Annotated in this window: 189 protein-coding genes, 2 tRNA genes, 1 rRNA gene, 1 pseudogene and 2 riboswitches (1 of these 195 cut by a window edge); of the genes and pseudogenes, 62 read left to right on the plus strand and 131 right to left on the minus strand. The window is 72.8% G+C overall.

Annotated features, from left to right (window positions below; genetic code table 11):
- The 7 genes from PU704_RS08130 to PU704_RS08160 form a co-directional block, all read right to left on the minus strand.
- Positions 1-302: ribosomal RNA gene (locus PU704_RS08130) — 16S ribosomal RNA — on the minus strand; the annotation flags it as partial.
- Positions 303-803: 501 nt separating this feature from the next.
- On the minus strand, positions 804-2,114 hold the full coding sequence (gene tyrS, locus PU704_RS08135; protein WP_277550957.1) for a tyrosine--tRNA ligase: 1,311 nt from the start codon (positions 2,112-2,114) through the stop codon (positions 804-806).
- A gap of 61 nt (positions 2,115-2,175) precedes the next feature.
- A complete protein-coding gene (locus PU704_RS08140) occupies positions 2,176-4,434 on the minus strand; it encodes a HelD family protein (RefSeq protein ID WP_277550958.1) in 2,259 nt (752 codons plus the stop codon).
- Positions 4,435-4,553: 119 nt separating this feature from the next.
- Complete coding sequence (locus PU704_RS08145; RefSeq protein WP_187347234.1) at positions 4,554-5,060, minus strand: adenine phosphoribosyltransferase; 507 nt, start codon at positions 5,058-5,060, stop codon at positions 4,554-4,556.
- A gap of 70 nt (positions 5,061-5,130) precedes the next feature.
- A complete protein-coding gene (locus PU704_RS08150; RefSeq protein WP_380112571.1) occupies positions 5,131-5,811 on the minus strand; it encodes a DNA-3-methyladenine glycosylase in 681 nt (226 codons plus the stop codon).
- Positions 5,808-7,256, minus strand: coding sequence for an argininosuccinate lyase (gene argH / locus PU704_RS08155; protein WP_075871056.1), 1,449 nt, complete (start codon positions 7,254-7,256; stop codon positions 5,808-5,810). Before argH ends, PU704_RS08150 begins: the two co-directional genes overlap by 4 nt.
- A gap of 160 nt (positions 7,257-7,416) precedes the next feature.
- On the minus strand, positions 7,417-8,628 hold the full coding sequence (locus tag PU704_RS08160) for an argininosuccinate synthase (protein ID WP_047802156.1): 1,212 nt from the start codon (positions 8,626-8,628) through the stop codon (positions 7,417-7,419).
- A 275-nt stretch (positions 8,629-8,903) separates the two neighbouring features.
- Here PU704_RS08160 and PU704_RS08165 point away from each other — a divergent pair, with 275 nt between their 5' ends.
- Positions 8,904-10,577 carry a catalase gene (locus PU704_RS08165; protein WP_277550961.1) on the plus strand — a complete coding sequence of 558 codons (1,674 nt, stop codon included), beginning with the start codon at positions 8,904-8,906 and terminating at the stop codon, positions 10,575-10,577.
- 118 nt (positions 10,578-10,695) lie between these two features.
- On the opposite strand, the gene PU704_RS08170 is transcribed toward PU704_RS08165, so the two are convergent.
- Positions 10,696-12,216 carry a long-chain-fatty-acid--CoA ligase gene (locus PU704_RS08170; RefSeq protein ID WP_277550962.1) on the minus strand — a complete coding sequence of 507 codons (1,521 nt, stop codon included), beginning with the start codon at positions 12,214-12,216 and terminating at the stop codon, positions 10,696-10,698.
- 183 nt (positions 12,217-12,399) lie between these two features.
- Here PU704_RS08170 and PU704_RS08175 point away from each other — a divergent pair, with 183 nt between their 5' ends.
- The gene (locus tag PU704_RS08175) at positions 12,400-12,834 is read left to right on the plus strand and encodes an ankyrin repeat domain-containing protein (RefSeq protein WP_277550963.1); all 435 of its coding nucleotides are present in this window, start codon (positions 12,400-12,402) and stop codon (positions 12,832-12,834) included.
- Here PU704_RS08175 and PU704_RS19995 read toward each other — a convergent pair.
- From PU704_RS19995 to argC, 8 genes are all read right to left on the minus strand, one after another.
- Positions 12,831-13,604 carry an AMP-binding protein gene (locus tag PU704_RS19995; RefSeq protein ID WP_338130225.1) on the minus strand — a complete coding sequence of 258 codons (774 nt, stop codon included), beginning with the start codon at positions 13,602-13,604 and terminating at the stop codon, positions 12,831-12,833. The two genes, PU704_RS08175 and PU704_RS19995, sit on opposite strands and share 4 nt — an antisense overlap.
- A 147-nt stretch (positions 13,605-13,751) precedes the next feature.
- A complete protein-coding gene (locus PU704_RS20000; RefSeq protein ID WP_338130223.1) occupies positions 13,752-14,027 on the minus strand; it encodes an AMP-binding protein in 276 nt (91 codons plus the stop codon).
- Positions 14,028-14,164: 137 nt separating this feature from the next.
- Positions 14,165-14,659, minus strand: a complete 495-nt coding sequence (locus tag PU704_RS08185) for an arginine repressor (protein ID WP_047803986.1) — start codon at positions 14,657-14,659, stop codon at positions 14,165-14,167.
- Positions 14,656-15,624: an ornithine carbamoyltransferase gene (gene argF / locus PU704_RS08190; RefSeq protein ID WP_369821340.1), complete on the minus strand. Its 969-nt coding sequence runs from the start codon at positions 15,622-15,624 to the stop codon at positions 14,656-14,658. The genes PU704_RS08185 and argF overlap by 4 nt, the downstream gene beginning before the upstream one ends.
- An 8-nt stretch (positions 15,625-15,632) precedes the next feature.
- Positions 15,633-16,973 carry an acetylornithine transaminase gene (locus tag PU704_RS08195; RefSeq protein ID WP_277550964.1) on the minus strand — a complete coding sequence of 447 codons (1,341 nt, stop codon included), beginning with the start codon at positions 16,971-16,973 and terminating at the stop codon, positions 15,633-15,635.
- Positions 16,970-17,899 (minus strand): acetylglutamate kinase, encoded by a 930-nt coding sequence (gene argB, locus PU704_RS08200; RefSeq protein ID WP_047803989.1) that lies wholly within the window; start codon positions 17,897-17,899, stop codon positions 16,970-16,972. The genes PU704_RS08195 and argB overlap by 4 nt, the downstream gene beginning before the upstream one ends.
- Positions 17,900-17,944: 45 nt before the next feature.
- A complete protein-coding gene (argJ, locus tag PU704_RS08205; protein ID WP_277550965.1) occupies positions 17,945-19,159 on the minus strand; it encodes a bifunctional glutamate N-acetyltransferase/amino-acid acetyltransferase ArgJ in 1,215 nt (404 codons plus the stop codon).
- Positions 19,156-20,205 (minus strand): N-acetyl-gamma-glutamyl-phosphate reductase, encoded by a 1,050-nt coding sequence (argC, locus tag PU704_RS08210; protein WP_277550966.1) that lies wholly within the window; start codon positions 20,203-20,205, stop codon positions 19,156-19,158. The genes argJ and argC overlap by 4 nt, the downstream gene beginning before the upstream one ends.
- A gap of 334 nt (positions 20,206-20,539) precedes the next feature.
- On the opposite strand from argC, the gene PU704_RS08215 reads away from it, so the two are divergent.
- Positions 20,540-21,508, plus strand: a complete 969-nt coding sequence (locus tag PU704_RS08215; protein ID WP_277550967.1) for a quinone oxidoreductase family protein — start codon at positions 20,540-20,542, stop codon at positions 21,506-21,508.
- Entirely contained in the window at positions 21,505-22,887 is a 1,383-nt protein-coding gene (locus PU704_RS08220; RefSeq protein WP_277550968.1) for a M1 family metallopeptidase, read from the plus strand. Before PU704_RS08215 ends, PU704_RS08220 begins: the two co-directional genes overlap by 4 nt.
- A gap of 85 nt (positions 22,888-22,972) precedes the next feature.
- On the opposite strand, the gene PU704_RS08225 is transcribed toward PU704_RS08220, so the two are convergent.
- From PU704_RS08225 to pheS, 3 genes are all read right to left on the minus strand, one after another.
- On the minus strand, positions 22,973-23,587 hold the full coding sequence (locus PU704_RS08225) for a hypothetical protein (RefSeq protein ID WP_047803993.1): 615 nt from the start codon (positions 23,585-23,587) through the stop codon (positions 22,973-22,975).
- A 191-nt stretch (positions 23,588-23,778) separates the two neighbouring features.
- Complete coding sequence (gene pheT / locus PU704_RS08230) at positions 23,779-26,331, minus strand: phenylalanine--tRNA ligase subunit beta (protein WP_277550969.1); 2,553 nt, start codon at positions 26,329-26,331, stop codon at positions 23,779-23,781.
- 3 nt (positions 26,332-26,334) lie between these two features.
- Positions 26,335-27,405, minus strand: a complete 1,071-nt coding sequence (gene pheS / locus PU704_RS08235; protein ID WP_047804016.1) for a phenylalanine--tRNA ligase subunit alpha — start codon at positions 27,403-27,405, stop codon at positions 26,335-26,337.
- 193 nt (positions 27,406-27,598) lie between these two features.
- Between pheS and PU704_RS08240 the strand changes: the two genes are divergently transcribed.
- The gene (locus PU704_RS08240) at positions 27,599-28,045 is read left to right on the plus strand and encodes an eCIS core domain-containing protein (protein WP_277550970.1); all 447 of its coding nucleotides are present in this window, start codon (positions 27,599-27,601) and stop codon (positions 28,043-28,045) included.
- 193 nt (positions 28,046-28,238) lie between these two features.
- Here the strand turns inward: PU704_RS08240 and PU704_RS08245 are convergent, their stop codons facing one another.
- The 6 genes from PU704_RS08245 to PU704_RS08270 all read right to left on the minus strand — a co-directional run bounded on the left by PU704_RS08245 (position 28,239) and on the right by PU704_RS08270 (position 31,973).
- Positions 28,239-28,691 carry a (deoxy)nucleoside triphosphate pyrophosphohydrolase gene (locus PU704_RS08245; protein WP_277550971.1) on the minus strand — a complete coding sequence of 151 codons (453 nt, stop codon included), beginning with the start codon at positions 28,689-28,691 and terminating at the stop codon, positions 28,239-28,241.
- Positions 28,688-29,599, minus strand: coding sequence for a TrmH family RNA methyltransferase (locus PU704_RS08250; RefSeq protein ID WP_277550972.1), 912 nt, complete (start codon positions 29,597-29,599; stop codon positions 28,688-28,690). Before PU704_RS08250 ends, PU704_RS08245 begins: the two co-directional genes overlap by 4 nt.
- 13 nt (positions 29,600-29,612) lie before the next feature.
- Positions 29,613-30,002, minus strand: a complete 390-nt coding sequence (rplT, locus tag PU704_RS08255) for a 50S ribosomal protein L20 (RefSeq protein WP_047803997.1) — start codon at positions 30,000-30,002, stop codon at positions 29,613-29,615.
- A gap of 94 nt (positions 30,003-30,096) precedes the next feature.
- Positions 30,097-30,291 (minus strand): 50S ribosomal protein L35, encoded by a 195-nt coding sequence (rpmI, locus tag PU704_RS08260; protein ID WP_047803998.1) that lies wholly within the window; start codon positions 30,289-30,291, stop codon positions 30,097-30,099.
- Positions 30,292-30,450: 159 nt separating this feature from the next.
- Positions 30,451-31,362: a translation initiation factor IF-3 gene (gene infC, locus PU704_RS08265; protein ID WP_277551086.1), complete on the minus strand. Its 912-nt coding sequence runs from the start codon at positions 31,360-31,362 to the stop codon at positions 30,451-30,453.
- Between the two features lie 314 nt (positions 31,363-31,676).
- Complete coding sequence (locus tag PU704_RS08270) at positions 31,677-31,973, minus strand: DUF503 domain-containing protein (RefSeq protein ID WP_047804000.1); 297 nt, start codon at positions 31,971-31,973, stop codon at positions 31,677-31,679.
- A gap of 84 nt (positions 31,974-32,057) precedes the next feature.
- On the opposite strand from PU704_RS08270, the gene PU704_RS08275 reads away from it, so the two are divergent.
- Complete coding sequence (locus tag PU704_RS08275) at positions 32,058-32,468, plus strand: DUF1844 domain-containing protein (protein ID WP_047804001.1); 411 nt, start codon at positions 32,058-32,060, stop codon at positions 32,466-32,468.
- Positions 32,469-32,516: 48 nt separating this feature from the next.
- Here PU704_RS08275 and PU704_RS08280 read toward each other — a convergent pair whose 3' ends face one another.
- From PU704_RS08280 to PU704_RS08320, 9 genes are all read right to left on the minus strand, one after another.
- Positions 32,517-33,371, minus strand: a complete 855-nt coding sequence (locus PU704_RS08280; RefSeq protein WP_277550974.1) for an SseB family protein — start codon at positions 33,369-33,371, stop codon at positions 32,517-32,519.
- Positions 33,368-34,120: a bifunctional 1-(5-phosphoribosyl)-5-((5-phosphoribosylamino)methylideneamino)imidazole-4-carboxamide isomerase/phosphoribosylanthranilate isomerase PriA gene (gene priA / locus PU704_RS08285; RefSeq protein WP_277550975.1), complete on the minus strand. Its 753-nt coding sequence runs from the start codon at positions 34,118-34,120 to the stop codon at positions 33,368-33,370. Before priA ends, PU704_RS08280 begins: the two co-directional genes overlap by 4 nt.
- A gap of 112 nt (positions 34,121-34,232) precedes the next feature.
- Positions 34,233-34,394, minus strand: coding sequence for a hypothetical protein (locus PU704_RS08290; protein ID WP_187347231.1), 162 nt, complete (start codon positions 34,392-34,394; stop codon positions 34,233-34,235).
- A complete protein-coding gene (hisH, locus tag PU704_RS08295; protein ID WP_277550976.1) occupies positions 34,391-35,155 on the minus strand; it encodes an imidazole glycerol phosphate synthase subunit HisH in 765 nt (254 codons plus the stop codon). The genes PU704_RS08290 and hisH overlap by 4 nt, the downstream gene beginning before the upstream one ends.
- Before the next feature lie 17 nt (positions 35,156-35,172).
- A complete protein-coding gene (gene hisB, locus PU704_RS08300; protein WP_047804005.1) occupies positions 35,173-35,802 on the minus strand; it encodes an imidazoleglycerol-phosphate dehydratase HisB in 630 nt (209 codons plus the stop codon).
- Between the two features lie 142 nt (positions 35,803-35,944).
- Positions 35,945-37,048, minus strand: a complete 1,104-nt coding sequence (locus PU704_RS08305) for a histidinol-phosphate transaminase (protein WP_277550977.1) — start codon at positions 37,046-37,048, stop codon at positions 35,945-35,947.
- A 61-nt stretch (positions 37,049-37,109) separates the two neighbouring features.
- Positions 37,110-37,430: a DMT family transporter gene (locus PU704_RS08310; RefSeq protein WP_277550978.1), complete on the minus strand. Its 321-nt coding sequence runs from the start codon at positions 37,428-37,430 to the stop codon at positions 37,110-37,112.
- A complete protein-coding gene (locus tag PU704_RS08315) occupies positions 37,430-37,867 on the minus strand; it encodes a DMT family transporter (RefSeq protein ID WP_338130224.1) in 438 nt (145 codons plus the stop codon). The genes PU704_RS08310 and PU704_RS08315 overlap by 1 nt, the downstream gene beginning before the upstream one ends.
- 88 nt (positions 37,868-37,955) lie before the next feature.
- Positions 37,956-38,375 (minus strand): LysM peptidoglycan-binding domain-containing protein, encoded by a 420-nt coding sequence (locus PU704_RS08320; RefSeq protein ID WP_047804009.1) that lies wholly within the window; start codon positions 38,373-38,375, stop codon positions 37,956-37,958.
- Positions 38,376-38,719: 344 nt separating this feature from the next.
- On the opposite strand from PU704_RS08320, the gene lexA reads away from it, so the two are divergent.
- Positions 38,720-39,493: a transcriptional repressor LexA gene (lexA, locus tag PU704_RS08325; RefSeq protein WP_277550979.1), complete on the plus strand. Its 774-nt coding sequence runs from the start codon at positions 38,720-38,722 to the stop codon at positions 39,491-39,493.
- Between the two features lie 132 nt (positions 39,494-39,625).
- Here lexA and PU704_RS08330 read toward each other — a convergent pair whose 3' ends face one another.
- Entirely contained in the window at positions 39,626-41,707 is a 2,082-nt protein-coding gene (locus PU704_RS08330; RefSeq protein WP_047804011.1) for an ATP-dependent DNA helicase, read from the minus strand.
- A 4-nt stretch (positions 41,708-41,711) separates the two neighbouring features.
- Positions 41,712-43,358, minus strand: a complete 1,647-nt coding sequence (hflX, locus tag PU704_RS08335) for a GTPase HflX (RefSeq protein ID WP_047804012.1) — start codon at positions 43,356-43,358, stop codon at positions 41,712-41,714.
- A 120-nt stretch (positions 43,359-43,478) separates the two neighbouring features.
- Here hflX and PU704_RS08340 point away from each other — a divergent pair, with 120 nt between their 5' ends.
- On the plus strand, positions 43,479-44,141 hold the full coding sequence (locus PU704_RS08340) for a class I SAM-dependent methyltransferase (protein WP_277550980.1): 663 nt from the start codon (positions 43,479-43,481) through the stop codon (positions 44,139-44,141).
- A 40-nt stretch (positions 44,142-44,181) separates the two neighbouring features.
- On the opposite strand, the gene dapF is transcribed toward PU704_RS08340, so the two are convergent.
- Complete coding sequence (gene dapF, locus PU704_RS08345) at positions 44,182-45,147, minus strand: diaminopimelate epimerase (RefSeq protein ID WP_047804013.1); 966 nt, start codon at positions 45,145-45,147, stop codon at positions 44,182-44,184.
- Between the two features lie 130 nt (positions 45,148-45,277).
- On the opposite strand from dapF, the gene PU704_RS08350 reads away from it, so the two are divergent.
- Entirely contained in the window at positions 45,278-46,849 is a 1,572-nt protein-coding gene (locus PU704_RS08350; RefSeq protein ID WP_277550981.1) for an LssY C-terminal domain-containing protein, read from the plus strand.
- Here PU704_RS08350 and miaA read toward each other — a convergent pair.
- The 16 genes from miaA to rpsO all read right to left on the minus strand — a co-directional run bounded on the left by miaA (position 46,846) and on the right by rpsO (position 65,093).
- The gene (gene miaA, locus PU704_RS08355) at positions 46,846-47,775 is read right to left on the minus strand and encodes a tRNA (adenosine(37)-N6)-dimethylallyltransferase MiaA (protein ID WP_277550982.1); all 930 of its coding nucleotides are present in this window, start codon (positions 47,773-47,775) and stop codon (positions 46,846-46,848) included. The two genes, PU704_RS08350 and miaA, sit on opposite strands and share 4 nt — an antisense overlap.
- The gene (miaB, locus tag PU704_RS08360; RefSeq protein WP_047804020.1) at positions 47,772-49,304 is read right to left on the minus strand and encodes a tRNA (N6-isopentenyl adenosine(37)-C2)-methylthiotransferase MiaB; all 1,533 of its coding nucleotides are present in this window, start codon (positions 49,302-49,304) and stop codon (positions 47,772-47,774) included. Before miaB ends, miaA begins: the two co-directional genes overlap by 4 nt.
- Positions 49,305-49,417: 113 nt before the next feature.
- Positions 49,418-50,047 carry a regulatory protein RecX gene (locus PU704_RS08365; protein WP_277550983.1) on the minus strand — a complete coding sequence of 210 codons (630 nt, stop codon included), beginning with the start codon at positions 50,045-50,047 and terminating at the stop codon, positions 49,418-49,420.
- 8 nt (positions 50,048-50,055) lie between these two features.
- Complete coding sequence (recA, locus tag PU704_RS08370) at positions 50,056-51,165, minus strand: recombinase RecA (RefSeq protein ID WP_047802785.1); 1,110 nt, start codon at positions 51,163-51,165, stop codon at positions 50,056-50,058.
- A 231-nt stretch (positions 51,166-51,396) separates the two neighbouring features.
- Entirely contained in the window at positions 51,397-51,618 is a 222-nt protein-coding gene (locus tag PU704_RS08375) for a DUF3046 domain-containing protein (RefSeq protein ID WP_047802786.1), read from the minus strand.
- Positions 51,619-51,826: 208 nt separating this feature from the next.
- Complete coding sequence (locus PU704_RS08380) at positions 51,827-52,258, minus strand: helix-turn-helix domain-containing protein (RefSeq protein WP_047802787.1); 432 nt, start codon at positions 52,256-52,258, stop codon at positions 51,827-51,829.
- A gap of 164 nt (positions 52,259-52,422) precedes the next feature.
- The gene (locus PU704_RS08385) at positions 52,423-52,917 is read right to left on the minus strand and encodes a CinA family protein (protein ID WP_075871035.1); all 495 of its coding nucleotides are present in this window, start codon (positions 52,915-52,917) and stop codon (positions 52,423-52,425) included.
- Positions 52,914-53,519, minus strand: a complete 606-nt coding sequence (gene pgsA, locus PU704_RS08390) for a CDP-diacylglycerol--glycerol-3-phosphate 3-phosphatidyltransferase (RefSeq protein WP_047802789.1) — start codon at positions 53,517-53,519, stop codon at positions 52,914-52,916. The genes PU704_RS08385 and pgsA overlap by 4 nt, the downstream gene beginning before the upstream one ends.
- A 36-nt stretch (positions 53,520-53,555) precedes the next feature.
- Positions 53,556-56,537, minus strand: coding sequence for an FtsK/SpoIIIE family DNA translocase (locus tag PU704_RS08395; RefSeq protein WP_277550984.1), 2,982 nt, complete (start codon positions 56,535-56,537; stop codon positions 53,556-53,558).
- A gap of 65 nt (positions 56,538-56,602) precedes the next feature.
- Positions 56,603-58,294, minus strand: a complete 1,692-nt coding sequence (locus PU704_RS08400) for a ribonuclease J (protein ID WP_047802791.1) — start codon at positions 58,292-58,294, stop codon at positions 56,603-56,605.
- A 12-nt stretch (positions 58,295-58,306) separates the two neighbouring features.
- The gene (gene dapA / locus PU704_RS08405) at positions 58,307-59,251 is read right to left on the minus strand and encodes a 4-hydroxy-tetrahydrodipicolinate synthase (protein ID WP_277550985.1); all 945 of its coding nucleotides are present in this window, start codon (positions 59,249-59,251) and stop codon (positions 58,307-58,309) included.
- 89 nt (positions 59,252-59,340) lie between these two features.
- Positions 59,341-59,973, minus strand: a complete 633-nt coding sequence (locus tag PU704_RS08410) for a tetratricopeptide repeat protein (RefSeq protein ID WP_277550986.1) — start codon at positions 59,971-59,973, stop codon at positions 59,341-59,343.
- 4 nt (positions 59,974-59,977) lie between these two features.
- Positions 59,978-60,781, minus strand: coding sequence for a 4-hydroxy-tetrahydrodipicolinate reductase (dapB, locus tag PU704_RS08415; RefSeq protein ID WP_277550987.1), 804 nt, complete (start codon positions 60,779-60,781; stop codon positions 59,978-59,980).
- 41 nt (positions 60,782-60,822) lie between these two features.
- On the minus strand, positions 60,823-62,247 hold the full coding sequence (locus PU704_RS08420; RefSeq protein WP_053004812.1) for a M16 family metallopeptidase: 1,425 nt from the start codon (positions 62,245-62,247) through the stop codon (positions 60,823-60,825).
- Between the two features lie 54 nt (positions 62,248-62,301).
- A complete protein-coding gene (locus PU704_RS08425; RefSeq protein ID WP_047802794.1) occupies positions 62,302-64,566 on the minus strand; it encodes a polyribonucleotide nucleotidyltransferase in 2,265 nt (754 codons plus the stop codon).
- Between the two features lie 257 nt (positions 64,567-64,823).
- Positions 64,824-65,093, minus strand: a complete 270-nt coding sequence (gene rpsO, locus PU704_RS08430; RefSeq protein ID WP_047802795.1) for a 30S ribosomal protein S15 — start codon at positions 65,091-65,093, stop codon at positions 64,824-64,826.
- Between the two features lie 253 nt (positions 65,094-65,346).
- Between rpsO and PU704_RS08435 the strand changes: the two genes are divergently transcribed.
- A complete protein-coding gene (locus tag PU704_RS08435) occupies positions 65,347-66,216 on the plus strand; it encodes an aldo/keto reductase (RefSeq protein WP_277550988.1) in 870 nt (289 codons plus the stop codon).
- Between the two features lie 18 nt (positions 66,217-66,234).
- On the opposite strand, the gene PU704_RS08440 is transcribed toward PU704_RS08435, so the two are convergent.
- From PU704_RS08440 to PU704_RS08485, 10 genes are all read right to left on the minus strand, one after another.
- A complete protein-coding gene (locus PU704_RS08440) occupies positions 66,235-67,224 on the minus strand; it encodes a bifunctional riboflavin kinase/FAD synthetase (protein ID WP_075871030.1) in 990 nt (329 codons plus the stop codon).
- Positions 67,225-67,279: 55 nt separating this feature from the next.
- Positions 67,280-67,894, minus strand: coding sequence for a GNAT family N-acetyltransferase (locus tag PU704_RS08445; RefSeq protein WP_277550989.1), 615 nt, complete (start codon positions 67,892-67,894; stop codon positions 67,280-67,282).
- 112 nt (positions 67,895-68,006) lie between these two features.
- On the minus strand, positions 68,007-68,486 hold the full coding sequence (locus PU704_RS08450; protein WP_047802798.1) for a hypothetical protein: 480 nt from the start codon (positions 68,484-68,486) through the stop codon (positions 68,007-68,009).
- 43 nt (positions 68,487-68,529) lie between these two features.
- Positions 68,530-68,901: a hypothetical protein gene (locus PU704_RS08455; RefSeq protein WP_075871027.1), complete on the minus strand. Its 372-nt coding sequence runs from the start codon at positions 68,899-68,901 to the stop codon at positions 68,530-68,532.
- Entirely contained in the window at positions 68,901-69,950 is a 1,050-nt protein-coding gene (gene truB / locus PU704_RS08460; protein ID WP_277550990.1) for a tRNA pseudouridine(55) synthase TruB, read from the minus strand. The genes PU704_RS08455 and truB overlap by 1 nt, the downstream gene beginning before the upstream one ends.
- 20 nt (positions 69,951-69,970) lie before the next feature.
- Positions 69,971-70,420 (minus strand): 30S ribosome-binding factor RbfA, encoded by a 450-nt coding sequence (gene rbfA, locus PU704_RS08465; protein ID WP_277550991.1) that lies wholly within the window; start codon positions 70,418-70,420, stop codon positions 69,971-69,973.
- Between the two features lie 204 nt (positions 70,421-70,624).
- Positions 70,625-73,495 (minus strand): translation initiation factor IF-2, encoded by a 2,871-nt coding sequence (gene infB, locus PU704_RS08470; protein WP_277550992.1) that lies wholly within the window; start codon positions 73,493-73,495, stop codon positions 70,625-70,627.
- 142 nt (positions 73,496-73,637) lie between these two features.
- Positions 73,638-74,048 (minus strand): YlxR family protein, encoded by a 411-nt coding sequence (locus PU704_RS08475; RefSeq protein WP_277550993.1) that lies wholly within the window; start codon positions 74,046-74,048, stop codon positions 73,638-73,640.
- 192 nt (positions 74,049-74,240) lie between these two features.
- A complete protein-coding gene (nusA, locus tag PU704_RS08480) occupies positions 74,241-75,221 on the minus strand; it encodes a transcription termination factor NusA (protein ID WP_047804925.1) in 981 nt (326 codons plus the stop codon).
- 192 nt (positions 75,222-75,413) lie between these two features.
- Entirely contained in the window at positions 75,414-75,932 is a 519-nt protein-coding gene (locus tag PU704_RS08485; protein ID WP_277550994.1) for a ribosome maturation factor RimP, read from the minus strand.
- A 101-nt stretch (positions 75,933-76,033) separates the two neighbouring features.
- Here PU704_RS08485 and PU704_RS08490 point away from each other — a divergent pair, with 101 nt between their 5' ends.
- Entirely contained in the window at positions 76,034-77,005 is a 972-nt protein-coding gene (locus tag PU704_RS08490; RefSeq protein WP_277550995.1) for a hypothetical protein, read from the plus strand.
- 119 nt (positions 77,006-77,124) lie between these two features.
- Here the strand turns inward: PU704_RS08490 and PU704_RS08495 are convergent, their stop codons facing one another.
- The 18 genes from PU704_RS08495 to rpsB form a co-directional block, all read right to left on the minus strand.
- Entirely contained in the window at positions 77,125-77,937 is an 813-nt protein-coding gene (locus PU704_RS08495; RefSeq protein ID WP_083665260.1) for a TSUP family transporter, read from the minus strand.
- A 4-nt stretch (positions 77,938-77,941) separates the two neighbouring features.
- Entirely contained in the window at positions 77,942-79,741 is a 1,800-nt protein-coding gene (locus tag PU704_RS08500; protein WP_277550996.1) for a proline--tRNA ligase, read from the minus strand.
- A gap of 142 nt (positions 79,742-79,883) precedes the next feature.
- Positions 79,884-80,738, minus strand: a complete 855-nt coding sequence (locus tag PU704_RS08505) for a GNAT family N-acetyltransferase (protein ID WP_277550997.1) — start codon at positions 80,736-80,738, stop codon at positions 79,884-79,886.
- An 18-nt stretch (positions 80,739-80,756) separates the two neighbouring features.
- Positions 80,757-81,923, minus strand: a complete 1,167-nt coding sequence (gene ispG / locus PU704_RS08510) for a flavodoxin-dependent (E)-4-hydroxy-3-methylbut-2-enyl-diphosphate synthase (RefSeq protein WP_062736725.1) — start codon at positions 81,921-81,923, stop codon at positions 80,757-80,759.
- A gap of 143 nt (positions 81,924-82,066) precedes the next feature.
- On the minus strand, positions 82,067-83,401 hold the full coding sequence (locus PU704_RS08515; protein ID WP_277550998.1) for a M50 family metallopeptidase: 1,335 nt from the start codon (positions 83,399-83,401) through the stop codon (positions 82,067-82,069).
- A 189-nt stretch (positions 83,402-83,590) separates the two neighbouring features.
- Positions 83,591-84,190 carry a methionine ABC transporter permease gene (locus tag PU704_RS08520; RefSeq protein WP_277551088.1) on the minus strand — a complete coding sequence of 200 codons (600 nt, stop codon included), beginning with the start codon at positions 84,188-84,190 and terminating at the stop codon, positions 83,591-83,593.
- A gap of 56 nt (positions 84,191-84,246) precedes the next feature.
- Entirely contained in the window at positions 84,247-85,323 is a 1,077-nt protein-coding gene (locus PU704_RS08525; protein ID WP_277550999.1) for a methionine ABC transporter ATP-binding protein, read from the minus strand.
- Complete coding sequence (locus PU704_RS08530) at positions 85,320-86,195, minus strand: MetQ/NlpA family ABC transporter substrate-binding protein (RefSeq protein WP_277551000.1); 876 nt, start codon at positions 86,193-86,195, stop codon at positions 85,320-85,322. Before PU704_RS08530 ends, PU704_RS08525 begins: the two co-directional genes overlap by 4 nt.
- Positions 86,196-86,295: 100 nt before the next feature.
- Positions 86,296-86,412, minus strand: a riboswitch (SAM riboswitch).
- 38 nt (positions 86,413-86,450) lie between these two features.
- Complete coding sequence (gene dxr, locus PU704_RS08535) at positions 86,451-87,761, minus strand: 1-deoxy-D-xylulose-5-phosphate reductoisomerase (protein ID WP_277551001.1); 1,311 nt, start codon at positions 87,759-87,761, stop codon at positions 86,451-86,453.
- 113 nt (positions 87,762-87,874) lie between these two features.
- Entirely contained in the window at positions 87,875-88,144 is a 270-nt protein-coding gene (locus PU704_RS08540; protein WP_047801865.1) for a GlsB/YeaQ/YmgE family stress response membrane protein, read from the minus strand.
- A 222-nt stretch (positions 88,145-88,366) separates the two neighbouring features.
- Positions 88,367-89,998, minus strand: coding sequence for a solute symporter family protein (locus PU704_RS08545; protein WP_047801866.1), 1,632 nt, complete (start codon positions 89,996-89,998; stop codon positions 88,367-88,369).
- 3 nt (positions 89,999-90,001) lie between these two features.
- On the minus strand, positions 90,002-90,382 hold the full coding sequence (locus tag PU704_RS08550; RefSeq protein ID WP_277551002.1) for a DUF485 domain-containing protein: 381 nt from the start codon (positions 90,380-90,382) through the stop codon (positions 90,002-90,004).
- Positions 90,383-90,545: 163 nt separating this feature from the next.
- Positions 90,546-91,148 carry a hypothetical protein gene (locus PU704_RS08555; RefSeq protein WP_277551003.1) on the minus strand — a complete coding sequence of 201 codons (603 nt, stop codon included), beginning with the start codon at positions 91,146-91,148 and terminating at the stop codon, positions 90,546-90,548.
- A 25-nt stretch (positions 91,149-91,173) separates the two neighbouring features.
- Positions 91,174-92,121: a phosphatidate cytidylyltransferase gene (locus tag PU704_RS08560; RefSeq protein WP_075873070.1), complete on the minus strand. Its 948-nt coding sequence runs from the start codon at positions 92,119-92,121 to the stop codon at positions 91,174-91,176.
- The gene (gene frr / locus PU704_RS08565) at positions 92,121-92,678 is read right to left on the minus strand and encodes a ribosome recycling factor (protein WP_047801870.1); all 558 of its coding nucleotides are present in this window, start codon (positions 92,676-92,678) and stop codon (positions 92,121-92,123) included. The genes PU704_RS08560 and frr overlap by 1 nt, the downstream gene beginning before the upstream one ends.
- 126 nt (positions 92,679-92,804) lie before the next feature.
- Entirely contained in the window at positions 92,805-93,578 is a 774-nt protein-coding gene (gene pyrH, locus PU704_RS08570; protein ID WP_238985955.1) for a UMP kinase, read from the minus strand.
- Between the two features lie 229 nt (positions 93,579-93,807).
- The gene (gene tsf / locus PU704_RS08575; protein WP_277551004.1) at positions 93,808-94,638 is read right to left on the minus strand and encodes a translation elongation factor Ts; all 831 of its coding nucleotides are present in this window, start codon (positions 94,636-94,638) and stop codon (positions 93,808-93,810) included.
- A 106-nt stretch (positions 94,639-94,744) separates the two neighbouring features.
- A complete protein-coding gene (gene rpsB, locus PU704_RS08580) occupies positions 94,745-95,614 on the minus strand; it encodes a 30S ribosomal protein S2 (protein ID WP_075873069.1) in 870 nt (289 codons plus the stop codon).
- Positions 95,615-96,055: 441 nt separating this feature from the next.
- Here rpsB and PU704_RS08585 point away from each other — a divergent pair.
- Positions 96,056-96,469: pseudogene (locus PU704_RS08585) on the plus strand (murein hydrolase activator EnvC family protein); the annotation flags it as partial.
- Positions 96,470-96,597: 128 nt separating this feature from the next.
- On the opposite strand, the gene PU704_RS08590 reads toward PU704_RS08585, so the two are convergent.
- The 5 genes from PU704_RS08590 to PU704_RS08610 form a co-directional block, all read right to left on the minus strand.
- Positions 96,598-96,849 (minus strand): hypothetical protein, encoded by a 252-nt coding sequence (locus PU704_RS08590; protein WP_075873068.1) that lies wholly within the window; start codon positions 96,847-96,849, stop codon positions 96,598-96,600.
- Positions 96,850-96,980: 131 nt separating this feature from the next.
- A tRNA-Ile gene (locus PU704_RS08595) sits at positions 96,981-97,054 on the minus strand.
- Between the two features lie 30 nt (positions 97,055-97,084).
- Positions 97,085-98,338: a glycosyltransferase gene (locus tag PU704_RS08600; protein WP_277551005.1), complete on the minus strand. Its 1,254-nt coding sequence runs from the start codon at positions 98,336-98,338 to the stop codon at positions 97,085-97,087.
- 47 nt (positions 98,339-98,385) lie between these two features.
- Positions 98,386-99,306: a DMT family transporter gene (locus tag PU704_RS08605; protein ID WP_277551006.1), complete on the minus strand. Its 921-nt coding sequence runs from the start codon at positions 99,304-99,306 to the stop codon at positions 98,386-98,388.
- 166 nt (positions 99,307-99,472) lie between these two features.
- Positions 99,473-100,318: a phage holin family protein gene (locus PU704_RS08610; protein WP_277551007.1), complete on the minus strand. Its 846-nt coding sequence runs from the start codon at positions 100,316-100,318 to the stop codon at positions 99,473-99,475.
- Positions 100,319-100,624: 306 nt separating this feature from the next.
- Here PU704_RS08610 and PU704_RS08615 point away from each other — a divergent pair, with 306 nt between their 5' ends.
- Entirely contained in the window at positions 100,625-100,891 is a 267-nt protein-coding gene (locus PU704_RS08615; protein ID WP_277551008.1) for a hypothetical protein, read from the plus strand.
- A gap of 92 nt (positions 100,892-100,983) precedes the next feature.
- The gene (locus PU704_RS08620; RefSeq protein ID WP_075873065.1) at positions 100,984-101,709 is read left to right on the plus strand and encodes a hypothetical protein; all 726 of its coding nucleotides are present in this window, start codon (positions 100,984-100,986) and stop codon (positions 101,707-101,709) included.
- Positions 101,710-101,860: 151 nt separating this feature from the next.
- On the opposite strand, the gene PU704_RS08625 is transcribed toward PU704_RS08620, so the two are convergent.
- Positions 101,861-105,949, minus strand: coding sequence for a Pls/PosA family non-ribosomal peptide synthetase (locus PU704_RS08625; protein ID WP_277551089.1), 4,089 nt, complete (start codon positions 105,947-105,949; stop codon positions 101,861-101,863).
- 683 nt (positions 105,950-106,632) lie between these two features.
- On the opposite strand from PU704_RS08625, the gene ectB reads away from it, so the two are divergent.
- Complete coding sequence (gene ectB / locus PU704_RS08630) at positions 106,633-107,958, plus strand: diaminobutyrate--2-oxoglutarate transaminase (RefSeq protein WP_277551009.1); 1,326 nt, start codon at positions 106,633-106,635, stop codon at positions 107,956-107,958.
- Positions 107,959-108,130: 172 nt separating this feature from the next.
- Here ectB and PU704_RS08635 read toward each other — a convergent pair.
- The 7 genes from PU704_RS08635 to PU704_RS08665 form a co-directional block, all read right to left on the minus strand.
- Positions 108,131-108,203 (minus strand) — tRNA-Asn (locus tag PU704_RS08635).
- A gap of 79 nt (positions 108,204-108,282) precedes the next feature.
- A complete protein-coding gene (gene dnaG, locus PU704_RS08640; protein WP_277551010.1) occupies positions 108,283-110,160 on the minus strand; it encodes a DNA primase in 1,878 nt (625 codons plus the stop codon).
- A gap of 98 nt (positions 110,161-110,258) precedes the next feature.
- Entirely contained in the window at positions 110,259-111,590 is a 1,332-nt protein-coding gene (locus tag PU704_RS08645) for an MFS transporter (RefSeq protein WP_277551011.1), read from the minus strand.
- A gap of 112 nt (positions 111,591-111,702) precedes the next feature.
- Entirely contained in the window at positions 111,703-113,034 is a 1,332-nt protein-coding gene (locus PU704_RS08650; RefSeq protein WP_047801887.1) for a deoxyguanosinetriphosphate triphosphohydrolase, read from the minus strand.
- A 30-nt stretch (positions 113,035-113,064) separates the two neighbouring features.
- Positions 113,065-114,252 carry a tRNA dihydrouridine synthase DusB gene (gene dusB, locus PU704_RS08655; RefSeq protein ID WP_047801888.1) on the minus strand — a complete coding sequence of 396 codons (1,188 nt, stop codon included), beginning with the start codon at positions 114,250-114,252 and terminating at the stop codon, positions 113,065-113,067.
- 81 nt (positions 114,253-114,333) lie between these two features.
- Entirely contained in the window at positions 114,334-115,320 is a 987-nt protein-coding gene (locus tag PU704_RS08660; protein WP_277551012.1) for a GNAT family N-acetyltransferase, read from the minus strand.
- Positions 115,320-116,702 (minus strand): glycine--tRNA ligase, encoded by a 1,383-nt coding sequence (locus tag PU704_RS08665; protein WP_047801890.1) that lies wholly within the window; start codon positions 116,700-116,702, stop codon positions 115,320-115,322. Before PU704_RS08665 ends, PU704_RS08660 begins: the two co-directional genes overlap by 1 nt.
- Positions 116,703-116,934: 232 nt before the next feature.
- Here PU704_RS08665 and PU704_RS08670 point away from each other — a divergent pair, with 232 nt between their 5' ends.
- Positions 116,935-117,177, plus strand: a complete 243-nt coding sequence (locus PU704_RS08670; protein ID WP_075873062.1) for an RNA-binding S4 domain-containing protein — start codon at positions 116,935-116,937, stop codon at positions 117,175-117,177.
- Positions 117,178-117,187: 10 nt separating this feature from the next.
- Here PU704_RS08670 and PU704_RS08675 read toward each other — a convergent pair whose 3' ends face one another.
- Genes PU704_RS08675 through PU704_RS08685 form a run of 3 tightly spaced genes read right to left on the minus strand, consistent with a single transcriptional unit; the run spans position 117,188 to position 120,465 of the window.
- On the minus strand, positions 117,188-117,859 hold the full coding sequence (locus tag PU704_RS08675) for an alpha/beta hydrolase (protein ID WP_277551013.1): 672 nt from the start codon (positions 117,857-117,859) through the stop codon (positions 117,188-117,190).
- A 39-nt stretch (positions 117,860-117,898) separates the two neighbouring features.
- Positions 117,899-119,077 (minus strand): homoserine O-acetyltransferase MetX, encoded by a 1,179-nt coding sequence (gene metX, locus PU704_RS08680; protein WP_277551014.1) that lies wholly within the window; start codon positions 119,075-119,077, stop codon positions 117,899-117,901.
- Positions 119,074-120,465, minus strand: a complete 1,392-nt coding sequence (locus PU704_RS08685; RefSeq protein WP_238985956.1) for a bifunctional o-acetylhomoserine/o-acetylserine sulfhydrylase — start codon at positions 120,463-120,465, stop codon at positions 119,074-119,076. The genes metX and PU704_RS08685 overlap by 4 nt, the downstream gene beginning before the upstream one ends.
- 78 nt (positions 120,466-120,543) lie before the next feature.
- Positions 120,544-120,659, minus strand: a riboswitch (SAM riboswitch).
- Between the two features lie 141 nt (positions 120,660-120,800).
- Here PU704_RS08685 and PU704_RS08690 point away from each other — a divergent pair.
- Positions 120,801-121,439: a VOC family protein gene (locus PU704_RS08690; RefSeq protein ID WP_075873059.1), complete on the plus strand. Its 639-nt coding sequence runs from the start codon at positions 120,801-120,803 to the stop codon at positions 121,437-121,439.
- 37 nt (positions 121,440-121,476) lie between these two features.
- Here the strand turns inward: PU704_RS08690 and PU704_RS08695 are convergent, their stop codons facing one another.
- The gene (locus tag PU704_RS08695) at positions 121,477-122,256 is read right to left on the minus strand and encodes a CPBP family intramembrane glutamic endopeptidase (protein WP_277551015.1); all 780 of its coding nucleotides are present in this window, start codon (positions 122,254-122,256) and stop codon (positions 121,477-121,479) included.
- A 110-nt stretch (positions 122,257-122,366) separates the two neighbouring features.
- Between PU704_RS08695 and PU704_RS08700 the strand changes: the two genes are divergently transcribed.
- Positions 122,367-124,538, plus strand: coding sequence for a S9 family peptidase (locus PU704_RS08700; RefSeq protein ID WP_277551016.1), 2,172 nt, complete (start codon positions 122,367-122,369; stop codon positions 124,536-124,538).
- A gap of 99 nt (positions 124,539-124,637) precedes the next feature.
- On the opposite strand, the gene PU704_RS08705 is transcribed toward PU704_RS08700, so the two are convergent.
- The 4 genes from PU704_RS08705 to gatC form a co-directional block, all read right to left on the minus strand.
- Positions 124,638-125,765 (minus strand): NAD(P)/FAD-dependent oxidoreductase, encoded by a 1,128-nt coding sequence (locus PU704_RS08705; RefSeq protein ID WP_277551017.1) that lies wholly within the window; start codon positions 125,763-125,765, stop codon positions 124,638-124,640.
- A 217-nt stretch (positions 125,766-125,982) separates the two neighbouring features.
- The gene (gene gatB / locus PU704_RS08710) at positions 125,983-127,497 is read right to left on the minus strand and encodes an Asp-tRNA(Asn)/Glu-tRNA(Gln) amidotransferase subunit GatB (RefSeq protein ID WP_047803349.1); all 1,515 of its coding nucleotides are present in this window, start codon (positions 127,495-127,497) and stop codon (positions 125,983-125,985) included.
- Positions 127,497-129,134: an Asp-tRNA(Asn)/Glu-tRNA(Gln) amidotransferase subunit GatA gene (gene gatA / locus PU704_RS08715; protein ID WP_277551018.1), complete on the minus strand. Its 1,638-nt coding sequence runs from the start codon at positions 129,132-129,134 to the stop codon at positions 127,497-127,499. Before gatA ends, gatB begins: the two co-directional genes overlap by 1 nt.
- A 4-nt stretch (positions 129,135-129,138) precedes the next feature.
- Positions 129,139-129,435 (minus strand): Asp-tRNA(Asn)/Glu-tRNA(Gln) amidotransferase subunit GatC, encoded by a 297-nt coding sequence (gatC, locus tag PU704_RS08720; protein ID WP_047803351.1) that lies wholly within the window; start codon positions 129,433-129,435, stop codon positions 129,139-129,141.
- A gap of 136 nt (positions 129,436-129,571) precedes the next feature.
- Here gatC and PU704_RS08725 point away from each other — a divergent pair, with 136 nt between their 5' ends.
- On the plus strand, positions 129,572-130,123 hold the full coding sequence (locus PU704_RS08725) for a hypothetical protein (protein ID WP_277551019.1): 552 nt from the start codon (positions 129,572-129,574) through the stop codon (positions 130,121-130,123).
- A gap of 127 nt (positions 130,124-130,250) precedes the next feature.
- Here the strand turns inward: PU704_RS08725 and PU704_RS08730 are convergent, their stop codons facing one another.
- The 7 genes from PU704_RS08730 to PU704_RS08760 all read right to left on the minus strand — a co-directional run bounded on the left by PU704_RS08730 (position 130,251) and on the right by PU704_RS08760 (position 139,240).
- The gene (locus PU704_RS08730) at positions 130,251-130,982 is read right to left on the minus strand and encodes a LysM peptidoglycan-binding domain-containing protein (RefSeq protein ID WP_277551020.1); all 732 of its coding nucleotides are present in this window, start codon (positions 130,980-130,982) and stop codon (positions 130,251-130,253) included.
- Positions 130,983-131,440: 458 nt separating this feature from the next.
- Positions 131,441-132,280, minus strand: coding sequence for an inositol monophosphatase family protein (locus PU704_RS08735; protein ID WP_075873054.1), 840 nt, complete (start codon positions 132,278-132,280; stop codon positions 131,441-131,443).
- Between the two features lie 2 nt (positions 132,281-132,282).
- Positions 132,283-134,649, minus strand: a complete 2,367-nt coding sequence (ligA, locus tag PU704_RS08740) for an NAD-dependent DNA ligase LigA (protein WP_277551021.1) — start codon at positions 134,647-134,649, stop codon at positions 132,283-132,285.
- A gap of 67 nt (positions 134,650-134,716) precedes the next feature.
- On the minus strand, positions 134,717-135,490 hold the full coding sequence (locus PU704_RS08745; RefSeq protein ID WP_083665253.1) for a YqjF family protein: 774 nt from the start codon (positions 135,488-135,490) through the stop codon (positions 134,717-134,719).
- Positions 135,487-136,440, minus strand: coding sequence for a MaoC/PaaZ C-terminal domain-containing protein (locus PU704_RS08750; RefSeq protein WP_277551090.1), 954 nt, complete (start codon positions 136,438-136,440; stop codon positions 135,487-135,489). Before PU704_RS08750 ends, PU704_RS08745 begins: the two co-directional genes overlap by 4 nt.
- A 2-nt stretch (positions 136,441-136,442) precedes the next feature.
- The gene (locus PU704_RS08755) at positions 136,443-137,825 is read right to left on the minus strand and encodes a 3-oxoacyl-ACP reductase (RefSeq protein WP_075873052.1); all 1,383 of its coding nucleotides are present in this window, start codon (positions 137,823-137,825) and stop codon (positions 136,443-136,445) included.
- A 41-nt stretch (positions 137,826-137,866) separates the two neighbouring features.
- Positions 137,867-139,240 carry an acetyl-CoA C-acetyltransferase gene (locus PU704_RS08760; RefSeq protein WP_075873051.1) on the minus strand — a complete coding sequence of 458 codons (1,374 nt, stop codon included), beginning with the start codon at positions 139,238-139,240 and terminating at the stop codon, positions 137,867-137,869.
- Positions 139,241-139,309: 69 nt separating this feature from the next.
- Here PU704_RS08760 and PU704_RS08765 point away from each other — a divergent pair, with 69 nt between their 5' ends.
- The gene (locus PU704_RS08765; RefSeq protein ID WP_277551022.1) at positions 139,310-140,110 is read left to right on the plus strand and encodes a TetR/AcrR family transcriptional regulator; all 801 of its coding nucleotides are present in this window, start codon (positions 139,310-139,312) and stop codon (positions 140,108-140,110) included.
- A gap of 88 nt (positions 140,111-140,198) precedes the next feature.
- Positions 140,199-142,547: an acyl-CoA dehydrogenase family protein gene (locus tag PU704_RS08770; RefSeq protein WP_277551024.1), complete on the plus strand. Its 2,349-nt coding sequence runs from the start codon at positions 140,199-140,201 to the stop codon at positions 142,545-142,547.
- Positions 142,548-142,673: 126 nt separating this feature from the next.
- Here PU704_RS08770 and PU704_RS08775 read toward each other — a convergent pair whose 3' ends face one another.
- The 7 genes from PU704_RS08775 to PU704_RS08805 all read right to left on the minus strand — a co-directional run bounded on the left by PU704_RS08775 (position 142,674) and on the right by PU704_RS08805 (position 148,374).
- Positions 142,674-143,192, minus strand: a complete 519-nt coding sequence (locus PU704_RS08775; protein ID WP_277551025.1) for an SRPBCC family protein — start codon at positions 143,190-143,192, stop codon at positions 142,674-142,676.
- Between the two features lie 14 nt (positions 143,193-143,206).
- Positions 143,207-143,569: an ArsR/SmtB family transcription factor gene (locus tag PU704_RS08780; RefSeq protein WP_277551026.1), complete on the minus strand. Its 363-nt coding sequence runs from the start codon at positions 143,567-143,569 to the stop codon at positions 143,207-143,209.
- Positions 143,570-143,664: 95 nt separating this feature from the next.
- On the minus strand, positions 143,665-144,633 hold the full coding sequence (locus PU704_RS08785; RefSeq protein ID WP_277551027.1) for a hypothetical protein: 969 nt from the start codon (positions 144,631-144,633) through the stop codon (positions 143,665-143,667).
- A 161-nt stretch (positions 144,634-144,794) separates the two neighbouring features.
- Complete coding sequence (locus tag PU704_RS08790; protein ID WP_277551028.1) at positions 144,795-145,685, minus strand: PP2C family protein-serine/threonine phosphatase; 891 nt, start codon at positions 145,683-145,685, stop codon at positions 144,795-144,797.
- Positions 145,682-146,839: an adenylate/guanylate cyclase domain-containing protein gene (locus PU704_RS08795; RefSeq protein ID WP_047801688.1), complete on the minus strand. Its 1,158-nt coding sequence runs from the start codon at positions 146,837-146,839 to the stop codon at positions 145,682-145,684. Before PU704_RS08795 ends, PU704_RS08790 begins: the two co-directional genes overlap by 4 nt.
- A 3-nt stretch (positions 146,840-146,842) precedes the next feature.
- On the minus strand, positions 146,843-147,493 hold the full coding sequence (locus PU704_RS08800) for a hypothetical protein (protein ID WP_053004682.1): 651 nt from the start codon (positions 147,491-147,493) through the stop codon (positions 146,843-146,845).
- Positions 147,494-147,495: 2 nt separating this feature from the next.
- Positions 147,496-148,374 (minus strand): biotin--[acetyl-CoA-carboxylase] ligase, encoded by an 879-nt coding sequence (locus PU704_RS08805; protein WP_277551029.1) that lies wholly within the window; start codon positions 148,372-148,374, stop codon positions 147,496-147,498.
- A gap of 174 nt (positions 148,375-148,548) precedes the next feature.
- Here PU704_RS08805 and PU704_RS08810 point away from each other — a divergent pair, with 174 nt between their 5' ends.
- From PU704_RS08810 to PU704_RS08895, 18 genes are all read left to right on the plus strand, one after another.
- Positions 148,549-148,851 carry a YciI family protein gene (locus tag PU704_RS08810; RefSeq protein ID WP_047801690.1) on the plus strand — a complete coding sequence of 101 codons (303 nt, stop codon included), beginning with the start codon at positions 148,549-148,551 and terminating at the stop codon, positions 148,849-148,851.
- A 145-nt stretch (positions 148,852-148,996) separates the two neighbouring features.
- On the plus strand, positions 148,997-150,580 hold the full coding sequence (locus PU704_RS08815) for an acyl-CoA carboxylase subunit beta (RefSeq protein WP_277551030.1): 1,584 nt from the start codon (positions 148,997-148,999) through the stop codon (positions 150,578-150,580).
- Positions 150,577-150,807, plus strand: coding sequence for an acyl-CoA carboxylase subunit epsilon (locus PU704_RS08820; RefSeq protein ID WP_047801692.1), 231 nt, complete (start codon positions 150,577-150,579; stop codon positions 150,805-150,807). The genes PU704_RS08815 and PU704_RS08820 overlap by 4 nt, the downstream gene beginning before the upstream one ends.
- Positions 150,808-150,946: 139 nt before the next feature.
- On the plus strand, positions 150,947-152,683 hold the full coding sequence (locus PU704_RS08825) for a DUF885 domain-containing protein (RefSeq protein WP_277551031.1): 1,737 nt from the start codon (positions 150,947-150,949) through the stop codon (positions 152,681-152,683).
- Positions 152,684-152,756: 73 nt separating this feature from the next.
- The gene (locus PU704_RS08830) at positions 152,757-154,163 is read left to right on the plus strand and encodes a dicarboxylate/amino acid:cation symporter (RefSeq protein ID WP_047801693.1); all 1,407 of its coding nucleotides are present in this window, start codon (positions 152,757-152,759) and stop codon (positions 154,161-154,163) included.
- Positions 154,164-154,311: 148 nt separating this feature from the next.
- Positions 154,312-155,547, plus strand: a complete 1,236-nt coding sequence (locus tag PU704_RS08835; RefSeq protein WP_277551032.1) for a sigma-54-dependent transcriptional regulator family protein — start codon at positions 154,312-154,314, stop codon at positions 155,545-155,547.
- A gap of 175 nt (positions 155,548-155,722) precedes the next feature.
- Positions 155,723-157,270, plus strand: a complete 1,548-nt coding sequence (exaC, locus tag PU704_RS08840) for an acetaldehyde dehydrogenase ExaC (RefSeq protein ID WP_047804367.1) — start codon at positions 155,723-155,725, stop codon at positions 157,268-157,270.
- Positions 157,271-157,359: 89 nt separating this feature from the next.
- On the plus strand, positions 157,360-158,433 hold the full coding sequence (gene adhP, locus PU704_RS08845) for an alcohol dehydrogenase AdhP (protein ID WP_277551033.1): 1,074 nt from the start codon (positions 157,360-157,362) through the stop codon (positions 158,431-158,433).
- A gap of 279 nt (positions 158,434-158,712) precedes the next feature.
- Positions 158,713-159,348, plus strand: a complete 636-nt coding sequence (locus PU704_RS08850) for a Maf family protein (RefSeq protein ID WP_075872375.1) — start codon at positions 158,713-158,715, stop codon at positions 159,346-159,348.
- A gap of 127 nt (positions 159,349-159,475) precedes the next feature.
- Entirely contained in the window at positions 159,476-161,266 is a 1,791-nt protein-coding gene (locus PU704_RS08855) for an acetyl/propionyl/methylcrotonyl-CoA carboxylase subunit alpha (RefSeq protein WP_277551034.1), read from the plus strand.
- A gap of 39 nt (positions 161,267-161,305) precedes the next feature.
- Positions 161,306-162,175 (plus strand): thioesterase II family protein, encoded by an 870-nt coding sequence (locus tag PU704_RS08860; RefSeq protein WP_277551035.1) that lies wholly within the window; start codon positions 161,306-161,308, stop codon positions 162,173-162,175.
- A 136-nt stretch (positions 162,176-162,311) separates the two neighbouring features.
- The gene (locus PU704_RS08865) at positions 162,312-163,031 is read left to right on the plus strand and encodes a 4'-phosphopantetheinyl transferase family protein (RefSeq protein ID WP_277551036.1); all 720 of its coding nucleotides are present in this window, start codon (positions 162,312-162,314) and stop codon (positions 163,029-163,031) included.
- Positions 163,032-163,622: 591 nt separating this feature from the next.
- Entirely contained in the window at positions 163,623-164,696 is a 1,074-nt protein-coding gene (sbnA, locus tag PU704_RS08870; RefSeq protein ID WP_277551037.1) for a 2,3-diaminopropionate biosynthesis protein SbnA, read from the plus strand.
- Positions 164,693-167,617, plus strand: coding sequence for a Pls/PosA family non-ribosomal peptide synthetase (locus PU704_RS08875; protein ID WP_277551038.1), 2,925 nt, complete (start codon positions 164,693-164,695; stop codon positions 167,615-167,617). The genes sbnA and PU704_RS08875 overlap by 4 nt, the downstream gene beginning before the upstream one ends.
- Entirely contained in the window at positions 167,614-170,124 is a 2,511-nt protein-coding gene (locus PU704_RS08880; protein ID WP_277551039.1) for a non-ribosomal peptide synthetase, read from the plus strand. Before PU704_RS08875 ends, PU704_RS08880 begins: the two co-directional genes overlap by 4 nt.
- Before the next feature lie 20 nt (positions 170,125-170,144).
- Entirely contained in the window at positions 170,145-171,164 is a 1,020-nt protein-coding gene (locus PU704_RS08885) for a TauD/TfdA family dioxygenase (RefSeq protein ID WP_277551040.1), read from the plus strand.
- A complete protein-coding gene (sbnB, locus tag PU704_RS08890; protein WP_277551041.1) occupies positions 171,155-172,234 on the plus strand; it encodes a 2,3-diaminopropionate biosynthesis protein SbnB in 1,080 nt (359 codons plus the stop codon). The genes PU704_RS08885 and sbnB overlap by 10 nt, the downstream gene beginning before the upstream one ends.
- 167 nt (positions 172,235-172,401) lie before the next feature.
- The gene (locus tag PU704_RS08895; RefSeq protein ID WP_277551042.1) at positions 172,402-173,814 is read left to right on the plus strand and encodes an MFS transporter; all 1,413 of its coding nucleotides are present in this window, start codon (positions 172,402-172,404) and stop codon (positions 173,812-173,814) included.
- 81 nt (positions 173,815-173,895) lie between these two features.
- Here PU704_RS08895 and PU704_RS08900 read toward each other — a convergent pair whose 3' ends face one another.
- Entirely contained in the window at positions 173,896-175,317 is a 1,422-nt protein-coding gene (locus PU704_RS08900) for an NAD(P)H-quinone dehydrogenase (RefSeq protein ID WP_047804358.1), read from the minus strand.
- Positions 175,318-175,396: 79 nt separating this feature from the next.
- On the opposite strand from PU704_RS08900, the gene PU704_RS08905 reads away from it, so the two are divergent.
- Together PU704_RS08905 and PU704_RS08910 are read left to right on the plus strand one after the other, a co-directional pair.
- The gene (locus tag PU704_RS08905; protein WP_277551043.1) at positions 175,397-176,218 is read left to right on the plus strand and encodes a purine-nucleoside phosphorylase; all 822 of its coding nucleotides are present in this window, start codon (positions 175,397-175,399) and stop codon (positions 176,216-176,218) included.
- An 89-nt stretch (positions 176,219-176,307) separates the two neighbouring features.
- Entirely contained in the window at positions 176,308-178,161 is a 1,854-nt protein-coding gene (locus PU704_RS08910) for a phospho-sugar mutase (RefSeq protein ID WP_277551044.1), read from the plus strand.
- Positions 178,162-178,274: 113 nt separating this feature from the next.
- Here PU704_RS08910 and PU704_RS08915 read toward each other — a convergent pair whose 3' ends face one another.
- The 3 genes from PU704_RS08915 to nirD form a co-directional block, all read right to left on the minus strand.
- Entirely contained in the window at positions 178,275-179,540 is a 1,266-nt protein-coding gene (locus tag PU704_RS08915; protein ID WP_277551045.1) for a heparan-alpha-glucosaminide N-acetyltransferase domain-containing protein, read from the minus strand.
- A gap of 225 nt (positions 179,541-179,765) precedes the next feature.
- Complete coding sequence (locus tag PU704_RS08920) at positions 179,766-180,671, minus strand: alpha/beta hydrolase family protein (protein ID WP_277551046.1); 906 nt, start codon at positions 180,669-180,671, stop codon at positions 179,766-179,768.
- A gap of 120 nt (positions 180,672-180,791) precedes the next feature.
- Positions 180,792-181,205 (minus strand): nitrite reductase small subunit NirD, encoded by a 414-nt coding sequence (gene nirD / locus PU704_RS08925; RefSeq protein ID WP_075872386.1) that lies wholly within the window; start codon positions 181,203-181,205, stop codon positions 180,792-180,794.
- Between the two features lie 284 nt (positions 181,206-181,489).
- On the opposite strand from nirD, the gene nirB reads away from it, so the two are divergent.
- Complete coding sequence (gene nirB / locus PU704_RS08930) at positions 181,490-184,117, plus strand: nitrite reductase large subunit NirB (protein ID WP_277551047.1); 2,628 nt, start codon at positions 181,490-181,492, stop codon at positions 184,115-184,117.
- Between the two features lie 89 nt (positions 184,118-184,206).
- Complete coding sequence (locus PU704_RS08935; RefSeq protein WP_047804352.1) at positions 184,207-185,322, plus strand: uroporphyrinogen-III synthase; 1,116 nt, start codon at positions 184,207-184,209, stop codon at positions 185,320-185,322.
- 317 nt (positions 185,323-185,639) lie between these two features.
- On the opposite strand, the gene PU704_RS08940 is transcribed toward PU704_RS08935, so the two are convergent.
- From PU704_RS08940 to PU704_RS08965, 6 genes are all read right to left on the minus strand, one after another.
- Positions 185,640-187,241 carry an FAD-dependent oxidoreductase gene (locus PU704_RS08940; RefSeq protein WP_255396055.1) on the minus strand — a complete coding sequence of 534 codons (1,602 nt, stop codon included), beginning with the start codon at positions 187,239-187,241 and terminating at the stop codon, positions 185,640-185,642.
- On the minus strand, positions 187,238-189,391 hold the full coding sequence (locus PU704_RS08945; protein WP_277551048.1) for a molybdopterin oxidoreductase family protein: 2,154 nt from the start codon (positions 189,389-189,391) through the stop codon (positions 187,238-187,240). Before PU704_RS08945 ends, PU704_RS08940 begins: the two co-directional genes overlap by 4 nt.
- A 33-nt stretch (positions 189,392-189,424) precedes the next feature.
- On the minus strand, positions 189,425-190,825 hold the full coding sequence (locus tag PU704_RS08950; RefSeq protein WP_369821334.1) for an MFS transporter: 1,401 nt from the start codon (positions 190,823-190,825) through the stop codon (positions 189,425-189,427).
- Positions 190,826-191,232: 407 nt separating this feature from the next.
- Positions 191,233-192,474: a heparan-alpha-glucosaminide N-acetyltransferase domain-containing protein gene (locus PU704_RS08955; RefSeq protein WP_277551049.1), complete on the minus strand. Its 1,242-nt coding sequence runs from the start codon at positions 192,472-192,474 to the stop codon at positions 191,233-191,235.
- On the minus strand, positions 192,471-196,538 hold the full coding sequence (locus PU704_RS08960) for a Pls/PosA family non-ribosomal peptide synthetase (protein WP_277551050.1): 4,068 nt from the start codon (positions 196,536-196,538) through the stop codon (positions 192,471-192,473). The genes PU704_RS08955 and PU704_RS08960 overlap by 4 nt, the downstream gene beginning before the upstream one ends.
- Positions 196,539-196,900: 362 nt before the next feature.
- A complete protein-coding gene (locus PU704_RS08965) occupies positions 196,901-197,863 on the minus strand; it encodes an alpha/beta hydrolase family protein (protein ID WP_277551051.1) in 963 nt (320 codons plus the stop codon).
- A 158-nt stretch (positions 197,864-198,021) separates the two neighbouring features.
- Between PU704_RS08965 and PU704_RS08970 the strand changes: the two genes are divergently transcribed.
- Complete coding sequence (locus PU704_RS08970) at positions 198,022-199,521, plus strand: amino acid permease (RefSeq protein ID WP_380112505.1); 1,500 nt, start codon at positions 198,022-198,024, stop codon at positions 199,519-199,521.
- A 216-nt stretch (positions 199,522-199,737) separates the two neighbouring features.
- Here the strand turns inward: PU704_RS08970 and PU704_RS08975 are convergent, their stop codons facing one another.
- The gene (locus PU704_RS08975; RefSeq protein ID WP_277551052.1) at positions 199,738-200,460 is read right to left on the minus strand and encodes a sirohydrochlorin chelatase; all 723 of its coding nucleotides are present in this window, start codon (positions 200,458-200,460) and stop codon (positions 199,738-199,740) included.
- Between the two features lie 152 nt (positions 200,461-200,612).
- On the opposite strand from PU704_RS08975, the gene cobA reads away from it, so the two are divergent.
- The 8 genes from cobA to PU704_RS09015 all read left to right on the plus strand — a co-directional run bounded on the left by cobA (position 200,613) and on the right by PU704_RS09015 (position 212,132).
- Positions 200,613-201,635, plus strand: coding sequence for a uroporphyrinogen-III C-methyltransferase (gene cobA, locus PU704_RS08980; RefSeq protein ID WP_277551053.1), 1,023 nt, complete (start codon positions 200,613-200,615; stop codon positions 201,633-201,635).
- On the plus strand, positions 201,625-202,461 hold the full coding sequence (locus PU704_RS08985; RefSeq protein WP_277551054.1) for a uroporphyrinogen-III synthase: 837 nt from the start codon (positions 201,625-201,627) through the stop codon (positions 202,459-202,461). The genes cobA and PU704_RS08985 overlap by 11 nt, the downstream gene beginning before the upstream one ends.
- Before the next feature lie 976 nt (positions 202,462-203,437).
- A complete protein-coding gene (locus PU704_RS08990; RefSeq protein WP_277551055.1) occupies positions 203,438-204,229 on the plus strand; it encodes a glycosyltransferase in 792 nt (263 codons plus the stop codon).
- 2 nt (positions 204,230-204,231) lie between these two features.
- A complete protein-coding gene (locus PU704_RS08995) occupies positions 204,232-205,683 on the plus strand; it encodes a glycosyltransferase family 4 protein (protein ID WP_277551056.1) in 1,452 nt (483 codons plus the stop codon).
- On the plus strand, positions 205,680-208,691 hold the full coding sequence (locus PU704_RS09000; protein WP_277551057.1) for a glycosyltransferase family 39 protein: 3,012 nt from the start codon (positions 205,680-205,682) through the stop codon (positions 208,689-208,691). Before PU704_RS08995 ends, PU704_RS09000 begins: the two co-directional genes overlap by 4 nt.
- Positions 208,692-208,884: 193 nt before the next feature.
- Positions 208,885-210,054 (plus strand): hypothetical protein, encoded by a 1,170-nt coding sequence (locus PU704_RS09005; RefSeq protein ID WP_277551058.1) that lies wholly within the window; start codon positions 208,885-208,887, stop codon positions 210,052-210,054.
- Positions 210,055-210,232: 178 nt separating this feature from the next.
- Positions 210,233-211,309 carry a glycosyltransferase family 4 protein gene (locus PU704_RS09010; RefSeq protein WP_277551059.1) on the plus strand — a complete coding sequence of 359 codons (1,077 nt, stop codon included), beginning with the start codon at positions 210,233-210,235 and terminating at the stop codon, positions 211,307-211,309.
- Between the two features lie 34 nt (positions 211,310-211,343).
- On the plus strand, positions 211,344-212,132 hold the full coding sequence (locus PU704_RS09015) for a PIG-L family deacetylase (protein ID WP_277551060.1): 789 nt from the start codon (positions 211,344-211,346) through the stop codon (positions 212,130-212,132).
- A gap of 10 nt (positions 212,133-212,142) precedes the next feature.
- Here the strand turns inward: PU704_RS09015 and PU704_RS09020 are convergent, their stop codons facing one another.
- Positions 212,143-212,865, minus strand: coding sequence for a right-handed parallel beta-helix repeat-containing protein (locus PU704_RS09020; RefSeq protein ID WP_380112501.1), 723 nt, complete (start codon positions 212,863-212,865; stop codon positions 212,143-212,145).
- Between the two features lie 669 nt (positions 212,866-213,534).
- Here PU704_RS09020 and PU704_RS09025 point away from each other — a divergent pair.
- Positions 213,535-214,479: an endonuclease/exonuclease/phosphatase family protein gene (locus PU704_RS09025; RefSeq protein ID WP_277551062.1), complete on the plus strand. Its 945-nt coding sequence runs from the start codon at positions 213,535-213,537 to the stop codon at positions 214,477-214,479.
- Positions 214,480-215,544: 1,065 nt separating this feature from the next.
- Positions 215,545-216,198, plus strand: coding sequence for a deoxyribose-phosphate aldolase (gene deoC, locus PU704_RS09030; protein WP_277551063.1), 654 nt, complete (start codon positions 215,545-215,547; stop codon positions 216,196-216,198).
- A 130-nt stretch (positions 216,199-216,328) separates the two neighbouring features.
- Here the strand turns inward: deoC and PU704_RS09035 are convergent, their stop codons facing one another.
- Positions 216,329-217,657 (minus strand): PP2C family protein-serine/threonine phosphatase, encoded by a 1,329-nt coding sequence (locus PU704_RS09035; protein WP_277551064.1) that lies wholly within the window; start codon positions 217,655-217,657, stop codon positions 216,329-216,331.
- A 145-nt stretch (positions 217,658-217,802) separates the two neighbouring features.
- Between PU704_RS09035 and PU704_RS09040 the strand changes: the two genes are divergently transcribed.
- The 4 genes from PU704_RS09040 to PU704_RS09055 all read left to right on the plus strand — a co-directional run bounded on the left by PU704_RS09040 (position 217,803) and on the right by PU704_RS09055 (position 221,671).
- Positions 217,803-218,702: an SDR family oxidoreductase gene (locus PU704_RS09040; RefSeq protein ID WP_277551065.1), complete on the plus strand. Its 900-nt coding sequence runs from the start codon at positions 217,803-217,805 to the stop codon at positions 218,700-218,702.
- Positions 218,703-218,846: 144 nt separating this feature from the next.
- Positions 218,847-220,403 (plus strand): alpha/beta hydrolase fold domain-containing protein, encoded by a 1,557-nt coding sequence (locus PU704_RS09045; protein ID WP_277551066.1) that lies wholly within the window; start codon positions 218,847-218,849, stop codon positions 220,401-220,403.
- 257 nt (positions 220,404-220,660) lie between these two features.
- Complete coding sequence (locus PU704_RS09050) at positions 220,661-221,029, plus strand: hypothetical protein (RefSeq protein ID WP_277551067.1); 369 nt, start codon at positions 220,661-220,663, stop codon at positions 221,027-221,029.
- A 213-nt stretch (positions 221,030-221,242) separates the two neighbouring features.
- Positions 221,243-221,671: a hypothetical protein gene (locus PU704_RS09055; protein WP_277551068.1), complete on the plus strand. Its 429-nt coding sequence runs from the start codon at positions 221,243-221,245 to the stop codon at positions 221,669-221,671.
- 88 nt (positions 221,672-221,759) lie between these two features.
- Here PU704_RS09055 and mfd read toward each other — a convergent pair whose 3' ends face one another.
- Together mfd and PU704_RS09065 are read right to left on the minus strand one after the other, a co-directional pair.
- Positions 221,760-225,482 carry a transcription-repair coupling factor gene (gene mfd / locus PU704_RS09060; protein ID WP_277551069.1) on the minus strand — a complete coding sequence of 1,241 codons (3,723 nt, stop codon included), beginning with the start codon at positions 225,480-225,482 and terminating at the stop codon, positions 221,760-221,762.
- 158 nt (positions 225,483-225,640) lie between these two features.
- Positions 225,641-227,395, minus strand: coding sequence for a glycoside hydrolase family 5 protein (locus PU704_RS09065; protein ID WP_277551070.1), 1,755 nt, complete (start codon positions 227,393-227,395; stop codon positions 225,641-225,643).
- Positions 227,396-227,562: 167 nt separating this feature from the next.
- Between PU704_RS09065 and PU704_RS09070 the strand changes: the two genes are divergently transcribed.
- The 4 genes from PU704_RS09070 to PU704_RS09085 form a co-directional block, all read left to right on the plus strand.
- A complete protein-coding gene (locus PU704_RS09070; RefSeq protein ID WP_075872347.1) occupies positions 227,563-228,060 on the plus strand; it encodes a DUF2505 domain-containing protein in 498 nt (165 codons plus the stop codon).
- A gap of 113 nt (positions 228,061-228,173) precedes the next feature.
- Positions 228,174-229,466, plus strand: coding sequence for a Na+/H+ antiporter NhaA (gene nhaA, locus PU704_RS09075; RefSeq protein WP_075872346.1), 1,293 nt, complete (start codon positions 228,174-228,176; stop codon positions 229,464-229,466).
- 319 nt (positions 229,467-229,785) lie between these two features.
- Positions 229,786-230,517, plus strand: coding sequence for a YveK family protein (locus tag PU704_RS09080; RefSeq protein ID WP_277551071.1), 732 nt, complete (start codon positions 229,786-229,788; stop codon positions 230,515-230,517).
- Positions 230,514-230,686 carry the 5' end (the start) of a glycosyltransferase gene (locus PU704_RS09085; protein WP_277551072.1) on the plus strand. 883 nt of this gene lie beyond the right edge of the window, so the window shows 173 of its 1,056 coding nt (coding positions 1-173); its start codon is at positions 230,514-230,516; its stop codon lies off the right edge, out of view. Before PU704_RS09080 ends, PU704_RS09085 begins: the two co-directional genes overlap by 4 nt.

Raw genomic sequence — 230,686 nt, forward strand, 5'->3', positions numbered from 1 at the left:
ACCCTCTCAGGCCGGCTACCCGTCGTCGCCTTGGTGAGCCATTACCCCACCAACAAGCTGATAGGCCGTGAGCCCATCCAAAACCAGTAAAACCCTTTCCACCCCCCACCATGCGGCAGGAAGTAGTATCCAGTATTAGACCCGGTTTCCCAGGCTTATCCCAGAGTCAAGGGCAGGTTACTCACGTATTACTCACCCGTTCGCCACTAATCACCCCCGCAAGCGGGAGATCATCGTTCGACTTGCATGTGTTAAGCACGCCGCCAGCGTTCGTCCTGAGCCAGGATCAAACTCTCCGTCAAAAAAACAGAAAAACAAACCCACCCACCCCGACAACACAGGGCCGGCGAGCGATCCAGGCCGAAAAAGACCACCCACACCCCACGGAGGCGGGACACAGGCAATCCATCAACCAAACAAAACATTTGGTATCAACAAACATGGCACACTATTGAGTTCTCAAACAACAGACCAAGAACCAGGACCCCCAAGGCCCCGAAACTCGTGAGTGGAATCTTATCCGTGCCTCCCGGTCCCGGAACCAGTGTTCCCAGCCTGAGGAAGCTCATCCATCCTACGCGGCTCGTCTTCGGAGTGTCAACTTCACGCTGGCCCCCGACCGGTCCCGTTCGGACGATCGTTCCCGCATGAACTTGACTCGGCACTCGGCCGGGCTGCTCTTTGCGGGACTGTCGCCGGCAGGCCTCTCGGCCCCGCCTGACGACTCGATGAACATTACACCCCCGTCCGGGGCGCCGCAAACGCGGTTCGCAGACGGGGCGCCGGCTGCGGACGGCCGTGGGTCAGGGGCGCACGGTCACCGCGGCGAGGTGCTTCTTGCCCCGGCGGAGGAGGGCCCAGCGTCCGTGCAGGAGCTGGTCCGGGGCCAGCTCGGCGTCCTCACCGACGACCTTCTCGTTGTTGACGTAGGCCCCGCCCTCCTTGAGGGTGCGGCGTGCGGCGGACCTCGACTCGGACAGGCCGGTGGCCACCAGCAGGTCGGCCACCTGCAGCCGGCCGGCCTCCACGCTGGCCCCGGGCAGCTCGCGCGCCACCGACTCCAGGGTGCCGGCGTCCAGCTGGCCCAGCTCACCGCGGCCGAAGACCGCAGCCGAGGCCGCGATCGCCTTCTCGGTCGCCTCGACCCCGTGCACCAGCGAGTTGACCTCCCAGGCCAGCACCTTCTGGGCCTCGCGCCGGTAGGGCTCCTCCTCGGTCCGGCGGGCCAGCTCCTCGATCTCCGCGCGGGACTTGAAGGTGAAGACCTTCAGCCGGTCCACCACGTCGGCGTCGGCGGTGTTGAGCCAGAACTGGTAGAAGGCGTACGGCGAGGTGAGCTCCGGGTCCAGCCACACCGCGTTGCCCTCGGACTTCCCGAACTTGGTGCCGTCCGAGTTGGTGATCAGCGGCGTCCCGATCGCGTGGACCGCCGCGCCCTCGACTTTGCGGATCAGCTCGGTGCCGGCGGTGAGGTTGCCCCACTGGTCGGAGCCGCCGGTCTGCAGGGTGCAGCCGTGCTCGCGGTGGAGGTTGAGGTAGTCCAGGCCCTGCAGGATCTGGTAGCTGAACTCGGTGTAGGAGATGCCCTCGTCCGAGTTCAGCCGCTTGGCGACGATCTCCTTCTTGATCATCGTGCCCACCCGGAAGTGCTTGCCGATGTCGCGCAGGAAGTCGATGGCCGACAGCTGGGAGGTCCAGTCGAGGTTGTTGACCATCACCGCCCGGTTCTCCCCCTCGAAGGAGAGGAATCGCTCGACCTGCCCGCGCAGCAGGTCCACCCACTGCGCCACGGTCTCCTTGGAGTTCAGGACCCGCTCGGACGTTTGCCGGGGATCGCCGATCAGCCCGGTGGACCCGCCCACCAGCCCGATCGGGTGGTGCCCGGCCAGCTGGAGCCGGCGCATGAGGAGCAGCTGGACCAGGTGGCCCAGGTGCAGGGACGCGGCGGTGGGGTCGAACCCGCAGTAATAGGTGACCTTCTCCTCCGACAGCGACTTCTCGAGCGCGGACTCGTCGGTGGACACGTGCACCAGGCCGCGCCACTGCAGCTCCTGCCAGATGTTGGCGAAGGCCGGGTCGTTGTGCTGGGAGTTCAGATCAATTGCGTTCGACACGGATTCCAAGGTACCAGGGCGCGGACGGGCATCCCGTCCGCGCCCTGTCCCCGGTCCGGGCTCAGAAGCGGTCGAGACCGGCGGGCAGCCCGGCGGCCGTGACGATGCGCAGGCGCTGGGTGGGGCGGGTCATGGCCACGTACAGGTTGCCGACCCCGCCGCCGACCTCGTCCAGCAGGGCCTGCGGCTCCAGCAGCACGACCGAGTCGAACTCCAGGCCCTTCGCGTCCCAGGCGGAGAGCACCACGACCTGCCGGTCCAGGCGGCGCACCCCGGCGCCGACCAGTCCGGGCATCTCCTCGGCCAGGGCGGCGCCGATCTCGGGCACGCGGTCCTCGGGCACGATCACGGCCACGAGTCCCCCGTTGACGAGCTCGAGCTCGGACCGGACGTGGTCGAGCACGGTCCCGACCACCTCGGCGGGGCCGACCCGGCTGACGAGCGGCGGCTCGCCCTCGCGCACGGCCCGCGGCGCGGAGATGTCCAGGCCGGCGGCGCGGGCGACGTCGACGGCGGCCTCCGCGATCGCGGCCGGCGTGCGGTAGTTCACCGTGAGCTCGTCGAGGACGAAGCGCTCCCCCACGAACGGCTCGAGGGCGTCCCCCCAGCTGTGCGCCGCGGTGGCCGAGCCGGCCTGGGCGATGTCCCCGACCACGGTGAAGGACTTCATGGGGCACCGGCGCATCAGCACCCGCCACTGCATCGGGGACAGCTCCTGCGCCTCGTCGACGACGACGTGCCCGTAGGCCCACGTGCGGTCGGCGGTGGCCGCCTCGGCCGCGGTCATGCGGTGCTGGCTCGCGGCGTTGAAGTCCGTCAGCTGGGAGGCGGTGACGATGCCGTCGGCGCCGACGTCCTCGAGGCTCTGGTGCATGTTCTGCAGCGCACGCTCGGCGTTGTCCGTGGCTTTGCGCTGCTCGCGCTCCGACTCGGCCCGCCGGCGCACCCCGGCCTGCTCGAGGTCGCCCAGCAGCTCGGCGGCCTCGTCCAGCAGCGGCACGTCGGCCACCGTGAACGGGCTGCCGGCCGGGCGCAGCAGCGCCTCGACCTGGGCGGGGTCCAGGTGCGGGGCCGCCGACTCGAGGTAGTGCCGCTTGCTGAACAGCTGGTCGACCAGCGTCTGCGGGGACAGCGGCATCCACGCGAGGTTCAGGGCGATCCGCACGTCCCGGGCCTGCCGGATGTCCTCCGCGAGGTAGGAGCGGTCCATCACGTTGCCGCTGGTGGTGTTGAGGTGCTCGCCGAGCTGCTCGGTGAGCTCGCGCAGCACGATCTTCACGAAGGTGTTGCGCGCCTCGTTGTGCGGCTTGCCCGTGGCGCGGGCCCGGTCCCGGGCACGCTTGACGGTGCGCGGGGTCAGCGTCACCCGGTGCGTGTCGACGCGCAGCACCTGCGCCTGGGCGGGGACCTTCTGCCGGTCGCGCACGGCACGGGCGATGACGTCGGCCATGTCCAGGCCCGACTTCAGCCGGGCGGTCCGGGGGTCCCGCTCCGGGACGGCGGCGACGCCCGGGAACAGCTCGGCCAGCGAGGACATGACCACGCCGGTCTCCCCCAGCGCGGGCAGCACGCGCTCGATGTACCAGAGGAACGACGACGACGGGCCCACGATGAGCACCCCGGCCTTGCGCAGCCGCTCCCGGTGCTCGTAGAGCAGGTACGCGGCCCGGTGCAGCGCCACGGCGGTCTTGCCCGTGCCGGGCCCGCCCTGGACGACCCGCACGCCCGGCAGCGGGGCGCGGATGATCTTGTCCTGCTCGGCCTGGATCGTGGCGACGATGTCGGACATCCGCCCGGTGCGCTTCTGGTTCAGGGCCGCGAGCAGGGCGCCCTCCCCGTGGAGCACGCCCTCGTCGTCGAGCATCTCCGGGTCCAGCACGTCGTCCTCCAGGGCGGCGACGTCGCGGCCCTCCAGGATCAGGTGCCGGCGCCGGCGGATGCCCATGTGGTTCTGCGCGGTCGCCTGGTAGAAGGCGGCGGCCTCCCGGGCACGCCAGTCGACCATGAGCCGCTGGTGGTCCTGGGTGGCCAGGCCGATGCGCCCGACGTAGCGGCGGTCGCCCTCGTGCGTGTCCAGCCGGCCGAAGACGAGCCGGTGGTCGACGGCCTCCAGCTGGGCGAGGCGGTCCTCGTAGTGGGAGGCGAAGGCGTCGCGCTCCGCACGGTTCTGGTGGTTGCCGGCCGACTCGCTGCGGCGCACGGCCGCGAGCTCCGCCGTCTTCTCGGCCCGCAGCTCGTCGAGCCGGTCGTAGAGCATCGCGACGTACGCGCGCTCGACAGCAAGTTGCTCGGCCGCCATCGTGGCGACAGTCTCTGCCATGGGTGGACACCTCGTTCCGGATCGAACAGACCATCGATTCTACCGGTACGCCCTGCGATCCCACGCTCGCGCCGCCGCAGGTTGCGTAACGGGAGCAACGCCGGGGACGACACTACCGGTCAGACGCGGTACAGGGCCCGGACACGGTGGCCGCCGAGGCGGCTCCGGCCCCGCAGGTCCGTGAGCTCCATGACCAGTCCGAACCCGGCGACGTGCAGGCCGGCCCGGTGCAGCAGCTGGGCGGTGGCGCCGAGGGTGCCGCCGGTGGCCAGGATGTCGTCCAGCACGAGCACCCGGGCGCCGCGGGGCACGTCGTCCGTGTGGATCTCCAGCACCGCCGAGCCGTACTCGAGGACGTACTCCTCGCGGAAGGTCTCGCGGGGCAGCTTCCCGGCCTTGCGCACCGGGATCAGACCCACGCCGGCGGCGTAGGCCACGGCCCCGGCCATGAGGAAGCCGCGCGCCTCGATCCCGGCCACGTAGTCGAACTGGCCGCGGAACGCGTCGACCAGGGCGTCGATGGTCCGCCGGAAGCCGGCGGCGTCCGCGAACAGGGGCGTGAGGTCCCGGAAGAGGACCCCCGGTTCCGGGTAGTCGGGGATCTTCACGCACAGGCGCTCGATCATCTGCTCAACGGATTCGCTCACGCACGTCATGCTAGCGGTCCCGCGCGTCCGCCGAGCCCGGCCGCCGGACTCAGCGGCGCCGGCGCGGGACGGCGGCACGGTACGGGGAGACGGAGGGCTCCCCCGGGATCCACCAGCGCCAGGGGAACTCGGGAGTTCCCCCCGGCCCGGACACGCCGGTGCGCGGGCCCGAGGCCACCGGCGGCTGCTGCCCACCCTCGGGCGGGACCAGGAAGAAGCCGGCCGCGGCGGGGTCCCCGGCCGCGAGCGCGGCGCCGTCGTGGCCGAGGTCGATCCCCAGCGCCTTGGCCAGGTTGCCGGGACCGCGGGCCAGTCCGGCGTCGGGCACGGGGCTCGACCGGCCCCGGGCGCGGCGGGCGCGGGCCAGCTCGGCGCCCTCCACGACCTCACCGGCCCGCACCAGGCATCCGCCCGCCGCGCCCTCGGGCCGGCAGACGAGGTTGACCGCGTGGTGCATGCCGTAGGTGAAGTACACGTAGACGTGGCCCGGCGGGCCGAACATCGAGGCGTTGCGCGCGGTGCGGCCGCCCCAGGTGTGCGCGCCGGGGTCCGGCAGGTCGGACCCGGCCGGCCCGCCGTAGGCCTCGATCTCCGTGATCCGCACGACCACGGCGCCGTCCTCGCCGCGGTGGCCGAAGAGCCCGCCGAGCAGCCGCGGCGCGACCTCGGGGGCCGGCCGCGAGAGCAGCGCGAGCAGCGCTGTCCCGTCCACGCGCGCCCCGGGCCTCATCCGGCGACGATCGGGGCCCGCCGCGAGAACACGGCGACCTCGGCCACCTGCCGCTCGAGCTCCCCGATCTGGGCGGCGACGGCGGAGGGGGCGGTGCCGCCCTGGGCGCTGCGCGAGGCCAGGGAGCCCCCGACCGTGAGGACCTCCCGCACTCCGGGGTGCAGGTGCGCGGAGATCTGCGCGAAGTCGGCGTCGGAGAGGTCCCAGAGCTCGATCCCGCGCTGCTCACAGACCCGGACCGCGTCCCCGGCGATCTCGTGGGCGTCGCGGAAGGGCACGCCCTGGCGCACGAGCCACTCGGCCACGTCGGTGGCCAGGGCGAAGCCCTGGGGCGCGAGCTCGGCCATGCGCCGGGTGTTGAAGTCCAGCGTGCCGATCATGCCCGCGACGGCCGGGAGCAGGACCTCGAGCTGGTCGATCGCGTCGAAGACCGGCTCCTTGTCCTCCTGGAGGTCCCGGTTGTAGGCCAGCGGCAGGCCCTTGAGCGTGGCCAGCAGTCCGGTGAGGTCGCCGATGAGCCGGCCGGCCTTGCCGCGGGCGAGCTCGGCGATGTCCGGGTTCTTCTTCTGCGGCATGATCGAGGAACCCGTGGAGAAGGCGTCGTCGAGGGTGACGAAGGAGAACTCCTTGGTGGCCCACGTGGTGATCTCCTCCGAGATCCGCGACATGTCCACCGCGATCATCGCGGTGATCCAGGAGAACTCGGCGTAGACGTCGCGCGAGGCCGTGCCGTCGATGGAGTTGTGCACGGCGGAGTCGAAGCCCAGCTCCGCCGCCACGGCCGCGGGGTCCAGGCCCAGGGAGGACCCGGCGAGGGCCCCGGAGCCGTAGGGGGACACCGCGGCGCGGGCGTCCCAGTCGACCAGCCGCTGGACGTCACGCAGCATCGCCCAGGCGTGGGCGAGCAGGTGGTGGGACAGCAGGACCGGCTGGGCGTGCTGGAGGTGGGTGCGCCCCGGCATGGGCGCCTCGGGGTGGGCCCTGGCCTGGTCGAGGAGGGCCTGCACCACGTCGAGCACGTTGCGGGCGATGATCGCGGCGTGGTCGCGCAGGTACATCCGCCCGAGCGTCGCGATCTGGTCGTTGCGGGAGCGCCCGGCGCGCAGCTTGCCGCCGAGCTCGGGGCCGGCCCGTTCGATCAGCCCCTTCTCGAGGGAGCCGTGCACGTCCTCGTCCGAGGGGGCGGGGGTGTAGGCGCCGGAGCGCACGTCGGCCTCGAGCCGGTCGAGGGCCGCGAGCATGCCCTCGAGCTCCTCGCCGTTCAGCAGCCCCGCCGTGTGCAGCACCCGGGCGTGCGCGCGCGAGCCCGCGATGTCGTAGGGGGCCAGCCGCCAGTCGAAGTGCGTCGACCTGCTCAGGGCCGCCAGGGCGTCGGCCGGGCCCCCGGCGAAGCGCCCGCCCCAGAGCGCGCCCTCGTTGGTGCCGTGCTTGTCCTGCTGCGCCATGTCTCTCCTTCTGCCGTCCTGGCGGTTTCTGCCGTCCTGGCGGTCCCGTCGGTGCGGACCGGGTGCGGTCCCCCGGCGTGCGCGGAGGGCCCCACCGCCGGGATGGGGCCCTCCGTCGTCGTGCCCGTTCCTGCTCGGCACGAGCCTACGTGCTCCCGCGCTACTTGCCCTCGGCCGCGAGGCGCTGGTCGCGGGACGCCGCGACCTTCGAGGACATCCCGAACAGCTCGATGAACCCGCGGGCCTGGGACTGGTCGAAGGCGTCCCCCTCGTCGTAGGTGGCGAGGTTGAAGTCGTACAGGGACGTGTTCGACCGGCGCCCGGTGACGGTGGCCTGGCCGGCGTGCAGGGTCATCCGGATGTCGCCGTCGACGTGCTTCTGGGTGTCCTGGATGAAGGCGTCCAGGGACTGCTTCAGCGGGGAGAACCACTGGCCGTCGTAGACGAGTTCCGTCCAGCGCTGGTTGACGGTGCGCTTGAAGCGGGCCTGCTCGCGCTCGACCGTGACGTTCTCGAGCTCGCGGTGGGCGGCGATCAGGGCCATGGCGCCGGGGGCCTCGTAGACCTCGCGGGACTTGATGCCCACCAGCCGGTCCTCGACGATGTCGATCCGGCCGATGCCCTGGGCGCCGGCGCGGCGGTTCATCTCCTGGATGGCCTGCAGCGGGGTGACGGGCTGGCCGTCCAGGGCCACCGGGATGCCGCCCTTGAAGCTGATGACGACCTCGTCGGCCGGGGGCGGGAAGGTGGGGTCGTCCGTGTAGTCGTAGACGTCCTTGGTCGGGGCGTTCCAGATGTCCTCGAGGAACCCGGTCTCCACGGCACGGCCCCAGACGTTCTGGTCGATCGAGAAGGGGTTCTTCTTGGTCGTGACGATCGGCAGGTCGTGCTTCTCGGCGTAGTTGATGGCCTTGTCGCGGGTCAGGGCGAGGTCGCGCACCGGGGCGATGCACTTGAGCTCCGGGCCCAGGGTCTGGATGCCGACCTCGAAGCGGACCTGGTCGTTGCCCTTGCCCGTGCAGCCGTGGGCGACGGTCGAGGCGCCGAAGCGCTTGGCCGCGGCCACGAGGTGCTTGACGATCACCGGCCGGGAGAGCGCCGAGACCACCGGGTAGGCGTCCATGTACAGGGCGTTGGCCTGCAGGGCGGGCATGCAGTACTCGGCCGCGAACTCGTCGCGGGCGTCGGCCACGTAGGCCTCGACGGCGCCGCAGTCCAGGGCGCGCTGGCGGATGGTCTCGAGGTCCTCCCCGCCCTGGCCCACGTCGACGGCCACGGCGATGACCTCGGCCCCGGTCGCCTCGCCGATCCAGCCGATGGCCACGGAGGTGTCGAGGCCTCCGGAGTAGGCCAGCACTACGCGCTCGGTCACGGTGTTCTCCTTCGTCGGTGGTCCGGGCGCCACGGCGTGGGCCCCGTCTCTGTGCATGACTATACACGCTCGGTTGTATTTATGCATTTGGAGGTCCGGCACGCCGGGCCGGACGACCGGCGACCCACCGCAATTATGAATCGCTAGCAATAGCCCGGCGCTTCCGACATACTGGGAGCACGGTCCCGTCCGTGCCGGACGAGCCCACCCGCAACGCCGGGGCCCTCGTGTCCCGGCCGTGCCGCACACCCGGTCCCTACCCCGAGAGGAACCCCATGACGAACGTTCCCGAGCAGACCCTCACCACGCGTCAGGGCCACCCGGTCCACGACAACCAGAACACCCGCACCGTCGGCTCGCGCGGGCCCGCGACCCTCGAGAACTACGCGTTCCTCGAGAAGATGAGCCACTTCGACCGCGAGCGCATCCCCGAGCGCGTGGTCCACGCCCGCGGCACCACCGCGTTCGGCTACTTCGAGGCCTACGGCCAGTACGGCGACGAGCCCATCGCCAAGTACACCCGTGCCAAGCTCTTCCAGGAGGCCGGCAAGCGCACCGACGTCGCCCTGCGCTTCTCCACCGTGGCCGGCGGCCGCGACTCCTCCGAGGTCGCCCGGGACCCGCGCGGCTTCGCCGTGAAGTTCTACACCGAGGACGGCAACTGGGACCTCGTGGGCAACAACCTCGGGGTGTTCTTCATCCGCGACGCCATCAAGTTCCCCGACTTCATCCACTCCCAGAAGCCGGACCCCGTGAACTTCGAGGCCTCCGTGGCCAACCGCGCCTTCGACTTCTGGAGCCAGTCGCCCGAGGCGATGCACATGATCACGATCCTGTTCTCCCCGCGCGGGATCCCGGCGGACTACCGCCACCAGCAGGGCTTCGGCGTGAACACCTACAAGTGGGTCAACGCGGCCGGTGAGTCCGTGCTCGTCAAGTACCACTGGATCCCGAAGCAGGGCGTGAAGTCGCTGACCTCCGCGGACGCGGCGAACATCCAGGCCCAGACCCTGGGCTCGCACACCAAGGACCTCTACGACGCGATCGAGGCCGGCGACTACCCCGAGTGGGAGCTGCAGGTCCAGGTCATGGAGGACCACGACCACCCCGAGCTGGACTTCGACCCGCTGGACGACACCAAGGTGTGGCCGGAGGAGCTGTTCCCGCCGAAGCCGGTCGGGCGCATGGTGCTGAACCGCAACCCGGAGAACTTCTTCGCGGAGAACGAGCAGATCGCCTTCGGCACGGGCGTGCTGGTGGACGGGCTGGACTTCTCCGACGACAAGATGCTCGTGGGCCGCACCTTCTCCTACTCGGACACCCAGCGCTACCGCGTGGGCCCGAACTACCTGCAGCTGCCGGTCAACGCGCCGAAGACGCCGGTGGCCACCAACCAGCGCGACGGCCAGATGGCCTACGCCGTGGACCACGCTCCGGGGCAGAACCCGCACGTGAACTACGAGCCGTCCATCATCGGCGGCGTCCAGGAGACCCCGAAGCCCGAGGGGTACCGGCCCGAGGTCGGCCCGCAGATCAACGCGCGCCTGACCCGCGCCCAGATCGAGCGGACCAACGACTACAAGCAGGCCGGCGAGCGCTTCCAGCTCCAGGAGGACTGGGAGAAGGAGGAGCTCATCGCCAACCTGGTCGACGCGCTGTCCCAGTGCGACCGCCCGATCCAGGAGCGCATGGTCTGGCACTTCTACATGGTCGAGAACGAGATGGGCCGCCGCGTGGGCGACGGCGTCGGCGTGTCCCTCGAGGACGTCAAGGACCTGGGCCCGCTGCCCACCCAGCGCCTCACCGAGGAGGAGCAGCAGCGCGTGGCCAACCTCGGCAACAACGGCCCGCGCAGCGTGGAGGGTCTGACCATGACCCACTGCGTGCCCAACGAGCACGTGTCCGTGGAGCGCGAGCCCCAGGCGAACCCGGCCATGATGGCCAACTGATCCACGGGCCGGGGCCCCGCGCGGGCCCCGGCCGGATCGGTGCCGCCGGCGCAGCGCCGGGGGCAGCAGCAGGAGGGCCCGACCGCAATGCGCGGTCGGGCCCTCCGGCGTACCGGGATCAGCCGCGGCGCCCGGCGCCCTCCAGGTCGAGGGAGCGCTTGAGGATCTTGCCGGTCGGGCCCTTGGGCAGCTCGTCGACCACCTTGTAGTAGCGCGGGTGCTTGTACTTGGCCACGCGCTCGCGCACGAAGGCGTCCAGCTCGTCGATCCTGGCCTCCGTCCCGGCCTCCGGGACGTCGAGGAAGGCCACGACGGCCGCGACCTCCTCGCCCAGCGTCTCGTCCGGCACTCCGACCACGGCAGCCTCCGCGATCCCGGGGAACTGGTAGATGACCTCCTCGATCTCCCGGGGGTACACGTTGTAGCCGCCGCGCAGCACCATGTCCTTCTTGCGGTCCACGATGTAGTAGAAGCCGTCCTCGTCCACGCGGGCGAGGTCGCCCGTGTGGAACCAGCCGTCGCGGATCGCCGCCTCGGTGGCCTCGGGGTTGCGCCAGTAGCCGGCCATCACGTACTCGCCGGCCACCACGAGCTCCCCGATCTCGCCGACGGGGACGTCCTCGTCCCGGTCGTCGACCACCCGCAGCTGCGCCCCGCGCACCACGGTCCCGATGGACCCCGGCCTGCGGCCGTGCGCCTCCTGGTTGAAGCACACCACCGGGGAGGTCTCCGACAGGCCGTAGCCCTCGTAGATGGGGGCCCCGAAGACCCGCTCGAAGCGCTCGAGGATCTCCACCGGCAGCGGGGAGCCGCCCGACACCCCCGCCCGCAGCTGCGGCACCTCGACGGGTCCCTCGCCGGCGGCGTGCAGGAGCGCGATGTGCATGCTGGGCACTCCGGCGAAGATCGTCACCTCGTCGCGGACGAGGATCTCCAGGGCCTTGGCGGGATCGAAGCGGGGCAGCAGCGTGACCGTGGCCCCGGAGGCGATGACGCCGTTGAGCGCCACCGTCTGGCCGAAGACGTGGAAGAACGGCAGCCCGCCGAACATGACGTCCCCGGGCCCCGTGCTGAACAGGCTCGCGGAGAGCTCCGCGTTGGTCCGCAGGTTGTGGTGGGTGAGCACCGCGCCCTTGGGCCGGCCCGTGGTCCCGGAGGTGTAGAGCAGGACGGCGGGCTCGTCGTCGGCCCGCTCGGCGAGCTCCGGCATCGGCGGCACCTCGCCGAGGCTCTGGAGCGTCCCGGCGGCGGTCACCTCGACCACGGGCACCTCCCGCTCCAGCTGCGCGGCAGCGGTGCGGGTGGCCTCGGCCATGGCCTCCCAGACCAGCACGAGGGAGACCTCGGCGTCCTGGAAGTGGTAGGCCAGCTCCCGGGGGCTGAGCAGGGGGTTGAGCGGCACGACCACGCCGCCCATGCGGAGGATGCCGTAGTAGGCGATCGGCATGTGCGGGACGTTGGGCAGGATCATCGCCACGCGGTCACCCGGCCGGATGCCGCGGGCGCAGAGCATCGAGGCCACCCGCGCGGAGAGGTCGTCGAGGGACCGGTAGCTCAGCACCCGGTCGTCGAGCACGATCGCCCGGGCGTCGGGGGCCGCGGCGGCCGAGTCGGTGAGGAGGGTGGCGAGATTGGTCATGGGGACTCCGGATCCCCGGTGCGCGGGCACCGGCGCGAGGAACGGGCGGGGTGAGCTGTGTCACACGAGCGTGCCAGGCAGTTACTGCAACGTCAAGACCCGGATACCGCGATGTGCCCGAGTGCCGCCGGCCCCGATAAACTGCCCGAGCAGCACCTGCCCGCCGACCCGTAAGGACCCGCCGTGACCGAGACCCCCCAGCCGCCCCAGGATCCGGCCGCCCCCCAGCTCACCGAGGAGGAGATGGCCTACGTGCTCACCCTCTTCGACATGGCTCGGGAGGGCCGCACCGAGGAGCTGCTGCCCGCCGTGCGCGCCGGTGTCCCGGTGAACCTCACCAACGGCAAGGGCGACACCCTGCTCATCCTCGCCGCCTACCACCAGCAGGAGGACACCGTCGCGGCGCTGCTCGAGGCGGGGGCGGATCCCGACCGGGTCAACGACAACGGCCAGACCGCGCTGCTGAGCGCTGTCTTCCGGGGCAACGAGGCCGTCGTCCGGGCACTGCTGGAGGCCGGCGCCTCCCAGACGGCCGGCGCCCACTCCGCCGCCGACTTCGCCCGGGTCTTCGAGCGCGCCGACCTGCTCCCGGTGCTCGAGGAGTACGCCGGCCGCTAGCCCAGCCGCTCCACCTCGCGCTTGAGGATCTTCCCGGTGGGCCCCTTCGGCAGGGATCCGACGATCCGGTGGAGCCGTGGGCGCTTGTAGGCCGCCAGGCGCTCGCGCACCCAGGAGCGCAGCTCGGGCACCAGGCGCTCGCCGTCCGCGGCGGGCTCGGTCGTGAGCACCACGAACGCCGCGACCTCCTGCCCCTGCGCCGCGTCCGGGACGCCGACCACGGCGACCTCCGAGACGGCGGGGTGCTCGTACAGCACCTCCTCGACCTCGCGGGGATAGACGTTGTAGCCGCCGCGCAGGACCATGTCCTTCTTGCGGTCCACGATGGAGCAGAAGCCGTCCTCGTCCACGCGGGCGAGGTCGCCCGTGCGGAACCACCCGTCCCGCAGCACGGCGGCCGTGGCCGCGGGGTCGCGCCAGTACCCGGCCATCACGTAGCGGCCGGCCACGGCCAGCTCCCCCACCTCCCCGCGCGGCAGCTCACGCCCCCGGTCGTCCAGCACCCGCAGGTCCGCGCCGGGCACCGCCGTGCCGATGGAGCCCGGCCGGCGCGGGCCCTCGAACCGGTTGAAGCACACCACCGGGGAGGTCTCCGACAGCCCGTAGCCCTCGAGCAGGCGGGTGCCGAACGCCTCCTCGAAGCGCCGGAGCACCTCGACCGGCAGCGCGGCCCCGCCGGAGATCGCGGCCCGCAGCGAAGGGAAGGACGCGGTCCGCTCGCAGCACGGCCATGTCGTCCGCCGCGCGCTCCACCACCCCGGGCAGCGGATCCGCCGCCGGGAGCTCCTGCCCGGGGCCGGCGCCGAGCTCGAGCACGGGGACCTCGAGCCCGAGGTCGGCCAGCGCGGCCCGGGCGGCCTGCGCCATCGCCTCCCACACCACCACGGCGGCGACCTCGGCGTCGCGGAAGTGGTGGGTCAGCTCCCGGGGGGGGTGAGCAGCGGGTTCAGCGGGACGACCGCGGCTCCGGCGCGCAGGATCCCGTAGTACGCGATCGGCATCTGCGGGACGTTCGGTGCGATGAGCGCCACCCGGTCCCCGGCGCGCACCCCGGTGGCGTGCAGCAGCCCCGCGGCCCGGGCGGCGAACGCGTCGAGCTCGGCGTAGCCGAGGACGCGGTCGTCCAGCACCACGGCCGGGCGGTCCGGGTGGCGGGCGGCGGTGTCGGCGAGCAGGGACGCCAGGTCCGGCATGACGGGGTTCCTTCCGGAGCGGGCGACGTGGTGGCCATTGCACCCCACCGGACGGGGCCCGGCCCGTGTCCGCGTCCGGCCTCCCCTGTCCGTCCACCCCGTCCACCGGCACAGGGGCGGGGACCTGCGGGCGGGGCTCAGTCGGCGAGGTCCAGGAACCGGCGGGCCACGGCCTCGCCCCCGTCGGCCTCCCGGCAGACCACCATGATCGTGTCGTCGCCGGCGATGGTCCCGAGCACCGCCGGGAGCACGGAGGTGTCGATGGCGGAGGCGAAGTACTGGGCGGCCCCCGGCGGGGTGCGCAGCACCACGAGGTTGGCGCTGGCCTCGGCCGTGACGAGCAGCTCCCGGCACAGGGACGCCAGCCGCGCGTCGAGCACCTCCTGGGTGATCCCGGCGGCGGGTGAGCGGTCGGCCCCGGCCTGGGGCACCGCGTAGACGAGGGCGCCGGACCCGTCCCGGACCCGGACGGCGCCGAGCTCGACGAGGTCGCGGGAGAGCGTGGCCTGCGTGACCTGCACGCCGTCCTGGGACAGCAGGGCCGCCAGCTCGGCCTGGGAGTGGACGGCGCCGCCGGTCACCAGGGCCACGATCCGCGCCTGGCGGGCGGTCTTGGTCGCCGGGATGCTCATGCCGGCAGGCCCGGGGAGCGGGCGGCGCCGAGGTCGTAGCGCCCGGACCGGGCCATGAGCCACACGAGCAGCGCCTTCTGCGCGTGCAGCCGGTTCTCGGCCTCGTCCCAGACGACCGACTGCGGGCCGTCGATGACCTCCGCGGCGACCTCCGATCCCCGGAAGGCGGGCAGGCAGTGCAGGAACAGCGCTCCGGGATCGGCCCGGGCCATGGCGGCGGCGTCCACGCAGTAGGGCCTGAAGATCCGGGCCCGGGCCTCGGTCTCGGCCTCCTGGCCCATGGACACCCAGGTGTCGGTGCACACCACGTCCGCGCCGGCGAGCGCCTCGGCCGGGTCGGTGGTCACCCGCACCGACCCGCCGGTCCGGGCGGCCCGCTCCTCGGCGGCCCGGACGACGTCGGGGTCCGGCAGGTAGCCCTGCGGCCCGGCCACCCGCACGTGCATGCCGGCCGTGGCCCCGCCCAGCAGGTAGGAGTGGGCCATGTTGTTGGCGGCGTCCCCGAGGTAGGCGAAGGTCAGCCCGGCGGGGTCGCCCCGGTGCTCGCGGACCGTGAGCAGGTCGGCGAGGATCTGGCAGGGGTGGTAGGCGTCGGAGAGCCCGTTGACCACGGGCACGTCCGAGGCGGCGGCCATCTCCTCGAGCCCGGACTGCGCGTAGGTGCGCCAGACGATCGTGGAGACCATGCGGGAGAACACGCGCGCCGTGTCGGCCACGCTCTCCTTGCCCAGCTGGGACTCCCCCGGGTTGATCATCAGGGGGTTGCCGCCGAGGTCGGCGATCCCGGCGGAGAAGGAGGCCCGGGTGCGGGTGGAGGTCTTGTCGAAGACGACGGCCACGGTCTGCGGTCCGGCGTAGGGGCGGTGGGCCCAGCGGTCGGCCTTGAGGGCGAGCGCAAGTTCGAGCACCTCGGACTGCTCCTGCTGGGTGAGGTCCGTGTCGACGAGGAAGTGGCGGGGGGTCATGGACGGTTTCATGCTTCTTTCGCTGGGACGGCGGCCGGAGGGGTGCCGGCCGGGGACGCGGCGGGGGCCGCGACGGCGGTGGTGGCGGTGGTGGCGGTGGACAGGATCCCGGGCAGGGCCTCGAGGAAGGTGCGCGCCTGCTCCTCCGTGAGGATCAGGGGCGGGGCCAGGCGCAGGGTCGCGGGGCCGGTGGCGTTGACGATGAACCCGGCCTCCCGGGCGGCCTCGACCACGGCGGGCCCGTACGGGGCGGCGGCGCCCTCGGGGACGAGGAGGTCGGCGCCGATGAGCAGACCGCGCTGGCGGACCTCGTCGACGCCGGGGACCGCGCGCAGCCCGTCGCCGAGCAGGGCGCCGACCGTGCGGGCGTGCTCGAGCAGCCCGTCCTCCTCGATGACCGTGACGGTGGCCAGTCCCGCGGCGGTGGCCGGCGGGTTGCCGCCGAAGGTGGTGCCGTGCTGGCCGGCGCCCAGCAGCGCCGAGACCTCGGGGCCCACGGTGAGCATCGCCCCGATCGGGAAGCCCCCGCCCAGCCCCTTGGCCAGGGTGAGCGCGTCCGGCAGGTCGTCCCCGGTGAGCTCGGTCGAGGAGGCGAACCACCGGCCGGTGCGGCCCACGCCGGTCTGCACCTCGTCCACGACGAGCAGCGCACCGTGCCGGCGGGTCAGCTCCCGGGCGCGCCGGAGGAAGCCCTCGGGCAGCTCGCGCACACCGGCCTCGCCCTGCACCGGCTCCACGACGAGCGCGGCGACCGTCCCGTCGAGGTGCTGCTCGAGGGCCTCGACCGTGGCGGGGATGTGCCGCACCCCGCCGGGCAGCGGCTCGAAGGGCGCCCGGTAGGCCTCCTTGGCGGTCAGGGCGAGAGCGCCCATCGTGCGCCCGTGGAAGGCCGACTCGAGGGCCAGGACCGTGCTGCGGGGCCGGCCGTCCGGGCCGGGGTGCTCCTGGCCGTGCCGCCGGGCGAGCTTGAACGCGGCCTCGTTCGCCTCGGTCCCGGAGTTCGCGAAGAACACGTGGGACCCGGTGGGGGCCCCGGCCAGGGACAGCAGCTTCCCGGCGAGGGCGATCTGCTGCGGCGAGGTGAAGAAGTTGGAGACGTGGCCCAGCGTGGCCAGTTGGCGGGAGACGATCTCCACCCAGCGGGGGTGGGCGTGGCCGAGGGCGTTCACGGCGATGCCCGCCAGCAGGTCCAGGTAGTCCCGGCCGTCGGCGTCGGTGACCACCGCGCCGTGGCCGTGGGTGAGCACGAGGGAGGGGCTGCCGAAGACGCCGAGCAGCGAGTCGGAGTACTCCCCGAGCAGGGCGGTCTGCGCGGAGTAGCGGGAGGTGGCGTGCTGGGTGGCGGTCATGACGAGGCTCCGTGGTCGGGGACGAGCTGGGTTCCGATGCCGGTGTCGGTGAAGATCTCGAGCAGGCACGTGTGCGGGCTGCGCCCGTCCACGATGGACGCCCGGCGCGCCCCGCCCTCCACGGCCCGCAGGGCCGCCTCCATCTTGGGGATCATCCCCGCCTGGAGGCCCGGGAGCATGGCACGCAGCTCCGAGACGGACAGCGAGGCGATGAGGGAGTCCCGGTCGGGCCAGTTCGCGTAGAGGCCCTCGACGTCGGTGAGCGCCACGAACTTCTCCGCGCGCAGGGCCACGGCGACCGCGGCCGCCGCGGTGTCGGCGTTGACGTTGAGGATCTCCCCGGTCGGCCGGCCGGCGTCGTCGACCTCGGGGGCCACGGAGGAGATCACCGGGATCCGCCCGGCGTCGAGGAGCTGGGTGATGGGCTCGGCGTTGACGCCGACCACCTCGCCCACGTGGCCCAGGTCCACCTCGGCGCCGTCCACCACGGTGCCCCGGCGTACCGCGCGGAAGAGCTCGGCGTCCTCCCCGGACAGCCCGACGGCGTAGGGGCCGGTGGCGTTGAGCAGGGAGACGAGCTCGCGCTGGACCTGGCCCGTGAGCACCATCCGGATCGCGTCCACGGCCTCGCGGGACGTCACCCGCAGTCCGCCGCGGAACTCGGAGGCGATGCCCAGCCGCTCCAGCATCCGGTTGATCTGCGGGCCGCCGCCGTGCACGACCACCGGCCGGACGCCGACGTGGCGCAGGAAGACCATGTCCTGGGCGAAGGCCTCGCGCAGCGGCTCGGAGACCATGGCGTTGCCCCCGTACTTGAAGACCATCACGGCGCCGGCGTAGCGCTGGATCCAGGGCAGGGCCTCCATCAGGGTGCTCGCCTTCAGCTGGGCGGTCTCGTAGCGGGTCGGGTCACTCGGGTGGGGCATGGTTCTCCTGCGCCGTGGGCGGTGGGACGGTGGGCGGTGGGGCGGTCAACTGGAGTAGGCGCTGTTCTCCTCGACGTAGTCGTGAGTGAGGTCGTTGGTCCACACGGTCGCGTCCGCGTCCCCGGCCTTGAGGTCGATCAGCACGCTGACCCGCCGGTCGGCGGCGAGGTCCACGCCCTCCCGGGGGTCCCCGATCGCCCCGTTGCGGCACACGGTCACCCCGTTGATGGTGACGTCGAGCTTGTCGGGGTCGAACGCGGCGTCGGTGGTGCCCACCGCGGACAGCACGCGCCCCCAGTTGGGGTCGTTGCCGAAGACCGCCGCCTTGAACAGGTTGGAGCGGGCCACCGAGCGGCTCACGTCCTCGGCCTGCTTCTCGGTCGCCGCGTTGACCGTGGTGATCGCGATGTCGTGGGAGGCGCCCTCGGCGTCCGTGATGAGCTGCTGCGCCAGCGAGTGGCACACGGCCGTCACCGCCTGGCTGAACTCGAACTCGTCCGGGGTGACCCCGGAGGCGCCCGAGCCGAGGAGCACCACGGTGTCGTTGGTGGACATGCAGCCGTCGGAGTCCGTGCGGTTGAAGGTGACCTTCACGGCGTCCTCGAGGGCCCACTGCAGGGCGTCCGAGGAGAGCTCGGCGTCGGTGGTGAGGACCACGAGCATCGTGGCCAGCCCGGGGGCGAGCATGCCCGCGCCCTTGGCCATTCCGCCGACCGTCCACCCGTCGCGGACGTAGGCCGCCTGCTTGGACACGGAGTCGGTGGTCATGATGGCCCGGGCGGCGGCGGACCCGGACCCGTCGTCGCCGCCCAGGGCCTCGACGACCGTGGGCAGGCCGCGCTCCATCACGTCCATGGGCAGCTGGACGCCGATGAGCCCGGTCGAGCACACCACCACGTCGCCGGCCCCGACGCCGAGCGCCTCGCCCACGAGCTCGGCGGTGCGGTGGGCGGCCTGGAAGCCCTGCGGCCCGGTGCAGGCGTTGGCCCCGCCGGAGTTGAGGACCACCGCGGCGGCCCGTCCGTCGGCGGTCGCGGCCTTGGACCACTGCACGGGGGCGGCCGTGATCCGGTTGGTCGTGTAGACCGCCCCGACGTGGTGCTGCGGTCCGTCGTTGACGACGAGGGCGAGGTCGGGGCCGCCGGAGTCCTTGAACCCGGCGACGGTGCCGGCGGCGCGGAAGCCCTGGGCCGCGGTCACTCCGCGGCCGGTGTCCACCTGGAGGGTGCCGGCGGGCTGCTGGGAGGGATACGTTCTCACGGTGCGACTCCTTGGAGGTTCAGGCCGGTGTCCTCCGGCAGACCGAGGGCGAGGTTCATGGACTGGACGGCACCGCCGGCGGTGCCCTTGACGAGGTTGTCGATGACGCAGGTGACGACCACCCGGCCCGCGCGGGGGTCCAGGGCCAGCTGGAGCTGGGCGTGGTTGGAGCCGGCCACCGACTTCGTGGCCGGCCACGAGCCCTCGGGCAGGACGGTCACGAACTGCTCCGCCACGTAGGCGCCCTCCCAGGCCTCCCGCAGCTGGGCCGCCGTGACCCCCTCGGCGACGCGGGCGGTCGCGGTCGTGAGGATGCCCCGCGGCATGGGCGCCAGGGTCGGGGTGAAGGAGATCCGCACCCGCTCGCCCGCGGCCCGGGACAGGCCCTGTTCGATCTCGGGGGTGTGCCGGTGCGCCCCGCCCACCCCGTAGGGGGTCATGGAGCCCATCACCTCGGAGCCCAGCAGGTGCGGCTTGACGGCCCTGCCCGCGCCGGAGGTGCCCGAGGCAGCGACGATCACGACGTCCTCGGGCTCCAGGAGCCCGGCCGCGAAGCCCGGCCCCAGGGCCAGCAGGGCACTGGTCGGGTAGCAGCCCGGCACCGCGATGCGCGTGGCTCCGCGCAGCTGCTCGCGCTGGCGGGTGCCCTCCCCGTCGACGATCAGCTCGGGCAGCCCGTAGGGCCAGGTCCCCGCGTGGGCCGAGCCGTAGAACTGGTCCCAGTCCTCGGCGGACTCCAGCCGGTGATCGGCCCCGGCGTCGATCACCACGGTCTCCGGCGGCAGCTGCGCGGCGATCGCGGCCGAGGCACCGTGCGGCAGGGCGAGGAAGACGACGTCGTGGTCGGCGAGGTTCTCGACCGTGGTGTCGACGAGCACGCGGTCGGTCAGGGAGTGCAGGTGCGGCTGCAGCTCCCCCAGCCGCTGACCGGCGTTGGAATGGGCCCCCACGGCCCCGATCTCGATCCCCGGGTGGCCGGCGAGGATCCTGAGGACCTCTCCCCCGGCGTACCCGGATGCTCCCGACACTGCTGCGCTGAACGTCATACGGCCCACTCTAGCTCAATTTTATGCATGCTCTTCAATAATTATGCACCGTGACGGGGAGAGCACCGACAGTCTCCGGCGCGGCGCCCGGGCCGCAGGGTCGCGGCGCGGGTCACCAGGTGTCGCTCCGGCCGAGGCCGTCCGTCGCTCCCCCCGGAACGGCTCTGCCCCCGAATCTACGCTTCCCGGACGCAAACATCGATCATGACGGGCGTCCTGCCGTGCCCCCACTTGTGCTCACGCTACCCCTGCGGGACCGGCGCGGGCAGTGCCGCCGGGGACTGCGTGCCTACGATGAGGGCGTTCCGTCCGCGAAGTCCAGGAGGTACCCATCATGGTCCGTTCCGTCATGGTCGAGCAGTCCGGAGGTCCCGAGGTCCTGTCCCTCGGCGAGCGCCCGGACCTCGAACCGGGCCCGCAGCAGCTGCTCGTCGAGACCCGCGCCGCGGGGGTGAACTTCATCGAGGTCTACCAGCGGGAGGGCGTCTACCCCGTGGAGCACCCCTTCACGCCGGGCTCCGAGGGCATGGGCGTGGTCACGGGCGTCGGCTCCGCGGTGGAGCACTTCGCCCTGGGCGACCGGGTCACCACGTCGCAGGCCACCCGGACGTACGCGGACGCCTTCCTGGTCGACGCGGACAAGGCCCTGCGGGTGCCCGCCGGGGTCTCCGACGAGGTCGCGGCGGCCCTGCCCCTGCAGGGGCTCACGGCCCACTACCTGGTCCGCTCCACCTACCCCGTGCAGGAGGGCGACGTCGCCGTGATCACCGCCGGCGCGGGCGGGGTCGGCGGTCTGGCGGTGCAGCTGCTGAGATCGCTGGGCGCCACGGTCGTCGCCCTGGTCGGCTCGCAGGACAAGGCCGAGACGGCGCGCTCGCTGGGCGCCGACCACGCGCTCGTCGGCTACGAGGGCTTCGCCGAGCGGGTCCGGGAGCTCACCGGCGGCCGCGGCGCGGACGTGGTCTACGACTCCGTGGGCAAGGACACCTTCGACGAGTCGCTCCGGGCGCTGCGAAAGCGCGGGGTGCTGGTGCTCTTCGGCGGCTCCTCCGGCCAGGTGCCCCCGTTCGACCTGCAGGGCCTGGCCCGGCACGGCTCCCTGTACGTCACCCGGCCCACGCTCAACGACTACCTGCTCGACGAGAAGGAGCGCAACTGGCGCGCCGGCGAGCTCTTCGACGCGGTGCTCGACGGCTCCCTGACCGTGCGGGTCGCGCAGACCTTCCCGCTGGCGCAGGCCCGGCAGGCCCACGAGGTGCTCCAGTCCCGGGCCGCCCAGGGCAAGCTGCTGCTGGTCCCGTGAGCGCGGCACCGATGCACCGCTACCTCGGGGCGGACGGCGCCCGGGACCCCTACACCCCGTTCGTCGGGTGCTGCGCGGCCACCGTGGAGCACTACGACCTGGACCTCGACTACGACGTCGAGGACAACGGGCTCGAGGCCCGGGCGGTCCTGACCTGCCGCGCCCTCCGGGACACGGACCGGATCGAGCTGGACCTCACCGAGCTCGCCGTGACCGACGCCCGCGTCAGCGGCGGCGGGCTCGGCGGACTGCTGGGTCCCCGCAAGGTCGGCGTGCAGCACCGGGGCAGCCGGCTCGTGCTCACCCTGCCGCGGCCGGTCGCCGCCGGGGAGTCCTTCGTGCTCACCGTGGCCTACGAGGGCTATCCGGAGTCCCTCGACGGACCGTGGGGCGAGATCGGCTGGGCCGAGCTCGACGACGGCGTGCTCGTCGCCGGGCAGCCCACCGGCTCCTCCACCTGGTTCCCGTGCGTGGACCACCCCTCGCACCGGGCGACCTACCGGGTGAGCGTGCACGCCGACGCCGACTACGAGGTCGTGGTGCACGGCGAGCTGGAGTCGGTGGCCGAGCGCGACGGCGAGCGGCACTGGGTCTACACGTCCCGGGTGCCGCTGCCGCCGTACCTGGCCACCGTGCAGATCGGGCCGTACCGGCGCAGCGAGCTCGCCGGCTCCCGGGTCCCGCAGTATCTCGTGTGCTCGAAGAAGCGGCAGAAGAAGGCCGAGAAGACCTTCGCCGATCAGGGCAGGATGCTCGAGGCCTTCACGGAGTGGTTCGGCCCCTTCCCCTTCCCCAGCTACACCGTGGTGGTCGTGGACGAGTCCCTCGAGGACCCGTTCGAGTGCTTCGCCTGCTCCGTGTTCGGCAAGAACCAGCTCGGCACGGACTGGGAGGAGCAGCGGCTGGTGGCCCACGAGCTGGCCCACCAGTGGTTCGGCAACAGCCTCGTGCTCGCCTCCTGGCAGGACATCTGGCTCAACGAGGGCTTCGCGTCCTACGCGGAGTGGGTCTGGTCCGAGGCCTCCGGGGGCAAGCCGGCCCGCTGGCACGCGGAGAAGGCCCACCGGACCCTGTCCAAGATGCGCCAGGACCTGGTGATCGGCGATCCCGGGCAGGTGCGCCTGTTCGACGACGTGGTCTACGTGCGCGGTGCGCTGACCGTCCACGCCCTGCGCGAGGCGCTGGGCGAGGAGGCCTTCCGGGGCATGCTCCGCGGCTGGGTGGCGGCCCACCGCGACGGGTGGGTCAGCACGGCCGGCTTCCGCGAGCACCTGCGCTCCTGGGCGCCCCCGCAGCGCTGGGCCGAGCTCGACGGCCTGCTGGACGCGTGGCTGCTCCGCCCGGAGCTGCCCGCACTGTCCGCCCCCGCCCGGCGCTGACCCGTCCCGCGGCGGCCCGACACGGGACGGGGCCCCTGCCGGACGCACCGCGTCCGGCAGGGGCCCCGTCCCGTGAGCCTGGCGGTCAGTGCCCGGCGGAGTAGAGCCGGCGGGCGTACCACACCCCGGCCACGGCCACACCGAGACCGGCGAGGAGCAGCAGCGCGGCCCGGATCCGCTGGCCCGTGATCGTCCCGGCGGTGATGCCGTCCCCGAACTCGCCGGCCTCGGCGGTCTCGACGACCTGCAGGGTGCCGTCCTCGACGGCGAGCAGGGCGTCGGCCTCCTGGTGGAAGTGGCCCTCCCGCTCGCCGGTCTGCGTGCCGCGGAAGACGATCTCCTCCCCCGCCTCCGGGACACGCGGATCGGCGAGCCCGGAGTCGAACGGCTGCGCGGTGACCGCCTCGTCCGCGGGCAGTGCCCCCCGGTAGATGGGGTTGTACGTCTTGGTCTGCAGGTCGTTGGTCATGTCCTGGTACGTCCCGGTGATCACCCACGACCGGTCCGCGTAGCCGGCCAGTTTCCGGGAGTCGTCCCAGGCGAGGGCCCCGCTCACGGCCAGGACCAGCCCCAGGAGCAGTCCGAGCAGCCCCACCGCGGTGGGTTTCCAGGCGATCGGCCGGCGGGAGCGCCCGGGCTCCCGCTCGTCGTCGTCGAAGGCGAAGAACGCTTCCTGCCGGTCGGTGGTCTCCTCGGTCATGCTGGGCTCCTGGAACGGGGTCGGGAAAGGGGGGACGACCGCGGCGCCGGGCCGAGGTCGGGGACCCGGTGCCACAGTACCGAAGTTCCCCTCCGCCCCCGGGAACCGCGCACGTGTGACCGGCGGGGCGTGCAACGGCGCACGGCCCGCTCCTGGGGGGCGGGGAGCGGGCCGTGCGTCGGCGGGGCGGGTCAGCCGCGCAGCACGGCGCCGTGGCGCTCGGCGGCCACCGCGACGGCGGCCTCGCGTGCGGCGGAGGCCTCGTCCGCGGTCAGCGTGCGGTCCGGGGCCCGGAAGCGCAGCGCGAGGGCCACCGACTTCCGGCCCGGCTCGATCCCGGCGCCCCGGTAGACGTCGAAGACGCGGACGTCCTCGAGCAGCTCTCCCGCCCCCTCCTCCAGGGCGGCGCGCAGCGCGGCGGCGGGGACTGACTCCTCGACCACGAGCGCCACGTCCTGCGTGGCGGCCGGATAGCCGGAGATGGGGCGGGCCTGGACGACGTCGACCTCCGCGTCGATGAGCGAGCTGAGGTTCAGCTCCATCGCCACGGTGCGCGCGGGCAGGTCCTGGGCGGCCACCAGCTGCGGGTGCAGCTCGCCCGCGTAGCCCAGCGGGGTCCCGTCCGGGGCGCTGAGCACGGCCGTGCGGCCCGGGTGGAAGGCCTGGTGCGTGCCCTGCCGCACGGTCAGCTCCACGCCCAGGACCTCACCGGCGAGCCGGGCGGCGTCCAGGGCGTCCTGCCAGTCGACCGGGCGCGGGGTGACCCACGGGCTCTCGGCCGCGTCCCGGCCGGCGAAGACCGCGGCGAGGTGGCGCGGCTGGACCGGGATCCCGGTCTCCAGCTCGTCCAGCACCTCCTGGCCCGGGTGGGCCCCCAGCGGCGGCAGGGTCCGGGTGACCAGCTGCTGCACGGGCCGGAAGACGCGGCCGACCTCGTACAGGGCCAGGTCGCGGAAGCCGCGGGAGGTGTTGCGCCGCAGCACCTCGAGCAGCCCCGGCAGCAGGGAGACCCGCAGCATCCCCTGGGCCTCGCTGATCGGGTTGGCGAGCTTGACGGAGAGCACCGGGGCACCGGGCTCGGGGGCGCCCCACAGCTCGTTGTCGGCCTGGGAGACGAACGGGTAGGCGAGCACCTCGGTCAGTCCCGCGGCGGCGAGCGCGTCCGCCACGCGCTTGCGGGCCTGCTGCTCGGGGGTCAGCCCGCGGCCGGGCGGGGCCACGGGCAGGCGCGAGGGGATCGCGTCGTAGCCCACGAGCCGGGCGATCTCCTCGACGAGGTCCTCCTTGGCGAGCAGGTCCGTGCGCCACGTCGGCGGCACGACGCGCCAGCCCTCGTCGGTGGCCTGGACCTGGCCGCCGAGCTCGGTGAGGACGGAGACGACCTGCTCGGCGGTGTAGTCCACGCCCACCCGCCGTCCCGCGTAGTCCCAGGGCAGCTCGATGGGCTCGGGGGCCGTGGTCGCGTCCACGTCCGTCACCTCGGGCCCGGCGGTGCCGCCGGCCAGTTCCACGAGCAGCTCCACGGCCCGCTGGGCGGCAACCGGGGCGATCTGCGGGTCCACGCCGCGCTCGAAGCGCTTGGACGCCTCCGAGGGCAGCCGGTGCCGGCGGGTGGTGCGAGCGACGGAGACCTCGTCGAAGCGGGCCGCCTCCACGAGGACGTCGGCGGTTCCGTCGGAGACCTCGGTGGTGGCCCCGCCCATGACCCCGGCCAGGCCGATCGGCCCGGAGCCGTCCGTGATGAGCAGGTCCTCGGGGTCGAGGGTGCGCTGCTTGCCGTCGAGGGTGCCGAGGGTCTCCCCCGCGGCGGCCCGGCGCACGGTGATGCCCCCGGCCAGGGCCTGCAGGTCGTAGAAGTGCAGCGGCTGACCGAACTCGAGCATCACGTAGTTGGAGATGTCCACCGGCAGGGAGATCGAGCGGATGCCCGCCAGGCGCAGCCGCGCCGACATCCACGGGGGCGTGGGGGCGGTCGCGTCGATGCCGGTCACCATGCGGGCGACGAAGCGGGTGCACCCGGGGTTGCCGTGGATGGGGGCGGCGTCGTCGACCGTCACGGGAAAGCCGCCCGCGGTGGGGGCGGGCACCCGCGCGGCCACGGCCTCGGCCGGGTCGGTGAAGGGCTGGTGCACGGCGTGGCAGTACTCGCGGGCCACCCCGCGCACGGAGAAGGCGTAGCCGCGGTCCGGGGTCACGTTGATCTCGGCGGCCTCGTCGTGGAGCCCGAGCAGCTCCAGCGCGTCCGTGCCGATCTCCGGGTCCAGGCCCAGCGTCGAGAGCACCAGGATGCCGTCGTGGTCCTCCCCGATCCCGAGCTCGCGCACCGAGGCGATCATGCCCGCGGACGTGTGCCCGTAGGTCTTGCGCGCCGAGATCCGGAAGTTCCCGGGCAGCACGGCGCCGGGCAGGGTCACCACGACCTTGTCCCCGACCTCGAAGTTGTGGGCCCCGCAGATCACGCCCTGCACCCCGGAGGGGTCGATGCCCTTGCCGGTCAGCGTCTGCTCCTGGCCCTCGGGCACCACGCGCACCGTGCACCAGTTGACGGTCTTGCCGTTGGAGTGGGTCTCCGGCTCCTTGGACAGCACCTGGCCCACGACGACCGGTCCGTGCAGCTCGTCCGCGGGGCGGTGGACGTCCTCCTCCTCGAGGCCGACCTGCACCAGGGTGGCCAGGACGTCCTCGGCGGTGGCGTCCGCGGGGACGGGGGCGTGCTCGCGCAGCCATGACAAAGGAACTCGCATGTCTTAGATCTCCATCCCGAAGTGCTCGCTGAAGCGGATGTCGCCCTCGACCATGTCGTGCATGTCCGGGACGTTGTTGCGGAACATCAGGGTCCGCTCGATGCCCATGCCGAACGCGAAGCCCGAGTGCACCTCGGGGTCGATGCCGGCGGCGCGCAGCACGTTGGGGTGGACCATGCCGCAGCCGCCCCACTCGATCCACCGCGGCCCGCCCTTGGCGTTCGGGTGCCACACGTCCAGCTCGGCCGAGGGCTCGGTGAACGGGAAATAGTTGGGGCGCAGCCGGATCCGCGCCTCCGGGCCGAACATCTGCCGGGCGAAGTGCTCCAGCGTGCCCTTGAGGTCCGCCATCGACAGGCCCTTGTCCACGGCCAGGCCCTCGACCTGGTGGAAGACGGGGGTGTGCGTGGCGTCGAGCTCGTCGGTGCGGTAGGTGCGCCCGGGGACGACGACGTAGACCGGCAGGTCGCGGGTCAGCAGCGTGCGCATCTGCACCGGGGAGGTGTGCGTGCGCAGCACCAGGTGGGCCTCGGGCGGGTCCACGAAGAACGTGTCCTGCAGCTCCCGGGCGGGGTGGTCCGGCTTGAAGTTCAGGGAGTCGAAGTTGTACCACTCGGACTCGACCTCGGGCCCGTCGGCGACCTCCCAGCCCATGGCCACGAAGGTCTCGCCGATGCGCTCCATGAGGTTCGTCAGCGGGTGCCGTCCGCCCAGCTGCCGGCGGCGGCCGGCGGCGGTGACGTCCACCGCCTCCTCCACCAGGATCCGGGCGTCGCGCTCCTCCTCGAGCACCGCGGTGCGGGCGGCGATCGCCTGGTTCACGCGGCCGCGGGCCTGGCCCACGAGCTTGCCCGCGGCGGCCTTCTGCGTCTTGTCGAGCGAGCCGATCTGCCGGTTGGCCAGCGCCAGCGGGGACCGCTCCCCCGCGTGGGCGAGCCGGACCTCCTTGAGCTGGTCGAGGTCCTGGGCGTTTCCGACGGCGGTGAGAGCCGCCTCCACGGCCGCGGCGACCGCGGCCTCGTCGGTCGGGTCGACCGCGCCGCTCGGCGCGGTCTCGGGTGGCAGTTCAGACATCAGCACTGGCTTCTTCGGCTCGGGGACAGTGGCGTCCGGGCACGCCGGCTCACGTTCCGTGAGTCCAGTGGCACGGGAAAGCCCGGATCGGCGCGGATCGCGGGCGGACCCCAGTCTATGGCACACGGTCCGGGGGCACCGGCGGCCGCCAACGGGAGTCGCGGCCCGGTGGACTGCGGCCTAGTCTGGGCCCATGAGCGCTCCGGCCGGCCGCCGGGCCCGTCTGCGCGCGGCCTGGAACATGACGAACCTGTCCACCCCGCTGGGGCTGCTGGTGGCCGCGCTCACCGGCACGCGCGTGGTGCGCGGCCCCGAGGGGCTGCTGCTGGGCTTCGGCTACCGGCCGAGGCCGCCCAGGGCGGGGGCGTTCACCGTGGGCAACGTGGTCCTCTTCCGCGGCGGGCCCGACGACGTCGCCGCCCGCCCCCGGCTGCTGGCCCACGAGTCCCGCCACGCCAGCCAGTACGCCCTGTGCCTGGGCCTGCCGTTCCTGCCCCTCTACGGCGCCGCCGCCGGGTGGTCGGTGCTGCGCTGCGGGCACCCGGCCCCGCACAACCTCTTCGAGGTGCGGGCGGGCCTGGCCGACGGCGGCTACCGCGCCCGGCCCCGCCGCCGGCACGGCCCATCCGCCCGGAACTGACCACGCCGTCCCCGGGTGACCACGGGCTCGTGCGGTGTTCTGTCCCGGGAGAACCGTGGTCACGCTCGGGCATGCCGTGGTCACCCGGGCGTGGGGTGGTCACCCGGGCGTGCGGGGGCCGCTCCGGGGACCGTGGCCGGTCGGGGAACCCTGGCAGGTCGGGGCGCTCGAGCGCGGCCCGAGCGGCGGCCCGTCAGTCGGTGAGCTGGTCCAGCAGCGCCCGCACGATCGGCAGATCGGCCGGGATCCAGGGCAGCGCCAGCGCGGCGGCGGCGTCCCCGAGCGGCACCCAGCGCACGGCCAGGTGGTCCTGCCCGGCCGCGGGGACGGGCGATCCCGCCGCGAGCACACCGGTCCAGACGCGCATCGCCGCCGTCTCCTTGAGCGGCCAGCCCTGCGGGTGCGGGCCGGGCACCTCCGCCACCAGCTCCACCTGTGCCCCCAGCTCCTCGGCGCACTCGCGGCGCAGGGCGGCCTCGCAGGTCTCGCCGGGCTCCTGCTTGCCGCCCGGGAACTCCCACAGCCCGCGCAGCCCTGCCGGATAGGCGCGCTGGGCGGCGAGGAACGCCGTGGGACGGTGCGGGTCGTCCAGCAGGGCGGCGCCCACCACCTGGGTGCGGAACGCGGCGGGCAGCGGCGCGGTCATCGGCGCGCCCGCCCGGCCCGCCGCTGCGCGCGCGCCGAGGCGTAGAGGCACACGGTGGCCGCGGTGCCCACGTTGAGCGACTCCGCCCGGCCGTACACCGGCACGGCCACGCGGTGGTCGGCCAGGGCCTTCTCCTCCGCCGAGAGCCCCTGGGCCTCGTTGCCGAACAGCCACACGGTGGGGCGGGCCAGGTCGTAGCCGGAGTCGTCGGCCGGGGCCCCGGCGGCGCGGGCGGCGGAGAGGTCCTGGAGCCGGTCGAGGTCCACGTCGCCGCGGCCGTCGGCGGCGAGGACGCCGCAGCCGGCCGCACGGGCGGCGCCGACCAGCTCGGGCAGGTCCGCGCCCACGGCCACGGGCAGGTGGAAGAGGGACCCGGCGGTGGACCGGACCGCCTTGGGGTTGTACACGTCCACGCTGCCGGTGCTCAGCACCAGGGCGTCGGCTCCCGCGGCGTCCGCGGCGCGCAGCAGCGTGCCGGCGTTGCCCGGGTCCTGCACCCGGGCCAGGACGGCCACCAGCTGCGGGGCGGCCCGGAAGATCCCGTCCGCCGGCACGTCCAGGGACCGGCAGACGACCACGACGCCCTGCGGGCTCACCGCGTCGCTCATCGCCGCGAGCACCTCCCGGGTCACCAGGCGGAGGAACACGGCGCGGTCGGCGGCCACGCGCTCGAGCAGCCCGGTGATGTCCGGGTGCTGGGCCAGGGCGTCCTGGGTGACGTAGACGGCGTCCACGCACGGGGACTCGAGGTGCCGGGCCAGGGCCTCCCGGGCGTTCTGCGGTCCCTCGGCGAGGAACAGCCCGCGCTTGGAACGCGCGGAGCGCCCGGCCAGTCCCGCGACGTCCCGCACCCGATCGGCTCGGGGGTTGGACATCGGCCGGTCGGCCAGGCGCTCCGTGAGGTTCACAGCTCCGACGGGGTCAGGCTGCGGCTTCGCGCGGCGCGGAGGTGTCCTCCGGCAGGGCGTTCTTGGCGATCTCGACCAGCCCGGCGAAGGCCTGCGCGTCGTTGACGGCCAGCTCGGCGAGCATGCGCCGGTCGACCTCCACCTCGGCGGCCTTCAGGCCCTGGATGAAGCGGTTGTAGGTCAGGCCGTTGGCGCGGGCAGCGGCATTGATGCGCTGGATCCACAGCCGGCGGAAGTCGCCCTTGCGCTTGCGGCGGTCGTTGTAGCTGTAGACGAACGAGTGGGTGACCTGCTCCTTCGCCTTGCGGTACAGGCGCGAGCGCTGGCCGCGGTAGCCGGAGGCCTGCTCGAGGATTTCCCGGCGCTTCTTGTGGGCGTTGACCGCCCGCTTCACACGTGCCACGTGTGTACTCCTTCACTTCGGTCCCGGCCGGTCGGCCGGGAGGTCAAATCTGTGCGGGGCGGGGAGGCGGGCTCCCCTGCGGATGCGGTGGGGGTTACTTGCCCAGCATCTTCTTGATGACCTTGGCCTCGCCCGGGGTGACGATCTGGTCGGACGCCAGGCGGCGGGTCAGGCGGGAGGACTTGTGCTCCAGGTAGTGGCGGCGGTTGGCCTGCTGGCGCTTGACCTTGCCGGTACCGGTGAGCTTGAAGCGCTTCTTCGCCCCGCTGTGGGTCTTCATCTTCGGCATGTGGGCCGTTCTCCTTGCGTCTCTTCCGGTGGTGGCCACCGGAGGGCACGACGACGTCCGTCGCACCTCAACGGTGCCCCCCGGGCACAGCCGGGACCGGCTGCGCCCACGGGGCGTTGTCAGTTCTGCTCCGCTCGTGCGGAAGGTCCTGCTGTCCGCTCAGACCCGGGGACCGGGCTTGGCGCCCGGTTTCGGGCCGGGCCGCGGAGCCTTGGGCGCCGGGCGCGGTGCCTGGGGGGCCGCGGCCTTCGGAGCCGGGGCCTTCGGAGCCGCCGGTGCCGCAGGCCGCGGCGCCGCCTCGGCGGGGGCGGCGGGCGCCGCCTCCTGCTCCGTGGCCGCGGCGGGGGCCGCCTCCTGCACCTCGGGCTCCGGCGCGGTCTGCTGCGCCGGCTCCTCGGTCCGGGCGGCCTGCTCGCGCAGCTCGGCCGGGAACGCGTCCCCGATCGACTGGGTCACGGGCTCGGCGGAGGAGGTGTCGACCTTCTCCTTGGCCTTGCGGTCGTTCTCGGCCCGGGCCTCCTCGCGCTGCTTCTGGCGGCGCGCCTCGGCCTTGGCCTCGGCCTTGTTCTTCAGCGGGCCCACGACCATGACCATGTTGCGCCCGTCGACCCGGGGGCTCGACTCGACCGCGCCGACCTCGGCGACGTCGTTCGCGAAGCGCTCGAGCAGGCGCACGCCCATCTCGGGGCGCTGCTGCTCACGGCCGCGGAACTGGATCATGGCCTTGACCTTGTCGCCGGCGCCGAGGAAGCGCTTGGCGTGGCCGACCTTGGTCTCGTAGTCGTGCGTGTCGATCTTGAGCCGGAACCGGACCTCCTTGAGGACCGTGTTCGTCTGGTTCTTGCGCGACTCCCGGGCCTTGACCGCGGCCTCGTACTTATACTTGCCGAAGTCCATGAGCTTGGCCACCGGCGGCTTGGCGTTGGGCGCCACCTCGACCAGATCGAGATCCGATTCGCGGGCCAGCCTCAGTGCGTCCTCGACGCGGACGATGCCGACCTGCTCGCCTGCGGGTCCGACGAGACGGACTTCGGGGACTCGGATTCTGTCATTGATGCGTGGATCGCTGATGCCGTGCTCCTGATGTTCTGCGTGATCGCCCGGAGGCTTCCGGGGACCTCATGGTTCGGTCCGGTCCACAACGGCAAAAGCCCCCGCTGCGGTCGGCAAGCGGAGGCTCATCGGCGCACCACCCGGGGGTGGTGCACTGCGTGACGGCACCGGCACGGGGAACCCGGCGGGCCGTCGTGCGGACGATGTCGTCGCGAACCCGGCGACCGTGGTCGGCGCGGGTGGGAGCTTCCTCCACTTGCACACTGCCCGCCAGTCTAGCGCATCGGCCGGGGGTTGGGGAACCGGGGCGCTGCCGGTCCCCATCCGACCCCTCACTCGTCCTCGGTCGTGTGCAGGCCGCGGTGCGCCGAGAGCAGCTCCGTCTCGGGGCGGGCGGCCACGAAGCGCTCGAGCTGGTCGAGGACGTCGACCAGGTGGGCGGAGTCCCCGGTGACGACACCGGCCCCCACCAGGGCCCGGCGGTGCAGGTCGAGGTGACCGACCTCCGCGACGCTCACCGGGAAGCGGCGGCGCAGCTCGGCCACGAGGGGCCGCACCACCGACCGCTTGGCCTTGAGGGAGTGCACGTCCCCCAGCAGCAGGTCGAACTCGATCCACCCGATCCACACCTCGGTCCCGCCCCTCCCCGGCCGGCACCGGCCTCCCCTGCAGGATAGGCCCGGCGGGCGGGAGCGTTGTGGCAGAGTTGGACCATGACTTCCGAGAACACCTTCCGCTTCGACGACGACGCCGCCCGCTCCGGCCAGGACATCCCGCAGGAGACGGTGCAGGCCGTCGACGAGCAGATGCGCGACATCGCGGAGGTCCCCGCCATCGAGGTCATCACGACCGCCGCCGTCCACCTCATGAGCGCGGCCGCCGTGAAGTGCGGCCTGGCCGCCGGCGAGGACGCGGACGAGCTCAAGGACCTGGACGAGGCGCGCAAGCTGATCACCGCCCTGGCCGGGTTCGTCACGGCCGCCGCCCCGGAGATCGGCTCCCAGCACGCCGCCCCGCTGCGCGACGGCCTGCGCACGCTCCAGCTGGCGTTCCGCGAGGCCTCCCTCTACCCGGACGCCCCGGGGCAGGGGCCGGGCGAGAAGTTCACCGGTCCGGTGAGCTGACCGGGCTCCCGAGCACCACGTCGACGCGGGCTGATCCGGGACACCGGGTCAGCCCGCGGTCGTGAGGCGCAGCTGCATCGAGTCCACGTCCTCGGCCAGGGCCGGCTCGACGCTGAGCCGGGCCTGGAAGCGGGCGAGCACGTCGTCCACCTGCGTCCGGTCCAGCCCGGCGCGCAGGGAGAGCACGACCGCCAGCTCCGGGCCGGCTCCCCCGCCGTCGACCACCGCCCCGTCCGCGGCCCGGGCCGCGACACCGCTGCCGGGCGCGGTCCCCGCCGAGGTCACTCCGGGCAGTCCCTCGGCGCAGCGGCGCACCGCCTCGGCGACGGCCGGGCTCCGGTAGGACGGCGTCCAGGCCCGGCCCTGGGCCAGCGCCCAGAGCGCCGGCCGGCGCACCACGAAGGGCAGGTCCGCCCCGGGGTCGAGCACGAGCAGCTGGGTGCCGTCCTTGACCGCCGCGACCGCCGCCCGGCGGACGTCGGTGGCCACGGGCCGGGCCTGGGGGTGCCAGGCGGTCAGGGCCGCGGTGGACGTGAACACGGGCAGCACCGGGCGCCCGTCGGCCGCCCGCAGGGACACGAGCGCCATGTCCGCCTCCTTGTCGGCCACGTGCCCGGAGGCGGTCACGGTCGAGGAGGCCACCTCGGCCACGACCGGCACGAACACCCGGGTGCCGGCCAGGGCGGCGACCACCTGCGACTCGTCCCCGGTGCCGGCCCGCAGGCCGGCGAGCGCCTCGAGGACCGCCGCGGCGGCGGCGCCGTCGTCGTCGGGGAACCGGTGGATGTGGCTGGTGCCCTCCCCCAGGTTGCGCCCGGCCCAGGCCTGCCCGCCGGTGTCCTCCGTGCCGCCGGCGCTCGCGAGCTGGGCCTCGATGTGGGCGGGGAGCCGGCGCTCGGTCACCGCGCCGCCGGACGGCCCGCCACGTCGAGGGCCTCCCCGAGCGTGAACCGGCCCGCGTAGAGGGCCTTGCCCACGATGGCGCCCTCCACGCCGGAGGGCACGAGCGTGCGCAGGGCCGCGAGGTCGTCGAGGGAGGAGATGCCGCCGGAGGCGACCACCGGCTTGTCCGTGCGGGTGGCGACCTCCTTCAGCAGCTCGAGGTTGGGCCCCTTCAGGGTGCCGTCCTTGGTGACGTCGGTGACCACGTACCGGGCGCAGCCGTCCTCCTCGAGGCGGTCCAGGACCTCCCAGAGGTCACCGCCCTCCTCGGTCCAGCCGCGCGCGGCGAGCGTGGTGCCGCGCACGTCGAGGCCCACCGCGATGACCTCGCCGTGCTGGGCGATCACCTTCCGGGTCCACTGGGGGTTCTCGAGGGCGGCGGTGCCGAGGTTGATCCGGGCCGGGTCCAGGGACAGGGCCCGCTCCAGCGAGGCGTCGTCCCGGATGCCGCCGGACATCTCGACCTTCAGCTCGAGCTCGGCCGCGACGCGGCGCAGCACCTCGATGTTGTCCCCGCGGCCGAAGGCGGCGTCGAGGTCCACGAGGTGGATCCACTCCGCGCCGGCCTCCTGCCAGGCGAGCGCGGCCTCCAGGGGATCGCCGTAGCCGGTCTCGGAGCCGGCCTCGCCCTGGACCAGGCGCACGGCCTGGCCGTCGGCGACGTCGACGGCGGGCAGCAGCTGCAGGCGGGGGGTCTCGCTCAGGGGCATGGGATCTCTTCCTTCTCGGGCTCCCGGACGGCGCGGGGCCGGCCGGGGCTGCTCGGGTGGTGGAGCTGCTCGGTGAGCCGCTCCGGGTCGGGGACGTGCGGGACGGGCGGGCTCAGCGGGCCTGGAACCAGGAGTACCAGCCGTAGCCGATGAGCCCGGCGGCGACCAGGGCCAGGACCACCACCGTCCAGGCCGGCATCTTCTGCCGGTGGAACGAGATGGCGCCGCCGGCGATGAAGGCGCCGAGGACCATCACGACGACGGCGGCGCTCACGCGGCGTCGTCCTCCTGCTGGAGGGTCGGGCGCCCGGCCAGGGTGTCCCCGCCCAGGGGGTCACCGGCCTTGAGGTGGTCCAGCCGCCCGGTCCGCGGGAGGGTGCCCAGCCAGTTGCGCAGCAGCTGGATGCCGGCCTCGGAGGACTTCTCCGGGTGGAACTGCGTGGCGCACAGCGCCCCGTTCTCCACGGCGGCGATGAACCGTCCCCCGTGCTCGGACCAGGTGACCTGCGGCGGCTTCATCTTCAGGATGTTCTGCGGGAAGTCCCACTCCTGCACCCCGTAGGAGTGCACGAAGTAGAAGCGCTCGTCCTCGATGCCCCGGAACAGCACCGAGTCCTCGGGCGGGTCGACGGTGTTCCAGCCCATGTGCGGGACCACGTCGGCCTTCAGCCGCTCGACGACGCCGGGCCACTCGCCCATGCCCTCGGTCTCCTGACCGTGCTCGACGCCTGACTCGAAGAGGACCTGCAGGCCCACGCAGATGCCCAGCACGGGGCGCCCGCCGGCGAGGCGGCGGCCGATCAGGCGCAGGCCGTCGACGGAGCGCAGACCGTCCATGACCGCGGCGAACGCGCCGACGCCGGGCACCACGAGCCCGTCCGCGTCCAGGACGGCCTCGGGGTCGGCGCTGAGCACCACGTCGGCCCCGGCGGCCTCGAGGGCGCGCACGGCCGAGCGGACGTTGCCCGCGCCGTAGTCGAGGACCGTGACGGTGGGCCGGGCGGGGCGCTCCGGCCGGGTGGACTCCTCCGGCATGCGATCTCCTTCCGCGCTCACAGGGCGCCCTTGGTCGACGGGACGCCGCTGACCCGGGGGTCGGGCTCCACGGCCTGGCGCAGGGCGCGCGCGAGGGCCTTGAACTGGGCCTCGGCGATGTGGTGCGGGTCCCGGCCGGCCAGCAGCGTGATGTGCAGGCAGATCCCGGCGTGGTGGGCGAGGGACTCGAAGACGTGCTGGACCATCGAGCCGGTGAAGTGCCCGCCGATGAGGTGGTACTGCTGGCCCTCGGGCTCCCCGGTGTGCACCGCGTAGGGGCGGCCGGAGATGTCCACCACGGCGTTGGCCAGGGCCTCGTCCAGCGGGACGGTGGCCTCGCCGAAGCGGCGGATGCCGGCCTTGTCTCCCAGGGCCTGCCGCAGGGCGTCCCCGAGGACGATGGCCGTGTCCTCGACCGTGTGGTGGACGTCGATGTGGGTGTCGCCGGTGGCCCGGATCCGCATGTCGATGAGGGAGTGCTTCGACAGGGCGGTGAGCATGTGGTCGTAGAACGGCACCGAGGTGTCGATGTCGTTCGCGCCCGTGCCGTCGAGGTCGATCTCGACGGACACGGAGGACTCGCTCGTGCGCCGCTCCAGGGAGGCGCGGCGGGGGGCACGGGTGCCGGTGGGGCTCTGGTCGGTCATGCGGGTGGAACTCCTCGCGGGCGCGGCGCGGCCGTCGACGGGCCGCGGGGTGGCCCGGGCCGCCCCGGGCGGGCGGCGCGTCGGGCCCGGTGGTTGTCTGACTCCATGCTATCCGGGACGGAGGGCCCCGGTTCGCGGGGCCTCAGCCGGCGGAGACGATCCGCTCCATGCTGGTCAGGAAGGCGGTGGTCTCCTCCTCCGTGCCGGCGGTGACCCGCAGGTGGCCGGGGATCCCGACGTCGCGCACCAGCACCCCGTCCTCGAGCAGCGCCTGCCACATGGCCCGGGAGTCCGGCATCCCGCCGAAGAACACGAAGTTGGAGTCCGACGCCGCCGGTGCGAGCCCGAGCCGACGCAGCTCCTCGACGATGCGGTCCCGCTGGCGCTTGATGTCCTCGACGTTGGCCAGCAGCGCCGCCGAGTGGCGCAGGGCGGCCAGGGCGGTCGCCTGGGTGACGGCCGAGAGGTGGTAGGGCAGGCGCACGAGCCGGATCGCGTCGGCGACCTCGGGAGCCGCGGCGAAGTAGCCCAGCCGGGCACCGGCGAGCGCGAAGGCCTTGCTCATGGTGCGGCTGACGATCAGGCGGGGCCGGCCCGCCAGCAGGGACAGCGCGGTGCCCGTGCCCCGGTGGGAGAACTCCGCGTAGGCCTCGTCCACGACCACGACGGCCCGGTTGGGCTCACCGGCCTCGTACACGGCCGTGACGACGTCCTCGTCCAGGGCCGTGCCCGTCGGGTTGTTGGGCGAGCAGAGGAAGACGACGTCGGGGCGGTGCCGGCGGACCTGCTCGGCCGCCGACTCCGCGGTGAGCCCGAAGTCCGCGGACCGTTCCCCCGCCACGAAACCGGTGTGCGTGCCCGCGGCCAGCAGGGGGTACATGGAGTAGGTCGGGACGAAGGTGAGCAGGGAGCGCCCGGGGCCGCCGAAGGCCTGCAGGACCTGCTGCAGGATCTCGTTGGAGCCGTTGGCCGCCCAGAGGTTCTCGGCCTCCAGCCCGTGGCCCAGGTATCCGGCGAGCTCCTCGCGCAGGGCCGTGAACTCCCGGTCCGGGTACCGGTTGAGGGTCCGGGCCGCCGCGGTGACCTCCTCCACGATCGCGGTGTGCACGTCCGCCGGGACCGGGTGGGTGTTCTCGTTGGTGTTGAGCGCCACGGCGACGTCCAGCTGCGGGGCGCCGTAGGGGGCCTTGCCGCGCAGGTCGTCGCGCAGCGGGAGGGCGTTGAGTCGGTCCAGGTTCTGCGTCACCCGAACAGTTTAGACCTGCCCGCGGCGCCGCCCGCGGAGGGCTCGGACGGGGTGGAGGGGGTCAGTGGGCGGCGCCGAGCTCGATCAGCAGCACGCCGCCCATGATGAGCGCGATGCCCAGCACCATGAGCCGGCTCAGCGGCTCGCCGAAGAGCAGCCGGCCCGCGACCGCGGTGAGCGCCACGCCCGCCGCGGCCCAGATGCCGTAGGCCACGCCCAGCCCCAGACCCTGGCGCAGGGCGAGGGCGAGCAGCGTGAACGCGAGCAGGTAGCCGGTCAGCACGGCGGCGTACCAGCGCCGGCGGCCCTGCGCCGCGACCCGCAGGGACAGGGTGGCGGCGACCTCGGTGAGGATCGCCCCGGTCAGGTACAGCCAGGCCATCAGGCGCCGCCGTCCCCGGCTGCCCGGTGGGCGCCGACCTCCACGCAGAGCACCCCGGCGACCACCAGGGCGATGCCGGCGAGCACCAGCGGGCTCAGGGCCTCCCCGAAGACCAGGGCCGCCAGGAGGGCGGTGAGCGTCACGCCCGTGGCCGCCCAGATCCCGTAGGCCACGCCGACGGGCAGCCCGCGGCGCAGCACCGCCGCGAGGAACACGAACGCGGCGCTGTAGCCGGAGATGACGAGCAGGTACCAGCCCGGGTGTTCCAGGGCGGCCTTCAGGGCCAGCGAGGCGGCCACCTCGCTGCAGATCGCGGCGCCCAGCAGCGGCCAGACGGTGTCCCGCCGGCTCCGGGGCGGCCGCGGGGCACCACGGGCGGACACGATGGACGGCGGGCTGCCGTGGTCGGGACGCGGACGGCGGGCTCCAGGGCTCATGCCCCGACCCTACCGACGCGGAGCACGGCGCCGGGACGGAGTGCCCGGCGGCAGGTCCGGCGTTCGGCCGGCCGGGACGGACGGCCCGTCAGGCGGCGGGGACCTCTAGGAGCTGGCCCGCGTGGAGGAGAGAGCTGTCGAGGTCGTTGAGCTCCACGATCTCGTCCATGACGTCCCGCGGGTCCCGCTCCGGGTCGGCCTGCACGGCCAGGTCCCACAGGCTCTGCCCGGGGTGCACCGTGGCCTGCTCCGTCCCGGCCCCCGTGACGGGCTCGCTGGTGGCCGTGGCCGTGGACGGGACGAGGAAGATCACGGCGAGCACGACCAGTGCCGCGGAGCCGGCCAGCACGGGCAGGCCCAGCAGCACCAGGCGACCCCGCCGGGTCAGGACCAGCGGAGCGCGGGAGGTCCCTGCCGACGGGCGGGCCCGGCGGGCCGCGCGGGCCGGGCCGCCGAGGGGCCGGGGGCGGCGCGCGACGACGGCGCTGAGGGTGGCACTGGCACTCATGACATGAACTCCTTGACGTTCCCGCACGGGGCGGGCGATCTCGAACACCGGTCCGACCGGCGGCCCGTCCGGGCCTGCATGCGATCGAACATACTTTCGAATACCGATGACCCATGTCTAGCACGCGTCTGCGAAGGCTGTCGACACCGGGTCGTACATATGTTTGAAGACACACGGCGTGTCGCCTAGGCTGGGAGCACGTTCGGGCCTCGGGCCGGCACGCGTTCCGACTTCCCCCGGCTCCCTGCTGGCTGAGACCCATCGAAGCACCCGGGTCCGACATCGGAACGGGGCCGGCGCGCACCGGAGGCACCACCAGCCGGACGCGAAAGGACGACGCTCCCATGGCTCAGCCCCCCACCCCCGAGGAGTCCCGCGCCCGGGCCGGGCGCACCGGCGGCCGCGCCCGCGGCCGGGGTCTCAGCGTGCGCCAGCGCACCATCCTCGAGGCCATCCAGCGCTCCATCGCCGAGCACGGATATCCGCCCTCGATGCGCGAGATCGGCGACCTCGTGGGCCTGGCCTCCCTCTCCAGCGTCACCCACCAGCTCTCCCAGCTCGAGAAGCTGGGCTACCTGCGCCGGGACCCGAAGCGCCCCCGGGCGATGGAGGTCCTCACGCCCCTGCAGCTGCGCGACGCGGCCGCCCCGGCGACCCCGGAGGCCCCGCACGAGCCGGCGGACGCGCCCCGCGGCCCCCGTGCCGGTGCACCGGGCGGCGTGGCGGAGCTGTCCACCTCCGCGGACGTGACGATGGTGCCCCTGGTGGGCCACATCGCCGCCGGCGGGCCCATCACCGCCGAGCAGGACGTGGAGGACGTGCTGGCGCTGCCCCGCCAGCTGGTGGGCCACGGCGAGCTGTTCATGCTGCGGGTCAAGGGCGACTCCATGATCGACGCCGCCATCTGCGACGGCGACTGGGTCGTGGTCCGCCGGCAGAGCGCCGCCGACAACGGGGACATCGTGGCCGCCCTGCTCGACGACGAGGCCACGGTGAAGACCTTCCGCCAGCGCGACGGGCACACCTGGCTGCTGCCGCAGAACACCCGCTACGAGCCCATCCTCGGGGACCACGCCACGGTGATGGGCAAGGTCGTCTCGGTGCTGCGCAGCCTCTGAGAGCCGCTGTCCGGCACGCGCTGTCCGACAATCCGCTGTCCGGCACGCGCTGTCCGACAACCCGCTGTCCGGCGCCCGCAGCGGCACGGGGCCCGGCCGCTCGGCCGGGCCCCGTGCCGCGACCTGACCGGGTCAGGCCGTCGCCAGGCGCGCCAGGGCCCCGAGCACCACCGAGCGGTCCGTGGTGGTCCACAGCGGCGGCAGCGACCCGCGCAGGAACCCCCCGTAGCGGGCCGTGGCGATGCGGGAGTCCAGGATCGCCACGACACCTCGGTCCCCACCGGCCCGGATGAGCCGGCCGGCGCCCTGGGCCAGCCGCACGGCCGCGTGCGTCGCGGAGACGGACATGAACCCGTTGCTCCCCGCCCGCTCGGCGGCCCGGCTGCGGGCCGTGGACAGCGGGTCGTCCGGGCGCGGGAAGGGGATCCGGTCGATCATCACCAGCCGGCACGAGGCCCCCGGCACGTCGACGCCCTGCCACAGGCTCATCGTCCCGAACAGGCTCGTGGCGGGGTCGTCCGTGAACTCCTGGACGAGCCCGGCCAGCGAGGACTCCCCCTGGCAGAGGATCGGCAGGTCGGTGCGCCCGCGCAGGGCCTCCGCGGCCTCCTCCGCCGCCCGGCGGGAGGAGAACAGGCCCAGTGCCCCGCCGCGCGAGGCCTCGAGCAGGGCGAGCATCTCCTCCAGCTGGGCCTCGGTCAGGCGCCGGCCCGGCTTCTCCAGGTGCTTGGCGAGGTAGAGGATCCCCTGCCGCGGGTAGTCGAAGGGGCTGCCCACGTCCACGCCCTCCCAGCGCGGGGCGCCCTCGCCGCGGAGCCCGAGGGCCCCGGCGGCGGCGTCGAAGGAGGAGCCGACGGAGAGGGTGGCCGAGGTCAGCACCACGGTGCGGCCGTCGAAGAGGCCCTCCCGCAGGGTCCCGGCCACCGACAGCGGCGCCACGTGCAGGGTGGCCGGGTCGGTGTCCTCGGCAGGGACGTAGCCGCGGCCGGGCTCCCAGCCGCCCTGCCGCGAGATCCAGAGCACCTCGCGGGAGTCGGCGGCGGCGAGGATGCGCTCGGCCAGCTCCAGCACGTCACTGACCCGTGAGCGGGCCATCTGCCGTCCGGCGTCCCCGTCCTTCTCGCCCCCGGAGCCGCCCTTCGACTCGCTCATGACCGTGCGTGCGGCGTCCCGGATCTGGGCCACGGCCGCCGCCTGGGCGTCGTCGAGGCCCCGGTGCAGCAGTTCGGCGGGCGCGCCCAGCAGCGCGGCCTCCAGGTTGGCGGCCCCGGCGGTGAGGGAGTCGGGGTTCGCGGCGGTGTGCTTGCGCGCGGAGGCCGCCGCCGCGCGCACCATGGCCGCGGAGAGCTGGCCGGTGACCGCCCCCGTGACCCGGTCCTGCAGCTCGTGGGCCTCGTCGATCACCACGACGTCGTGCTCGGGCAGGACCGTGATGCCCTCGAACGCGTTGATCGCGAGCAGGGCGTGGTTGGTGATCACGATGTCCGCCTCCCCGGCCCGCTGCTTGGCGAGCTCGGCGAAGCACTGCTCGACCAGGGGGCAGCTGCGGCCCAGGCACTCCTTGGCGGTCACGGAGACCTGGCGCCACGCCTTGTCGCTCACGCCCGGGAGCAGCTCGTCGCGGTCACCGGTGTCGGTGGCGCGCGCCCATTCCCGCAGGCGCTGGACCTCCTGGCCCAGCCGGCCGGGCTGCTCGGTGGTCTCCGGCTGCGCGGCGCCGGGGTGCGGGGCGGCGTCGGGCAGGGCGAAGAGCGCGCCGGGGTCGTCCTCGGACGGGTAGCCGCCCTCGAGCTTGTGCAGGCACGCGTAGTTGCTGCGGCCCTTGAGCAGGGCGACGTCGACCTCGTGCTCGAGCTCTCCCTCCAGGGCGGCCAGCAGGCGGGGGACGTCCCGGCCCACGATCTGCGACTGCAGGGCGAGGGTCGCGGTGGCCACGACCACCGGCTTGTCCGCGTGCTGGGCGTGGGCCACGAGCGGGGCCAGGTAGGCGAGGGACTTGCCGGTGCCGGTGCCGGCCTGGACCAGCAGGTGCCGGCCGCGGTCGAGGGCCTCCGCGACCTTGCCGGTCATCAGCCGCTGTCCGTCCCGGACCTGCCCGCCCATCGCCGTGACGGCGGTGTCGAGCAGGCCCAGGGCGTCCTGCGCCCCGGGCAGGGTCTCCGGCCGTGTGCCGGAGACGTCCTGCCCGGACTCGTCGACGAATGCTGCGGGCACCGGCTCAGGCGCTCTCGGCGCCGAAGCCGGGCGCGTCCTCCGGAGCGAACTCCGCGAGCTCGGCCGCCAGGTCCTCGCGGACCTTCACCAGCAGGTGCGTGCCCTCGGGCAGGTGCTCGGTGCGCAGGATCTCCGCGTCCCAGTCGTGCAGCCGGCTGACGACGTCGCCGCGCTGGTACGGGACCAGCAGGTCCAGCACCGTCTCGGGGCGCGGGATGGACTCGCTGATCCGCTCCCGCAGCGCGTCGAGGCCCTCCCCGGTGCGGGCGGAGACGACCACGACGTTGCGCTCGCGCTGCCGGATCCGCTCGACCACGAAGGGGTCCGCGGCGTCAACCTTGTTGAGCACGATGATCTCGGGGATGTTCTGCGCGTCGATGTCCGTGAACACCTGGCGCACGGCCCGGATCTGGCCCTCCGGGTCCGGGTGGGAGGCGTCCACCACGTGCAGGATGAGGTCTGCGTCGGCGACCTCCTCCAGCGTGGAGCGGAAGGCCTCCACGAGCTGGGTCGGCAGGGACCGCACGAAGCCGACCGTGTCCGAGAGCGTGTAGCCGATCCCGTCGGGGGTCTGCGCCCGGCGGACCGTGGGGTCCAGGGTCGCGAACAGCGCGTTCTCCACGAGCACCCCGGCGTCGGTGAGCCGGTTGAGCAGCGAGGACTTGCCCGCATTGGTGTAGCCGGCGATCGCCACGGAGGGCACGGAGTTGCGGCGGCGGTTGAGCCGCTTGGTCTCCCGGGCCGGCTTCATGGCGGCGATCTCGCGGCGCAGCTTGGCCATCCGCGTGCGGATCCGGCGGCGGTCCAGCTCGATCTTGGTCTCACCGGGCCCGCGCGAGCCGATGCCCTCACCGGCGGCGGCGCGGCCACCGGCCTGGCGGGACAGGGACTCGCCCCAGCCGCGCAGGCGCGGGAGCAGGTACTCGAGCTGCGCGAGCTCGACCTGCGCCTTGCCCTCCTTGGACTTGGCGTGCTGGGCGAAGATGTCGAGGATCAGACCGGTGCGGTCGATGACCTTGACCTTGACGACGTCCTCCAGCCCGCGCCGCTGGGACGGGGCCAGCTCGGAGTCCACGATGACGGTGTCGGCGCCGGTGGCGGCCACGACGTCGCGCAGCTCCTTGGCCTTCCCGGAGCCCAGGAACGTGGCGGGGTCGGGCTTGAGCCGGCGCTGGACGATGCCGTCCAGCACCTCGGACCCGGCGGTCTCGGCGAGAGCGGCGAGCTCCCGCAGGGAGTTCTCCGCCTCCTCGAGGGTGCCCTCGGTCCAGAGACCGGCCAGGACCACGCGCTCGAGGCGCAGCTGGCGGTACTCGAGCTCCGTGACGTCCTCGAGCTCGGTGGACAGGCCCCCGACGCGGCGCAGCGCGCGGCGCTCGTCGAGGTCCTGCTGCTCGCCGTCGTGCTGCGAGTGCTCCTGGCCGCTGTCGGCCAGTTCGCGGGCGCGGCCGGTCAGGGGACCGCTCGCGGCGGACCCGGAGTCCTCGGGCCGGCGGTCGGCGCGCTCTCCGGCGTCGGCCTCCCGGGCCCGGGCCCGGGACAGGACGCGCTCGACGACGTCCTCGAGGTCCTGCCGGCTCAGGCCGTTGTCGGCCTCCACCGCGGGAGCCGCGGTGCTGTGGTCGGCAGGGGTGTTGTTCGACGGGGTCATGGTTCCTTTCGGAAAGGATGTGGTTGCTGTAATTCTAGTCGCGGGCTCCGACGGACGGGGCCTCGGCGGTGGAGCTGCGCGGAGCGGACCGGGTCCGCGCGATCGGTAGCATGAACGTCTATGACACGGCGTTCCGACTCCCCCGATCCCACCGCCGGCCCGGCGGCCCCGAATCCGGGGACCGAGCACTACTTCTCGGAGGATCCCTCGGTGCCGGAGGTGCGCCGCCCGGTGACCGTGGCCCTGCGCGGGCGGGAGGTCGTCCTGCAGACCTCCAACGGCGTCTTCAGTCCGCGAGGTCTCGACAAGGGAACGTCCGTGCTGCTCCGAAATGTTCCCGATCCGGCCGGCGCGGAGCTGCTGGACGTCGGGTGCGGATGGGGCCCGATCGCCCTGAGCCTGGCGGAGGCCGCGCCCGGGGCCCGGGTCACGGCGGTGGACGTCAACGAGCGCTCGCTCGGGCTGACCCGTGACAACGCGGCTGCCCTGGGCCTGGGCAACGTCGAGGTGCTGCTGCCCGAGCAGGTGCCGGCGGACCGCCGCTTCGACACCATCTGGTCCAACCCGCCCATCCGGATCGGCAAGCAGCAGCTGCACGAGCTGCTCCTCCGCTGGCTGCCGCGGCTGAACCCCGGCGGGAGCGCGTGGCTGGTGGTGCAGAAGAACCTGGGTGCCGACTCGCTGCAGAAGTGGCTGGCGGCCGAGCTGGGCGAGTCCTTCCGGGTCTCCCGGCACGCCACCGACAAGGGGTTCCGCGTCCTGCGGGTCGACCGGGCGGCCTGAGCCGGCCGGAGCCGGTCCGAGCCGGGCGCGGCGGCGGGGCTCAGACGAAGGTGCCGTCGGCCACGAGCACGGCGGGGCCGGCGAGGACCACGTGCTCCGCGCCGTCCGGGGCGGGCACGAAGGTCACGGAGACGACCCCGCCGGGCACCTGCACGAGCCACTGGTCCGGAGCGGTGGGCCCGCCCCAGAACCGGGTCGCCGCCGCCGCCGCGCACGCGCCGGTGCCGCAGGACTGCGTCTCGCCCACGCCGCGCTCGTGCACCCGCAGGCGGACCCGGCCCACGCCGTCGTCGTCGCCGTCGGCGGGGACGACGAACTCGACGTTCGTGCCGTCCTCGGGCTCCGGGCGCACCACCGGGGCGGTGAACAGCTCGAGCTGGTCGAGCTTCTCCCCCTCGGCGAGCGCCACGACCGTGTGCGGGTTGCCCATCCCGATGGACAGCGCCGGGCGGGGCACCTTGAGCCCCTTCGCGGTCACGACGGCGTCCGAGCCGCGGGACCGGGCGGTCTCGCCGTCCAGGAAGCTCCAGGGGCCCATGTCCACGGCGTAGCCGGAGTCGGTGCGCGCGACGGTCTTCACCCCGGCGCGGGTGCCGATCCGCAGGACCTCGCCCTCGGGAACCTCGGCGAGACCGCGCTGGACGAGGTAGTGGACGAACACGCGCACGCCGTTGCCGCACATCTCGGCGATCGAGCCGTCGTTGTTGCGGTAGTCCATGAACCACTCGGCGTCCGGGGCGGTCTCCAGCACGGCCCGGCCCTCGGGCAGGGCCTCGCTGCGCACCGCCCGGATCAGGCCGTCGCCGCCGATGCCGCGGTGCCGGTCACAGACCAGGGACACGAGGTGGGCGTCGAGCGCGAGCTGCGCGTCCGGGTCGGTCAGCAGGACGAAGTCGTTGCCCGTGCCGTGGCCCTTCGCGAAGCTGCGCCCGCGCAGCTCCCCCCAGGGCACGGCGGCGTCCGGGGACGGGGCGGTCGGGAGGGTATCGGGCTGCGCTGAGGTCACCCGGACATGATACGCGGCCCGGCCCGTGCGCCGCGGCGGGGTCACGGCCTTCCCCGGTGCCGCCGCCGTGGCTAGCCTGGGGGCACACCGGCCGGGGTCCGGTGCAGCACGTGGGGGCGAGGACGGCCAGGTGGACGCACGAGGCAGCGACCGGGCACCGGACGCACGGAGCACGGTCCCGGGTGCGCGCCGGGGGCCCGGCCCGACCGCGGTCCTGTGGCTGCACCGCTCCGGGCGGCTGGTGACCACGCTGCTGGCGGGCTGGGGGGTCTACCACCTCGTGCTCGAGGACGTCGACGACGGGGGACGGCTGGTGTGGGCCTTCGTGCCCGTCTGGGCGCTGTCGGCGTACGTGCTGCTCCCGTCCCTGAACCGGGTGCTCACCGGCCTGTACGTGCCCCACTACTTCATCGGGCGCGCCCGCACCGCCGACGGGCTGCTGGGCGATCCGGTCAACCTGGCGGTCACGGGCAGCCCGGAGCGGCTGGCCGCGGCCATGCGCGCGGCGGGCTGGACGGCCGCCGATCCCCTGACCCCCGCCACGGCCTGGCACATCAGCCGCGCCGCGGTGCTGCACCGCAGCTACCCGGCCGCCCCGGTCAGCCCGCTGTACGTCTTCGGCCGCCGCCAGGCGCTGGCCTTCGAGCGCGAGGTCGCGGACAGTCCCGCCCAGCGGCACCACGTGCGCTTCTGGGTCTGCCCGCCGGGTTGGCGGCTGCCGGGCGGCGCCCTCGTGGACCTGGTGGGCGCGGCGACCTTCGACCGACGGGTCGGGCTCTCCCTCTTCACGCTGCAGGTGACCCACAAGGTCGCCGCGCGCACCGACGCCGAGCGGGACCTGGTCGTCGCGGCGCTGCGCTCGGCCGGCGCCCGCGTGCACGTGCTGCGCAACTTCTCCTCCGGCTACCACGCCCGCAACGGGGGCGGGGACAGCATCGAGACCGACGGGCACCTGCCCGTCCTCGACGTGCGGGCGGCCCAGCCGGCCGAGCGCCCGGGGGTGGGCCCGATGGCCGATGAGTCGCCGGCCCGCCCGCCGCGCCGTGCCGGGCCCGCCCAGACGTACGGCCGGCTGTTCGGCGCCGGTGAGTCCACCGACCGGACCGTGTACTTCAGCGACGCCGTCTTCGCGATCGCGATGACCCTGCTGGTCCTGGAGCTCATCCTCCCCGGGGACCTCCCGCCGGAGCGGCTGGAGCCGGCGCTGCGGGCTCATCTGCCGCAGTTCCTCGCCTACGTCCTGAGCTTCGCCGTCATCGGCACGGCGTGGATGAGCCACCACCGCCGGTTCACCGTCATCCGCCGCATCGACGGGCGCCTGCAGTGGCTGAACCTGCTGTCCCTGTTCTTCATCGCCCTGCTGCCGATGCCCACGAGCCTGCTCAGCGACTACGGCGGGAGCGGCTCGCCCTGGCCGGCGGCGCTGTACGCCGCGGTGTCGGCGGCCGTCTACGCCTCGCTGAACCTGGTGTGGGCCCATGCGTGGCACGCCGGGCTGATGGCGCCCGAGGTCGACGCCGGCCTGTACCGCTACGTGCTGCGCGGGCTCCTGCCGGCGCCGGTGGTCTTCGCCCTCAGCATTCCGGTGGCGTTCTGGGACCCCGGACTCGCCGCGTGGAGCTGGCTGCTCATCGTCCCTGTCTCCGCCGCGGACGGGTGGTGGCTGCGCCGCTCCACCGCGGTCGACAGCGCCTCCGGCTAGGGGCCGGTGGGCTCGGTCCGGAACCGCTGCACGAGCCGCATCGCCCGTTCCACCGTCTCGGGTCCGGAACCGCCCAGCCAGTGCACCCGCGGGTCCGCCCGGAACCAGGTCAGCTGGCGGCGGGCGAACTGCCGGGTGGCCACCACCGTCGCCTCGGCGGCGTCCTCGGCCGAGGTGCGGCCGTCGACGACGTCGAGGAACTGCCCGTAGCCCAGGGCGCGGGAGGCGGTGCGCCCGGCGCGCAGGCCTCGCCCGGCCAGCTCGCGCACCTCGGCCTCCAGACCGGCCTCCACCATGGCCTCCACCCGCCGGGCGAGCCGGGCGTGCAGCTCCGCCCGGTCGACGTCCAGGGCCAGCTGCACCGTGGGGGCCACGTACTCCCGGCGGGGCATGAACGAGGCGAACGGGCGCCCGGTCAGCTCCCACACCTCCAGGGCGCGCACCAGCCGGCGGTCGTCGCGCACCCGGGCCGCGGACTCGGGGTCCACCCGCAGCAGGCGCTCGCGCAGCGCGCCGGCGCCCTGCGCGGCGAGCTCCCGCTCGAGCCGGGCGCGGATCCGCGGGTCCGTGCCCGGCAGCTCCAGCACGTCCAGGGCGGCCCGGACGTAGAGCCCGGAGCCGCCGACCAGGACGGGCACCCGGCCGCGGGCGCAGATCTGCGCGAAGCAGGACCGGGCCTGCTGCTGGAAGTCGGCCACCGAGGCCTCCTCGGTGACGTCCAGGACGTCGAGGAGGTGGTGGGGCACCCCGCGCCGCTCCTCGGCGGTGGCCTTCGCGGTGCCGATGTCCATGCCGCGGTAGAACTGCATCGAGTCGGCGTTGACCACCTCACCGCCCAGCCGCAGCGCCAGCTCCACGCCCAGGGCGGTCTTGCCGGTGCCCGTGGCGCCGACGACGGCGACGACCGGCGGGGCCTCGGCGCTCACCGGACGGGCAGGCTCGGCATGCCCAGGCTCACGGGCCGCGGGCCGGCGCCGTCGGCGGCGGTGGCGGGCACGCCGCAGGAGTCGGCCTGGCGGCGGTCCCAGGCGTCACCGGCCCGGGAGCGCCGCAACGCGTACTCCCCCGGTCCGCGGGGGTCGGCGATCAGGTGATAGGCGGCTGCGTCGGTCACGGTGACGGTCACGAAGTCGCCGGGCCGGGGTGCCTCCGCGCCCTCCGGCACGGAGAAGTGCACGAGCCGCTGGTCCTGGGCGCGGCCGGAGAGCCGGTGGGTCAGCCCGGACTTCTTGCCCGCCTCCGCCGTGACGAGCAGCTCGACCCGGCGCCCGACCACCCGGCGGTTCTCCTCCGCGGCGATCCGGTCCTGCAGGGCCACGAGGCGCTCGAAGCGCTCCTGCACCACGGCCTTGGGCACCTGGTCGGCCATCTCCCCCGCGGGGGTGCCGGGCCGGATCGAGTACTGGAACGTGTAGGCCGAGGAGAAGCGGGAGGCGGCCACGACGTCGAGGGTGTCCTGGAAGTCCTGCTCGGTCTCCCCCGGGAACCCCACGATGATGTCGGTGGTGATCGCGGCCTGCGGGATCCGCTCGCGCACCGTGTCGAGGATGTCGAGGAAGCGCCGGGAGCGGTACGAGCGGCGCATCCGCCGGAGCACGCGGTCCGAGCCGGACTGCAGCGGCATGTGCAGCTGGGGCATCACGTTGGGGGTCTCGGCCATGGCGTCGATGACGTCGTCGGTGAAGGCCGCCGGGTGCGGGCTGGTGAAGCGCACCCGTTCCAGGCCCTCGATCCGCCCGCAGGCGCGCAGCAGCTTGGCGAAGGCGCCGCGGTCCCCGAACTCCACGCCGTAGGAGTTCACGTTCTGCCCGAGCAGGGTGACCTCCACGGCGCCGTCGTCCACCAGCGCCTGCACCTCGGCGAGGACGTCGCCCGGCCGCCGGTCGCGCTCCTTGCCGCGCAGCGAGGGCACGATGCAGAACGTGCAGGTGTTGTTGCAGCCCACGGAGATCGACACCCAGCCCGAGTAGGCGCTGTCCCGCTTGGTCGGCAGCGTCGAGGGGAAGACCTCGAGGGCGTCGAGGATCTCGAGCTGGGCCTCGGCGTTGTGCCGGGAGCGCTCCAGCAGGGCCGGCAGCGAGCCGATGTTGTGCGTGCCGAAGACGACGTCCACCCACGGGGCCTTCTCCAGGATCGTGTCCTGGTCCTTCTGGGCCAGGCAGCCGCCCACCGCGATCTGCAGGTCCTTGTTGCGCTTCTTGGCCGGGACGAGCTGGCCGAGGTTGCCGTAGAGCTTGTTGTCGGCGTTCTCGCGCACCGCGCAGGTGTTGAAGACCACGAGGTCCGGCTCGCCGCCCGCGGCCGGGACGTAGCCGGCGGCCTCGAGCAGACCGGTGATCCGCTCGGAGTCGTGGACGTTCATCTGGCATCCGAAGGTGCGCACCTCGTAGGAGCGCGGGGCGGGGGCGGCGGAGGACGCGGTCGGGTCCGAGGGCGGGGCGGCAGGGGTCGGGATCACCGGGCAATTGTACGGGCCGAAGGCCGTGCCCGTCCCGTCCGGACCGGGGACACCGCGGCGCGCAGCAGGCGGCCGTCCCGCCGCCCCGGGCACGCTGCCCGTCTCCCGGGTCAGGGGGTGTCCGGGTAGGCCTCGGTCACGTCGTCGTCCGCCGCGGCGCCGGTGCGGGCCTCGAGCTCCTCCTGGACGACGGCGAAGGCCAGTCCCGGGGCGTAGCCCTTGCGCCCGAGCATCCCCACCAGCCGGCGCACCGCCCGGTCCCGCTCTGTGCGGTCCGACAGGTCGAGTCCCGCGGGCAGCTTCCGGCGCACCAGCTCCGCGGCGTCGGCCCGCTCGTCCTCGTCGGTGCGCTGCTCCAGCGCCGCCTCGGCGAGCTCGCCCGAGACGCCGCGGGTGGCCAGCTCCCGGCGGATCGCGGAGCGGGCCAGTTTGCGGGAGCCCGCGCGGGAGCGGACGTAGAGCTCCGCGTACTGGGCGTCGTCGACGAGGCCGACCTCCTCGAAGCGGTCCAGCACCTCACGGGCCGTGTCCTCCGGGACGTTGCGGTCGGCGAGCTTGTCCTCGAGCTGCCGGCGGCTCTTGGCCGAGGCCGTGAGCTGGCGCAGCACGATCGCGCGGGCGACCTCGCGCGGATCGGGCTCCGGGTCCTGGGCGGCGGACGCCGGCGCCGCCGAGCCCTCCGGCCCGCGGTGGCGGGCGGAGGACCGGCGGCGCCGGCGTGCGTACGGGCTCTCGGTCACGGACCCGCTCAGAAGGCCGGGCCGCCGATCTCGGAGGGCAGCCCGGCGACCGGCGACTCCTCCTCGACCTCCGCGGCGCTCTCGGGCTCGGCGACGATCCCGAGCTTGACCAGGATCCGGCGCTCGATCTCCTCCGCCAGCTCCGGGTTGTCCTTCAGGAACCGGCGGGCGTTCTCCTTGCCCTGTCCGAGCTGGTCGCCCTCGTAGGTGAACCAGGCCCCGGACTTCTTGACGATGCCGTGCTCCACGCCCATGTCGATGAGCCCGCCCTCGGTGGAGATGCCCTCCCCGTAGAGGATGTCGAACTCGGCCTGCTTGAAGGGCGGGGCCATCTTGTTCTTGACGATCTTGGCCCGGGTGCGGTTGCCCACCGGGTTCGCCCCGTCCTTGAGCGTCTCGATGCGGCGCACGTCCACGCGCACCGAGGCGTAGAACTTCAGCGCCTTGCCACCGGTGGTGGTCTCGGGGCTGCCGAAGAACACGCCGATCTTCTCGCGCAGCTGGTTGATGAAGATCGCGGTGGTGTTCGAGTGCGAGAGCCGCCCGGTGATCTTGCGCAGCGCCTGGCTCATCAGCCGTGCCTGCAGACCCACGTGGCTGTCGCCCATCTCGCCCTCGATCTCGGCCTTGGGCACCAGGGCCGCCACCGAGTCGATCACGATGATGTCGATGGACCCGGAGCCCACCAGCATGTCCATGATCTCGAGGGCCTGCTCACCGGTGTCCGGCTGCGAGACGAGCAGGCTGTCGGTGTCCACGCCCAGCTTCTCGGCGTAGGCGGGGTCCAGGGCGTGCTCGGCGTCGATGAAGGCGGCGATCCCGCCGGCCTTCTGCACGTTGGCCACCGCGTGCAGCGCCACGGTGGTCTTGCCGGAGGACTCCGGGCCGTAGATCTCCACGACGCGCCCGCGGGGGAACCCGCCGATGCCCAGCGCGACGTCCATGGCGATGGAGCCGGTGGGGATGGTCTCGATCTTGGTGGCCGGGCGGTCGCCCAGGCGCATCACCGAGCCCTTGCCGTAGTTCTTGTCGATCTGCGCGAGGACGGTCTCGAGAGCCTTCTCGCGGTCGCTGCCGAACTGCTGGTCGGCGCTCTGTTTGTTGCCCTTGGCTGCCATGGTTCACCTCGTGATCGGGGGGTTCCGCCGGTGCGGCCGGAACCGTTCGTGCTGGTCGTTTCGTGTTCCACGGTATCGCCGCGGTCGGACACCCTAAGGCCTCCGCACCGGGCCTGGGGACGCCCACCGGCCGGCGGCCCGGGCGGGAGCGGGTTGTGCAGTCCACGCTGCGGTGTCGAATATACCTTCGAACCTTCCCGGGGTCCACGGGCGCGCCGGGACCGGGGCCGGTCAGCTCCGCGGGGGCCGGTCCGCGCCCCACCAGCGCGACTCCGGCACATCCTGCGCCCGGCACAGGGCGAACCACACGGTGCGGGGGTCCACCCCGTCCTCGATGGCCTCCGCGGCCGTGCGGTGACCGAGCTCCCCGAGCACCAGGTCCCGGGCCAGGACCTTGCTGTAGCCCGCTCCGAACTCGTCGGCCATCAGCTCCCAGAAGCTGCTGAGCCTCATGCGCGTCCTCCTCGGTGGTGCTGCGGCCTGCTGGTCCGCGGTGCGTGGTTCGTGTCGTGCCCCGTCGTCGTGCGATGTCCCCGACGCCCGGGGTCCGTCGCGGTGCTGCCGGCAGGGCGGCCGGGCGGGCACGTGCCGGAGGGCCCGGCGGTCCTGGGACCGACGAGCCCTCCGGGACGTCGTGGTGGGCGGGATGCCGCCCGGGTGCTCAGCGGGCGCCGGCCGCGGCGGCCTCGCCGCCGTTGACGCGCCCGAACTCCCGCGAGTACTGCTCGGTCAGGTCGCTGGGCACCGTGTCCGGGACCAGGAGGCCCTCGGCGTAGGCCAGCCGGTCCGCGACCTCGCGCAGCATCTGAGACATCGGGATGTCGAGGGCGGTGCAGATCGAGGCGAGCAGCTCCGAGGAGGCCTCCTTCTGCCCGCGCTCCACCTCGCTCAGGTAGCCGAGAGAGACGCGGGCGCTGTGCGAGACCTCCCGGAGGGTGCGCCCCTGACGCTGACGGACGTTGCGGAGAACCTCACCGATCTCCTGGCGGAGTACACCCATCTTCATGTCCTTCGTCTCGGTACCGCTGTGCTCGTCCAGGCCCACGTCCTTCCAACGGACGACACCATTGACGGACACGGGTTGCTTCGTCATGTGAATCGCTTGTCTCCTCATGTGTGCGGCAGTGTCACCGCCTGCTGCGGACGGTGTCCCCGGCGCCGGCCGGTCGACATCTTGACTTCGAACGGCTCAACTCGAGCCTGCGATCATTGCTAACCACGCTGACGGTTCCATTCTTCCCCGCCGACCGCACTTTTTCACTGGGAGTTGTCTGGGAGCAGGATGGCGGCGGTGAGCCGCTCCAGGGCCGCGGCGACGGTGGCCGCCCGGATGGCCGCGCGGTCGCCCGCGGCCTGCAGCTCCAGTGCGGTCGCGCCCCGGGGGCCGGCCAGGCCGAGGTAGACCGTGCCGACCGGCCGGCCGTCGTGCGGCTCCGGGCCGGCGACGCCGGTGGTGGCCACGGCCCAGTCCGTGCCCAGCACCCGGCGGGCGCCCTCGGCCATGGCCGCCGCGACGTCGGGGTCCACGGAGCCGCGCTCGGCCAGCAGCGCCGCCGGGACGCCGAGGACCTCGGTCTTGACCCTGTTGGAGTAGGACACGACCGCGCCCTCGAAGCAGCCCGAGGCCCCGGGGACGTCGACCACCGCGGCGGCCAGCGCGCCCCCGGTCAGCGACTCGGCGGTGCCGATGGTCAGGCCCCGCCGGACGGCCGCCTCGACGAGCGCGCCGGCGGCCGGCGCCGCGCCGCTCACGCCGGGTTCCGCCCGGCCGGCGAGCGGCGGCGCAGCTGCACGGCCTTGACCACGTAGTCCACGCCGGTCACCACGGTGACCACCAGCGCGGCGCCCATGACGGTCCAGCCCAGCCACGGCCACCAGGCACCCACCAGCGGCGCCAGGGGCAGGAGCAGCAGCAGCAGCGCGACGGTCTGCAGGACCGTCTTGAGCTTCCCGCCCTTGGAGGCGGCCATCACCCCGTAGCGGATCACGACGAAGCGCAGGACCGTGATGCCCCACTCGCGCACGAGGATCACCACGGTGACCCACCACCACAGCTCCCCCAGCATCGAGAGCACCACGAAGGCGGCCCCGGTCAGCAGCTTGTCCGCGATCGGATCGGCGATCTTGCCGAAGCTCGTGATCAACCCGCGGGCCCGGGCGATGTCACCGTCGAGCTTGTCGGTGTACATGGCCACAGCGAACACCGCGAGGGCGGCCCACCGCATGGCCGCGGAGTCCTCCCCCTGGGTGCCGCCCGCCCACAGGAACCAGACGAAGAAGGGCACCAGCACGATGCGCAGGGCGGTGAGCGCATTGGGCAGGTTGAGGTTGGAGGCCGGGTCCGCGGGGCTCATCGGGTGCTCGCTTCCTGGTGGTGGTGGTCGGTCGGCTCAGCGGCCGGTGAGCTGCCAGGCGTCCTCGGAGCCCTCGGGGTCCTCGGCGCCGTCGTGGTGGTCGACCGCGGTGGCCGCCAGCGAGGCCTCGACCGGGTCCTCCCCGTAGTCGACGGATCCGCCGGTCCCGCCGGCCGGCGCCGGCGGCTCCTCGCCGCGGAGCACGGCCAGGGTCGCGGCGAGGTCGTCCGGCTTGACGAGCACGTCCCGGGCCTTGGAGCCCTCGGAGGGTCCGACGACGCCCCGGGACTCCAGCAGGTCCATGAGCCGGCCGGCCTTGGCGAAGCCCACCCGCAGCTTGCGCTGCAGCATGGAGGTGGAGCCGAACTGCGTGGTCACCACGAGCTCGGTGGCCTGCAGGAGCACGTCGAGGTCGTCCCCGATGTCCTCGTCGATGGCCTTCTTGGGGGCCTCCTGGACGACGTCCTCCCGGTAGTGGGCCTTCATCTGGCCCTTGACGTGGTCCACGACCTCGTGGATCTCCGACTCCGAGACCCACGCACCCTGCACGCGCATGGGCTTGGAGGCGCCCATGGGCAGGAAGAGGGCGTCGCCCTGGCCGATGAGCTTCTCGGCGCCGGGCTGGTCCAGCACCACCCGGGAGTCGGTGACCGAGGAGGTGGCGAACGCCATCCGGGAGGGCACGTTGGCCTTGATCAGTCCGGTGACCACGTCCACGGAGGGCCGCTGGGTCGCGAGGACCAGGTGGATCCCGGCCGCGCGGGCGAGCTGGGTGATCCGCACGATCGCGTCCTCGACGTCGCGCGGGGCGACCATCATGAGGTCGGCGAGCTCGTCCACGATCACGAGCAGGTACGGATAAGTCCGGATCACCCGCTTGGAGCCGGGCTCGGGCTGGACCTTGCCGTTGCGCACGGCCTTGTTGAAGTCGTCGACGTGCTTGTAGCCGTAGTGGGAGAGGTCGTCGTAGCGGGCGTCCATCTCGCGCACGACCCACTGCAGCGCCTCGGCGGCCTTCTTGGGGTTGGTGATGATGGGGGTGATCAGGTGCGGGACGCCCTCGTAGGCGGTCAGCTCGACGCGCTTGGGGTCGACCATGACCATCCGCACCTCGTCGGGGGTGGCGCGCATCAGCAGGGAGACGATCATCGAGTTCACGAAGCTCGACTTGCCCGCGCCGGTGGCGCCGGCCACGAGCAGGTGCGGCATCTTCGCGAGGTTGGCCACCACGTAGCCGCCCTCCACGTCCTTGCCCACGCCCATGACCATGGGGTGCTCGGTCTTGCGGGCGTTGTGCGAGCGCAGGACGTCGCCGAGGGACACCGTCTCGCGGTCGGTGTTGGGGATCTCGATCCCGATCGCGGAGCGGCCCGGGATCGGGGAGAGGATGCGCACGTCGGCGGAGGCCACCGCGTAGGCAATGTTCTTCGACAGCGCCGTGACCCGCTCCACCTTCGTGCCGGAGCCGAGCTCGATCTCGTACCGGGTGACGGTGGGCCCGCGGGAGAAGCCCGTGACCACGGCGTCGACGTTGAACTGCTCCAGGACGCTGGTCAGGGCGGCGACCACGGCGTCGTTGGCCTCGGAGCGCTCCTTGGGCGGCGGGCCCTGCACGAGCGCCCCGGGCGTGGGCAGGGAGTAGGCGATGTCCCCCTCGAGCTTGAGCTGCTCCGCCCGGGCCGGGATGGGGGCCTCGGGGGTGTGCGTGCGGGCGGTGACGGAGGTCGAGCCCGCCGGGGCGGGCTCGACGTCCTCGAGCGCCGGGGAACCGGAGCCGGCGGCCGTGTCCGCGGCCGGCTCGAGGCCCTGCTCCCGGCGCAACTTCGTGGCGGCGAGCTGCTCCTGGGTGGGACGCTTCTGCCCCGGGCGCGGGCCGGCCGCCGACTGCGGCGCCTGCTCGGCGGGGGCCGGTGCCCCGGCCGGTTCCGCGGCGTCGGCGGCCCCTGCGGCGGCGGCCTTCCGCCGGGCGGAGTCGACGTCGAAGACGCGGGTGGGGGCGTCTCCCCCGGACCGCTCCTGGTCGACGACGGCCCGTTCGAAGGCCTCGTCCCCGCGGTAGCCGTCGAGGGCGCGCCGCTCGGCCTCGGCCTCCTTGCGCTCGCGGCGCTTCTGCCGCCGGGTCTTGCCCGCCTCGGCGCGCGCGTGGTGCTCGTCCAGGTAGGAGCGGTCGTGGTCCGCGGAGGACAGGTCGGTCGCGGAGACGGGCCCGTCCTGGCCCATCAGCCGCCAGTAGCCCTGCTTGAGCCGGGGTCCGATGAGGTTCACGGGGGTGGCGGTGATCACGAGCACGGACAGGAACAGGACGGCGACGAACACCGCCCCGGCCCCCACCGGGGTGACGAGGGCGCTGAGCGGGTCGGCGGCGAGGAACCCGACGGTGCCCCCGGCGGCGCCCAGGGCCCCGGGGCCGTCGCTCATCGAGGGGCGGCCCAGGAACAGGTGGGCCAGGCCCGAGCCGGCCACCACCGCGGCGCCCAGGCCGATGGCGATCCGGTTGTTGGCGGAGGTCTCCTCGGGATGCCGGAAGCGGCGCAGGGCGAAGCCGGCGAGGGGCAGGGGCAGGACCAGGGCCATCCAGCCGAAGGTGCCGGCGAGCACCTGGTGGACCACGGCGGCGGGCACGGCGATCCAGGCGGCCGGGGCGGCGGGCAGGTTCCACCACTCGACGGCGGCGCTGAGCAGCCCGAGCAGCAGCAGGAACAGCGCCCCGCCGTCCCGCAGCCGCTCGGCGGGCACGTCGGTGCGCAGGGTGCCCATCCGGCGCACCGCGCCGCCGACCACGTGGGCGACGGCCGTCCAGGCGCCCCCGATCACGCGGGCGCACCACAGCAGGGCGGTGCCGAGGGCGTGCAGCGCCCCCGGCGAGCTGTCGGCCGGGCGCGCGGAGGAGCCCCGCGTCGCGGTGGCGGGGCGGGAGGAGCTTTTCCGGCTGGTTCCCGACGACCGCGCGGAAGACGTGCTGTTCTTGCCACGCGACGTCGAGGCGCCCTTGCGGGCAGGGGAAGTACGAGTCGCCATGCTCCCAGGGTAGACCACGGCCTCCCCCCGCCCGCGGTGCCGCACGGGCGGAGGAGGTGGGGTGGTCAGGCCTCGATGACCACCGGGACGATCATGGGCTTGCGGCGCAGCTTGCGGCTGACCCAGGAGCCGATCGTGCGGCGCACCACCTGCTGGAGCTGCTGGGTGGTGTGGTTCTTGCCCGAGTGGTTGATCGCGTCCTCGAGGGCGGCGGTGATCTTCGGCTTGATGTCCTCGAAGACCTGGTCGTCCTCGGCCACGCCCCGGGCGTGCACGTCGGGGCCGGAGACCACCTTGCCGGTGTCCCGGTTGACCACGGTGATCACCGAGATGAAGCCCTCCTCGGCCAGCACCAGGCGGTCCTTGAGGTCGGCGTCGGTGATGGTGCCCACGGAGGAGCCGTCCACGTAGACGTCCCCGCACTCCACCTGCCCGGTGATCCGGACCTGGCCGGCGGTCATGTCCACCACGGTGCCGTTCTCGGCCAGCAGCACGTGGTCGGTCGGGACGCCCGTCTCCTCGGCGAGCTTGCCGTTGGCGATGAGGTGGCGGACCTCGCCGTGCACCGGCATGACGTACTCGGGCTCGATGATGTTGTAGCAGTACAGCAGCTCCCCGGCGGCGGCGTGCCCGGAGACGTGGACCTTGGCGTTGCTCTTGTGCACGACGTTCGCGCCCAGGCGCATGAGCCCGTTGATGATCCGGAACACGGAGTTCTCGTTGCCCGGGATCAGGGAGGACGCGAGGATCACGGTGTCCCCCTCGGTGAGCTGGACCTTGTGGTCCCCGTTGGCCATCCGCGACAGCGCGGCCATCGGCTCGCCCTGCGAGCCGGTGCACATGATGACCAGCTGGGAGTCGGCGTGGTCCTCGATCTTCTTCTGGTCGACCAGGGTGTTCGGCGGGACCTCGAGGTAGCCGAGCTTCTCGGCGATGGTCATGTTGCGGACCATGGAGCGGCCCATGAAGACGACCTTGCGCCCGTGCTCCGCGGCGGCGTCGAGCACCTGCTGCACCCGGTGGACGTGGGAGGAGAAGGACGCCACGACCACGCGCTTGGGGGCCCGGCCGATCACGTCGGCCAGCACCGGGCCGATGTGCTTCTCCGTGGGCGTGAAGCCGGGGACCTCGGCGTTGGTGGAGTCGGTGAGGAACAGGTCCACGCCCTCCTCGCCCAGCCGGGCGAAGTGGCGCAGGTCGGTGATCCGGCCGTCCAGGGGCAGCTGGTCCATCTTGAAGTCGCCGGTGTGCAGCACCGTGCCGGCCCGGGTGCGCAGGAACACGGCCAGCGCATCGGGGATGGAGTGGTTGACGGCGACGAACTCGACCTCGAACTCGCCGAGCCGTTCGACCTGCCCCTCCCGCACCGCCATGGTGTAGGGCTTGATGCGGTGCTCCTGCAGCTTCGCCTCGATGAGCGCGAGCGTGAGCTGGGAGCCGATGACGGGGATGTCCGGCCGGCGCTTGAGCAGGTAGGGCACGGCGCCGATGTGGTCCTCGTGCCCGTGCGTGAGCACCACGGCCACGACGTCGTCGAGCCGGTCGATGATGTAGTTGATGTCCGGGAGGATCAGGTCCACGCCGGGCTGGGTCTCCTCGGGGAAGAGGACCCCGCAGTCGACCACGAGCAGCTGCCCGTTGATCTCGAACACCGTCATGTTTCTGCCGACCTCGCCCAGCCCGCCCAGGGGGACGACGCGCAGCGCGTCCTTGCCGAGGGCGGGGGGAGCGGACAGGTCAGTGTGCCATTGGGTCATGGAACTCTTTCGTCATTCGATGGTGCCGGAGACGATCGAGCCCTCCAGATCCGCGCGGATCAGGGCGGCCTCGGCCTCCGTGGGTGGGACGTGCGGGAGCCGCACGGTGTTGTGCGGCAGCTTGCCCTGCCACATGAGGATCGTCTTGGCCGCCACGGCGCCGGGCGCGCGGGTCATGGTGGCGCGGACCACGGGCTCGAGGTCCAGGTTGAGGCGCTGGGCCGTGCCCAGGTCGCCGGCGCGCACGGCGTCGATGAGCCGGCGGTACTCCGCGGTGGCCACGTGCGTGGTGACGCCCACCAGGCCGGCCGCGCCGAGGGACATCCACGGCAGGGTCAGCCCGTCGTCGCCGGAGTAGTAGAGCAGGTCCGTCTCGGCCAGCACCCGGGTGGCGGCGAGCAGGTCCGCCTTGGCGTCCTTGACGGCCACGATGTTGGGGTGGTTCGCGAGGGAGATCAGGGTCTCGGTGGCGATGGGGATGCCGGAGCGGCCGGGGATGTCGTAGAGCATGATCGGCAGGTCCACGGAGTCGGCGAGGCTGCGGAAGTGCGCCTCGACCCCGGCCTGGGTGGGCTTGTTGTAGTACGGGGTGACGATGAGCAGCCCGTCCATGCCGATCTTCTCGGCCGCCCGGGAGAGGTAGCGGGAGTGCTCGGTGTCGTTGGAGCCGGTGCCGGCCAGCAGCGGCACGCGGGAGCCCACGGCGTCCTTGACCGCGCGGAACACGGAGAGGTTCTCCTCGTCCGTCATGGTCGAGTACTCGCCCGTGGTGCCGCAGACCACCAGGCCGTCGCAGCCGTCGTCGACGAGCCGCGACGCCACGGCCGCGGTGCCCTCCAGGTCCACGGAGCCGTCCTCGGCGAAGACGGTGATCATCGCGGTGAGCAGCGTCCCGAACAGGGGCTTGTCCGGGGTGGTGGGGCGGTCGGCGGAGGAGGACGTGGCGAAGTCAGTCATGGGCCCCAGGCTACCGTCTCCGCGCCGGGGTCCGCGCCGGGGCGGGCGGTCCCGGGGCCGCCGAGGGGGCAGGTCGCGACGGCCACGGCTCAGTCCAGGCCCTCGCCGGCCGGTCCGGCGGCCTCCACGTTGCGGGCCGGGCGCCCCTGGGACAGGGCCACGGCGTCGCGCATCGCGGAGCGGGCGCGGCGGCGGTCCCCGGCGTCGGCGTAGGCCAGGGAGAGCCGGTACCAGTTGCGCCAGTCCCCGGGATCCTCCTCGGTCTGGGCCCGGCGGACGTGGAACCGCTCGTCGGCGGCCGCGCGCACGATCCGCCCGCCCGGAGTGCGCGGCAGGTCGTCCGCGGGCAGCCCGCCCTCCGCCTCCAGGGTGCGGCCGAGCTGCTCGGTGCGGACGCCGAAGAGGACCTCGCGCACCAGCGCCCACACGCCCACGGCCGGCAGCACCAGCAGGGCGAGGCCGAAGGCCTTGGGGATCCAGCCCTCGGTGCCCAGCAGCAGGACCGAGCGGTGCAGGCTCAGGACGAGGTAGACGACGAGCAGGGCGGTCATGGCCGCGGCCAGCGCCTTCGCCCGGCTCGTGGACTCCAGCAGCGTGAAGACCCCGGCGAAGACGAGCACCGCGAGGATCCACAGCTTCGAGCCGTCCGGGATCGGCAGCAGCCACAGGGTCACGGCGCCCGCCGCGAGCAGCACCCAGCCCCAGACGCGCATCGAGCTCATCGGGTCACAGCTCCAGGTCGAGGTAGCCCTCGAGGCCGTGCGTGAGCCCCGGGTGGGAGCCGACCTCGCGCACGCCGAGGACCACGCCGGTCATGAAGGAGATCCGGTCGAAGGAGTCGTGCCGGATGGTGAGCTGCTCCCCGACGCCGCCGAGCAGCGTCTCCTGGTGGGCCACCAGTCCGCGCAGGCGCACGGAGTGCACCCGGACGTCGTCGACGAGCGCCCCGCGCGCGCCGGCCGGGTCGTGCTCGGTGGCGTCGGGCGACGGCGCCGTCCCGGCGGCCCGCCGGGCCTCGCCGACGAGGGCCGCGGTGCGCGCGGCGGTGCCGGAGGGGGCGTCGACCTTGTCCGGGTGGTGCAGCTCCACGATCTCCACCGACTCGAAGAACCGGGCGGCCTGGGCGGAGAAGCGCATCGCCAGCACCGCTCCGACCGAGAAGTTGGGTGCGATCAGCACGCCCACCTCGGGGTGCTCGGCCAGGAGCACCCCGAGCCGGTCCAGCCGCTCGGCGTCCCAGCCGGTCGTGCCGACCACGCAGTGCATGCCGTGCTCCACGGCGAAGCGGACGTTGGTCTCCGTGGCGGAGGGGACGGTGAGGTCGACCACGACCTCGGCGCCGGCGGCGACCAGGGCCTGCAGGGAGTCCTCCCGGCCGAGCTCGGCGACGAGCTGCAGGCCGTCGGCGCGGCGCACCGCCTGGACGGCCTCGCTGCCCATCCGGCCGCGGGCGCCGAGGACGGCGACCCGGAGCTCGGCGGGGACGGACGCCGCGGCGTCGGTGGTCTCGGGGGCGGTGCTCTCGGTCATGGCTCCAACTCTAGGCGACGAGGGGTGGGCGGGGACGGCGGTCAGCGGCGGGAGGGCGCCACGATGGTGGTGACGACGGGGCCCTCGGCCAGCCAGCCGGCGAGCTCCCGGACCTGCTCGGGGGTCACCGAGCGCACCCGGTCCAGCGACTCGTCGATGTCGAGGAACTCCCCCGACTTCAGTTCCGCCGAGCCCAGCCGCGACATCCGCGAGCCGGTGTCCTCCAGGGCGAGCACGGTGCCGCCGCCGAGCTGGCCGACGACCTTGCGCAGCTCGTCGGCGCCGATCCCGTCCGCGGCGAGGGTCTCGAGCCCGCCGGTCATCAGCGCCACGACCTCGTCGGTGCGCGCCGGCAGGCACCCGGCGTACATCCCGAAGTAGCCCGCGTCCGAGTACGCCCCGGAGAAGGAGAACGTGCTGTAGGCCAGCCCGCGCTTCTCCCGGATCTCCTGGAACAGGCGGGAGGACATCCCGCCGCCCAGCGCGGCGTTGAGCACGGTCATCGCGAAGCGGCGCTCGTCGCCGGCGACGATCCCGGGCCGGCCCACGAGCACGTTGGTCTGCTCCACGGGCCGCTCCAGGAAGTGCTCGCCCCACTCGGGGGCCAGCGGGGCGGGGGTGCGCACGCGCCGGGCGACCGGGGCGGCGGGTGCGGACGGGTCCCAGCCCGCGCGGCCGAGGGCCTCCGCGACGAGGGCCACCACCACGTCGTGCTCCAGCCCGCCCGCGGCCGTGACCACGAGGCCCTCGGGCCGGTAGTGCCGCCGGTAGTGCTCGAGCACCGCGTCGCGGGGCACGGCCAGGATCTCCTCCGGCGTGCCGCCGATGGGACGGCCCAGCGGATGGTCGCCCAGCACCCGCTGGGTGAACTCCTCGAAGGCGACGTCCTCGGGGTCGTCCTTGTCCATGGCCAGCTCCTCGAGGATCACCCCCCGCTCCCGTTCGAGCTCCTCCGGGTCGAGGACGGCCGAGGTGACCATGTCGGTGATCACGTCGATGGACATCGGCAGGTCCTCGGCGAGCACCCGGGCGTAGTAGCAGGTGTGCTCCTTGGCCGTGGCCGCGTTGGACTCGCCGCCCACCTCGTCGAAGGCCTCGGCGATCTGCAGCGCGGAGCGCCGGGTGGTGCCCTTGAACAGCAGGTGCTCCAGGAAGTGGGTGGAGCCCAGCCGCCCGGGCTGCTCGTCGCGGGAGCCGACGCCCACCCAGAAGCCGACGGTCACGGCGCGCTGGGCCGGCATCCGCTCGGTGAGCACGCGGGTGCCGCACGGCAGCACGGTGCGCCGCACCACGTTTCCGCCCTCGCCCTCGTGCAGGGTGTGCGTGAACCCCCCGGCCGCGGCGGTCAGCGCCCCGGCGGTGGTGGTCGGTGAACTGCTCAGGACCGCCGAGAGGCGGGCGCCCGGTCCCGGGGTGGTCCCCGGGCCGCGGTCGCCCGCCTCCAGCGGCAGATCGACTGCCGTCATCCAGATGTGCTGCTTTCTGTGCTCGTGCTCTGCTGCGCGCGGGAGTGTCCCGGCTCAGACCTCGGAGGCCGCGTCGTCCTCGGCGAAGACGTTGGGCTCCTCGGCGACCACCGGGGCCAGCGACAGCTTGCCGCGGTCGTCGACCTTGGTGATCTCCACCTGGACCTTCTGGCCCACGCCGAGGACGTCCTCGACGTCGGTGACGCGCTTGCCCTCGTTGAGCTTGCGCAGCTCCGAGATGTGCAGCAGGCCGTCCTTGCCGGGGGTCAGGGAGACGAAGGCGCCGAAGGTCGTGGTCTTCACCACGGTGCCCAGGTAGCGCTCGCCGACCTCGGGGACCTGCGGGTTGGCGATCGCGTTGATCGCCGCGCGGGCCGCCTCGGCCGAGGGGCCGTCGGTGGCGCCGATGTAGACGGTGCCGTCGTCCTCGATCGAGATGTCGGTGCCGGTGTCCTCCTGAATCTGGTTGATCATCTTGCCCTTGGGGCCGATGACCTCGCCGATCTTGGAGACGGGCACCGTCACGGAGATCACGCGCGGAGCGAACTCGCTCATCTCGTCCGGCTGGTCGATGGCGGCGTTGAGCACCCCGAGGATGTGCAGGCGGGCCTCGCGGGCCTGGGTGAGGGCCGCGTCCAGGACGGAGGAGGGGATGCCGTCCAGCTTCGTGTCGAGCTGGATCGCGGTGACGAACTCGGCGGTGCCGGCGACCTTGAAGTCCATGTCGCCCAGCGCGTCCTCGGCGCCCAGGATGTCGGTCAGCGCGGCGTAGCGGGTCTCCCCGTCCACCTCGTCCGAGACCAGACCCATGGCGATGCCGGCCACCGGGGCGCGCAGCGGCACGCCGGCGTTGAGCAGCGACAGGGTCGAGGCGCACACGGAGCCCATCGACGTGGAGCCGTTGGAGCCCAGCGCCTCCGAGACCTGGCGGATGGCGTAGGGGAACTCCTCGCGGGAGGGCAGCACCGGGGTGATGGCCCGCTCGGCCAGCGCGCCGTGACCGATCTCGCGGCGCTTCGGGGAGCCCACGCGGCCGGTCTCGCCGGTGGAGTACGGCGGGAAGTTGTAGTGGTGCACGTAGCGCTTGTGCTTGACCGGGGACAGCGAGTCGATCTGCTGCTCCATCTTGAGCATGTTCAGCGTGGTGACGCCCATGATCTGGGTCTCCCCGCGCTCGAAGATCGCCGAGCCGTGGACCCGGGGCAGGACCTCGACCTCGGCGGTGAGCTGGCGGATGTCCGTCAGGCCGCGGCCGTCGATGCGCACCTGCTCGGTGAGGATCCGCTGGCGCACGGTCTGCTTGGTCAGGGCCTGGTAGGCGCCGTTGACCTCGTCCTTGCGGTCCGCGAAGGGCTTGCCCTCCCCGGTCAGCTCCGCGAGGGTCGACTGGTGCAGCTCGTCGGTCGCGGCCTCGCGCTCCTGCTTGCCGGCGATCGAGTAGACCTCGGCGAGCCGGGTGCCGGCGGTGGCCGCCACGGCCTCCTTGACGTCGTCGCCGAAGCCGCCGAAGCGCGGCAGCTCCATGGCGGGCTTGCCGGCGCGGGCCTTGAGGTCGGCCTGGGCGTCGCACAGGGCCTTGATGGCGGGCTTGGCGGCCTCGAGGCCCTGGGCCACGAGCTCCTCGGTGGGGGCCGCGGCGCCGTTGCTCTTGATCAGGTTCCAGGAGTTGTCGGTGGCCTCGGCCTCGACCATCATGATCGCGACGTCCTCGGTGCCGTCCTTGCCGGTGACGACCCGGCCGGCCACGGCCATGTCGAACACGGCGTTCTCGAGCTGGGAGTGCTTCGGGAAGGCCACCCACTGGTGCTGGCCGTTCTCCCCGGCCATGAGAGCCATGCGCACGCCGCCGACCGGACCCTGGAAGGGCATGCCGGACAGGGTCGTGGACATCGACGCGGCGTTGATCGCCACGGTGTTGTAGATCTCGTCCGGGTTGATGGACAGGATCGTCACGACGACCTGGACCTCGTTGCGAATGCCCTTGCCGAAGGCCGGGCGCAGCGGGCGGTCGATGAGCCGGCAGGTGAGGATCGCGTCCGTGGAGGGGCGGCCCTCGCGGCGGAAGAACGAGCCGGGGATGCGCCCGGCGGCGTACATGCGCTCCTCGACGTCGACCGTCAGGGGGAAGAAGTCGAAGCCCTCGCGGGGGGACTTGCCCACCGTGGTGGCGGAGAGCATGGTGGTGTCCTCGTCGATGGAGACGAGGGTGGAGCCGGCGGCCTGCTTGGCGAGGCGGCCGGTCTCGAAGCGCACGACGCGCTTTCCGTAGGAGCCGTTGTCGATGACGGCTTCGGCGTACTGGATCTCGGGACCCTCCAAGGGTCACCTCCGTTTCGTGTCGGCGGGGCGGCCCGCGCGCCACCCGGTCTTCGATCGAGATCCACGGACCGCCGGGGCCCGCGGGGGCCGTCCGGTTTCCGGAGATCACTACCGAGGACCGCGAATGATCGGCGCGGTGGCCCCGTCTGGGGTTCGGTGGTGCTGCAGTGTGCGGTGGTGCTCACCCGTCCGGGACGGACGGGGGTGGTGCTCGGCGGCGCCCTCCCGGGGGCCGGGGGGACGCCGCCGGGGGCCGACTAGCGGCGCAGGCCGAGGCGCTCGATGAGCGTGCGGTAGCGCGTGATGTCGGTGTCGCGCAGGTAGGTCAGCATGCGACGACGACGACCGACCAGGGCCATCAGGCCGCGGCGGGTGTGGTGGTCGTGCTTGTGCTGCTTCAGGTGCTCCGTCAGATCGGCGATCCGGCGGGTCAGGACCGCGATCTGCACCTCGGGCGAACCGGTGTCGCCCTCGTGGGTGGCGAAGTCCTGGATGATCTGCTGCTTGACGGCGGCGTCGAGTGCCACGTGTAACTCCGTTCGAGTCAGTACCGTGCGGCCCGGTCGGCGGGTTCGCCGCCGGGTCCCGGGAGCTCCCGGGGGTCCGACAACCACGGACTGCAGTCGGACCGCCGTCAAGTCTACCGGACGCGCGCAGATCACCCCAGCGGGGCGGCCCGCGGCGCGCTGGGCTGGGTGCTCCCGGGGCCGTGGGCCAAGATGGGAGGGACACCACGACCAGGGCCCGAGCGCGCTCGGGCACGGAGCACAGGAGCAGCCCGTGAGCAAGGACACCCAGGAGGGCCGGGGCCTCGAGCCCGCCGGCCGCACGCACACCATGCGGGACGGCCGGCGCATCCCCGCGATCGGTCTGGGGACCTACCCCATGGACGACGCCGAGGCGGAGGCGAACGTCGCCGAGGCGCTGATGCGCGGCTACCGGATGGTCGACACGGCCGTGAACTACGGCAACGAGACCGGGGTGGGCCGCGGGGTCGCCGCCTCCGGCGTGCCCCGCGGCGAGCTGTTCCTGACCACGAAGCTGCCGGGCCGGGACCACGGCACCGACGCCGTGCGCCGCTCCCTCGACGGGTCGCTGCGGCGGCTGGGCACCGACCACGTGGACCTCTACCTCATCCACTGGCCGAACCCGTCGGTGGACCGCTACGTGGAGACGTGGCGGACCATGCTGGAGCTGCAGGAGGAGGGCCTGGTCCGCTCGGTGGGGGTGTCCAACTTCACCCCGGCGCACATCCGCCGGCTGGTGGCGGAGACCGGGACGACCCCGGCCGTGAACCAGGTCGAGCTGCATCCGCAGTACCAGCAGGAGCGGCTGCGGGAGTTCCACGAGGAGCACCGCATCGTCACGCAGGCCTGGTCCCCGCTGGGCCGCAAGACGGACGTCCTCCAGCACGAGTGGATCGCGCGGATCGCCCGGCGGATCGGGCGCACCCCGGCGCAGGTCGTGCTGCGCTGGCACCTGCAGTCCCGGACCGTGCCGATCCCGAAGACCTCCGACACCCGGCGGATGGCCGAGAACCTGGACGTCTTCGACTGGGAGCTGGACGAGGAGCAGATGCAGCGGCTGCAGATGCTGCACACCGGGATCAGCGGCTCGGGCTTCGACCCGAACACGCACGAGGAGATGTAGCGCCGGGCCGCCGGGGGCTCAGCCCTCGGCGGCCAGGATCCGCCGGGTGCGGGCCACGTCGTCGTCCATCTGTGCCACGAGCTTGTCGACGCCCTCGTAGGCGACCATCCCGCGCAGCCGCTCCACGAACTCGACGACCACGTCCTGGCCGTAGAGGTCGAAGTCCTCGACCCGCTCCGCGGGGCGGTCGATGACGTGGGCCTCCACCTGGCGCGGGACGTTCTCGAACGTGGGGTTGGAGCCCACGGAGATCGCGGTGGGCCAGCGGGTGCCGTGGGCGTCGACCAGCCACCCGGCGTAGACGCCGTCCGCGGGGACGAACCCGGCGGTCTCCGGGGACAGGTTGGCCGTGGGGTAGCCCAGCTCCCGTCCCCGGGCCGCCCCGTGCACGACCTCCCCGCGCACCCGGTGGTTGCGCCCGAGCAGCCGGGCGGCGGCGCGCACGTCCCCGGCCTGCAGGCAGGAGCGGATCCACGTCGACGAGCAGCGGCGCTCCCCCGACGGGGCGTGCCGGGTGTCCTCGCCGTCCAGCGGGTCGAGCAGGTCGTCGACCACCCGGACCTCGAAGCCGTGGCGCTCCCCCAGCTCCCGCAGCGTGTCGATGTTGCCGGAGTTGCCGCGGCCCAGGCGGGTGTCGGAGCCCACCACCAGGCAGCGGGCGCCGAGCGGCCCGACCAGGGTGCCCAGCACGAACTCCTCGGTGGTCTGCTCGGCGAACTCCAGGGTGTACCGCAGCACGAGCACCGCGTCCGCCCCGGTCTGCTCGAGGGCGTCGAGCTTGTCCTCGGTGCCCATGATCAGCCCGGGCGAGCTGTCGGGCCGGTGCACCTGGGCCGGGTGCGGGTCGAACGTCACCACCACCGAGGCCCAGCCGCGCTCGCGGGCGGAGCTGACGAGCTGGGACATCACCTGCTGGTGGCCCCGGTGGACGCCGTCGAAGTTGCCGAGGGTGACCACCGACGGGCCGAAGCCCGGGGGGACGTCAGAGAGATCTCGCCAGCGGAACACGGTTCTCCTCGCAGGATCGGGACAGGCAGGAACGGGACGGGACGGGGCCGGGGGGTCAGCGCGGGGCGCCGGGCGGGGGCGGGCCGTCCCAGGCGGTGCGGGGGGTGCGGGGGTCGTCGGCCCCGAGGGTGAGGATCCAGGCGTCGACGGAGGCGCCGCGCTGCTCCATGAACCCGTCGATGCGCACCGGCGACCGGAAGCCCAGCTTCCACGCGAGCTTGCGGCTGGCCCAGTTGGGGACCTTCGCCATCCAGTAAGCATAGGTCAGTCCCAGGTGCTCGAAGCCGTGGTCGAGCAGCAGCCGGCAGGCGGCCTCGGCGGCCCCGGTGCCCCGGGCGTGCGGGCCGAAGTTGAGCCCGACGTCGGCGGTGGTGCCGCGCAGCGCGTTGAACCCCACGGTCCCGTAGAGGCGGTCGGTCGCGGCGTCGGCGGCGGCCCAGTTGTACTCGCGGCCCGCACGCCAGGCCTCGGGGACGAAGTGCTCGACGTACCAGCGGGCGTCGGACTCCGTGTAGCCCAGCGGCACGGTGGTGAACTCGGCGGCCGCCGGATCGGCGCAGTTGCGGGTCAGCTGCGGGACGTCGCGCTCGTCGAGCCGGCGCAGGACCACGGTCCCGTCGGTGAGGACGGGGACGTCGTAGTCTCCGGCGCCGTCGGGGCGTGCGGGCATGGGTGTGGTCCTTTCGGGAGGGTGCGGCGCGGGGCGCTCCGGCCCGCGCACGAGCCTACCCGCTGCGGGCGCCCGCCCGGCGCGGGGAGGCCGGGCTCCCCCGGCGGCGGGTTCAGGCGCCGGGAACGGCGGCCCGGGGCCGGGAGCGCCACAGCCACGCGAGACCGACCAGGGGCAGGACCAGCGGTACGTAGCCGTAGCCCTGGCCGAAGTGCGACCACACGCTGGCCTTCGGGAACAGCTCGGGGGCGAGCACCGAGAGCAGCCCCACGCCGAGCACCCCGCACAGCTCGACCAGCACGGCCGCCACGGCCACGCGGTGCCAGCGGGCACCGGGCCGGGCGAGGGCCACGGTGGCGAGCACGTACACCGCCGCGGCGAAGGCGGAGAGCAGGTACGGCAGCGGGGCGGCGCCGAAGTCGGTGAGGATCTGGTACAGGGACCGCACCCCGGCCGAGAGCGAGAACACCGCGTAGACCACCACGACCAGACGGCCGAAGCCCGAGGACTTCCGGTCGGCGCGCCCGCCGCCGCGCCGGGGACCGAAACGCTGCTGCAGGCGGGTGCGCCCGGGGTCGGGGTGGTGGGTCATCGGGCGGTCTCCTGGTCGGGCGGGGCGGACGGCGGGCGGGGGCTCACTGGTAGTACCAGATGAAGTTCATGCGGTAGACCATGATCGCCACCACGGGCCCCGCGGCGGCGAGCACGTAGTTGGACCAGGCCGAGCGCTCCACCAGCGACCACACGAAGGTCCCGGCGGGGATGAGCAGCGCGGTCAGCAGGTAGCCCCAGTACTCCAGCGCCGAGCCGGTGGGTGCGGGGCCCACCAGGTGCATGACGACCGAGCCCACCGCGTAGGCCAGGAGGAAGGCCTCCAGCAGCAGCACGGAGCCCTGGGTCCAGTCGTCGGGCCGCCGGCCCCGCAGGGCCTGCACCGCGCACACCAGGAAGGACGCCCCGCCGAGCAGGACCGCGGCCCAGAACCAGCCGTCGTAGCCCCACAGCATCAGCGGTCTTGCCCCCGCTCCGCGGGCGGCCCGGGGGTCTCGGGAAACCGTTCCCCGGGCAGGAACACGAGCACGGGCTTGGCCGTGCGGGCACCGCGCTCGCCCCGGTCGCGGAGCAGGGCGACGAGCCGTCCGTCCGGGGCCAGCCCGGCGGTCACCGCCTCGTTGTCGAGGGGGCCCTCCGCCGGGTCCCCCGCGGACGGCCCGATCCGGCGCCCGTCGGCGAGGTCGCCCGCCTCGGCGGCCGTGAGCCGGCGGACGGGGAAGAGCCCGGCGGCGGCCCGCTCCAGGGTGGTCACGGGCAGGGGGCGGCCCGCGGCGACGTCGGCGGCCAGCTCGTCCAGGGTGGAGGCGTGCTCGAGGGTCAGCGCGCCCACGCGGGTGCGGCGCAGGGCGGTGAGGTGCCCGCCGACCCCCAGGGCCTCGCCGAGGTCCCGCGCCAGGGCGCGCACGTAGGTGCCGGTGCTGCAGGAGACGGTGGCCTCGACGTCGAGGACCGGCCGGCCGGCGTCGTCGTGGGTCCGCGTGATCCGGTGCACGTCGAAGGCGGAGACCGTCACGGGGCGGGCGGCGAGCTCCACGTCCTGCCCGGCGCGCACCTGGGCGTAGGCCCGCCGTCCGTCGACCTTGATGGCGCTGACCTTGGCCGGGACCTGCTGGAGGGCACCGGTGAGCCGGGCGACCGCCGCGGTGACGGCCTCGTCGGTGAGCGCCTCGACGTCGGCGGGCTCGGCCACGGCGACCAGCTCGCCCTCGGCGTCGTCGGTCACCGTCGCCTGCCCCAGCCGCAGGGTGGTCTCGTAGGTCTTGTCCTGGCCGACCACCCAGGTCAGCAGGCGGGTGGCCTTCTCGACGCCCACCACCAGCACCCCGGTGGCCATGGGGTCCAGGGTGCCGGCGTGGCCGACCTTCCGGGTGCCGGCGAGCCGGCGCATCCGGGCGACGACGTCGTGGCTGGTCCAGCCGGCGGGCTTGTCCACGACCACGAGCCCGGACACCGTCGGCAGGGACGGGTCCGGGCTCGGGACGTCGTGCGGGGCGCGGGCCATCGGTCCGGTGCCTGCCGCGCTCAGCGGGACGGGGAGGACTCGTCGTCCTCCTCGGCGGGCCGGCGGTAGGGGTCCTCCCCCGCCGCCCAGGTGGCCGAGGCGGCCTGCGCGGCGACCTCGGCGTCCTTCTCCTTGGCGGCGCGCAGCACCTCCTCCAGGTGGGAGGCGTTCACGGGGATCTCGTCCGGGACGAACGTGAGGGTCGGGGTGAGGCGGGCGGTGATGTTGCGGCTGACCTCGCTGCGCAGGACGCCCTTGGCGGACTCCAGGGCCGCGCGGGTGCTCTCCTGCTCCTCGGCGGTGCCGAATACCGTGTAGTACAGCGTCGCGTGCTGCAGGTCGTTGGTCACCCGGGCGTCCGTGATGGTCACGAAGCCGAGCCGGGGGTCCTTGACCCGGCGCTCGAGCGCCTGGGCGACGACCACCTTGATCCGGTCGGCGAGTCGGGCGGCGCGTGCTGCGTCAGCCATGGTGGGTGCTCCTCGGTTGTTCGACGGTGCGTCCGTCCGGCAGTGCCGTCGTCCGTCAGTGCCGTCGTTCGTCAGTGCTGTCGTTCGGGGGTGCTGCGGTTGGGGTGTGCTGTGGTGCACACGGTGGCGGCGGCACGGACGGGCACCGGGCCCGTCCGTGCCGCCGCGGCGGCCCCGCGCACGGGGCGCGGGGGCGGGGACGGGTCAGGCGCGCGGCTTCTCGCGCATCTCCCACGTCTCGATGAGGTCGCCCTCGCGGATGTCGTTGAAGGAGCCGAGCCCGATACCGCACTCGTAGCCCTCGCGGACCTCGGTCGCGTCGTCCTTGAACCGGCGCAGCGAGTCGATGGTGAGGTTCTCGGCCACGACGCTGCCGTCCCGGACCAGCCGGGCCTTGGAGTTCCGGCGGATGGTGCCCTTGGTGATGTAGGCACCGGCGATGTTGCCCCACTTGGAGGAGCGGTACACCTCGCGGATCTCGGCGGTGCCGAGCTCCACCTCCTCGTACTCCGGCTTGAGCATGCCCTTGAGCGCGCTCTCGACGTCGTCGATGGCGTTGTAGATCACCGAGTAGAACTTCATCTCGACGCCCTCGCGGTCGGCCAGTTCCGTCACGCGCTCGGCGGGGCGGACGTTGAAGCCGATGATGATGGCGTTGTCCACGGTCGCCAGGTTGACGTCGTTCTGGGTGATCGCGCCCACGCCGCGGTGGATGACGCGCAGCTGGACCTCCTCGCCCACGTCGATCTTCAGCAGCGAGTCCTCCAGCGCCTCGACGGCACCGGACACGTCGCCCTTGATGATGAGGTTGAGCGTGTCGATCTTGCCCGCGGCCACGGCCTCGTCGAAGGACTCCAGCGTGATCCGCTTGCGGCGCTTGGCGAGCAGCGCGTTGCGGTCCGCCGCCTGCCGCTTCTCGGCGATCTGGCGCGCGGTGCGCTCCTCCGGGGTGGACAGGAACGTGTCACCGGCGCGGGGCACCGAGTCCAGGCCGAGGACCTGCACCGGCCGCGAGGGACCGGCCTGCTCGACCGACTTGCCGTTCTCGTCGAACATGGCGCGCACGCGGCCGTACGCGGCGCCGGCGACGATCGCGTCGCCGACGCGCAGCGTGCCGGACTGCACGAGCACGGTCGAGACCGCACCGCGGCCCTTGTCCAGGTTCGCCTCGATGGCCACGCCGCGGGCGTCCTTGTTGGGGTTCGCCTGCAGCTCGAGCGCGCCGTCCGCGGTCAGCACGATCGCGTCCAGCAGGTCGTCGATGTTCAGGTCCTGGCGGGCCGAGACGTCGACGAACATGGTGTCGCCGCCGTACTCCTCCGGGACCAGGCCGTACTCGGTGAGCTGACCGCGGATCTTGTCCGGGTTCGCCTCGGGCTTGTCGATCTTGTTGACCGCCACCACGATCGGCACACCGGCGGCCTGGGCGTGGTTGAGCGCCTCGACCGTCTGCGGCATGACGCCGTCGTCCGCGGCGACCACGAGCACGGCGATGTCCGTCACCTGGGCACCACGGGCACGCATGGCGGTGAACGCCTCGTGACCCGGGGTGTCGATGAAGGTGATCTGCCGCTCCTGGCCGTCCACCTCGGTCTCGATCTGGTAGGCGCCGATGTGCTGGGTGATGCCGCCGGCCTCCCCCTCGATCACCTTGGTGTTGCGGATCGCGTCGAGCAGGCGGGTCTTGCCGTGGTCGACGTGGCCCATGACGGTCACGACCGGCGGGCGCGCCTCCAGCACGTCCTCGCCCTCGGCCGCGGCCTCGGCCTCCAGGTCGATGTCGAAGGACTCGAAGAGCTCGCGCTCCTCGTCCTCCGGGGAGACGACCTGGATCTTGTACCCGAGCTCGGCGCCCAGCAGCTGGAAGGTGTCCTCGTCGAGGGACTGCGTCTGGGTGGCCATCTCGCCGAGGTGGATGAGCACCGTGACGAGGGAGGCCGGGTTCGCGTTGATCTTCTCGGCGAAGTCCGTCAGGGACGCGCCGCGGCGCAGGCGCACGACCGTGGTGCCGTCGCCGTGGGGCACGGAGACACCACCGACGGACGGGGCCTTCATCTGCTCGAGCTCCTGGCGCTTCGCCCGCTTCGACTTGCGCTGCTTGCCGCGCGCACCGCCGCGCCCGAAGGCGCCCTGGGTGCCGCCGCGGCCGCCGCGGCCGGGGCCGCCGCCGGGACGGGAGAACCCGCCGCCGCCGCCGGGACCGCCGCGCCGGGGACCGGCTCCGCCGCCGGCCGGCCGCGAGCCGATCGGGGCCACGCCGGAGGTGTGTCCGGGCATCATGTTCGGGCTGGGACGGGCGCCGCCGGGGCGGGGGCCGCCCTGGGGACGGGGTCCGCCCTGGCCCTGCGGACGCGGACCCGCCGCGCCCTGGCCCTGCGGGCGCGGACCGCCCTGGCCCTGGGGACGCGGTCCGCCCTGGCGCTCGGGGCGGCCCGTGCGCATGCCCTGCTGGGCGGCGAACGGGTTGTTGCCCGGGCGGGGGCCGCCGGGACGGGGCGCGCCGGGACGGGGCCCGGCCGAGCCCGGGCGGGGAGCCGCGGCGCCGGGGCGCGGCGCGGCCGAGCCCGGGCGGGGCGCGCCGCCGCGGGACATCCCCTGCTGGGTGGCGAACGGGTTGTTGCCCGGGCGGGGCCCGGGGCTGGGTGCCTTGGCGCCCGGCGAGGCGGGACGCTGTGCGGCGGGACGCTCCGGGGCGGACGGCTGCTCGGCGCGGGCGGCCGGCTGCTGGGCGGAGTCCTGCTGGGCGGGCTTGGCGGCCGGCTTCTCGGCCGGCTTGGCGGCCGCCGGGCCCGGGCTGGGCGCGGCGGAGCCCGGCTTGGCGGACGTGCCGGGCCGGGGTGCGGGGCGGCCCGGCTTCGCGGGGGACGGCGCGTTGCCGCCGGCCGGGCGGGCGGGGGCCGCGGCGGCCTTGTCCGCCTTGTCGGCGAACGCCGAGCGCAGCTTCTTGGCGACGGGGGGCTCGACGGTCGAGGACGCGCCTCGGACGAACTCACCCAGGGTCTGAAGCGTGGAAATCGCTTCCTTGGACGTTATTCCGAGCTCTTTCGCGAGCTCGTGAACGCGGGGCTTGGCCACTTCTCTCCTGTCTCGGTCCGCACCGAAACAGGCACGAACCACTTATTTTCCGTTGAGGCTCCCGGGGTGTCGGCCGTCGACGACGGCGCGCCGGCCCAGGAGGCCGTAGGCAGAGCACAACGAAGCACTCATCGCTGGGCACTCATCGGTTTTCCATCGGTTCTCTGACTCGCTTTCCAGTTCTGACCCGCGTGTGGACGTGGTCACCGGTCCGGTCGGACCGCGCGGGCTGCCGTCCGGGGACGGCTGTGGTCGGCACTCGTGCGCCCGGTCGCCGGGCTGTCCGCGAGGACAGCAGGGCGTCCAGCTCGGGGGCGATCCCCTCGGTGTCCACGGGGGCCCGGAACGCGCGCTGGAAGGCGCGGCGGCGCAGGGCCGTGTCCAGGCACTCGCGGGAGGGGTGGAGCCAGGCTCCACGACCGCCGAGGCGCCCGCTCCGGTCGAGCACGGCCCTTCGGCCGCCGTCGTCCGGCTCGGTCACCACACGTACGAGCTGGTCAGGGTGGTCGGTGGTCCGGCATCCGATGCACGTGCGACGGGAGTCCGCACTCACTCAGGGCTCCTCGTCTCGCGGCGGGACGTCGGAACGGCTCGCGCGGGCCGGGGATCCGGCGCCGGACAGGGACCACCAACGATCTGACCGTGGACCAGTCTATCCCGGGGACGGCCCTGAGCCGAAACCGGGCGGGCGGGGACCCGCGGGGCGGGTCCGTGCGGCGGCTCGGGTCCCGCTCCCGGAGCGGGCTCAGGCCCGCGCGGCCGCCTTCGACTCGGGGACGATGTCGATCTTCCAGCCGGTGAGCTTCGCGGCGAGGCGGGCGTTCTGCCCCTCCTTGCCGATGGCCAGGGACAGCTGGGAGTCGGGGACGACGGCGCGGGAGGAGCGGGCGCGCTCGTCGAGCACGGTGACCCGGGACACCTTCGCCGGGGACAGGGCGTTGGCGATGCAGCGGGCCGGGTCGTCGGACCAGTCCACGATGTCGATCTTCTCGTCGTGCAGCTCGCTCATCACCGCGCGCACCCGGGAGCCCATCTCGCCGATGCAGGCGCCCTTGGCGTTGATCCCGCCCTGGGTGGCGCGCACGGCGATCTTGGTGCGGTGCCCGGCCTCGCGGGCCACGGCCATGATCTCGACGGAGCCGTCGGCGATCTCCGGCACCTCCATCTCGAAGAGCCGGCGCACGAGATCGGGGTGGGAGCGGGACAGCGTGATGGACGGGCCCTTCATGCCGCGCTTGACCTCCACCACGAAGGCCCGGATCCGGGACCCGTGCAGGTACTTCTCGCCCGGGGACTGCTCGTGCGGGGGCAGCACGCCCTCCACGGTGCCGAGGTCGACCTGCACCATGTGCGGATTGTGGCCCTGCTGGATCTGCCCGGACACGATCTCGCCCTCGCGGCCCTTGAAGTGGCCCAGCACGGCGTCGTCCTCGACGTCGCGCAGGCGCTGCAGGATGACCTGGCGGGCCGTGGAGGCCGCGATCCGTCCGAAGCCGGCCGGGGTGTCGTCGAACTCCCCGATCGCCTCACCGTCCTCGTCGAGCTCGGGGGCCCAGATGGTCACGTGCCCGCTCCGGCGCTCGATCTCGGCGCGGGCGCCCGGCAGCGCCCCGGGGCTCTTCTGGTAGGCCAGCAGGAGGGCCTGCTCGATCGTGGGGATGAGCAGGTCCACGGGGATGTCGCGCTCACGCTCCAGCAGTCGGAGGGTGCTCATATCGATGTCCATGTCCGGCCTTCCTCACGTGTCGACCCCGGGGACGAAACAGCGCGCCGTCGGTGAGGACGGAGCGCTGCCACGGGTCGTGTTCGCACACTTGTTCGTTGTACTCGGTTGTCGTCGCACTGCGGACCGCGGCGCCGGTGGGCGCCGCGGCGTCAACGGCACATCTTACACTCGCCCCGGGGTGCTCCGGGGCGCTCAGTCCGTGAACTCGACCTCCACCTTGGCCCGGCGCACGCGGTCGAACGACCACCGCTCCGGGTCGAGCAGCCTGGCGGGCATGCCCTTCTTCGCCTGGTGGCTGCGCTGCAGGACCACCCCGTCCTGCGCCACCTCCAGCAGCCGGGCGGTGAACTTCTCCCCCTCCACGGGGGTGACGCGCACCAGCCGCCCGATCGAGCGCCGCCAGTGCCGGGTCTCGGTGAGCTCCCGGGTGGCACCCGGGGAGGAGACCTCCAGCTCGTAGGCGGACCCGGGCACGGGGTCGTCCCGGTCCAGGGCGTCGGAGACCGCGCGGGCCACCTCGGCGATGCGGTCGATGTCCACGCTGTCGGTGCGGTCCTCGGGCAGGTCGACGAGCACCTGCAGCACCAGCCCGGTGCCGCTCGGCTTCAGGGCGACGTCCTCCAGGACCAGGCCCGTCTCCTCCACGACCGGTCCGATCAGATCGGTCAGCCGCCGGCGGTCGTCGGGTCCGGTGCTGCTCTGCTCGCTCACGGGGATCTCCTGGTGCTCTCGGGTCGGGCGGGGGTCGCTCCAGCAGATCCTATGATGAACCGGGACCCCGCCCTCTCCCCTCCCCCGTCCAGGAGCCCCCGGTGACCGATCCCCGCACGCCCGCCCGCCGGGTGCTCCCGCCGCTGCCGACGGTGCTGCTGACGGTGCTGGTGGTGCTCCTCGCCGCGCTCGGCGGCTGGCGGCTCGGCGCGGCGCGGCCCGTGCCCCCGGACGAGGTGGCCCGGGCGGACGCGTGGTCGCGCACGGAGACGCTGCTGAGGCACCCGTCCCTGGAGGACCTGGAGGAGGGTGCGGCCGTGCGCGCGGACCTGGACCGCCAGCTCGCCGCCCTGGGTCCGGCGCCCGTAACCCGGGCCTCGGCCGCGGCGCGGGCCGCGCACCCCTCCCCCTCGGAGGCCGCCGGGCCCGGAGCGCCGGCGGGCACCGAGGACCTCGCCGGCGCCCTGGCGCGCTCTGCCGCGGCCCTGGCCCGGGACGCCCTGGACGCCGAGGACCCCGCCCTGGCGCGCGTCCTCGGCGCCGCCGCGGCCTCGCGGGCGACCACGGCCGGGCAGCTGGGCGGGGCTGCCGCGGTGCCGCGGCTGTGCGCACCCGGCGCAGACCGCGGTTCCGGGGCGACGACGTCCGCCGCGGCGCCGCTGTGGTCGGCGCTGGACCGGGCCGGCTACGCCCTCGAGGCGCTGGCCGCCCGCACCGGGCCGACCGGCGCACCGGCGGACGCTGCCCTGCGGCAGGCCCGCGCGGACGTGGCGGACCTGCTGGAGGCACCCGTTGCGCGCGGGGTGCTCGCGGCGGAGCCCGGGCTGCGCGCCGGCGCCTACGTCCTGCCCGGCCAGCTCTGGGAGGACCCCCGCCGGGGCGCCGGAGCGGCGGCGGGCGACGTGCAGGAGGCCGCCGCGCACGCCCTCGCCCAGGGCGGGCCGGCGACACGCTGCTGGGCGCTCCGAGCGCTGGAGCGGGCCGGCACGCTCCGCGCGGAGGTCAGCGGCGAGGTGGACGCCCTGCCCGGGGTGCTCCCCGACGACCCCTCCGCCGTGCCCGGCGCACCGTGACGCACGGCCGGCGTCGCCCCGGGAGGACCCGGTGACCCGTCGCCGGAGGGCGGGCCGGGCCACGGCCCCGCAGGGCTCGGCCCCGCAGGAACGGGGGCCCGCGGAGCAAGGTCCCCGGATCAGGCCCCGCGCAGCACGTCGACGCCCAGCTTGAGGATCAGCAGCGAGACCACGCTGAGGAACACGACGCGGATGAACCGGTTGCCGCGGGCCACCGCGGTGCGCGCCCCGAGGTAGCCGCCCACCATGTTGGACAGGCCCAGCAGGAGTCCCAGGCCCCACAGCACCGAGCCGTGCCCGAAGAAGAACAGCAGGGCGCCCACGTTGGTGGCCAGGTTGACGATCTTCGCCTTCGCGCTCGCGGCCAGGAAGCTGTAGCCCAGCAGGGTGATCATGGCGATCACGAGGAAGGACCCGGTGCCCGGGCCCATCACGCCGTCGTAGAAGCCGATCACCGTGCCGATCACCATCGCGGTCCCGTAGTGCCGGGCCCCGCTGTGGCGCAGCTCGGTGAGCTGGCCGACGGTGGGCTGGGCGACGGTGAACAGCAGCACGGCGACCAGCGCCGCGAGGATGATGGGCCGGAACACCTCCTCGGGCAGGGACGCGGCCAGGGCCGCGCCGCCGAAGCTTCCGGCCAGCGCGACCCCGGCCATGGGCAGGGCCGTGCGCAGGTCCGGGGAGGTGCGGCGGTAGAACGTCAGCGCGCTCGTGGCCGTGCCGAACACGGAGCCCATCTTGTTGGTGGCCAGCGCCTGCACCGGGCTGATGCCGGGGACCATGAGCACCACCGGCAGCTGCAGCAGCCCGCCGCCGCCGACGACGGCGTCGATGAACCCGGCGGCCAGCCCGGCGGCGACCAGCAGGACCACGACGCCGGGGTCCACCTGCTCCAGGCCGGAGGCCCCCAGCCAGCCCTCGAGCTGGTCCACGGGCTCAGCCGCGCACGGCTGCGGAGACCACGGCGGCGACGCCGTCCCGGGCCACGTCCTCGCTGGTGCCGCTCGCGCGGTCCTTGAGCTCCAGCAGGCCGTCCTTGAGCCCGCGGCCGACCACCAGGACGGTGGGCACGCCGAGCAGCTCGGCGTCGCCGAACTTCACGCCCGGGGAGACCTTGGGGCGGTCGTCGAAGAGCACCTCGATGCCCTCGGCCTCGAGCTCGGCCACGATCCGCTCGGCCTCCTCGATCACCTCGGGGCCCTTGCCGGTGGCGACCACGTGCACGTCGGCCGGGGCGACCTGACGGGGCCAGAGCAGTCCCTTGTCGTCGTGGTAGGCCTCGGCCAGGGCAGCCACCGCGCGGGTCACGCCGACCCCGTAGGAGCCCATGGTCACGGTGACGAGCTTGCCGTTGCGGTCCAGGACCTTCAGCCCGAGGGCCTCGGCGTACTTGCGGCCCAGCTGGAAGATGTGGCCTATCTCGATGCCGCGGGCCGCCTCGAGCGGCCCGGAGCCGTCCGGGGCGGGATCGCCGGCCCGGACCTCGGCGCACTCCAGGACGCCGTCCCAGGCGAAGTCCCGCCCGGCCGTGAGGTCGTAGACGTGCTTGCCGGCCACGTTCGCCCCGGTGATCCAGCGGGTGCCTCGGACCACCCGCGGGTCGACGAAGAAGGGGATCCCGGTCGAGGACCGCTCGCCGAGCACGGCCTGGTCGAGGCTCATGCCCGGGCCGATGTAGCCCTTCACCAGCAGCGGGCAGGTGCGCAGGTCCTCGTCGGTGGCCTGCTCCACCAGCACCTCCCCGGAGACCTCCAGGGCGGCGCCGACGCCGGCCTCGATGCGCTTGAGGTCCACGGCGCGGTCCCCGGGCAGGCCGACCGCCACGAGCCGGCGTTCGCCGTCGGGCAGGACGACGGCCAGCACCACGTTCTTGAGCGTGTCCGCGGCGGACCAGGGTCCCTCGTCGCGCGGGTGCAGCTCGTTCGAGCGCTGCACGAGCGTGTCGATGGTGGGGCTGGCCGGGGTGTCGAGCACGCGCGCCTCGGGGGCGGCGTCGACGTCGCGCTCGGGCGGCACCACCGTGGTGACCGCCTCGACGTTGGCCGCGTAGCCCCCGGCCGAGCGCACGAAGGTGTCCTCCCCGATCGGGGTGGGGTGCAGGAACTCCTCGGAGCGGGAGCCGCCCATGGCCCCGGACTGCGCCGACACGGCGATCACGGGCAGGCCCAGACGCTCGAAGATCCGGACGTAGGCCTCGCGGTGGCGGGCGTAGGACTCGTCGAGGCCGGCGTCGTCGACGTCGAAGGAGTAGGAGTCCTTCATCACGAACTCGCGTCCGCGCAGCAGGCCGGCGCGCGGCCGGGCCTCGTCCCGGTACTTGGCCTGGATCTGGTAGAGGGTGACCGGGAGGTCCTTGTAGGAGGAGTACAGGTCCTTCACGAGCAGCGTGAACATCTCCTCGTGCGTGGGCGCCAGGAGGTAGTCGGCCTCCTTGCGGTCCTTCAGGCGGAAAAGGTTCTCGCCGTACTCCGTCCACCGATTGGTGACCTCGTAGGGCTCGCGCGGCAGCAGCGCCGGGAAGTGCACCTCCTGGGCGCCGATCGCGTCCATCTCCTCGCGCACCACCCGTTCCACCTTCGCGAGCACCCGCAGGCCCATCGGCAGCCAGGTGTAGATGCCGGGAGCGGCGCGGCGGATGTAGCCGGCGCGCACGAGCAGCCGGTGGCTGTCCACCTCGGCGTCGACGGGGTCTTCGCGGAGGGTCCGCAGGAACAGGGAGGAGAGGCGCAGCGCCACGTGGGCTCCGTTTCTCCCGGGGATCGCGGCGAGGTGCGGCCGGGTCCGGGGCGTCGAGAGGGGGTGCGGCACCGGCGGCGCCGCGGATTCCGGTCAAATCTACACCCCCGGCGCCGCACCGGACGGCGCGCCCGGTGGGCGCTCAGAGCAGGACGGTCGCGAAGGTCCCGACCCGGCGGAAGCCGACCCGTTCGTAGGTGGCCAGGGCGCGGGTGTTGTAGTCGTTGACGTAGAGGCTGATCACCGGGGTGGTGCGGCGGGCCAGGCGCACCGCGGCGGCCATGCACGGCGCCGCCAGCCCGCGGCCGCGGTGCGCCGGGTCGACCCACACCCCCTGCACCTGGGCGACCCCGCGGGCGACCGAGCCGAGGTCGGCCTTGAACACCACCCGGTCCCGCTCGTCGGTGAGCACGAGGCATCGTCCCGAGCCGACGAGGGCGGCCACCCGGTCCCGGTAGCCGCGGTCCCCGCCGGAGTACGGTGAGTAGCCGACCTCCTCCTCGAACATCGCGGCGCTGGCCGGCAGCACGGCGGGCAGGTCGGCGGTGGTGGCGAACCGGACACCGGGGTGCGGCGCGGGCGCCGGGTCGTGGTCGATCGCCAGCAGGGGCTGCACCGGGCGGACGTCGAAGGGCCGCGGCCACGAGCGCTCGAGCCGGGACCACAGTCCGAGCACCGGTGCGGCCGGACCGAAGACGGAGGCGTACCGGGCCCCGCCCCGGCGCAGGTGCCCGGCCACGAGGTCGAGACCGGGCTCGTCGAGGGTGATCGGGACGACGTTGGTGCCCGTCCAGCACGCGCCGGTGAGCCGCCCGTCCGGATCCGCCGTGCCGACGACCGGCGGCACCCGGGAACCGCGGCCGCGACGGTGGGACTCCACGTGGGCGGCCACGAAGGCGTGGGCGACGGGGTCCGCCCCGAGCAGGCGGTCCAGCTCGTCCGGGTCGACCTCCCCCGACGGCACGAGCCGCGGCGCCGTCCTCCGCTGCGTCCTCACCCGTTCGTCACCGTCCCGTCAGCTGACGCTCACCACGGGGCTGCCGGTGGCGCTCTCCCCGTCCCCGTCCGCGTCCATCTCGGCGGCGATGCGGTTGGCCTCCTCGATCAGGGTCTCCACGATGAGGTCCTCGGGGACGGTCTTCACGACCTCGCCCTTGACGAAGATCTGACCCTTGCCGTTGCCGGAGGCCACCCCGAGATCGGCCTCGCGGGCCTCGCCGGGGCCGTTGACGACGCAGCCCATGACGGCGACGCGCAGTGGGACGGTGAGGCCCTCCAGGCCCGCGGTGACCTCGTCCGCGAGGGTGTAGACGTCCACCTGGGCGCGTCCGCACGAGGGGCAGGAGACGATCTCGAGCTTGCGCGGGCGCAGGCCCAGGGACTGCAGGATCTGGTTGCCCACCTTGACCTCCTCGACCGGGGGCGCGGAGAGCGAGACCCGGATGGTGTCGCCGATGCCCTGGGAGAGCAGGGCGCCGAAGGCGGTGGCGGACTTGATGGTGCCCTGGAACGCCGGGCCGGCCTCGGTCACGCCCAGGTGCAGGGGCCAGTCCCCGCGCTCGGCCAGCAGCTGATAGGCCCGCACCATGGTGACGGGGTCGTTGTGCTTGACCGAGATCTTGAAGTCGTGGAAGTCGTGCTCCTCGAACAGGGACGCCTCCCACACCGCGGACTCCACGAGCGCCTCCGGGGTGGCCTTCCCGAAGCGGTCCATGATCCGCTGGTCCAGGGAGCCCGCGTTCACCCCGATCCGGATGGACACCCCGGCGGCCTTGGCCTCCCGGGCGATCTGGGCGACCTGGTCGTCGAACTTGCGGATGTTGCCGGGGTTCACGCGCACGGCGGCGCACCCGGCCTCGATGGCCTTGTACACGTACTTCGGCTGGAAGTGGATGTCGGCGATCACCGGGATCGGGGACTTCATCGCGATGATCGGCAGGGCGTCGGCGTCGTCCTGCGACGGGCAGGCCACCCGGACGATGTCGCACCCGGCGGCGGTCAGCTCGGCGATCTGCTGCAGGGTCGCGTTGATGTCCGTGGTGGGGGTCGTCGTCATGGACTGCACGCTGACCGGCGAGTCGGAACCGACCCCCACGGACCCGACCCGGATCTGCCGGGTCTTCCGGCGCGGGGACAGGACGGGCTGGGGTGCGGCGGGCATGCCGAGGCTGACCGGGGTCAAGGGTTCCTCCGAGGAGTTCGCGGACAGATGCGGGAACGGTGGCGGGCGGACCCGGTCGCCGGGTCCGTCGTCGCCTCCCATTGTGCCCCATGCCCCCGGGCGCTTCCTGGGGCGGTCCCCGGATTCCTCCGTGGCCGAACGGCTCAGAACAGCTGGACGGGCTTCACGATGTCCGCGTAGACCAGCAGGACCGACATCCCGATCATCAGCGCGGCCACGGCGTAGGTCAGAGGGAGCAGCCGCGCCGGGTCGAACGGGCCCGGGTCGGCGCGGCCCAGCAGCCGGGCGGCGCCCCGCCGCAGGCCCTCCCACAGGGCGCCGGCCACGTGCCCTCCGTCCAGCGGCAGGAGGGGCAGCAGGTTGAAGACGAACAGCGCCAGGTTCACCGATCCGACCAGCCCCACCAGGGAGGCGGCCTTGTCCCGCAGCTCGATCTCCTCGTGGGCGGCGATCTCCCCGGAGATGCGGCCGATCCCGACCACGGAGATGGGTCCGTCCGGGTCCCGCGGCGCGTCCGAGAACGCGGCCTGCCCCACCTCGTAGACCCGCTGCGGCAGGTGAAGCACGATCCCGGCGATCTGCTCCAGCCCGTCGAGCACCGCCCCGGGCACCGCGGTGAGCGGCTGCCGGACGGGAACGGCGGTGGGGCTGATCCCGATGAACCCCACGTCCTCGTAGCGGGGCGCGCCGTCGGGTCCCGTCACGGCGGCCCCGGTGTCGTCGACCACCGGGCGGGAGGTGAGGATCGGGGTGAGCACGGTCCGCACCTCCGTGCCGTCGCGCTCGACCACCACGGGGATCCGCTCCCCGGCGCGGTCGCGGACCCGCGCGGTGAGCTCCTCCCACGTGGTCACGGGGGCCCCGGCGACGGCGGTGACGACGTCCCCGGGACGCAGCCCGGCCGCGTTGGCCGGCGCCTCGGGGTCTCCGGCGCGGCACTCGGCCTGCCCGGCGGCCTGCCGCTCGGCGGGCACCACGCACTCCGAGACCCACGCGACCGTTGTGGTCGGCGTCGCGGTGCCGAACCCGGTGAGCAGCACGGCGAGGCACACGGTGCCCAGCAGCAGGTTCATCACGGGCCCGCCGAGCATGATCACGATCCGCTTCCACACGGGCAGGCGGTAGAAGACGCGGTCCTCGTCCCCGGGGGCCAGCTGCACGGCGGAGGCGCTGCGGGCCTCGGCGGCGAGCTGCTGGAGCACCCCGGTGCCGGCGGTCCGCGCCGTGCTCCCCGACCGGGCGGGCGGATACATCCCGACCATGGAGATGTAGCCGCCCAGCGGCACGGCCTTGAGCCCGTACTCGGTCTCCCCGCGGCGACGCGAGAACACGGTGCGGCCGAAGCCGACCATGTACTGGGTGACCCGCACGCCGAAGAGCTTGGCGGGGACCAGGTGGCCGAGCTCGTGCAGGGCGATCGAGGCCGCGATGGCCACGGCGGCGAGCAGCACGCCCACGAGGAACAGGACCACGCCCATCCGGGGACCTCCGGGGATCGTCGGGTCGTCCCCGGCGGTCGCCGGGGACGGCAGGGGCCGCGCGTGCGCGGCGAGGACCAGTGTGCACCACGATCCTGGACGCAGGGTGTCACGCTCCCGCGCACGACGACGGCCGGCCGCCTCCGGGGAGGGACCGGCCGTCGCGGGCACCGCTGCGGCGCCGGGGCGTCAGCGGCGCAGGATGCGCCGCGCCAGCCGGTTGCCCACCAGCTGGACCAGCTGCACGAGGACGACGATCACGGCGACCGCCGCCCACGTGACCTCGTCGTTGAACCGCTGGTAGCCCAGGCGCAGGGCGAAGTCGCCCAGTCCCCCGGCGCCGATGGCCCCGGCCATCGCGGACATGTCCGTGATGCCGATGACCAGGAAGGTGTAGCCGAGCACCAGGGGCCCGAGCGCCTCGGGCAGGATCACGGTGGTGATGATCCTCCCGCGCGAGACGCCCATCGAGCGGGCCGCCTCCACCACCCCGGGGTCCACGCTCATCAGGTTCTGCTCGACGATGCGCGCGACCGCGAACATCGCCCCGATGGTCATCGCGAAGATCGCCGCGTTGGGGCCCAGACGGGTCCCGACGACGTCCTCGGTGACCGGCCCCAGTGCGGCCAGGAGGATGATGAAGGGGATCGGCCGGACGAAGTTCACGACGAGATTGAGCGCCTCGTGCACCGGGCGGTTCTCCAGGATGTTGCCCCGGCGGGTCACGTAGAGCCCCACGCCCACGAGCATCCCGAGCAGCCCGGCGAGCACGAGGGTGACGGACACCATGTAGAGGGTCTCCCCGAGCGCGGAGAGCAGCTCGGGACCCAGGACGGACCAGTCGTTCACGCGGCCACCTCTCTCAGGGTCGTGATGCGGGACAGCTCGTCGACCACGGCCTGCACGGCCGTGTCCTCGCCGGTCAGCTCGAAGGTCAGGGACCCGAAGGACTGCTCCTGGAGCACGCTGATCCCGCCGTAGGCGATGGTGAAGCGGACTCCGCGGGCGGCGCCGTCGGAGAGCACACCGCCGATGTCCACGCCGTCGCCGACGTCCACGATCACCAGGCGCCCGCGGTGCGCCCGGCGCAGCCGCTCGACCTCGCGCTCGTCCGGCACCGAGTGCAGGACGGAGGAGACGAAGCGGCGTGCGGTGTCGGTGCGGGGCCGGGCGAAGATGTCCACCGTCGAGCCGTGCTCCACGACCTTGCCGTCCTGCATCACGGCGACGTGGTCGGCGATCGCCCGGACCACGTCCATCTCGTGGGTGATGATCACGATCGTGATGCCCAGCTCCCGGTTGACCCGCTGCAGCACCTGCAGGACCTCCTGGGTGGTCTCCGGGTCGAGGGCGCTGGTCGACTCGTCGGCCAGGAGCAGCTTGGGGCTGGTCGCCAGGGCACGGGCGATGCCCACGCGCTGCTTCTGCCCGCCGGAGAGCTGCTCCGGGTAGTTGCCGGCGCGCGCGGACAGGCCCACGAACTCCAGCAGCTCGGCGACCCGGGCCCGCCGCTTCTCCTTCGGCCAGCCGGCCCGCTTGAGTGGGTACTCGACGTTGCCGGCCACGGTCCGGGACGTGAACAGGTTGAACTGCTGGAAGATCATCCCGATCTCCTGCCGGACGGGCGCTAGCTCGGTCTCCTTGCGCCCGGCGACCTCGAACCCGTTCACGGTCAGGGAGCCGGCGGTCACCGGCTCGAGGCCGTTGATGAGCCGCACGAGCGTGGACTTGCCGGCCCCCGAGTACCCGATCACGCCGAAGATCTCCCCGCGACGGATCTCCAGCGAGACGCCGTCCACGGCGACGACCTCGCGACGGGCTTTCGCCGGGCCGGTGACGAAGGTCTTGCTGACGTCCTGGAAACGGACGATGACGTCTCCGTGGGAGTGGCGTGCCCGGTCGGGTGCGGCCGGAGCCGTCACTTCTGCAGGTCCTCGGCGTACCGGTCGACGACCTCGATCAGCTCCTCCTGCGGGACGTCCTTGGACACGGCGGTGTCCTTGGTCTCGGCCTGCTCCGCCGCCAGCACGGCGTCCGTGTGGAAGAGGTCGGCCACCTGGTGCAGGGTCTCGTCGTCCTTGTTGGCGCCGGTGGCCGCGAAGAAGTTCACGTAGGGCAGGGCGTTCTCGTTGTCCTCGCCGTCGGAGTACAGGGCGGTGTTGGGGTCGATGTCGGCCCGGGAGAGGAACGTGTTGTTGACCACGGCGCCGGCGGTCGAGCTGAGGGAGAGCACGGTCTGCTCGGCCGAGACGGGCGTGACCCGGACCTTGGAGGCCTCGGTGTCGATGTCCAGCTCGGACGGCGCCGTCGTGTCGGAGGTGAACTCCACGAGACCGGCCGACTGCAGCAGCAGCAGCGCCCGGGCGAGGTTGATCGCGTCGTTGGGCACCGCGATCTCGTCGCCCTCCTGGATCTGGTCGAGGGAGTCGTAGCGCTCCGAGTAGAGGCCCAGCGGGTAGATGGAGGTGGAACCGATGGGCACGATGTCCTCGCCGGAGTTGTTGCGGTAGTCGGCCAGGAACGCACCGTGCTGGAACCAGTTCATGTCGAGGTCGCCGCTGGTGAGCGCCGCGTTGGGCTGGTTGTAGTCGGTGAACTCGACGAGCTCGACCTCGACACCGGCCTTTTCGGCCTCCTCCAGGAAGGCCTCGTGCACCTGCGTGCGGCCGTCGGTGCCGATGGTGATCACGCCGTCGTCATAGGGTCCGCCGGCCTGGTCGGAGCCGCCGCAGGCGGTGAGGGTGAGGCCGAGGGTGGTGGCCAGGGCGAGGAAGGTGAGGCGCTGCGATCGCATGTCGTGCCTTTCCGTGGGTCCAGGAGGTCGGGAGTCTCCACCAGTCCCACCAGGACCGACGGCCACGGTCGAGGGCACGCCGGAGGGCGCGTCCGCGGTCGAACCGTACTTGCCGCCGGCCCACGATGGCCGGTGCCGGATGGTTCACCTGGGGCACCCCACTACGGGAGAGGGTTGCCGCCCAGCAAGCCAGGGCTGCGCGCTGGGACTCGTCATCCGCCCGACAGACTAGCACGTGCGTCGGGTCCGGCCCGGTCAGCGGGCGAGGACCTCCTGCGCCCGCCGCCGGGCCCAGCGCTCGGCCTCCAGGACGGCGCCGAGGTCCAGGACGCCGCCGTCCTGGTGCTCGCCCAGCACCGTCTCCACCGTGTCCACGATCGCCGGGAACCGGATCCGCCCGTCATGGAAGGCGTGCACCGCCTCCTCGTTGGCGGCGTTGAACACCGCCGGGTGGGTGCCCCCGCGCTCCCCCGCGGCCTTGATGAGCTCGACGGCGGGGAACGCGTCCCGGTCCAGCGGCTCGAAGGTCCACTCGGTGGCGCGGGTCCAGTCGCACGCGGCGGCGGCGCCGGGCACCCGGTGCGGCCAGGCGAGACCGAGGGCGATGGGCAGGCGCATGTCCGGCGGCGAGGCCTGCGCCAGCGTCGACCCGTCCACGAACTGGACCATGGAGTGCACCACCGACTGGGGGTGGACGACCACGTCGATGCGCTCGAGGGGAACGTCGAAGAGCAGGTGGGCCTCGAGCACCTCCAGGGCCTTGTTCACCATGGAGGCCGAGTTGGTGGTGACCATCACACCCATGTCCCAGGTGGGGTGGCGCAGCGCCTCGCGCGGGGTGACCGCCTCCAGCTCCGCCCGGGTGCGGCCGCGGAACGGCCCGCCCGAGGCCGTCAGGACGAGCCGGTCCACCTCGGCGGCGCTGCCGCCGCGCAGCGCCTGCGCCAGGGCGGAGTGCTCGGAGTCCACCGGGATCAGCGCGTCCGGGCGGCCCGAGGCGGCCGCCGCCTCCTTCACCAGCGCTCCTCCGGCGATCAGCGACTCCTTGTTGGCCAGCGCCAGCCGGTGCCCGGCCCGCAGTGCCGCCAGGGTGGGGGCGAGGCCGATCGAGCCGGTGATCCCGTTGAGCACGAGGTCGGCCTCGGGGTGCGCCGCGGCCGCCGTGGCGGCCTCGGGACCGTGCAGGATCTCGGGCCGGTAGTCCCCGGCGCCGGCGGCCGCGGCGCGCTCGCCGATCCGCCGGGCCAGCTCCTGGGCGTCCTCACCGCTGCCGCTCGTCGCCACCACGGCGGCGCGGGTCTCCACGGCCTGCTCCGCCAGCAGCGGCAGACGGCCCCGGCCGGCCGCGAGGGCCACCACGCGGAACGGCGCCCCGCCGTCGAGCCGGTTCGCCGCGCGCACGACGTCGAGCGCCTGGGTGCCGATCGACCCGGTCGACCCGAGCACGACGATCCGGCGGGGGCCGGCGGCGGCCAGCGCGCGCAGCTCGGGCGTCGGCTCGGGCGTCGGCTCGGAGGTCGGCTCGGGGGTCGTTTGGGGGCGGGGCGCGGCGGAGGGGGAGCTCATGGCCCCAGTATCCCCCAGCCGGACCGGCGCCCTGCCGCGGCGGGTCCGGACGGACCGAGGCCCCGGTCACCGTTTCCGGTGGCCGGGGCCTCGGGTTCCGCTGAGGGTGCGGATCAGTGCGTGCGGCCCTTGCGGCCGGTGAGCGCACCGTAGATGAAGAGCACGATGAGCGCTCCCACGACGGCGGTGATGATCGTGCCGATGTCGAACACGGACTCGAGGCTGCCGATGCCGATCAGCGAGCCCAGGAAGCCTCCGAGGAGGGCGCCGATGATGCCGAGCACGATCGTGACGATGATGCCGCCACCCTGGTTGCCCGGCATGATGAGCTTGGCGAGGGCGCCCGCGATGAGACCGAGGACGATCCAGCTGATGATTCCCATGATTGCTCCTTATCCGTCCCGGGAGGGACCTTCATTGTAAGCAACCGGCGAGTTTCCCAGGAATACCCTGGGCCGGCTTCTGCGCTCACCCTACCGGACTGTCAGCCCTCTGTCTTTTCCCGTTCGCGAATTCCAGGTGTGTCGACGGGATCGGCTCCGGCCCGCCCGGAGCCGGAGCTTCGGGCGGGCCGGGAGTCCTCCCAGGTCGGAGCGGGGACGCCGTCAGTGCGCGACGGGCTTCTCCGCACCGATGCCTGTGAGCGAACGCACTTCCATCTCGGACTGCTTGACCGGGTCCTCCAGGCGCCGCTCCGTCATGGAACCGATGAAGCCGAGGAGGAAGGACGCCGGGATGGACACGATGCCCGGGTTCTGCAGCGGGAACCAGGCGAAGTCGGCCGTGGGGATCATGGAGGTCTCGGCCCCGGACATCACCGGGGAGAAGACGATCAGGACCACCGAGAGGATCAGGCCGCCGTACATGGACCAGACCGCGCCGCGGGTGGTGAACCGCCGCCAGTACAGCGAGTACAGGATGGTCGGCAGGTTCGCCGAGGCCGCCACGGCGAAGGCGAGCGCCACGAGGAACGCGACGTTCTGGCCCTGCGCCCCGATCCCGCCCGCGATGGAGACGATGCCGATGACCACCACGGTGGTCTTGGCGACGCGCAGCTCCTGGCGGGGGTCGGAGTTCCCCTTCTTGATCACGCTGGTGTAGATGTCGTGGGCGAACGAGGCCGAGGCCGTGATGGCCAGGCCGGCGACGACCGCGAGGATCGTGGCGAACGCCACGGCGGCGATGATGCCCATGAGCAGCGAGCCGCCTAGCTCGAAGGCCAGCAGCGGGGCCGCGGAGTTCACGCCGCCCGGGGCCGCCTGGATCCGCTCGGCGCCGATGAGGGCCGCCGCGCCGAAGCCCAGGACGAGGGTGAAGAGGTAGAACAGGCCGATCAGCCCGATCGCCCAGACCACCGAGGTGCGGGCCTCCTTGGCGGTGGGCACGGTGTAGAAGCGCATCAGCACGTGGGGCAGGCCGGCGGCGCCGAAGACCAGGGCCAGCCCCAGGGAGATGAAGTCCAGCTTGCTGGTCTCGCTGACCCCGTAGCGCAGACCCGGCTCGAGAATCGCGGGGTTGCCGGAGACGGCGACCGCGTCGCCCAGCAGGGAGGAGAGGTTGAAGCCGTAGAGCGCCAGGATCCAGACGGTCATCACCGCCACCCCGGAGACGAGGAGCACGGCCTTGATGATCTGCACGTAGGTGGTGCCCTTCATCCCGCCCACGAGCACGTAGACGATCATGAGCACGCCCACGACGACGATGACGAGGGACTGTCCCGTCCGCGAGCTGATGCCCAGCAGCAGGGACACCAGCGCTCCGGCGCCGGCCATCTGGGCCAGCAGGTAGAACGCGGACACCGCGAGGGTGGAGATCGACGCCGCCACGCGCACCGGGCGCTGGCGCAGCCGGAAGGACAGGACGTCGGCCATCGTGAACTTCCCGGTGTTGCGCAGGAGCTCGGCGATGAGCAGCAGAGCCACCAGCCAGGCCACGAGGAAGCCGATGGAGTAGAGGAACCCGTCGTAGCCCTGGACGGCGATCGCGCCGACGATGCCCAGGAAGGACGCCGCCGAGAGGTAGTCGCCGGCGATCGCCAGACCGTTCTGCGTCCCGCTGAACCCGCGGCCGCCGGCGTAGTAGTCGGCCGCCGTGGCCGTGGACTTGGAGGCCCGCAGCACGATCACCATGGTGACGACGACGAAGGCCCCGAAGATGGAGATGTTGATCCAGGGCGTGCCGACCGTTTCCGTGGTGGCGGTCGCCATGGGCGCGAGCGCGGTGGGGAGGTGGTGCATCGGTCAGTTCTCCTGTCCGTGGACGCCGCGGGTGCTCCCGAGGCTGGGCTCGAGGCGCTCCCGGATGGCCGTGGCCTTCGGGTCCAGCTTGCGGTTGGCGAAGGACACGTAGGCGCCCGTGATCGCGAAGGTGGTGACGAACTGGAGCAGCCCCAGGATCACGCCCAGGTTGACGTTGCCGACCACCCGGATGGCGAAGAGCTGCGGGACGTACATGGCGAGCACCACGTACAGCAGGTACCAGACCAGGAAGGCGACGGCGAGCGGGAAGACGAAGCCGCGGTGGGTCTTCCGCAGCTTCTGGAACTCGGGCGACCGCTGGGCCGCGGGGAAGTCGACGTCGGCGACGAGGTCGTCGGCGTCGATGGGTGGCTGGGTGGACATGGGCTACCTCCTCATGTGATGCGGACCACACTAGGCCGTTGTATGCAGAGGGGCAAGACGAAGCACCGGGAATTCCCAGTTTGGGGCAAGAATGTGACACGGAGAGTGCATTCTGGACGATTCGAGTCCAAGGCTGTATACACAGCCGCCGGAGGCGGTCGGGTCAGCGCAGCGCCAGCAGGAGCTGGACCGCGCGGTCCAGGAAGGCGTCCACCTGCTGCTCCTCGTAGCTGCGCTCGCCGTGCGCGGGCGGGAAGACGGCCCCGCGCAGCTCGGCCGGGTCCAGCGGGCCGGAGTCCGTCAGCCGGGCCCCGAGGCGCTCGCACAGGACGTCGACGTGGGCGGCGGAGTAGCCCTGCGCCCGGGACCGCCGGGGGTGCCGGAAGCGCTGGGCGCGCGGCCGCTCGATCCGCCCGCGCAGCAGTACGGTCAGGGCCTCGACGTGCTGCTGCCAGGCCTCGGGCCCGCGCAGGCACAGGACCTGCTCGCGCTCGGCGGCGGCGAGGGCGTCCTCGGCGGTGTCCAGGACCTCGTCGACGGCCTCCGGCCGGTAGCCGCCCCGCGCCCCGGAGAACACGGTCGCGCGCACGTGCGTGCTGAGCAGCGGGGCGCGCCCCTCCAGCGGGGAGGGACCGGGCCCCTCCAGGGCCTCCCGCACACGGGTGAGGAAGGCGTCCACCTCGGCGACGTCGTAGCCCTGGGCGCCCTCGGGGCAGCGCGGGATGCGGGGCACCGGGAATCGGGCTGCGGAGTGCTCGGCGGCCATGGGCGGGTGGTCCTGGGCGGCCCGGTCAGGCGCCCGTGGCGAACAGCGCGAAGAGCAGGTATCCGGCGGGGACGGCGAAGAGGATGGAGTCGATCCGGTCCATCACGCCCCCGTGACCGGGCAGCAGCGTGCCCATGTCCTTGATCCCCAGCTCGCGCTTGACCATGGACTCGGAGAAGTCGCCGAGGGTGGCGGCCAGCACGAGGGCCACGGCCAGGACGGCGCCCTGCCACCAGGCGTGGTCGAGCAGCAGCACGGCGCACAGGATGCCGATCAGCACGGAGCCGCCCAGTGAGCCGGCGAAGCCCTCCCAGGACTTCTTCGGGCTGATCCTCGGGGCCATGGGGTGGCGGCCCCAGACCACCCCCACGGCGTAGCCGCACGTGTCCGAGCCGACGGCCAGCAGGATGACGGTGAGCACCTTCAGGGCCCCGGCGTCCGTGTGGTAGAGCAGCAGGGCGATGCTGAGCAGGAACCCGACCCAGACGAGGGCGAAGACCGAGCCCATGATGGACAGGATCATCCCGTTCCGGTCGCCCAGCGCCCGCCACACGATCACCAGGGTCAGGCCCACGACCACGGCCATCATGAGGGCCTCTCCCCCGCCGGCGAACGCGGCGAGGGGCATGAGCACCCCGGCGGTGACCGCCGGGACGCGCGGGATGGAGATGCCGCGGTAGCGCAGCGACCGCCCGACCTCCCAGACCCCGATCCCGGCGGCCGCGCCGGCGAGCAGGGCGAGCACGACGGGCTGGACGAACAGGCCCACGAGCAGGGTCCCGATGAGCACCACGGCGACGCCCACGGCGGCCGGCAGGTTCCGTCCGGCACGGGAGGGAGCGGTGTGCCGCCGCTCCCGGCGGCCCGGCGCCGCCGCCGCGTCCCGGGTGCCGGGGGCACGAGAGGGGAAGGCCTCCCCGGCGGGTCCCGGGGAAGCCTTCAGCTCCTGGTGCGGGCGTCGCGGGTCCGGCATCAGACCTGCAACAGCTCCGCTTCCTTGTTCTTGAGCATCTCGTCGATCTGCTCGATGTGCTTCTTGGTCACGGCGTCGAGGTCCTTCTCGGCGCGCTTGCCCTCGTCCTCGCCGATGTCGCCGTCCTTGACGGTCTTCTCGATCTGGTCCTTGGCGTGCCGGCGGATGTTGCGCACCGACACCCGGGCCTCCTCGGCCTTGTGCCCGACGATCTTCACGTACTCCTTGCGGCGCTCCTGGGTCAGCTCCGGCATGACCACCCGGATGACGTTGCCGTCGTTGGCCGGGTTGGCGCCGATGTCCGAGTTGCGCAGCGCCTTCTCGATGTCGGTCAGGGCCGAGCGGTCGTAGGGGGTGATGAGCAGGGTGCGGGCCTCGGGGTTCTGGAAGGAGGCGAGCTGCTGCAGGGGGGTGGGCGTGCCGTAGTACTCGACGAGGACGCTGGAGAAGAGGGAGGGGTTGGCCCGGCCCGTGCGGATGCCGGCGAAGTCCTCCTTGGCGCCGTCCACGGCCTTGCCCATCTTGGTCTTCGCTTCGGACAGGATGTCTGAGATCACGTAGGAGCTCCTTCGTCGGGTCGCACGGAGTCCTCCGCGCGGGGTCGGTTCCGCCGGGGACGGCGCCGCAGGCGCCCGTCCCGGGCATGCTGGCCCCAGTCTAGCGCCGGGCCGCCGGGGGCCGGATCAGGCGGTGACCAGGGTGCCGATCTGCTCCCCGAGGAGCGCGCGGGTGACGTTGCCCTCCCCCTGCATGCCGAACACGCGCATCGTCACGTCGTTGTCGCGGCACAGGCTGAAGGCTGTCTGGTCCATCACGCGGATGTCGCGGGCCAGGGCCTCGTCGTAGGTCAGCGCGGACAGCCGCTGGGCGTCCGGGTTCGTGCGCGGGTCGGCCGTGTAGACGCCGTCGACCCCGTTCTTGGCCATCAGCACCTCGTCCGCGTGCACCTCGAGGGCGCGCTGGGCGGCGACGGTGTCGGTGGAGAAGTAGGGCAGCCCGGCCCCGGCGCCGAAGATCACGACGCGGTCCTTCTCCATGTGGCGGATGGCGCGCCGCGGGATGTACGCCTCGGCGACCTGCTCCATCTTGATCGCGGACTGCACCCGCGTGTCGACCCCGCACTGCTCGAGGAAGTCCTGCAGGGCCAGGCAGTTCATGACGGTGCCGAGCATCCCCATGTAGTCGGCCCGGGAGCGGTCCATGCCGGCCTGGGAGAGCTCCGCGCCGCGGAAGAAGTTGCCGCCGCCGACGACGATGGCGGTCTCCACCCGGCCGACCGTCGCCGCGATCTGCTCGGCGATGTCGCGGATCACGCGGGTGTCCACGCCGATGGAGCCGCCGCCGAAGACCTCGCCCGAGAGCTTCAGCAGGACCCGGCGCCGCGTGGGGGTGACCCGCGGGCCACGGCTCAGGCGGAGGGCCTCGTCCTGGATCTCGGACGCTGAAGTGGTGGGCATGGTTCCTCCCGGCGACGACGGTGCTGCTGGACGGGCACGGTCCCGCGAGGGTGGGGTGGAGCGGGCCCGGGCCTCCCTCAGCATACAGAACACCCGGCTCGCCCTCCGCCGGCACCGGCGGTCACCGGGGCATCGCCGCAGGTGGGAACGAGTATGACGAAGGGAGGCGACCCTGCGGTGCAGGGTCGCCTCCCTCCGGCGGGACGCCGTGGCGCCCGGACGGGCCCGGTCAGGCGCCGACGCGGAAGCGGGCGAAGGCCGTGGCGGTCGCACCGGCCTCCTCGAGCACCTTGCCGACGGTCTTCTTGGAGTCCTTGGCGAAGTCCTGGTCGAGCAGGACGACGTCCTTGTAGTAGCCCTTCAGGCGGCCGTTGATGATGTTCGGGAGGATCTTCTCCGGCTTGCCCTCGGCGCGGGCGGTCTCCTCGGCCACGCGCTTCTCCGACTCGACGGTCGCGGCGGGCACGTCCTCCTCGGAGAGGAAGGTCGGGGACATCGCGGCGATGTGCACGGCCACGTCGTGGGCGACCTTGTCCGCCTGGGCGCCGGAGGCGGCCAGCAGCACGCCGACCTGGGCCGGGAGGTCCTTGGAGGTCTTGTGCAGGTACACGGCCACGTTCTCGCCCTCGACGCGGGCGAGGCGGCGGACGACGACCTTCTCGCCGAGCAGCGCACCGGTCTCGGTGACCAGCTCGGAGACGGCCTTGCCGTCGGCCTGGGCCTCCATGAGCTCCTCGAGGGAGTTCGCGTCGGCGGCGACGGCGGCCTCGAGGACCTTGTTGCCGAACTCGACGAACGGGGCGGACTTGGCCACGAAGTCGGTCTCGGAGTTGACCTCGACCAGGTAGCCCACGTTGCCCTCGACGCGCGCGGCCACGAGGCCCTCGGCCGTGGCGCGGCCCTCGCGCTTGGTGACGCCCTTCAGGCCCTTGACGCGGATGATCTCCTGGGCCTTCTGCAGGTCGCCGTCGGCCTCGTCGAGGGCCTTCTTGACGTCGAGCATGCCGGCGCCGGTGCGCTCCCGCAGGGCCTTGATCTCAGCGGCGGTGTAGTTCGCCATGTGAACTCCTCACGTAGTCGGTGGTGCCGGCCGGGGCGCGCTGGCGCCCCGGCCGGCGTCCGGTGGAGATGGTGCCCCACCGGGGAAAACGGACGATGAACGGAGACTACTCGGCGGCGGTCTCGGTCTCGGCGGGGGCGACGGCCTCGGTCTCGACGGCGGTCTCGGCCGGCGCCTCCGTGGCCTCGGGGGCGGAGGCCTGCTCGGCGGCGTGCTGCTCGAGCAGCTCGCGCTCCCACTCGGCCATCGGCTCCGCGGCCTGGTCCGCGCCGCCGGACTTCTTGTTGTGGCGCTCCATGAGGCCCTCGGCCACGGCGTCGGCGATCACGCGGGTCAGCAGGTTGACGGAGCGGATCGCGTCGTCGTTGCCCGGGATCGGGAAGGCGACCTCGTCGGGGTCGCAGTTGGTGTCGAGGATCGCGACGACCGGGATGCCCAGCTTCTGGGCCTCGTCCACGGCCAGGTGCTCCTTCTTGGTGTCCACGATCCAGACCAGGGACGGGGCCTTGGTCAGGTTGCGGATGCCGCCGAGGGTGCGCTCCAGCTTCTCCTTCTCGCGGCGCAGGAGCAGCAGCTCCTTCTTGGTGTACTGCGAGCCGGCGACGTCGTCGAAGTCGATCTCCTCGAGCTCCTTCATGCGCTCGATGCGCTTGGAGACTGTGGTGAAGTTGGTGAGCATGCCGCCCAGCCAGCGGTGGTTCACGTAGGGCATCCCCACGCGGGTGGCCTGCTCGGCGATGGCCTCCTGCGCCTGCTTCTTCGTGCCGACGAACAGGATGGTGCCGCCGTGGGCCACGGTGGTCTTGACGGCCTCGTAGGCGCGGTCGATGAAGGACAGCGACTGCTGGAGGTCGATGATGTAGATGCCGTTGCGCTCGGTGAAGATGAAGCGCTTCATCTTCGGGTTCCAGCGGCGGGTCTGGTGGCCGAAGTGCACGCCGCTGTCGAGGAGCTGGCGCATGGTAACGACGGACATGTCGTCTCCTTGTTCTCGTGCGGGAGGGCGTGCGACGACGCCCGGCCCGCGGGTACGGTTATCGGCTGCGTCCGGCGGACGAGCCCCTGGCGCAGCGGTGAGCGGAACCGAGGAGGCTCCGCTGCCGGGCCGCCGTACCGCACCCCGCCGGGACGGGGAACGCGGACCGGGGCGGCCGGGCCGGGACAGGAGATCCCGGCGGCGCTGCGCGCGAAGTCAGCTGCTCACCACCGCGCCGTCGGAACCGGCGCGGAGCCGGGTCCGGAGTGGTCACGAGGGCGCGCCGCGAGGCGCGCAGAGAGCACACTGCGGGGTCAACTGTACTACACGGGCCCCGTTGCCCCTGCACACCCCCGGCCGCGCACGGGCTTTCACCCGGGGCCGTCCACAAGGCGGCGGGGCGGGCCCCGCGCGCGGCTCCGTCGCCGCCAGGGTGGGGGCATGAGCCCCGTTTCGCCCCGGTTCCGCACGACCCGCCGGCCTCGCCTGCCGATCGCCGTGGTCCTGGCCCTCGTCGCGCTGCTGGCGGGGACACCGCTGCCGGCCTCCGGGGAACGCGGCTGGGCCTGGCCGCTGGTGCCCCGGCCGGCGGTGGTGGGCGACTGGGCCGCCCCGGCGCAGCGCTGGGGCCGGGGGCACCGCGGCGTGGACCTGGCCGCGGCCCCTGGCGCGGCCGTGCGCTCCCCCGCCGACGGCACCGTGAGCTTCGTGGGGTTCGTGGTGGACCGCCCGGTGCTCACAATCGACCACGGCGGCGGCCTGCGCTCGAGCTTCGAGCCCGTCGAGTCGGCCCTCGTGCGCGGGGACCGGGTCCGCCGCGGGCAGGTGCTGGGCGTGCTGCGCGGGCGCGACCACTGCGGGGTGGCCGCCTGCCTGCACTGGGGCGTGCGCCGGGGCCGGGACTACCTCAATCCGCTGCAGTTCGTCGGTGCCCTGGAGCCCTCGGTCCTGCTGCCCGTCCCCGAGCGGCCGCACGCGGCGGCTCAGCCGTCCTGGCCGCCCTCGTCCTCGCCGCCCGCGTCCTGGACGTCCTCGAGGCCCTGCTCGACCTCCGCGATCCCCTCCTCGGCGCCCTGCTGGACGTCCTCGGCGCCCTGCTCGAGGTCCTGCTGGACCTCCTCCGCGCCCTGCTCGACGTCCTGCTGGATCTCCTCGGCGCCGAGGTCGCAGCCGGTCAGCGCGGCGAGCGCGAGCGCCGCGAGGGACAGGGGTCTCCACAGCCTGCGGCGGGTCATCGGAACATCTCCTCGGTCGGTGGTGCGTGCCTCGCAGCACCAGTGCACCACATCCGGCCGCGGCGCGCACCCGCCCGGAGACAGGGGAGCACCCCTCCCACCGGACGGACACGGTGACAGGGGTGCAGGGGTAGGGCCGGTGGGGCTTGAACCCACGACCGAAGGATTATGAGTCCTCTGCTCTGACCAGCTGAGCTACGGCCCCGCGCCGGGCGGGCCGGCGGCGCAGACCACGTTACCGCACCAGGGCGCCCAGCCTGGCCCGCAGCCGGCGCGGCCGCCCGCCGCGGTCGTGCCCGGGATCGGGCTGCTCCCCGCGGTAGATCCGCACGAACGTCTCCAGGGTGCGCGGGAAGCTGTGCTGGGCTACCTTGCGCCGGCTCTCCCGCCCCATCCGGGCCCGCTCCTCGGTGGTCGCCCCGAGCACGAGGCCCAGCTTGCAGGACAGGTCGCGGGCGTCCCCGGGACGGAACAGCCAGCCGTTGACCCCGTCCTCGGCCAGGTGCGGCAGGGCCCGGGCGTCGGCCAGGACGACCGGGCGGGACGCCGACATCGCCTCCAGGGTCACCAGCGACTGCAGTTCGGCCGTGCCCGGCTGGCAGAAGACGTCGGCGCGCAGATAGGCGGCGCGCAGCTCCTCGTCGGGGACGTAGCCCAGGAAGTGCACCCGGTCGCCGACCCCCAGGGCCAGTGCGAGCTTCTCGAGCCCGGCGCGCTGCTCCCCGTCCCCGGCGAGCTCCAGGTGGGCGCCGAGCTCGGCCGGGAGCAGGGACATGGCCTCGATGAGCACGTCCACGTTCTTCTCCACCGCGAGACGGCCGGTGAACAGGACGGTCGGGTGCGCACCGCGGTGCGCCCGCTCCCCGGCGTGGGGCTCGTAGTCGGAGATCCGGATCCCGTTGGACACGGCGAGCACGGTGTCCGGGAAGCCGTTGCGGACCATGGTCTGCACGGCCAGCGGCGTGGGGGCGGTCACCACGTCGCACCGGCCGAGGACGCGCACCATGTCCCGCCAGGAGACCCTGCGGTAGAGGTCGAGGACCCACTGTGGGAACGGCAGGAAGGGTTCCAGGTTCTCCGGCACGAAGTGGTTGGTGCCCACCGTCCGGATGCCCCGGCGCCGGGCCTCGCGCACGAGCAGCCGGCCCAGGATGTAGTGGCACTGGACGTGCACGACGTCGGGGGCCACCTCGTCGAACACCCGGCGGATCTCCCCCGCCACCTGCCACGGGAAGCAGAGCCGGAAGTACGGGTGGGTGAAGGCCCGGTGGGAGCGCAGCCGGTGCTCCACGACGCCGTCGTCCTCGGCGCGTGCGGACGGCCCGCGGCCGGTCCGGGCGCAGACCACGTGCACCCGGTGCCCCTGATCGTGCAGACCCCGGGCGAGCCGGTGCCCGAACTGCGCGGCCCCGTTGACGTCCGGCGGGTACGTCTCGGCGCCCAGCAGCACGGTCAGGGGGCGGTCGGTGGTCCTGGTCTCGGCGCTCAAGCGTGGCTTCCCGGTCGATGGTCGGCTGGTCGGTCAGGTCCTGCGGGTCACGGCCCCGGCCGGCTCGGTGCGCGCCGGTCCCGGTCCGCGAGCTCGGCACGGCGCGCGAGCACCTCCGGGTGGCACTGGGAGAGCACGGCGACCCCGACTATAGCAACGCCTCCCGCCAGTGCCATGAGTACGCCGGTCAGCACGGAGAAGCCGGGGCCGGCCTCACCGAGCACCAGCAGCCCCAGAAGGACGCCCACCATCGGGTCGATGACCGTGAGACCGGCGATCACCAGGTCCGGGGGCCCGGCGGCGAAGGCGGTCTGCACGAACCACCCGCCCAGGGCCGCGGCCACCACGGCGGCACCGATCGCGAGCCAGTTGACGTCGTCCAGCGGGGTCCCGGCGCTGCCCTGGATCCGGGTGATGGTCAGCCGGACCAGCACGGCCACGAACCCGTAGAGGATCCCGGCGGCCACCACGTAGAACGTCCCGCCGAGGCCGTGGCGGAACAGCGCCGCGGCGACGCCCAGGACGCAGATGAGGACCACGAGCATGACGACCGCGGTGTGCTCCGCCCATGCCGAGATCCCGTGGGCCGGATCCGTCGCCGCGACCGCACAGGTCACGAAGACCGCGCCCCCGGCGGTGCACAGCCCGATGGCCGCCCAGGTCCTCCGGTTGATCCGCAGCCGCCGGTGGCGGGCGTGCAGCAGAGTGGTGATCACCAGGGCGACGACACCGATGGGCTGGACCACCGTCACGGTGGCGAGGCCCAGGGCCGCCACGTTGAGCGCCGTGCCGAGCCCGAGCAGACCCAGCCCCAGGAGCCAGCGGTGGTTGCCCAGCAGCGCCATCAGCGCTCGCGGGGTCAGCCGCTCGTGCGTGCGGTCCGCCACGGCGCTGCCCTGCTTCTGCGTACCGACGGCCAGGCACACGGCGGAGAGCAGCGCGAGGGCCACGGCCAACCACTGGCTCACCACATCCACCGACCTGTGCTCACGCCCGGAATTCTAGCGAGACCCTCCCGGGGCCGTCCGTGTGACGCGTGGCCGCCGGGTGAACGCACGGCGAAGGCCCGGAAGCCGGTGGCTTCCGGGCCTTCGGCCGGTGTGCGCGCCCACGGGGGGTCCGTGGACGCCGTGGTCACCGGAACAGTCTGCGCAGGAAGACGAGGAACGCGCTGCTCGCCACGGCCAGGACGGTGAGCGGCTGCCAGCGCTCCCCCAGGCCGGACTGACGCGAGCCGGACCGGGTCCCGCCGCCCTGGGCCAGGAGGCTCTTGACGTCCTTGGGCGTGGTCCGGACCGTGCGGCTGGTGCGGTCCACGAAGCCCTTGGTCGTGGACTGGATGGTCTCGGCGCGGCCCTGGACGTCGTCACGCAGCGTCTTGAGGTGCTCGCGGCGCAGCTTGAGCCGGTGCCGCAGCTGCTCCTCGGTCGGCGCCGGGGGCTTCTGGCGGGCCGGGTCCTGGGCCGCCTCGCGCTGCTCCTGCTCCTTGCGCTCGCGGGCCAGCTGCTCCTCGCGCTGGACGCGGCCCTCGGTGTAGGCGGAGCCCTCCTTGACCACCCCGAGGTCGTACTTGAGCCCGAAGACGGCCTTGCGCGGGACGAGCGGCAGGGCCTTCTTGATCGTGGCCACTCCGATGAGCGCCGCGATCACCAGGATGATCAGGAACAGCACGCCCAGCAGCAGTGCCGCCAGCCACGCCGGCATCACCTGCGCCAGGCCGGCGATGGCGGCGCCGACGAGCGCGATGGTGGCCAGCAGCAGGAAGACCAGGCCGACGACGACGAAGGCCGCGCCCTTCCCGAGCGTCTTGGCCTTCTCCGTGAGCTCGATCTTCGCGAGCTGCGCCTCGTCCTTGAGCTGCTTGGGCAGCAGGCGGCCGAAGACCTTGACGACATCCAGGATCGACGCCGTCCCGGGGTCGGTGCGCTCCGCCCCCGCTCCCGAGGTGCCGCCCGTGCTGGGGCCTACCGAATGACTCATGCCCGCCTCCGTTGATGATGAGAAAAAGTACGTGGACTGAGCCCCAAGCTACCATCGGGCCGCCCGCCGGCGGGCGCGCACGGGGTCGGCAGGCCTCCAGGCCCCGGGCCCGGTCGAGGGGCCCGACCGGTTCCCCGGCCCGGCGGCGCCGAACAGCGCGGAGACCTCTCCGCAGCGCGCCCGTCCGCCGAGGGGCCCACAGCCGCAGACCCGCGCTGTCCCGCAAAGAGCGGGCATCACAGAAGCCATTCCATGCGGCTGAATGGGAAGTGCGCAGTGTCGTGCTCTCCCGGAAGGAACCCCGCCATGACCGTCATCACCCGCACCGCCCGTACCGCCGCGACCCCGGTGCGCGACGACGTCCTGCGCTCCCTGTCCGCCCGGGGCATCGCCGTCTCCAGCGCGGACGTGCTCTCCGAGGGCCGGGAGTGGTCCGTGGTGGTCTCCGGCCGTCCGGCCGACCTGACGGAGACGGAGGTCCGGATCGCCGTGTGGAACACCGTGCTCAACCACACGGCCGTCCACGGGCTGCCCGAGCCGGTCGACGGGGTCCGGATCCGCCTCGACGGCTGACACGGAGGCGGGGCGTCCTCCGCCGCTGCCGGGCCGGCGCGCCCTACAGTGTGCAGTACGTGCCTCGCCCCCCGCCCCTGCAGGAGTACTCCGTGCGCAAGAAGACCCCCCTCGCCGCCCTGGTCCTCGCCACCGGCCTCGCCCTGACCGCCTGCTCCGACGACGCCGGGGAACCGGGGGACGGGTCGTCCTCCTCCAGCGCCCCGGCCGCGTCGCCGTCCGCATCCGCCACGGCCTCCGAGGCCCCTGAGGCGTCGGAGCCCTCGGAGGAGGCGACCGCCCCGGCCCCCGAGCCGGAACCGACCCAGGTCGGGCCCGCCGACAACCCCCCAGCGGACCCGGCGGCGACGGATCCGCTGGCGGCGTTCACGGGCACGGACGCCGGCGCCCGGTTCGCCGGGGCGCTCACCGGCATCGACATCCTGGGCGGGGTCGGCGGGGGGCCCACGGTGCACCGGCTGAGCACGAACCTCTACGACCCCGGGGTCGCCGTGGACCTCTGCGAGAGCTACCGCACGGAGATGGGCATCGACCGCCAGCAGGTCGACGTCGTGGACTCCCTCGGCCAGTACCTCGCCAGCAACAGTGCCGATCCGGCGACCTGCGCCACCGCACCGGGCGCCAACCCCGGCCCCGGGGCGATCCCGGACCAGGACTTCACCTACGACGAGGCCTACGCCGCCTGGCAGTCCGGGATGCCGTACTACGACGCCTTCTGCCTGAACTACACCCCCGTCACCGACGCCGGGGTCTCCCAGTGCGAGGGCATCGAGGCCGGCACCGTCAACGCCGTCACCGGCGAGTACATCGGCGGCTGAGGGGCACGTCTGCTCCGCTTCGTCCCGGACGCGCACGAGGGCCGGGCTCCTGCACCCGCAGCATCAAATCCCGCGGTGAGGAGCCGACATGGCATTGACCTGGGACGGGGAGGGTGCACCTGTGGTCCAGCGCTCGCCACCACCTGTGTGCTCACGGAAGGGGCGCCGGCGCCTCGTGACGGCCTCCGGCCGACGCGTGTGGCCCGTTTCCCGCCCGAGGAGGCCGGCCTCCACGCCCCTTGGTTCCGACCACGGCGGTATGGCGGCCGCTTCCTGCGGGAGGCGGCGGGGAGGCATGCGGCAGTTCACGGGCCGGGTTGCCGCCGAACGTCGTGGACGGCGGGATCTCCGTGCCCTTCATGACGAACGAATCGGCCTCGACCAGCGCGCCGTCCGCAACCGTGGCGCCGTAGTGGACGAAGGAGTTTGCTCCGAGGGTGCACCGCGCGCCGACCGTTGTCGGTTCGACCTTGAAGGCCCCGTCCTCCATGGAGTGGCACTGCACGATCGAAAGGACGTTCAGCGTGCAGTCGTCTCCGACGCTGACAAGCGTCCGTTCGGGGATGTAGCAGCCGTCGTCCAGAACGCGCCGGCCCATCCGAACGCCCAGCAGACGCCAGATGATCGGCTTGAACGGCGTGCCGTTGAACGCCTCCAGATAGGCCCTGGAGCTGAGCTTCCAGAAACGCTCCGTGCGCCAGAAGGGCACGTCGTAGATCGAGCAGAATACCGGCTGAAGTCGACGGAAGCCGAGCGAGGCACGCTCGGCCAGCAGGAAGTAGGCGACACTGAACACCTGCATCCCCAGGAACGCCGCGGTGACCGCGAAGACGTCGTAGACGCTGTGAAAGGCGACCGCATAGGAGGCGAACAGCAATCCTGCCGCGGCATAGATCCACGTCCGCAGGAGGAAGAGAAGGATCGTCACAGCGTTGTGGCGGTTCTTGGCCCGAAGCCGCGCCCGTAGCTCGGACCCGCTCGCCTGCGCCTTGAACTCGACATCCCGGCGAACCGTGCGGGGGATCTCGAAGGCCGGGGATCCCAGTAGTCCGACACCCTCGCGGCGAGCGCCGTCCACGGGCACCATCACCTTGGTGGCGAAGAGGCAGTTGTCGCCGGTCGTGGCGGTGGACGGGTAGTAGATGTTGTTGCCCAAGAAACTCCGGGCGCCGATGGTCACGGGCGAGACGGTGAACGAGCTGCCGGAGAAGTCCGCGTTCATGATCGCCAGTCCATCGGCGACCATCGTCCCGCTCCCGGTGGTGACCAGGTACGGGTTGTCCTGTTTCGTGGCCAGCCCGAAGTTGGAGCCTGTCTGCACGAGGCCGGGCTGCTTGTATCCCAGCAGGCGCACGTAGTGGACGACCAGTGAGCTGTCCCCCGTCAGCCGCATGAAGAACTGCACGTTGGTCATCCGATCTATCGCTCGCTGCACCGCGTAGCGCCAGCCGTACAGGGGATAGATGAGCCCCGGCGTGAGGCACAGGTTCAGGACCCGTGGGATGACCGCCAGAGCGATGGCGGCGAGCAGGAGCCCGAGCACTAGCAGGAGCAGCGCGAAGCCGAGAAGTTGGGCGTAGAACCACGGCTCTGTGTGGTCGAGGTGCCCGAGCCGGAGGTAGAAGGGGATCAGGAGCGCCAGCACGGCGAGGCCGAGACCGGGCGTCAATACCAGCCGATAGAGAATGGTGAGGATGCTGTAGACGACACGACGGCGCATACCGCAGTCCGTCGGCGCGACAGTCCGGAAGTCCGAGTCGGTGACCTGAGCAGGCGACCCGTGCCACCGCTGCCCGGAAGGCACCACTTGGAGGACGTGCAAAGAAGAGGCGTGCCCCAGCTGGGCACCGTCACCCAGGGCTGTGTGGATCTCCAGGACCGACCCTTCCCCGACCAGGGCATCACGCCCGAGGCGGACGGTGCCGGTCTGGATCATGCCGTCGTGCGCCCGGTAGCAGCTGATCAGCGCGTCCTTCCGCACCACGGCATCATCACCGATCGTCAGCAGGTCGGTGCACACCGGCACGTAGCGGGAGAAGATCGCCGTGCGTCGGCCGATCTTGGCTCCCAGCGCCCTCAGGTAGAGGGGATAGACAGGGGTGCCGATGAACATCTGCATGGGAGTCGCGCGAATGATGTTCTTGACCAGCCAGAACCTGAAGTAGTCGAGGCTCCACACCGGTATCTCCCGGACAGTCCAGCGCCCGACGAGCAACCACTTGGCCGCGATCGGGAACACGCACCACCCGACGAGGGTCAGGGTGCCGAAGACGAAGGCGCGCCAGAGTACTTCCGGGAGATCCTGTCCGCTGCTGGTGAAGAGATAACCCTCCAGGAGCACGAGGCTGGCTACGAAGGTGGCCACGAGATAGACCACCGCCTGCAGAGTGCCGCACAGAACGTGGTGCCCGGCGCCGAGGGGCTCCGGACGATCCGTCCTGATCGGCCGGCTCTGCTCCGATACCTGCACGGCAGCGCTGTCGAGCGCACCGGCGAGCGCAGAGATCGTCGGCGCGGTGTAGAGGTCGCGCATCGCCGGCACCGGGACACGGGCGTCCTTGCGCAGACGACCGGTGAACTGCGCCAGCAGCATCGAATTGGCGCCGAGATCGGAGAAGAAGTTCGCGGTCGCCGACACCTTCTCGAGGCGGAGGACGGACGCAAGGGCTGCCGCCAGGACCTCCTCCGTGCGGGACGAAGGAGCAACGTAGGCGCCGTCACAGACCGTCGTGCGGTGCCCGCGCGGCGCCGGGAGGCTCTTCCGGTCCGCCTTGTCACTGGGCAGCATGGGAATGCGGTCGAGCCGTTCGAGGTACGCCGGAACCATGTATCCGGGGAGTCGTTCACGCAGATGCCGACGGATGTCCTGGTCGTCGGGTACCTCGGTGTCGTGCCGGACCGTGTAGTACCCGACGAGTTCCACGAACCCGGGTTCCGGCTCGTAGGTGTTGACCACGGCCTGGGCGACCCCGGGAACTCGCAGGAGGACGGACTCGATCTCGCTCAGCTCGATGCGGTAGCCCCGCACCTTCACCTGGGTGTCGATGCGACCGTGGTACTCGATGTCTCCGTCCTCGTTGATTCTGCCCAGGTCCCCCGTCCGGTAGATCCGGCCCGAAGGGTTGTCCGGGATGTCGAGGAAGTCGGGGATGAAGGCTTTGTCCGTGAGATCGTCCCTGTTGACGTACCCTCGCGCGAGACCGACGCCCGCAAGACCGATCTCCCCGAGTTCGCCCCGGGGAAGCACCCTCGCTCCCTCCGGATCCAGGATGACAGCGGAGTAGGTCGGCAGAGGTTCGCCCAGGGTTACCGGCCGGTCAGGGTCAGCGATCGCCATGGTGGCCGTGACCGTCGCCTCCGTGGGGCCGTAGACGTTGAGGAAGCGACGGCCGGGCCGGTGCCAGCGGACGATCAGGTCCCGCGGGCAGGCCTCGCCGGAGACCAGGAGGAAGTCCAGTTCGGGAAGGTCGTCCTCGATGGTCGAGAGCAGAGTCGGGACGCAGCACATCGCCGACACCCGCTTCTCGGCCAGGAAGTCGGCCAGCTCGGGGCCGAGCAGTGCTGTGCCACGAGGCTTAGGGACGAGTGTCGCCCCAGCCATCCACGGAACCCAGATCTCCTCTACGGAGAAATCGAAGGCGATGGTCATGCCCTGGTAGACGCGGTGGTGCGACCGGATGCCGTAGACCTCGGCGGCCACACTGACGAAGTTGCAGATGCTGGCGTGTTCGATGGCAACCCCCTTGGGGCGGCCGGTGGAGCCGGAGGTGTAGATGATGTAGGCGAGGTCTTCCCGATCTCCTGCGCTCGGCTCGAGATCGACCCTGGAGGAGTCGCAGTGGTCGATTCGCTCCTGTTCGCGATCGAGGCACAGGAGAGGTGCGGTGACATCGGACAGGACGGTTTGCAGGCTTGACAGCGTCAGCACCCGTGAGACCTCGGCGTCCTCGATGATGTAGGCGATCCGGTCCGATGGGAATGCCGGGTCTAGGGGCACGTAGGCCGCATGGATCTTCAGCACCGCGAGCATGGCCGTGTAGGCGGGGACGGCGTGGTCGAAGAGCAGCGCGATCCGATCGCCGGGCGCTGCCCCGATCTCGAGGAGGTGGCGAGCCACCCGGTTCGCCCGTGCGTCGAGCTCTGCGTAGCTCAGGCGCATCCCGTCCGCGTCGACGGCGAGGCGGTCTGCATGACCGTCAAGGCGGAGGCGATCACAGACCGCCTCGAAGAGCCGCTCCAATCGGGTCCCACGAAGGCCCTCGACATGGTTCTCCCCCGGGAAGGACGTGAGGACCGGGTGGTCCCGTCCGCACTGGGCCGTCGACGTCTCCGAACCTTGCTGCTCCCGCCTGCTGTCAACACTCGAGCTCATGCGGCCCCCATTTCGAAGCTTTTCAAAATGAGCCGTGCTTCGAGCACGGTTATGCCCGGATCACGACTTTGATTATTCCTGACGACGACTCCGGATTCCCCCACCGGAGCGGTCGGACGGAAGTCAGACTAACTCCGCAGATGCCAACGGCAGAAAGGTCTGCGTCATGTTTCAGCACGTCACAGCGAGGAAGCTTTAAGAAATAATTGCAGTCGCAATTTCCTGCCGAACGCTCAGGAGAAATATCGGTAATGTTCGAGGATTCCTGTGCGACACCTTTGCGGATGGCTATGGTCTGGGCCATGCCCGATTTTGTGTCCGCCCGGCCAGTGATTGCCGAACATTCCACTCCACCATCGCGCGCCCCGCCGCATCGACCCCCGCGCGGCCGTGACTGATCCCCCCAACCCCCTCATGACCGGACACCCCCGCCCGCCACGACATCCGTCCGGACCGGCACCCAGCTCTACGCGACCGACGAGCGCTCCGCACGGACGCCGGACGACTCGACGGCCGCCTCGTCCACTTCTCATCAATCGGGAGTCATGCTCATGTCAACCACCATCTTCGAGGACCTCGAGTCGAACGTCCGCAGTTACTGCCGCAACTGGTCCGCCGTCTTCGAGACCGCCCGCGGCTCCCGGCTCCGGGCCGAGGACGGTCAGATCTACCTGGACTTCTTCTCCGGAGCGGGGGCCCTGAACTACGGACACAACGATCCGGACCTCAAGCGGGCACTGATCGACTACCTGGCCGCCGACGGGGTCGTCCACTCGCTGGACACGTACACCGACGCGAAGCGCCGCTTCCTCGTGGCCTTCGAGGAGCAGGTGCTCCGGCCGCGTGGCCTGGACCACAAGGTCCAGTTCACCGGACCCACCGGGACGAACAGCGTCGAGGCCGCCCTGAAACTGGCACGGCTGAACACCGGCCGCACCGGCATCGTGACCTTCACGAACGCCTTCCACGGCATGACCCTGGGGTCCCTGTCCGTCACCGGCAACGCCATGAAACGCAACGGCGCGGGAGTCCCGCTGCCGTTCGTCGCCACGGCGCCCTACGACCGCTACCTCGACGATCCGTCGTGGAGCTTCTCCTGGCTGGCCAAGACCTGGGCGGACGCCAGCTCCGGTGTGGAGCGGCCCGCCGCCGTCATTGTGGAGACCGTCCAGGGCGAGGGCGGCCTGAACGCCGCCCGTGCGGAGTGGCTTCGCCGGCTCGAGGCGCTCTGCCGGGCCCACGACGTCCTGCTGATCGTCGACGACGTCCAGGCCGGCTGCGGGCGCACCGGGACCTTCTTCAGCTTCGAGGAGGCCGGCATCACGCCGGACATCGTGTGCCTGTCGAAGTCCATCTCGGGCTACGGGTTGCCCATGGCACTCGTCCTCCTGCGCCCGGAGCTGGACGTGTGGGAACCCGGCCAGCACAACGGGACCTTCCGCGGCAACAACGCCGCCTTCATCACCGGGACTGCCGCTCTGGAGAAGTACTGGGCCGACGGCGGGGCCTTCGAGCGGTCCGTCGCCGAGCGCGGGAGGCAGCTCTCAACCGGCCTCTCGAAGATCGCCGCCCGCGTCGAGGGAGCGACGTGCCGAGGGCGGGGCCTGCTGGCCGGGGTGCACTTCCCCGATCCGGACCTGGCGGAAAGGATCGCCGCGGCCGCCTACGAACGACGCCTGCTCGTCGAGACCTCGGGCCCGCAGTCCGAGGTGCTCAAGACCATGCCGGCCCTGAACATCACCCGGGAAGAGCTCGACGAAGGCCTCGACATCCTGCTGGAGGCCACGTGTGCCGTGCTCGCCGAGCGCAGGCCGAACGTCCAGGGAACCGTGCGTATCCGGGAGCGGGTGCCGGTGCCGGCAGCTCCTGAGCTCTGAGCCGCACTGCGCTCGCGGGCCCGCGGTCCGTCGTGACGGTCGTCGCAGATCGGGCGGGTGCGGACGGAGAAGCTGTCTGCCGAGTTTCCCGACGCGGTGCTCCGTCCGTCGCGGGGCCGGGCACGACGAAGGCCCTCGTCGGCGTTTCCGCCGACGAGGGCCTTCTGTGCTGCTCCCCCGACTGGACTCGAACCAGTAACCCTTCGATTAACAGTCGAATGCTCTGCCAATTGAGCTACGGGGGACCGTGCACGCACGCGTGCAACGAGCCACTACTGTACCGCCCCGGGCAGGGTTCGACAAATTGCGAGCCCGGCGCGCCGCTCAGTCCTGGCGCAGGCTGCGCCGCTGCATCTCCAGCTCCAGCAGCTCGCGCTGGAGCTGCTGGTAGCGCTCCCGCTGCCCGGCGGGGTCCGTGCGCTGCAGCTCGGCGAGCCGGTCGGACTTGCGCCGGTTGATCTGCAGCTCGAAGAGCCGGTTGAGGATGTCCGCCGTGTAGCGCTCCAGCTGCTGCTGGGTGGTGGCCGGCAGCGGGGTCACGGCGAGCTCGGCGAGGAAGCCGTGCAGCGGTTCGGGCAGATGCCCGCGCACGGCGTCCACCCACACCTGGCCGCCGGGCACCCCGGCGCCGTCGCCGAGGAGTCCCGCGCGGGCGGCGAGCACGGCGTCGTGCACGGCGCCGTGCACGGGGTAGCGGAAGACGCTGAGGCCGAACTCCTCCCAGTGCCGCTCCAGCATCAGGTCCGGGCACTGGATCGCGGTCTCGAGCGCCTCGCGCTCCATCCGGGCCACCGGTTCGCGCGGATCGGGCAGCTCCACGGCGGGCGGGCCGGAGGTCTCGGGCTCCTGCCGCGGGGGCTCCGCCCGCCCCTCCCGGGGGGCGCGGCCGGCGGCGTCGACGGCGCGCTGGACCTCGGCGGGGTCCAGGCCGAGCCAGCCCGCGAGCTGGCGGGCGTAGGCGGGGCGCAGGGAACGGTCCCGGATCCGCGCCACGATGGGCGCGCACGCCCGCATGGCCCGGATCCGGCCCTCGATGGTGTCGAGGTCGTAGTTCTTCAGCGTGGCCCGGATGGCGAACTCGAACAGGGGCCGGCGGTTCTCCACCAGCTCGGCCACGGCGGCGTCGCCGCGGGCCAGCCGCAGGTCGCACGGGTCCATCCCGTGGGGCTCGACCGCCACGTAGGTCTGGGCCACGAACTTCTGGTCCTCCTCGAACGCGCGCAGGGCTGCCTTCTGCCCGGCGGCGTCGCCGTCGAAGGTGAAGACCACCTCGCCCCCGCCGCCGTCGTCGGAGAGGAAGCGGCGGACGATCTTGATGTGCTCGGGGCCGAAGGCGGTGCCGCACGTGGCCACGGCCGTGGTCACCCCGGCCAGGTGGCAGGCCATGACGTCCGTGTAGCCCTCGACGACGACGAGCCGGCGCTGCCTGGCGATCTCCCGCTTGGCGAGGTCGATCCCGTAGAGCACCTGGGACTTCTTGTAGAGCGCCGTCTCGGGGGTGTTGAGGTACTTGGGGCCGGGGTCGTCGTCGTCGAGCTTGCGGGCGCCGAAGCCGATGACCTCGCCGGCGACCGCGCGGATCGGCCACACCAGCCGCCCGCGGAAGCGGTCGTAGAGCCCGCGGTTGCCCTCGGAGAACATCCCGGTGAGCTTGAGCTCCTGGTCGGTGAAGCCGCGCTCGCGCAGGTGCTTGAGCAGGTGGTCCCAGCCGCGCGGGGCGTAGCCCACCCCGTAGCGCTTGGCCGCCTCGCCGTCGAAGCCCCGCTCCCCCAGGAACTGCTGGGCGGGGGCGGCCTGGCGGGTGTAGAGGTGGCGCTGGAAGAACTCGGCGGCGACCTTGTGCGCGTCCAGCAGCCGCTGGCGGCGCCCGACCTCCTCCTTCTTCGGCCCCGAGCCCTGCTCGTAGTGCAGCTCGTAGCCCACGCGGGCGGCGAGCTTTTCCACCGTCTCCGCGAACGTGGTGTGGTCGATGTTCATCAGGAACGCGATGACGTCCCCGGACTCGTCGCAGCCGAAGCAGTGGTAGGTCCCCATCTGCGGCCGGACGTGGAAGGACGGCGAGCGCTCGTCGTGGAAGGGGCACAGGCCCTTCCAGGAGCCGATGCCGGCGCTCTTGAGGGTGACGTAGCCGTCGACGATCTCCTTGATGTCGGTGCGCGCGCGCACCTCGTCGATGTCCTCGCGTCTGATCAGTCCTGCCACGGGAACAGTCTAGGCGCGCCGCCCGACGCGCCCGGCCGGACCCCGGCGGCGGTGCAGTGCCGCCGGGGCCGTTGGTGCGGCCCCGGGCGCGGCGGGGCTCAGCGGGCGGTCTCGCGCAGCTCCTGGCGGGTCTTCGTGCCGGCCAGGGCCAGCCCGCCCAGGCCGCCCACCGCGGCGAAGGCGAAGAAGCCCCAGGGATAGGCCAGCCCGGCGGTCAGCAGTGTCCCGCCGATGATGGGCCCGGAGATCGCCCCGAGCCGGCCCACGCCGGCGGACATGCCCAGGGCCGTGGCGCGCACCCGCGGCGGGTGGTTGGCCGCGGTGAACGCGTAGACGAGCACCTGGGAGGAGAAGACGAAGAAGCCGGTGACGAGGACCAGGGCGTAGATCCCGAGCAGGGGCAGCCGGATCGCCAGCGCCGCCAGCAGCGCCGCCGAGCCGAGGAACCAGACGATGCCCGCCACCCGCGGGGTGATCCGGTCGGCCACCCGGCCGGCGACGGCCAGGCCGAGGATGGCGCCCACGTTGAGGATGAGCAGGAAGCCGAGGGAGTTGCCGAGGTCGTACTCGGCGGCGCGCATGATCTGCGGGAGCCAGGTGTTGAGCCCGTAGACGAGCAGCAGGCCCATGAAGGAGGCCACCCAGATCGCCACGGAGTTGCGGCGCCAGCCCGGGGCCAGCAGCATCCTGGCGCCGGCCTTCTCGGCCTGCTCCTCCGCCGCGGAGCGGTGGGCGATCTCCAGGCCGTAGTGCTCGGACACCGCGCGGGCCTCGGCGGCGCGGCCCTGCGACGCGAGCCAGGACGGGGACTCGGGCAGGAAGACGACCATCAGCGGCACGAGGACGAGGGCCGGCAGGGCGCCCAGGACGAACATCTCCTGCCAGCCGAACTGGCGGACCACGGCGATGGCGACCGCCGCGGTGAGCACGGCGCCCACGTGGTAGCCGGTCATCACCAGCGTGGTGGCGTTGGCGCCCCGCCCGCGGCGGGCGAACTCCGTGACCATCGCGATGGCGGTGGGCAGGCATCCGCCCAGGCCCAGGCCCGCGAGGAAGCGCAGGAGGCCGAAGGCGAGCACGTTCGGGGAGAAGGCCGCGGCGAAGGTCAGCAGGGAGAACAGGACCACGGCGCCGATGAGCATCCTGCGGCGGCCGAGCAGGTCGGTGAGGTAGCCCATCGCGAGGGCGCCGATCATCATGCCCAGGAGCCCGGCGGTGGCCACGGCGGTGCCCTGGGCGGTGGTCATGCCCAGGGCACCGTTCTCGAGCATGGACGGCAGCACCGCGCCCAGGACCACGGCGTCGAAGCCGTCGAGCAGCACCGCCGTCCAGCACAGCGGCGCCACCCAGGCGCGGGAGCGGAGCACGGGCGCGGGACGCCCGGCGGGGGTGGACGCCGCGCGCGCGGCGGACCCGGGAGAGGAGCTCATGGCGTTCAGACCTTCTGTGAGGAGGAGCACAGGTCCGACGATTCTAGGAAGCGCCCTCCGGGGAGACCCAGCTCACATCCGTTGAACGGGATGCTCGGTGCCGCCGCCGGTGTCACCAGAGCGGCTTGTCCCCCACCCGCCAGTGCGTGCCGCGGATCCGGTCGTGGAGGGCCACGGCGGAGAGGTCGGTGAGGGAGGCGATCTGGTCCACCACGAGGCGCAGCCGGGCCGTCTCCGTCCCCGGGCCCTCGCCGATCTCGTGCCAGTCGGCGGCGAAGGCGTGCGAGAGGTAGCGCCCGTCCGAGTCCATGAGCGCGCCCACGAGGATGGAGAGCACCTCCTGCTGGTTGTCGTAGATCGGCTGGGCGTCGCGCACCGTGATGACGTAGGTGGTGGCGATGCCCTTGAGCACCGCGATCTCCACCGCCGTGTCCTGCGGGACGACGAGCTGGGCGTCGTAGCGGGTCAGCGGGTCCTCGCCGTAGATGTCCCGGGTGGCGCCCACCGCGGACATCGCGAAGCGCCCGATGAGCTGGCTCGTCATGTTCTTGAGCCGGGCGAGGTCCTTGCGGGAGCCGTCCATCTCCCGCACCCACAGGGAGGAGTCCTCCAGGCGGGTGAGGGCCGCGTCGAGGACGGCGGGGTCGGCCCCGGGCAGGTACCACCGCCGGGTCATCTCGAGCACCTTGTCCCGCTGGGTGGTGTCGGCCAGCCAGCCCAGCTGCACGTACCCGGAGGCGATCGCGTCCTCGACGTCGTGCACCGAGTAGGAGATGTCGTCGGAGAGATCCATGACCTGGGCCTCCAGGCACTTCGTGCGCGCGGGCGCGCCCTCCCGCAGCCACTCGAACACCGGCAGGTCGTCGGCGTACACCCCGAACTTCGGGGAGCGGGTCCCGTCCGGGCGCAGCGGCGCCTCGTGCGCCTGCCACGGGTACTTGCAGGCGGCGTCCAGCACCGCGCGGGTCAGGTTCAGGCCCGCGGGCGCCCCGGCGTCGTCGAGCACCTTCGGCTCGAGCCGGGTGAGCAGGCGCAGGGTCTGCGCGTTGCCCTCGAAGCCGCCGATGTGCCGGGTCAGCCGGTGCAGGGCCGACTCCCCGTTGTGCCCGAAGGGAGGGTGGCCGAGGTCGTGGGAGAGGCAGGCGGCGTCGACGACGTCGGGGTCGCAGCCGAGCATCCGGCCCAGCTCCCGGCCGATCTGGGCGACCTCCAGGGAGTGGGTCAGGCGGTTGCGCACGAAGTCGTCGGTGTCCGGGGAGACGACCTGCGTCTTGGACGCCAGGCGCCGCAGCCCCGAGGAGTGCAGGATCCGGGCGCGGTCCCGCTCGAAGTCGGAGCGGTACTTGTTGTGGTGGTCCTCCGCCACCCAGCGCGCCACGTCGCGGGCCTCGTAGCCCGGGGCCGGGGAACCGGTGCGGTCGATCTCGATGGACGTGTGGGGCATGCCCGGTCCTCTCTGGTCGGGGAGGGCGGCTCAGCCGCCGGAGACGTCGAGCTCCGCCGCGACCAGGCCCAGCCGCTCGGCGTCGCCCAGTTCGCGGGAGTCCAGCCAGCCCTGCGGCAGGTGCGGCCGCTTGGGCGAGCCGGCCCGTCCGCGCGGCCCCTCGACCGCCGGGCCCGGGTAGCCGAGGGTGAGGTCGAGCTCGGCCAGCAGCTCGCGCAGGGTGGCGAGGTCGGGCACCTGGGCCATCCGCGCCCGCAGCTCCCCGCCCACCGGGTAGCCCTTGAAGTACCAGGCGACGTGCTTGCGGATGTCGCGCAGCCCCTTGGCCTCGTCGCCGAACATCTCGACGAGCAGCTCCGCGTGCCGGTAGATCGTGCGGGCGACCTCGGCGACCCCGGGCCGGAAACGGTCGGGGCGGCCCTCGAAGGCGGCCTGCAGGTCCCCGAACAGCCAGGGCCGGCCCTGGCAGCCGCGGCCGATGACCACGCCGTCCACTCCGGTCTGCTCGACCATGCGCACGGCGTCCTCGGCGCTCCAGATGTCGCCGTTGCCGAGCACGGGAACGTCGGGCAGGGCCTCGCGCAGCTCGGCGATGGCGCTCCAGTCCGCGGTCCCCGAGTAGTGCTGTTCGAGGGTGCGCCCGTGCAGCGACACGGCCGCGACGCCGAGGTCCCGGGCGATCCGGCCGGCCTCGAGGTGGGTGAGGTGGGCGTCGTCGATGCCCTTGCGCATCTTGACGGTCACGGGGACGTCGCCGCGGGAGGCCTCCTCCACGGCGGTGCGCACGATGGCGGTGAACAGGTCGGTCTTCCAGGGCAGGGCCGACCCGCCGCCGCGCTTGGTGACCTTGGGCACGGGGCAGCCGAAGTTGAGGTCGATGTGGTCGGCGCGGTCCTCCTCCACGACCATGCGCACGGCCCGGCCGACGTGGACGGCGTCCACCCCGTAGATCTGGATGGAGCGGGGGGTCTCGTCCGGGTCGTGGTCGATGATCCGCATGGACTCGGGCCGGCGCTCCACGAGGGCGCGGGCGGTGACCATCTCGGTGACGTAGAGCCCGCCGCCGTACTCCCGGCACAGCCGGCGGAACGCCTTGTTGGTCACCCCGGCCATGGGGGCCAGCACCACGGGCACGTCGATCGTGAGGCCGCCCAGCTGCAGCGGCGGCAGGTCGAGCCGGGCGGGCCCGGGCAGGGTGTCGGTCGGTCGCGTATCCATCACCGGGGAATTCTCTCACGGACGGCCGACGGGCCGGGCCCCGGGACCGTGGTCCCGGGGCCCGGCCCGTGCCGCAGCAGCTCAGGCCGCGGGCGGCTCCGCGAGGACCACGGTGGTCTCCACGACCGTGGCCGCGCCGGCGGCGAGCAGGTTCTCGACGACGGTGGTCAGCGGCGCCATGGACCCGTCCACCTGGAACTGCACCGGGTGCTGGTGGGCCAGCAGAGCCAGCAGCCGCTCCAGCGCCGGTCCCGCCGCGGCGTCCTCCGGGGTCCAGCCGAGCACCACGTGCGCCGGGGCGTCCTCGGCCGTCCGCCCCGCGTCCGGCTCCGGGCCGCCGCCGGGGGCGGCGTCCAGCTCGACCGGTCGGTAGCTGACGGCGAAGGCCGAGATCCGCCCCCGCTCCCCCGCCGCCACGCCGTTGCGCAGCACCAGGGCCCCGTACGCGTGCGCGGCGTCGGAGAGGAACAGCTGGTTGACCCGCCCGATCGGCAGCTCGGCCGGCCGGTCCCAGGCGTGCACGGAGCGGTAGAAGTCCCACAGCGCCCGGGTGAGCTCCACGGAGCCGGTGGCCAGGTCCTCCACGGCCTGGGCCGGCGTGCCGTCGGGGTGCTCGCGCAGCGGCTGCAGCGGCAGCGCCCCGGCTCCGACGCGGACCACCGTGGAGACCTGGACGGGCTCCAGGCCGGCCGCGCGGGCGAACCGCTCCCCCGCCGAGCCGGGCTCGGCCTTGGTGCGCAGCGCCCGCACGCCCGAGGGCGAGTCCGCCGCCTCGGCGCGCAGCCGCTCCAGCAGGGCCCGGCCGATGCCCTCGCCGCGGCGGTCGGGGGCGACCTCGACGTAGACCCACAGCCGCAGGGGGTGCAGCGCCGACTCGTAGACGGTCCCGGCGGCGACCGGCACCCCGGCGTCCTCCGCGACCACGGTCCGCGACCACGGGGTGTCGGCGTCGGGGCGCAGCACGGCGCGGAACGCGGCGGCCTGCGGGGTCTCCGGGTCCGGCCACACCTCCAGCAGCCGCAGGTCGTCGCCGTCCCGCCAGGGGCGCAGGGTGAGCGCGGCGCTCATCAGCGGACGAGCTTCCCGGCGAGGTAGGACTTCACCTGGTCCAGGGCCACGCGCTCCTGGGTCATGGCGTCCCGCTCGCGGATGGTCACGGCCTGGTCCTCGAGGGTGTCGAAGTCCACGGTGATGCAGTACGGGGTGCCGATCTCGTCCTGGCGGCGGTAGCGGCGCCCGATCGCCCCGGAGTCGTCGAAGTCGATGTTCCAGTTCCGGCGCAGCTCGGCGGCCAGGTCCCGGGCCTTCGGCGAGAGCTCCTCGTTGCGGGACAGCGGCAGGACGGCGGCCTTGACCGGGGCCAGCCGCGGGTCCAGCTTCAGCACGGTGCGCTTGTCCACCCCGCCCTTGGAGTTGGGCGCCTCGTCCTCGGTGTAGGCGTCCACCAGGAAGGCCATCATCGAGCGGGTCAGCCCGAAGGAGGGCTCGATCACGTAGGGCACGTAGCGCTCGTTGGTCTGCTGGTCGAAGTAGCTGAGGTCGGCGTTGGAGTGCTGGTTGTGCACGCCGAGGTCGTAGTCGGTGCGGTTGGCCACGCCCATGAGCTCGCCCCACGGGTTGCCCTGGAAGCCGAACCGGTACTCGATGTCGATCGTCCCGGCGGAGTAGTGCGCGCGGTCGTCCTCGGGGACGTCGTAGCGGCGCATGTGGTCGGGGTCGATGCCGAGGTCGGTGAACCAGCTCCAGCACGCCTCGACCCACTCGTCGAACCAGTGCCCGGCCTCGGAGGGGTGGGTGAAGTACTCGATCTCCATCTGCTCGAACTCGCGGGTGCGGAAGATGAAGTTGCCCGGGGTGATCTCGTTGCGGAAGGCCTTGCCGATCTGGCCGATGCCGAACGGCGGCTTCTTGCGCGAGGCGGTGACCACGTTGTTGAAGTTCACGAAGATGCCCTGCGCGGTCTCGGGCCGGAGGTAGTGCAGGCCCTCCTCGTTGTCGACCGGGCCGAGGAAGGTCTTCAGCAGGCCGGAGAACTGCTGGGGCTCGGTCCACTGGCCCTTGGTGCCGCAGTTGGGGCAGGGGATCTCGGCCATCCCGTTCTCCGGGGCACGGCCCTTCTTCTCCTCGAACGCCTCGATCAGGTGGTCCTGGCGGGCGCGCCGGTGGCAGGAGGTGCACTCCACGAGCGGGTCCGTGAAGGTGGCCACGTGCCCGGAGGCCTCCCAGACGGCCTTCGGCAGGATGATCGAGGAGTCGAGGCCCACCATGTCCTCGCGCCCGCGCACGAAGGTCTGCCACCACTCGCGCTTGATGTTCTCCTTGAGCTCGGCGCCGAGGGGCCCGTAGTCCCAGGCGGAGCGGGAGCCGCCGTAGATCTCACCCGCCTGGAACACGAAACCGCGGCGCTTGGCCAGCGAGATGACGTTGTCCAACGTGGACTTGGGGGCCATGGGGATCACTCCAGGTTCTCGCCCGACCGCCGGCTGCGGACGCGCGTGGTGGGTTGCGTAGCCCGGCGGGTCGCCGCCGGGAATGCGGCCGTCGTCGGCCGTCACGGATCGGGACGCCGCGGGCGGCGTCCCCGACCCAGGGTAGCCAATCGCCGGGACCGTCGCCGACCGGCGGAACGGGGGCGGGTGCCGCTGCGGCCCGCCGGCCGCCAGGACCTGGGACACTGGGGGCATGACGAGCTCCCCGACGCCCCGGCACACCGACGACCTGCCCATCCGCGACGACATGATCCGGCTCGGCCAGGCCCTGAAGCTGGCCAACCTCGCCGAGGACGGCGCCCAGGCCCGCTCCCTCGTGGAGGAGGGGCGGGTGAGCGTCAACGGCGAGGTCGAGACGCGGCGCGGCCGGCAGCTGCATCCGGGCGACGTGGTCTCGACCGGGGACGCCGCCGTCCGGATCACCGCGGGCGGCTGAGCGTCCGGGGTCAGCCCCCCAGGACCACGTGGGTGAGGTACTCCCGCACGTGGCGCAGCTCCTGGGGGCTGATCCCGTGGCCCACCCCGGTGTAGTGCACCTTCATGACGTCGGCGTGCTCGAGCATCCACTCGGCCGTGCTGTCGACGAGGTGCTGCGGAATGACCGGGTCCTGCGGGTCGCGGCCCCAGAACATCGGCAGGGGACGCTCGCGCAGCCGCTCGTCCGCGAAGGCTGCGTGCTCGCCCGGCACCACGAACCCGGACAGGCCCACCACCGCGGCGATCTCCCCGGGCAGGGCGCGCGCCAGCGAGGTGGCCATCGCCATGCCCTGCGAGAAGCCCAGCAGCGTGATGCTGGAGTGCTCCGCGGCGCGCTCGCGCAGCCAGGCGGCCACGGGCGCCACCGCCTCGGCGACGCGCTCGGCGGAGAAGCTGAGGTCGGCCGCGAGCGGGAACCACTGGAAGCCCAGCTGCGCGGGCTGGGGCGCGCGCAGGGAGGCCACGCTGAACTCGCCCGGCAGCTCCGGGACGAGGCCCATCAGGTCGTGCTCGTGCGAGCCGTAGCCGTGCAGCAGCACGAGCAGCGGGGTGCCGGGGCGGGCGGCGGGGTCGGTGCTCCACACGGCGTGCGGGGTGGTCGCGTGCGGGGCGGTTCCGGTCGGGGCGGGGGCGTCGGTCATGGCACCAGTGTGCCACCCGCGGCGCCGCCCGCCCGGGCGTCAGGGGCGGGCCAGCACGGTCTCCACGAGCAGCTTCCCCACCTGCGGCGCCTCGATGAGGAACCCGTCGTGCCCGGACGGGGACGTGAGGGTGTGCCGCCGGACGTCCCCGGGCAGGGCGGCGGCCAGGACGTCGGACTCGCGCGGGAGGTACAGGCGGTCGGAGTCGACCGCGGCCACCAGCCACTCGCACGAGGTCACCGACAGGGCCTCCTCCAGCGTGCCGCGGCCGCGGCAGACGTCGTGGGACATGAGCGTCTCGTTGACGGCGAGGTAGCTGTTGGCGTCGAACCGGCCCGCGAGCTTGGAGGCCTGGTGGTCGAGGTAGCTCTCGACCTGGTAGCGCCCGCGGCCCCCGGGGTGGGTGCCGATCACCTGCTCCTCGGCCTGCGGGGTGCGCCCGAACCGGTGGTGCAGCTCGTCGGCGGAGCGGTAGGTGATGTGGGCGATCCGCCGGGCCAGGCCCAGCCCGGTCACCGGGAAGGGCCCGTCGTAGTAGTCCCCGCCCCGGAAGTCCGGGTCCTGGCGGATCGCGAGGTTCTGCGCCTGCCCCCAGGCGAGCTGCTCGGCGCTGGACTGGGGGCACGCGGCGACCACCGCGCAGGCCCGGACCCGCTCGGGGTAGGTCACCGCCCACTCCAGGGCGCGCGCCCCGCCCATGGACCCGCCGATGACCAGGCGCCACGTGTCGATGCCCAGGGCGTCGGCCAGGGCGGCCTCCGCGCGCACGGAGTCCCGCACGGTGACCAGGGGGAAGCGGGAGCCCCAGGGCCGGCGCTCGGGGTCCACCTCGGCCGGGGCCGGGGTGGACGGTCCCGTGGAGCCGTAGCAGCCGCCCACGATGTTGGCGCACACCACGAAGTAGCGGTCGGTGTCGATGGCGGCGCCGGGGCCGACCAGGCCGTCCCACCAGCCGCCGCTCTGGGCGGCGCGGCGCTGCGTCTCCGGGGCCCCGGGCCGGGCCCTCCCGGCGGCGACGTGGGTGTCCCCGGTCAGGGCGTGCTCCACGAGCACCGCGTTGGAGCCGTCCGGGGCGAGCACGCCCCAGGTCTCGTAGGCGATCCGGACCTCCGGCAGCCGGAAGCCGGACTCCAGCTCCAGGGTGCCGATCTCGGCGTGCCGCGGCACGCCGTCCTCGCGCACGTCCGCGCCGGCGCCGCGCAGCACCGTCACGCTCACTCCTGCCCTCCGGCCGCGGCCGCGGCCGCGGCGAAGCCCTGCTCCAGGTCCGCCAGGATGTCCGTGACGTTCTCCAGCCCCACGGACAGGCGCACGAAGCCGGGCTCCACCCCCGCCGCGAGCTGCTCCTCGGGCAGCAGCTGGCTGTGCGTGGTGGACGCGGGATGGATCACCAGGGAGCGGACGTCGCCGATGTTCGCCACGTTGGAGTGCAGCGTCAGGGCGTCCACGAAGGCCGCGCCGGCCGCCCGGCCGCCCTCGAGGACGAACCCGAGGACGGAGCCGGCGCCGCGGGGCGCGTACTTGCGCGCCCGGTCGTGCCAGGGCGAGGACTCCAGCCCCGCCCAGCTCACCGAGCGGACGTCCTCCCGCGCCTCCAGCCAGCGGGCCACCTCCCCGGCGTTGGCCACGTGGCGCTCCATGCGCAGCGACAGCGTCTCGATGCCCTGCTCGATGAGGAAGGCGTTGAACGGGGAGATCGCCGAGCCGAGGTCGCGCAGCAGCTGCACCCGGGCCTTGAGGATGTAGGAGAGGTTGACCCCGAACGCGCCCTCCGCGCCGAGGGCCTGGGCGTAGACGAGCCCGCCGTAGGACTCGTCGGGCTCGTTGAAGCCGGGGAAGCGCTCCGGGTACCGGCCGAAGTCGAAGGCGCCGGAGTCCACGATCACGCCGCCGATCGCGGTGCCGTGCCCGCCCATGAACTTCGTGGCGGAGTGCACCACGATGTCCGCGCCCCAGCGGAACGGCTGGACGAGGTAGGGGGTCGCCACCGTGTTGTCCACGATGAGCGGGACCTCGTGGTCGTGGGCGATCCCGGAGACCGTCTCGATGTCGAGGACGTCGTTGCGCGGGTTCGGGATGGTCTCGGCGTAGAACGCCTTGGTGTTCGGGCGCACGGCCCGCCGCCAGGCCTCCGGGTCGTCCGGGTCGGTCACGAAGGTGGTCTCGATGCCGAGCTTGGGCAGCGTGAACTTGAGGAGGTTGTACGTCCCGCCGTACAGGCTCGGGCTGGCCACCACGTGGTCCCCCGCCCCGGCGAGGTTGAGCACCGCGAACGTCGTGGCCGACTGCCCGGCGCTGAGCATCAGGGCGCCCACCCCGCCCTCCAGGGCGCTGATGCGGTTCTCCACGACCTCCGTGGTCGGGTTGCCGATGCGGGTGTAGATGGGTCCCAGCTCCGCGAGCGCAAAGCGGTCCGCGGCGGCCTGGGCGTCGGGGAAGACGAAGGACGTGCTCTGGTGGATGGGCAGGGCGCGGGAGCCGGTCACCGGATCGGGGCGCTGGCCGGCGTGGATCTGCTGGGTCTCGAACGACCAGCCGGCCGGGTGCTCGGGGGTGGGCAGCGCGGTCGCGGTGCGGTCGGCCGTGGAAGCAGTGGACTCGGACATGCCGGGAGACTCCTTGCGGGTGTCAGGGGTCCGGTGTCCGACCGTGGTGGTGCTGCCGTGCGACGGCCGGGCACCGAGGACCCGCGCTTGCTCGCTCGCCGGTCGCGAGGAGCCCGGTCTTCACCCAGGGCACCCCACCGCGGTGGAGGGTTGCCGGCCAGCTAGCTGGGGCTTGGACGCTGGCGCTCATGACCTGGACAGCATTCTCCGGATTCGGGCGACACGGCGTCAAGCCGGGGTGCGGCGAGCGCCCCGCGCACGCGCCGGACGGGCCGGGGAGCAGCCCGCCGGGGACCGATTTGGAGACGAAAGTCACACGGTGCCACGATGAGCCCATGAGAGTCGACCACGTGTCCTACGCCTGCCGCCCGGAGGGCCTGACGGCCACCACCGAGCGCATTGCCGACCAGCTCGGGATCGAGCCGGTCAAGGGTGGGGTGCACCCCCGTTTCGGCACCCGCAACATGATCCTTCCGCTCACCAACCACCAGTACGTCGAGGTCGTCGAGGTCCTCGAGCACCCCGCGGCGGAGAAGGCCCCGTTCGGCCGGGCCGTGCGCGCCCGCTCCGAGGCCGGCGGCGGCTGGCTGGGCTGGGTCGTCGAGGTCGACGACCTCGCGCCCTTCGAGCAGCGCCTCGGCCGGCACGCGGTGCCCGGCCACCGGGTCTTTCCCGACGGCCGGTGCCTGGAGTGGCACCAGATCGGCGTCAAGGGCCTGATCGCCGACCCCCAGCTGCCGTTCATGGTGCGCTTCGACTCGGCCCCGGAGATGCACCCGTCCCAGGCGCGGATCACCGACGTGGCCCTCGCCGGGATGTGCATCGCCGGGGCGCCCGAGCGGGTGGCCGAGTGGCTGGGCGCGCCCGTGGAGACCGCGCTCGAGGACCTGGCGGTGGAGTGGCGCTATCCGGAGGGCACGCCCGGGCTGCTCTCGGTGTCCTTCGGCACCCCCGACGGGCTGGTCACGATCTGAGGCGCCGGCCGGGGCGGGCCCGCACGGCGGGCCCGCCTCAGCCGAGCAGCCGGCCGACGCCCAGGAAGCCCACGGCGTCCAGCAGGAAGTGCGCGACGACGAGGGGCATGACCCGCCCGGTGCGCCGGTAGAGCTCGGCGAAGACCAGGCCCATCACCACGTTGCCGAGGAAGGGCCCGATGCCCTGGTATAGGTGGTAGCTGCCGCGGAACAGCGCCGTGACCACCAGCACCACCGGCCAGCGCCAGCCGATGCGGGTGAGCCGGTCGGTCAGGAACGCGACCACCACCACCTCCTCGACCAGGGCGTGGCGCAGCGCGGAGAGCAGCAGCACCGGCACCGTCCACCAGTGCTCGGCCAGCCCGGAGGTCGTCACCTCCGCGGTGAGGCCCAGGGCGCGGCCGGCCGCGTAGAGGGCCAGGGTGCCCAGCCCCATGACGAGGAACAGGACGGTGCCCAGCCCGAGGTCCGGGACCGGCATCCGGGCGTCGAGCCCGATCCGCCGCCGCACCGTGCCCAGCGCGCCGGCGGAGCCGGCGAGCAGGTACAGCGCCAGCAGCACCGGGACCAGGTCCAGGCCGATGCCCGTGAGCTGGCGCAGCAGGTCGATCAGCGGCTGCACGCTCAGCGGCGGGTTCATCGTGGCCTGCGCCTCCGAGAGCGGGCCGCGGGCCAGCTGCTCGGCCAGGGAGAGCACCGCGTAGAGCGCGGAGGCGCCCAGGGAGACCCCCAGCACGAGGACCACCTGCATCCACAGGTCGGCGCGGGTGGAGCCGAAGGCCGGCGGGCGCGGGGCGAGGTGTGCGGGGGTGCTCATGCGGCCATTCTGGCACCGCCCGGGCGGACCGCCGGGTCGCGGGCCCCTCGCCGGCGCCGCGCCCCCGGGCCGGCCAGCGGCGGGCGGGGTGCCTTCCCTAGGATGGGCACATGACAGCTCTTCCCCCGCAGATCCGCCGGCAGCCCGCCGAGCGCACCTTCCACGGCCACCTGTTCTCCGATCCCTACGAGTGGATGCGGGCGAAGGAGTCCCCGGAGGTGCTCGCCCACCTCACCGCGGAGAACGAGTACGCGGAGGCCCGCACGGCCCACCTGGCCGGGCTGCGGGAGTCGATCTTCGGGGAGATCAAGGGCCGCACCCAGGAGACCGACCTGTCGGTGCCGAACCGGCGCGGGGACTGGTGGTACTTCTCCCGCACGGTGGAGGGCGGCGCGCACCAGGTGTTCTGCCGGGTGCCGGCCGCGACCACCGGGGACGTCCTCGCGGACTGGACCCCGCCCGTCGTCGGGCCCGGGACCCCCATGGCGGGCGAGCAGGTGCTGCTCGACGCCAACGCGGAGTCCGCGAAGCACGAGTTCTACTCCCTCGGCAGCTTCGACGTCTCCGAGGACGGGGAGCTGCTGGCCTGGGCCGAGGACGTCACCGGGGACGAGCGCTTCACCCTGCGCGTGCGCGACCTCACCACCGGGGCGCTGCTCGCCGACGAGATCCCCGGCACCTTCTACGGGTCCTTCCTCACCCCCGACGCCCGCGCGGTCTACTACACCGTGGTGGACGAGTCCTGGCGGCCCCACCAGCTGCGCCGCCACGTCCTGGGCACCCCGGTGGCCGAGGACGTCGTGGTCCACGAGGAGGCCGACCCGGGTCTGTGGCTGGGCGCGGGGCTGTCCGCGGACCGGCGCTGGATCGTGGTGGAGGCCATGTGCTCGGAGTTCTCCGAGCAGCTGATCCAGCCGGTGGCGGACCCGCAGGCCCCGCTGCAGGTGGTGCTGCCGCGCACCGACCGGGTGCTCTACGAGGCCGAGCCCTTCCTGCTGGACGGCCGCGAGCAGATCCTGCTGACCCACGACCACGAGGCCCCGAACTCCCGGGTCTCGCTCATGGACCCGGCCGACCTCGGCCGCCCGGTCGCGGAGGTGGACCTGCGCGACGTCGTCCCGGCCTCGGACACCGTGCGGGTCAACGGCTGCGCCGTCACGGCCACGCACCTGGTGGTCTCCGTGCGGGCGGAGACCACGCTGCGGGTGCGGCTGCTGCCCCTCGCGGGCCTCGGCACGGAGGCCCAGGCGGCGGCCGTGGAGCCGGCCTTCGCGGAGCAGCTCTACACCGCCGGAGTGGCCGCCGCCGAGCACGACGCCCCCGTGCTGCGGCTGTCCTACACCTCCTTCACCACGCCCCCGCGCGTCTACGACGTCTTCCCCGCCGGCGCGACCGGCGCCGACGACGCCCTGCCCGCCGAGCCCGTGCTGCGCCGGGAGACCACCGTGCTCGGCGGCTACGACCCCGGCGACTACACGGTGGAGCGGGACTGGGCCACCGCCGCGGACGGCACCCGCATCCCCGTCTCCCTGGTCCGCCGGGCGGACCTGGACCCCGCGGTGCCGGCCCCGGTGGTGCAGTACGCCTACGGCTCCTACGAGCACAGCACCGACCCGGGCTTCTCCGTCTCCCGGCTGTCCCTGCTGGACCGCGGCGTGGTCTGGGCGGTCGCCCACGTGCGCGGCGGCGGCGAGCTGGGCCGGTCCTGGTACGAGGAGGGCAAGAAGCTGCACAAGGTCAACACCTTCACCGACTACGTGGCGGTGACCGACCACCTGGCCGCCCGCCCGGACCTCGACGAGCGGCGGATCCTGGTGATGGGCGGGTCCGCGGGCGGCCTGCTCGTGGGCGCGGTGCTCAACCTGGCCCCCGAGAAGTACTGCGGCGCGCTGGCGGCCGTGCCGTTCGTGGACCCGCTGACCTCCATCCTCGACCCCTCGCTGCCCCTCACGGCCCTGGAGTGGGAGGAGTGGGGCAACCCGATCGAGGACAGCCACGTCTACCGGTACATGCGCGACTACTCCCCCTACGAGAACGTCCGCCCGCTGCCGTATCCCCCGGTCCTGGCCGTGACCAGCCTCAACGACACCCGGGTGCTCTACGTGGAGCCGGCCAAGTGGGTCGCCGCCCTGCGGGAGGCCACGACCTCCGGCCACTCCGTGCTGCTGCGCTGCGAGATGGCCGGCGGCCACGGCGGGGCGTCCGGACGCTACGCGCAGTGGAAGGACACCGCCTGGGAGTACGCTTGGGTGCTGGACCGGATGGGACTGGCCGGCGCCTGAGCGGCCGGCGCGGGGGCCGGCTCCCCGCGCCGCGGCGGCGTCTCCCGCGGTCCTCGAGCGCCGGAGCGTGCCGCCGCCCTGGGCCCGAGGCCCCCGAGGTCAGGAGAGCGGCTGCTCGGTGCGGAAGCGCACCGGGTCCAGGGCGGCGGCGGTCTCCCGGGAGCACCACGGGCCCACCGCGCCGTCCCCGAGCAGGTCCGCGGCGGCGCGGGCCATGGCCGTGCTCGTCTGGAAGCCGTAGCCGGACTGGCCGGCCAGCCAGAGCAGGCCCGGGACCTCCGGGTCGAACCCGCACACCGGCACGCCGTCCGGGGACTCGGTGCGCAGCCCGGTCCAGGCCCGCTCGATCCCGGTGGCGCCCAGCGACGTCACGGTGTTGAGCCGGGCCACGAGGTCCTCGACGTCCTCGCGCACCGGCTGCGCGTCGCACGGCTCGCTCGGCACCGCCTCGGACGGGGAGACCAGCGCCCCGTCCCCGGCCCGCCGGTAGTACCAGCCGGAGTCCGCGGCGACGACCATGGGGTGGTCCGGGGCCAGGGGCTTGGCGAGACGGACGAGGGCCGCGGTGCGCCGCAGCGGGCGCAGCCCGAGCGGTGCGGCGCCGAACCGGCCCGCCACCTCGTCCGCCCAGGCGCCCGCGGCCACGACGACGCGGCGGACGCGGACCTCCTGCCCGCCCACCGCGGCGCGCCAGCCCTCGCCGTCGGGTGCGGCCGCGGTGACCGGCGCTCCGGTGAGGATCCGCACCCCGGCCGCCGCCGCGCGCGCCCGGTGCCAGGCCACGAGGGCGCCGGCGTCGGTGCGCACCGAGGTGTCGTCGAGCAGCCCGCCCGCCACCTCCTCCGGCGGGGAGCTGGCCAGCTCGGGGCACAGCTCCACCAGGGCGGGGCGGGAGAGCTGCCGCAGCCCCGGGACGGCCTCCGCGCGCAGCCCGGCCGCGGTGCCCACGAGCACCATGCGGCTGGGCCAGGCCAGGGGGCGCGGCGGTGCCGGGCTCGGGTCCAGGAGCCCGGCGACGGTGGCGGCGGTGAGCTCGCGCACGGGTGCGGGACCGTAGCTGGGGATGAGCTGCTCGGCGGAGCGCCCGGAGGTGTGGTGGGCCAGGGCCGGCTCGGCCTCGGCGAGCACGATCCCGGCGCCGCTGCCCCGCCGCTCGGCCAGGGCGGAGGCCAGGGACAGCCCGGCGATGCCGCCGCCGATGATGAGCACGTCCTGCACAGGGTCCATCCGCCCATGCTCGCACGCCGCCCGGGGCCCGTGCTCGTCCCCCGCGGACCCGGCCGAGGGAGGCCTCGCCAGGAGGAAACATCGGAAGGAAACACCGGGAGGAAACGCGGGGAGCAAACGCCGGGAGCGCCCACAGGAGGGGAAGCGCCGAGGGGCCGCGGGCCGCCGGAGCCCGTGACGGTCTCCGGCGGCCCGCGGCCCCTCGCGGGACGGGTGGTCAGCCCTGCACGCCGAGCTTCTCCAGGATCAGCTCCCGCACCCGGGCGGCGTCGGCCTGGCCGCGGGTGGCCTTCATGACCGGGCCGATGAGCGCGCCCACGGCCTGCACCTTGCCGGCCTGGACCTTCGCGACGACGTCGGGCATCTGCGCCATGGCGTCGTCGATCGCCGCAGTGAGCACGCTGTCGTCGGAGACGACCGCCAGACCGCGCTGCTCGACGACCTCGGCCGGGGAGCCCTCGCCCTCCAGGACGTGGGCGAGGACCTTCTTGGCCAGCTTGTCGTTGATCTTGCCGGCGCCGATGAGCCCGTCGAGCTCGACGACGTGCTGCGGGGTGACCCCCAGCTCCGCGATCTCGACCTCCCGCTGCTTGGCCAGGCGGGCGATCTCGCCCATCCACCACTTGCGGGCCGCGGCCGGGGCGGCCCCGGCCGCGACGGTCTGCTCGATCTCGTCGAGCACGCCCGCGTTGACGACGTCGCGGAACTCCTCGTCCGAGAAGCCCCAGGCGGCCTGCAGCCGTTTGCGGCGCTCGGCCGGGGGCTCGGGCAGCTCCGCCCGCAGCCGCTCGATCCACGCCTCGTCCGTCACGACCGGCACGAGGTCCGGCTCGGGGAAGTAGCGGTAGTCGTCGGCGTCGGACTTCGGCCGCCCGCTGGTGGTGGAGCGGGTGTCCTCGTGCCAGTGCCGGGTCTCCTGCACGATGGTCCCGCCGCCGTCCAGGACGGCGGCGTGCCGCTGGATCTCGAAGCGCACGGCGCGCTCGACGGCGCGCAGCGAGTTCACGTTCTTCGTCTCGGAGCGGGTGCCGAATGTGGACGCGCCCTTGGGCATGAGGGACACGTTGGCGTCGCAGCGGACGTTGCCGCGCTCCATCCGGGCGTCCGAGATGCCGAGGTTCTTGACGATCTCGCGGATGACGGTCACGTAGGCGCGCGCCAGCTCGGGGGCCCGGGAGCCGGCGCCCACGATCGGCTTGGTCACGATCTCGATCAGCGGCACCCCGGCGCGGTTGTAGTCCACCAGGGAGAAGTCGGCGCCCTGGATGCGGCCGGCGGCCCCGCCCAGGTGGGTGAGCTTGCCGGCGTCCTCCTCCATGTGGGCGCGCTCGATCTCGACGGTGAACACCGTCCCGTCCTCCAGCTCCACGTCGACGGAGCCGTTCTCGGCGATCGGCTCGTCGTACTGGGAGGTCTGGAAGTTCTTCGGGGTGTCCGGGTAGAAGTAGTTCTTCCGGGCGAAGTGGGACACCGGGCGGATCTCGCAGCCCAGGGCCAGGCCGAGCTTGATCGCCGACTCCACGGCCACCCGGTTGACCACGGGCAGCACCCCGGGCAGGCCCAGGGAGACGGGGGTGACGTTGGTGTTCGGCTCGTCGCCGAAGACGTTGGGGGCGGCGTCGAACATCTTGGTCCGCGTGTTCAACTCCACGTGGACCTCGAAGCCGAGGACGGGGTCGTACTTCTCCATGGCCTCGTCGAAGGACAGGACCTCTTCGGTGGTCTGGGTCATCAGCGGGCTCCTCCCCGGACGGGTGCGGACAGGGTGGACTCGGCGGCCAGGTCGCGGACCAGCGCGGCGGTGTCGGGCAGGTCCTTCCACAGGGGCCCGCCCCAGCGGTCGGCGAGCAGGGCTTCCAGGCCGGCGCCGGCGCGGTAGAGCCGGGCGTCCTCCCGGGCCGGGGCCATGAACTGGATGCCCACGGGCAGCCCGTCCTCGGGGGCGAGGCCACCGGGGACGGAGATCGCGGGCACGCCGGCCAGGTTGGTGGGGATGGTCGCGATGTCGTTGAGGTACATCTGCATGGGGTCCGCGGACTCGTCCACGGCGCCGCGCTCGAAGGCCGTGGTCGGCGCCGTCGGGGAGACGAGCACGTCCACCTGCTCGAAGGCGGCGGCGAAGTCGCGCTGCACCAGGGTGCGGACCTTCTGCGCCGAGCCGTAGTAGGCGTCGTAGTAGCCGGCGGACAGGGCGTAGGTGCCCAGGATGATGCGCCGCTTGACCTCCGCGCCGAAGCCGGCGGCCCGCGTGGCGCCCATCACCCGCTCGATGGTCAGCGGCCCGCCCTCGGGCAGCACGCGGTGGCCGAAGCGCACGCCGTCGTACTTGGCGAGGTTCGAGGAGACCTCCGAGGACATGATCAGGTAGTAGGCCCCCAGGGCGTAGCGGAAGTTCGGGGTGGAGACCTCCACGATCTCGGCGCCGGCCGAGCGCAGCAGCTCCACGGCCTCGCCGAAGCGCTGCTGGACGCCGGGCTGGAAGCCCTCGCCCGTGAGCTCCCGGACCACGCCCACGCGCAGTCCTTTCAGCCCGCCCTCCGCGGCCCCGGCCCGGGCCTGGGCGGCGAGGGGCCCGGCCGAGCCCGGCAGCGAGGTGGAGTCCTGCGGGTCGTGCCCGCCCACCACCTCGTGCAGCAGCGCGGCGTCGAGCACCGTCCGGGCCACCGGGCCCACCTGGTCCAGGGAGGACGCCATGGCGATCACGCCGTAGCGGGAGACCCCGCCGTAGGTCGGCTTCACGCCCACCGAGCCGGTCAGGGCCGCCGGCTGGCGGATGGACCCGCCGGTGTCGGTGCCCAGGGCCAGGGGCGCCTGGAAGGCGGTGACGGCCGCGGCGGAGCCGCCGCCGGAGCCCCCCGGGATCCGGGCGAGGTCCCACGGGTTGCGGGTGTCGCCGAACGCGGAGTGCTCGTTGGAGGAGCCCATCGCGAACTCGTCCAGGTTCGTCTTGCCGAGCACGGGCATGCGCGCCGCGCGCAGCCGGCGGGTCACGGTGGCGTCGTAGGGGCTCATCCAGCCCTCGAGCATCCGGGAGGCCGCGGTGGTGGGCTGGCCCTTGGTGACGATGAGGTCCTTGACCGCGATCGGCACGCCGGCCAGCTCGGGCAGCTCCTCGCCGCGGGCGCGGGCGGCGTCCACCTCGGCGGCCACGGACAGGGCCTCCTCGGTGTTCACGTGCAGGAAGGCGTTGAGCCCGCTCTTGCCGCGGCTGCGGTCGGCGGGGTCGACGGGAGCGCCGTCGGTGTCCCGGATGCGGTCCAGGTGCGCCTGGACGGCCTCCACGGAGCTGACCTCGCCGGCGGCGAGCTGCTGGGCGAGCTCGGCGGCCGAGAGGCCGGCGACGCCCTGGGGGGTACCGGTGGTCGTCATGCGGCTACTCCTCGTCCAGGATCGCGGGCACCTTGAACTTGCCCTCGGCGGCGTCGGGGGCGTTGCTGAGCGACTCCTCGGCGGTGAGGGTCTCGCCCACGACGTCCTCGCGGAAGACGTTCTGCAGCGGGATCGGGTGGCTCGTGGCCGGGACGTCCGGGCCGGCGGCCTCGCTGACGGACGCGACCGAGTCGACGACGAGGTCCAGCTCCGTGGCCATGGACCGCAGCTCCTCCTCGGTCATCTCGATGTGCGCGAGCTTCGCCAGGTGGGCGACCTGCTCGCGGGTGATCGCAGACATGCGCACTCCTGCTCGTGGTCGGGGTGGTTTCCGCTCCAGTCTAGCCGCGCAGCCCCCGCCGCCCGCGCGGGCGGAGGGGCCGGTGCGGGGGCATACCCTGGAGGTACGCCCACCCACCACACAGGAGCACCCGGACATGGCCAAGAGCACCCCCGCCCGCACGAAGAAGGCCCGCGGCGCCCGGAAGGACCGCCCCGCCGGCGCCCGGCCCGGGAGGGCCACGCGCTCGGTCTCGGCCACGGACGCCGCCAACGCCTGGCGCCAGCGGGTCAGCAAGGACGCCGCCGAGACGATCGACACGGTCGTGGCGCACGTCCAGGCCGTGGCCGAGCAGCAGCTGGGGCAGCACGGGGCCTTTCCGGCCTTCCTCGTGACCGCCCGCAAGGACGGCGAGTACGAGCTCGACGCCCTGCCGCCGGAGCAGGTGGAGGAGCTCTCCCCCGAGGCGGTGCTGCAGGCGCTGCGGGACCGGGCCGAGCAGCTGCGGGACGAGATCCTCTGCGCGGGCGTGGCGTTCCCGGTGACCCTGCCGGACCGCTCCGGGCAGACCGCGGTGGCCGTGGAGGTCCAGCACCGCGAGGGCGAGTCCCTGCGCATCATCCAGTCCTACCGCGTCAAGGGGGCCGAGCGCTCGGTGAGCTTCGGGGACGTGGCGGCCGAGCCCACCGATCCCTGGCTGTGGCTCTGAGCGCCTGACGCCGCACCCGGGCCGGCCGTGGCCGCCCGCACACGAGACGAAGGGCCCCTCCGCACGCGGAGGGGCCCTTCGTCTCGTGCTGCGCGGCGAGGCCGCGCGGTGCCGATCCCGGGAGGGATCAGGCGGGGATGTTCAGCACCTGACCGGGGAAGATCAGGTTCGGGTCGGCGATGCTGCCGGCGTTGGCGGCGGCCAGCGCCTCCCAGCCACCGTGGACGCCCAGCTTCTGGGCGATGATCGAGAGGGTGTCACCGGGGACCACGGTGTAGGACTCGCCGGCCACGGGGGCCGGGGCCACGACGGCGGCCGGGGCGACGTACTCGACCACGGGGGCGGCGGCCGGGGCCGGCGCGGGAGCGGCCTGCACGGGGGCCGGAGCCGGGGCGGCGACCGGGGCCGGGGCGGCGACCGGGGCCGGGGCGGCCTCGATCGGGGCCGGGGCCTGCACGGACTGGGGAGCCACGGTGGTGGCGGAGCCCATCGGGTTGGCGGACGGGGCGGCGCTGCCGCTCAGGCCCAGCTTGGCGGAGCAGGCGGGCCACGCGCCCCAGCCCTGGCCGTCGAGCACGTTCTCGGCCACGGCGATCTGCTGCTCACGGGAGGCGTCCTGCGGGGCGCCGGTGCCGCCGAAGGCGGCCCAGGTCGACGGGGTGAACTGCAGGCCGCCGGAGAAGCCGTTGCCCGTGTTGGTGTTCCAGTTGCCACCGGACTCGCACTCGGCGAGGGCGTCCCAGGTCGACGCCGGGGCGGCGTTGGCCGGGAGGGCCATGGCACCCACGGCGGTCCCGCCGAGGATCAGGGCGGCGGCACCGCGACGGACGTTGCGACGAACAGCGTTGGCGTTGGTCATGATGCTCCCTTGGGCCACCTGCGCTCGTTTCCGTCCCCGGATGTCTTCGCGCCGTCGTCTACCCGTCAAAGGTGTGGTCGGGTAAGTGCTTACAGGTGGCTGCCCTTCAGACGACGTGCGGTGTTACGGCAGCACCTAGCATGATTTGGTGGCGCGCCCGAGGCTGGGTCGGGGCACACCGGATCCCCGGAGGAGATCCTCGGGGAAGCTGTTGATCACGGTAGCGTAACGATTTCTGTTGCGCTACCCCCCTGGCGCTCGACGTGAGGTATAACACCAGCCGTCTGCGTGGGGGTGTCGGGCCGTGACTAAACCCGACGATGCGGAGCCGTGCTCCGGAAGCGGAGGGCATGCCCTCGGGAAGAACGCTTCGAATGTCACGCTAGGGCAACGGTTTTGTCTCGGTCAAGTCACGAGAGGCATCTCACACCAGACCCCGGGGGCCGGACCGCCCCGTCTCAGCCGGGAATTCCGCGCTCACGTGCGGTGATCCAGGCCGCGAGACGGTCGGCGGACGGCACCGCGCCCTCGGCCGGGGAGGGCAGCGCGGGGCGGCGGACGAGCGCTCCGGCCTCCTCCGCGATGAGCGCACCGGCCGCCCAGTCGTGCTCGTGCAGGCCCTGCTCGCCGTAGCCGTCCAGTGTGCCGTCGGCCACCATGCACAGGTCCAGCGCCGCGGAACCCAGACGCCGCATGTCCGTGTACTGGCGCATTGTGCTCAAGAAAGTATGGAACTGGCGGTCGCGCTGGGCGGCGTCGTAGGAGAAGCCGGTCCCGTAGACGCGCCCCGGCCGGCCCGGTTCGGGCCCGGTGAGACGGCGCGTGGTGCCGTCCGTCTCCAGCCACGCCCCGGCGCCCCGCACCGCGAAGTAGGTCCGGCGCAGGGCCGGGGCGTTGACCACGCCCACGAGCCAGTTGCCCTCGGCGTCGGCGGCGGCCACGGACGTGCAGTAGTACACGATGCCGCGGATGAAGTTCGTCGTGCCGTCGAGCGGGTCCACCGACCAGCGGATCCCGGAGGGCTGCTCGGGCCGGTGCGTGCCCGACTCCTCGCCGGTCACCGTGTCGTGCGGACGACGGTCCAGCACGGTGCGCAGCACCGCCTGCTCGGCCGCGACGTCGAAGCGGGTGACCCAGTCCCCCGCCCCCGACTTGCCGGTGACGTCGAGCCGTGCGGCGTCCCGGCCCCGGAGCACCTCGGCGCCGGCCTCGGCGGCCGCCAGCGCCAGCTCGAGCAGCTCCTCCAGCTCCCCGCCGGTGGGGCCGAGCCCGTCCAGTGCGTCGTCGTGGCGTCCCATGCTCAGGCCCCGTCCTCGTCGTCGGCGGACTCCGCCGCACTGTCGTCTGCCGTGCTCTCCTGCGCCGTGCCCTTGTGCGCAATGCCCGGGCCGGCCGGGACCTCGCCGGCGCCGCCGTCCTCGCCCGCGTCCTCGTCAGCGTCCTCGCCCGTGCCGCCGGGGGCCACGGCATCCGGCCCGCCGGCGAGGAGGCGCTCGAAGCCCTCCTCGTCCAGCACCGGCACGCCCAGCTGCTCGGCCTTGTCCAGCTTGGAGCCCGCGCTCTCCCCGGCCACCAGGAAGTGGGTCTTCTTCGACACCGATCCGGAGGCCTTGCCGCCGCGCACCAGGACCGCCTCCTTCGCCGAGTCGCGGCTGAAGCGCTCCAGGGTGCCGGTGATGACCACCGTGACGCCTTCGAGGGTGCGGGGCACCGACTCGTCGACCTCGTCCACCATGCGCACCCCGGCGGCCGCCCACCGCTCCACGATCTCGCACCGCCACGGTTCGGCGAACCACTCCTTGACGGACGCGGCGATGACGGGCCCCACCCCGTCGGTATGGGCCAGGGTCTCCTCGTCGGCGTCGCGGATGGCCTGCATCGAGCCGAACGCGGTGGCCAGGGAGCGGGCCGCGGTGGGGCCCACGTGCCGGACGGACAGCGCCACGAGCACCCGCCACAGCGGCTGGGACTTCGCCTTCTCGAGCTCCTCGAAGAGCTTGCGGGTGGTGGCGGTGGGCTCGGACGGCTTCTTGGCGGTGCCCTTCGACCAGAAGTACGGCACGAGCTCCGTCTCCCCCGTGGGGGTGCCGCGGGACTTCTTCTCCCGCCGGATCCGGACCTCGCGCAGGTCCTCCGGCGTGAGGTCGAACAGGTGCGCCTCGCTGGTCAGCGGCGGGGTCTCCGGCTCGTCGGGCCGGGTCAGCGCCAGGGCGGACTCGTAGCCGAGGGCCTCGATGTCGAAGGCGCCGCGCCCGGCGGCGTGGAAGACCCGCTCGCGCAGCTGGGCCGGGCAGCTGCGGGCGTTGGGGCAGCGGATGTCGACGTCGCCCTCCTTGGCCGGGCGCAGCTCCGTGCCGCAGGAGGGGCAGTGGGCGGGCATCACGAACTCGCGCTCGGTGCCGTCGCGCAGGGCGACCACGGGGCCCACGATCTCGGGGATCACGTCACCGGCCTTGCGCAGCACCACGGTGTCGCCGATGAGCACGCCCTTGGCCTTCACCACGTCCTGGTTGTGCAGGGTGGCCATCTCCACCGTGGACCCGGCGACGCGCACCGGCTCCATGAGCCCGAAGGGGGTGACCCGGCCGGTGCGGCCCACGTTGACCAGGATGTCCTTCAGCTTCGTGTGCACCTCCTCGGGCGGGTACTTGTAGGCCACGGACCAGCGCGGCACCCGGGAGGTGTGCCCGAGCCGGAACTGGGTGCGGCGGTCGTCGACCTTGACCACGATGCCGTCGATCTCGTGGATGAGGTCGTGGCGGCGGCGGCCGTACTCCTCGATGAACGCCAGGACCTCCTCCGTGGACGGCAGCACCCTGAAGTAGGGGCTCACCGGCAGCCCCCACCGCTCGAGCAGCCCGTAGACCTCGGACTGGGTGTCGGCGCGCAGGCCGGTGGCGGCGCCCACGCCGTGCACGTACATGGACAGCCGGCGCCGGGCGGTGACCTCGGGGTCCTTCTGCCGCAGGGAGCCCGCCGCGGCGTTGCGGGGGTTGGCGAAGGGGGCGCGGCCCTCGGCCACGATCGCCTCGTTGAGGGAGCGGAAGTCGCGGGAGGAGATGAACACCTCGCCGCGGATCTCGACCTCCTCGGGGACGTCGTCCCCGGCGAGGGTGGTGGGGATCGTGGCGATGGTGCGCACGTTGTGCGTGACGTCCTCCCCGGTCGTGCCGTCGCCGCGGGTCGCGGCCCGCACCAGCTCGCCGTCGCGGTAGAGCAGGTTCACGGCCAGCCCGTCGATCTTCAGCTCGGTGAGCCACGCGGGCCCCGGGGCGTCCGGCAGCGCCTCGACGGCGGCGGAGGCCTTGGCCATCCAGGCGGTGAGCTCGTCGATGGAGAAGACGTCCTCCAGGGAGTACATCCGGGCGAGGTGGGTCACCGGCGCGAACGCCGTGGAGACCTCGCCGCCGACCTCCTGGGTGGGCGAGTCGTTGGCCACCAGCTCGGGGTTCAGCGCCTCGACCTCCTCGAGCCGCCGGTAGAGCTCGTCGTACTCGGCGTCCGAGATCGTGGGGGCGTCCTCCACGTAGTACGCGGTGCGCGCGGCACGCACCCGGTCCACGAGCTCCGCGTACTCCTCCTTGAGGTCCTCGCTCGGCGGGGCCGGGTTGAGGTCCTGGCCGGTGGCGTCGACGGGGCGGTCGTCTGTCCTCTGCTGTGGGCTCACCCGACCATTGTGGCCCACGGGCCGGACAGCCCCCGGCGCGGCACGGCGGTGCCGGTCCGGCGCCGCCTCAGCGCGGGTCGTCCAGGCGCAGCGGGAGCCCGAAGCCGGTGCGCACGCCCGGGGAGCACAGGACGCTGTCCGGGGGGCGGGCGGCGAGCTCCCCGAAGCCCGTGGCCCGCACCAGGTCGTCCTCGAGCGCCAGGAGCTCGCCCCGGTGCAGCGGCCACGGCCCGTGCGTGTTGGGCACCCACAGGGGGCGGCCCCACCACGGGGTGTGCAGTCCGAAGCGGGCGGTGAGGAACACCTCGAGCGGGCCGGGGCGCTCGAGCCGCTCCCCCACGGCCACCCGCAGCCGGCTGGCCGGCCGGGGGCGCCCGGGCAGGCCGCGGCGCCGGCTGCGGTAGTCCAGCACGGTGCGGCCGGCGCCGTCCCGCTCCCGGGCGCAGCGCATCCGGGCCCATCGGTAGGGCACCCGCAGCAGGCTCCGGGCGCCCAGCACGACCGCGGCCCGCTCGGCCTCCAGGGTGTGGAACACCACGCCGCGGCGGCCCTGCTCGTCCACGGAGTAGGTGCGGACGTTGAGCTCGAGGAAGCTGCCCAGCCACGGGACGCCGCCGCGGCCGAGCAGCCCCGCCCCCTCCATCCGGAACGGGACCAGCCCCACCCAGGCGGAGCCGTCGTACAGGTCCGGCCGGACCCCGCGCGGCAGCAGCGGAGCCACGAGGGCGGGATCGGTGCGCCAGTGCACGAAGCACGCGTCCCGCCACTCCTGCTCGGAGACCCGGGGTGTGGGCAGGGGCGGGCCCTGGGGGCTCAGCGGGCGCGGCGGGCGGTTCGTCACGGCTCCAGCCGCTCGACCGCCCCCGTGAAGTGCGGGCGGCCGCGGCGGGGGTCCCAGCCGGCGTAGTCCGAACGCCGCCAGTGCGGGCCGCGCCCGGCGTCGCCGATCGCGACCGCCACCGTGCCCGGGAGCAGGACCGGGGCGGCGAACTCGACCGTCCACCGGAAGGCCGTCCCGGCCGGCACGCCGACCTCGGCCAGGGCGCGGGAGGCGCAGTGCATCCCGTGTGCGATCGCCCCCTTCATCCCCAGCGCCCGCGCGGAGGGCCCGGAGAGGTGGATGGGGTTCCAGTCCCCGCTCACGGCCGCGTAGTCCCGTCCCGTCCGGGCCGGCAGCCGCCAGCGCCCGGTCGGCGCCGGGGGCACGAACTCCCGGCGCGGGCCGTCCTCGACCGGCCCCGGCACCCGCGCCCCCTTGGCGAGGTAGGTGGAGCGGCCCGTCCAGACGAGCTCGCCGTCCTCCCGGGCCAGCCGGGCCACGAGGTCGACCTGCGCCCCGGCCCGGTGCGGGCGCAGCCGCTCGGCGTGCGCCGTGACCGTGAGGTCCTCCCCCACCGCGACGGCGCCGCGGTGCTCCACCTCGTTGGCCAGGTGCACCATGCCCAGCACCGGCAGCGGGAAGTCGCCGCGGGTGAGCACGCTCATCGCCACCGGGAACGCCAGGGTGTGCAGGTAGCCGGAGAAGGCCTCCGGCCCGCGGGCGCCCTCCCGCAGGGGCGCCCCGACCGTGCGGCAGAACGCCTCGTGCGCGGAGGCGTCGACGGCCACGCCCTCGACGACGTGCTCCACCGCGGGCAGCACCGGCTCGGCCCCGCTGCGGCTCCCCGGCCGCCGGAGCGGGAGCCGGCGGGTCAGGGCGCGCCCGGCGGCGCCGGCCGCGGCGCGCGCGTAGAGCCCGCCGAGGGAGGGGACGTCGGTGAGGACCACCTGCTCGCGGAACGCGCCGTCCATGCTCACGCCCCCACCAGGTTCTGCCCGCACACCCGCAGCGTCTGGCCGTTGACCCCGCCGGCGGCGTCCGAGGCGAGGAAGAGCACGGCCTGGGCGACGTCCTCCGGCAGCCCGCCCTGCTGCAGGGAGTTCAGCCGGCGGGCGACCTGCCGGCGGGCGGCGGGGATGCGGGCGGTCATCTCGGTCTCGACGAACCCGGGGGCCACCGCGTTGACGGTCCCTCCGCGGGCGGCGAGCAGCGGCGCCGTGGCGGCGACCATCCCGATCACCCCGGCCTTGGAGGCGGCGTAGTTGGTCTGCCCGCGGTTGCCGGCCACGCCGCTGGTGGAGGCCAGGCAGACGATCCGCGGGGCCTCCCCGAGCCCCTCGCCCGCCAGGAGCTGCTCGTTCATCCGCAGCTGGGACTCGAGGTTGACGGCGAGCACCGAGGACCAGCGGGACGCGTCCATGTTGGCCAGCAGCTTGTCCCGGGTGATCCCGGCGTTGTGCACCACCACGTCCAGCCGCCCGAAGCGCTCCCGGGCGAGCCCGAGGACCCGCTCCCCGGCGCGCGGGTCCGTGACGTCGAGCTGGAGGGCCACGGCGCGCAGCTCGTTGGCCAGGGCGGCCAGGGGCTCGCCCGCGGCCGGGACGTCGACGACGACGACGCGGGCCCCGGCCTCCGTGAGCGTGCGGGCGATCTGGGCGCCGATGCCGCGCGCCGCGCCGGTGACGGCGGCGACCTTGCCCCGCAGCGGGGCCTCCCACTCGTCCGGGAGCCGCCCGGCGTCGTCGCCGACCGTGACGAACTGTCCGGACACGAAGGCGCTGCGCCCCGAGAGCAGGAACCGCAGGGCCCCCAGCACGCTCGGGGCCTCGGGGGCCACGCCCTCGGCGAGCAGCACCCCGTTGGCGGTCGCCCCGCCGCGCAGCTCCTGGGCAACGGAGCGCAGCAGGCCCACCACCGCCTGCCGGGCCGCGGCCACGGCCGGGGCGACCGGCTCGGCCGCCGCCGGGGTGGCCGAGGCCGCGCCGGTGCCGATCCCCGGTGCGGGCCGGGACACGGTGACCACGCGCCCGCCGGGGGCGAGGGTGCGCAGCACCGCGCCGAGGCCGAGGGCCGGCTCGGCCAGCTCCCCCGGCTCCGCGAGCTCGGTCAGGGCGAGCACGACCGCCCCGAACCGGTGGACGTCCTCGGGGTGGCGGCGCACGTCGAGGTCCCAGCCGAGCAGGGAGGCCGCGATCCGGTCGGCCTCCTCCCCGCGGCCCAGCACGAGGACGGGGCCCGGCACCAGCGGGGCGCCGGGCCGGTGCCGGCGCAGCCGGACCGGGGCCGGCAGGCCGAGCTGCCGGGCGAGCTTCCCGCCGGAGGCGGAGCTGACGAGGTCGAGATAGGTGTCTGCCATGGGGTGGGTCCTTGCTGTGCTGGTCGGTGGAGGGACGGGGGTCAGCGGGCTTCGAGCACCGCGGTGACGCCCAGACCGCCGGCGGCGCACACCGAGATGAGCCCGCGCGCCGGGCGCCCGGTCTCGTCGGCGCGCTCGCGCAGCAGCTTGGCGAGGGTGCCCACGATGCGCCCGCCGGTCGCGGCGAAGGGGTGCCCGGCGGCCAGCGACGAGCCCGTGACGTTGAGCCGGCTGCGGTCCACGGTGCCGAAGGCGCCGGCCAGGCCGAGGCGCTCGCGGCCGAACTGCTCGTCCTCCCACGCCGCGAGGGTGGAGAGCACGGTCGCGGCGAAGGCCTCGTGGATCTCCACGAAGTCGAAGTCGTCCAGGGCCAGGCCCTGCCGGGCCAGCAGCCGGGGCACGGCGTAGGCGCCGGCCATGAGCAGCCCCTCGTCCCCGTGCACGAAGTCGACCGCGGCGGCCTCGACGTCCACGATGTCGGCGAGCACCGGCAGGGAGCGCTCGGCGGCCCACTCCTCGGAGGCGAGCAGCACGGTGGAGGCGCCGTCGGTGAGCGGGGTGGAGTTGCCGGCCGTCATCGTCGCCTCGGCGTCGAGGGACTTCCCGAAGACGGGCTTGAGCCCGGCGAGCTTCTCGACCGTGCTGTCCGGGCGCAGGTTGTTGTCCCGGGACAGCCCGCGGAAGGGGGTGACGAGGTCGTCGAAGAAGCCGCGGTCGTAGGCGGCGGCCAGGTGGCGGTGGCTCGCGGCGGCGAGCTCGTCCTGGGCCTCGCGGGAAATGCCCCAGCGGGCGGTGGTGAGCGCCTGGTGCTCGCCCATGGACAGGCCCGTGCGCGGCTCCCCGGTGCCGGGGGCCACCGGCTTGAGGTCGGCCGGGCGCAGGCCGGCCAGGGCCTTGAGCTTCTGCTGGGTGGTCTTCGCCCGGTTGAGCTGGAGCAGGGTCCGCCGCAGCCGCTCGCTGACCACGATCGGGGCGTCGGAGGCCGAGTCCACGCCCCCGGCCACGGCGGAGTCGATCTGGCCCAGCCGGATCTTGTTGGCCAGGGTGGAGACGGCCTCCATCCCGGTGGCGCAGGCCTGCTGCACGTCGAAGGCGGGGGTGCGCGGATCCAGCACCGAGCCGAGCACGGACTCGCGCGTGAGGTTGAAGTCCTTGGGGTGCTTGAGCACGGCGCCGGCGGCCACCTCGCCGATCCGCTCCCCGGCCAGGCCGTAGCGGGCGGCGAGGCCGTCGAGGGCGGCGGTGAGCATGTCCTGGTTGCCGGCGCTCGCGTAGGCCCCGTGGGCGCGGGCGAAGGGGATGCGGTTGGCCCCGACGACGACGGCGCGCCGGGCCACGCCGGTGCGTCCGGCGCCGCTGGGGGTGGTGTGCTCGGCGGTGGGGTCGGCGGTCTGCTCGGGGGTGGACTCGGTCACGGGGAACTCCTCGGTGGTGGTGTGATGATGATCACGTCACGGACGATATTACCTGATACCCTGGGTATCGTGAAACACGTCGACACACCCGAACCCGCCCCGGAGGGTCCCGCGCCGGAGCCGGCCCCAGCCGTGGACGGACGCTCCTCCCGCTGGGCCCGCCACCGCGCCCAGCGCCGGATCGAGCTGATCCGCACGGCCCGCAGCGCCGTGGACGAGCTCGGCGCACAGGCCTCCATGGAGGAGATCGCCTCCGCCTGCAAGACCTCCAAGTCCGTGTACTACCGGTACTTCGGGGACAAGGCCGGGCTGCAGCGGGCCGTCGGCGAGTACACGGTGACCCGGATGCGCGACCGGCTCGAGGAGGCGGCCCGCGCGGCCGGCAGCTTCGAGGACACGGTCGAGGCGATGGTGGCGGAGTACCTGCTCAGCATCGAGCGCTCCGCCCCCGTCTACCGCTTCGTCGTCGCCCTGCCCCCCGAGACCGGGCGCGCCCGCCACGAGCGGCACCGCGCCGAGCGCGGCCGCGGCGAACGGGCCCGCGGCGAGCGCTCCGGCGCGGACGAGGCCCCGGCGGAGTCCGGCGGGGAGCGCTACGGCATCCAGGAGTTCGTGGAGTCCGTCACCGCCCTGCTGGCGCAGGCGCACGTGCGCCACTCCCCGGCCGCCCAGCGCCTGGCGGAACCGGTGCTCGGCTACTGGGCGGCGTCCACGATCGGCATGGTCCGCGGCGCCGGGGAGGCCTGGATGAGCACTCCCGCCGGGACGGAGCGCCTGTCCCGCGAGCGGATGACCGAGCTGATCGTGGGCTGGGCCGTCGACGGCCTGCGCCCGCCCGGGGCGCCCGTGCCCGAGCCGCCCTCCACCTGACCACCGTCCCGGGCCGGGCGGACCCCGGCCGGCCCCACCACCCCGTGACCGCACCGGCCACCGCCGGTCACCCACGACAGGAGCGAGCATGACCACCACCGTCGACCGACCCGCCGACACCGACCGCACCGACCACCCGGCACCCGCCGTGGACGTCGCCGCCCTGGGCGAGGTCCTGCTCGGGCGCTGGGCCGGCATCCGGCGGCAGACCCGCCGGATGCTGCTGGACGAGCGGCTGCACCAGCAGGAGAACCTCACCTACCAGGAGCACCGCGAGCGCGTGCTGGGCCAGCTGCACCTGCTGGTCGAGCACGGCGCGATGAGCCGCGGGCTGCCGGAGGAGTACGGCGGGCACAACGACCCCGGCGGCAACGTCTCCGGCTTCGAGGAGCTGCTGCTCGGCGACCCCTCGATGCAGATCAAGGCCGGGGTGCAGTGGGGCCTGTTCGGCTCCGCCGTGCTGAACCTCGGCACCGAGGAGCACCACCGCCGGTGGCTCGCGGACATCCGCGACCTGCGGACCCCGGGGATCTTCGCGATGACCGAGATCGGCCACGGCTCCGACGTCGCCTCGATCGGCACCACCGCGACCTACGACCCGGCCACCGAGGAGTTCGAGATCCACACGCCCTTCAAGGCCGCGTGGAAGGACTACCTCGGCAACGCCGCCGTGCACGGGCGCGCCGCCGTGGTGTTCGCGCAGCTGGTGACGCTGGGCGTCAACCACGGAGTGCACGCCTTCTATGTGGACATCCGCGACGAGGACGGCCGGTTCCTGCCGGGCGTCGGCGGCGAGGACGACGGCCACAAGGGCGGGCTCAACGGCATCGACAACGGCCGGCTGCACTTCACCCGGGTCCGGGTCCCGCGCACCCACCTGCTCGACAAGTACGGCCACGTGGCCGCCGACGGCTCCTACAGCTCGCCGATCGCGAGCCCGGGGCGCCGGTTCTTCACGATGATCGGCACCCTGGTGCAGGGCCGGGTCTCGCTGGACGGGGCCGCGGTGCTGGCGAACAAGGCCGCGCTGACCATCGCGGTGCGCTACGGCAGCGAGCGGCGCCAGTTCAACGCCTCCTCCGACGTCCAGGAGGAGGTGCTGCTGGACTACCAGCAGCACCAGCGCCGGCTGCTGCCCCGCCTCGCCGAGACCTACGCCATGAACTTCGCCCACCAGGAGCTGCTGGACAAGTACGACGCCGTGTTCTCCGGGCGGGAGGACACCGACGAGAACCGCCAGGACCTCGAGACCCTCGCCGCGGCGCTCAAGGCGCTGTCCACGTGGAGCGCCCTCGAGACCGTGCAGGAGTGCCGCGAGGCCTGCGGCGGGGCGGGCTTCCTGACGAAGAACCGGCTGACCTCCCTGCGGCACGACCTCGACATCTACGCGACGTTCGAGGGCGACAACACGGTGCTGCTCCAGCTCGTGGCCAAGCGGCTGCTCTCCGACTGGGCGGACGAGTTCAAGCAGGTGGACGTGGGCGTGATGGCCCGCTACGTGGCCGGCCGGGCCACCGAGGCCACCTTCCACCGCTCGGGCCTGCGCAAGCTGGGGCAGGCTTTCCGCGACACCGGCGACGTGCGCCGCTCGGTCAACGCCCTGCGGGAGGAGTCCGCCCAGCACGCGCTGCTGACCGACCGGGTGGAGACCATGGTCGCCGAGATCGCGGAGAACCTGCGGCCCAGCGCCAAGCTGCCCCGCGCGGAGGCCGCGGCGCTGTTCAACGAGAACCAGCACCGGATCATCGCCACGGCCCGTGCGCACGCGGAGCTGCTGCAGTGGGAGGCCTTCACCCGGGGGCTGGCCCAGGTCGAGGACCCGGGCACCCGCACGGTGCTGACCTGGCTGCGCGACGTGTTCGGGTTGCGGCTGATCGAGAAGAACCTCGCCTGGTACCTCTCCTACGGCCGGCTGTCCATGCGGCGCGGGCGCAGCCTCGACGAGTACATCGACCGCCTGCTGGCCCGGCTGCGCCCCCACGCGCTCGACCTCGTGGCCGCGTTCGAGCTCGCCCCGGAGCACCTGCGGGCCGAGATCGCCACGGGGATCGAGGCGCGGCGCCAGGAGGAGGCGGCCGAGCACTACCGCCGGCTGCGCGCCTCGGGCGACGCCCCCGTCAAGGAGCGGGGCCCGCGCCGGGAGCCCGCCACCGCCGGGACCGGGCCCGAGGGCGAGAGGACGGCCGAGGAGGCCAAGGAGGAGCGGCGGAAGGAGCGCCGCGCGGAGAAGCAGGCGGAACGGCGGACCGAGCGCAAGCACGAGCGCCGGCTCGAGCTCAAGCCGCGGAAGGTCGCGGCCAAGCGGGCCGCGGCCGCCGGGTCCGCCGAGGACCCGGCGGCCCGGGCCCCGGAGGACCGCTCCCCGGCGGACGCGGCGGCGGAGACGGCGGGGGCCGGGAGTCCGGCACCCGCCGTCGAGGCGGCGCAGCAGGGCTGAGCCGGGCGCCCGCGACCCGTTCCTGTCGCTGTCCCTGTCCACCGTCACGGCCACGGCCACGGCGCGACGACGCCGCCCCGGGAGTCCCGGGGCGGCGTCGTCGCGCCGTCCGGCCGCGGACGGGGCTCAGCCGCGGGGCGCCTCGCTCCCGCTCCGCGCCGCCCCGGCGAGGACGTCGTCGATCTGGCCCATCGCCTGACGCATGCCCTCCTCCATGCCCATGGCCAGCATCTGCTCGAGCTGCCCGGCGCTCTCGAAGGTGGAGCGCGTGGTCATGCGGGTGCGCCCGCCGACGTCCTCGAGCGTGACGACCGCGTGGGTGGTGCCCATGGCCGGGTCGGGCTCGCCGTGCTCGTCGGCGAAGCCGTCGTCGAACTCGAGCCGGCGCGGGGCGTCCACGGCGGTGACCGTCCACCAGCCGGCGGCCTTCTCGCCGTCGGGGCCGGTCATGTAGTACCGGCACCGCCCGCCCTCCCGCAGCTCGTGCTCGACGAAGGTGGCGGGCCACTCGGGCGGCCCCCACCAGCGCTCGAGCCGGCGCGGGTCCTCCCACACCTGCCAGACCTGCTCGACGCTCGCGTCGAACTCGGCCACGAAGGTGAGGGCCAGCGCCTCCACGTCCTTGTGCACATCGATGACCGGCATGTCCTGGTTCCTTCCTACTCGGCCCCCCGGTCCCCGGGAGGCACCTCCTCGGCGAGGAGGTCGTCGATGCGGCGTGCGCGCCCGCGCCAGAGCTCCTCGTAGGACTCCAGCAGCCGGGCCGCCCGGCGGAGGGTGTCCGGCGCGGCGTGCACCACCTGTTCGCGGCCGCGCCGCTGCTTGGTGACCAGCGAGGCCCTCTCGAGCACCGCCACGTGCTTCTGCACCGCGGCGAAGCTCATCGCGTAGTGCCCCGCCAGGGCCGAGACCGACTGCTCCTGCCGCAGCACCCGCGTCACGATGTCCCGCCGGGTGGCGTCCGCCAGGGCCTGGAAGAGTCGGTCGACCTCGTCGCCCGTCAGCTCATGTTCTACAACCATTTGGTTGTAGGTTAGGCCGCGTCCCCCCGGTGGGCAAGGGGTCCTCCGTCACGGTTCGGGAACGGCGGCCCGGAACAACGACGCGCAGCGGCGGCTCAGCAGAGTCCTGCCTCTCCGGTGAGGTGGCGGTGCAGGCCGTGGGCCACGAGCGTGTTGCCCAGGGCGTTGAGGTGCTTCCGGTCGCTGCCGACCACGGAGCGCGGCGGCAGGCCCAGGGCCAGCCACCGCCGGTCCTCGGCCGAGTCTCCGATCCGGTAGGGGCGCAGCGCGGGCAGCGCCCACAGCCGCGGGTCGCGCAGGTCCGCCATCGTCTCGTGGTAGGCCGGCCCGTACTCCGCCCGGTAGGCGGCGTTGACGGTGCGCACCTGATCCCAGCCGGCCGTGCCGCGGCGGTCCCCGTAGGTGTGCCAGTGGCCCATCACCACCGACCGCGCCGGCTCCACCGCCCAGGCCGCCCGGGTGTCGGCGAGCACCCGTCCGGGGTCCTCGATGTTGTTCTTGCCCGTCCAGAAGAGGTGGACCTGGCCGCGGTGGCGGTCCTCCAGGTCGGTGTGCCACCAGCTGCGGGGGCCGGTCCCGAGCTCGACCGCGGGCCCGGGCACGTGCCGCCGCAGGACCACCGCGCCCTCCCGGCCCGGCGCCGCCCGGATCGAGCAGGCGACCCCGGCGACCGTTCCGGGCAGCGGGAGCGCCGCGCGGGGCGCCCGCCCGTCCGCGGTGGGGACGACCACCTGCCCCTGGACCGGCAGCAGCCAGCCCTCGGCGCCGAGGCCGGGGTGGTAGGGGTGGTCGTAGCTGCGCATCGCCAGGGTGTGCCAGGACCGGTCCCCGCCCACGGCCCGGCAGGTGCCCGGCACGCCCAGCAGCCGCGACAGGAGGGCGTCGATCCGCACCGGGGCGTAGCCGGGCGGGTGCTCGCGGTGGAGCCCGCCGGCGGCCGAGGACGAGCCCCACAGCACGAAGCCGGGGCCCTGCGCTCCCGGCCGGACCAGTGCGCCCCCCAGCGCCGCGGAGACGGCCAGCAGCGCCCCGGAGCGGACGAGGGAACGGCGGGAGACGACCATGTTCCCCAATGTAAAGAGTCGTCGCGGTCCGGTGCGCCGGTGTGACGGTTCGTGATCGCCCCCACTTCCGGGGATGTGCCGGGGACCTGCCGGGCCGGCGCCGGGGACGCGGCACCCTCCGCGGCGCTCAGCGGTCGGCGCCGCTCAGCGGTCGGGGGCGCTCAGACCCAGGCGGCGTACTCCTCCAGGGACACCGCGTCGGCGACGATGAGGGTGACGTTGTCCCGCCCGCCGGTCCGCAGCGCGGCCTGCAGCAGGACGTCGGCGGCCTCCTTGGGGTGCGGCACCGAGCCGAGCACCCGGGCCATGTGGGCGGGGCTGAGCTCGTTGGTCAGTCCGTCCGAGCACAGCATCAGCCGCTCCCCCGGCTGCGCGGGCAGCACCCACACGTCCGGCTCCCACACCTGGCCGGTGCCCAGGGCCCGGGTGATCACGTTGCGCCGCGGGTGCACCAGGGCCTGGGCGGAGGTCAGCTGGCCGATCGAGACGAGGTACTGCACCTCGGAGTGGTCCACGGTGAGCTGCGCCAGCCCCGGGGTGCCGTCGCCCTGGCCCGTCCCGTCCGGGGGCGGCAGCAGCCGGTAGGTGCGGGAGTCGCCCGTGTTGAAGACGAGCCAGAACATCCGCCCGTCCAGCTGCGCCAGCCACACCCCGGTCACCGTGGTCCCGGCCCGGCCCTCGCACGCGCTCTGGATGTGCTGGTCCGCCTGCCACAGCACCGAGCGCACCCGCCGCACGGCCTCGATCGCGTCGTCGGGGATCTCCGGGTCCAGCCGCAGCTCCCGCTCCACGGTGGCGCGGAACCGGGCGATGTCCAGGGGCGGGTCCGGCTCCGACACCGCGAACTGCCGGAAGTCCTCCAGCCGGAACAGCGGGGAGGCACCGAGCGTGCGCACGCACAGGGCGCTCGCGACCTCACCGGCCTCGTGCCCGCCCATCCCGTCCGCCACGGCGCACATCGTGGCGGTGACCACCAGGGCGTCCTCGTTGGACTCCCGGCGCAGACCGCGGTCGGTGGCCGCCCCGGCCCGGATGACGAGGGGTGCGCTCATTCGAAGTCGACCTCCAGCCCGGGTCCGGCGCCCTGGGCGAGCGCGACGGGCTGGACGTCGCCGAAGCCCCGGACGTTGCGCGTGGACTGCGGGAGGAGGATGAACCGGTCGTCGCCGGAGAGCACGGCGGCGGTCGAGGCGTCCACGAGCACGGAGCCCGGCTCGGTCAGGGCCACGAGCCGGGAGGCCAGGTTCACCGTGGGCCCGTAGATGTCGCCCAGCCGCGGCAGCACCCGGCCCCAGACGAAGGCCACCCGGGCCTGCGGGAGCTCGGGGTCGTCGCGGATGGCGCGCGAGAGCGCCAGGGAGATCTGCGCCCCGCCCTGCGGGGTCTCGGCCAGGAACATGACCTCGTCCCCGATGGTCTTGATCAGCCGGCCCCCGCCCACCGCGATCACCTCGGCGCAGCGCTGCTCGAAGCGCTGCACGAGGTTGGCCAGGGTGCGCTCGTTCATCTGCCGGGACAGGGAGGTGTAGGAGACGAGGTCGGCGAAGCCGACCCCGCGCGCGAGCGGGAGGATGGAGGAGGGCCCGTCCTCGTCGATCGTGCCGGTGGCGGTGGAGCCGTCCGGGCGCTCCACGCGCATCGCCAGCCGCTGCACGGCGGCGTTCATCTGGCGCCGCCACGAGTAGACGAGCAGGTTCTCGATCGCGTCGATGAGGTCCGGGAGCAGGTGCAGCAGCTCCCGGCGCGCGGCGGCGTCGGTCATGCCGCCGTGCACCACCATGTCCTCGACCAGGGCCTCGACCTGCCACACGACCATGCGATCGGTCATCTGCCCGATCGAGCGCACCAGGGACAGGGCCGCCTCCTCGGTGACCTGCTCCTCGAGCACCATGGTGGAGAGCACCCGCAGCGCCTCGGAGTCCTGCTCGGTGAACCACACGTCGTCGTCGGTGAGGTTCGGGAAGCCCAGGGCCCGCCACACCTTCCGCGAGGACAGCAGGGACAGCCCGCCCCGGCGCGCGGCCTCGCGGCGGCGCAGGACGCGCTCGGAGCCCAGGAGGGTGCGCTCCAGGGCCTGGACGGCCGCCTTGGACTCGTCCGAGCGGTAGAGGTTGGCCTGCACCGGATTGTGCAGGTTGAGGTTCAGCTGCTCCGTCTGGGGGCCGAGCGCCGGCTCGCCCCGGTCCTCCGGGTCCTCGTTGGCCACGCGTCACTCCTGTTCCTGGGGGACGGTCCGCCGGCCCCACGGTCGGCGCGCAAGGACGGACGGGTCCGGGCGTGGTGCCACGACCGCGTCCTGCCCCACTCTAGTGGGACGCCGGTCCCCCGCGCCCCCGCCGGAGCCGCCCGTGCGCTGCTCGTCCGCGGCCCGCCGGATGAGCTCGGCCAACCGGTCGGCCTCCGGGGCGTGCTCCAGGCGCAGCCCGCCGAGGGGGCCGAAGTCGGCCACGACGCGCCCGTCGCGCCGGCCCAGCGACGGGCCCCGGGGGCGCTCCACGACGGCCCGGCGCAGCTGCGCCAGCGGCAGGGCCACGTCCCGCCGGGGCCCGCCCGGGCGCACCAGCACGAGGTGGCGGGTGGTGAGCACGTAGCGCGTGCGCCACCAGCGCAGCAGCGGGCGCACGCACCAGCGCAGCAGCCCGGCGGCCGCGGCCACCAGCAGGAGGACGTCCAGTGCGCCGTGCACCGTGATCCAGGGCTCGGCCACGGGGCGCCAGCGCAGTTCGAGGGCCCGCTGGGCCAGCGAGAGCGCGAACACGACGAGCAGCAGCACCAGGAGGGGGCGCAGCAGCCGCGCACCGTGGGCCCGGGTGGCGACGAGCACCCGCTCGCCGGACTGCAGGGCGGGCCGGGCGGGCACGGTCAGGCCTTCCCCGGGGCGGCCGGGCGCAGGTGCACGACGTCGCCGGCGGTCACCTCGTGCTCCGTGCCGGCGTCGTCGCGCAGCAGCAGCCCGCCGTGGGCGCCGAGGCCCACGGCGGTGCCCGTGACGGGCTCCGCGCCGCCGGGCAGCTCGGCGCGCACCGAGCGCCCGAGGGTCTCCATCCGGTCCTCGACCAGGCGGCGCAGCGGTCCGCCGGGTCCCGTGGCGGCGGCCGGGTCCGCGCAGAACTGCCGGTAGCGGGGCACGAACGCGCCCAGCACGGCCTCGAGGACGGCCGCGCGCGCCACGTCCCGGCCGGTGGCCCGGCGCACGGACGTGGCCGTGGCCACGGGCAGCTCCTCCTGGGAGACGTTGATCCCGGTGCCCAGGACCACGGCCGGGGCCCGGTGCGGGCCCAGGACGAGACCCGCCAGCAGGCCCGCGACCTTGCGCCCGTCGACGAGCACGTCGTTGGGCCACTTGATCCGCGCCCCGGCGCCCGCCACACCCGCCAGGGCCTCCACCACGGCCGCGGCCATCAGCAGGGTCAGCCACGGGAAGTGCTGGGTGGGCAGCGGCCGTCCGCCCGCGCCGGCCGGGCGCAGCAGGACGCTGAAGGTCAGGGCGGTGCCGGGCTCGGTGGTCCACACCCGGTCCAGCCGGCCGCGCCCGGCGCTCTGGTGGCCGGTCAGCAGGAGGGACAGGTCCGTCCAGGGCCGGGCGGGGGCCGCTCCGCGGGCCTGCCGGAGGACTGCCGCCGTCAGCTGCTCGTTGGTGGAGCCGACCTCGTCGAGGACGTCGATCCGCCCGGCGCCCAGGGCCTCCAGGGCGGCGAGCACGGCGGGGTCGCGCAGGTCGGCGGCAAGGGGGTCGGGCACGGCGCTCCTCGGGTCGGTGGTCTCCGGCGACGCGGGCGGGCCGGTGCTGTGCGCCCGGACGCGCTCCGCGTAGTGTCGGGTTCCGTCCACACTAATAGCCGCGTTCCCCGGGAGCCGCCTGGGCGCTTCCCCGCCCGGTGGCGGAGGGCCGCGGCACGTCCCGCAGGAGTCATCGTGAGCGCAGCCGAGAACCCCACGACGTTCGCCGTCACCTACGTCTACGGCGGCCCGGCCGACGTCCTGGCCGCCCGCCGGCCCGAGCACCGGGAGTACCTCGGCGGCCTGGTGGCGCAGGGCCACCTCCTGGCGTCCGGGCCGTACGACGACGAGGGCCCGGCCGGGGCGCTGCTGGTGTTCGCCGCCGAGGACGCGGCCGCGGTCGAGCGGCTCACCGACGAGGACCCGCTGGTGCGCCACGGGGTGGTCACCGAGCGGACCGTCCGGCCCTGGAAGGTGGTCCTCGGCCGCGTGGGCTGAGGACCCGGCGCCCCGCACCGGATTTTGTAGGACTCCTACAACAGGGGGCGCCCCGGCCGCGGACTAGAGTGAGCAGGTCCCCTGGCCGCCCCGCCCGGGCCGCTCCGCCCGCCGGCTCGGCCGCGTACCAGACCACGAGGTGCTTGTGATCCACGACCTGACGACCACCGCCGGCAAGATCGCCGACTTCCACGACCGCCGGGCCCGCTCCGAGGCCCCCGCGGGGCAGGCGGCGATCGACAAGCAGCACGCCCGGGGCAAGAACACCGCCCGCGAGCGCGTCGAGCTGCTCCTCGACGAGGGCTCCTTCGTGGAGTTCGACGCGCTGGCCACCCACCGCTCCACGGCCTTCGGCATGGACGCCAAGAAGCTGCCCGGGGACGGCGTGGTCAGCGGCTACGGCACGGTGGACGGGCGCCTGGTGGCCGTCTACTCCCAGGACTTCGCGGTCTTCGGCGGGTCCCTGTCCCAGGTCAACGGCGAGAAGATCGTCAAGGTGCAGAAGTTCGCGCTGCGCAACGGCTGCCCGGTGATCGGCATCAACGACGGCGGCGGGGCGCGGATCCAGGAGGGCGTGGCCTCCCTGGCCATGTTCGCGGACATCTTCAACATGAACGTGCGCTCCTCCGGCGTGGTCCCGCAGATCTCCCTGATCATGGGCCCGTGCGCCGGCGGCGCCGCCTACTCCCCGGCCCTGACCGACTACATCGTGATGGTCGACAAGACCTCGCACATGTTCATCACCGGCCCCGACGTGATCCGGACGGTCACGGGCGAGTCGGTGGACATGGAGACCCTCGGCGGGGCCCGCCAGCACAACACGACCACGGGCACGGCCACCTACCTCGCCGACGACGAGCAGGACGCCTTCGACTTCGTGCACGAGCTGCTCGAGTTCCTGCCGGCCAACAACCTGCAGGAGGCTCCCCTGCTGGACCACGACCAGGAGGACGAGGCCACCGACCTCGACGCCGCGCTGGACACCCTGGTCCCGGACTCCGCCAATCAGCCCTACGACATGCGCACGGTGATCGAGGCCGTCGTGGACGACGGTCACTTCCTGGAGATGCAGGCGCTCTACGCCCCCAACGTGATGATCGGCTACGCCCGGGTCGAGGGGCACACGGTGGGCATCGTGGCCAACCAGCCCCTGCAGTTCGCGGGCACCCTGGACATCGCCGCCTCCGAGAAGGCCGCCCGGTTCGTCCGGCACTGCGACGCGTTCAACGTCCCGATCCTCACCCTGGTGGACGTGCCCGGCTTCCTGCCGGGCACCGACCAGGAGTTCAACGGGATCATCCGCCGCGGCGCGAAGCTGCTCTACGCCTACGCCGAGGCGACCGTCCCGCTGGTCACGCTGATCACCCGCAAGGCCTACGGCGGGGCGTACATCGTGATGGGCTCCAAGAAGCTCGGGGCGGACGTCAACCTGGCCTGGCCCACCGCGCAGATCGGCGTGATGGGCGCCCAGGGCGCCGTGGAGATCCTCTACCGCCGCGATCTCAAGGCCGCGACGGACAGCGGCGAGGACGTCGAGGCGCTGCGCGCCGAACTGGTGCAGAAGTACGAGGAGAGCCTGCTCAACCCCTACCAGGCGGCCGAGCTCGGCTACGTGGACGCGGTGATCTCCCCCTCCGAGACCCGGGTCCAGGTGCTCAAGGCCCTGCGGGCGCTGCGCGACAAGCGCGCGACGATGCCCGCCAAGAAGCACGGGAACATCCCGCTGTGAGCGCCCCCGAGCCCGTGCAGGGCGCCCCGGCGCTGCGCTTCGTGGCCGGCAACCCGACCCCGGAGGAGGTCGCCGCCGTCACGGCGGTGCTGCTCGCCCGCGGCACCGGGAGCGGGTCCTCCGCCGCGAGCTCCCCGGGCCGCCGGGACCAGTTCCGCCGGATGCGGCTGGGGCTGCGCCTGCGCCCCGGCCGCGGCGCGTGGCGGCGGAGCAAGCCGGAGGAGTGAGGCCGGAGGGATGATCCCGAGGAGCCGGCCCCGGAAGTGATGCCCGGCGGCAGGCCCGCGGCGTGCGCCCCCGGCGGTGCGCCCCGTCCCGGCCGGCGGCTGCCCGGACCGTCCGGCCCCCGGCGCTACTGTGGCGTGCATGAGCACTTTCCGGCCCGACCCCCCGTCCTCCGCCGGCCCGGCCCCGCTCGGCGCCGGGCACCGTGAGCCCACGGCCGTCGACGCCGTGGCCGAGCGCTGGTTCGGGCGCGCCATGGAGCTGGACCCGGCCCAGGCCACCGTGCACGGCTTTCCCGGCCGCGAGACCGAGTACCGCGACTTCGGCCCCGAGGGCCTGGAGGCCCGGGCGGAGGCCGTCCGCGAGACGCTGGCGGAGCTGACCGGCGTGGTCCCCGCCGACGACGTCGACCGGGTGACGGTGCACGCGCTGCGCGAGCGGCTGGGCCTGGAGCAGCTCCTGCACGAGGAGGGCCTGCGGGGCGGGGAGGTCAACAACATCTCCTCCCCCGTGCAGGAGATCCGGGACGTCTTCGACGACCTGCCCCGGCGCACCCCCGAGGACTGGGCCCACATCGCGGGGCGGCTGCGCAACGTGCCCGCGGCCGTGGACTCCTACGTGGCGGGTCTGCGCGCGGCCCGCGCCCGGGGCCGCTGCGCCTCCGTGGTCCAGCTGCGCAACGCCGCCCGCCAGTGCGAGGGCTACGCCGCCGACCGGGGCTTCTTCGCCCGGCTCGCCGGCGGTCCGCACGTGCCCGAGGGGATGCGCCGGGAGCTCACCGAGGCGGCCGGGCAGGCACGGCACGCCTACCGCCGCCTCGCCCGGGTGCTGGGCGAGGAGCTCGCCGCGCACGCCCCGCACGCGGACGCGGTGGGCCCGGACGTCTACACCCTGCGCCTGCAGGAGTTCCTCGGCGCCGTGGTGGACCCGGCGACGGTCTACGCGTGGGGGGTGGAGCAGCTGCGCACGGTCGTGGCGGAGCAGGAGGCGCTCGCCCGGCGGATCGCCCCCGGGGCCACCCCGGCCCAGGCCATGGCGGCCCTCGACGCGGACCCGGACCGGCAGCTGCACGGCACCGACGCCCTGCGGGCGTGGATGCAGGACCTCTCCGACGCCGCCGTGGACGCGCTCGCGGGCACCCACTTCGAGATCACCGGGCCGATGCGCCGGCTCGAGTGCCGGATCGCGCCCACCCACGACGGCGGCATCTGGTACTCGATGCCCAGCGCCGACTTCTCCCGCCCGGGGCGCATGTGGTGGTCGGTGCCCGAGGGCACCGGGACGTTCACCACGTGGGAGCAGACCACCACCGTCTACCACGAGGGCGTCCCGGGCCACCACCTGCAGTTCGGCACGGCGCTGGCCAACTCCGGGGAGCTCAACCGGTGGCGGCGGATGGGCGTGTGGGTCTCCGGCCACGGGGAGGGGTGGGCGCTGTACGCCGAGCGGCTGATGGACGAGCTCGGCCACCTCCAGGACCCCGGGGACCGGATGGGCATGCTCGACGCGCAGCGGCTGCGCGCCGCCCGGGTGGTCTTCGACGTCGGGTTCCACTGCGGGTACCGCATTCCCCGGGAGCTCGGCGACGCCCTGGGCGGTGCCCGCGCCGGTGAGGTGTGGACCCCCGAGGACGGCTGGCGGTTCCTGCGATCGAACATCGTGATGCAGGACCCCATGCTGCGCTTCGAGTGGATGCGCTACATGGGCTGGCCCGGACAGGCCCCCTCGTACAAGGTCGGCCAGCAGCTGTGGGAGCAGGCCCGGGAGTCCGCCCGGGCCGGCGCGGGCTCCGGGTTCCGGCTCAAGGACTTCCACTCGCGGGCCCTCCGGCTCGGCTCCGTGGGCCTGGACACGCTGGCCTACGCCCTGGACCTGTGAGGTCCGTCATAAGGACGTCACATTTCTTCATCGTCATTCGGTGTTGTATATTCCGCGGGCCTATCGTGGGCACATGATTTCCGCAGAAAGCAATCGACGCCTGCCCCGGTGGATGACCTCCTTCGGGCCGCAGATCGTGATCGCCCTCCTCCTGGGCGTGGTGCTGGGCACCGTCGCCGACAGCCTCGGCGGCGACCCCGACACGGACCCGAACTGGCTCATGACCGCCCTGGACACCATCGGCACGAGCTACGTGAGCCTGCTCAAGGCCGCCGTGGTCCCCCTCATCGTGACCGCGGTGATCTCCTCGATCGCCAACCTGCGGGAGGTCTCCAACGCCGCGCGCCTGGCCTGGAAGACCCTGCTGTGGTTCGGCATCACCGCCCTGATCGCGGTGACGGTCGGGCTGGTGCTCGGCCTCGTCGTCGAGCCCGGTGCGGGCACGGGTGCCGCCGCCCCCGCCGAGCAGTACTCCGGGACCCAGGGCTCGTGGCTGGCCTTCCTCACCGGCCTGGTCCCCGCCAACTTCCTGGGCCTGCAGGTCTCCTCCTCCGTGGTGGACCCGGAGACCGTGCAGACCGCCCTGGGCTTCAACGTGCTGCAGGTCCTCGTGGTCTCGGCCGCCGTCGGCATCGCCGCCCTCAAGGTGGGCGAGCCCGCCGAGCCGTTCCTGGCCGTGATCCGCGCCGCGCTGGCCGTGGTGCAGAAGGTCGTCTGGTGGATCATCCGCCTGGCCCCGCTGGGCACCCTCGGCCTGATCGGCCGGGCCGTGTTCGAGTACGGCTGGACCTCGATGGGCGGGCTGCTGAGCTTCGTCGCCACCGTCTACGCCGGCCTGCTGATCGTCGCCTTCGTGGTCTACCCGGTGCTGGTCAAGGCGCACGGGCTGTCCGTCCGGCAGTACTTCTCCGGGGTGTGGCCGGCCGTGCAGCTGGGCTTCGTCTCCCGCTCCTCGGTGGGCACCATGCCCCTGACCCAGCGCGTCACCGAGCGCAACCTCGGTGTGCCCCGGGCCTACGCGTCCTTCGCCGTGCCGCTGGGCGCCACCACGAAGATGGACGGCTGCGCCGCGGTCTACCCGGCGATCGCCGCCCTGTTCGTCGCGCAGTTCTACGGGATCGACCTCGACGTCACCCACTACGTGCTCATCGCCCTCGTCTCCGTGCTGGGCTCGGCGGCGACCGCCGGCACCACCGGGGCCACGGTGATGCTCACCCTGACCCTGTCCACCCTGGGGCTGCCGCTCGACGGCGTGGGGCTCCTGCTGGCCGTGGACCCGATCATCGACATGGGCCGCACCGCGCTGAACGTGGCCGGCCAGGCCCTGGTGCCCACCATCGTGGCCCGCCGCGAAGGCCTGCTCGACCGGACCCTCTACGACGCCCCGCGCACCGGGGACCCGTTCGTGCCCGAGGCCCCGGCCGACGGCGCGGAGCCCGCGGGGACCGCCGAGCCGGCCGCGGCGGGCGCCGTCCGCTGACCGTCCCGACCCGTCCGAGGGGCGGGGAACCGGGGGGATGCCCGACGCATTCCGCCAGTTCCCCGCCCCTCGTTCTTCGTGGACGCGTCCCGGGCTACGCTGGGCACCGGCACGAGACCTGGGTCACGGCGGGAGACGGGGAGGGCGCGTGGGCGCAGCGGCGGAGGGCTCGACGACGGACCCGCTGCTGCGGCTGTCCTGGGCCCGGTCGCTGAGCCATCTCGCGGCCCCGGAGCGCTGCGCCCCGCGCGTGGTGCTGGACCGCACGGACCTCCGGGAGGCCGGGGCCCCGCTGCGGGCCCTGCTGCCGGTGCTGGACGAGCTGCTCACTCCCCTGGCCGAGGACACCGGCCTGGTGGTGGCGGTCACCGACCCCGGCGGGGTGCTGCTGCGGGTCCGCGGCAGCGCACAGACCCGACGGCGCGCGGAGGACATGGGCTTCCTGGAGGGCGCCGACTGGTCCGAGCACGCCGTGGGGACCAACGCCCCGGGCACGGCCCTGGTGCTGCGCCGGCCCGTCACCGTGCACCGGGAGCAGCACTTCTACCCCGAGGCCCGGCCGTGGTCCTGCACCGCGGCCCCGCTGCTGCACCCGCTCACCGGCGAGCTGCTGGGTGCCGTGGACCTCACCGGCGGGGACGCCGCCGCCGACCCCGCCACCCGCGCGCTGATCGGCGCGGCGGTGCGCGCCGCGCGGGCGGAGCTGGCCCTGGCGCTGCGCCGCGAGCCGCCGGCCCGCGGCCCGGTCCCCGCCCCGGCGTCCGCGCCGTTCGTTCCTCCGCTCACCGCACCGCCCGCCGCCCCGGCCGCCCGGCTGCGCGTGCTCGGCGGCGCGCCGCCGGCCCTGGTCGTGGCGGGCCGCGCCCTCGAGCTCACCGAGCGCCACGCCGAGATCCTGCTGGCGCTCTCCCGCGCCGGAGCGGGGCTGAGCACCGCGGAGCTCTCGGCGAGGCTGTGGGACGGCCGCGCCCAGGAGGCCACGGTGCGGGCCGAGGTGCTGCGCCTGCGGCGGCTGCTGGACTCCCGGGGCGGGCCCGTGATCGCCTCCCGCCCCTACCGGCTCTGCGCCCCGCTGCCCTCGGACGCCGGCCGGGTGCTCGAGCTGCTCGACCGCGGCTCCCACCGGCGGGCGCTGCGGGAGTACACCGGCGCGCTCCTGCCCCACTCCGAGGCGCCGGCGGTGGTGGCACTGCGCCACCGGCTGTCCGGGCTGCTGCGCGAGGCGGTCCTCACCGACGGCTCCGCCGAGGCCGTGCGGCAGTACCTGGAGCTGCCCGAGGCCGCCGACGACGCCGAGGCGTGGGCCCTGCTGCTGCGCCTGCTGCCGGCCCGCTCCCCCGCCCGGGCCCGGGCGGTGCTCGAGCTCGAGCGGCTGCGCGACTGACCCCCGGGCCCGCCGTGCGGCACCGGCGGCACCGCGGGACGCGCGGGCGGCGTGCAACGTGCGTGCAACGTGCGCCTGCGTAGCGTGAGACACGTCACACAGCGGCACGGGACCGGCCGGACACAGCCCGCCCGCCGCCGCCCGACGCACCGTCCCGCACAAGGAGCGAGTCACCATGAGCGTTGAAACGCAGTCCCTCACCACCGTCTACGCGCAGCCGGGCACCGAGGGCTCGAAGATCACCTTCAAGCCCCGCTACGAGCACTGGATCGGCGGGGAGTGGGTGCCGCCCGTCAAGGGCCAGTACTTCGAGAACATCTCCCCGGTCAACGGCAAGCCCTTCACCGAGGTGGCCCGCGGCACCGCCGAGGACATCGAGGCCGCCCTCGACGCCGCCTGGGCGGCCGCCCCCGCCTGGGGGAAGACGTCCGTGGCGGAGCGGGCCCTGGTGCTGCACCGGATCGCCGACCGGATGGAGCAGAACCTGGAGATGCTCGCCGTGGCCGAGACCTGGGACAACGGCAAACCGGTCCGGGAGACCATCAACGCCGACATCGCCCTGGCCATCGACCACTTCCGCTACTTCGCCGGCGCGATCCGCGCCCAGGAGGGCACGCTCTCCCAGCTGGACGACAACACCACCTCCTACCACTTCCACGAGCCGCTCGGGGTGGTGGGGCAGATCATCCCCTGGAACTTCCCGATCCTCATGGGCGTGTGGAAGCTGGCCCCCGCCCTCGCGGCGGGCAACGCCGTGGTCCTCAAGCCCGCCGAGCAGACCCCGGCGTCGATCATGGTGCTCATGGAGCTGATCGCCGACCTGCTCCCGCCCGGGGTGGTCAACGTGGTCAACGGCTTCGGCGTGGAGGCGGGCAAGCCGCTGGCCTCCAGCCCGCGGATCCGCAAGATCGCGTTCACCGGCGAGACGACCACCGGCCGGCTCATCATGCAGTACGCCTCGCAGAACATCATCCCGGTCACCCTGGAGCTGGGCGGGAAGTCCCCCAACATCTTCTTCGAGGACGTCGCCGCCGCCCAGGACTCCTTCTACGACAAGGCGCTCGAGGGCTTCGCGTTCTTCGCCCTCAACCAGGGCGAGGTCTGCACCTGCCCGTCCCGCGCCCTGATCCAGGAGGGGATCTACGACCGGCTGCTGGGCGACGGCGTCGAGCGGGTGCAGCAGATGGTCCAGGGCAACCCGCTGGACCTCAACACGCAGGTCGGCGCGCAGGCCTCCAACGACCAGCTGCAGAAGATCCTGTCCTACATCGACATCGGCAAGCAGGAGGGCGCGAAGGTCCTGGTGGGCGGCGAGCGCAACGTCCTGGACGGCGACCTCGCCGAGGGCTTCTACGTGTCCCCCACGGTGTTCGAGGGCCAGAACTCGATGCGCATCTTCCAGGAGGAGATCTTCGGCCCGGTGCTGTCCGTCACCCGGTTCTCCGACTACGCCGACGCGATCCGCACCGCCAACGACACCCTCTACGGCCTCGGCGCGGGTGTGTGGGCCCGCAGCGGCAACCTCGCCTACCGGGCCGGCCGGGACATCGAGGCCGGGCGGGTGTGGGTGAACCAGTACCACAACTACCCGGCCCACTCCGCCTTCGGCGGCTACAAGTCCTCCGGCATCGGCCGCGAGAACCACCTGATGATGCTGGACCACTACCAGCAGACCAAGAACCTGCTGGTCTCCTACTCCGAGGACGCCCAGGGCTTCTTCTAGGCCGCACGCGACGGGCGCCCGCCCCGGCGCCCGCCGCGTGCCGTTCCCGCCACCGTTCCGTCCCGTCCCGTTCCGCGAAAGGAGCACCCATGAACGCCCAGCAGGCCTCGACCACCGAGCAGGCCACGGCCACCACCGTGCCCGAGACCATGACCGCCGCCGTCGTGACCGCCTTCGGCGCGCCGCTCGAGGTCAAGGACGTCCCCGTCCCGCAGCCCGGACCCGGGCAAGCCCTCGTCCGGCTCGTCTCCACCGGTGTGTGCCACACCGATCTGCACGCCGCCCACGGGGACTGGCCGGTCCAGCCGACCCCGCCCTTCGTCCCCGGCCACGAGGGCGTGGGGCGGGTCGTGGCCCTCGGCCCCGGTGTGGACGACCTCGCGGAGGGGGACCTCGTCGGCAACGCCTGGCTCGCCTCCGCGTGCGGGCACTGCCGCAACTGCCGCACCGGCTGGGAGACCCTGTGCGAGCAGCAGGTCAACGGCGGCTACAGCGTCGACGGCTCCTTCGGCCAGTACATGGTCGTGGACGCCCGCTTCGCCGCCCGCATCCCCGAGGGCGCCGACCCCTACGAGGTGGCCCCGGTGCTGTGCGCCGGCGTCACCGTCTACAAGGGGCTGAAGATGACCGAGGCGCGGCCCGGCCAGTGGGTGGTGATCTCCGGGATCGGCGGGCTGGGCCACCTGGCCGTGCAGTACGCGGTGGCCATGGGGCTGCGCGTGGCCGCCGTGGACGTCGCCGACGACAAGCTCGCCCTGGCCCGCAGGCACGGCGCCGAGGTGACGGTCAACGCCTTCGCCGAGGACCCCGCCGAGGCGGTCCACGCGCAGGTCCCGGGCGGCGCGGACGCCGTCCTGGTGACCGCCGTGCACCCGGACGCGTTCGGGCAGGCCATCGGCATGGTCCGCCGCGGCGGGACGATCGTGTTCAACGGGCTGCCGCCGGGGGACTTCCCGGCGCCGATCTTCGACATCGTGCTCAAGGGCCTGACCATCCGCGGCTCGATCGTGGGCACGCGGCAGGACATGGTCGAGGCCCTCGACTTCTACGCGCGGGGACTGATCCACCCGACCTACAGCACCCGCCCGCTGGAGGACGTGAACGCGGTCCTGGACGAGATGCAGAAGGCGAAGATCGAGGGCCGCGTGGTCATCGAGTACTGACCGGCCGCCGGGGAGCGGGCCCGCCCGCTCCCCTCCGGACCCGAGGGGCCGCTCCCGGCCGGCCCGGTGCCCTGCGCACCGGCCGCCGGGAGCGGCCCCTCTGCCGTGCCCGTCGCGCCCGGACGTCGCCGGGCCCGCGCCCGGCCGGGCGTGTGCGAGCGTCCCCGGTGGCAACACGGGCGGGAGCAGCCCCGGGACGGGACGGTCCGGACAGGACCGTCCGGACAGGACGGTCCGGACGGGGCGGTGGGGGCGGTGGGGGGTGCGTATCCTGGAGCGGTGACTCCCCGCCTCGTCCTCGCCTCCCGCTCCCCCGCCCGCACCAAGCTGCTGGCCGACGCCGGGATCGCCCACGACCGTCTCGTCTCCGACGTCGACGAGGACGCCGTGGTGGCCGAGCGCGGGGTGACCGAGCCCGAGGAGACCGCGATGGTGCTGGCCCGCGCCAAGGCGGAGGCGGTGGCGGCGCTGCCGGCGGCGGCCGGCGCCCTGGTGATCGGCTGCGACTCGGTCTTCGAGCTCGACGGCGAGGTGCACGGCAAGCCCCTCGACGCGGCGACGGCCACGGCCCGGATCCGCGCGATGCGCGGGCGCTCCGGAGTGCTCCACACGGGCCACTGGCTGGTGGACACCCGGGACCCGGCGGAGGGTGGCAGCGGCTTCAGCGGCGGGGCGCCCGCCGCGGCCGAGGTGTTCTTCGCGCCGATGTCCGACGACGAGGTCGCGGCCTACGTGGCCACGGGCGAGCCCCTGCACGTGGCCGGGTCCTTCACCATCGACTCCCTGGGCGCGGCGTTCGTGGAGCGCGTGGAGGGGGACGTGCACGCCGTCGTCGGGCTGAGCCTGAACACCCTGCGCACCCTGCTGGGCCGGGCGGGCGTCTCCGTGCCCGAGCTGTGGGCGGCGCACCGCTGAGCGGAGCCCGGTCTTTGTAGGAGTCCTACAGAAACCGCGTCGCATTTCCAGCCGCCCGCCGAGCGGTTGGGCGATTGCCGACGGCGGGGAATACAGTGCATCCGAGGATTTCGACAAGGAGTGAGACGTGACCGGTAACTACCCCGCGGACGGCGCCATCCGCCCCATCACCAAGGTGCTCGTGGCCAACCGCGGCGAGATCGCGGTGCGCGTGATCCGTGCCGCCCGGGACGAGGGCATCGCCTCCGTGGCCGTGTACGCCGACCCTGACCGCGACGCCGTGCACGTGCGGATGGCCGACGAGGCCTACGGGCTGGGCGGGTCCACCGCCGCGGACTCCTACCTCGTGGTCGACAAGATCCTCGACGCCGCCGCCCGCTCCGGGGCCGACGCCGTGCACCCGGGCTACGGCTTCCTCTCCGAGAACGCCGACTTCGCGCTGGCCGTGCTCGAGGCCGGCCTGACCTGGATCGGCCCGCCGCCGGCGGCGATCGCCAAGCTCGGGGACAAGGTGGCCGCCCGGCACATCGCCGAGAAGGTGAACGCCCCCCAGGTCCCCGGCACCACCGACCCCGTCGGCTCCGCCGAGGAGGTGCTCGCGTTCGCCGACGAGCACGGGCTGCCCCTGGCCATCAAGGCCGCGTTCGGCGGCGGTGGTCGCGGCATCAAGGTCGTGCGCGACCGCGCCGACATCCCGGAGCTCTACGAGTCCGCCGTGCGGGAGGCCACGGCCGCGTTCGGGCGCGGCGAGTGCTTCGTGGAGCGCTTCCTGGACGCGCCGCGGCACGTGGAGACCCAGTGCCTCGCCGACGCCCACGGCAACGTGGTGGTCGTCTCCACCCGTGACTGCTCCCTGCAGCGGCGCAACCAGAAGCTCGTGGAGGAGGCGCCCGCCCCGTTCCTGTCCGAGGAGCAGAACCGCCTGCTCTACGAGTCCTCCAAGGCCATCCTCCGGGAGGCCGGCTACCAGGGGGCGGGCACCTGCGAGTTCCTCGTGGGCCGCGACGGCACCGTCACGTTCCTGGAGGTCAACACCCGCCTGCAGGTCGAGCACCCCGTCTCCGAGGAGGTCACCGGCCTCGACCTGGTCCGGGAGCAGTTCCGGCTGGCCCGCGGGGAGGCCCTCGGCTACGACGACCCGCCGGTCCGGGGCCACTCCATCGAGTTCCGGATCAACGGCGAGGACCCGGGCCGGCACTTCATGCCCTCCCCGGGCAGCATCACCGCCCTCGACCTGCCGGGCGGGCCCGGGGTGCGCGTGGACTCCGGCGTGCAGGCCGGCGAGACCGTGGGCGGGAACTTCGACTCCATGCTCGCCAAGCTGATCGTCACCGGGGCCACCCGGCAGCAGGCGCTCGAGCGCTCCCGCCGCGCCCTGGCGGAGCTGCGCATCGAGGGGATGCCCACCGTGGTGCCCTTCCACCGCGCGGTGGTGGCCGACCCCGCCTTCGCCCCGGCCGACGGCTCCCCCTTCACCGTGCACACGCGCTGGATCGAGACCGAGTTCCACAACACCGTCCCGCCGTTCGAGGGGGTCCCCGAGGCCGGGCCCGAGGCCGAGGAGCGCCAGGCGATCGTCGTGGAGGTCTCGGGCAAGCGCCTCGAGGTCGTGCTGCCCGCGCTGCCCGGCACGGCCAAGCCCAACGGCACCGCGGCCAAGCCCCGCAAGTCGAGGTCCTCGCGCGGGGGCTCCGCCGCCGCGGGCGGGGACAGCCTGAGCTCCCCGATGCAGGGGACCATCGTGAAGATCGCGGTGGACAACGGCGAGGAGGTCGCCGAGGGGGACCTCGTGCTCGTGCTCGAGGCCATGAAGATGGAGCAGCCGCTCACCGCGCACAAGGCGGGCACGGTCTCCGGGATCTCCGTCAGCCCCGGGGACACGGTCACGGCCGGCACCGTCCTGGCCACCATCTCCTGAGCACGACCATCTCCTGAACACCACGACGGGGAGCTGTCCATGAGCACACGACCGGCGGCCGGACGCTGTCTCGTGGACCTCTCCGCGCAGGACCGGCTGCGCAGCAGGGCCCCCGAGCGCGCACCGATGCTGCGGGTGCTGTGCTGCCCGCCCGCGGGCGCCGCCGCCGGCTACTGGCGGTTCCTGGTCCGCGAGGACGTCCACGTGCTGGGCGCGCAGTACCCGGGCCGGGAGTCCCGGTTCCGGGAGCCCGCGGCACCCACGGTCGAGGCACTCGCCGCGGAGGCGGCCGCGGCCGTCGCCGCCGCACCCTGGGCGCGCGCGGCGATCACCCCCGGGGCGTCCGCCGACGTCCCGCTCGTGGTCCTGGGTCACAGCATGGGCGCCTCCGTCGCGGCAGAGCTCGCCTCACGGCTCGAGCACCGGGAGGGGATCCGGGTCGCGCTGCTCGCGCTGTCCGCGAAGACCGCCCCGGGCACCGCGGAGGTCGCGAGCACGGGCGCCGGCACGGGAGCCGGCTCCGACGAGGACCTGCGGGAGGGGCTCGATCCGCTGGCCCCGGGCGCGGACGCGGCGATGGTCCGGTGGCTCCGGCGGCTGGGGGGCACCCCCGAGGCGGTGCTGGAGCACCCCGAGCTGCTGGCCCTGCAGCTGCCCGCCCTGCGCGCGGACCTGCGGGTCTCCATGGCCTACGACCGGTTCCCCGCCCCGGTCGGGGCTCCCCTGCTGCTGCTGCGCGGCACCGAGGACGTCACCGTGGACCCCGGCGGCCTGGAGGCCTGGCGCCCGGTCAGCACCGGTCCTGTGCAGCGGCGGGAGTACCCGGGTGGCCACCATCCGCTCGCCGACCACGGGGACCGTCTGCTCGAGGACCTTCTCGCGTGCGCCGCTTCCGGCCGGTCCGGGTGAGCGCCGTTCCGCGCACCGGTGCGGGCGGGCCGGCCGAGTCGGGCCGACGGAGGCGGGCCGGCGGCGGTGAGCCCGTCCTGGTGAGCGAGGCGTCGTGGGCGGGCCGTCGTGAGCGGGCCGTCCCGGACGGGCCCCGGTGACGAAGCCGCCACCGGGGGTGCCCGGCGTGGTCGAGCTGCCGGTGCCGGGCGCCGCCGCGGACGTGCGGGTGGCGCTCGCCCGTGTGGCCGCGCTGGCCGGCTGGGCGGAGTCGGTCCGGGACTGCCTGGACGCGGAGGAGATGGCCCGGGCCGCGGCGTTCCGCCACGAGTCCGACCGGCGGCGGTTCGTGGTGGCCCACTGCGTGCTGCGCCACGAACTGGCCGCCCGCACGGGCGAGGCCCCGGGCGCGCTGCGTCTGGGTCCGCCCGTTCCGGTCCGGGGGCCCCGGGCCAAGCCGCGGCTCGAGGACCACACCCTGCGCTTCTCCCTCTCGCACAGCGGCGACCTGGTGCTCGTGGCCACCGCCGAGCGCGAGGTGGGGGTGGACGTGGAGCACGTCCAGGACCCGGTCGCCGCCGAACAGGTGCTCGCCCTGCTCCACCCGGCCGAGATCGCCGCCCTGCGCGCCCTGCCCGCCGTGGACCGGGCGGCCGCCGTGACCACGGTCTGGGCGCGCAAGGAGTCCCTGCTCAAGGCCCTGGGCTCGGGGCTGTTCCGCGATCCCTCCGTCGACGAGGTCGGAGCGGGCCCCGTTCCGCGGCGGCCCGTGCCGGGCTGGCGGATCCTGGACCTCGACGTCACGCCGGGTCCCGGCACGGACCGCGTCGACGTGCGGGCGGCGCTGACCGTCCGGGACGCCCCTGGCCGGATCTGAACCGTGCCGGTCTGTCCCGCGCTGTCCCGCGCCGGCTGGCGCTGCCGTGCGCTGTGCTGCGCTGCAAGGCCCCGTTCCGCCCGGTGACGCCGCCGGCGCCCGGTCGCCGGTACCCACCGGGACCGTGTCCGAATCGTGTCCGTCATCTTCGCAAATCATGAGCAATGACCCCTGACCTGCGCTTACTTTGGTGACGTCGCATCAGACACAGGGCTCGGGAAGGCGTTCGGGGGAACGCGCCACGGGCCGACACCAGCCGCGAAGCGGTCCTCGCTTCTCCACCGGATGGGACACCACCATGCGAATCATTGCCAGCGCAGTCCAGGCCGCCGCCGTCGCGGCCGGCACTCCTGACCTACGACCCCTGCCCTAGCAGAGGATCACCGACGTCGATCGCTCCCGCAGCGCCGTGCAGCGCTGCACCGGTCAGCCGAGACGGTGCCCCGCAGGACGGGCACCCTTCTCGATCGGCACACCGGCACAGGACTCCCTGCGGTGCCGATCACTCCAGCGACGCGCCGGCCCGGATCCGAAGCGCCGCCCTGCGGCGGTCCGACGGGACGAGCGCACGACCACAGAACGAGGAAGAACATGCCCATCATCAGGCATCCGCACCAGTTCAACGAGTCGAGTCTGTTCATCGATCTGCAGGACGTGCTCAGCCACCGGCTCTACCTGAAGATCGAGGGATTCAACCTCGCCGGCTCGATCAAGCTCAAGCCCGCCGTGGAGATGGTCGAGCGGGCCGAGCGAGAAGGGAGAGTCGGTCCGGGTTCCGTCCTCGTAGAGTCCTCCTCCGGGAATCTCGGCGTCGCGCTCAGCATGATCGCCGCCAGCAAGGGGTACCGCTTCGTGTGCGTGATCGATCCACGCTGCAACCCCGCGACCCGGCAGCTCATGGAGTCGCTCGGGGCGCAGGTGGACCTGGTCACCGAGCCGGATCCCGTCGACGGTCTCCTCGGGGCCCGGCTCAACCACGTCCGGGAGCTGTGCGAGTCCGACGACCGGTACGTCTGGCTCAACCAGTACACCAATTCCGGCAACTGGGGAGCGCACTACCGCTGGACCGCGTCCGAGATCGACGCCCAGTTCCCCGAGCTCGACGTGCTGTTCGTCGGCGCCGGGACGACGGGCACCCTGATGGGGTGCGCCCGGTACTTCCACGAGCACCGGCCCGACGTCCGGATCGTCGCGGTCGACGCCGTCGGCTCGGTGACGTTCGGCGGCCCACCGGCCACCCGCCTGATCCCCGGGCTGGGCATGAGCGTGCGGCCGCCCCAGCTCGACGAATCCCTGATCGACGACGTGGTGCTCGTCGAGGAACTCGACACCGTGCGCACCTGCCACCGCCTGGCCGGGAGCGGGTTCCTGCTCGGCGGCTCCACCGGGACCGTGGTCCACGGCGCCATGACGTGGCTCTCCGGCCACCGCGCCCGGGACGTCACCGCGGTGGCCATCTCTCCCGACCTGGGCCGCCCCTACCTCGACACCATCTACCACCCGGACTGGGTGCTCGACCACTTCGGCGCCGCGGCGCTCGCCCGCGACGACGCGCCGACGGCTCCGGACCGGCGGTCCGGCCTGGTGGCGGAGCCACGGCACCCGGCAGCCACACCGGCGACCGATTCCGTGGCCGCCTCCTCCCCCAGGAGCCCATCGCAGTGAAGAAGCTCGCCGAAACCCTTCCGATGCCGTCGATCCGCACGATGCCCACGGTTCCCTCGGCTCCCACGGTTCCCCCGAGAAGCAGCCCTCCGTCCGCACCGGCATCCGAGGCGCCCGGCGCGGACGCCCCGCTCGAGCGCCGGCTGGCAGCCCTCCTCGCCTCCGTGGTGCAGCGGGACGACGTCCCCGTGGACGCCGACTTCTTCGGTGACCTGGGCGCGGACTCCCTGGTGATGGCCAAGTTCTGCGCCCGGGTGCGCAAGCAGCCGGACCTGCCGGCCGTGTCCATGAAGGACATCTACCAGCATCCGACGATCACGGCGCTGGCCGGGGCCCTGGCGCCGGCGGAGCCGGTGCCGGAACCCGTGCAGGACCGGTTGGCCGAGGTGCTGACCGGGGTGCTGGGCGGGACGCCGGTGCCGGTGGACGCCGACTTCTTCGACGACCTGGGGGCGGACTCGCTGGTGATGGCCAAGTTCTGCGCCCGGGTGCGCAAGCAGCCGGACCTGCCGACGGTGTCCATGAAGGACATCTACAGCAACCCGAGCATCGCCGCCCTGGCGGCGGCACTGCACGGCCCCACGCGGACGGACCGGCCGCAGGAGCCCCCGCCGGTCCTGGCGTCCGTGCCGGAGACACCGCCGCCCTCGGACGCGCGGACCTGGGAGTACGTCACCTGCGGCGTCCTGCAGGTGCTCGTCTACCTCGGCTACTGCCTGCTCGCCGGCGGTCTCGCGGCCGTGGGGTATCTGTGGGTGTTCCCGGACGCAGGCCCGGGCAACCACCACTGGCTGGGCCACGGCATGAGCCTCTGGGAGCTCTATCTGCGGTCGGTGGCCTTCGGCGCGGCCACGTTCGTGCTGCTGTGCCTCCTGCCGGTGGCGGCGAAGTGGATCGTCGTCGGGCGCTTCCGGCCCCAGGAGATCCGGATCTGGAGCCTGGCCTACTTCCGGTTCTGGCTGGTCAAGGCCCTGATGCGCACCTCGCCCCTCGCGCTGATGACCGGGTCCCCGCTGACGCCCCTCTACTTGCGGGCCATGGGCGCCACAGTGGGCCGCAATGTGACGATCCTGACCGCTCGCCTGCCGGTCTGCACCGACCTGCTCACCATCGGGGACGGGACCGTGATCCGCAAGGACGTGGTTGCCAACGGTTACCGCGCCCACGGCGGCGTCATCCAGACCGGCGCCGTGACGCTGGGCCGGGACGTGATCGTCGGGGAGGGCAGCGTCCTGGACATCGGCACGGCCATGGGGGACGGCTCCCAGCTGGGCCACCGCTCCACCCTGTACACCGGCCAGGTGGTGCCGGCGGGCGAGCGCTGGCACGGTTCGCCGGGCCGGCGCACGGACCTGGACCTCGGCACGGTCCCCGCCGCGCCCTACCGGCCGTGGCGGCGGGGCGTGTACGCCGTGTCCCAGCTGGTGGGCACCCTCGCGCTGGGCCGCACGATGCTGGTCCTGACGATGGTCCTGGTCGTCCTGGCCTTTCCGCGCGTGGCGGCGCTGCTGGAGTCGCATCCGCACGCGTTCACCAACTGGGTCTTCTACGCCGACGCCCTGTTCTTCGCCGGTGTGGGCGTCTTCGGCGGCACGGCACTGATGCTGGTGGTCATGACGACGGTGCCGCGGGTGCTCCAGCTGGCGCTGAAGCCGGACACGGTCTATCCGCTGTTCGGGCTGCGGTTCGCGGCGGAGCGGGCGGTGACCAGGCTGACCAACAGCCCGATGCTCGGGACGCTGTTCGGCGACAGCTCGTACGTCGTGCCCTACGTGCGGGCCCTCGGGTACGACCAGCCGAACGTCCAGCAGACCGGTTCGAACCTGGGCACGCTGTTCAAGCACGACAACCCGTACCTGTCGACGATCGGCACCGGCACGATGATCGCCGACGGGGTGTCCTTCATGAACACCGACTACTCGGCGACGTCGTTCACCGTCGCCCGGGCGGAGATCGGCGCGCACAACTTCCTCGGCAACTTCGTGCTCTACCCGGCCGGGGCCAGGACCGGGAACAACTGTCTGCTCGCGACCAAGGTGATGGTCCCCGTCGACGGGCCGGTCCGCCACGACGTGGGCCTGCTCGGGTCGCCGGCGTTCGAGATCCCGCGCTCGGTGCTGCGGGACGCCCCGCTCGAGGAGCACGCCGACCCGGCCCGCTTCCACCAGGTCCTCTCGGCCAAGAACAAGCACAACCTGCGCACGATGGCGCTCTTCCTGCTGGTGCGGTGGCTCAACGCGTCGCTGGCCATGCTGGCCGCGTTCGCCGCCCTCGAGCTGTCCGACCGGTTCGGTGCCCTGGCCCTCTCCGCGTCCTTCGTGGTGATGCTCCTGCTCGGCCTGCTGATCCCCATCGGCATCGAGCACCTCGTGACGGGGTCCCGGCCGCTCCAGCCCCAGCTCTGCTCCATCTACCACCCGTACTTCCGGTGGCACGAGCGGTACTGGAAGCTGCAGATCGTGAACTGGCGCATGACCATGCTCAACGGGACGCCGTTCAAGCCGCTGGTCTGGCGTCTGCTGGGGGTGCGGATCGGCAGCCGGGTCTTCGACGACGGCTGCTCGATCCCCGAGCGGAGCCTGGTGACGATCGGCTCCCGCTGCACCCTCAACACCGGCACCAACATCCAGTGCCACTCCCAGGAGGACGGCATGTTCAAGTCCGACCACGACGTCATCGGCGACGACGTCACCCTCGGTGTCGCAGCTCTCGTCCACTACGGCGTGACCGCCGAGGACGGCGTCGTCGTCGCCACCGACTCGTTCGTGATGAAGGGGGCCACCCTCACCCGGGGATCCCTGTGGGGCGGCAACCCGGCCGTCGAGGCCCCGACCCTCACCACGACCCCCGTCACCACGACCCCCACCGTCACGACCTCCACCCTCACGTTCCCCGCCGTCCCGGAAAGGCGCCGGTCATGACCACCACCTCGGGGCCCGTCCGCCGGGCCGTTCCGCAGCACACCCCGGACTCGCCCCGCGACCGGCCGGCGCGGCCGGAGTCCGCGCCGACGTGCATTCCGCGCTGGACCCAGGACCCCGGGGCGGGTCAGGAGCAGGTCGACGTGGCCGTGCCCGAGGACCTGCGCACCGCGGTGGGTCCGCTGGCGCGCGCCTGGGAGGTGGCGCCGGAGGCGGTCTGGCTGGCCGCCCACGCCAGGGTGCTGCAGGCGCTGTCGGGCGAGACGGAGATCGCCACCGGCAGCAGGGACGCGGCGGGGACCTGGCCGCTCCGGCTCGACCTGGGCCGGCGGTCCTGGCGCGCCCTCGTCCGGGAGGCGCACGCCCGGCACGCCGCGGCCCGCGCGGAGCGGCCCGCTCCGGGACAGGTGCGGAACCAGCCCGGGACGCCCGGGTACGAGGTGGTGTTCGCCACCGGACAGGACCCCGATCCCGAGCTGCCGGAGGGCATCGTCCTCGGCGTGTGCCTCCGGGCCGGGGGTCAGGCGCTGCGTCTGCGGTACCGCCGGGACGTCCTCGATGCCGGTGCCGCCCGCAGGATCGCCGGATACCACCTGGCCGCGCTCCGCCACCTGGTCGCAGACCCGGCGGCGGGGCCCGAGGACGCCGATCTGGTCGGTGCGGACGAGCGGCGCCTCCAGCTCGAGCAGCTGGCCGGGCCCGTGCGGGCCCGGCCCCCGCGCCGCTTCCACGAGCTGTTCGAGGAGCGCGTCCGCCGGCACCCCGCGCGCGTCGCGGCCGTCCAGGACACGCGTCAGTGGACGTACGCGGAGCTGAACGCCCGCGCCAACCGGGTGGCCCGCGCGCTGCTCGTCCGCGGACTGCAGGCGGAGGACATCGTGGCGGTGGTCGCCGAGCGGGACCTGGAGTGGATGGCCGCCGTCATCGGCGTCCTCAAGGCCGGAGGCGCATACCTGCCGCTGGAGCCCCACTTCCCGCCCGACCGGATCACCAGGACCCTCACCCGCGCCGGGTGCCGGACGGTGCTGACCGAGAAGGGAAGCACCGCCTCGCTGGACCGAGCGCTGGCCGAGATGCCCGCCGTGGCGAAGCTCCTCGTGGAGGACGTCGAGACCGAGGGGCACGCCGACGACGACCCCGGTGTGGCGGTGCGGCCGGACCAGCTCGCCTACGTCTACTTCACCTCGGGCTCCACGGGCGAGCCCAAGGGGGCGATGTGCGAGCACGACGGGATGGTGAACCACCTGCACGCCAAGATCGAGGACCTCGGGATCGGCCCGGGCGACGTCGTCGCCCAGACCGCTCCCCAGTGCTTCGACATCTCGCTGTGGCAGCTGGTCTCGGCGCTGCTCGTCGGCGGCCGCACCCTCATCGTCGGGCAGGACCGGATCCTCGACGTCGAGCGGTTCGTCGACACGGTGGAACGGGACGGGGTCGCGGTCCTGCAGCTCGTCCCGTCCTACCTGGACGCGGTGGTGGCCTACCTGGAGCGGAAGCCCCGCCCCCTGCCCGACCTCCGCTGCGTCTCGGCGACCGGGGAGGCGCTCAAGCAGGAGCTGGTCCGCCGCTGGTTCGAGGTGCTGCCCGACGTCCAGCTGGTCAACGCCTACGGACTGACCGAGACCTCGGACGACACGAACCACGAGGTGATGCGTGCCGTCCCTGCGGGCGACCACGTGCCGCTGGGCCGGCCGGTCCCGAACGTCCGGATCCACCTGCTCGACGAGCGGCAGCGGCTCGTGCCGCTGGGCGCGCCGGGCGAGATCGCCTTCTCCGGGGTGTGCGTGGGCCGGGGGTACGTCAACGACCCGGAGCGGACGGCACAGGCCTACTCCACCGATCCGTACGTGGAGGGCGCGCGGCTCTACCGGGCCGGTGACTACGGACGCTGGTCGCCGGACGGCAAGCTGGAGTACCTGGGCCGCCGGGACCACCAGGTCAAGATCTCCGGGTTCCGCATCGAGATCGGGGAGATCGAGAACGCCCTCCTGCGGGTCCCCGGGGTCCGCGACGGGGCGGTCGTCGTGGCCGAGCGGGCGGACCGGGGCAAGCACCTGGTCGCCTTCTACCACGCGCCCGAACCGCTGGACGCCGACGCGCTGCGCGAGCGCCTGGCGCGGTCGCTGCCCCGGTACATGGTCCCGCAGGTGGTCCAGTGGCAACCGGCCCTCCCGCTGACGGCCAACGGCAAGATCGACCGCAGGCGCCTCACCGCCCTGGCGGCGGAGCTCGAGCCCGAGAACGGTTCCCGCGACGCCCCGCGCACCGCCACCGAGCAGTGGCTGGCGGCGGCGTGGTCGCGCGTGCTCGCCGTGCCGGAGGACCGGATCGACCGCCGTGACCACTTCTTCGACCTCGGGGGCTCGTCGCTCACCGCCGTCCGGCTCGCCATCGCCCTGGACCGGAAGGTGTCACTGAAGGACCTCATCAACCACCCGGTCCTCACCGACCTCGCCACGGAGCTGGACTCCAGGTCCGCCGCGGCCGGCGCACCCGCCCGGCCGTGATCCCACCGGAAGGAACCACCATGACCGCGAAGCCCGCCACCACCCAGGCCTCCGCCCCTCCGGAGCTCGACGTCGACGTGCGGCCGGGTGCGCCGCCCACGGTCCTGGTCCCTCCCCCGGGCGACGCGGCGGCCTGGGCCCGGCAGCACCGCGACTCCCTGCGGGCGGCCGTCGCCCGGCACGGGGCCGTCCTCGTGCGCGGCCTCGGGCTCTCGGAGCCCGCGCAGGTCGAGGCCGTCTTCCGGGCCGTCGGCTCCGAGCTGATGACCGAGCGGGAGGCCTTCGCCGCGCGCAGGTCCTACGCGCCCGGCGTGTACTCCTCGGCCACCTGGCCACCGAACCAGCCCATGTGCATGCACCACGAGCTGAGCTACACGCTCCACGCCCCCGGTCTGATGCTCTTCGCCTGCCGCACCGCCCCGGCCGCCGGCGGCGTGACCGGTGTCGCCGACTCCCGGGCGGTGCTCGGCGCCCTGCCCCCGGACCTGGTCGCACGGTTCGAGCGCGACGGCTGGATGCTGATCCGCAACTACAACGACGAGATCGGCGCCTCCGTCGCGGACGCCTTCGGCACGGACGACCCCGCAGAGGTCGAGCGCTACTGCACCGCGAACCGGATCGAATACGAGTGGCGGCCCGACGGCGGCCTGCAGACGCGTCAGCGCCGTGCCGCGATCGTGCGCCACCCGGTCACCGGGGAGCGCTGCTGGTTCAACCAGGTCGCCTTCCTCAGCGAGTGGACCATGGAGCCGGAGGTCCGCGAGTACCTCGTCGACATGTACGAGGAGGACGGCCTGCCGTTCCGGACGGCGTTCGGCAACGGCGACCCGATCGACGAGGACGTCGTGGCCCTGCTCAACGAGATCTACGAGTCGCACACGCTGCGCGAACCGTGGCGAGCCGGTGACCTGATGCTCGTGGACAACGTCCGGACGGCGCACAGCCGCGAGCCGTACGAGGGCGAGCGGGAGATCCTCGTCGCCATGAGCGATCCGGTGTCGCTCCGAGACGCGGCCCCGGAGGAGGAGTCATGGCGCTGACAGCCGGACCCGACACGAACCGGAGGCAGGACGCCCCGGACGAGCGACCGACCATCCCGTCCTTCGCGGTCGTCTCCGGCGCGGAGGTCGACCAGGCCCTGCAGGGACACCGGGCGGAGATCGTCGGGCTGGTGGAGGACACCTACCGGCTGCACGGCGCCGGGCAGACGGTCAACCCGCCCTCGTACTTCCTGCGGTTCCCGGACCGCCCGACCGGCCGGATCATCGCGCTGCCCGCATCCCTGGGCGGACCCGCCGCCGTGGACGGCCTGAAGTGGATCTCCAGCTTCCCCACCAACGTGGAGTCCGGCATCCCGAGAGCCTCCGCGGTGCTGATCCTCAACGACCCCCGGACGGGCTACCCGTTCGCCTGCCTGGAGAGCTCCATCATCAGTGCCTCCCGGACCGCCGCCTCCGCGGCCCTGGCCGCGGACTGGCTCAGCCGGACGCGGGACCGTCCGACCCGGGTGGGCTTCTTCGGCGTCGGGCTCATCGCCCGCTTCGTGCACGCGTTCCTGGCGGACACCGGGTGGGACTTCGAGGAGATCGGGGTCTTCGACCTGCTGCCCGGCAGCCGCGAGGGCTTCCGCGGCTACCTCGAGCGCTCCGCGCCCGGGAGCACGGTCACCGTCCACGAGGACGCCGAGTCGCTGATCCGCTCCAGCGACCTGGTCGTGTTCGCGACCACCGCGGGGGAACCGCACGTCACCGATCCGGCGTGGTTCGAGCACCACCCGCTGGTGCTCCACATCTCGCTGCGCGACCTCGCGCCGGAGGTGATCCTGGCCGCCACGAACATCGTCGACGACGTGGAGCACTGCCTCAAGGCCCAGACGTCCGTGCACCTGACCGAGCAGCTCACCGGCTCACGGGACTTCCTCGCCGGCACGCTGTACGCCGTCATGACCGGAGCCGTGGAGGTGCCGGCGGACCGGACGGTGGTCTTCTCGCCGTTCGGCCTGGGAGTGCTCGACCTCGCGGTGGGCAAGCACGTCTACGACACGGTCGCCGGCACCGGCGGCCTGCACACGATCGACTCCTTCTTCCACGAGGTCCGTCGGTACGGGTGAATTCCGCCTCCCGGGCCCGGACCGTCCCAGCACGCCCAAACGGGTCGGGGCCGGGACGGCGTGAGTCCTCCGGCATTCCACGATGTGAGACACGGCACCCACCATGCGGACACCACCGTTAGCATCGGAGCTTTGATCCCAGCCGCTGCAACCACCGAGGTGTCCTCATGTCCTCACCGGTGACCGGGCAGGGCGCCACCGGCGCTCCCGCCCCCTCGCTCCCCCTGTCCGCCCGCGTGCCCCGCAGCCGGGTGATCCTGGCCTCGCTCGTGGGCACGACCATCGAGTTCTACGACTTCTACGTCTACGCGACCGCGGCGGTGGCCGTGTTCCCCGCCCTGTTCTTCACCGGCCAGGACGAGACCGCCAAGCTGCTGGCCTCCATGGCCACCTTCGCGGCCGCGTTCGTGGCCCGCCCCATCGGCTCCGTGATCTTCGGCCACTTCGGTGACCGGATCGGCCGCAAGGCCACCCTGATCGGCGCGCTGCTGACCATGGGCGTCGCCACCTTCCTCATCGGCCTGCTGCCCACCTACTACTCGATCGGCATCTGGGCCCCGCTCATCCTGACGATCCTGCGCTTCTGCCAGGGCCTCGGCCTGGGCGGCGAGTGGTCCGGGGCGGCGCTGCTGGCCACCGAGTACGCCGAGGAGGGCAAGCGGGCCCGCGCGGCCATGTGGCCGCAGCTCGGCGCCCCGTTCGGGTTCATCCTGGCCAACGGCTTCTTCCTGGTGCTCACCCTCGTGATGGGCTTCGTCTCGGTCGCCGACCAGGGTACCGACCACCCGTTCCTCACCTGGGGCTGGCGCATCCCGTTCCTGGCCTCCGTGGTCATGGTCGTCGTCGGCCTGTGGGTGCGGTTCAAGCTCGAGGAGACCCCGGTCTTCCAGAAGGCCCTCGACCAGGGCGAGAAGGTCCAGACCCCGCTGGTCGAGGCGTTCCGCAGCTCGTGGCTGCAGATCATCCAGGGCACGTTCATCATGCTGGCCACCTACATGCTCTTCTACCTGATGACCGCCTGGATCCTGTCCTACGGCATCGGCAGCCCGGACAACGGCGGCCTGGGCATCCCCTACCGCGACTTCCTCGTGCTGCAGCTGCTCGCGGTGCTCCTGTTCGCCGCGATGGTGCCCGTCTCCGGGTGGGTCGCCGACCGCTTCGGCCGGCGCAGCTCGCAGCTGGTCATCACCACCGCCATCCTGGTCTTCGGCCTGAGCTTCGGGCTGATCATGGACCCGGCCGCGGTCGGCACCGGGGAGGACGTCAGCATGGTCCGCGTGCTGTTCTTCCTGGCGGTCGGCATGACGCTGATGGGCCTGACCTTCGGCTCGATGTCCGCGATCCTGCCCGAGCTGTTCCCCACGAACGTGCGCTACACCGGCTCCGGCGTGGCCTACAACGTGGCCTCGATCCTCGGCGCGGCCATCACCCCGTACGTCGCCGTGTCCCTCAACGCCACCTACGGCGTGGGCTCGGTGGGCCTGTACCTGACGCTGGGCGCGGTGCTGACCCTCGTCGCGCTCTGGTTCTCCCCGGAGACCAAGGACGTGGACATGCAGAACGTGGTCACCCGGCGCTGACCCGATCCGCCGCAGCCACACCACGCGCAACGGCCGCATCCCCGTCCGGGATGCGGCCGTTGCGCGTGCTGCCGGGCCTGCTCAGACGTGCACGTGCAGGCGCCGGGCGGCCTCCGAGATCGAGCCCGTCAGGGACGGGTAGATCGTGAACGTGTCGGCGAGGTCGTCGACGTGCAGCTTGTGGGTGACCGCCAGCGAGATCGGGAAGATCAGCTCGGACGCGCGGGGGCCCACGACGACGCCGCCGATCACGGTTCCGGAGCCCTTGCGGGAGAAGATCTTCACGAACCCGTCCTCCACCGCCATCATCTTGGCGCGCGGGTTGGTGGACAGCTTCAGCATGATGGTGTCCGCCTGGTAGGTGCCGTCCTCGATGGACTTCTCGCTCACCCCCACGGAGGCGATCTCCGGCGAGGTGAAGATGTTGGAGGCGACCAGGTGGGTGCGCAGCGGCTTCACGGCGTCGCCCATGAGGTGGGCCACCGCGATCCGGCCCTGCATCGCGGCGACCGACGCCAGCGGGAGCACCCCCGTGCAGTCGCCCACGGCGTAGACGCCCGGCACGGTGGTGCGGGAGACGCCGTCGACCTTGATGTGGCCGGAGTCGGCGCGGGCCACCCCGACCTCGTCCAGGCCCAGGTCGTCGGTGGCGGGGATCGCGCCGACCGCCACGAGGCAGTGCGAGCCGGCGACCTTGCGCCCATCGGAGAGGGTCACGACGACGCCCTTCTCGCTGCGCTCGACCGCGTCGGCGCGGGAGCGGTTGAGCACGTTCATCCCGCGGCGCTCGAAGACGTTCTCGAGCACGGCGGCGGCGTCCTGGTCCTCACCGGGCAGCACCTGGTCCCGGGAGGAGACGAGGGTGACCTCGGCGCCGAGGCCCCGGTAGGCCGAGGCGAACTCCGCGCCCGTGACGCCCGAGCCCACCACGATCATGTGCTCCGGGACCTCCCGGAGGTGGTACAGCTGCTTCCAGTTGAAGATCCGCTCCCCGTCCGGCCGCGCGCTGGGCAGCTCGCGCGGCAGCGACCCGACCGCCAGCAGCACGGCCTGCGCGTCGAGGGTGTACTCCAGCCCGTCGTCGGTGGTGACCTCCACGCTGGTGGGGCTGAGCAGCCGGCCCCGGCCCGAGATCACGCGCACCCCCACCCGCTCCAGGCCCCGCTTGATGTCCCGGGACTGGGAGGCGGCCAGGCGCAGCAGGCGGGTGTTCACCGTGTCCAGGTCCACGGCGAGGTCGTTGATCTCGTTGCGGTCCTCGCTGCCGCGCACGTGCACGCCCAGGTCGGCGGCCTCGGCGAACCGGGTCATCGCGTCGGCGGAGGCGATCAGCGTCTTGGAGGGGACCACGTCCGTCAGCACGGCCGACCCGCCCAGTCCCTGCTGTTCGACGATGGTCACGTCCGCGCCGAGGCTGGCCGCGACCAGGGCGGCCTCGTAGCCCCCGGGACCGCCTCCGATGATGACGAGCTTCTGGATGGAGAATTCGCTGTGTGCAGTCACCCGGCCATTCTTGCAGAGGAGTACGACGACGGGGGTCCGCCACCGCCCCGGTCCCGGACCATGCGGTAGCTTGGGACGGGTGGACACAGCGCACAGCACCCCCGGCACCGACCCCTTCGAGCTCGCCCAGGAGGCCGCCGAGGCCCTCCGCCGGGCCACCGGGGTCGACACGCACGACATCGCCCTGACCCTCGGCTCCGGGTGGGGCCAGGCGGCCGAGCTCATCGGCGAGACCGTCGCCGAGGTCCCCGCCACCGAGATCCCGGGCTTCACCCCGCCCGCCCTCGAGGGCCACGTCGGCACGCTGCGCTCCGTGCGCACCCCCGCCGGCAGGCACGCCCTGGTGATCGGTGCGCGCACCCACTACTACGAGGGCCGAGGGCTGCGTGCCGTGGTGCACGGCGTGCGCACCGCGGCCGCCGCCGGGGCCGGCACCATGATCCTGACCAACGGCTGCGGCGGACTGAACCCCGCGTGGGGGCCGGGCACCCCGGTGCTGATCAGCGACCACCTCAACCTCACCGGCCGCTCCCCGCTGGAGGGCGCCACGTTCGTGGACCTCACCGACCTCTACTCCCCGCGGCTGCGCGAGCTCGCCCGCACGGTGGACCCCACCCTGGACGAGGGCGTCTACGTCCAGTTCCCCGGCCCGCACTACGAGACGCCCGCCGAGGTGCGGATGGCCGGGGTGCTCGGCGCCGACCTCGTGGGCATGTCCACCGCCCTGGAGGCCATCGCCGCCCGGCACGCGGGCATGGAGGTCTTCGGCATCTCGCTGGTCACCAACCAGGCCGCCGGGATCTCCGCCACGGCGCTGTCCCACGAGGAGGTCATCGAGGCCGGGCAGGCGGCCGGGCCCCGGATCTCGCAGCTGCTGGCGCGCATCGTCGCCCAGCTCTGACATCGTCGCCCAGCGCTGACCGGCCCCGGCCGGGCGGACGGTGCCGCCCGGCACGCCGCGCACCGGTCCCGTCCCCAGGAGGAGCCCCCATGAGCACCGACACCCGCCCCGAGCCCGACCTCCTCGCCGCCGCGCGCGCCTGGGCGGCGGACGACCCGGACCCCGTCACCCGCGCCGAGCTCACGGAGCTCGCCGAGCGGGCCGGAGCCGGCGACGCCGCGGTCCGCGCCGAGCTGGCCGACCGGTTCTCCGGCACCCTGCAGTTCGGCACCGCCGGGCTGCGGGCCGCCCTCGGCGCCGGGCCGATGCGGATGAACCGCGTGGTGGTGCTGCGCGCTGCCGCCGGGCTGGCCGCCCACGTGGTCGCCACCGCGGGGAGGGCCGCCGCCGTCCAGGCCGACGCCGAGGACATCGCAGCGGTGGAGACCGGCGCCATGGGTTCCGCCCCCGGGGATGCCGACCCCCGCGCTGCCGGCGGCGGCAGCGCCGCGCTCCGGGACGACTCCGAGGGCGCGTCCGGCGACCGGCCCCTGCGGGCCGTGGTGGGCTACGACGCCCGGTACAACTCGGACGTCTTCGCCCGGGACACCGCCGCGGTGTTCACCGCGGCCGGCATCGAGACCCTGCTGATGCCCTCGGCCCTGCCCACCCCGGTCCTCGCCTGGGCGGTGCGGGCCTTCGCGGCCGAGGTGGGCGTGATGGTCACGGCCAGCCACAACCCGCCCGCGGACAACGGGTACAAGGTCTACCTGGGCGGCCGTGCCGTGGCGCCGGAGGCCCGGGGCTGCCAGATCGTGGCCCCGCACGACCGGCTGATCGCCGAGCGGATCGCCGCTGTCGGGCCCGTGGCCGGCATCCCGCGGGCCGCCTCCGGGTGGACGGTCCTGCCCGGCGGCGTCGAGGAGGACTACCTCCGCGCGGTGGTCCCCGAGGCCGCGGCACGGGCGCGGGAGCTGAGCGTCGTCCTGACCCCCATGCACGGGGTGGGCGGGCGCGCCGCCGCGCAGGCGCTGCGGCGGGCCGGCTTCGCCGACGTCCACGTGGTCGCCGAGCAGGCGGAGCCCGACCCCGACTTCCCCACCGTCGCGTTCCCCAACCCCGAGGAGCCCGGGGCCCTGGACCTGGCACTGGCGGCCGCCCGCGCCCAGGACGCCGATCTGGTTCTGGCCAACGACCCCGACACCGACCGGGTGGCCGCGGCCGTCCCGGTGCCCGACGGCGACGGCTGGCGGATGCTGCACGGCGACGAGGTCGGCGCGCTGCTGGGCCACGCCGCGGCGGCCCGGTGCGCCGGCCGCGCCGACGCGGTGCTCGCCAACTCGATCGTCTCTTCCCGCCTGCTCGGGCGGATCGCCGCCGCCGCCGGTCTGCCCCACCGCGAGACCCTGACCGGCTTCAAGTGGATCGCCCGGGTGCCGGGGCTGGCCTACGGCTACGAGGAGGCGCTGGGCTACTGCGTGGCCCCCGACGTCGTGCGGGACAAGGACGGGATCAGCGCCGCGGTCGCGGTCGCGGTGCTGGCCGACGAGCTGCGGGCCCAGGGCCGCACGCTGCAGGACGTCCTCGACGAGCTCGCCGTGGCCCACGGCCTGCACGCGACCGACCAGCTGAGCATCCGCGTGGCCGACCTCGCCCGGATCCCGGCGATGACCGCGGCGCTGCGGGACGCCCCGCCCACCGCCCTGGGCGGCTCGGACGTGGTGCGCGTGGAGGACCTCACCTCCCCGGACACCGGCCTGCCGCCCACCGAGGGCCTGCGCCTGCTCACCGCCGACGACACCCGGGTGATCGTGCGCCCGTCCGGCACCGAGCCGAAGCTCAAGTGCTACCTCGAGGTCGTGGCCCCGGTGCCGGACCGGGCGGGCCTGCCGGCCGCGCGGGCGGCCGCCGCCGAGAAGCTCACCCGCATCCGCGCCGAGCTCGGGACCGCCCTGGGACTCTGACCGCGCCCTCCGCCGCAGCGCCCGCCGGGCGCACCGCCCGGCATCACCGCCCCGTCGGCCGGGCCGCCTCCTCCGCCCCGGCCCCGGGCGCGTCGGCCGACGGGGTCCTCCGGTCAGCGGAGGGGTGGGGCCGCCGGCGTCGAGTCGTCCGGGCCCCGTGCGAGCACCCGGCGGGCGATGGCTTTGGTGCTCCTGGAGACCATTTTCTCCAGCGGCCCCTGGCCGAGGCTGCGCTGCCACAGCACGGCCAGCAGCGCGAAGGCGAGGACCTGTCCCCAGAACCAGGGGTGGGGGTCGTCCCAGAACAGCTCGAGCCACATGACGAGCAGGTGGATCACGTAGAGGGTGAACGTCATCGACCCCATGGCGGTCAGCGGCGTCAGCACGCGGTCGACGGCGCGCGGCAGCAGCAGGAACAGGCCCAGGACGCACACGGCCACGCCGAGGCTCAGGGCGAGGGCGAAGGGCGTGTGGGAGTGCGGGCCGGGCATGAGCAGCCACCACGGGGTCGCGGTCGGCAGTGTCGCGTCGGGACCGAAGACGACGACGTCGGCGATCTCCTCGGCGCTCATCCACGGGGTGGCCGCGACGATGGCCGCCTGCCCGCCCAGCCGCAGCGCGAGCGTGGATACTGCCCAGGCCGCACCGGCCAGGACGGCGCCCACCGCCGCCAGACCGGCTTGGACCCGCCGGTCGGTGAGGTCCATCCGGCCGATCGCGATCCCGGAGCACACGAACGTCATCCACGGCAGGGCGGGATAGGAGCCGGTCAGCAGGAGGTGCGCCAGGACGCTGCCGGGTTCCGTCACCAGCTCCAGCAGGCTCGGATTGCCGTAGTCGTTCACCGGCAGGTGGTCCAGGGCCCACAGCATGAGGACGGGCGCCAGGAGGGCGAACAGCGCCGCGCTGAGCAGCAGGTGGCGGATCCGCAGGCCCAGGAACGGGATCGCCAGCAGGAAGAAGACTCCGTAGTAGACGAGGATGTTGTCGAAGGGGATCACCAGGAAGCCCAGCAGGAACCCGACCAGGGCGATGAGGCCCGCGCGGGCGACCTGGGCCCACCGGGAGGCGGTCCGCCGCCGTCCGGTGTGCGGGGTGCGCCCGCCCGTGGTGAAGGCCAGGCTCACCCCGGCCAGGGTGACGAACAGGGCCGAGGAGTGCCCGCCGAACAGGACCCAGGAGAGGGTCGGCTCCCCCGTGTCCTCGTCGAACCAAGGCAGGGTGTGCACGGCGATCATGCCCACCAGCGCGAGGCCGCGGGCGGCGTCGACGCCGGCGAGGCGCCGGGACGGGTGGTGCCCGGCGGCGCCCCCGGCCCGCTCGGGACGGGCCCACGGGGCCGTGCCGGCACCGGCTGGACGGGTTCGTTCTTCGCTCACTCGGCTCCCCCACGGACGGATCGGTACGGCGCATCCGGACCGGCGTCGTCCGCCGCCGCGCCCCCCCCCCCCCCGGCACGGCGCCCGGGCCCCGAGAGGGCCGGAAGGCACAGTGATGCGGATCTGAGCCTACGGGAGTGTCCGTCCCCCGGCGTGGGACCAGGGAGCAGCACCGGCTCCGTGACCGAATGTGACGATCGCAAACACCGGCGCCGTCCGGGCGGGCTACCCGGCCGCGGCCTCCCGGTCCTTCTCGGCCCGCGTCAGGACCCGGTCCAGGATCCGCACGTCGGGCAGCTCGAAGTGGTCCACGTTCTCGCGGACCCGCAGCTTCACGCCCTCGTAGCCGGCGTCGGCGTACCACCGGTAGCCGTCACGGGCGGCGCGCAGGGCGTCGAAGGTCGCGTCCGGGTCAGTGCCGTCGTCGTCCTCCCCCACGTCCCAGTGCAGCCGCAGGTCCCGCAGCTGCTCGCGGGTGGGCTGCGCCTCCGCCTCCGGGGGCGCCTGGCCCCCGCCCAGCAGGATCGCCCCGCCGCCGGGGACGAGGTCCACGTGGTCGGCCAGCAGCTCCCGGGCGATCAGCTGGGCGCCCCCGGAGTAGCCGGTGAGCCAGGTGCGCGAGCGGTCGATGTCGTAGTCCTGCAGGAGGCGCTCCTCCACGAGGGCCCGGAACCACGCGGCGTTCCGCTCGGACTCCTCCCACCAGGTGATCGCTCCGGCGCGGTCCGGGGTGCGGGGCACCACGAGGATCATGTTGTGGGTGCGCGCCACCTCGGCCAGGCAGGAGACGTTGTACTCGGGGCTCTCGAACTCCCAGGCCCCGTCCCCGTGCAGGCGGAAGACCACGCCCACGGGCCGGCTCCAGTCCACGCCCTGCGCGAGCACGTGATAGCTGCTGGTCACCCCGGCGTGCCCGAAGGCGAGGTCGAACCGGTCCTGGGTCCGTTCCGCTGGCCCGAACAGGTCGCCGTCGAACAGACCCCGGTCCTCGGCGCTCTGCCGCTGGCGCACGGGCGCCTCGAGCTCGAGGCCGTAGGGCTCGCAGGAGAGCGTCTCCTCCTCGGCCTGCGGGGAGGGCTCCGGCCGGTCCAGGAGGGCGGTCAGCACGGTCAGCAGCGCGAGCACCAGCACCAGTGCCGCGGCGAGGAGCCACCGGCCCCGGCGAGGGCGCCGGGCGGCGCCGCGAGGGCCCCGGGGCGGCCACGGCCACCGGGAACTGCGAGAAGGACGCTGTCGGGTCACCCGCTCATCTTAGGGACGCCCGCCGGGGAGTTCCCCGACGACAGGCGGTGCGCTCGGCAGCGCCACGAGGACCCGCCCGTCCCGCACCAGGACGGGGTGGACGGGCAGCTCCGGCCCGTCGCCGCTGAGGCACCGGCCGGAGCCGAGGTCGTAGACCTCCTTGTGCAGCGGCGAGGCGACCGTCACCGCCGCCCCGCGGGAGCCGAGGATGCCCCGGGCCATCACGCAGGCCCCGGTGCGGGGGTCGCGGTGGTCGGCCGCCAGCACCGTGGTGCCGTCCACGCGGTAGAGCGCCACCTGCCGGCCGGCCACCCGGGCCGCCTCGCCCCACAGGGGCTCCAGGTCCGTGAGGGCGCACACGTCGTGCCAGGCGGTGGCGGGGCCGGTGGGGCGGGTGGGAGCTTCCGGGAGCGTCGCGGTCATGGGGGCCTCCTGCTGGTCGGGCGGACGGTCGGGCGGGTGCTCGGGCCGCGGGCCGGGCGGGTGCCCGGGCCGCGGGTCCGGCAACGTCGGGATCGACGTTAGGCGGGCCCGGTTTCGGGGCCGCTCCCGCACCGTTTCGCCCCGGTCAAACGCCGCTCACGGCCCCCCGGGAGGACGGTGAGGAAAGCGAAAAACCCGCGGAACGGCGGGGCAACCGCGGGGCAATCCCGTCCTCCTAGAGTCGTGCCCGACGCCCTGCCCGCCACCGTTCCCGGAGGTCTTCCGTGACCCGCTCCCCCTTCTCGGCCCGTTCCCCGCAGCACGTCGTCGTGGTCGGCGGCGGACCCGCCGCCCACCGTTTCGCGGAGGCGGTGCTGTCCGTGGAGGACCACCACGTGCGCCTGACCGTGTTCGCCGACGAGCCGTGGGTGCCCTACGACCGCGTGCAGCTGTCCAAGGCCCTCACCGGCCCGGACGGGCAGATCGACCTGACCCTGGGCGGGGGCACCGTGTGGCAGGACCCGCGGGTGGACCTGCGCCAGGGCGTGGCGGCGCGGGAGATCGACCCCGCGGCGCGCACCGTGACCGCCGCCGACGGGACGGTCTCCGGCTACGACGAGCTCGTGCTCGCCACCGGCTCCGCCGCCGCCCGCCTGGACATCCCCGGCGCCCAGCACGCCCTCGTCTTCCGCACCCTCGACGACGTCGCGGCGATCCGGGCCGAGGTGAAGCGGCTGCGGGCCCGCTACGGCCGCACCCCGCGCGGCGTGGTGATCGGCGGAGGCCTGCTGGGCCTCGAGGCAGCGGGCGGGCTGCAGGAGCTCGGCGCGGAGGCCACCGTGGTGCACTCCCGCCGGTGGCTGATGAACGCCCAGCTCGACGAGGGCGCCGGCCGGTCCCTCAACGCCCTGATCTCCGCCCGGGGCGTGCGCCTGCACCTGGGCGAGCGGCCCTCCGGGGTGGGGCTGCGCAAGGCCGACGGCGAGATCTGCGCCGTCGAGTTCCGGGACTCCGCCGACCTCGAGGCGGACCTGGTGATCGTGGCCACGGGCATCCGGGCCCGGGACCGGCTGGCCTACAACGCCGGGATCGAGACCGCTCCGCGCGGCGGCGTGGTGATCGACGACGCGTGCCGGACCTCCGCGGAGCACGTCTGGGCGATCGGCGAGGTGGCCTCCTGGAACGGGGAGTGCCTGGGCCTGGTGGCCCCGGCGAACACCATGGCGGAGATCGTGGCCGACCGCCTGGCGGGCGGGCGCTCCACGTTCGGCAGCTTCGACACCGCGACGAAGCTCAAGCTCGCCGGCGTGGACGTGGCCTCCTTCGGCGACGCCTACGGGGAGACCGAGGACTGCCTCGAGGTCGTCTACGCGGACCCGGCCCGGGGGATGTACCAGAAGGTCGTGGTGACCCAGGACGCGAGGACCCTGCTGGGCGGGGTGTTCGTCGGGGACGCCGAGCCGTACAACGCGCTGCGCCCGCTGCTCGGCCGGGAGCTGCCCGGCGAGCCCGGCGCCTACCTCTCCGCCTCCGGTGCGGAGGCCCCGGCCGGCGATCTCCCCGACGACGCCGTGCTGTGCTCCTGCAACAACGTGACGACCGGGGCGGTGCGCGAGCAGATCGGCTGCGGCGTGCACGAGATCGGCGAGCTGAAGAAGTGCTCCCGGGCCGGCACCCAGTGCGGCTCCTGCGTCCCGATGCTCAAGAAGACCCTGGACCTGGAGCTCGCCAAGGCCGGGGTGGAGGTCTCGACCGCCCTGTGCGAGCACTTCGAGCTCTCCCGCGCCGAGCTCTTCGAGGCCGTGCGCGCCCTGGACCTGTCCTCGTGGGACGAGGTGGTGGGCCGGTTCGGCACGGGCCTGGGCTGCGACATCTGCAAGCCCGTGGTGGCCTCCGTGCTCGCCTCCCAGCGCGACGAGTACGTGCTCGACGCCGGGCGCGGCGCCCTGCAGGACACCAACGACCGAGCGCTGGCGAACATGCAGAAGGACGGCACCTACTCCGTGGTCCCCCGTGTGCCGGCCGGGGAGATCACCCCGGAGAAGCTCATCGTGCTCGGCGAGGTCGCGCGCAGGTACGGGCTCTACACCAAGATCACCGGGGCCCTGCGGGTGGACATGTTCGGCGCCCGGCTCGAGCAGCTGCCCGAGATCTGGCGGGAGCTCGTGGACGCGGGCTTCGAGTCGGGGCAGGCCTACGGCAAGGCGCTGCGCAACGTGAAGTCCTGCGTGGGCTCCTCCTGGTGCCGCTACGGCGTCCAGGACTCCGTGGGCATGGCCGTGCGGCTCGAGCTGCGCTACCGGGGGCTGCGCTCCCCGCACAAGTTCAAGATGGGCGTCTCCGGCTGCGCCCGCGAGTGCGCCGAGGCCCGCGGCAAGGACGTGGGCGTCATCTCCACCACCGACGGCTGGAACCTCTACACCGGCGGCAACGGCGGGGCCACGCCGGCCCACGCCCAGCTGCTGGCCCAGGGCCTGGACGACGACACCCTGGTCCGCTACATCGACCGGTACCTGATGTACTACATCCGCACCGCGGACCGGATGCAGCGCACGGCCCGGTGGCAGGAGGAGCTCGACGGCGGCATCGAGCACGTGCGCGCCGTCGTCGTCGAGGACTCCCTGGGCGTCGGCGAGGAGCTGGAGGAGGCCATGGCCCGGCACGTGGACCGCTACGAGGACGAGTGGGCCGCGACCCTGAAGGACCCCGAGCGGCTGCGCCGGTTCCGGTCCTTCGTCAACGACGCCGCCCCGGACGACTCGCAGGACTACGTGCTCGAGCGGGGCCAGCGCCGCCCCGCGACCGACGCCGAGCGTGCGGCCGCCGAGGCCGGCGCCGGGCCGGTGCTGCTGACCGGTCCGCGCATCCCGGTGCGCGAGGGCGCCGCGGGCGCGACACCCGCCGGAGTGTGAGCGCGCCCGGCCGGAGCCGGCCGGGCGGGAGTGCGCCGGCGGAAACACGCGGAAACACGGCGGTCACAGGGCGGCCATATCCTCGGGCCATGACCGCTGCACCCTCCGCCCCCGCGCTCGGCGAGCTGACCGGGTTCCGCGTGGGCGTGACCGCCCACCGCCGGGCCACGGACTTCATCTCGGCCCTGGAGCGCCGCGGCGCGCAGGTGGTGCACGCGCCCGCCCTGATGATCTCCCCCGTGACCGAGGACACCCGGGTGATCGAGGACACCCGCACGCTGCTGGCCCACCGCCCGGAGGTCCTCGTGGTCACCACCGCCTACGGGCTCCGCCGGTGGTTCGAGGCCGCCGACGCCGCCGGCCTGGGCGAGGAGCTGCGGGACGCGTTCCGTGCCGCCCGCGTGCTCACCCGCGGCGCGAAGGCCCGCGGCCAGGTGCTCTCCCTCGAGCTCGACGACCCCGAGGTCTCCGCCGACGAGCGGACCTCCTCCGTGGTGGACCGGCTCCTGGCCGACGGCGTGCGCGGGACCCGCGTGGCCGTGCAGCTGCACGGGCTGACCGACGAGCTGCAGCTCGAGCGGCTCGTGGCCGCCGGCGCCCGCGTGGACACCGTGGCCCCCTACCGCTGGCTCTCCGCCGACGACGGCGAGCGCCTGCCCGCCCTCATCCGGGACGTGTGCGAGCGCCGGATCGACGTCCTGACCTTCACGGCCGCCCCGGCGGTCGACTCCCTGTTCAGCACCGCGCAGGAGGCCGGGCACTACGACGAGCTCGTGGAGGCGCTGCGCACCGACGTCACGGCCGCGGCGGTCGGCCCGGTGTGCGCCGGGCCCCTGCTGGAGGCCGGGGTGGAGCCGCTGGTGCCCGAGCGGTTCCGGCTGGGCGCCCTGGTCCGGGCCGTGTGCACCCACGCCGCGCAGGAGCGCACCGTGGTGCTGCCCACCCGGTACGGGACGCTGCGGCTGATGAGCACCGGCACCGCGCTGGACGGCGAGTTCGTCCCGCTCTCCGACGCGCAGGTGACGGTGCTGCGGGCGCTGGCGGCCAGCCCCGGCGCGGTGGTGTCCCGGGCGCAGCTGCTCTCCGCCGTGCCGGGCCTGGACACCGAGCACGCTCTGGAGATGGTGATCTCGCGGCTGCGCAAGGCCCTGCCCGCCCCGGTGGTGGAGACGGTGATCAAGCGCGGCTACCGGCTGTCCCCCTGACCCGCCTGCCGCTCCCTCAGCACCGCCGAGTCCCCCAGCACCGCCGAATCCCCCAACTCCGCTGAGTCCCCCCAGCACCGCCGAATCCCCAACTCCGCTGAGTCTCCCCAGCACCGCCGAGTCCCCCATGGGTTGCCATTTCCCCCTGATCGATCGAGGGGAATTGCGAGCGCAGGGGGGACTCAGCGGGACGAAGGGGGACTCGGCGGGACGAGGGGGGGGACTCGGCGATCCGGGGGTCAGGCACGAGACAGGGGTCTCGGGAGGAATGCTGGGGCGGACCACCGGGGGATCCGCGGTGGCGTCAGGCCGTGGCGTCAGGCCGGGGCCGGGGTGTGGGCGTCGATGATCCGGGCGACCGCGGCCTTGCAGCCGCCGCAGCCGGTGGCGGCCCGGGTGGCGCGGCCGACCGCCTCGACGGTGGCGGCGCCCTCGGCCACGGCGTCGGCGATGCGGCCCTTGCTCACGCCCGCGCAGTGGCAGACCGTGGACTCGGGGGTCGTCGGACGCTCGCCGGCCCCGGCGTCGGGCCCGTCCAGGCGCAGCAGGACGCTCGGGTCCTCCGGCACGGCCTCGCCGCGGTCGTGGAGCAGACCGATCTCCGCCGCGGCCCGGGGCAGGCCGAGCACGGTGTAGCCGGCGAGGGTCCGGTCCGGGCGCAGCACGAGCTGGGCGTAGGTCCCGGCCGACCCGTCGGCCCACTGCACCACGGACCCGCCGTCGGCCCGCGGCTCCCACGGCGCGCCCCCGGCCGCTCCGGCGCAGGCGAGCTCCACCTGGTGCGCCTTGAGCCGCACCGCCCCGGCGGGGCCCTCGGTCAGCGGCGCGAGCACGGTGGTCCCGCCCTCGGCCACGGCCTCCAGCTCGGCGCGCACGCGGGCGGCCAGCCACTCCGCCTGGCGCCACCCGGGGCCCACGAGCCCGGAGGGCCCCCTGCCGGCCCGGCCGGGGCAGACCTGGCAGGACGGGTCCGGGCACAGCACCTCGGCGCAGTCCCCGACGGCGAAGACGCGCTGCTCGACGTCGGCCTCCAGCTCGTGGTCCACCACGATGCCGCGGGCGGTGCGCAGACCGGCGCCCTCGGCGAGCTCGGTGCGGGGCGTGACCCCGACGGAGAGCAGCAGCAGCTCGCCGGGCACCTCGCGGCCGTCCTGCAGGAGCAGGCCGCGGAAGCCCCGGTCCTCGCCCAGGAGCACCTCGCGCGCCTGGGCGCCGGAGACCACCTCCACTCCGGCCTCGGCGAGCGCCCTCCCCAGCAGGGCTCCGCCGGCGGCGTCCAGGGACCGGGTCATCACCCACGGGGCGTGGTGGACGACCGTCACCGGGCAGCCGACCTCGCTCGCCGCGAGCGCGGCCTCGAGCCCGAGCACGCCCCCGCCCAGCACGACCACGCGGCCGCGGCGCTCGACGACGGCGCGCACGGACCGGGCGTCGCGCAGGTCCCGCAGCGCGGTGACCCCGGCGGGCAGGTGCCCGTAGGCGTGCGGATCCGGGTTGAGCCCGCGCAGCACCGGCAGGTTGGGGCGGGCGCCGGTGGCCAGGACGAGGCGGTCGTAGCCCAGCCGCCCGGAGTCTCCGGTGGCCCGGTCGGTGACGTGCAGCAGCCGGCGGGCGCGGTCGATCCGGGTCACCTCCGTGCCGAGCAGGACGTCGATCCCGCTGCGCGCCAGGAGCTCCGGGTCGGCCAGCCGCATGGAGGCGAGCTCGGCCCGGCCCATCGCGTGCTCGCCCACGAGCACCCGGTTGTAGGCGGGCTCGGCCTCCCCGCCGATCACGGTCAGGCGGATGGTGCCCGCGGCGGCGAGGTCGGCGACGTCGTCGACGAACCGGGCGGCCACGGGGCCGAAGCCGATCACGACCACGTGCTCGCCGGGGCGCATCGGGGTGCCGGTCGAGCGGGTGGGACGGTGCGGGGTCATCGGGTGCTCTCCTGGGGGTCGATCGCCCGGACGGTGACCGAGCCGGCCTTGAACTCGGGCATGGACGAGACCGGGTCCACGGCGTCCGAGGACACGAGCCGGTTGGCGGTCCCGTCACCGGCGTAGTGGAAGGGCAGGAACACGGTGTCGGGGCGGATGTCGGTGCTCAGCCGGGCCAGAGCCACGGCACGGCCGCGGGCGCTGGTCAGCTCCACCGCCGCGCCGTCGCGGATGCCGAGGGCGGCCGCGGTCGCGGGGTGGATCTGCAGCCGGGACTCGGGGCGGGCCCCGAGCAGGGAGGACACCCGGCGGGTCTGGTTGCCTGACTGGTAGTGCTCCAGGTACCGCCCGGTGGTCAGGGTCAGCGTGCCGGGTCCGTGCAGCAGTTCCCGGCGGTGTGCCCGCGGGCTCGGGTCGACCGCCCGGCCGGCGGCGCGCGCCCGGACCGGGACCAGCCGGGCCCGGCCGTCGGGGTGGCCGAAGCGGTGAAGGAAGGCCCGGGGCGTGCCGGTGGAGCTCCCCACCGGCCAGGGCCAGTAGCAGGCCTCGCCGGCGTCCAGGGCGGCCCAGCGGATCCCGGAGTAGTCGGCCGTCCCGCCGGCCGAGGCCCGGGCCAGCTCCGCGAAGACCTCCTGCGGGTCGGGGCTGAAGGCGCCCGGCGCCTCGAGCCGCCGGGCGAGCTCGGACATGATCCACAGCTCGTCCCGGGTCCCGGGCGGCGGGTCCACCGCGCGGCGGCGGCGCAGCACCCGGCCCTCGAGGTTGGTCATGGTCCCCTCCTCCTCGGCCCACTGCGGCACGGGCAGGACGAGGTCGGCGTACTCGGCGGTCTCGGAGAGGAAGAGGTCGCAGACCACCAGGAAGTCCAGGGCCTGCAGCCCCCGGGTCACGGCGGCGGTGTCCGGGGCGCCGATCACCACGTTGGAGCCGTTGACCCACAGGCAGCGCACGCCGCCCTCGGTGCCGAGGGTGCTCAGCAACCGGACCGCGGGGATCCCCGGGCCGGGCAGCTCCGCCGGGTCGACGCCCCACACCCCGGCCACGTGCGCCCGGGCGGCGGGGTCCGTGATCGAGCGGTAGCCGGGCAGCTGGTCGGCCTTCTGGCCGTGCTCGCGCCCGCCCTGGCCGTTGCCCTGGCCGGTGAGCGTGCCCCAGCCGGAGCCGGGACGACCGGGCAGCCCGAGCAGCAGGGCCAGGTTGATCGCCGCGGTCGCGGTGTCCGTGCCGTCCACGTGCTGCTCGACCCCGCGCCCGGTGAGCACGTAGGTGCCTCGCCGTTCTCGGGCCAGCCGGCGGGCGGCGCGGCGGAGCCGCTCGGCCGGGACACCGGTGACCTGCTCGACCCGCTCGGGCCACCACGCGCCGACGCTCGTGCGGAAGGCCTCGAGGCCGGTGGTGCGCCGCACCAGGTAGTCCAGGTCGGCCAGGCCCTCGTGCAGCACCACGTGGGCGAGGCCCAGCAGCAGCACCAGGTCGGAGCCGGGGGTGGGCTGCAGGTGGATCCCGCCGTCGTCGTCGGTCATCCGGGCCGTGGCGGAGCGGCGGGGGTCCACCACGATCAGGCCGCCGTGCTCCCGGGCGTGCTCCAGGTGCTGGACGAACGGCGGCATGGTCTCGGCGGGGTTGCTGCCGAGCAGCAGCACGGTGTGGGCGTCGTCGAGGTCCGTCACGGGGAACGGCAGGCCGCGGTCGGCCCCCAGCGAGCGGTTGGCGGCCGCCGCGGCGGAGGACATGCAGAACCGGCCGTTGTAGTCGATCCGCGAGGTCCGCAGGGCCACCCGCGCGAACTTCCCCAGCTGGTAGGCCTTCTCGTTGGTCAGCCCGCCGCCGCCGAAGATCCCGACGCCGTCCCGGCCGTACCGGTGCTGGGCGGCGCGGAACTCCGCCGCCATCCGGTCCAGCGCCGCGTCCCAGGAGACCTCCCGGAACACCCCGTCCGGACCGCGCAGCAGCGGCGCGATGAGCCGCGACGGGTGGGCCAGCAGCTCCGCCGACGTCCAGCCCTTCCGGCACATCCCTCCCCCGTTGACCGGGAACTGCCGGGCCCGCACCTCCGGGAAGCCCTGCGCGGCGGCGGCCGCGGAGTCCGTGTCGAGGGTCATGGCGCACTGCAGCGCGCAGTAGGGGCAGTGGGTGGCCGTGGTGCTCATGCGGGAGTTCCTTCCGGGAGGGCGGGGGCCGGCTCAGATGTGGCTGTCGCCCATCTCCGTGCCCGGGCGCAGATAGCAGGCCCAGGTCACCGCCAGGGCCACCACGTAGAACGCGACGAAGCCGTAGAACGCGGCGCTGTAGGCCCCGGTGGTGGTGTTCGAGAGGTTCAGCGCCTGCGGGATCAGGAACCCGCCGTACGCGCCGACCGCGCCGATCAGCCCCAGGGCGGCCGAGGCCTTGCGCTCGGTGGAGACCGCGGCGTCCTGCTGCCGGCGCAGCCCCAGCACCCGGTAGATCGAGGGGATCATCCGGTAGGTGGAGCCGTTGCCCATGCCGGCCGCGGTGAACAGCAGCAGGAACAGGCCCAGGAACAGCCAGAAGTCGGCCAGCGGCAGGGTGAGCACCACGGCCAGGGCGAGCAAGGCCATGACCGCGAACACTCCCACCGTCACCGGCGCGCCGCCGAAGCGGTCCGCGAGCCGCCCGCCGTAGGGGCGGGAGACGGACCCCACCAGCGGCCCGAGGAACGCCAGGGACAGCGCCGCCGCACCCACGGCGAAGGAGGAGAAGCCGGGAAAGGTGTCCGCGATGAGCTTGGGGAACACGCTGGAGAAGCCGATGAAGGACCCGAAGGTGCCCACGTAGAGGAAGGACATCACCCAGAAGTGGGGCTCCCGCACCGTGGCCAGGGACCCGGCCACGTCGCCCTTGGCGTGGGAGAGGTTGTGCATGTACCTCCGCGCGCCCCACGCGGCGAAGAGGATGAACGGCACCCACAGCCACCCCGCGACCGAGAGTCCGGTGGCCCCGAGGGCGACGAGCGAGACGGCGATCGGGACGACCAGCTGCGCCACGGCCGTGCCGAGGTTGCCGCCGGCCGCGTTGAGCCCCAGCGCCCAGCCCTTCTCCCGCACCGGGTAGAAGAAGGTGATGTTGGCCATCGAGGACGCGAAGTTGCCGCCGCCGAAGCCGGCCGTGGCCGCCAGCAGCAGCATGACCGCGAACGGGGTGCCGGGATTGCCGACCGCCAGCGCCAGGCCCACGGTGGGGACCAGCAGCAGCAGGGCCGAGACGATCGTCCAGTTCCGGCCGCCGAACCGGCCGACCATGAAGGTGTACGGGATCCGCAGCGTGGCCCCCACCAGCGAGGGGATGGAGATCAGCCAGAAGATCTGCGAGTCGCTGAAGGGAAAGCCCGCGCCCGGCAGGAACACGACCGTGATGGCCCACAGCTGCCAGACGGCGAAGCCCAGGAACTCCGCGAGGATCGACCACGTGAGGTTGGTGCGGGCGATCGGACGGCCGGTGCTCTCCCAGAACGCGGGGTCCTCGGGGCGGTAGCCGTCCAGCCAGCGGCCGGGCCGCTCGCGCAGCGCCAGCGGGGGCACCGGCGCGGACGGCCGTGCCGCCGTCACGGACGGGTCGGGGTGCAGCTCTGAACTCACGGGGACCTCCTGGCGGGGCGGATGCGGTGCACGGCGGCGTGCGATGCCCCCACCGTAGGAATCCCGTGTTTCGCCCCCCGACGGCAGGAGTAACGCCTCGGTGCACTTCCGCTCACAGCACGGGGATCACCCCTGTGAGCCCCCGGTGCGCGCCCCGTCGAGCGCAGAGTCCCCCATCAATCAGTGCCTGACCGACGCCCCGACTCCCCCACGTTGCCCGCGGCAGGCACCGAGTCCCCCATCAACGACCGACTGGCTTAGCACCCCGACTCCCCCCACATCGTCCGTGCCAAGCACCGAGTCCCCCATGGGCTCGCAATTCCCCCCGATCGATCCGGGGGAATTGCGAGCCCATGGGGGACTCGGTGGTCAGGTGGGGGGCTCGGGGGGCTTGCTCAGCGGCTCGGTTCCGCCGGGGGGCGGGCCGCCACCCTGCGGGTGATGCCCTTGGAGACGCGGGCGACGAGCTTCTCGAGCGGGCCCTGTCCCACCGCCCGCTGCCAGGCCACGGCCAGCAGTCCGAAGACCACCAGCTGCATCCAGAACCAGAACCCGGGCGCGAGGTCGTAGACACCCGTGGCCAGGAACAGCAGGTGCAGCGTGTACAGGGTGAAGGTCATGGACCCGGCGGCCGCCAGCGGGGTGAGGGCCTTGCCGATCAGCCGGGCCAGCAGCAGGAAGGCGCCGAGCGCGAAGACGGCCATGCCCAGGCTGACGAACAGCGCCGCAGGGGTGTTGCTGTGCGGGGCCGGAACGGTCAGCCACCACAGGGTGGTGGTCGGCAGGGACGGCTCGGGGCCGAAGACCAGGATGGAGTCGATCTGCTCCTCGGACATCCAGGGGGTGGCGGACCAGATCCGCTCGTAGACCCCGAAGACCAGCAGCGCCACCATGGACACCGTCCAGGCGAGCAGGGCGGTGGCCGCGCCCACGCCCACCAGCCACAGCTGCACCTTCCGGCTGGTGAGGTTCATCCGGCCCAGGGCCAGGCCGGCGAGCAGGTAGCTCATGTACGGCAGGGCCGGGTAGGTGCCGGTGAGCAGCAGCTGGGACAGGACGGTGACCGGCTCGGTGACCAGGTTCCACAGCGTGGGGTTGCCGTAGACGTGGGCGGGCAGCACCTCCAGGGACCACTGCATGAGGAACGGGGAGAGCACGGCGAACAGCACCGAGGCCGCCAGCAGGTGGCGGATCCGCAGGCCCAGGAACGGAATGGCCAGCAGGAAGAACATCCCGTAGTAGATGAGGATGTTGTTCACCGGCGGGGCCACGAACCCGACGAGGAAGCCGACGAGGGCGATCACCGCGGCGCGGCCCACGAGTCCGGCCCGGTCCCCGGCCAGCCGCCGGCCCTCGTGCGGGGTGCGGCCGCCGGAGAGGAAGGCCAGGCTCACCCCGGCCAGGGTGGCGAACAGCGCCGCCGAGTGCCCGGCGAACAGGGACCAGCTCAGCGAGGCCCGCCCGGCCTCCTCGTCCCAGACCGGCATGGTGTGCACGGCGACCATGCCCAGCAGCGCGAAGCCGCGGGCGGCGTCCACGCCGACCAGCCGGCGCTTGGTGCGCCGCCCGGCGGGGCCGGGGACGTTGAGCACCGCGGTGCCCCCGCCCCGGGTGGTGGTGGGGTCGACGGCGCTCACCGGTTCGATCCCCCGCCGCCCACGAGCTCGCCGGCCGGGACGTGCAGCGGCCGGATCGGGTTCCCGCCCCAGGTGCTGCCGGCGGGCACGGTCTCCTGGGCCATCACCAGGGAGCCGGGGCCCACGGTCGCCCCGGCCTCCACGGTGCTGCCCGGGAGGACGAAGCTGTTCGGGCCCAGCGTGGACCCGGCCTCCATGGACACCGGCTGCAGCCGCATGATGCGGTCGTGGAACAGGTGCGTCTGGAGCACGGTGCCGCGGTTCACGGACACGCCGCGGCCGAGGTGGACCAGGTCGAACTCCGGCAGCCACCAGGTCTCGCACCACACGCCGCGCTCGATCCGCGCGCCCATCAGCCGCGCCCACACGTTGAACACCGGGGAGCCCACGGCCAGGCGGATCAGCCCGGGCACCGCCAGGGACTCGGCGAAGGTGTCGGCGAGCTCGTTGCGCCACACGAAGGAGCTGAACAGCGGGCGCTCGCCCTCGCGGAAGCGGCCCATGAGCGCCCACTTGACCATCACGGGCACCAGCGCGGCCAGCACGCCGGCGGCGAGCACCACGGGCGTGGCCCACAGCAGGGCCGAGACGATGCCGTCGAGGCCGCCCCCGGCGCGCATGTAGACGGTGGTCAGGACGTAGACGATGGCCAGGTCAATCCATGCGGTGACCATGAACGGCACGGCCCGCAGGGACTCCACGAGCGTTCGCGCCACGAGCAGCCGCCGGCGCGGCCGGTAGGTGACGTCCTCGTCGGCGGCGTCGCTGACCCGGCTGATCGGCTCGGGCATCCGGCCCAGCCAGGAGGTGCCGGCCTCGGCGTGCTCCGGGGCGGAGGAGAGCACGGCGATCAGGGAGTCCGCCGGGACGTCGCGCTCGGGTCCCACGATCCCGGAGTTGCCCACGAAGGAGCGCTCCCCCACGGTCGAGCGGCCCACGTGCACCCAGCCGAAGCCGGTGCGCGCGGAGCTGACCAGGGAGTGGTCGGCCATGAAGGAGCCGGACTCGAAGGTGGTCAGGTGCGGGAGGGTCTCCACGGTGGAGATCTCCACCTGGTTGCCCACACGGGCGCCCAGCAGCCGCAGGAAGAACGGCGTGGCGATCGAGGCGTAGACCGGATAGGTCGACACGAGGCTCTTCTGCAGCAGCACACCGGTCAGCCACACGGCCCAGGCCGCGCTCCCGTCGGCGCGGTGGTGACCGGGGGTGATCAGCCCGGCGAGCAGGCGCACCACGGCCACGAGCAGCGCGAGGTAGACGAGGGCCGTGAGCACGGCGAAGACCGGCACCCACAGGGCCAGGACCGGGAAGACGCGCTCGTAGAGCTCGATACCCTGGACCTGGGTGAACACGATCAGGGCGCCGGGGACCACGGCGAGCACGGGCAGGAGCCCGACGGTGCCGAGCCCCAGGGCGTAGAGCAGGCCGTTGCGGAACCCGTGGGCGTGCCCGGGGGCCGGCTCCGGCCAGCTCGCGCCGGCGGGACCGAGGTCCTCGAGCGGGGAGCCGCCCTGCAGCCGCCCGGCGGGGACGGTGCCGGTGACGTGGGAGCCGGGGTCGACCTCCGCGCCGTCCTCGACCACCGCGCCGGGGCTGAGCAGCGTGCGGGTGCCGATCCGGGCGTGCGCGCCCACGGTGACGCCGTCGAGGTGGAGGACGTCGCCCTCGAGCCAGTAGCCGGAGAGGTCGACCTCGTGCTCCACGGCCGCGCCGTCGCCGATCGAGGCGAGCCCGCTGACCGGCGGCAGGGTGTCGAGGTGGGCGCCGCGGCCCACCCGGTTGCCGAGCAGGCGGAAGAACAGCACCATCACGGGGGTGCCCATGAGGGGTTCGAACTTGTTGAAGATCAGCACCCGCTCGGCCATCCAGACCCGCAGGTGGGTCCAGGAGCCGCGGGCGTGGGCGCCGGGGCGCAGCCGGAAGGTGAGCAGCCGGATGAACAGGGCGGTGAGCACCAGGCGGCCGGGCAGGGCGAAGAGCACCAGCCAGCCGACCACGAGCGGCAGCAGCGGCGGGTTCGGCACCCACGTGGCGCCGAGCAGGTTGAACAGCAGCCACACCACGATCGCGGAGCCCAGCACGTAGCGCAGCCCCGAGACGGCGTAGAGGCCCGCCAGGAAGGGGACCTGCACGAGCCCGTTCCAGCGCGGGGTGTCGGCCACCTGCCGGGTGCGCGCGGCGTCCTGGGCCGCGACGTCGACGGGGGCGAGCCCGGCGAGGTACTCGTGCATGCCGGTCAGAGTGGGGTGGCGGTAGATCTCCGCGATCTCCGCGTCCGGGTAGCTCCGGCGGATCTCGGAGACCAGCTTGGCCACGGCCACGGACGTGCCGCCGAGGGCGAAGAAGTCGCTGTCCTCGTCGATGGGCAGCGGGCCCAGCTGATCGGCCCACAGGGCGGCGAGCCACTCGAGCTCGGCGTCCACCGGGGAGCCGACGGCGTCCGCACCGTCGGTCGGCAGCGGCCAGGGCAGGGCCTTGCGGTCCACCTTGCCGGAGGTCTTCAGCGGCAGCTCGTCCATCAGCGCGAGCGCGGGCACCATCTGGCCGGGGAGGCGGTCGGCGAGCAGGCTGCGGGCCTCCGGGAGGTTCACCGAGCCCGGGGCGTCGGCCACCAGGTAGCCGACCAGGATCTGGTTGCCGGCGGGGGTGGTGTGCACCGCCGCGGCGCCGGCCTGCACGCCGGGCAGCCGGCTCATCTGCTCGTCGATCTCGCCCATCTCCACGCGGCGGCCGGAGATCTTGACCTGGTCGTCGGCGCGGCCCACGAAGACGATGCCCTCGGGGTCGGCGCGCACCACGTCACCGGAGCGGTAGGCCCGCTCCCAGCCCAGGGTGTCCATCGGCGCGAACTTCTCGGCGTCCTTGGCGGGGTCCAGGTAGCGGCCCAGCCCCACGCCGCCGATGATCAGCTCGCCCTCCTCGCCCCAGCGCACGGGGTTGCCGGCGGGGTCGACGACGGCGAGCTCCCACCCGGGCAGCGGCAGGCCGATGCGCACGGGCGGCTCACCGGTGAGCACGGCGCCGGTGGCGATGACCGTGGCCTCGGTGGGCCCGTAGGTGTTCCAGACCTCGCGGCCGGGGTGGACGAGGCGGGCGGCCAACTCGTTGGGGCAGGCCTCGCCGCCGAAGATCAGCAGGCGGATCCGGCTCAGCGCCTCGGCCGGCCACATGGACGCCAGGGTGGGCACCGTGGAGACGGCGGTGATCCCCCGCTCGACCAGCCAGGGGCCCAGGTCGGTGCCCGAGCGCACGACCGCGCGCGGAGCCGGGACCAGGGCGGCGCCGGAGCGCCAGGCCAGCCACATCTCCTCGCACGAGGCGTCGAAGGCCACCGAGAGCCCCGCCATGACCCGGTCGCCCGGGCTCAGCGGGCGCCGGGGCAGGTACAGCTCGGCCTCGGCGTCCACGAGGGCGGCGGCCGAGCGGTGGTTGATCGCCACGCCCTTGGGCTTGCCGGTGGAGCCGGAGGTGAAGATGATCCAGGCGTCGTCGCCCGTGCCGGGCTCACGGCAGTCCGCTCCGGGGCGGACGCCGGTGCGGGTCTCCAGGGCCAGGCCGGCGCCGTAGACGGCGCACACCGAGGCCTCCTCCCACACCGTGACCGCGCGCTCGTCCGGGTCGTCGAAATCCACCGGCACGTAGGCGGCCCCTGCGAAGATCGTGCCGAGGATCGCGACGTAGAGGTCCACGGACCCGGAGGGCACGCGGATGCCCACCCGGTCCCCGCGCCCGATGTCGAGGTCCCACAGGCGCTGGGCCTGCGCCTCGACGCGCTCGAGGAACTCGGCGTAGCTGAGCACCGTGGTCCCGTCGTCGACCGCCGTGGCGTCGGGGTGCCGGGAGACGGTGTCCATGACGACGTCCACCAGGGTGCGGGGCGCCGGGGCGGACTCGACCGGGAAGACGGCGCGGCCCGGGACCTGCGGCAGCGACTGCGTGTGCAGGGCCCGGTCGAGCAGCTCGGCGTCCTCCTGCGGGTCGTGGTCCGGGTTCCGGTCCTCGAGCAGGTGCCGGCCGCCCCCCGAGCGGGTCGAGCCGCTGCGCATGGTCGAGCGCACTGTCATTGATGTCCCCCATCGACGTTCACGCCGCTGCGGATCTGGCAGCGGCTGTGTCGGCGGGACGCAAGAACCCACAGGGCCGGTGGTGTCGGTGTGGAAGGCGCTCCAGGAGCGGGGCGCCGGGTCGGCGCACCGCGAAAGAGTCGTTGTCTCGGCTCGATGCCCCCGCACCGGCCTTCCCCCTGCGTCGGTCCCCGCCGACATATTTCTTCTCTACGGCACCGTACGGGCGGTCATATGCTATTGCAAGCCGGTGAGGGCGGGGCGCCCCGTCCGCGCCCGGCCGGACCCACCCCCGGCCGCGTCGTTGCAGGCCGGACCGGGATCCGGGAGAGATGGATCACGTGCCCGGCCGCACGCCCGGCTCAGTCCTCGGCCGCGGTGAGGACCTCGCCGAGCACCCGCGCCTCGGGGAGCTCAAAGTGGTCGACGCCCTCCCGGTAGCGCACGCTGGTCCGCCGGTAGCCGGCGTCCTCGTAGTGGGCGTGGCCGGCGGCCGCCGCCGAGAGCGCGTCGAACGGGGCCCTCGGGTCGGAGCCGTCGTCGTCGAGGCCCACGTCCCAGTGCAGCAGCAGGTTCTCGAGCTGCTCCTCCGTGGGCCGGGAGGAGCCCGTGGCCGGGTCCCCCCCGCCGCCGGTGAGCACCGCCCCGCCGCCCTGCAGGAAGTCCACGCGGTCGGCGAGCAGCTCGTAGCTGATGAACTCCGCCCCGCCGGAGTAGCCGTGCAGCCAGGTGCGGGAGCGGTCGACGTCGTAGACGGGGAAGATCTCCTGCTCGGCCAGGGCCAGGAACCACTCGGCGTTGCCGTCGAGGTCCTCCCACCACGTGGGCTCGCCCTGCCGGTCCGGGGTGCGGGGTGCCACGAGCACCGCGTTGTGGCTGCGCGCCACCTCCGCGAGGCAGGAGACCTTGTGCTGGGGGTTGTGGAACTCGTAGGCGCCGTCGCCGTGGAGGCGGAAGACCACCCCGACCGGCCGGCTCCAGTCCACGCCGTCGGCGAAGACGTGGTAGCTGCTGGTCACCCCGTCGTGCTCGAAGGCCACGTTCATCCGGTCGGACGGCCCCTCCTGCAGGCGCACGCCCCCGGAGAGCACCGGCCCGTCGCTCAGCGGCCCCCGCTCGCCGCGGGGCGCGACACTCACGCCCTCCAGTCCGTAGGGGGCGCAGGAGATCTCCTCCTCGGCCGTCGGCGCAGGGTCCCACGCCCAGCGGGCCCCGAGCGTGGCGGCGAGCAGGAGGAGGGCGGAACCGGTGAGAAGGGCCACAACGGCCACCCAGCGGGACGGGTGGCGTGCGCCCTGCTGCCCAGGTCCGGTCTGCGATTCCACCCGCCCATCGTACGGGGACGCCCTGTGGCGCGGCTCCGCGCCGATTTCCCCTCTGCAATCTCTGCACCCATAATCGGCCAGGACCGTTCGGGGGGGACGGCGCCACCGAACCTCCTCCTGCCGTGATCCGTCCACCGCACCAGAGGAGAAGATTCCGCGTGACCACCACCGCACGCCCTCGGGCCGAGCAGAGCGCGCCTGCGACCCAGGCGCAGCTGCAGTCCCAGGAGAAGCTGCGCCGCAGCCTCAAACCGCGCCACCTGACCATGATCGCGCTGGGCGGGGCCATCGGCACCGGCCTGTTCGTGGCCTCGGGCAACACCATCGCCACCGCCGGCCCGGGCGGGGCGCTGCTGGCCTACGTCGTGATCGGCTTCATGGTCTTCCTGCTGATGCAGAGCCTGGGCGAGATGGCCACGTACCTGCCGGTCTCCGGCGCGTTCGAGGAGTACTCCACCCGCTTCGTCAGCCCGTCCTTCGGCTTCGCCATCGGCTGGAACTACTGGTACAACTGGGCGATCACCGTGGCCGCCGAGCTCGTGGCCGCCGCGCTCATCATGCGCTACTGGCTGCCGGACGTCCCGTCCTGGATCTGGTCCGGGGCGTTCCTGCTCATCCTGTTCCTGCTCAACGCCCTGAGCACCCGCGCCTACGGCGAGAGCGAGTTCTGGTTCTCCCTGGTGAAGGTCGTCACCGTGGTGATCTTCCTGGTGCTGGGCATCCTGATGATCGTGGGCATCCTGGGCGGCGAGTCCCCCGGGTTCGAGAACTGGACCACCGGCGAGGCGCCCTTCGTGGGCGGTGGGCTGGGCATCCTGGCGATCTTCATGGTGGCCGGCTTCTCCTTCCAGGGCACCGAGCTGGTCGGCGTGGCCGCCGGTGAGGCGGAGGACCCCGAGAAGAACGTGCCCAAGGCCATCCGGACCGTGTTCGTGCGCATCCTGCTCTTCTACGTGGGCGCGATCACCGTGATCGGCTTCCTCATCCCGTACACCAGCCCCAACCTGCTCACCAGCGACGTCGAGGACATCTCCATCTCCCCGTTCACCCTGGTGTTCGAGAACGCCGGCGTGCTGGCGGCCGCCTCGGTGATGAACGCGGTGATCCTCACCGCCATCCTCTCCGCCGGCAACTCCGGGCTCTACGCCTCCACCCGCATGCTCTGGGCCCTGGCCGACGGCGGCAAGGCGCCGCGCTTCCTGGCCAAGGTCAACCGCCGCGGCGTGCCCATGAACGCGCTGCTCGCCACCACCCTGGTGGGCGGGGCGTCATTCCTCACCACCTTCATCGGGGACGGGGACGCCTACGTCTGGCTGGTCAGCGCCTCGGGCCTGGCCGGGTTCATCGTGTGGATGGGCATCGCCTGGAGCCACTACCGGTTCCGCAGGGCCTACACCGCCCAGGGCCACGACCTGGCGGACCTGCCCTACCGGGCGCGGTTCTTCCCGCTGGGCCCCATGATCGCGCTCGCGCTGTGCGCCGTGGTGATCCTGGGGCAGAACTACCAGGCGTTCCTCGGCGAGGTGGACCTGACGGCCGCCCTCACCGCCTACATCGGCCTGCCGCTGTTCCTGGCCCTGTGGTTCGGCCACAAGCTGGTCACCGGCTCCAAGATGGTCCGCTACGAGGACGCGGACCTCACGCGCGTCCGGGACTGACCCGCCTCCCGCCGAGTCCCCCACGCCGCGGCACTCCACCCGCGCGTCGAGTCCCCCACATCGAGTCACTCCATCCGCCGAGTCCCCCATGAGCTCGCAAGTCCCCCCGTCCGATCGGGGGGACTTGCGAGCTCATGGGGGACTCAGCGCATGCAGAGGGGGCTCGGGGCATCCAAAGGGACTCACGCGGGCGCCAGGGTTCGGCGAGTGCGGGGGTCAGGACACCGAGCGGTAGCGGGAGACCACCACGTCCACGAGTTCGGGCGGGACCTCCCCCTCCGGCACGGCCAGGGGCTCGGCGTCCACGTCCGCCCCGGCGGCACGCGAGAGGTCCAGGAAGTAGCCGGGGGCCAGGAGGTAGTTGGCGACGACGACGCGGCCCCCGTCCGCCAGGCCGGCCCGGGCGGACGCCACCGCCTCGGCCACGCGGGGGCGGGCGGCGGCCAGGTAGGACACGGCCACCGGACGCGCCAGCTCCTCGCCCAGCAGCTCCGCCACCGCGGCGCAGTCGGCCACCGCCCGGCGGTCCGAGGAGCCGGCGGTGGCCAGCACCACGGCGTCGGCCTCCCCCAGCGGGGCCCCGGCGGCCGCGCAGGCCTCGTGCACCCGGCGGGCCAGCAGCCGGGCCAGCGCCCGGTCCGGACCCAGGGCGCCGGAGACCCGGTGGAGCTCGTCGGCGGCCACCGCCTCGGCCACGTCCACGTAGACGTGGTAGCCGGCCGAGAGCAGCAGCGGGACCACCACGGCCGGGCGCCCGGCGTACTCCTCGGTGCGGGCGGCCAGGTCCGGGGTCTGCACGTCGACCCATGTGGGGACCACCTCGGTCCCGGGCAGCTCGGCGGCGACGGCGTCCACCAGGCGGGACACGGCCGCGCGCCCGGCCGGGGACCGGGTGCCGTGGGCGCAGGCCAGCAGGACGGGGGCATCGGAGGTGCTCATGCGCCCAGCCTAGAAGCGCCGGGCCGCACGAGCAGGTGCCGTCACAGGGCGTCACACAGCAACCAGGCTGTAACACGGATGCCCCACTCTGGTAGGGGCGCGACCATGGCATGCGTGCTTCCCCGATCCCCGCTCTCCCCCTGGAGGACCCCTTGCTCCTGACCGCCGACCTCGCCGACGTGCCGGTGCTCGTCCTCGGGGACCCGCACGAGGCCCGCCGCGCCCACCGGCGCTACGCCGCGGCCGGCGCCGACGTCCGCGCCGTGGCCGAGCCGGCCCTCCTCTCCGCCGCCGACGTGGCCGGGGCCGCCCTGGCCGTGGTCGTGGGCCCCGCCCCCGGGCGCTGGCGGGACGCGCTGCGCCGGGCCGGGGCCCGCGTGCCGGTGGTGCAGGAGCCGGCGGCCCGCACCGGCGGCCGGGTGAGCCTGGTCGGCGGCGGCCCGGGCGCCGACGACCTGCTCACGGTGCGCGCCGTGAGCGCGCTCCAGGACGCCGACGTGGTCTTCGTGGACCGCCTGGCCCCCGCCGGCGCCGTGGCCGCCGCGGCCCCCGGCGCCGAGATCGTCCCGGTGGGCAAGACCCCGGGCCACCACCCGGTGCCCCAGTCCCGGATCCAGGAGCTCATGGTCGAGCACGCCCTGGCCGGGCGGTCCGTGGTGCGCCTCAAGGGCGGGGACCCCTACGTCTTCGGCCGCGGCGGCGAGGAGCTCGCCGCGTGCGCCGCCCACGGCATCCCGGTGGACGTGGTCCCCGGGATCACCAGCGCGGTCTCCGTGCCCGGGGCCGCCGGGATCCCGGTGACCTTCCGCGAGGTCTCGCGGATGTTCACGGTCGCCTCCGGCCACGTCCCCTTCTCCGAGGCCGAGCTGACCCACTTCGCCGGGCTCGGCGCCGCCGGCGGCACCCTCGTGGTGCTCATGGGCGTGGCCACCCTCCCCCACCTCGTGGCCGGCCTCGTGCGCTCCGGGGCGGACCCGGCCACGCCGCTGGCCGTGGTCGAGCGCGGCTTCACCGACCGGCAGCGCTCCACCGTCAGCACGCTCGCGCACGCGGTCGAGGACACCGCGGCGGCCGGCTGCGGCTCGCCCGCCGTCGTCGTCATCGGGCCCGTGGTCCGCCTGGCGACCGCGGAGCGGGACGCGTTCCTCGCCGAGGTGACCGCCCATGGCTGCTGAGCAGCTGCCCCTGGCCGGGCGCGTGGTGGGCGTCACCGCGCACCGGCGCTCCGAGGACCAGATCGCCGCGCTCGAGCGCCGCGGCGCCCGGGTGATCCACGCCCCGGCGCTGAAGGTCGAGCCGGTCGGCGAGGACGCCGGGCTCGCGGCCGCCTCGCGGGCCATGTTCGACGCCGGTCCGGACCTGGTGCTGCTGACCACCGGCTACGGGCTGCGCCGCTGGCACGACGCCGCCGAGGCGCAGGGTTTCGACGCCGACCTGCTGCTGTGCCTGCGTGAGGCCGCCGTGTACGTGCGCGGGCCCAAGGGCCGCGGGGCGGTGCGCGGGCTGGGCCTGGAGGACGCGGGCATGTCCGCCGACGAGACCACCGAGGGGCTGGTGGACCTCGTGCTCGCCGAGCACGGCGGGGACCTCGCCGGGCGCACGATCGGGCTGCAGCTGCACGGCATCGCCGACGTCGTCCAGCGCCGCCGGCTCACCGACGCCGGCGCCAAGGTGCTGACCGTGACCCCCTACCGCTGGGCCTCCGCCGACGACGCCGGACAGGTGCCGGTGCTGGTGCGCGAGGCCGCCGCCGGTCGGGTGGACGCCGTGACCTTCACCGCCGCCCCGGCCGTGGACGCGCTGTTCAGCACCGCCGAGGAGATCGGGCTGCACGAGGAGCTGCTGGACGCGTTCCGGCGGGGCATGCTCGCCGCGACCGTCGGGCCCGTCACCGCCGCCCCGCTGCTGGAGCTGGGCATCGAGCCGCTCGTGCCAGAGCGGTTCCGGATGGGCGCGATGCTCAAGCAGCTCACGGACGCCCTGTCCGGTGTGACTCGCTGATGCCCGTGCACGGACGTGGGCCCTATTGCCGCTCTTGAGCCGTGCCCGGCTCCTGCCCAGATGTGTCGTCGTCACAAATTCGACTTGGACAGTGGATCGTGGTGGCTATATCGGGGATAGCAACAACCGGTCGTCCTGATCGCATCGCAACGCATCAACAGTAGAGCGTTGTCGGTTTGAGCATGCAAATGCAGCACATGATCTTGTGCCTTGCCAAGGCGATGTCTCGCCTTGGCACCTGCAACACATCGTCACGTTGCTCGCTGCAGAAGGCATGCAGCTCCCACCGTTGAGGGGACAAGCAAGAAATACTTTGTCCCCGCATTTAGTGACATCTGGCGGCACATCGGCCGAGTCCCACGGTCGAGAACGGGCACTCAGCCACATTTGCTACCTCAAACTCATTCGTAGTGATAAACCGCCGTGAATGCGTCGCCATAGTGCTCCTAGGCATGCGTGCGCAAATCCTGCAAGCTCGCAACAAGTTGGTTCATCCGGGGGGAAGGACCAATCGACCTTCGTTGACGGGTCGACAACGGTTCAAAGGGGCTTACCGTGATTTTTCTTATTCGATTCATTATGCCCGCTTGTGTATTTCGCGATATGCGCCTACGTCGGCGTACCTTTTTTGGCGTCCTTGAGCTTAGATTGACGCGTTGGGATCAAGCCCATGCCGCATTGACGCCGTGGCCGACTTCAATGCCGCATCTACTGCATGATCTGACCCTTCGGTCGAGCCACGGCCACGAGGGGTCAGCGTCAGACCAGCTGACTTTTCTAGTCACTGCCTAAGCCAACGAGTGATCTCGCGAACGAATGGCCCTCCGTTTCGTCGTGTCGTCTTCGACACCACGTGAGCTACTGCGGCGCATTCACAGCCCATTCCTCAGTCCCCTCAAACATCCAGTGGCTGCTTGCTGCCCGGCCGAGCACTCTTGCACCCGCCATTTCCACGCCTCATGTCCGAAAGGAGCCGATGATGGAAACCAAGACCAAAGTGGTCGTCCATCCACCACTGCCCGCGCCGACGACCTTCAGGATGTCCCCAACGCGGCCGCGATCGACGGTGGATCTCGAAATCATCGTGCCGGCCTACAACGAGGCGGAGCGGATTTCAACGACGCTGCTCAGGACCACGGAGTACCTAGAACTCCAGCCTTGGAGCTCGCGTGTCGTCGTCGTGGACAACGGAAGCTCCGATGATACCGGGAGCGTAGTCCGGCGCTTGTCCCGGGAGATGCCCGGGCGAGTTCCGATCTCACTTATTGGATGCGGGCGTCCTGGAAAGGGCGCGGCGGTCCGTCGAGGAATTTTGAGCGGTACATCCAGGTTTACCGGGTTCTTCGACGCGGACATGGCTACTCCCGTGGAGACCTTGGGGGTAGCCCTCGAACATCTGGAAATGGGTGCGGCCGCAGTCATCGCGTCGCGGCACTGTCCAGGATCCAGCTTTGTCCGCCACCAGCGCTGGGGGCGGCGGCTCGGCGGCATGGCCTTTCGCGCCCTGACGCGCTCGATGGTCCATGACGTCCATGACACGCAGTGCGGTTTCAAATTCTTCGACCGGCGAGCGATCAACCAGGCGCTGGTGCAGTGCCGAACCACAGGATTTGCCTTCGACGTTGAGCTGCTGCATCGACTCCAGTGCGAGGGCGGACGCATCATCGAAGTGCCCGTTGCATGGACCGACCATCCCTCCTCCACTTTTCGTCCTTTTCGAGACGGTGCCGCCAGCTTCAGCTCCGTTCTGCACATGCATAAGGGGTAAAGATGGACATGAATCTGGAAACACTCAGTGGTCTTTCAGGCAAGCGGATCCTGGTCCTCAATTGGCGTGATACTAAACATTCTCTGGCTGGCGGAGCCGAGAAGTACATGCATGAGATCTCACGTCGGTGGGTGACGGCGGGGGCCAGCGTCACTTGGTTCACGGGCAGAGACAGCGCGCAGGGCCCGGAAGACACAGTGGACGGCGTCAGGATCCTGCGCATGGGTGGAACGTTGGGCGTCTACCCCCTGGCAGTTCTGAAGCTGATGAACTCGCGAGGTGACTTCGATGCCATCGTCGACTGCCAGAACGGCATCCCCTTCTTCTCCCCGCTGGTGGCAAACCGGAATGTCCCGGTTATCCAGGTTGTCCACCATGTCCATCAGGAGCAGTTCAGCACCCGTTTCTCGGCTCCCATGGCAACTTTCGGCAAGTTCTTGGAAGGCACAGCTTCACGCTGGGTGTACGGCAAGCGACCAATTGCTGCGGTATCGCCCTCCACCCGGCGAGAGCTTCGCCACCAACTGGGCTTCCCAGGTCCGATTTTCGTGGTCCCGAACGGCACTGTCGAAGTCCCTGCCACCATCGGGCCTCGAGACCCGGAGCCGACCATCACCGTCGTGACCCGACTGGTACCGCACAAGCGGATCGACCTGCTGCTGGGACAGCTCTCCCTCGTCGTCCAGGCGATACCGCGCCTGCGGGTGAACATCGTTGGCGACGGTCCCGAGCGGGGACGGCTGCAGCAGATCGCGTCAGATCTGGGTCTTTATTCGACCGTCAAGTTCCACGGGTTCCAACCCAACGCGGTACGTGACCAGCTTCTCAGCGGGTCTTGGTTGACCGCAGTCACTTCCGCTGCCGAGGGTTGGGGTCTCTCCGTGATCGAGACTGCAGCCTGGGGAGTGCCGTGTCTGGCCCTGCGGGTTCCGGGAATTCGCGATTCGGTCGTGGACGGCGTCACGGGATGGCTGGTGGACCGTCCCGCGGACTACGGCGAGGCTCTGATCGACAAGCTCCAAGCCCTGTCTGACGCAGGATATGCCCGGGAGTTCGCCACGGCTTGCCAGGATTGGGCCCGGTGTTTTACTTGGGAACGTAGTGCCGCGCTGCTGGCCGGAGTGCTCCAGGAGGCAGCACTCCGGCAGAACCGGTCCCTGGCGGAGAGTCGTGGCAGTCGTACCGATCTGTCGACCATGGCCACGTTCGTGTTGCCGCCGGGAGTGGATCTGCGCACACATCTGCGGCCTACGGACGAGGCGGTGCACGACGGTGACCGGGTAATTGTCCTGTTCAACGGCTGCGATGAATTCGACACAGCACAGGTACTGGGAACCATGGGAGTCGTCGACGCCGAACTTCGTCCGGTCGAGACCAGCGATCTCCTTGCTGGCCCCATTGGGAGTCCGTCGCGCGGACCGTCAACCGGACAAGGAGTGACAAGGGTTCGATGACGTCACCGACTCTGTTAGGAGATAAGGCCGCCACTGCACTCAGTACGCGGCCTGTGCGCAAAGGAAATGGTGGCTCTGCCGACGTCGCGGTGATCTCGGAGAACAATGGATTGCTCTCCGTCTCAGCGGGCGCTGTCGGGGTGCTGAGCTACGCGTGCACGCTCCTGATGGCCAATAACCTAGAGTCCGCCCAGTTCAGCGATTTCGCTGCAGCACAGATGTTGCTGGGCATAGTGGGCACCATCGCATCGGCGCTCGTTCCGCTGCCGCTTTCCCACGCTGTGGCGGCGTACTCAGCAGGCTCCACTGGCCGACGTGAGGGAATTGCGTTCGCGTTGCTCGTCTCATTGCTGGTCGGAGCGGTGGCCGCTGTCGCAACAGGAGCCCTGACCGCGGCCTTTGCACCGGCCCCCACGGCCCTCGCCGTAGCACTCTCCTCTCTGATGCTGTTCCTGATGGCCGCCCCACAAGGCTGGCTTCAGGGAGAACTGCGGTTCAAAAGGTACGCCCTTGTATCCTTGGCTGAAATTATGGTGCGTCTGGCCTTCAGCGTGCTCGTGCTTACTCTTGCCTGGGGTGCCACGGGAGGCGTACTGGGATTCGCCCTCGGATCCTTGGCTCTGCTGGCCGTGCCCATGTCCTTCTACCGAGACGTCCGCCCTCGTCTGCTTGTACTAAGGCAACGGTGGCGCTGGTCGGAGACAGGAGACATCGCGCTGGTTCTGTGCGTCGTCTCCATACTCATCGGTCTCGACGTGGTCGTCATTCCGTTTCTCGACGACGGCTCGGACACTGCTGCTGGTTTTCAGGCGCTTGCCACCATTGCCAAGGGGCCGGTGTACGTAGCAGCCGGTACGGCTCTGGTAGCTTTCCCGTTGTTGCGGAGTGCGCACGTGGACAAGAGCCAGATCATCGCCCATGCGATCCGTTCATTCGCAGGGCTCGCCCTCCCGGCGGCGATCGTGATCGCTACTGTTCCACATTCCTTGATGGCCATGGTCCTTCCGCAGAGGTACTACTCCGCCCTGGATATGCTGCCCTGGCTGGCAGGCGCCGGACTCGGATACGCCACGATGACCGTGCTGGCCACCCTTCTTCTCGCCCTGCGTAGCTATCGGCGGTGCCAGCTGGGTCTTTTGCTGGCCGGGGCGCTCATCGCGGGCGGCATCACTGTGGGCTGGCAGACAGGGGGTGTCAGAGGGTTGGCTGTCGGATCTGCCGTTGGCTCGTTGATTGCCGCTGCCGCGCTGGCGGTAATCGCTCGGCCGAAACTACCTGTGGGCATAGTCCGGATGACGAGTGGAACTATCGCTGCATTCATGGTTGTCGCCGGCGTCCTGGCGCCGGCCGCTGCTGCCCCGCCCCTCTGGCTCGCAGCCACTATCGCGGCTGGTTTTCTAGTACTTGGCTTACAACGGAGCGAAGAACGCATTCTGCCGCGGGCCGTAGGAGTTGTACGAGGGCATTGGCCGAATATAAAAACAGGGTTCCGGTCTCGAATCATCACCGCGCTTTCCAGCTTGACAGCCGTGACAGTGGCCGCCTTCGGTGTCCGATCGATCGGCCTGACCCGTGCCTTTGAGCTCTGGGTGGACGAGATGCTCTACGCAGAGTTGGGTCGCGCTGTTAGTTTCGGCGAGCTGCCGAACCTGCCGGATGGACCGTTCTTTCTTCATCCACCGGGATTTTTCCTCATTGAAGGACTGGTAATCAACGCACTGGGACTGTCCGGGAACAGCTTTGATCTGGTGTACGACCTGCGGTGGCTCAACGCGGTCGTCGGAGCGCTCTCCGTGGGCCTCGCCTACCTGCTGATCCGCCGACTGACCAACACTCCAGTTGCAGTGATTACCGCCGTGGTGCTCGCCTTCGAACCGTTCCTGCTGCGCAACAACAGCCGCGTCTTCATCGAGACCCTCGGAACAGCTGTAGTCCTGGTCGGCCTTCTCATCATCGTGCATGTGCTGACGCGCCGAGCCGCTCAGCCGGCACTGGGCACCATGGCGTTAGGCGGCTTCCTGCTGGGGTACGGCGTCCTGACAAAAGACATCTTCGTACTCATGGCCATAGCCCCCGTCGTGTTGGCGGTCATTTGGCGACGAACGCTGTCGCCGCACCGGGCCGCGGCCATCCTGCTGGGGTCGGCAGTGCCGTACGGGGTTTATCTGGTCGTACTGAGCTTGACGGGCATGTTCCCCGACTGGCTGTGGGCGAAGACCAACGGGGTCCGACGTTTCCTAGGCTTCGATCAAGTCACTGGCTTTAACGCAGAGGGCTCTCCCAGCCTGGTCAGCCGCCTGGTCGACCAAGCCGGAAGCTTCGGCACAAGCTACGTTTTGCTCGGGCTAGGTCCGCCGGCCGCACTGTACGTCTGCTTCAGCCGATGTCCGGAACGGAGACTCATCGGGCTGCTGGGGTTGGTGTTGGGATTCTTCGGCCTGTACAGCGCGGCCTTCGGCACCTTCGAGGAGCAGTACGGCTACCCGGTGATGGTCGCCGGCATACTCAGCCTCGCTGTCGGCGCGACGGAGATGTACGAACGCCGAGGCCGCCTCCTCAAGCCGCTAGCCGGTGCCGGAATCGTCTTTGCGCTGCTGACAGTCACTCTGGGAGTACGGGCGGAAACCACCACGGACAACGGCTACGCACAATTCAGGGCATGGATGGAAGACCATCTCCCTGCCGGTGCGAGGGTCAGTGTCACAAACAGCACCGGGGAGTTCGCGTTCGGGGATGACCCGCGTTTCGGAGTTTGGCCGGATGCGCAGCTGATGGAGCAGAACGGCGTCGACTACATCCTTACGCAGACGACACCGACCATGCAGGGCTATGGCTATGCGCAACCAGAGATGCTTGATTGGCTGACGGAAACCGCCACCGAGGTGGTCAGCTTCGATGGACCCACCAACGGTGCCACCACTCTGTGGCGGGTCCAGGAACTCGAGTTGAACAGAGCGGCTGATTTGGGCATCGGACTTCCGTCAGCGAACTATGAGACGGAGAGATGAGCGGGTGGCCCAAGTACGACATGCGTCGAACAACAGACGGATCGGTCGAGCAGTTGCTGTCCTGACCGCCACAGTGTTGCTGCTGAGTGGTTGCGCCCAGGACAAGGCCGATCCCTCGGGATCCGGCATGAAATTTGGAGTCCTCGGCTCAACCTGTGCCCCCGCTCGAGTCGGAGAACTGCGGGGGGCCGGAGTGCAACTGGCCCAGATGGACGTCCGGTGGGATCGGTTGGAGCCCGTTCTCGGCAACGTTGATCGCGAGTACGCCGATGAACTGGCCATGGCCGTCGACTCGTGCCGAACAGCTGGGATCGAGGTCATCCTTGGGCTCGGGCTGCAGTACGCACCGGACTGGGTAAGTGAACTGCCGGACGGCAAGTACCTGGATCAGCACGGCAACGCCCATCCTGGACGTGTCCCCAATGTCGTGTTCAGTCGAGACGTCCGCTGGGCCTTCGAACAACATGCTGCCAACGTCTTGGAGCTGCTGCCGGACGGATCCGTTCATGCCATCAGGATTGGAACCAATGAGGCCGGCGAACTCGGCTATCCCGGCGGTGGCCATGTCGGCAGTTCCTCCGATACTGGTTTCTGGGCTTTCAACGATGCGGCAAAGACTGGCAACGGCCTGCCCCCCAGCGTTGAGAAAGCTCCGCTTCCGGGCTGGGCACCAGGAGACCGGGTGTGGCGCGACCAGGCCGTGGCACAGGACCAGGTCGCCACGTGGTTCGAGTGGTACTCGAAGTCGGTCGCCGATACCGTGATCTGGCAGGCAAAGATGCTTCGAGAACTTGGCTTTGCAGGCGATTTTCATGTCCCACTCGCCGGCCGGGGTGTTTTGCCCATTGATCTCCGCCGTGCCATTGCCTCCGACTTGGACGGCACCGGTGATCGGGACGGAAGTCTCGAACGCGGGCTGTACTACCCGGATCAGCTACCCGCGCTGGCGGACGGAATCGGCACGGACAGCCTCGCAGTGGGAGTAACTGGCTTGGACGATGCGACCGCTGTGCAGGCCCGGGCCCAGCGGCCTGCCACGGACACATGCAGCCCGATGGACCAACAGGTCGACCTGGTCTCCCAACCAAACGTAGAGAACTGGTCCGCTTCCCGCTGGACCATCGCCAATGCCCGGAAAGTCGGTGTGCAGGTGATCGGGGAGAACCCAGGCTCACCCCGAGCTCCCGGCACCGGCGGAGATCCGGAGTCGGACAACCTTCGGGACCAGCTGGAGCACGCCCCTCGTTACGCCAATGAGTGCGGCCTTTCGACGTTCCTCTGGGCATTCGAGGACGACTTGTTCGGAGATCCCCGGCAGATGAGCCTGATCGAGTACAGGGAGACCATATCGGCCTATGGATGACTTGCACTCCAACGAGTCGGTTGTTTGAGCACACGTTTCGCATTCATCAGAGGAGAGCATTATGTCGAAGTTAACCGGTAGCCGGACGACTGAAGTCCAAACTGCGCGGTCTGGCACAACGACAGGCGCGTCGTCCGCACCGTTGCGGGTGCTTCATCTGGGTTTTGAGGATCCTCACATGCCCGGCGCTGGCGGCGGCTCGGTACGGACTCACGAGATTAACAAACGTCTAGTGGCGGAGGGCCATCACGTCACAGTCCTTACGACGGACTATCCGGGCGCAACCGCACGATGTCAGGACGGCGTGCAGTACATACCGCTGGGGTTCGGCCATGGCCGCACAAAGCTGTCACGGTTACTAGGCTACGTGCTTCGATTGCCCTGGGAAGTAGTGCGCCGCCGCGACACGTGCGACCTGGTCGTCGAGGACTTCTTCGCACCATTTTCCACCATGGCCGCCCCTTTGTGGTCACGGAAGCCGACCATCGCCGTGGTTCAGTGGCTGCACGCCAAGGACAAGTCACGTCAGTACAGGTTGCCGTTTTTTCTCGTGGAGCGCGCGGGTGTGCTGACCCACAGCAGGATGGTGGCGGTCTCAAACGGAACGGCGGAAGCGCTCCGCGCTCTCAACCAACGAGCTCACATCGATGTCATTGGCAATGGCCTGGATCGTCGCGCAATGGAGGTCGTGCCGCGCTTGGGACGCGACGTGGTTTACATCGGGCGGCTCGAGGTGCTGTGCAAAGGGCTTGACCTTCTGCTCGAAGCCTGGGAGACAGCCCACCGCGACGTGGACGGCCAATTGGTCATTGTTGGGTCAGGTCCTGACGAGGAGCTAGTTCGAAGAATTGCTAGGAACAGAGGGCTGGACGACCGTATTCGCTTCACCGGCTGGATCGACGGCACCGAAAAGTTCCGGCTCCTCGGCAACGCACGGCTGGTGGTCGTTCCTTCACGTCACGAGACCTTCGGCCTCGTAGCCATCGAAGCCCTGGCGACCGGCACACCGATTGTCGCCTTCGACATCCCCTGCTTGCGGGAGGTGGTTCCGGCAAGCTGCGGCTGGCTCGTCGAGCCTTTCCATGCCGAGACCCTGGCGAAGGAGATTGTGTTGCGCTACAACGCGCCGAAGGAGCTCGAGAAGGCCGGACGGAGGGGACGCCAGTTCGCGGTCCGCTTCGATTGGGACGCCTTGGCGCTCCAGCAAGTTGCCGCTTACCGGGCGGCAGTGCCCTTGTCCGGCCCAGCGAAATAAATGTTGTCATCGCGACTGAGAAAGAAGACCGCCCATGGCAGTTCCTGCACGTCTGGAAAATTCTTTTAACACGAACAGCCCCTGGCTTTTCTTGTCACCGCACTTGGACGACGCCGTACTGTCCTGCGCGTCGTTGATGGAATCATCGGCAGCCCGTCGTGACATCACCGTCGCCACTGTCTTCACAGAAGCTCAGCCTCCACCCCACACCCGGGCTGCCCGCAATTTCTTGCACCAGTGCGCGCGGCGTGACGCGGTGTCCCTGTTCGAGGACCGCAAGTGTGAAGATGAAACGGCCCTCTCTGGACTAGGAGCACGACACCTGCACTTCGGGGCCACCGACGCCCTGTTCCGGCAACGGCATAAGGTCAAGGCCGCACTTGGTCCCGTGGCTCGGATGCTGCCGGAACTCGTACATCTCTATCCCACATATCGCTTCGACATCGCGCTTGGACGGGTTTCCCGGAACGACCGCCCGCTGGTCGCGCAGCTACGGCATAGGGTGTCGGACCTGCTGGTGCAGTCCGAGGCCGAGCTGCTGTTCTGCCCACTGGGAGTGGGGCGGCATGTGGACCACCTGATCACCCGCGCCGTGGGGACCGCGTTCCCCGGGCGCGTTGTGTATTACTCGGAATTTCCCTACAACCAGACCAGCTCTCCTGATGGCAGATTCCTGCGGAAGCACCGTTTGACCGCTTGGACCTGGGCGACAGAACCGGCCCGAAAGGAGAAACATATCTACCAGTACGGTTCCCAGGCTCCGGCTCTTTTTCCGAACGGCAGCATCCCTGTCGTCCCGGAGACCTACTTTTCAGCAGAATGACGACGGGCGATCAAGGCCGGTGACGGTCAGTGTTGCCTTCAACTCTGTTCCCCTTTCCGGCATCGACTTTGAACTTGCCGCTGCGACAACGGACGTTGTCAGTTACGGTGATACCTGAGAGCCGACCGAAAAAATCAACGGACCGACCAGGAATGTCAACGAACGTATTATCGCGCACCACTATTCTGTCGACCGGCCCGTGGCCCTCGTAGTAGCCTGTGTGGACGCCGACCGGTGATTCCCAAAACCAGTTACCGACCACAGTTATGTCGTGAATGCCGTCGTCTCCGACAGCGAACTGCATACCGGCCCCGTGCCGGCCTCCACGAACCGTGTTGTGCATAAAGACCACGTCGTGGACAGCGCCGCCCATGGCGTGTGCGACCAATCCGTCATCCCCGTCCGCAACGGCACCCTGGTCGACATGGTTGCCCACGACCATCCCCTCATGTGAGTCCAAGACATGAATGCCGTCAAGCTGGTCGTACAGCCCGCTTGTGGCGACTGTCGTGGCGTTGCGCCGAATACTGAAACGATTGCTGGCGACAACAGCGATCGAATATGTAAACGGATTCCTGGTGAGGATGCCTTCAACCCGGACGTTCGTCGAGTAACGCACGTCAATCAAATACTCGTACATACGGCCAGCGGAATCATTGGCTTTCAGGAGGTCGCCGCTGTGATCCCCTGTCAGATCTTTAATGGTGACGTTGTCGGCACCGTCGGTCGTCACGAGCGGATGTCCGCCATGTGGTCCCGGGAAGTCGAGGAATTGGGGACTCGCCTTCAGCACAGTAGAAGGACCACTTCCTCTCAGTTCGACGTTGTCCTTCAGGATGAGGGGACGAGCCAGGTTCAGCCGACCCGCGGGGAGTTGGACAATAGCTCCCCCCGACTTGCCTGCGACGTCGATTGCCCGCTGAATGACTCTTGAACTGTCTGCGTCAGGCTCTGCGGCTGAAGGTATGGCTATGACCGATGTTGCGGAACTGCCTGACGCCAACCTACAGGCCACCACGTGCTCCCTTCCCAGTGCGGACATGACCGCCGACCCTCGATCTCGACAGCACTGCAGTCGAGGCGCTCCTCCGGGGCCGATCTATGGCGGGGCCCGCGATCGGTAGGGCACCACCGTACATAAACGGGTCGTCCCGAATCGTCAGCCGGCCGACATTGCGGCCTCGGTGAAGCTCCATTGCCTGATCACCGGATGCGCCAAAAGGCCGGGACGACAGGTACTTACCACCCAGCAGTCGATGCAAACGAGAGGTTTTCGATGCCTGCACCCCCTGCACGCCATCTAAAAACAGACATTGCCCGTGCCCTCCCTCTTCTATGGGTGGTAACAGTGTTCGGCCTTGCGTTGATTCTTGTGAGCCCAAAAAATTTTGGCCTGTGGGACATGTACCCCGTAGTTCAGGTGGATGCGCTTCCGGCGGCGTGGATCGTGGGGCTGGGCCTGTGTTCCGTGGCGACCGGATTCGGCTTTCGCCGTATGTCCGCGGACTCGGGCCCGCGCCGGACGGCGATGTACTCGGTGTTCGTCCTGCTCATGTGCGTCGTCTTACTCGAAGTGACCTTGTTTGCTCGTGCCGGGGGATTCTTGAGGGCGGGCATGGCGAACGTGGCGTCCGACCGCGTTGATCTGACGGTGCTGTCCTTCAACGCCCGGGGAACTGGGGCGCCGGACATCGTCGAAGCCGTCGCGCATGCGGAGGCGGATGTAATGCTGCTGGTCGAGGTTAAAGAACAGGTCGCAACTGAGGTCGTCGAGCGGTTGCGATTCCGGGGTTCAAGAAACCAGGTGTTCACCGGTACGGGGAGTGCGCTGGGTGGCGCGCACGAAGTGGCTGTCATCATCCCCGACCGGTTCGGCAGGTACCACGAAACGGTCAGTCCCGCCCTTGCTTTCGGGTCGCTCACAGTCGCGCCTGGAGAGCCCGCGAGCGCCGAGTCGAATTTCGCGGTGAGGACGAGACCTGTGCTCAGCGCGGTGCACTCCATCTCTCCCCTTCCTGGGAAAACGTCTTCGACAGCGTGGAAGCACCAGCTGAGGACGGCTGTCGGCCTTTGTCGCCATGACTCAGCGATAATCGGTGGCGACTTCAACGCGTCCTCGGCACAGATTTCACACGTTATAGGCCATGACTGCCTTGAGGCCAGCAGTCACCTCGGCAGAGGTGGTGTTGGCACTTGGCCCACTGCGATGCCAGCGCCCTTCGGCGCAAGCATTGATCATCAACTCGCAAACAGGAACTCCTGGGAACCAGTCGGAATTCGATTCATGGAAATCGGCTCATCGGATCACCGCGGGATTGCCGTCTCGTATCGACATGTCAGGGCCTGAACCGCTTCCTGCGGCATGGTCCGGCCTGCACTGCGATAGCGGGGCAGATGAACCGGGTAACAACCAAGCAATTACCGGACACAGTTCTATGATGCGGAGGGGTGCCCGTGGGCCTCGCGATCACCGGTTGCGGATACCTCGGAGGTCGTTGGTTGCCCCTGGATAGTGTGGAGTCAGGCCATCCACACGGCCATGCCGGGCAGAAGGGGTGGCCAACATCTGTGCGGCACTTTTCCTATAGCCGCCCCTCGTCACGGCCGACATGCCACGTATATGTTCGGCCCAGCCCCGGCATCGTTCCAAGGAACTAACGGCTCGGAGAGCATGGGCCCGCTGTAGAGCACCTTGGCTGTCCAGCGGTAGACAGTCCGGCGGCATCCACCTGCGTTTCAAAAATATGCCTCGCCTATGGACCACGAGTCATGGTAAGAGGCGGCCCATTCACCGATCAGTACTGCTGCTCGTAAGAATTCCCCCACACATCGACTTAGGTGACCACCCTGCCGACCGTGCGGTGTCGCAGGACTGTGGGGTGAACCAAATCTACTCGCTGCACGTGTAGCGTCTGGCGCCCCCGAACGGGCGCATTCCCGAGCAAGCCATGTGGATTGGAAGAGCAAATAAGTTTCTGCGCTTACTCGGAAGGCTCGACTCCTGGGAACAATGCGTCGGCGGAGGCCCGCCAATAACCACTCGCCCTGCTCGGCCGCCGCGACCGACGGCTCCTGGGTCAACTATCGTTTCTACTTTGCAATCGACCTCGCGGCCAAATTTGTCGCCGACGCTCATACCAAGCGAGCGACCTCTCCGAGGATTGGACGGTGGCGGGGGCGCGCCGGCACGGGGGAAAGGGGTGCACCGACGCGCCCCTGCGACCGTTCAGCCACTCGGGGCCACGGGCGTCGCCGGTGGTGAGACGGCTCGACCGTGCGCCGATTCTATTTGGATGCATCGGATAGCGAACGTTTTCTTGAGGTAATTGCCGGGTCCACGTCGACCGGCACGGGCGCCGGCGGGGCGCCCGGTAGGCTGGGCGCGACCCGCCCGACCGTCGAAAGGCCGCCCGTGACCACCCCCCAGCTCGCCTCCTACATCGACCACACGCTGCTGAAGCCGGAGGCGTCGCGGGAGCAGATCGCCACCCTGTGCGCGGAGGCCAAGCAGTACGGCTTCGCCTCGGTGTGCACCAACCCCCTGTGGGCCGGATTCGTGCGCGAGCAGCTGGCCGGCAGCGACGTGCTGACCTGCGTGGTCGTCGGCTTCCCACTGGGGGCCTCGGCCACGGAGGTCAAGGCCTTCGAGACCGCCACCGCCGTGGCCGCCGGCGCGCAGGAGATCGACATGGTGATCGACATCGCCGCCGCCCGCGCCGGCGAGCGGGAGACCCTGGAGCAGGACATCGCCGCGGTCGCCGAGGCCGCCCACGCGGGCGGGGCGGCGCTGAAGGTGATCATCGAGACCTGCCTGCTGACCGACGAGCAGAAGGTCCTCGCCTGTCAGGCCGCCGTGGCCGCCGGTGCGGACTTCGTGAAGACCTCCACCGGCTTCTCGACCGCGGGCGCCACCGTGGCGGACGTCCGGCTGATGCGCGAGACCGTCGGCCCGGACATCGGCGTCAAGGCCTCCGGCGGCATCCGCACCCGCGAGGACGCCCTCGCGATGATCGAGGCCAGCGCCTCCCGGATCGGCGCCAGCAGCGGTCCCGCACTCGTCGGCTGAGCCGTCCCGCGCCACGGCCGCACACGCGGGCCAGGAGCCCCGGAACGCCGGCTGCTCGCTCGCGGGGTCGCGGCAGGGAGCCTGCCGGTCAGGCGGCTGCCGCTCGTGGCCAGGACCGGGACCGTGCCGGTCACGGGGCTTCGGCTCGCGCGCGCCGCGGCCGGCCGGATCCGCGGTGCACCGCGAGCACGGTGATGTCGATGGGGTGGCCCTCGGTCACGGCCCACGCCGTGGCGAGGTCCACCGCCTCGTCGGCCCCGATCCCGCCCGGATAGCGCTGGGCGACGCCGCCCAGTCCGCGGGCCAGCGCGGCGTCCGGATCCGCGTGCAGATCGAGGAACCCGTCGGTGAGCACCAGCAGGGTGTCACCGCGAGCCAACCGGGCGGTCCGCACGTCCCACCCGGTCCCATACGCCGCCGACAGGCCCAGCGCCGGCCCTGACCCGGCCAGTCGGCGCGCGCCGGCGGGACCGAGCACGATGGCCGCGCCGTACCCGGCCAGCACGTAGGCCAGGTCGCCGGTTGCCGGGTCGAGTGTGGCCGCGAAAGCCGTCACGAACGTGCCGGCGAGATCCCCGGAGGCCACCGCGGACCGCCCCACCGGCCGGCGGCGAACTCGTACGGAATCCGTGGCCCGCAGCAGCGTGCGCAGCACGGCCTCGATGGGCGCGGCCGCCCCGTCCGCGCCGGGACCGGCCGCACCGGAGAGCCCCGCACCGGGGACGCCCGCACCGGCGACGTCCCCGCCGGAGGCGTCGCCCCCGAGGACGTCGGCGACCTGCAGCTGCACCCGGCCCCCTTCGTGGCTCCAGTCGAAGTAGCTGCCGGCGGCGCGCCGAGCGGGTGTGCACCGGCCGGCGAGCTCGTAGCCGGGTACGTCGAAGTCCGCTGGTGACAGCAGCGCCCGCTGTGCGGCCCCGGCCACCGCGAGCTCGCCGGTGACCGCCAGCTCCTGCTCGACGAGCCTGCCGAGCTGCGCCAGGACCTGCTGGTGCTCCGCGGTGAACGTCCGGGGCACGGTGTCCATGACGCACAGGGAGCCGACCCGCTCCCCCGTGGGCGCGTGCAGGGGTTGCCCTGCGTAGAACCGCACGCCCCGGGACACCACCGTCGTGTCGGCGACCCGCGCCTCGTGCGCGGTGTCCTCCAGGACGAGGGCGCCGCGCTGCTGGACCGTGTAGTGGCAGGGCGAGTACCGGCGGGGCACCGAGTCACCGGGGTCGAGGCCGGCGGCGGCCTTGATCCACTGGCGGTCCGCGTCGATGAGGGCGATGGCGGCCATCGGCACCTGGAAGATCAGGCGCGCCAGGGCCACGATCCGGTCGAAGCGCTCCTCGGCGGGGGTCGCCAGCACGTCCAGCGCGTGCAGGGACGCCAGCCGGGCGAGTTCGGCGTCGCCCTGGCGCAGCGGACCGCCGGTCGGCTCCTCCACCCGGGGCGCCCGGGGACGCTCCGTCATCGGGCGGCCCCGTGGCCGCCCGGCGGGGCGGTCGGCGCGGCAGGGCGTTCCCTGACCATCGAACCGGACATGTTGACACCTCCATGAGTTAGTGCAAGCGTAGATCGAAAGCAGTCTGATGATCCAGTCGACGGAAGGACGTCCCATGGCCGACCAGTACACGATGCAGGATCCGACCACTCAGTACCCGGGCCCGGACGAGAGCTTCGAGCAGCAGCAGGAGGGTCCGGGTCTGCAGCAGGAGATGGCGCCGAAGCCGGACTCCGGGGAGTCCAGCTACCGCGGCTCCGGGCGGCTGGAGGGCCGCAGGGCGGTGGTGACCGGGGCGGACTCCGGGATCGGCCGGGCCACCGCGATCGCCTACGCCCGGGAGGGCGCCGACGTGGTGCTGTCCTACCTGCCCGCCGAGGAGGCCGACGCCCGGGAGGTCGTGGAGCTCATCGAGCAGGCCGGGCGCCGGGCGGTGGCCGTGCCGGGGGACGTGACCGACAAGGCCTACTGCGAGCAGCTGATCGCCACCGCCGTGGCCGAGCTGGGCGGGATCGACATCCTGGCCAACATCGCCGGCAAGCAGCAGCACTGCCCGGACATCCTTCAGCTGTCCGACGAGCAGTTCGACGAGACCTACAAGACCAACGTGTACGCGATGTTCTGGCTGTGCAAGGCCGCGGTCCCGCACCTGCCCCCGGGCTCGGCGATCATCAACACCTCCTCGATCCAGGGCTACCAGCCGGCCCCGATCCTGCTGGACTACGCCTCCACGAAGTACGCGATCAACGGCTTCAGCAAGTCCCTGGCCGCCCAGCTGGCGCCCAAGGGCATCCGGGTCAACGTGGTCGCCCCGGGCCCGGTGTGGACCCCGCTGCAGGTCGTGGGCGGCCAGCCGCCGGAGAACCTGCCCGAGTTCGGCGCCTCCGAGGCCCCGATGGGCCGTCCCGGGCAGCCGGCCGAGATGGCCCCGGCCTACGTGTTCCTGGCCTCCCAGGAGTCCAGCTACGTCAGCGGCGAGACCCTGGCCGCGACCGGCGGGATGCCCACCCCCTGATCCGCCCGGGCCGGGCGGCGCGCGGACGGACCCGTCCACCGCGTGCCACCCGCCCGCCCCCTTGTGCTGACCGGCCCGCGCCCGGGGACCGACCCCCGTGCCGTGCGGCCCCACCGTTCCACGACCCTCTGAGGAGACCTGCCCATGGCTCTGTCCTATCCCACCCAGCCCGGTGACATCGACCACCTGATCGCCGACGACCACGCGATCGTCGAGCGCCAGTTCCAGCACCTCGAGGCCGGCCGCGGCGACCGCCGCACCCTCGTGGACCAGATCAGCTTCGAGCTGTCCCTGCACGCCTTCGCCGAGGAGACGGTCATGTACCCGATCTGGCGCGAGCTCGGCATGGACGAGTTCGACGACGACGCCCGCGAGGAGCACGGCGACATCAAGGAGCTGCTGGTCACCCTGGGGAAGACCGAGCCCGGGGAGGCGGAGTTCGAGGCCGCCCTGTCCGAGCTGATCTCCGTGACCCGCCACCACGTGGAGGACGAGGAGCAGGAGGAGCTGCCCGCCTTCCGCGCCAAGGTCGGCGCGGACCGGATGGGCGAGCTGGGCCAGAAGTTCCTGGCCGCCAAGCGCCAGGCACCGCCGGCGCCCCACCCCCACGCCCCGGACGAGGGCCGGATCGAGAAGCTGGTGGGAGCGGCGGCCAAGCCGGTCGACGCCGCCAAGGCCGCGGTGTCCGGGAAGAAGAAGCGCCTGGCCACGGACGCGTCCGGCCTGCTGGACCCTCAGGCCCAGGCGATCGTCGACGCCCACTCCTCCCTCGGCCCTCAGCCCTTCGAGATCCTCGAGCCCGGCCAGGCGCGCAAGCAGCCCGGCCCGGACGACGCGGTCAAGAAGGTCATGGAGGAGAAGGGGCTGGAGGGACCCGAGCCCGTCGGCTCGGTCACCGACCTGAAGATCCCCGACGCGGCCGGCGGCGAGCAGACCCTGCGCGTCTACACCCCGGCCGAGCCCGGCGAGGGCCCGCTGCCGATCATCATGTGGATCCACGGCGGCGGCTGGGTGCTCTTCGACATCGACACCTACGACGCCTCCTGCCGAGGACTGACCAACAAGACCGGCGCGATCGTCGTCTCCCCCGACTACCGCCGCGCCCCCGAGGCCGTGTTCCCCGCCTCCCACGACGACGTGCTCGCCGCCTGGCGCTGGACCGCGGCCAACGCCGCCCAGATGGGCGGGGACCCGTCCCGGATGGCGATCGGCGGGGAGTCGGTCGGCGGGAACATGGCCCCGGCCACCTGCCTCCAGCTCGCCGAGGCGGGGGAGCCGCTGCCGGCCGCCCAGGTGTGCGTCTACCCGCTGACCACCCCCGAGCAGTTCGGGGAGTCCATGGAGGACGCCGCCGACGGCCGCCCGCTCAACCGCGCCCTGCTGTCCTGGATGGCGATGCACGCCTTCGAAGGGGTCCCCGAGGCCGCACAGGACCCCCGGATCGACCTGCTGAACTGGCCCCGGGAGACCCTCGCGCTGATGCCTCCCACGCTCGTGATCACCGACGAGCGCGACGTCCTGCGCAGCCAGGGCCAGCAGTTCGCGGCGAACCTCGAGGCCGCCGGAGTGCCCACCACGCTCAGCCACTACGAGGGCGTGATGCACGAGTTCTTCGGCGCCTCCGCGGTCCTGGACAAGGCCGAGGCCGCGCAGCAGGAGGCCGCCGCGCACCTCACCGCGGCCCTGCGCACCGCGGGCTGAGGCCGCCCGTTCCGACGGCACCGCCGCGCACCGCCCCGGCCCGCCCCGAACCACCGTGTTCCGGGCGGGCCGGGTCGCGCCCGGTGGCGGGACCCGCCGGCCGGCGAGGACGGACTAGACTGACCGCGAACGCTTCCGCGGCCCTCGCGACTCGGCCGCCCCGCACCACGAGAAGGGGAACCACCATGGCCGACCGGGCCCACTCGTCCACCAGCACCTCCACGGATGCCCCGACCGGAGGGCGCAGCAGCGGGAGCGTGACGCGCTCGCACTCGGGCCAGGGCCGGACCCTGAACAACCTGCTGTTCTTCGCGGCCTGCATGATCATCATGCTGGGCAGCTTCTGGGCCTTCGCCAGCTACCCCAACAGCCCGCTCATCTGGTTCGTCGGCCTGGGCCTCTACGCCCTGGCCCTGCTCATCCCGGTGGGCATCCTGCAGAACAGCACCGGCAAGAAGGCCCTCGGCGGGCGCACCCTGCTCATGGACGTCCCCCCGACCACCGAGGTCCCCGGCGAGGAACCCACCGCGCAGCGCTTCGACGACGGCCCCCGGAACATCGACGCCCGGGACGCCCAGGTCCGCGCCGAGCACAAGGACGACACCTTCGGCCGGGCCACCCAGTAGCCCCTGCAGGACCCGCCGACCGGCGACCCTGCGACGACGGACGGCCCCCTCCCGCACCGGGAGGGGGCCGTCCGTCGTCGTGCGCCGGTGCAAGGCCGTCCGTCGCACGGAACGGGTGCGCGGGGTGTCGGGGCGACGCACTAGACTTGATGCTGACGCCTCCGCGGCCCTTCGGAACTCGGCCGCGCCTCCACCGCCTGAAGGGGAACATCCATGGCCAACCGAGCCGCTTCGTCCACCAGCACCTCCACGGACGCCTCGACCGGCCGCACCACCGTGCGCTCGCACTCGGGCCAGGGCCGGACCCTGAACAACCTGCTGTTCTTCGCGGCCTGCATGATCATCATGCTGGGCAGCTTCTGGGCCTTCGCCAGCTACCCCAACAGCCCGCTCATCTGGTTCGTCGGCCTCGGCCTCTACGCCCTGGCCCTGCTCATCCCGGTGGGCATCCTGCAGAACAGCACCGGCAAGAAGGCCCTCGGCGGGCGCACCCTCCTCATGGACGTCCCCCCGACCACCGAGGTCCCCGGCGAGCAGCCCACCGCCGCCGAGTTCGGCCAGGGCCCCCGGGACATCCGTGAGCGCGACGCCCGCACCGCGGCCGTCCACCACGGCGACAAGTTCGGCAAGGCGGTCGAGTAGTTCCTCCCACCCCGGTACGTCGTCGGCCCCCTCCCGCACGGGAGGGGGCCGACGTCGTACTGCGGGCCGGTGCGCGGGGCGGGCCCGCTCAGGCGGTGGCGGGCTCCCGGGCGAAGACGGCCTCGACCACGCCGCGCGCCCACTCGAGGATCTCGCGGTCCACGAGGTCCTTGCCGCCGATCCGGGCGGTCTTCGGCTTGGGGATCAGCACCTGGGCGGTGTCCGTGCCGGGCACGGTCTTCACCTGCGCCCCGGGGTAGAGGCGGGTCAGGCGCATCTGCCGCGACTCGGGCAGCTCGGCCGGGGCGAAGCGGACCATGTTGCCCTGGGCGGCGACGTCGGTGAGCCCGGCCGCGCGGGCGGTCACCCGGAACCGGGCGACCTCCAGCAGGTTCTGCACCGGCTCGGGGACCTCGCCGTAGCGGTCCACGAGCTCGTCGGCGACCTCCTGGATCGCCTCCTCGGTGGCCGCGTTGGCGAGGTTGCGGTAGGCCTCCAGGCGCAGCCGCTCCCCCGGGACGTACTCGTGCGGCAGGTAGGCGTTGACCGGCAGCTCGATCTTCATCTCGGTGGGCCGCTCGTCCTCCTCGCCGCGGTACTCGGCGACGGCCTCGCCCACGAGCCGCAGGTACATGTCGAAGCCCACCCCGGCGATGTGCCCGGACTGCTCCCCGCCCAGCAGGTTGCCTGCCCCGCGGATCTCGAGGTCCTTGACGGCCAGCTGCATGCCGGCGCCGAGCTCGTTGTGTGCGGCGACGGCCTTGAGCCGCTCCAGCGCCGTCTCGGAGAGCGGCTTCTCGGCCTGGTAGAGGAAGTAGGCGTAGGCCCGCTCGCGGCCGCGGCCCACGCGCCCGCGCAGCTGGTGCAGCTGGGAGAGACCGTAGCGGTCGGCGCCGTCGACGATGAGGGTGTTGGCGTTGGCGATGTCCAGGCCGGTCTCCACGATGGTGGTGCAGACCAGGACGTCGAACTTCTTCTCCCAGAAGTCCACGATGATCTGCTCCAGCCGGGACTCGGACATCTGCCCGTGGGCCACCGCGATCCGCGCCTCGGGCACGAGCTCGGCGATCTCCTTGGCCTTGCGCTCGATCGAGGACACCCGGTTGTGGATGTAGAAGACCTGGCCCTCGCGCATCAGCTCGCGGCGCACCGCCGCGGAGACCTGCTTGTCCGTGTAGGCGCCCACGTAGGTGAGCACCGGGTGGCGCTCCTCCGGCGGGGTGGCCAGGGTGGAGGTCTCCCGGATCCCGGTCAGCGACATCTCGAGGGTGCGCGGGATGGGGGTCGCGGACATCGCCAGGACGTCCACGTTGGTGCGCATCGCCTTGAGCTTCTCCTTGTGCTCCACCCCGAAGCGCTGCTCCTCGTCGATGACCACCAGACCGAGGTCCTTGAACTGGACCTCCTTGGACAGCAGCCGGTGGGTGCCGATCACCACGTCGATCGAACCGTCCTTGAGCCCGGCGAGCGTCTCCTTCGTCTCCTTGGCGGTCTGGAACCGGGAGAGGGCGGCCAGGTGCACCGGGAACCCGGAGAAGCGCTCGGTGAAGGTCTCGGCGTGCTGCTGGGCCAGCAGCGTGGTGGGCACGAGCACCGCGACCTGCTTGCCGTCCTGCACGGCCTTGAACGCGGCGCGCACCGCGACCTCGGTCTTGCCGTAGCCCACGTCCCCGGAGATCAGCCGGTCCATGGGGACCTCCCGCTGCATGTCCGCCTTGACCTCGTCGATCGTGGTCAGCTGGTCGGGGGTCTCGATGTACGGGAAGGCCTCCTCCAGCTCGCGCTGCCACGGGGTGTCCTCGCCGAAGGCGTGGCCGCGGGAGGCCATCCGGGCGGAGTAGAGCCGGATGAGCTCGTTGGCGATGTCCTTGACGGCTTTCTTGGCCGCGCGCTTGGTCTTGTTCCAGTCCGCCCCGCCCATCTTGGACAGGCTGGGGGTCTCCCCGCCCACGTAGTTGGTGACCTGGTCGAGCTGGTCGGTGGGCACGAACAGCCGGTCCTTCGGGCCGTTGCGCTTGGACGCGGCGTACTCCAGCACCAGGTACTCGCGCACGGGCTTGGGCTGGCCCGGCTTCGTCATCGCCCCGGCGATGGGCCGCTGGATGAGCTCCACGAACTGGCCCACGCCGTGCTGCTCGTGCACCACGAAGTCCCCCGGGGACAGCGCGAGCGGGTCCACGGCGTTGCGCTTGCGCCGCACGGGCAGCTTGCGCATGTCCTTGGTGGTGTACGGGCTGGCCTTGCCCAGCAGGTCGGCCTCGGTGAGCAGCACGATCCGCGGGCCGTCGAGGGCGAAGCCCTTGCCGGCCACCGCGGTGGTCAGCTCCACGACCCCGGGCTGCGGCGGCTCCTCCAGCGACTCGCGGCGGGCGGCGGGGATGCCGGCGTCGTGCAGCAGCTCCGCGATCCGCGCCAGCGGGCCGGGGCCCTCGGTGACGGCGACGACGCGCCAGCCGTCGGCCACCCGCCCGCTCAGGAACTCCAGCATGGCCTCGACGTCGCCGTGGAAGCCCAGCGGGTCGCGGGCGGCCACGGTGAGGGTGTCGGCGTCGGAGTCGAGCAGGGCGATGTCCTCCGCGGCGGTGTCCGCGTCCACGTCTTGCCCGGCCACGGCGTTGACGTTCAGCGCGGTGACCGCCCACCAGCCGAGCCCGGCGCCGAGGGCGGTGGACCGGGCCTCGGCCAGGGTCTGGAAGGACCCGGAGGACAGGGTGCGGCCGCCGTCGTCGCCCGTGGGCAGGGCGTGCTCGGCGGAGCCGATGTCGATGGGCGCCGAGAGCCCGTCGGAGGCGGAGTCCCAGGCGGCCAGGAGGAACTCCTCGTTGGTGGCCACGAGGTCGTGCGCCCGGGCCCGGACCTTCTCCGGCTCCATCACCACCACCAGGGAGCCCGGCGGCAGCAGGGAGAGCATCGGGACCATGCCGTCCACCAGCAGCGGGGCCAGGGACTCCATGCCCTCCACGTAGATCCCGCCGGCGATCCGCTCGAGCATCGACTCGGCGCCGGGCAGGGCGTTGCGCAGCGCCGCGGCCCGGGACATCACGGACGGGGTGATGAGCACCTCGCGGCAGGGCGGGGCCACGAGCCGGTCGGGGTGGTCCGTGCCGGTGAGGGTGCGCTGATCGGCCACGGCGAACCAGCGCAGCTCGTCCACCTCGTCGCCGAAGAACTCGATCCGCACCGGGTGGTCCTCCACCGGGGAGAAGACGTCGATGATCCCGCCGCGCACGGCGAACTCCCCGCGGCGGGTCACCATGTCCACCCGGGCGTAGGCGGCCTGGGCCAGGGCGGTGACGGCGGCGTCGAAGTCCAGCTCCTCCCCGCGGGCGAAGCGCACCGGGGTCATCTCCCCCAGGCCCTCGACCACGGGCTGGAGCACGGAGCGGACCGGGGCGGTGAGCACCTGCAGCGGGCGCTCGGGGTCGTGGCCGGCCAGCCGGCGCAGCACGTCCAGGCGGCGGCCCACGGTGTCCGAGCGGGGCGAGAGCCGCTCGTGCGGCAGCGTCTCCCAGGCCGGGAACTCGGCGATCCCCGCGGTGGGCAGATAGGCGCCCAGGGCCGCGGCGAGGTCCTCGGACTCGCGGCCGGTGGCGGTGACCGCCAGCAGCACCGGCGCCCGGTCGTCGGCGGCACCGCCGGAGGCGTCGTCGAGGGCCCCGCGCAGCTGGGCGGTGATCACCGGGCGCATTCCGTCCGGGGCGCTGATCACGGTCTCGGGGCTGCGCTCCCCCGGCGGGAAGGCGGCCTGGGTGCGGAGGTTGGCGAAGGAGCGCTCCGCCCCGAGGGCGGCGAGCAGTCCGGACAAGGTCATGAGTGAGCTGTCTCCTGGGACGCTGAGAAAGGTGCTGGCAGAGCACGGGTGCTGTGGAAGCCAACGTTCGCGCCCCCAGCTTACTCCCGCACGCCGACAGGCCCGAGGCGGGAGAGGGTCCTGCCCGGCCCCGCCGCGAGCGGCGAGCGGGCCGGGGTTCAGCGGAGCCCGCGCCGCAGCACCTCCTCGAGACCTCCGGCGGGTTCGCCCGGAGATCCCGTCCCACTGCGGAAGATGCCCATGTCGGGGCCGCGGTACTCCCAGTAGGCGAAGCTCAGGTCGTGCTCCTCGAGCAGGTCGAGCATGTCGGCGACCCAGCGCTCCCCGCCCTTGCCCTCCATCTCGAAGGTCTGCCGCACGGCGCCGAACTCCAGGACCGACATGGGGACGTGGTGCTCGGCGCCGAACTGCAGATGCTCGTCCATCCTCGCCTCGAGGTACGTCCTGTCGCGCTTCAGGAAGCGGTTGCTGCCGGGCCCGGACGACCGTGCGTACACGTCCAGCCGCCACCGGATCCGGGGTTCCTCGCCGTCCGCTCCGGCCACGTCCTCACCACGCATGTATCCCCTGATGCGGTACCGGTTCCCGGGCACGACCTCGAACAGGTGCCCGGTGCTGCTCCATCCCGCCACGGCGCCCGCCGGTGAGGCGCCGGTGACCGAGAGGCTCGCGTCGTCCTCGTGACCGGAGGACTCCCGTTCGAAGTCCACCGCCGGCGCCGCTCCCTCCCGGCTCTGCCACTCGTACCAGTTGAGGGCGTCGCCGCTGATCCGGTCGTCGACCACCTCGCGGATCTCGGTCCCGTCCGGGGCGTACTCGGTGACGGTGACGGCGTCGAAGTGCGCGGTCCCCCGCATCCCGCCGTCCACGACGGCCACGGGTGCCGCGGCCGCGGCCGATTCGTCGTCGATCACGACCTCGCCGCTGTCGTACTCCACCCAGCTCGAGGTGCCGGTGGGCAGGGACTCGGTGTCGATGCTGCTCTCCCCCAGTCGGCGCGGTTCACCGGTGGCCAGGACGGCGTCCGGGTCCGGATAGCTGCCGCCGTCACCGGCCGGTATCCAGCCGGCGAACTGGTGGGTGTAGGCGAAGGGCTCGTAGAAGTGGAAGTCGTACATGACGTTGTCGTCGTCCACCAGGAAGTGCGGGTCCTCCCCGGCCGTCCCGAAGAGGCCGTCGACCCCGTGGACCCCCTCGACCACCAGCAGGTGGTGCTCGTCCACGGACCGCACCGCCTCCACCAGCTGCCCGGCGAAGTCCTGCCACTGTTCGCCGGTGGAGTCGGTCGTCACCGGCTCGTTCAGCAGGTCGTACGCCGCGACGGTGGGCTCGTCCTGGTACCGGTCCGCGATCTCGCGCCACAAAGCGGCGTTCTGCTGCCGCAGCTCCGGGTCCGACCACAGGTCGAAGCTGTAGTCCTCGCTGCCCCGGTCCAACCAGAAGCCGCCGATGGGAACGTGCAGGTCCAGGATGAGCCGCACGCCGTGCTGCCGGGCCCACCCGACGTTGCGGTCCAGCCACTGCCAGAACACCTCTGGGTCGTCCACGTACCAGTTGCCGTCGATGGCGAAGCGGATGCTGTCGAACCCCATCTCCCGCACGTGCGCCAGGTCCTGCTCCCCGTGGTGCGGGGAGTCCAGCAGGTCGGACCCGTGGACGTCGTCGTAGTAGCCGTTGGAGAAGTTCACCGCTCGCAGCCGGACGGGCTCACCGTTCACCGTCAGGCCCCGTCCGGCCGCCCGGACGAAGCCGTCGCCGTGCGGACCGGCGGGTGCCCCCAGGACTCGTCCGAGGTCCGGAGCGCATCCCGCCAGGGCGAGCACGACGACGCCCAGCACTGCCCCGGCCGTGCCGATACGTCGATCTCGATGGGCCATGTGCACCTCCGGGTCGGCCTGTTCACCCCAGTGCACCACGCCGCAGCCTTCGGATCCCGTCGGGTGACGCCGTTCTCCCGTGGTGTGGGGTGAAGTGGTGCGCACCGGACCGGGTGCGGGGCCCCGCGGTCTCGTGCGTGCCGCGGGCAGGGGGCGGTTCTCTAGGATGAAGCAGAACCGACTTCCAGACCTGAGGAGCTCCCATGGCCGTCACCGCGTCCACCACCGTCCCCGCCCCCGTCGAACGTGTCGTGGAGACCTTCGCCGATGAGGCGTTCGTCCGCCACGTCGCCGAGAAGGCAGGGGCCACTCTGGAGTCCTTCCAGCGTTCGGGCGAGACCACCGCGGCGTTCACCGTGACCACGGTGCGCGCCATGCCCGCGGACCGGCTGCCGGACGTCGCCAAGCGGTTCGTCGGGCCCTCCGTGCACCTCACCCAGACGGACACCTACGAGGCCCCGGCCGCGGACGGGTCCCGCGTGGTGCACAGCGACATCAAGGTCGGGTCCCTGCCGGTCTCGGGCAGCGCCGAGCAGACCCTGCGCCCGCAGGGCGAGCAGACCGAGGTGCACGTGGACTGCGCCGTGGAGGCGAACATCCCGTTCGTCGGCAAGCAGGTCGCGGCCGCCGCGGAGCCCTACGTCAGCAAGGCCCTCTCGTTGCAGTCCCGGGAGGCCGAGGCCTGGCTCGCGAGCCGCTGAGCAACGGCGTGTCACGCAGCCGCTGAGCGGGACGGGCGGACGGAGAGCTGCGAGCGCGGTCATAGACTGACCCCTGATTTTCCGACGACGACGACGACGAACAGGAGTCCGCTGTGACCGCAGTTGAGACGGACCAGCACGGGCCGGGGCTGGGCAACTTCCTCCGCAGGGACCTGGTGGGCGGTGTCCTGCTGCTGATCGCGATGCTCTCGGCACTCGTGATCGCCAACTCCCCGCTGGCGGACGGCTACTTCGCACTGCGGGACACCCACATCGGCATCGACTTCCCCGGCCTGGACCACACCGTGGGCGAGTGGGCCTCGGAGGGCCTGCTGGCGATCTTCTTCTTCCTGGTCGGCCTGGAGCTGAAGACCGAGTTCGTGGACGGCGAGCTGCGCAACATCCGCAAGGCCATGCTGCCCATCGTGGCGGCCTTCGGCGGCGTGATCGTCCCGGCGCTGATCTACGTGGCCGTCAACACCCTCAACAACGAGGACCCGAGCACCATCGACGGCTGGGCGATCCCCACGGCCACCGACATCGCGTTCGCGGTCTCCGTGCTCGCCGTGGTGGGTTCGTCCCTGCCCGTGGCCATGCGCACCTTCCTGCTGACCCTGGCGGTGGTGGACGACCTCATCGCGATCGTCATCATCGCGTTCGTCTACACCGACGACCTCAGCACCCTCTATCTGCTGCTCGCGCTCATCCCCCTGGGCCTGTACACCTTCCTGGCCCAGAAGTTCCCCGACTTCTTCATGCAGCACCACTGGGCCGCCTGGGTCATCCTGCTGCCCATCGGCGTGGTCACCTGGCTGTTCGTGCTCGAGGCCGGCATCCACGCCACCATCGCCGGTGTGCTGCTGGGCTTCGCCGTGCCGGTCAAGAAGGTGACCCCGCGGGTGATCCGCCAGGAGGAGCCCGAGCTCGGCCTGGCCCCGGCCCTGGAGCACCGGTTCCGCCCGCTCTCCAACGGCCTGGCCATCCCGGTGTTCGCGTTCTTCGCCGCCGGCGTGGCCGTGGGTGGTCTCGACGGCGTGGTGACCTCGCTGTCCGATCCCGTGGCGATCGGCATCATCCTGGGCCTCGTCCTCGGCAAGCTGATCGGCATCTTCGGCGCGGCGTGGCTGATGGACCGCTTCACCCCCGCCAGCAAGGACGACGACTACACCTGGCTGGACCTCGGCGGACTGGCCATGGTCGCGGGCATCGGCTTCACTGTCTCCCTGCTCGTGGCGGAGCTGAGCTTCGGCCTGGGCAGTCCGCACGACGAGCACGCCAAGGTCGGCATCCTCACCGGCTCGGCGATCGCGGCGGTGTTCGGCGGCTCCCTGCTGGCCGTGCGCAACGCCCACTACAGGAAGCTGCGGGCCCAGGGCGTGGAGGTCGACAAGCTGGACGCCGAGTGACCGCCCTCGCACACCCGCGCCCCGGACCACCGCGACCCGTGCCGGCCCCCGGTTCCACCCGGGGGCCGGCCCGCGCCGTGCAGGCCGCAGCCTGTCCCCACATCGGCGCCCGGCTGTCCCCAGAAGAAGGTGCAGGCCCGGCACCGCCACGCATCCCCTCTCTCGGTACGCTTCAAATGCAAACACATTCGCTTGCATCTGCGAAGTACCGGAGGGTGCTTCGCTGGCACAGGAGCGGGCCGGGGGGCCGCGACCGGGCCGGGGACTGAGCTCCGGCCGCGCACACCGCCCCCGCGGACCGCAGGGGGAGAACACCGTCATGGAACCGATCGACTACCTCGTCGCCGTGTGGCGCCATCGTTTCGTCATCATCGTGCTGACCGTCCTCGGCCTGGGCGCGGGGCTGCTCGTGGCCAACAACACCACGGCCACCTACCAGGCCGGGAGCTCGGTCCTGCTGACGCCGAGCCCGGGCGTGGCCAACAACGAGCTGGGCGAGGTCGGCAACTACATGAACTACCAGATCCACTCCTACGCGGAGCTCGCCAGCAGCCGCGTGGTCCTGGACCCGGCCGTCAGGGATGCCGACCTCCCGTACGGCGCGGACGTGCTCGCCGAGCAGATCAGCGCCCAGGTGCCGGTCAACACCTCGGTGATCAACATCAGCGTCACCGACACCGATCCGGCCCGCGCCGCACGGGTGGCCAACGCCGTGGCCGAGAACCTCGTGACCGCGGTGGAGGACGCCGCTCCCGAGCCCAGCGAGGGCGCGCCCTCGCTCGAGCTGCGGACCGTGGCCGAGGCGTCCACTCCGCAGGTCCCGGTCTCGCCCCGGGTGCCCCTGTACCTGGCGGGCGGCGCCGCCCTCGGCTTCTTCCTCGGTGCCCTCTTCGGCCTGGCCCGTTTCGCGCTGCTGCGCTCGCGGCGGCTCGCCGAGGCGTCCTCGAGCACGTCCGGCTCCCCCCGGAGGGCCGTTCCGGCGGCGGACGCCACCCGCGGCGCGGACCGGGAGATGGAAGCGGACCGGGAGATGGAAGCGGTCCACTCGTGATCGCGGTCCTGTCCTCGTTCCCGGAGCCGAGGCCCACCACCAACCCGTACATCGTCCAGCTCGCCCGGGCCCTGCGGGACGCGGACGGCCTCGACTTCGCCACGTTCTCCTGGCGCACCGCCCTGCTCGGCCGGGTGGACGTCTTCCACGCGCACTGGCCCGAGATCCT

Source organism: Kocuria oceani (assembly GCF_029524215.1).
Lineage (GTDB): Bacteria > Actinomycetota > Actinomycetes > Actinomycetales > Micrococcaceae > Kocuria > Kocuria oceani.

Bases quoted from the DNA above. Each gene is read 5' to 3' on its own strand.
- PU704_RS08140 (WP_277550958.1), bottom strand. From the start codon at position 4,434: ATGGCAGAGACTGTCGCCACGATGGCGGCCGAGCAACTTGCTGTCGAG.
- PU704_RS08145 (WP_187347234.1), bottom strand. From the start codon at position 5,060: ATGATCGAGCGCCTGTGCGTGAAGATCCCCGACTACCCGGAACCGGGG.
- PU704_RS08150 (WP_380112571.1), bottom strand. From the start codon at position 5,811: ATGAGGCCCGGGGCGCGCGTGGACGGGACAGCGCTGCTCGCGCTGCTC.
- argH (WP_075871056.1), bottom strand. From the start codon at position 7,256: ATGGCGCAGCAGGACAAGCACGGCACCAACGAGGGCGCGCTCTGGGGC.
- PU704_RS08165 (WP_277550961.1), top strand. From the start codon at position 8,904: ATGACGAACGTTCCCGAGCAGACCCTCACCACGCGTCAGGGCCACCCG.
- PU704_RS08170 (WP_277550962.1), bottom strand. From the start codon at position 12,216: ATGACCAATCTCGCCACCCTCCTCACCGACTCGGCCGCCGCGGCCCCC.
- PU704_RS20000 (WP_338130223.1), bottom strand. From the start codon at position 14,027: ATGCCGGACCTGGCGTCCCTGCTCGCCGACACCGCCGCCCGCCACCCG.
- PU704_RS08185 (WP_047803986.1), bottom strand. From the start codon at position 14,659: ATGAGCATCCCGGCGACCAAGACCGCCCGCCAGGCGCGGATCGTGGCC.
- argF (WP_369821340.1), bottom strand. From the start codon at position 15,624: ATGACCCCCCGCCACTTCCTCGTCGACACGGACCTCACCCAGCAGGAG.
- PU704_RS08195 (WP_277550964.1), bottom strand. From the start codon at position 16,973: ATGACCGCCACCCAGCACGCCACCTCCCGCTACTCCGCGCAGACCGCC.
- argB (WP_047803989.1), bottom strand. From the start codon at position 17,899: ATGCCCCACCCGAGTGACCCGACCCGCTACGAGACCGCCCAGCTGAAG.
- argC (WP_277550966.1), bottom strand. From the start codon at position 20,205: ATGACGTTCAGCGCAGCAGTGTCGGGAGCATCCGGGTACGCCGGGGGA.
- PU704_RS08215 (WP_277550967.1), top strand. From the start codon at position 20,540: ATGGTCCGTTCCGTCATGGTCGAGCAGTCCGGAGGTCCCGAGGTCCTG.
- PU704_RS08225 (WP_047803993.1), bottom strand. From the start codon at position 23,587: ATGACCGAGGAGACCACCGACCGGCAGGAAGCGTTCTTCGCCTTCGAC.
- pheT (WP_277550969.1), bottom strand. From the start codon at position 26,331: ATGCGAGTTCCTTTGTCATGGCTGCGCGAGCACGCCCCCGTCCCCGCG.
- pheS (WP_047804016.1), bottom strand. From the start codon at position 27,405: ATGTCTGAACTGCCACCCGAGACCGCGCCGAGCGGCGCGGTCGACCCG.
- PU704_RS08240 (WP_277550970.1), top strand. From the start codon at position 27,599: ATGAGCGCTCCGGCCGGCCGCCGGGCCCGTCTGCGCGCGGCCTGGAAC.
- PU704_RS08245 (WP_277550971.1), bottom strand. From the start codon at position 28,691: ATGACCGCGCCGCTGCCCGCCGCGTTCCGCACCCAGGTGGTGGGCGCC.
- rpmI (WP_047803998.1), bottom strand. From the start codon at position 30,291: ATGCCGAAGATGAAGACCCACAGCGGGGCGAAGAAGCGCTTCAAGCTC.
- PU704_RS08275 (WP_047804001.1), top strand. From the start codon at position 32,058: ATGACTTCCGAGAACACCTTCCGCTTCGACGACGACGCCGCCCGCTCC.
- priA (WP_277550975.1), bottom strand. From the start codon at position 34,120: ATGCCCCTGAGCGAGACCCCCCGCCTGCAGCTGCTGCCCGCCGTCGAC.
- hisH (WP_277550976.1), bottom strand. From the start codon at position 35,155: ATGCCGGAGGAGTCCACCCGGCCGGAGCGCCCCGCCCGGCCCACCGTC.
- hisB (WP_047804005.1), bottom strand. From the start codon at position 35,802: ATGACCGACCAGAGCCCCACCGGCACCCGTGCCCCCCGCCGCGCCTCC.
- PU704_RS08310 (WP_277550978.1), bottom strand. From the start codon at position 37,430: ATGGCCTGGCTGTACCTGACCGGGGCGATCCTCACCGAGGTCGCCGCC.
- PU704_RS08315 (WP_338130224.1), bottom strand. From the start codon at position 37,867: ATGAGCCCTGGAGCCCGCCGTCCGCGTCCCGACCACGGCAGCCCGCCG.
- PU704_RS08320 (WP_047804009.1), bottom strand. From the start codon at position 38,375: ATGAGTGCCAGTGCCACCCTCAGCGCCGTCGTCGCGCGCCGCCCCCGG.
- lexA (WP_277550979.1), top strand. From the start codon at position 38,720: ATGGCTCAGCCCCCCACCCCCGAGGAGTCCCGCGCCCGGGCCGGGCGC.
- hflX (WP_047804012.1), bottom strand. From the start codon at position 43,358: ATGACCCCGTCGAACAACACCCCTGCCGACCACAGCACCGCGGCTCCC.
- PU704_RS08340 (WP_277550980.1), top strand. From the start codon at position 43,479: ATGACACGGCGTTCCGACTCCCCCGATCCCACCGCCGGCCCGGCGGCC.
- recA (WP_047802785.1), bottom strand. From the start codon at position 51,165: ATGGCAGCCAAGGGCAACAAACAGAGCGCCGACCAGCAGTTCGGCAGC.
- PU704_RS08375 (WP_047802786.1), bottom strand. From the start codon at position 51,618: ATGAGGCTCAGCAGCTTCTGGGAGCTGATGGCCGACGAGTTCGGAGCG.
- PU704_RS08380 (WP_047802787.1), bottom strand. From the start codon at position 52,258: ATGACGAAGCAACCCGTGTCCGTCAATGGTGTCGTCCGTTGGAAGGAC.
- pgsA (WP_047802789.1), bottom strand. From the start codon at position 53,519: ATGAGCCCCGCGGACCCGGCCTCCAACCTCAACCTGCCCAATGCGCTC.
- PU704_RS08395 (WP_277550984.1), bottom strand. From the start codon at position 56,537: ATGGCGACTCGTACTTCCCCTGCCCGCAAGGGCGCCTCGACGTCGCGT.
- PU704_RS08400 (WP_047802791.1), bottom strand. From the start codon at position 58,294: ATGACCCAATGGCACACTGACCTGTCCGCTCCCCCCGCCCTCGGCAAG.
- dapA (WP_277550985.1), bottom strand. From the start codon at position 59,251: ATGACTGACTTCGCCACGTCCTCCTCCGCCGACCGCCCCACCACCCCG.
- PU704_RS08410 (WP_277550986.1), bottom strand. From the start codon at position 59,973: ATGAGCTCGATGCGCGTCTGGGGCTGGGTGCTGCTCGCGGCGGGCGCC.
- dapB (WP_277550987.1), bottom strand. From the start codon at position 60,781: ATGACCGAGAGCACCGCCCCCGAGACCACCGACGCCGCGGCGTCCGTC.
- PU704_RS08420 (WP_053004812.1), bottom strand. From the start codon at position 62,247: ATGACGGCAGTCGATCTGCCGCTGGAGGCGGGCGACCGCGGCCCGGGG.
- PU704_RS08445 (WP_277550989.1), bottom strand. From the start codon at position 67,894: ATGCCCGCACGCCCCGACGGCGCCGGAGACTACGACGTCCCCGTCCTC.
- PU704_RS08450 (WP_047802798.1), bottom strand. From the start codon at position 68,486: ATGACCCACCACCCCGACCCCGGGCGCACCCGCCTGCAGCAGCGTTTC.
- PU704_RS08455 (WP_075871027.1), bottom strand. From the start codon at position 68,901: ATGCTGTGGGGCTACGACGGCTGGTTCTGGGCCGCGGTCCTGCTCGGC.
- truB (WP_277550990.1), bottom strand. From the start codon at position 69,950: ATGGCCCGCGCCCCGCACGACGTCCCGAGCCCGGACCCGTCCCTGCCG.
- rbfA (WP_277550991.1), bottom strand. From the start codon at position 70,420: ATGGCTGACGCAGCACGCGCCGCCCGACTCGCCGACCGGATCAAGGTG.
- nusA (WP_047804925.1), bottom strand. From the start codon at position 75,221: ATGGACATCGATATGAGCACCCTCCGACTGCTGGAGCGTGAGCGCGAC.
- PU704_RS08515 (WP_277550998.1), bottom strand. From the start codon at position 83,401: ATGGGCGTGGTCCTGTTCCTCGTGGGCGTGCTGCTCGCCGCCGTGGCC.
- PU704_RS08520 (WP_277551088.1), bottom strand. From the start codon at position 84,190: ATGGTGTCCGTCACCCTCGTGCTCGCCGGGCTGCTCGGGATGCTCGTG.
- PU704_RS08530 (WP_277551000.1), bottom strand. From the start codon at position 86,195: ATGCGATCGCAGCGCCTCACCTTCCTCGCCCTGGCCACCACCCTCGGC.
- dxr (WP_277551001.1), bottom strand. From the start codon at position 87,761: ATGAGCTCCCCCTCCGCCGCGCCCCGCCCCCAAACGACCCCCGAGCCG.
- PU704_RS08540 (WP_047801865.1), bottom strand. From the start codon at position 88,144: ATGGGAATCATCAGCTGGATCGTCCTCGGTCTCATCGCGGGCGCCCTC.
- PU704_RS08545 (WP_047801866.1), bottom strand. From the start codon at position 89,998: ATGCACCACCTCCCCACCGCGCTCGCGCCCATGGCGACCGCCACCACG.
- PU704_RS08550 (WP_277551002.1), bottom strand. From the start codon at position 90,382: ATGTCCACCCAGCCACCCATCGACGCCGACGACCTCGTCGCCGACGTC.
- PU704_RS08555 (WP_277551003.1), bottom strand. From the start codon at position 91,148: ATGGCCGCCGAGCACTCCGCAGCCCGATTCCCGGTGCCCCGCATCCCG.
- PU704_RS08560 (WP_075873070.1), bottom strand. From the start codon at position 92,121: ATGCCGGACCCGCGACGCCCGCACCAGGAGCTGAAGGCTTCCCCGGGA.
- pyrH (WP_238985955.1), bottom strand. From the start codon at position 93,578: ATGCCCACCACTTCAGCGTCCGAGATCCAGGACGAGGCCCTCCGCCTG.
- tsf (WP_277551004.1), bottom strand. From the start codon at position 94,638: ATGGCGAACTACACCGCCGCTGAGATCAAGGCCCTGCGGGAGCGCACC.
- rpsB (WP_075873069.1), bottom strand. From the start codon at position 95,614: ATGTCCGTCGTTACCATGCGCCAGCTCCTCGACAGCGGCGTGCACTTC.
- PU704_RS08590 (WP_075873068.1), bottom strand. From the start codon at position 96,849: ATGACCCGCCGCAGGCTGTGGAGACCCCTGTCCCTCGCGGCGCTCGCG.
- PU704_RS08610 (WP_277551007.1), bottom strand. From the start codon at position 100,318: ATGAGTCATTCGGTAGGCCCCAGCACGGGCGGCACCTCGGGAGCGGGG.
- PU704_RS08615 (WP_277551008.1), top strand. From the start codon at position 100,625: ATGACCGTCATCACCCGCACCGCCCGTACCGCCGCGACCCCGGTGCGC.
- ectB (WP_277551009.1), top strand. From the start codon at position 106,633: ATGTCAACCACCATCTTCGAGGACCTCGAGTCGAACGTCCGCAGTTAC.
- PU704_RS08645 (WP_277551011.1), bottom strand. From the start codon at position 111,590: ATGAGCTCCTCTCCCGGGTCCGCCGCGCGCGCGGCGTCCACCCCCGCC.
- PU704_RS08650 (WP_047801887.1), bottom strand. From the start codon at position 113,034: ATGCCCCACACGTCCATCGAGATCGACCGCACCGGTTCCCCGGCCCCG.
- dusB (WP_047801888.1), bottom strand. From the start codon at position 114,252: ATGGATACGCGACCGACCGACACCCTGCCCGGGCCCGCCCGGCTCGAC.
- PU704_RS08660 (WP_277551012.1), bottom strand. From the start codon at position 115,320: ATGAGCGCCGCGCTCACCCTGCGCCCCTGGCGGGACGGCGACGACCTG.
- PU704_RS08665 (WP_047801890.1), bottom strand. From the start codon at position 116,702: ATGGCCCCCAAGTCCACGTTGGACAACGTCATCTCGCTGGCCAAGCGC.
- PU704_RS08670 (WP_075873062.1), top strand. From the start codon at position 116,935: ATGACGAGCTCCCCGACGCCCCGGCACACCGACGACCTGCCCATCCGC.
- PU704_RS08675 (WP_277551013.1), bottom strand. From the start codon at position 117,859: ATGACCGACGCCCCCGCCCCGACCGGAACCGCCCCGCACGCGACCACC.
- PU704_RS08685 (WP_238985956.1), bottom strand. From the start codon at position 120,465: ATGTCCGAGTCCACTGCTTCCACGGCCGACCGCACCGCGACCGCGCTG.
- PU704_RS08690 (WP_075873059.1), top strand. From the start codon at position 120,801: ATGAGAGTCGACCACGTGTCCTACGCCTGCCGCCCGGAGGGCCTGACG.
- PU704_RS08695 (WP_277551015.1), bottom strand. From the start codon at position 122,256: ATGAGCACCCCCGCACACCTCGCCCCGCGCCCGCCGGCCTTCGGCTCC.
- PU704_RS08700 (WP_277551016.1), top strand. From the start codon at position 122,367: ATGACAGCTCTTCCCCCGCAGATCCGCCGGCAGCCCGCCGAGCGCACC.
- PU704_RS08705 (WP_277551017.1), bottom strand. From the start codon at position 125,765: ATGGACCCTGTGCAGGACGTGCTCATCATCGGCGGCGGCATCGCCGGG.
- gatB (WP_047803349.1), bottom strand. From the start codon at position 127,497: ATGACCCAGACCACCGAAGAGGTCCTGTCCTTCGACGAGGCCATGGAG.
- gatA (WP_277551018.1), bottom strand. From the start codon at position 129,134: ATGACGACCACCGGTACCCCCCAGGGCGTCGCCGGCCTCTCGGCCGCC.
- gatC (WP_047803351.1), bottom strand. From the start codon at position 129,435: ATGTCTGCGATCACCCGCGAGCAGGTCGCCCACCTGGCGAAGCTCGCG.
- PU704_RS08725 (WP_277551019.1), top strand. From the start codon at position 129,572: ATGGCCAAGAGCACCCCCGCCCGCACGAAGAAGGCCCGCGGCGCCCGG.
- PU704_RS08730 (WP_277551020.1), bottom strand. From the start codon at position 130,982: ATGACCAACGCCAACGCTGTTCGTCGCAACGTCCGTCGCGGTGCCGCC.
- PU704_RS08735 (WP_075873054.1), bottom strand. From the start codon at position 132,280: ATGGGACGCCACGACGACGCACTGGACGGGCTCGGCCCCACCGGCGGG.
- PU704_RS08750 (WP_277551090.1), bottom strand. From the start codon at position 136,440: ATGGACGGCGCGTTCCGCGAGCAGGTGGTCCTCACCGACGTCCCCTCC.
- PU704_RS08755 (WP_075873052.1), bottom strand. From the start codon at position 137,825: ATGGCAGACACCTATCTCGACCTCGTCAGCTCCGCCTCCGGCGGGAAG.
- PU704_RS08770 (WP_277551024.1), top strand. From the start codon at position 140,199: ATGACCACCACCGTCGACCGACCCGCCGACACCGACCGCACCGACCAC.
- PU704_RS08775 (WP_277551025.1), bottom strand. From the start codon at position 143,192: ATGCCGGTCATCGATGTGCACAAGGACGTGGAGGCGCTGGCCCTCACC.
- PU704_RS08780 (WP_277551026.1), bottom strand. From the start codon at position 143,569: ATGGTTGTAGAACATGAGCTGACGGGCGACGAGGTCGACCGACTCTTC.
- PU704_RS08785 (WP_277551027.1), bottom strand. From the start codon at position 144,633: ATGGTCGTCTCCCGCCGTTCCCTCGTCCGCTCCGGGGCGCTGCTGGCC.
- PU704_RS08790 (WP_277551028.1), bottom strand. From the start codon at position 145,685: ATGAGCGCACCCCTCGTCATCCGGGCCGGGGCGGCCACCGACCGCGGT.
- PU704_RS08825 (WP_277551031.1), top strand. From the start codon at position 150,947: ATGAGCACTTTCCGGCCCGACCCCCCGTCCTCCGCCGGCCCGGCCCCG.
- PU704_RS08830 (WP_047801693.1), top strand. From the start codon at position 152,757: ATGATTTCCGCAGAAAGCAATCGACGCCTGCCCCGGTGGATGACCTCC.
- exaC (WP_047804367.1), top strand. From the start codon at position 155,723: ATGAGCGTTGAAACGCAGTCCCTCACCACCGTCTACGCGCAGCCGGGC.
- adhP (WP_277551033.1), top strand. From the start codon at position 157,360: ATGAACGCCCAGCAGGCCTCGACCACCGAGCAGGCCACGGCCACCACC.
- PU704_RS08860 (WP_277551035.1), top strand. From the start codon at position 161,306: ATGAGCACACGACCGGCGGCCGGACGCTGTCTCGTGGACCTCTCCGCG.
- sbnA (WP_277551037.1), top strand. From the start codon at position 163,623: ATGCCCATCATCAGGCATCCGCACCAGTTCAACGAGTCGAGTCTGTTC.
- PU704_RS08880 (WP_277551039.1), top strand. From the start codon at position 167,614: ATGACCACCACCTCGGGGCCCGTCCGCCGGGCCGTTCCGCAGCACACC.
- PU704_RS08885 (WP_277551040.1), top strand. From the start codon at position 170,145: ATGACCGCGAAGCCCGCCACCACCCAGGCCTCCGCCCCTCCGGAGCTC.
- sbnB (WP_277551041.1), top strand. From the start codon at position 171,155: ATGGCGCTGACAGCCGGACCCGACACGAACCGGAGGCAGGACGCCCCG.
- PU704_RS08895 (WP_277551042.1), top strand. From the start codon at position 172,402: ATGTCCTCACCGGTGACCGGGCAGGGCGCCACCGGCGCTCCCGCCCCC.
- PU704_RS08910 (WP_277551044.1), top strand. From the start codon at position 176,308: ATGAGCACCGACACCCGCCCCGAGCCCGACCTCCTCGCCGCCGCGCGC.
- nirD (WP_075872386.1), bottom strand. From the start codon at position 181,205: ATGACCGCGACGCTCCCGGAAGCTCCCACCCGCCCCACCGGCCCCGCC.
- PU704_RS08935 (WP_047804352.1), top strand. From the start codon at position 184,207: ATGACCGCTGCACCCTCCGCCCCCGCGCTCGGCGAGCTGACCGGGTTC.
- PU704_RS08940 (WP_255396055.1), bottom strand. From the start codon at position 187,241: ATGACCCCGCACCGTCCCACCCGCTCGACCGGCACCCCGATGCGCCCC.
- PU704_RS08945 (WP_277551048.1), bottom strand. From the start codon at position 189,391: ATGAGCACCACGGCCACCCACTGCCCCTACTGCGCGCTGCAGTGCGCC.
- PU704_RS08960 (WP_277551050.1), bottom strand. From the start codon at position 196,538: ATGACAGTGCGCTCGACCATGCGCAGCGGCTCGACCCGCTCGGGGGGC.
- PU704_RS08975 (WP_277551052.1), bottom strand. From the start codon at position 200,460: ATGAGCACCTCCGATGCCCCCGTCCTGCTGGCCTGCGCCCACGGCACC.
- PU704_RS08985 (WP_277551054.1), top strand. From the start codon at position 201,625: ATGGCTGCTGAGCAGCTGCCCCTGGCCGGGCGCGTGGTGGGCGTCACC.
- PU704_RS08990 (WP_277551055.1), top strand. From the start codon at position 203,438: ATGATGGAAACCAAGACCAAAGTGGTCGTCCATCCACCACTGCCCGCG.
- PU704_RS08995 (WP_277551056.1), top strand. From the start codon at position 204,232: ATGGACATGAATCTGGAAACACTCAGTGGTCTTTCAGGCAAGCGGATC.
- PU704_RS09000 (WP_277551057.1), top strand. From the start codon at position 205,680: ATGACGTCACCGACTCTGTTAGGAGATAAGGCCGCCACTGCACTCAGT.
- PU704_RS09010 (WP_277551059.1), top strand. From the start codon at position 210,233: ATGCCCGGCGCTGGCGGCGGCTCGGTACGGACTCACGAGATTAACAAA.
- PU704_RS09015 (WP_277551060.1), top strand. From the start codon at position 211,344: ATGGCAGTTCCTGCACGTCTGGAAAATTCTTTTAACACGAACAGCCCC.
- PU704_RS09025 (WP_277551062.1), top strand. From the start codon at position 213,535: ATGTACCCCGTAGTTCAGGTGGATGCGCTTCCGGCGGCGTGGATCGTG.
- PU704_RS09035 (WP_277551064.1), bottom strand. From the start codon at position 217,657: ATGACGGAGCGTCCCCGGGCGCCCCGGGTGGAGGAGCCGACCGGCGGT.
- PU704_RS09040 (WP_277551065.1), top strand. From the start codon at position 217,803: ATGGCCGACCAGTACACGATGCAGGATCCGACCACTCAGTACCCGGGC.
- PU704_RS09045 (WP_277551066.1), top strand. From the start codon at position 218,847: ATGGCTCTGTCCTATCCCACCCAGCCCGGTGACATCGACCACCTGATC.
- PU704_RS09055 (WP_277551068.1), top strand. From the start codon at position 221,243: ATGGCCAACCGAGCCGCTTCGTCCACCAGCACCTCCACGGACGCCTCG.
- mfd (WP_277551069.1), bottom strand. From the start codon at position 225,482: ATGACCTTGTCCGGACTGCTCGCCGCCCTCGGGGCGGAGCGCTCCTTC.
- PU704_RS09070 (WP_075872347.1), top strand. From the start codon at position 227,563: ATGGCCGTCACCGCGTCCACCACCGTCCCCGCCCCCGTCGAACGTGTC.
- PU704_RS09080 (WP_277551071.1), top strand. From the start codon at position 229,786: ATGGAACCGATCGACTACCTCGTCGCCGTGTGGCGCCATCGTTTCGTC.